Source organism: Pyxidicoccus xibeiensis, from assembly GCF_024198175.1.
Classification (GTDB): domain Bacteria; phylum Myxococcota; class Myxococcia; order Myxococcales; family Myxococcaceae; genus Myxococcus; species Myxococcus xibeiensis.
The window spans coordinates 1-230,686 of the sequence record NZ_JAJVKV010000010.1 but is presented as its reverse complement, the minus strand read 5'-3'; the positions used below and the strand labels follow the sequence as shown (position 1 = coordinate 230,686).

Genomic DNA, 230,686 nt, shown 5'->3' with positions numbered 1-230,686 from the left:
GTCAACATCGCCGTCTTCTACGAGCCCACGCGCACGGGCGCGGCGACGGGCTCGCTGGTGATGACCACCAATGCCTTCTCCGCGGCCACCGTGCAGATGGACTTCCGCGGCCAGGCCGAGGAGCACGCGCCGTGCAACCTCTCCGTCACCCCGCTGGCGCTGGACTTCGGCACGGTGCCGCCGGCGCAGGGCGCGGTGCTGGGCGTGAAGCTGGAGAACCGGGGCACGGACCTGTGCCCGGTGAAGAACATCCGGCTGCGTGACGACGGCGGCGGCGTGTTCAGCCTGCCGGGCGGCGAGCTGTATGGCGGCATCATGTACCCCGGGGACTGGTTCAGCTTCCTGGTGGGCTTCCAGTCGCCTCCCGCGGGGGGCCAGTTCCTCGGCGAGCTGCAGGTGGAGCAGATGGACCCGGCCAACCCGGTCATCCTGGTGCCGCTGAAGGCGAACTCGCAGGCGGCGTGCCTGGTGGCGTCGCGCCGGTACCTGGACTGGGGCGTGGCGCGCCGCGACTGCCCCGCCGATCCGATGGAGGTGAACTTCCTCAACGCGTGCGCCGCGCCGGTGACGGTGGACAACGTGTCCATTGGCCCGGGCACCACGGACTCCGAGTTCGCCCTCCAGCGCGTGCCGGACCCGCTGCCCTTCACCCTGCAGCCCAACGAGGGCTTCACGGTGGGCGTGGAGTACTTCGCCCAGGTCTGGGGCCTCAACGTGTCGCCGCTGTACGTGAGCTCGAGTGACCTGCCGGCGCCGCTGCTGGTGCCGCTGATTGGCGAGTCCTCCAAGCGGGTGGAGAAGACGGACAACTTCGTCCAGCAGGACGTGAGCAAGGTGGACGTGCTCTTCGTGGTGGACAACACGGACTCCATGGCGGTGGAGCAGACCCGGCTGGTGGAGGCGGTGCCCACGTTCGTGGACACCGCGCTGGAGAAGAACGTCAACCTGCGCGTGGCCGTCACCACCACCGGCATCCAGACCGCGCCGCAGCCCAACCCGGCCGACAACTGCCCGGGTGGCGCTCTGGGCGGCGAGGCCGGCCGCTTCTTCCCGGCGGACAACACCTTCAACCGCATCCTCACGAGCGCCATGCCGGACCTGGCGGCGCAACTGCAGCGCAACGTGCAGGTGGGCAAGTGCGCGGAGGTGGAGGAGGGCTTCGAGGCCATGCGCCGCGCGCTGTCCCGGCCCCTGGTGAACAACGTGGATGACCCGCGCACCAGCCTGCCGCGCGACGGCAACGCCGGCTTCCTCCGCGAGGAGGCCGCGCTGGTGGTGCTCTTCGTCAGCGACGAGGACGACCACTCGCCCGACGCGGTGGAGACGTACGTGCAGTGGGCGCAGCAGCTCAAGGGCGAGAACCAGCCCCAGCGCGCCACCTTCTACGCGATTGCGCCTCCGGAGGAGGGCTGCGACACGGCGGGCGGCGCGGGCACGCGCTACGCGGAGGCGACGACGCGCACGGGAGGCGAGGTGGTGAGCGTCTGCGCCCCCGACTACCGGCCGCTGCTGCGCGCGGTGGCGGACAAGGCCTTCTCCGCGCAGAGCCGCTTCCCGCTCAGCGAGGTGCCGGAGCCGGGCAGCGTGGTGGTGACGGTGAACGGCACGGCGGTGACGGGCGGCTGGCGCTACGACGGCGCCACCAACAGCGTCGTGTTCGACGTGGTGCCGGCGCCGGGCGCGCGCATCGCCATCACCTATCGCCGCTCGTGCGACTCGCTGTAGGGCAGGCAGGCGGGCAGCAGGTGTAACGCACCGGATGGCCGGGCCATCCACCCCTCGACGGTCATGTCAGTCCCAGGTGCTACAGGTCTGCACCTGCCTGTGCGAATGACCAGAAAATTGGAGGGGACCTTCCGGTGTGTACCCTGAGGTCGTACCCGCTGCTGCCGAGGAGGCACCCGGTGAGCTCCCGTGATGACGAAGGAACGACGATGACCGCAGCCCGCTCGCCCGTGCGAGCGGGGGGACTGCGGGTCATCCGGGGGGAAGGGCAGCGGAGAGAAGAGCCGCTCGCTTCCCGGGACGCCGTGGCGCGGGTGCTGATGGAGGCCGGGGCGGACATGCTGCTGAGGCGCATCACCCCGACGCGGGCGGCGGAAATCGAGCGCAGGGTGGACCGGGTGCTCGACCTGTTCGACCGGGTGGATGCCGCCCCGGTGCTGATGCCGGTGCTGAAGCGCCACCTGGACGAGCTGGAAGCGCTGATGCGGGAGACCCGCGAGGTTCGGGCCGCCCGGCGCTAGCTGCCGGGTCGGGTCGCCTCACGCGGACAGTCGTTTGACCCCCCTGGCCGGTGCGCTTACCCTGGGGTCCTCTCCGCGTCCCGACCCCGTTGGCCACTTGTGGTGGCAGCCTGGGGGAGCGGTCAGCTCGCCGTGTCCATCGAAACCTATGGCCGCTACCAGCTCCTGAAGCGACTCGCCACGGGCGGGATGGCGCAGATCTACCTTGCGCGGCGCCAGGGCCCGGAGGGCTTCGAGAAGCTGCTGGTCGTCAAGCGCATCCTTCCGCACCTCGCGGAGAACGACGACTTCGTCAAGATGTTCCTGGACGAGGCGCGCATCGCCGCCCGGCTCAACCACGCCAACGTGGTGCAGATCTTCGACCTGGGCGCGCAGGACGACTCGTTCTTCATCGCCATGGAGTACATCCACGGCGAGGACGTGCGGCGGCTGTGGAAGCACTCGGAGCTGTCAGGCCAGCCGCTGCCGGTGCCGCTGGTGTGCCGCATCCTCATCGAGGCGTGCGCGGGGCTGGACTACGCGCACAAGCGGACGGACCCGACCACCGGGCGGCCGCTGGGCATCGTCCACCGGGACGTGTCCCCGCAGAACATCCTGGTGACGTTCGAGGGTGGGGTGAAGGTGGTGGACTTCGGCATCGCCAAGGCGGCGGACCAGGCCACCGTCACGCGCTCCGGGGTGCTGAAGGGGAAGTATTCGTACATGTCGCCGGAGCAGGCGGCGGGGCAGCGCGTGGACTGCCGCGCGGACATCTTCGCGCTGGGCGTCGTCCTGTACGAGCTGCTCACCGGCACGCGCCTGTTCAAGCGTCCCACGGACATCCAGACGCTGTCGGCGGTGTCCGAGTGCCGCGTGGTGCCGCCCTCGCACGTGACGACGCGCGTGCCCGCGGACCTGGACGCCATCGTCCTCAAGGCGCTCGCGAAGGAGCCGGCGGACCGCTACCAGGAGGCGGTGCACCTCCAGCTGGCGCTGGAGGACTGGCTCACCGCGAACCGGCTGCCGTCTTCGGCCGCGCACCTGTCCGCGTTCATGAAGCAGCTGTACGCGGAGCGGCTGATGGAAGAGGCCCGCTCGGGAGAGGTCGTGGTGGAGGACTCCGGCGAGTCGCCCGCCCCGCCCATGCCTCCGCGGCCGGACCCCGCCGCGCGCCGCACGGGCCTGAAGCCGGCGCTGCGTCCGCCGACGCATACCGAGGACGCGACGGCCGCGCTGCGGCCCAGGGCTCCCGCCAGGGCGGGCCGGCCGGAGTCTGAGCCGGAGCCGGAGCGGCCCCCCGCGAGGCAGACGGGCGCACGCCGCGCGCTGGATGCGACGGGGGGTGAGCGGCCCTCTCGCACTGCGGAGCCGGCGGCCGGCGAGCGGCCCTCGCGCACCCAGGAGCTGACGACGGGCGAGCGGCCCTCACGCGCGGGGATGGGGGCGGTGCCCTCGCCGTTCCACGTGGAGGAGGAGGCGCCGACGGTGGACGGACGCGCCGCTTCACGGGCGACGCTGACGGACGTGAAGCTGGGCGTGACGCCGCCGCCGGTGATGGACGTGCGCGCCGCCCCGCGGGTGACGCCCCATCCGATGAGGCTGGATGCACGTCCTCCGGTGGAGGTGGAGGAGGACGCGCCCACGCTGGCGATGCCGGAGCTGGCGCGGCCCTCGCGCGTGGTGGTGTCGGTGCCGCAGGAGCACGAGGCCGAGGAGGACGCACCCACGCTGTCGCTGGGCATGTCGCGTCCGGCCCGGCCCCACCCGGCCCCGGTGCGTCCGGGAGCGGTGGCCGCGCAGCAGGCGGCGCCCGCCGAGCCCCGGCGGAGCGGGTGGCTGGTGGGCGTGGGCCTGCTGGTGGTCGTGGCGGTGATTGCCACGCTGGCGTGGGCCTGGCCCCGGACTCCGCCCGCGACGGTGCGGCTGGAGACGCTGCCGCCGGGGGCCACGGTGGTCCTCGAGGGCCGGACGCTCGTGGAGCGCACGCCGCTGGTGTTGCCTCCGCTGGCGGCCGGCAGCTACCCCGTGGTGGTGACGCGCGAGGGCTACCAGGAGCTGCGGACCACGGTGGAGGTTCCCGCCACGGGCACGGCGTCGCCCGGGTTGCTGCGGCTGGTGCCCGTGACGGCGATGCCGCCGCCCGCGCCGGTGACTCGCGCGGCGTCCACGGCGGCTGAGCCGGCCGCGAGCCCGCGGGTGCGGCTGCGGGTGGAGGCGGAGCCTGCCGACGCCGTCGTCATCGTGGACGGCCAGCGGCGGGGCCCGGCGCCGGTGGTGCTGGAGGCGGAGCCCGGGAAGGACGTGGCGGTGCGGGTGGAGGCGGCGAAGCACCAGCCACGCAGCCGCACCCTCAAGGTGGGCGCGGGGCCCGAGCAGGTGGAGCGCTTCGTGCTGGAGCCGGAAGCCCGGCCCGCCGCGTCCCCGGCGCCGAGCACCCGGGAGCGCGGGGCCCGGACCGAGTCCCGCTCGGAGGGGCGCATGGCCCGGGTCCGCTTCGCGGTGCAGCCGTGGGCGGAGGTGACGTGCGGCGGGAGGCGGCTGGGGGAGACGCCCTTCGAGGCCGTGGAGCTCCGCGTGGGCACCTATGACTGCAAGTTCTTCAATCCCGACCTCAAGCAAACGCTCAATCGGCGTATCGAGGTCAAGCCCATCGACATCAATGTCGTGAGCGTGAAGTTCGAGTAGCCCTCTTCCGGAAACCCCGTGACGCTCGAAGCCGGCACCCACATCGGCAAGTACGTCGTCCGCCGCAAGCTCGCCGAAGGCGGGATGGCGGAGATCTACCTGTGCACGGCGCGCGGGCCGGAGGGCTTCGAGAAGGAAGTCGTCATCAAGCGGGTCCGCGTCTTCCTCGCGAGCGACCCGGAGTTCGTGGGGATGTTCATCGCGGAGGCGCGGCTGGCCTCGCGGCTGAACCACGCGAACGTGGTGCAGATCTTCGACTTCGACAAGCACCAGGACACGTACTACCTGGCCATGGAGTACGTGCGCGGCTGCTCGCTGTGGGAGCTGCGCAAGAAGAGCAAGGAGCTGATGGAGCCGGTGCCGCCGGTGCTGGTGGCGCACATCGGCGCGGAGGTGGCGCGAGGGCTGCACTACGCGCACCGGGTCAAGGTGAACGGGCAGCCGCTGGACCTGGTGCACCGGGACGTCACCCCGCACAACGTGCTGCTGTCCTACGACGGGGCGGTGAAGCTGACGGACTTCGGCATCGCCAAGGCGGGGAAGGTGCTGACCCAGCCGGGCGTGCTCAAGGGCAAGTTCGCGTACATGTCCCCGGAGCAGGCCCGTGGCGAGGCCGTGGACGCGCGCACGGACATCTTCGCGCTGGGCGTGGTGCTGTGGGAGATGCTCACGGGCGGGCGGCTGTTCGACGGTGACTCCGAGGTGGCGGTGCTGCGCGCGGTGCAGCAGAGCGCCATTGCGCCTCCGGCCCGCCTCAACCCGGACGTGCCCGCGGACCTGGACGCCATCGTGGTGCGGGCGTTGGACAGGGACCCGGCGGCCCGCTTCCAGACGGCCGGTGAGCTGGAGCGCGCCCTGGCCCAGTGCGTGCTGAAGCACGCCAGGACGGTGGACGACACGGACCTGAGCGCCTTCATGCGGCGCCTGTTTCCCAGCAGCCACACCCAGGCCCTGCCCGCCGTGCAGGAGCGGACCCACGTCGAGAGCGCGCCGCAGCCCCGGGGAGAGGACGCGGCTGGCTCCGCGCCTCGCGAGCCCACCGCGGTGATGCCCGGAGTCGCCGGTGGACGCGGTGCCGGGGTGGCGCCATCTCCCGACGAGGACGTCAATGCGGCCACCTTCGTGCTGGCGCGCAGGGCGGCGGAGCAGGGCGCCGTGCCGCTGCCGCCGATGGCCACGCCGATGATGCCGCTGCCGGCGGTGGCGTCGTCTCCGGTGCCTCGTGCGCCCATGCCGCCCGTGGCCGCGCCCATCGCCGCGGTCCGCTCCAGTCGTCCGGAGGGCACCCCGGCCGTGTCCCCGCCCGAGGCAGGGGAGGGGAGCGGGAAGCGGACGAGCCAGCCCGAGGGCGTGTCGTCCGTGGCGACGGGCTCGGGTGCGAAGCCCCCGAGTCGTCCGGAGGGTGTGTCGTCCGTGGTGACGGGCCCGGGCGCGGGGCCCTCCAACCGACCGGAGCGGATGTCGTCCTTGGGGAGTGGTTCGGGCGCGAAGCTCCCGAGTCGTCCGGAGGGTGTGGCGTCTGTGTCCGCGCAGGGGGTGGACGCTTCTTCCGGAGCGAGGACCGACGCGAAGACTCCGAGCCGGCCGGAGGGGGCGTCCTCGCTCGGACCGGACGCGCAGGAAGACGCCGGGTTGTCGACGGAGCCGGCGGAGGCCGGACGCTCGGGTCGCGAGGTTCCCGCCACCCACGAGCCCGACGCCGCAGCGCACGGGAAGTCCGTGTCGAGCCGGCGTCCCTGGGCGCTGGGACTGGCCGCCGTGCTGGGCCTGGCGGCCATCGCGGGCGGCATCGCGGTGATGGGCTCCCAGTCGAAGCCCGCGCCCGCCGGGCCTCCTCCCACCACGGTGACTGAGCGCGCCGCCACCCCTCCGTCCACGGCCTCGGCCCCCGCCGAAGCGCCCCCGGGAACCGCCGCCAACGACGCGCGGACTCCGGCGGGCCGCGCGAGCGCCGACTCCGAGGCCGAAGTCGAGGGGCTGAAGCGCGAGGAGTCCCTGGCCGCCGTGCCCACGCCCGCGGCCGGAGAGTCTCGGCCCGCTCCCAGTGAGCCGCAGGAGGGCCGGGCCGCGGCCGTCTCCACGGGCACGCTCCAGGTGCAGGCCGCGCCCTACGCCACCGTCTTCCTCAACGGGAAGCGCCAGGGCGAGGTCGCCGGCCGCGCCACGTACAAGCTGCCCCCTGGCACCTACAAGCTCGTCTTCGAGCACCCGTCCGGCGGCAAGCAGTTCGACGTCACCATCACCTCTGGCACCACGGTGACCCGCGAGTTCCGCGCGTCCAAGGGCCGCTGAAACGTCATCCATCCAACGTTCATGAAGGGCCGGCGCGCGCTGGCCCCGTCCAGGCCCCGTTCCGGGCGCGCTGAAGGGCGTTTCGCGACCCGCCGGGCCCTGGCCGGCCCCCGGTTTCGAGCGTCCTGAATCGGCCGCCATCGTCCAGGCCTGTAGCAGTCTGCCTTGACTCCAACGATCCACTCTGGCACTCAGTGGCCTCCATTCAGTAGCCTATATTCAATGGAATCGATTGACCTGCTGGCACCCGAGGAGATTGCCCGGATCGAGCGCGAGAACGCGGGCGGTCTGCCCGCGAGCGCCATCCTGGAGATCTTCCGTCCACGGGGCGTGCGGCTGTCGGAAGCGACGTTCCGCAAGTACGTGCAGGCGGGGCTGCTACCGCGCAGCCGCCGCGTGGGCCGCAAGGGGAAGCATCAGGGGAGCCGGGGGCTGTACCCGGTGGAGGCGGTGCGCCGCATCAATGTCATCAAGAAGATGATGGCGGAGGGGCACACGCTGGAGGACATCAAGCGCTCCTACGTCTTCCACCGCAATCATATCGACCAGTTGGAGCGGGACCTGGCCGGTCTATTGGATGGGTTCCAGGAGGAGCTTGGGGATAGGGCCTTCGGGGGGGAGCACCGGCGTACGCTCGAGGCGGAGTTGGCAACACTGCGGCAAAGAGCGCAGGATCTGGTACGGGACGTGTCCCGGCTGGGTAGCGCCGTGACCGCACGCGCAGACGAAACCATCCGTTCGCAATAAGATGCCGGCCCGGAACCGGGTAGACTGGCCTCAGTGGAGGGGACATGTCGGAAGTGAAGCAACTGCAGGAGGAGGGCGGGGACCAGGAGACGGGCGAGGCGCAGGAGCGCCGTCGCTCCAAGACCATGTCGCGCAAGGAGATGGCGCGCGACCTGCGTCGGCGGCGTCTCACCGGTCAGGTGGACCCGGAAGAGGCGGACCTGCTGAAGCAGATGGACGACACGCGTCCGCGCACCCGCGCCGACTGCGTCAACGGTCCGCGGCCGTGCATGTTCGTGTCCTGCAAGCACAACCTCTACCTGGACGTGAATCCGGAGACGGGGTCCATCAAGCTGAACTTCCCGGACAAGGAAATCTGGGAGCTGGAGCACACCTGCGCCCTGGACGTGGCGGAGAAGGGCGGCATCACCCTCGAGGAGGTGGGGGAGATCATGAACCTCACCCGTGAGCGCATCCGCCAGGTGGAGACGCGCGGCCTGATGAAGCTGCGCGAGGCCACCGAGGCCGAGCCGCCCGTCTCGGCCCGCAAGCCCTGAAGGTCCGGGCGGCTTCCGCCCGTCGACGGAGGGCCTACGTGTTGCGTTGACACCCCAGGGGGTGGTTGCTAGGACCGCCGCTCCCCGCACACCGAGGCGCACACGTGCTGGCTCTCCTCAGCGTTTCCGACAAGCGAGGTCTGGTTCCATTCGCCCAGGGCCTCGTTCGCCTGGGCTTCCGGCTGCTCTCCACGGGAGGCACGCTGGAGGCGCTCAAGGGCGCGGGCGTGCCCGCGACGAAGGTCTCCGAGCACACGCAGAGTCCCGAAATCCTCGGCGGCCGCGTGAAGACGCTCCACCCCCGCATCCACGGCGGCATCCTCGGCCGCACGGAGCTGGAGTCGGACCGGGCGGAGATGAAGGCGCACGGCATCGAGCCCATCTCCCTGGTCGCGGTGAACCTGTATCCGTTCCGCCAGACGGTGGCGTCGGGCGCGGCGGAGGCGGACGTCATCGAGCAGATTGACATCGGCGGGCCGGCCATGGTGCGCGCGTCCGCGAAGAACTTCCGCAGCGTGGCCGTGGTGGTGGACCCGGACGACTATCCGGCGGTGCTCGCGGAGCTGGAGCAGCAGAAGTCGGTGGGCGAGGACACGCGGCGCAAGCTGATGCGCAAGGCCTTCGCGCACACCGCGGCCTACGACGCGTCCATCTCCGCATGGCTGTCCGGCGGCGCGGGCGAGCCGTTCCCCGGCGAGCTGTCACTGGCCTACCAGAAGGCGCAGGACCTGAGGTACGGGGAGAACCCGCACCAGCGCGGCGCCTTCTACCGCGAGCACTCGGCGCCGGCGGAGCCCACGGTGGCCTTCGCGAAGGTGCTGCAGGGCAAGGAGCTCTCGTACAACAACATCCTGGACCTGGATGCGGCGCTGGGGCTGCTGCTGGAGTTCCCGGAGAAGCCCGCCGCGGTCATCATCAAGCACAACACCCCGTGTGGCGTGTCGGTGGATGACTCGCTGGTGAAGGCGTACCGCACGGCGCGTGCGGTGGACGAGGTGTCCGCCTTCGGCGGCATCGTCGCGCTCAACCGCGAGGTGGACGAGGCCACGGCCCAGGTCATGGCGGAGACGTTCCTGGAGGCGGTCATCGCCCCCACGTACTCACCCGCGGCCCTCCAGGTCCTGGCGGCGAAGAAGAACCTGCGGCTGCTGGAGGCGGGTCCGGCGCTCGCCTCACCCCAGGCCCGGCCGAGGGCCCAGCTGGACGCCAGGAGCGTGTCCGGCGGGCTGCTCCTCATGGACCGGGATGCGCGCGAGCCGGAGCTGAGCTGGAAGGTGGTCTCCAAGCGGGCGCCCACCCCGGAGGAGGAGCGGGCGCTGCGCTTCGCCTGGAAGGTGTGCAAGCACGTGAAGAGCAACGCCATCGTGTTCGCCTCAGGGGACCAGCTGCTGGCCCAGGGCGGCGGGCAGACGAACCGGGTGGACTCGGTGCGAATCGCGATGCAGCGGGGCGGAGGGGCGCTCAAGGGGAGCGCCGTGGCCTCGGATGCCTTCTTCCCCTTCCGGGACGGCCTGGACGAGGCGGCCCGGGCCGGGGCCACCTGTGTCGTCCACCCGGGCGGTTCTGTCCGGGACGCGGAGGTCATCGCCGCCGCGGACGAACATGGGATGGCCATGGTGCTGACGGGAGTGCGACACTTCCGTCACTGAATCATGCGCATCGTCTGTCAGAAATGCGCGGCCGCCTACGCGATCGATGATCGACTGATCACCGCCAAGGGCGTCCGTGCGCAGTGTCCCCGCTGCCGGAACCTGCAGCTCGTCCGGCGCGATCCCACGGCTGCGCCCGCAGAGGGCGCGCCGGCTCCCACGCCGCAGCCCGCGGCGCCCCAGGCTCCCGCGGCGGCCAGTCCCTCGCCGCAGGCCGCGCCCGTGGATGACCTCTTCGGCGACTTCGGGTCACCGGCTCCAGCCGGTCCGGCACCCAAGGCCGCCGCGGCTCCAGCCGGTCCGGCACCCAAGGCCGCCGCGGCTCCGGCCGGCCCGGCGCCCAGGGCCGCTGCCGCGCCCCGGCCCGCGCAGGGGGCCGCCGCTCCAGGCTCGGACCTGTTCGCCGACTTCGGCGCGATGCCGACGCCGAGCCCCTCGCTGGCGCCGCCGGTGGACCCGTTCGCCGACCTGGGCGCCGCCGCTCCTCCGGCCGCCGCTGCGTCGCCCGGAGAGGACCCGCTGCTCGACTTCCTCGGGCCGGCGCCCGCCTCGCCTCCCGCGCCGGTGGCCCGGATTTCGTCGGCTCCCGGAGCGGTGCCCGTCCCGGTGTCGCCTCCGTCCGCGGCGGCGCCTCCGCCCCGGGCGGCCGCTCCGGCTCCCGCCGCGCCCAGACCGGCGACGGCGGGGTGCCGCTCCTGTGGGAAGCCGCTGACGGACTCCTTCGACCAGGCGCTCGGCATGTGTGACGAGTGCCGGCAGCAGGGAGGCTCCGCGCCGGCGTCCGGCGCCAGGGCCGCGCCCCAGGAGCCCGCGTCGGCGGGCATGGACTTCCTGCCGCCGCTCACGGCGCTGGAGGAGGGCTCCACGCCCGCGCCGACGTCCGAGCCCCGAGGGGGGCCGAGGTCCTCCGGCGCGCCGGGCCTGGGCGCCGAGCCCCGGAGCAGCCCGCGCATCCCCATCAGCACCGACATCATCCCCGACATGGGGCCCGAGCCGGGCAGCGGCCGCCGCGCCGCCGTGCCGGCGCTGGGACCCGAGTCGCGCAGTGGCTCCCGCACCCTCACCAACTCCGGCATCCGCTCGGGCTCGGCGCAGGTCCAGGAGGCGGGCCGCTCGCCGGGAGGACGCGGGCGGGGCCTGCTGCTGGGCGTGCTCGCGCTGCTGCTCGTCGGTGGTGGGGCCGGGGCTTTCTATCTCTACCAGCAGCAGCAGGCCGCGGCCCGCCGCAACGCGCCGCCCCCCGCGCCCGCGCCCATCCCCGAAGCGGTGCAGGCCGCGGTGTCGCGCTGGAAGCTGAAGTACCTGGAGCTCACGGGCACCAGCGCGGAGCGGCTCGAGGAGGGGCGCAAGCAGCTGGCCAGCGACGAGCGCGCCGCCTACGCCGAGGCGGAGGAGTCCTTCCAGCAGGCGCTGCTCCTGGACCCGCGCAGCGACGAGGCCATCGTCGGCTACGTGCAGGCGCTGTCGCTGGGGCGTGGCGCCGGCATGGATGACGCCACGTTCAAGTCGGCGCGAGCGCTGGTGGAGGTCGCGGAGTCGCGCTCCGGCCGCACGGCGTCCGTGCTGCTGGCGCATGCGAACCTGCTGCTGGCCCGCTCGCGGCAGGCGGACCTGCTGGAGCAGGCACGCTCGCTGGCGAAGGAGTCCCTGGACCTCGAGGGGGTGTCGGACGCGCAGAAGGCCGAGGCCCATCTGGTGCTGGGGCGTGCCTACCTGTCCTCGTCGCGCGAGCTGGCGCGTGGCCACTTCGACTCGGCGCAGCAGCTGGCGCCGGACCTGAAGCGCGTGCCGTTCTACCGCGCGCTCGCGCACGAGGCCGCTGGCGAGTACTCGCTCGCGCTGGCGACGCTGCGCAAGCGCCTGGCGTCGAACCCGAACGACTGGGACAGCCTGGCGGCCACCTCGCGCATCTACCAGGAGGTGGGAGAGCCGGCGGAGGCGCGGCGGCTGTACGAGGCTCGCGCCAAGGCGGAGCCCGGCGAGCTGCGCGCGCTGCTGCCGCTGGCCATGCTGCGCTACCAGACGGAGGGCAGCGCCCCCGCCGCGGTGCGCGAGCTGCGCGCGCTGCTGAAGAACCGCGCCCAGTACGAGAACGCCGAGGAGGCCGAGGTGCTGGTGCACCTGGCCGCGGCGGAGCGCGCCAGCAACAACCCGGACGCGGCGGCGAAGGCAGCGGAGGAGGCCCTGCAGCAGGTGAAGGGGCTGCCCGAGGCGCACTTCCAGCTCTTCCTGGTGGCGCTGGGGCGCCGCGACGCCGCGAAGGCGCGGGAGCACCTGGCCGGCTTCCAGGGGCGGCTGGAGGACCCGGCGCTGGAGCTGGTGCTCGAGGGCCGGCTGCTGCTGCTGGAGAAGAAGGCCCCGGACGCGCTGGAGCGCTTCCAGGAGGCGGTGAAGCAGGACGACCGGCGGCTGGACGCGCGGCTGCTGGCCGGAGTCGCGGCCGCGAGCGCGAAGCGGCGGGACGATGCGTTCCGCGCGCTGCACCAGGCCCTGCTGTCGGACCCGCTGCGGCTGGAGCCCCGGCCGGTGGCGACGCGCTTCTGGCTACGGCCGGGGGAGACGGTGCAGGGCGTGGAGGGTGTCATCCTCGCGCTGGCCGCGGGCCCCGAGGACCCGTCCCCGCTGCTGTACGAGGGCCTGCTGCGCTTCCACCAGGGCAACCCGGAGGCGGCGGAGCGCCACTTCCGCAACGTGCTGGAGGTGGACCCCAGCAATGCGGGAGCGCTGGCGTACCGGGCGCTCATCGCGCTGGCCGAGCGCAACGCCACCGAGGCACGGGGCCTGGCGACACAGGCCGTGGAGGGGGGGCGGCAGATGCCCATCGCCCACCTGGCCCTCGGCCTGGCGCTGGCGGACGCGCGGCAGGTGGAGCCCGCCAAGCGTTCCCTGCGGGAGGCGGCGAAGCTGTCGCCCTCCCTGCTGTCGGCGCGGGCGCGGCTGGCGGAGCTGGAGGCGCCGGCGCGGCGCGACGAAGCGCGAAACACCCTGGTGACGGTGGTGGGGTTGGACCCGTCGTACCTCCCCGCCAAGAGGATGCTCTTCCAGTTGGAACGGTGAGGTGGATGTGAAGGTCCTGCTGCTCGGTTCCGGAGGCCGTGAGCACGCGCTCGCGTGGAAGCTGTCCCAGAGCCCCCGGCTCACCCGGCTGCTGTGCGGCCCGGGCAACCCTGGCACCGCGCGGCTGGCCACCAACGTGCCCGTGCGGCCGGACGCGCCGGACGAGGTGGTGGCGCTGGCGAAGCGCGAGGCGGTGGACCTGGTGGTGGTGGGGCCCGAGGCGCCGCTGATGGCGGGCGTGGCGGACGCGCTGGCGAAGGCGGGCATCCCCTGCTTCGGCCCGGTGGCGGGCGCCGCCCTCATCGAGGGCTCCAAGGCCTTCGCGAAGGAAATCATGGCCGAGGCGGGCGTGCCCACCGCGGCCTTCCGCACCTTCACGGACGTGGCCGAGGCGGAGGCCTACGCCGTGGAGCAGGGCCGCATCGTCGTGAAGGCGGACGGCCTGGCGGCGGGCAAGGGCGTCATCGTGGCCCACGACGTGGCGGCCGCGCGCGACGCGGTGCGCGCGGTGGGCGCCATGGGCGCGGCCGGCCAGCGCATGGTGCTGGAGGAGCTGCTGGAGGGCGAGGAGGTCTCCGCCATGGCCCTGTGTGACGGCGAGCGCTACGCGATGCTCGCGCTGTCGCAGGACCACAAGCGGGTGGGCGACGGGGACACCGGGCCCAACACCGGCGGCATGGGGGCCTACGCCCCGGCGCCCTTCCTGTCCGCTGCCCAGCTGGCCGAGGTGGGGGAGCGCGTGGTCGCTCCGACGCTGGCCGTGCTTCGTCGGCGTGGACTGCCGTTCCGGGGCGTGCTGTACGCAGGGCTGATGCTCACGCGCAGCGGGCCGAAGGTGCTGGAGTTCAACGCGCGCTTCGGCGACCCGGAGACCCAGGTGCTGATGATGCAGCTCGGCGAGGACCTGCTGCCGCTGCTGGACGCGTGCGCGCGGGGCCGGCTGGAGGCCCGTCCGCTGGTGTCCGCCCCCGGTGCGTCCGTGGGCGTGGTGCTGGCGGCGCAGGGGTACCCGGATGCGCCTCGCAAGGGGCAGCGCATCACCGGGCTGGACGCGGTGCCGGCGGACGCGACGGTGTTCCTGGCCGGCGTGGAGGAGCAGGACGGCGCGCTGGTGACGAGCGGCGGCCGGGTGATGACGGTGTGCGCGCGGGGCGAGGACCTGGCGAGGGCGCGGGAGCGGGCCTACGCGGCGGCGGCGGCCGTGCGCTTCGACGGCATGCACCTGCGCCGGGACATCGGCGCGCGAGGGATGAAGGCGGCTTTGTGAAGCACGTCACGCGCTACCTGCTCAGGGAGCTGCTGGTGCCGCTCGGGGTGTGGGTGGCGTTCATGTTCCTGCTCCTGTTCGTCATGCAGTTCCTGCGGGGCACGGACGTGCTGCTGGGCTCCTCGGTGACGCTGGTGGACCTGGGGCGGCTGCTGGCGTACCTGACGCCGCACTTCCTGATGATGGCGCTGCCCATCGCCTTCCTGCTGGCCATCCTCCTGGGGCTGGGCCGGCTGGGCGAGGACCGGGAAATCACCGCCCTCCAGTCGCTGGGAATCGGGCCGATGCGCCTGCTCGCCGCGCCCATGGGGGTGGCGGTGGCCCTCAGCGCGCTGATGCTGCTGATTACGTCCACCGCGCAGCCGTGGGGCCTCACCGGCGTGAAGGAGCTGGTGAGCGAGGTCATCCGGAAGAACGTGGTGGGTGACGTGAAGTCCGGCGTCTTCTACGAGGACCTGAGTGACTTGACGTTGTACGCGGAGCGGGTGTCGGCGGACGGGCGCTGGACGAACGTGCTGCTGCACGACGACCGCGAGGCGAGCGCGCCGCTGCTGGTGCTGGCGCACCGCGGCCGGGTGGGGACGACGAGCCGCGGCGAGGTGCTGCGCTTCGCCCTGGAGGATGGGGAGGTCCACCGCTCCGGAGGCGCGAGCGAGGACTACAGCGTCATCCACTTCGACAACGCGGAGATCAGCGTGGGCGTGGGCGCCTCCATGGGCAAGCGCAGCCGCTTCACGTCGGCGAAGGAGGAGCTGACGCTCGCGGAGCTGTCGCAGGTGGCGCGCGAGGCGGAGGCCCGCGGCGGCGACCCGCGCTCGTTCCGCATGGCGCTGCACAGCCGGCTGGGCAACGCGCTGGCGCCCATCGCCTTCGCGCTGCTGGGCACGCCGCTGGCCATCGGCCGGAGGCAGTCGGGGCGGGCGTGGGGGTATCTGTTCACGCTGGGCGGGTATGTCCTCTACTACGTGCTGAGCCGCGCCTTCGAGCAGCTGGGGCAGCAGGGGAAGCTGCCCGTGGAGCTGGCGGGGCAGCTGGCCAACCTCCTCTTCATGCTGGTGGGCGCGGTGGCGCTGTACCGGGTGAACCGCTCGGGGTCGGTCCGGTGAGGAACACGCTCTTCGGCTACGTGGTGCGCACGTACCTGCGCTTCGCGCTGGGCATCCTCTTCGGCCTGGTGCTGGTCTTCGTGGTGGTGGACTTCGTGGACCGCGCGAAGTCGTACACGGGGCCGGGCTGGGTGGCGGACGCGGCGAAGCTGTACGCGTACAAGGCGCTGGTGGCGATACAGCAGCTGGGGCCGGCGGCGCTGCTGCTGGCGGCGGGCACGGCGGTGTCCGCGCTGCGCAAGCAGGGCGAGGTGACGGCGATTCGCGCGCTGACCTTCGGCCCGTCCGCGCTGTACCTGCCCATCCTGGTGTGCTCGCTGCTGTCGTGCGTGGGGCTGGTGGCCTTCGACGAGCTGGTGGCGACGCGAGCCGGCAGGCGCGTGGACGAAATCACCACCCAGCGCTTCAACCGCTGGGGCGACTGGCGCCTGCACTACTCGCCGAAGCAGTGGTTCCGGCGTGGGGACCGCATCTTCTTCCTGCGTGCGGGCAGCGCGCAGGACGGCTTCCAGGACGTGTCCATCTTCCAGGTGTCGAAGGAGTTCGAGCTCGTGAAGCGCCTGGACGCGGCGGAGATGCACCCGGTGGAGGGCACGCGCTGGCGGCTCGTCGACGTGGTGGAGCGCGGCTTCGCGGGCGAGGGGCGCACGTCGGTGCGGCTGTTGGAGGAGGCCGAGTACGACCTGGGCGTGGCGGGCACGTCGTTCCGCATCCGTCCGGGGCGGCCGGAGCAGATGCGGGTGGCGGAGCTGCGGGAGCAGATTGAGGCGCGCAGGGAGGTGGGGCTGGAGACGCGCCAGTTCGCGCTCGCGTTCCACAACCGCTTCGCCTACCCCATGGCGGCGCTGCCCGCGGCGCTGCTCGGGGTGGGGCTGGCGCTGCGCTCGAGCCGGAGGGGCCACCTGACGGCGGCCATCGTGGAGGGCCTGCTGACGGCGGTGGCCATGTGGGGGCTGATGGTGGTGTGCCGCACGCTGGTGCTCACCGGGAGGCTGGCGCCGGTGGTGGCCGCGTGGATGCCCGCCTTCCTGCTGCTGGTGGTGGCCGGGGCGGTGTGGCTGCGGCGGGAGGGGTGGCTGCACCTGCCGCGTCGCTGGCTGACGGTGAGATAGCGTGGCGCCGCCCATGGACTCCACGTCCCAGCCGCTGGTGGACCCGCGCCTGCGCCGCGTGGTGGCAGGGGTGCTCGCGTTCTGGGCGGTGGGGCTGGTGCTGGCGGAGGTCGTCGTCCAGGTCGCGGCGGGCGCGGCGGTGCTGGTGGCCATCATCCTGGCGGCCCGCCGGAGCCTGCGCCTGGCGCCGGACGTGCGCGCGTACGTGGCGGCGAGCCTGGCGCTGTGCGCGTGGCAGCTCGCCTCGCCCGCGGTGGCGCTGCTGACGGGCGCGGCGCAGCGGTGGCCGCGCAGCTCGCGCTACGGGCAGGTGCTGGACACGGTGGCGGGCGCGGCGGCGGCGTGTATCGGCACGGTGGGCGTGCCGTGGCTGCTGCTGGCGGGCGTGGTGGCCGGCGGCTGGCTGGTGGCCACGGGGCTGGGGATGCTCCAGAACCGGGTGCGCTGGTCCTGGGAGCCGCCGGCGTTCTTCAAGCTGAACCTCAGTCGCCTGCACGAGAACTTCGGCACGGAGGAGTCTCCGCGCTACGCGTCGGGGGGCTTCTTCTTCCACCGGCTGCGCTTCGCGCACGGAGCGATTGCCGCGCTGGGGCCCGCGCTGGCGGTGCTGGGCGGCTCGGAGCTGGCGCGGCGCCGGGGGCTGGCGGGCCTGGTGGTGCTGGGGATGCTGCTGTCCATCTACAACGCCTTCGCGCGGGCGGCGCTGGGGGCGGCGCTGATTGTCAGCGTGGTGGCGCTGTTGCTGCTGGTGCAGGGCCGGGCACGCAAGGCGGGGCTGGTGGTGCTCGGCGTGCTGGTGCTGGTGGTGGTGGTGTCACCGGCCTGGCGGGCGCGGATGGCGAAGGCGGTGGGGAACATCTACGGCGGCGAGCGGCAGCTGGCCATGTCCGTGGGCTGGGAGCTGGTGCGGGAGCATCCGCTGGCGGGCGTGGGCTTCGGCAACCACAAGCCCGCGGCGATGGCCACCGCGGAGCGGACGGGCATCAACGACTTCCTGGCTACGGACGCGCACAACGTCTGGCTGACGGTGTGGGCGGAGACGGGGCTGGTGGGGCTGCTGCTGTTCGCGTGCATGCACGTGCTGCTGGCGCGGGCGCTCATCCGGCGGCACCGCGAGGGCTCGCTGGCGGCGACGGGCGCGCTGCTGTCCTGGGTGGGCTTCCAGGTGCTGGCGCTGGTGCACTACCTGCCGTTCCACTCCAACGTGCACCTGTCCTTCGCGCTCATCTGGGGCCTGGGGCTGTGCGAGGGCAGCGGGGTGCTGCGGGGCGAAACACCGGCCGCGAGTCCGCTGCCCGCCTCAGTCGGCCCGGCTGCCCGGAGCTGAAGGCAGCTCCAGCACCCGCCGGTACACCGCCAGCATGCGCCGCGCGCAGTCGTCCCACGTGAAGCGCGCGGCCCGCTCGCGGCCCAGCTCGGTCAGCTCGCTGCGCAGCCCGTCGTCCCGCAGCACGCGCAGCGTGGCCTCGCGCCAGGCCGCCGCGTCGTCCGGTGGCAGCTTCAGCGCCGCGTTGCCCACCACCTCCGGCAGCGCCGTCGCATCCGCCGCCAGCACGGGGCAGCCCGCCGCCATCGCCTCCAGCGCGGGCAGGCCGAAGCCCTCGTACTTCGACGGCAGGAGCAGCGCCGCCGCTGCACCGTAGAACAGCGGCATGTCCGCCTCGGGCAGCTCTTCCAAATCCAGCACGTTCTCGTGCAGCCCCAGCTCGTGCGCCACCGCCCCCTTGCCCGCCAGCAGCACCACCGGCACCGGCAGGTCCGCCGCGAAGTGCTTCAGCAGCTCCAGGTTCTTGAAGCGCTTCGCGTTGCCCACCGCCGCCACGTACCGCGCCGGCAGCGCGTGCCGCTCGCGGAACTCGCGCGCCTCCGCCGCCGTCGCCGGTTGGAATCGCGAGTCCACGCCGTTGGGAATCACCTGCAGCCGGTACGGCGACAGCTTGAGGTGCTTCGCCAGCTCCTCGCGGGAGAACTCCGACACCGTCACCAGCGCCGACGCCCGCTTCGCCCGAGGCCCCACCACCACCCGGTAGTAGATGGACTGCGCCGGCGTGTACTGCTCCGCCAGCGCCAGGTGGTTCGCATCATGCAGCGTCGCCACCAGCTTCCCGCTCCAGAACAGCGGCAGCGAGAAGGACGTGGCATGGAAGACGTCCGGCTTCACCCGCGCCAGGTCCGCCGCCAGCGCGGGCTGCTCGAGCGGCGACAGGAAGCCCGCCAGCGCGCGCAGCAGGGGGAGGCGCGGGGCGAGCGCTCCCAGCTCGGCCGGCAGCCCCTCGGGCGGCACCAGCGCGGAGAAGCGGAGGTCCGGGGCGAGCGACGGCATCCGCCGCGCCAGCTCCAGGGCGTACCGGGCGATGCCATGCAGCCGGCCGCGCACCATGCGCAGGTCGAGGAGGACGTGGGCCACGGCCCACGGCGTACCACACGCAGGGCGCCCATGGGGGCCAGGCAGGCAGCCAGGCATCCTGTCTTTCGGCACCGCGCCGCCCCGGTGTTAGAAGCCCCTGTCGTGAAGGTCGCCCTGGTCCACGATTGGCTCGTCACCCACCGCGGGGGAGAACGCGTCCTCGACGCGCTCTGCGAAGTGCTCCCGGACGCGGACATCTACACCCTCGTCCACAAGCCCGGCAGCCAGTCTCCGGCCATCGAGTCGCGCCGCATCTTCACCTCCTTCCTCCAGCACATCCCGGGCATCCACGCGCGCTACCGGCACTTCCTCCCGCTGATGCCGCGGGCCATCGAAGCCCTGCGCCTGCGGGACGACTACGACCTGGTCCTCTCGTCCAGCCACTGCGTCGCCAAGGGCCTGCGCGTCCCGCCGGGGACTCCGCACCTCAGCTACGTGCACGCGCCCATGCGGTACATGTGGGACCTCTTCGACGACTACTTCGGCCCGGGCCGCGCGCGCCTGCCCGTGCGCGCGGCGGCCCACGCCGTGCGTCCGTGGCTCCAGCAGTGGGACCGGAGGACGGCGTCCGGCGTCCACCGCTTCGTCGCCAACAGCCACCACATCGCCTCGAAGATTCGCCGCTTCTGGAATCGCGAGGCCACCGTCGTCCACCCGCCCGTGGCCCTGGAGCGCTTCGCCCGGCAGCCGCTGGAGGGCGGCGGGCAGGGCGGCTACTTCCTGTGGCTCGGGGCCTTCGCGCCCTACAAGCGGCTGGACGTGGCGCTGGAGGCGTTCCGCGAGCTGGGCGCCCCTCTCTGGGTGGTGGGCACGGGCCAGGAGGCCTCACGCCTCATGTCGGGGCCGGTGCCCGCCAACATCCGCTTCCTCGGCAACGTCCCGGATGACGCCCTGCCGGGGCTCTACCGGGACGCCCGCGCGCTCGTCTTCACGCCCGAGGAGGACTTCGGCATCACCCCCCTCGAGGCCCAGGCGACGGGCCGCCCCGTCATCGCCTACGGCAGGGGCGGCGTGCTGGAGACTGTCACCTCCCGCACCGGCCTCTTCTTCTCCGAGCAGACCCCCGCCGCCCTCGCCGCCGCCGTGCGCCAGTTCGAGGCGTGGGAGCCCGACTTCCGGCCGGTGGACGCCCGCTCGCAGGCCGAGCGCTTCAGCCGCGCCGCCTTCCAACGCGCCATGTTGGCCGAGGTGGATGCACTCCTCAGGGTGGGGACGTCCTCCCCAGCCCGGGCCTCGGGGGTGTGACGCCGCTGTCAGCCCACCCTCCATCTTCCATGGGGGAGAGCTGTCCACTGACACCCACTGTGGGGGAGGGGTCAAGCCAACCCATTGGTTTCACGGGTTTTCTCGTGCTAGGACGCCCGGCCGTCAATACGTGTCGGGCAGGACCCGTGCCCGGGGGCTTGGGGTGCGAGTCTTGCAGTGGGGTGGCCGCCCGTTGACCAGGCTACAGGAGTCCCGCGGTGTTCAGTCGTCTCCAGCGGTTCTACACGTCCATCAAGATTGTGGCGGACATGGTGATGCTCGCGATGGCGTTCGGCCTCGCGTACGTCACCCGGTTCTCCGGCATCGTTCCCGTCACGGAGGGCATCCCTCCCTGGGAAGATACCGTCGTCTCGCTGCTGATGGTCCTGGTCATCTTCCCGATGACCTTCAAGCAGTCGCGCCTGTACGCCACCAACCGCGCGCGCACCAACACGGGCGAGGTCTTCGAGGTCTTCAAGTCCACCATCACCGCGACGCTCATCCTGGTGGCGGCGACGTACTTCGCGCGTGAGCGCTACTCGCGCCTCACGCTGGTCATCTTCGTCGCGTACGCCTTCGTGCTGGTGACGTGCAACCGCCTGGCGTTCCGCTACGTGCTGAGTGAAATCCGCCGGCGGGGCCACAACCTCAAGTCCATCCTCGTCATTGGCGCGGGGGAGCTGGGGCAGCGGGTCATCGAGACGGTGGAGGGGCACCGCGAGCTGGGCTTCCGGGTGACGGGCGTGCTCACGCTGCGGCCGGAGAAGGTGGGCCAGTACGTGGGCGGTGTGCGCGTCATCGGCCACGTGGACTCGGTGAACCAGATGTTGGATTCGCAGCCGGTGGACCAGGTCATCATCGCGCTGCCGCTGGAGGACCAGGCGCACGTGAAGCGGCTGATGGAGCAGCTCGCGCTGCGCACCGTGGACGTGCGCGTGGTGCCGGACCTGTACCAGTACATCACTCTCTACGGCGGCCTGGAGGAGTTCGGCGGGCTGCCCATCATCCGCCTCCAGGGCGACCCCATGGAGGGCTGGAGCCGGGTGTCCAAGCGGGCCTTCGACATCCTCTTCTCGATGCTGGCCATCCTCGTCACCTCGCCGCTGATGCTGGCCACGGCGCTGGCGGTGCGGCTGACCAGCCGCGGGCCCATCCTCTACCGCCAGGAGCGCATGGGCATGGACGGGCGCACCTTCCCCATCCTCAAGTTCCGCACCATGCGCGTGGATGCCGAGCACTGCGGCGCGATGATGGCCTCGCGCGAGGACCCGCGCCGCACGCCCATCGGCACCTTCCTGCGCAAGTACTCGCTGGACGAGCTGCCGCAGTTCTTCAACGTGCTGCTGGGCGACATGAGCCTCGTCGGCCCGCGCCCCGAGCGCCCCGTCTTCATCGAGGAGTTCAAGCGGCAGATTCCCCGCTACCACCTGCGGCACAAGGTGAAGGCGGGCATCACCGGCTGGGCGCAGATCAACGGCCTGCGCGGCCAGACGTGCATCCAGAAGCGCATCGAGTACGACCTGTACTACATCGAGAACTGGTCGCTGCTGATGGACCTGAAGATTCTCGTGCGCACCGCCCTGGGCGGCTTCCTGTCGAAGAACGCGTACTGACGGAGACAGCGGGTGGGCACGCACGAGTGGACGCGGGACGGCTTCGTCATCAGCACGGACCGCGCGCGGGTGGATGTGGAGGTGGTGCACCGCTTCCTCCAGTCGTCCTACTGGGCGGCGGGGATTCCCCTGGAGCTGGTGCGCCGGGCGGTGGAGCACTCGCTGCCCTTCGGCGTGTACCGCGCGGCTTCCGGTGAGCAGGTGGGCTTCGCGCGGGTGACGACGGACTTCGCCACCTTCGCGTACCTGGCGGACGTGTTCATCGACGAGGCGCTGCGCGGCCAGGGCCTGGGCCAGTGGCTGGCGGCGACCATCGTCGGGCACCCGGAGTTGCAGGGGCTGCGGCGGTGGCTGCTCGCCACGCGTGACGCGCACGGGCTCTACGCCCAGCACGGCTTCACGCCGCTGAGCGCGCCCGCGAGCTTCATGGAGAAGTGGGACCCGGATGTCTACCGGCGCGGCTCGCGCTGAGGCACGGCGTCCGGCGCCGGCACGGGGCCGGGCCGCGGCGGTGAGGCCACGGCCCGGACCCGACAGCTCACGGGACTACTGGATGCTCCACACCACGGTGCCGCTGCACGTGTTGCTGCTGTAGCAGCCGGCGCGAATCTGCAGCGTGCCGGAGGCCGTCGCCGTGTACGTCAGGCTGGAGCCCGTGCCGCTGCACGCGTCGTCGTTGGAGGCCGCCTGCGTGGCGCCGCTGAACAGGCGCAGGTAGGTGTCCCCGGTGAACGACGCGCCCGTCACGCCGCAGGTGGCCACGGTGATGCGCTGGCCCGCGGTGATGGTGACGTCCCGGTTGGTGGTGCTCTGCTGCGCGCTATTGGTGTTGGTGCCGCTGAAGCTGAACGAGCCGGTGGTCGGCGTCGGAGGCGGCTGGCCGTTGGTGATTTCCCACACCACGCGGCCCCCGCAGCTGCCGTTCTGGTAGCAGCCGGCGCGGACCTCGTACTCGCCGGCGGTGCTGGCGGTGAAGGTGATGCTGGAGCCACGGCCCCCGCAGGCGTCGTCGTTGGAGGCCACCTCGACGGCGGCGGGGCTGAACAGGCGCAGCCAGGTGTCACCGGTGAGGGTGGCGCCCGTCAGGCCGCAGGTGGCCACGGTGAGCTTCTGGCCGGCGGTGAGGGCAATCTTCCGGTTGGTGGTGCTCTGCTGCGCGCTGTTGGTGTTGGTGGCCGAGTACTCGAACGAGTTGGCCGGCGGCGGGGGCGGCGGCGGGGGCGGCTCGCCAGTGCCGTTGGGGTTGGGGCAGCCGGCGGTGGGAATGGCGCACTGGGGCAGGCTGGTGCCCAGGTGGGTGATGACCGCCTGGATGGGCACGCCGCGGTTGGGGCAGTTGGCGCAGTGGTGCAGCGCCACCACCAGGTTGTCCGAGTGGCCGATGACGGGCGAGCCGGACGAGCCGCCCTGCGTGTCCGCGAAGTAGCCCACGTCGTTGGGGCCGCCCGACTGGCAGGAGGCCTCCGTCAGGCTGTAGACCTCGGCGAAGCCGGACTGGTCCCTCGAGTCCGTGGAGCGCACGGCAATCTTCTTGCCGTAGCCGGCCGGGTGCTGCGGGACGAAGATGCGCTCGTCCACCACCGCCCCCGTGGAGCGCAGCTGCAGGTAGCCGTAGGTGTTGGTGGGGTTCTGCGACAGCTGCACCAGCGCGTAGTCGCGCGGCGCGTCCACCTTCACCAGCGTGGCGCCGGAGATGACGTTGCCCGGGCAGCCGAACCAGCTCGCGCAGCTCGTCGTACAGGTGGCGCCCTCGGTCATGAACTCGTAGCTGGTGTTCTGCGCGTCGGCCGCGGTGCCGATGCAGTGCTGGTTCGTCATCAGGTGGCCCTGGCTGCCCACCAGCCAGCCGGTGCACGCGCCGGAGCCGTTGATGAGCAGGCGCGCCACGGGACGGGCGCGGCCGTAGATGGCCGGGTCGCTGGAGGCGTAGCAGGGCGCCCAGCCGGAGTCGTCACCGCCGCACAGCGCCTCCTGCAGGTTGGCGAAGCCCATCTCCTGGTTGGAGTATCCGCGCGCGTACAGGTCGATGGTGTAGCCGTGGCGGTTGAGGATGCCGCGCCGGTCCTCGGTGTCGCGGCTGTGCAGCTCGACGATGGCCGTGTCGCCGGGGATGTGGATGGCCCAGAACCCGGTGCGCGCGCCGGGGTGCGAGTTGTCATACGTCCACGAGCGGGTGCCGTCCGGCGAGCGCACCACGACGAAGTCGCCTTCCTCCAGCTCCAGCCGCTCGAAGTGCGGCGCGATGTAGGCCGCGCCGGGGTGGTGGAGGGTGTCGGTGTGTACGGGGCCGCTCTCCGAGCGCACCGCCGTGGTGGCGTAGGGGTGCGCCGTCTCGAAGCGCCGGTGCACGTCCTCGCCCACCTTGGTGATGCCCTGCGACGCGGGGGACGGCTCCGTCTTGCACACGGGCGCCGAGCCCAGTGCGGTCGGCGCTGCCAGCGACAGGGCCGCCACGAGACATGCGAGCTGGATTCGTTTCATCGGTTCTCCTGCGGGGATGGGGACTGCGCAGCTCCAGGCTGCACTGGCCGTTATACCTGCCGTTGCCGACATTCCCTGGAAGGCAAGTGTTTAATGTATTGCTGGACGCCCGTCTTTCGGGGCACTTGCGCGCGTCGAGGGGCCGGGGGCGGTGATTTCACGCGGAGCGGTTGTTTCCGCACCTGGGTTGCGACTTGGCGGGCAGGCAGGCGGAAAGGCGTGGCACCCCTGGAGAGGGCACGTCCCCGCGGCGAGAAGCCGTCTACAATCCGGGGGGCATGGCCGAAAAGCTCGGGGCACTCCTGGTCCGCAAGGGCCTCATCACTCAGGCGCAGCTCGACGAGGCCCTCAAGGCCCAGCTCATCCACGGAGGGCGGCTGGGGACGAATCTCGTCGAGCTCGAGTTCCTCGACATCGACACGCTGGCCATGGTGCTGGGGGAGCAGACGCGCTACCCGGTGGCGCAGGAGGCGGACTTCGAGGCGGTGACGGCGGCGACGCTGGGGCTGCTGCCGGCCGCGCTGGCGGAGAAGCACCTCGCCTTCCCGCTGGGGCAGGAGGGGCGGCGGCTCAAGGTGGCCATGGTGAGCCCGCAGGAAATCCAGCACACGGATGCGCTCGGCTTCGGGACGGGGCTGCGCATCGTCCCGCTCGTCACGCCGGAGCTGCGGCTGTTCCAGTTCCAGGCGAAGCGCTACGGCATCAAGCGGGATGCGCGGTTCCTCCAGAAGGCGCCCGGACGGAGCGCGCCGCGTGCCGCGCCCCTGGCGGGGCCTGGGGCCGCGCTGGTGGCGGAGGCGGCCGTGCCGCTGCCTCCCGCGCCCGTGCGCCCAGACCCGGGCGCGGAGGGGATGTTCGGCGGACTGGCGCCGGGCCAGTACCTGAGCGACGACGCGGACGCGGCCGAGTCCGAAGCGCCCGCGACGCCCGCTGCGATGATGGACCTGCGGGAAGGTGGAGCGCCGCGAGGACTGCCTCCGACGGAGGCAGGCCCGCCGGTGCTGGCCGCGATGGGGGTCGAGAGGCAGGGGCCGCCGCAGCTCGTGCCCGCGGGGGTGGAGCGGGGCGCCCAGGTGCCCGCGGGCCTGAGGCCAGGGGCGCCGCCCCGGCTCACTCCGGCGGAGCTGCCGCGCGTGGTAGCGCCGCCGCGACTCGCGCCGCAGTCCGAGCCGACGGAGGAGCTCGACGTGCTGGAGGAGACGCCGCACGTGCCGGCGCCGCCGAGGTTGGCGGCGGAGCCCGAGCCGGCGGAGGAGTTCGAGGTGGTGGCGGAGGCACCCCACGCGTCGGCACCTCCGAGGTTGGCGGCGGAGCCCGAGCCGGCGGAGGAGTTCGAGGTGGTGGCGGAGGCGCCCCACGTGTCGGCACCTCCGAGGCTCGCGCCCGAGCCGACCGAGGAGTTCGAGGTGGTGGCGGAGGCACCCCACGTGTCGGCACCGCCGAGGTTGGCGGCGGAGCCCGAGCCGACCGAGGAGCTCGACGTGCTGGAGGAGGGGGAGGTGGTGGAGGACATCCCGGTGGTCGCCGGCTTCGAGTCGGGGCCGCCCGTTCTTGCCTCCATGGCGATGCGCGCGGCTCCGGCGGCTGACACGGCGGGAGCGCCGGCGCCTGAGGGGATGCGTCCCGCGTCGCCGCCACGCCTGACGCCGACGGAGGTTCCGCGCGTGGACGGACCTCCGCAGGCCGGGAAGGTGGACGACCCGGGGAGCGCGCAGCCTCCGGGGATGCAGGCCCGTCAGGCGGGGCCGATGACTCCGCAGCCTCCGGGAATGGTGCCTGCTCAGGTGCCGCAGGGAATGGCTGGCGCGCCGGGGCACTCCTCCGGTGGGCAGGTCCGACCGATGCCGACGCCCGGGGCTCCCGTGCTGGATGAGCGGACGGGGCCTGTCGCGCCGCAGCCTCCGGGGATGGTTGCGAGGCCGGCCACTGCCGTGGGCGTGGTGCCTCCCGGCATGGCGGGCCCTTCCGGCGCGCGGCCTCCCTCGGTGACGGGAATGCCCTCGGTTCAAGGGGGGCAGGCGCCTGTTCCGCCGGGCATGCCGCGGATGGCCCCTCCTGGTGCACCGATGCCTCCGCAGGCAATGGCGCCTCCGGGGGCGGCGCCGCGTCCTCCAGGGGCCCCGCCGCCTCCGCTGATGACGAGGCCGCCCATTCCGCCGGGGATGGCGGCGCCGCAACCTCCCGGCATGGCTCCGCGAGGCCTGCCGCCCGCGATGGCGCAGGGTGGCGCCATCCCTCCGATGCAGGCGGGGGCTCCGATGCCGCTCGCGATGGCGCAGGGTGGCGCCATCCCTCCGATGCAAGCCGGGGCTCCGTTGCCGCCGCATCCCGGGCACCTGCCGATGCCCCCGCCGCACGGGGCGGCGATGGCTCAGGGGGCACGGCCTCCAGGGATGCCGCCGGCACCGCTGCCTCCTGGCGCCGCGCGTCCGCCCATGCCTCCAGGCGCGATGATGGCTCCCGGCATGGGCGGGCCTCCCGGGCCAATGCAGGGACGGCCCATGGCACCTCCGGGCATGATGCCTGGGGCTCCGATGCCTCCGGGCGCACACCCGGGAATGCCTCCGCGTCAGGGGCCTCCACCTGGTGGACCCGTGCCTCCCGGCCGAGCCCAGGGGCCGGGCATGCCTCCAGGCTCGCAGGGCCCTGGAGTGCCGATGGCGGGGCCGCCGATGCCCGGGCGTCCACCTCCGCCGAGGATGGCGCCGCAGGGAGGCATGGCTCCTCCCGGCCCGCAGCGTCCCGGCGAAGGACCCCAGGCGCGAGGGACGGGAACTCCTCCGATGGGGATGCCCATCGCGGTGCCACCGGGAATGTCGAGGGTGCCTCCAGGGATGTCGCCCGCGGCTCCGCGTACCGTCGCGCCTGCGACGGGGGGGCTCGCACAGTCCGTTCCTGCGCCCGGGCTGCCGGTTCCGGTTCAGCCTTCCACTCCGGAGAAGCTGGAGCCCTCGACGACGGCGAACCTCGCCACCCTGCTTCCGCCCGAGGCTCCAGAGCAGGCGCAGGAGGATGTCGCGGCACCCGTGCGTGACTCCGAGGCGCAGGCTTCGGCGACGTCGCCGTCCGCGAATGTGACGAGTGCTCGGGCTTCCGAGCAGCTGCCGTCCGCGAGTGTGACGAGTACTCGGGCTTCCGAGCAGCTGCCGTCCGCGAGTGTGGCGAGTGCTCGGGCTTCCGAGCAGCTGCCGTCCGCGAGCGCGACGGAGGCTCAGGCAGTGGGCCATGCGCCAGCCGCGAGCGAGACGGAGACTCAGGCCGCGCCGCTGGTGGCCCTCATGAGCGAAGCGCAGGACCAGGGCTCCGGTCCGTCGGACTCCGCGCCCGGGATGGAGCCCCAGGTCGAGGCGCTGTCCGCCTCCGTGCGCATGGCGGAGAGCCAGGCTTTCGAGTCGAGCGCGCCAGCGGAGTCGAGCAGCGGGCTGACTGCCGGTTCGGAGCCGCTGACTCCGGTCGAGCGCGCCCACGAGGAGACTGGGCTCTCCGTCATCCAGACGGGCGCAGGTGGTCTCGACACCGCGCGCGAGGTGATGGATGTCGCGGCACCTCTCGACGAACATCCGCACGCCATTCCCACGTCTGATGCCAGTGCGGAACCCTCCGTACCTCTTGCGCCCCAGGTGGCCCATGCCGAGCCCTCGCTGACGGAGTCGGCAGGGCAGGGTGAGGCAACGGCCGCGTCCTCCGAAGGGCCTGAATCCGTCTCTGACCGCGGTCTGGAGGCGCCCTTCAGGGCGGAGGCAGTCCACGCGTTGTCTCTCGAGCCAGTTGCCTCGTCGGCCCCGGCGGAGCAGGAGCCTCCCGCGCTCGCGCAGCTGGCCGAAGAAGTCACGCCCGACGCGCTCGACGGCAAGGGCACGGCGCCTGTGCCGCCAGACGCGGTGCTTCCGGTGGCACCCGCTGCCGCCACTCAGCTCGATGGAGTCACGCTTGTCGAGCCGAGCACGACAGCTCCTGAAGAAGCGGGAGCAGCCGTCCCCACCAACGAGCGGCCGATGGCGCTCACCGAGCAGGACCCTGCGCCAGAGGATGAACGCCGCACGGAGGCCGCAGCGGAGACTCCCGCTCCATCGGCTGAGCGCTTCGCCAGGCAATTGGAGCCACGCGCCTCGGATCCGCTCGAAACCCTCTCCGAGCGCCATACCAGTGCGGCCGAGCCCGCGCCTGAGATTGGAACGAACGTTCCTTCCAGCCCGCTCCAGGCCCTCTCCGAGGCCCAACCCGGTGGGGCCGGGCCCGCGCCCGGAATTGGAACGAACGTTCCTTCCAGCCCGCTCGCGGTCACCTCCGAGGTCCTCCCCGCGGCTGCCGAGCCCGCGCCCGAAGTTGGAACGAACGTTCCTTCCAGCGATGTCTCGCCGGCCCTGGCGGCCGGGTCCTCTCCGGAACCCCAGACCGACGTGAGCCCGAAGCTCACGGCCGTTCCCCCGTCGGGCGACACTGCCCCCGAAGGAACCGCCGTTCCGCTCGTTCCGGAGTCCGCACCCAGGCCCGTGGTGCAGACCTCGCGAGCCCCCATCGAGCTGGAAGACCTGCCCGCCTCGTCCGAGGAGCCGATGGAGCTCGCGTCGACCTGGGAGTTCGTGGGCTGGCAGGGGCGGGAGCACAGCGGCCCCATCGGCCACGTCCCCGAGACGACCTGGGCAGACCGCACCGTGGACCTCGAAGGACCGGCCCTCTCCCCTGAGCCCGCCGTTCCGCCGGCCACCGAGCTGCCCCTGGCCTCGCCCTGGGACTTCATCCAGCAGCCCTGGCAGCCCTCTGCGGGCGAGCCCTCCGAGGTGGTCAGCTCGCTCCTGGCCGCGGCCAGCGCCTCCACGGAGACGCCGTCCGTCGGGCCCGCGGTCACGGCGGAGCAGGTGCTCGCGGCGCTGGATGGCGTGGGGACGCAGGGCATGCTCGGCAAGGTGCTGCTCGCGTACTGCGCGGGGCGCTTCCGCCGGGCGTACCTCCTCGGAGAGAGCCTCGGGCTCGCGCGGGTGGGGCACGCCTGGGGGCAGGGGAGTGACAGCCCGGCGGTCTCCGCGCTGAAGGTGGACCTGGAGGCACCTTCGCTGCTCACCTCGGCGATGGCCGTCAGCGGTCCGAGCATCTTCAACGCACCGACCACCCCGCAGGACGAGGCCATCTTCTCCGCGCTCGGAGGCGAGGCGTCCTCGCACCTGGTGGTTGCCGCCGTGCGCAGTCGCGGCCGTACCGTCGCCTTCATCGTGGCGGACCCGGGCTCGGAGCCCGTCGAGTCCTCCACCGTCGAAGAGCTGTCCCGCGTCCTCGTCAAGGCGTCGGAGACCTACGACCGCCTCCCCTGAGCCGGACCCACCGCGCGACGACACGCTGAAAGCAGAAGGGCCCCGGAGCCAGCAGCTCCGGAGCCCTCCTCACTTCACGCGCTGCGCGCCGCGCTCAGCTGCAGCCGCTGGTGGCGCCGCAGTTGCTGCACTTGTAGCAGGCACCGCTGCGAATCATGATGGCACCGCACGTGTGGCACGGCGGCGCGTCCGCCTGGTTGAGCCACGTGGAGCGCAGCCCGGACACGGCTGGCGGCGTCACCACCTCGGCGGGCAGGGCCTGCTGCGTGGGCGTCGCCTCCACCGGGGCGGCCAGCACCGCGTCCTCCGCCTCGTCCTGCTTCGGCAGGAACTTCAGCTCCAGCCAGCGGAAGATGTAGTCGGTGATGGACTTGGCGATGGGGATGGCCGGGTTGCCCGTGAAGCCGCTGGGCTCGAAGCGGGTGTGGCTGAGCTTGTCGACCAGGACCTTCAGCGGCACGCCGTACTGGAGCGCCAGCGACACGCTGGTGGCGAAGCTGTCCATCAGCCCGCTCACCACCGAGCCCTCCTTCGCCATGACGATGAACAGCTCGCCCGGCGCCCCGTCCTCGTACATGCCCACCGTCAGGTAGCCCTCGTGGCCACCGATGGAGAACTTGTGCGTGATTGACCGGCGCTCGTCCGGCAGCCGCCGCCGCACCGCGCGGGGCTCCGGCTTCACCGCCGGCTGCACCTCGGGCTCCACCGCCTTGGCCTGGGCCTTCGCGCTCTTCCCCGCGTCCTTGGACGTGTTGAGCGGCTGCGTCCGCTTGCACCCGTCGCGGTACACGGCGATGGCCTTCAGGCCCCGCTTCCAGGCCTCCAGGTACGCCTTCTCGATGTCCTCCACCGTCGCGTTCGACGGCATGTTCACCGTCTTGGAGATGGCGCCGGAGAGGAACGGCTGGCAGGCCTCCATCATCTGGATGTGCCCCATCCACCCGATGCTGCGCTCGCCGCGCGACGGCTTGAAGGCGCAGTCGAACACCGCCAGGTGCTCGGGCTTCAGGTGCGGCGCGCCCTCGATGGTCTCCTGCTTGTCGAGGTAGCTGATGATGTCCTGCGCCTGCGTCTGGGGGTAGCCCAGCTTCTCCAGCGCCAGCGGCACCGTCTGGTTGACGATCTTCAGCATGCCGCCGCCCACCAGCTTCTTGTACTTGATGAGCGCGATGTCCGGCTCAATCCCGGTGGTGTCGCAGTCCATCATGAAGCCGATGGTGCCCGTGGGGGCCAGCACCGTCACCTGGCTGTTGCGGAAGCCGTGCTCCTCGCCGCGCGCCAGCGCCTCGTCCCAGGCCGCCTTCTGCGCCGCGTACAGCTCCTCGCTCACGCCCTCCGGCGCGATGTTGTACGCCGCCTTGCGGTGCTTGCGGATGACGCCCAGCATGGGCTCCGCGTTCTTCGCGTAGCCGACGAACGGCCCCTGCTTCTCCGCCAGGCGCGCGCTCATCGCGTAGGCCTCGCCGCACATCAGGGACGTAATCGCCCCCGCGTAGTTGCGGCCCGCCGGCGAGTCGTACGGCAGGCCCGTGGCCATCAGCAGCGCGCCCAGGTTGGCGAACCCCAGGCCCAGCGGCCGGTAGTCATGGCTGTTCTTCTGGATGCGCTCGGTGGGGTAGCGCGAGAAGCCGACGATGATCTCCTGCGCCATCAGCATGATGTCGACCGCGTGGCGGAACGCCGTCACGTCGAAGTCGCCGTCGATGGTGCGGAAGTGCATCAGGTTCAGGGACGCCAGGTTGCAGGCCGAGTCGTCCAGGAACATGTACTCCGAGCACGGGTTGGACGCGTTGATGCGCGCCGTCCCCGAGCACGTGTGCCAGCTGTTCACCGTGCTGTCGAACTGCATGCCCGGGTCGCCGCTCAGGTGCGCCGCCTCGGCGATTTCGCGGAACAGGTCCCTCGCCCGGTACGTGTCCAGGGGCTGGCCGTCGCGCACGGCCTTCGTCGTCCACGCCGCGTCGTTCACCACCGCCTTCATGAACTCGTCGGTGACGCGCACCGAGTTGTTCGAGTTCTGGAAGAACACCGACGAGTACGCCTCGCCGTTGAAGGACGGGTCATACCCGGCGTCGATGAGCGCCCAGGCCTTCTTCTCCTCGGCGGACTTGCAGCGGATGAACTCGAGGATGTCCGGGTGGTCCGCGTTGAGGATGACCATCTTCGCCGCGCGGCGCGTCTTGCCGCCGCTCTTGATGACGCCGGCGAAGGCGTCGAAGCCCTTCATGAAGGACACCGGGCCGGACGCGGTGCCGCCGCCCGCCAGCAGCTCCTTGCTGCCGCGGATGGTGGACAGGTTGCTGCCCGTGCCGCTGCCGTACTTGAAGAGCATGCCCTCCGTGCGCGCCAGCGTGAGGATGGAGTCCATGGAGTCCTCCACGCTGTTGATGAAGCACGCGGAGCACTGCGGCTGCGCCTCCACGCCCACGTTGAACCAGACGGGCGAGTTGAACGACGCCTTCTGCCGCAGCAGCAGGTGCGTCAGCTCCGCGTGGAACGTCTCGCGGTCCGTCTCCGACGCGAAGTAGCCGCCGTCCACGCCCCAGCGGGTGAGGGTGTCCACCACCCGCGCCACCAGCTTGCGCACGCTCGACTCGCGCTCCGCCGTGCCCGGCGTGCCCCGGAAGTACTTCGACGCCACGACGTTCGTCGCCAGCATCGACCAGGCCTTGGGCACCTCGATGTTCTTCTGCTCGAAGACGGCCTTGCCGTCCTCGCCGGTGATGCCCGCGCTGCGGTACTCCCAGGCCAGCTCATCCGCCGGGTCCACCCCCGGCGTCGTGAAGAACCGCTCCACCGTCAGGCCCGTCGAAGCCGCCTTCCCCTTCCGCCCGTTGCGTCGCTCCTTGCCGTTCACACTGGCCTTCGAGCTCAGCTCCTTCTCCATGTCGCCACCTCCGCGGGGATTCACTGCGAGTTCGGATGCAAAATTTGCAAAACGCTAAGGCCGCGAGATTCCGAAGGATCCGGTGATCACCGGCGGACAGCCGCGGGTGACTCCGGAGCCAGCTCTCGAAGCGCTTCGAACGGCGCGCGAGCGCCTGGAACTGTCTTGGGGGATTGCCCGCCTGCCTGCCGGGCGGGGGATAGATACGATCCCCGTGGCAATCCCGTCAAGAAACCGCCTCCCCAATGAGTAGTGCTAGGCGCTGGCATACACACTACCAATTGTGGTTTGTTGATTATTTGAACGGGCGCTACGGCTGGCTGCCTGCCTGTAGCAGCCTGTGGCGCGGACGGCGGATCTAGAGCCACTTCGCGACGGTAGCAACAGGTGCTTTGCACTGCCCGAGACCATATGGCGAGTCATGTATGGTCACTCCGACGCAAACAACCGTGATCACTAGGAGACGTTTGCTGACAGTCTGTGCACGAATCCTACGTGGGCCAAGTGGGCTGGCCAGGAAGCGGCACCCAGGCGCGAGGCCGGGCGGTCCGCTGGTGAACGGGGCCGTCGATTTCACCGTTCCGTCGCGTTAGGAGGCGGACATGCCTCCTCCGTTCCAGAGCCACGTCTTCGTCTGCACCAACCGCCGCCCGGAAGGGAACCCCAAGGGGTGCTGCGCCAGCAAGGGCGCGGAGGAGGTGCGCGCCGCCTTCAAGGAGGAGCTCGACAAGCGCGGGCTCAAGGGGCGCATGCGGGCCAACGCGGCGGGGTGCCTGGACACGTGCGCGTTCGGCGTCTCCGTCGTCATCTACCCGGAGGGCACCTGGTACGGCGGCGTGAAGGTGGAGGACGTGCCGGAAATCGTCGAGCAGCACCTGATGCAGGGCAAGCCCGTGGAGCGCCTGGTGATGCCCTTCTCGCGCAAGAACAAGCCGGGCGCCTGACATCCGCCGCCGTCGCTGGCGCTGTGCGTTTCCCGGGTTTGACCCGAAAAATGGAGTCCGTGACTCCTATCGTGTGAACCCGCGAAACAGCTGAGCGGAGGACGCAGAGGGCAGGGCTCCGGGACATGCTCGTCCCGGGCCGCTCGAGGCCCCGTCGTCCCCTGACTCGGCGAGGAGCACATGCATGCGTCGCAGCAGGTGGGCCCTGGGCCTCATCGCTACCGCTTTGTCCGTTGCAGGCTGCAGTCCGGACGTCTCTTCTCCCGAGCCCGACGAGTCCACTCACGCTCAGCATGCGTCGCTCGACGCAGCCTGGGCGGCCGGCGTCTTCTACCCGGTGGGCACGCGCGTCACCTATGTCGGGCGCACCTACGAGTGCCGGCAGGCCCATACGTCGCAGGCGGACTGGATGCCGTCGGCCGTCGCGGCGCTCTGGCTGGACCTGGGCCCTGCGACGGGCGGCTCCGACGCTGGCACCGGGGGCAATGACGCTGGCACCGGTGGCAATGACGGCGGCACCACGGGAGACACCACCGCGCCCACCGCGAACATCGGCGCCAGCGCCACGCGCTTCACGGCGGCGGGCTCGCTGACGGTGACGGCCTCCGCGACGGACAACGTCGGCGTGACGCGGGTGGAGATCCTGGAGAATGGCGCGGTGGTGGCCACCGGCTCGCAGTTCAGCCGCGCCTTCAGCGACTCCACGCAGAACGGGACGTACGTCTATGCGGTGAGGGCCTACGACGCCGCTGGCAACGTGGGCACGAAGACGGTGACCGTGGTGGTGGAGCTGCCCGGCGGCAATCCGGGCGGCGGCAAGAAGCTCATCGCGTACTTCACCGCGTGGGGCATCTACGGCCGCAACTACCCGGTGTCCAACGTGCCGGCGGCGAAGCTGACGCACATCAACTACGCGTTCTCCAACATCTCGTCCGAGGGCAAGTGCGTCCTCGGGGACGTGTTCGCGGACATCGACAAGGGCGGCGGCTGGGCGGGTGAGTGGAACCCCGGACAGCTGCGCGGCAACTTCCGCGCCTTCAAGGAGCTGAAGCGGACGCACCCGCACCTGAAGCTGCTCATCTCCGTCGGGGGTTGGTCCTGGTCCACCCACTTCTCGACAGTGGCGGCCACCGCCGCGAAGCGGGCGGCCTTCGTGAAGTCCTGCGTGGACCTCTACATCCGCGGCCAGTACCCCGGCGTGGACCCGGTCAACGGCGCGGGCGTCTTCGACGGCATCGACATCGACTGGGAGTACCCCGTGGGCGGCGGCCTGCCCGGCAACAGCAACAGCCCCGCGGACAAGCAGAACTACACGCTGCTGATGGAGGAGTTCCGCAGCCAGCTCAACGCCGTCACCGCGCAGACGGGCCAGCGCTACCTGCTGACCATCGCCTCGGGCGCCTCGCCGGACCTGCTGGTCAACAAGCAGGAGACGAAGAGGCTGTCGGACGTGCTCGATTGGATCAACGTGATGACCTACGACTACCACGGCGCCTTCGAGAGCACGGTGAACTTCCACTCGCCGCTCTACCGCGTGACGGGAGACCCGGGCGCGGGTGACGGCTTCTACAGCGACGCGACGGTGGCGAAGATGCTGGAGCTGGGCGTGCCGCCCGCGAAGGTCGTCCTCGGCGTGCCCTTCTACGGCCGCGGCTGGGGCAGCGTGCCCAACGTCAACAACGGCCTCTTCCAGAGCGGCGTACCCACCAAGGGCACCTGGGATGACGGCTCCTCGGGCCTGACGGGCGTGTTCGACTACAAGGACATCAAGGTCAACTACGAGCGCGCGGGTTCCGGCTACACCAAGTTCTTCCATCCGGAGAGCAAGCAGGCCTACGTGTACAGCCCGTCCACGCGGGTGTGGATTGCCTACGACGACCCGCAGAGCCTGAGCGCCAAGTCGGACTACATCCTGAACAAGGGCCTGGGCGGCGCGATGTTCTGGGAGCTGAGCGGAGACGACGGCTCGCTGGTGGAAGCGCTCTACCAGAAGCTGCACTGAGCGGAGTTTGACAGCGGCATCACCCGGCGCCGCGCGGTGCAACCCATACCGCGCGGAGCTTCATCCGCTGGCGCATTGGCGGTACGGTGCGCCGCATGTCATTGGCGGCTGCCGTCCTGCTGCGGCGCGTGTTTGGGATTGCCCTGTGGGTGCTGATGGGCAGTCCCGCGCTGGCCGCCGAGCCCTGGCGGGCCGTGGTGCGAGTGGCCTCCGAGGAAGATGCCGCCCTGCTCGTGCGCGTGCGCGGGCAGAGCAGCGACCTGCCCGTGCTGCTCGAGGCGGTACCGGGGCCGCCGCTCGACGGGGCGGCGGCGGAGCAGTGGCGGGAGGCGGAGCAGCTCGCGGCCCGGCAGCAGGCCCGCGCGGTGCTCTGGTTCCTGCGGGTGGGGCCGGAGGTGCGGGTCCAGGTGGCCGAGCCCGCCAGCCGGCACCTCTTCGTCCGCGCGTCCCGGCTGGACGGCCGGCCGGGCTCGCTGGAGTGGTCCGTTGGCGCCGAGGCCCTGGCGCTCGCCGTGCGCTCCGCGCTGCGAGCCGTGGAGGCGGGCGAGCCGCTCGGAGAGGTGGTGGAGGCCCCGCCGCCTGCACCGGTGGCGGAGAGGGTGGTGGAGGTGCCGCCGGCACCCGCGCCGGTGCCGACGGTGTCCGCGAGTCGCTGGATGCTCGCGGTGGGCGCGCATGCCTCGCTCGACGGGTACACCTCGGGAGGTCATCAAGGGCTGTTGCTGGGGGCGGGATGGGAGGGGCGCTCGCTGCGGCTGCGCCTCCAGGTGCTGGCCGGGCTGCCGGCGCGGCTGCGCGACGCGCGCACGCAGGTGACGTTGGGGCAGTACTCCGCCGCGCTCTGGGCGGATGTGCCCGTGGTGTCCGGTGAGGCGCTGGAGCTCTCGGCCGGGCTCGGCGCGGGGGTGGTGGGCTTCTCGCGGGCGACGGAGGCGCTGGCGCCCGAAGTCGAAGCGGAGCCCTCGCGTGTCATCCCCGCCCTGCTGGTGGGGCCGGAGCTCGCCGCGCGCTGGAGGGCGGGCTCGCGGCTCGCGTTCGAGGTGAGCCTGGCCGCGGAGCTCCTGCTGGGGCGCCCGGCGCTGGGATATGCCGTCGACGGAAACCTCGTGTCTCGCGGTGACGGGTGGGTGGCCCGCCCACGTGTCGGGCTGGCGATGGTGTTGTTTCCGTGAGCGCGGATGACCCGATCCGCCCCGTCGTTCCCTCCATGGGGGGAATGAGGACCTCGGGCTCACATGCCACCGTTGCCCCGCGTCCGGCGGAGGACCCCCGCATCCAGGCGGCCATCCAGGGGCGTCGCGACGCGACGGAGTCGCTGTTGCTGGAGCTGTTGCCTCGCGTGCGCAACCTGGTGCGCTATCTGGTGCGGGGTGACGCGGATGTGGAGGACATCGCGCAGGAGGGGCTCATCGCCCTGGTGCGAGGGCTGCCCACCTACCGGAGCGAGGGGCGCTTCCATGCGTGGGTGGACCGGGTCGTCGTGCGGACGACCTTCGCCTGGCTGAAGCGGGCGCGAGGCCGTGAGGCCCGGCAGGTCGACGAGCCGGCGGAGCTGCTCGCGGTGCCGTCCGAGGATGCGCTGCCGGACGAGTACGTCCATCGCCGCCACCTGGTGACGCTGCTGGACCGGCTCTCCACGGAGCAGCGGCATGCGCTGGTGCTGCACCATGTGTTGGAGCTGAGCGTGCCGGAGATCTCCACGGAGCTCGGGATTCCGTTCGAGACGGTGCGCAGTCGGCTCCGGCTCGGACGCGCGGCGTTGCGCGCACTGGCCGCGGCGAGCGAAGGAGAGGGGGAGGGATGAGTACATTCAGGGAAGAGGGGGACGAGGCCCTGGACAACCTGCTGAAGCCGCTCGATGGCGAGGCGGGGCCGGCGCGTCGAGTCTCGAAGCAGAAGTCGGTCGCGCTCGTCGGCGCCGCGCTGGCGGCGGTGGCCATCGAGGAGACGGTTACATCGCAGCGGCGCCTCGGGAAGCCGAAGCGACCTCCCATGTGGTTGATGGCCGGGGCGCTCGTGCTCACCGGCGCCGCGGCCGCGGCCGTGTGGCGGTACGCGCGCTCCGAGCCCGTGGCGGCGGCTCGGGAGGTGGAAGGTGCTGTCGCGCGGCCAGCCCCGGCCGGTGATGGTTTCGCGGCGGAAGGGATGCGGCCATCCGAGCCGGGCCGTGGAGATGCGCCGTCCGTTCTCGTTTCGCCTGTGAGCATGCCTCGCGATGCCACGGCGGAAGAGGCACCGGCGTCGGAGGCCCTACCGGAGCAGGGCTCCGAGGTTTCTCCCGGGGCGGCCAGGCCTCCGGCCCGCACGCCCCGGCGGAATGCGTCCGCGCAGTCCCTTTCGGCCGCCGCGCCGGAGGATCTGCTCCGCATGGCCAATGAGCTCCGGGCTGGAGGCCGATGGAAGGAAGCGGAAGCGCTGTACCTCCGCGTCATCCGCGCCGAGCCGTCGTCCCTGGCGTCCTATGTCGCGCGAGTCGCCTCGGGCTCGCTCCGGCTGGAGCACCTGGGGAACCCGCGAGGCGCGCTGCGCCACTTCCAGGACGCGCTCCGGCTCCAGCCCCAGGGCGTGCTCGGTCAGGAAGCCCGTCACGGCATCGCGGAGGCGTACCGGGCGCTCGGCGACACGGTGGCGGAGGCGCGGGCGCTGGAGACGTTCCTCGCGAGCCATCCCGACTCGCCGCTCGGCAAGACGGCACGGGCACGCCTGCGGGAGCTCTCCGCGCCATGAAGCGGACTGGACGTGTTCCTGGCGAGCCACCCCGACTCACGTCGCGGAAAGACGGTGCGCGCCCCCCGGCGGGAGCGCTCGTCGCCATGAAGCGGCATTGGAGATTCTCGCTGCTGCTCGCGAGCACCACCGTGAGCGCCGGCTGTACCCAGAGTGACCTGGTGGCCACCATCCGCTCGCCCGACGGTGGACTCGAGGCTCCTCCCGCCGACGCTGGACCTCCGGACGGCGGCGAGCCAGGTGACGGCGGCATTCCCCCTGATGCGGGCATACCTCCCGACTCGGGAGTGCCGCCCGATTGGACGGCGTACTGCGCGGGGCGCGGGCCCCCCATCGTCGTGGGAGACACCCGTGTGGGGGTCTGCAGCGGAGTGCTGGCCGAGCGGACCTTCCGCAAGGCCCTCTGCACCTGCGAGCGGCTCGCGCTCAGTGCATCCCTGGAGACGGATGCCTTCAGGGGCTCGATGGCGCCCTATCAGCCCGGAGGCGCCGGCGGTGACGTCGGAGTGAACGGGAGCCTGTCCGCCAACGACTCGGTCTCGGTGGGCGGGACGCTCCAGGTCGGCGGTGACGGAGGCATCCAGCTCGGGCGCCCGCTCACGGTGGGCGGAGCGCTGTACAGCGGAGGCCCGCTCAACGGGAGCACCGTCTCGGCAACCGTCACGGGCGCCGCCAGCGTGCGGGGCGACGTGGCGCTGGCCTCCCTCACCGTGGGCGGAAGCCTCACGGTTCCACCCGAGTACACGCTGGGCCCGGTGCAGGCCGCGGAAGTCCTCCGCGGGCCCGTGGACGCCGTCACACCCTGCGCCTGCGAGGCCGCGTCCCAGGTGGACGTCGCAGCGCTCGTCGCCCATCACTCGCGGGACAACGACAACGCGGCCATCAGCCTGGGTGCGGCGGCGATGGAGGGCATCACCGGCGAGCGCACCCTGGAGCTGCCCTGTGGGCGCTTCCACCTCACGCGCATCACCGGTACGGGACGCGCGACGCTCGTCATCCGTGCGCGCACCGCGCTCTTCATCGGTGACGTGGTGGACCTGGGCGAGGGCCTCACCGTGGATGTGCAGCCACCAGGAGAGCTGGACCTGTTCATCGGCGGCAGCGTCGCCGTGGCGGGGCCGCTCACGCTGGGCTCCGTCGACGTGCCCTCGCGGACTCGCGTGTACGTCGCGGGCTCCAGCATGCTCGCCCTGTCCGCGGGCAGCCTGCTGGCCGGCAACGTCTACGCACCCGGCTCCCTGCTGAGCCTGAGCGGCAACGCGGAGGTGTTCGGCTCGGTGTTCGTGCGGCACCTCGAGTCCTCCGGGGCACTCCGGCTCCACTACGACGCGGACGTGCTCGACGCCGGTGTCGAGTGTCCGGGCAACTGACTCTCCAGGGCCGGTGACGGTGGCGTGTGGCCCACCGTCACCGGCGCCGCCTCAGCTCACTGCACGCGCTCCCAGGCGTCCTGCCAGTGGCTCCCGGTTCCCGGCGCGTAGTGCGACGCCGCGCCCTTGCACCAGCCGGAGTAGGGGAACGGCTTGCAGCGGTACAGCAGTCCATCCGTGCCCTCCACCACCGTCCCCGCCGTGTAGCTGGAGATGCCCGTGGGGTACTTGTATGCGGCCGTGCCGCCATCTCCGCCGCCGGTGGGCTTCTCCACGTCGAGCTGGAACGTGTAGCCCGTCTCTCGCGCGTAGACGCGGTTGGCCGTCGCGCTCTCCACGGGGACGACGCTCCCCGACGCCTGGAGCACCCCCACCTGCACGCGGGTGGAGCCCGTGGTGACCCGCTGCGCGAGCCGGTACATCCAGCTCGCCGCCGTGCTCGCCGCGCCGTCCAGCGGCAGGACATGGGACTCCACGTCACGGCCCTCGGCGTCGAAGAGGCGGAAGGTCACCTTGCTCCCGGCGGGCAGGTCCTCGCGAGCCTGCACCTGGCCCAGCTCCTTCCAGGGAACCGGCGGAGGTGGCGTGTCGCTGAACCTCACGTCCGTGCAGGCATAGAACGCCTCCGGGCTGTCCGAGCGCTGCCAGATGCCATAGACGACGTGCGAGCCCGTCTTCCCCTGGGGAAACGGGCAGCTCAGCCGGTAGCGGTTGTTCTGCGCGGAGACATTCGTCACCGAGCAGAAGGGATTCGCCTCCAGGTCCGACCACTTCAAGGGCAGCGCGGGGTTGTAGCCCTGCCGCGTCACGTAGAGCCGGAAGTACCCCGTGGCGTGCACGGCCGTGGCGTGGAAGACGAACTCGAAGCGCCCGCTGGCATCCGGGGCAATGAGCGTGGACGGCCAGTCCGTCCTCGCCAGGTCCAGCCCCTTGTGGCTCTCGTTCGCCGCGCTGCACAGCTTCCCGTCCGGGATGATTTCCCGGTGCCGGTCATTCGCGTTGCCCTGGCGCACACCGTTCCAGTCGTACAGCGCCTGGGTGCCTCCCGCCTGGATGAGGGCCTTGCACGCGGCGGACTTCGGAGTCTCCGGCCCCTCCTTGAAGCAGCTGTAGACGCGGCTGAGGGGCACCTCCATGGAGCCATGGGCCAGGGCCGGGCCGGCGGACAGCAGGCCCGACACGACGAGCATTGATGCGAGCGACTTCCGGATTGCTGGGAACATCCCTTCCTCCTGTGCGGACTGCGCGAGGAAGAGGAGGGCGCTGCCCCGGACTTCGGGTCATCGGGTGGCGAAAACGAAGAAGCGGCGGCGCTGCCCCCGGGAGGGACCACGCCACCGCTTCAGGTGTACCGCGAGGGTGCTGTAGGCCTACCGGCGCTTGCCCAGCAGGCGCAGGATGGCGAGGAACAGGTTGATGAAGTCCAGGTACAGGGTGAGGGCGCCGACGATGCTCACCGTGGCGGCGCTGCTGAAGCCGGAGCCGGCGTGCATCTCCCGGAGCTTCTGGGTGTCGTACGCCGTCAGGCCGGCGAACACGAGCACGGACGCGCAGGCGACGACGAAGGACAGCATGTCACTGCGCATGAAGATGTTGACCACGCTGGCCAGAATCACGCCGACGAGGCCCATGAAGAGGAACGTGCCCCACGCGCCCAGGTTCTTCTTGGTGACGGTGCCGTACACGGCCATGGCGCCGTAGACGCCCGCCGTGAGGAAGAACGCCTGGGCGATGCTGCCCGCGGTGTAGATGAGGAAGTAGATGGACAGCGTCATCCCCGTCAGCGCGGAGTAGCCGAGGAACATCGCTCCGGCGACCGGACCCGACAGGCGGGGCGCGAGGAAGGACAGCGCGAACACCGCGCCCAGCTGCACCAGCAGCAGGATGAAGCGCGCGTTGACCACCGCGCGCAGCAGGGGCTCGTTGCTGACCGTCACCAGGGCCATCACCCCGGTGACCATCAGTCCGGCGAACATCCAGGCGTGGACGCGCGTCATGAACGCGCGCTGTGACTCCTGTACGAGGACGGAGTCGACCGAGGCGCGCTCGGCCGTCTGCCATCCGGAAGTTTCCCAGGCCATGTAGCCTCTCAACCTTTCAGGCCGGGACCGTCCCCGGCGAAGCGGTGGTTATAGCGCGCCGGCCGGCGCATGCGCACGGCCCGGACCGCGTGAAGACCCTTAAATGGCCTTCCACGCCAGCAAAAGCTTGGAGGCCACTTCCGTGGTGATGAGGGGCAGCACCCCGCCTCCACCGACGATGTTGACGATCTCCGACATGGAGCCCCGGCAGACCCCTCCCCAGGCAGGCTGGCGAGCCAGCCCCACCGAGGCGTACGCCGAGTAATCCACGAAGAACGATGCGGGCAGCACGGTGCCGGTGGGCTCGCAGAGCAGGTGCTCCTCGGGAGGCGTGTCCACCACCTCCTGCACCACGAAGCCGCCGCCCGTCGTGTCCGCGGCGGCGCGCGCGCACAGCTCCGGCCAGCCCAGGGGCTCGCCGTACGCGGCCTTCGCGCGCTCCGTGTAGGGCACCGTCCCCACCGAGCGCCCCAGGAAGACGGCCTTGCCGCCGTAGTCCCACGCCCGCTTGAGGACGAAGCGCTTCGGGTTCGCCGCCACCAGCGCCACCAGGTCCTCCGCGCGCCCGCCGTCCGGGCCCACCGCGGGGCCGGGGCGGAACAGCCGCGTCCAGGGCACCGAGGCGCGCGCCGCCTCCAGCTCCTCCGGCGTGAGGCCCGCGGCCTCCGCCAGCGCTGGCTCCGTCAGCGCCTGCGACAGGCGGGCGAAGGTGGTCTTCACCTCCACCTGCGAGGCGGGCGGGTTGAGGAACACCGCCTTCTTCCCCGGCACCGTGCCCAGGAAGTCCTCCACCCACGGCGAGGGCGTCTCCTCCAGCCGCCGCACGAAGAGGTGCCGGTACACCAGGTCGTACTTCTTGCCGCGCACCTCGAAGGCGTCGTCGCCGGACACCTCGTCCGGGTGCACCACGTCCGCGTCCGCGCCGTACTCGCGGAAGCGCTCGCACAGCCAGCGCAGCTCCGAAATCTGCGCGTCGTTGCGGCGGCACAGCAGCGCCACCGTGTCCGGCAGCTTCCCGTTGCGCTCGGCCGCGTAGCCGTCCAGCAGCGACCGGTACAGCGCCAGCGCGTTGCTGCCGTTGAGGGCCAGCAGCGAGTGCAGCGCCTTCTCCGGGTAGCGGAAGTAGCGGGCCACCACCTCGATGAACGTACGCGCCGCGATGTCCGAATACCCCTGCATGGCGGGGATGGTCGCGTTGACCTCCAGCGCCCAGGGCTTGCCACCGGCGACGAAGTAGTCCACCCGCGTGTTGACCAGCCGGGTGGCCTGGCGCCAGGTGCGCTCCGCGAGCGAGCGCTCGAGCGGGGAGAGGGCGCCCAGCAGCACCTGCGCGTCTTCGCCGCCCAGGATGGCGCGCGCCATCTTGAGGTTGGCGGACGACAGGCGGGCGGACAGCTCGGCGCGGCGGCGAATCTCCGCGGCGTCCAGCACCACGGGGGTGGCGGTGATGGGGATGGGCCGGGTGGCCCCGTCCTTCTGCGTCACCGCCAGGCCCCGCTGGTAGGAGACCTTTGCCAGCTCGGGCGCGATGTGGCGCGCCTGGCTCCGCAGTACGTCGATGAACTCTTGCACGAAGTCCTGTCCTCGGAAGCGACGCCCGGGCCTCTCCGGGCGCGCGCACCCTACGCTCGGACCCGTTCGCCGGTCCATGGGGCAGGGGCCGGAGCGCTGTTCGAGGTGGTCATATGTGACCCGGTGGGCGACGATGGGCCGCTTGTCGAGGGGGCGGGGGTCGGGGTGGCGTTCTTCCGCCCTCCGTTAACCGAAGAGGAGGCTCGGCATGAGCATGGTCAGCGGTGGGCAGCTCGTCGCGCGGATGCTGAAGAAGGAGGGCGTGCGTCACGTCTTCACGCTCTCCGGACTGCATGTGGCCCCCATCTACGCGGCCTGCGTGGAGGAGGGCATCTCCCTCATCGACACCCGGCACGAGCAGGCCGCCGCGCATGCCGCGGATGCCTACGCGCGGCTGACCCGGGGCATGGGCGTGGCGGTGGTGACGGCGGGCCCGGGCGTGACGGACGCGCTCACCGGCGTGGCCAACGCGTACGCGGCCAGCTCGCCCATGCTCCTGCTGGGCGGCGCGGCGCCCACGTTCAATCAGGGCCGCGGGGCGCTACAGGAGATGGAGCAGGTGGACCTCTTCCACCGCATCTCCAAGTGGTCGGACCGGGTGCCCTCGCCGGAGGCGGTGCCGCACTACCTGGCCAAGGCGTTCCGCGTGGCGCGCTCCGGACGGCCCGGCCCCGTGTTCCTGGAGCTGGCGTGGGACGTGCTCTGCAACGGCGTGGACGCGGAGTCGCTGCGCATGCCGGAGCGCTACCGCACGGACGCCCGCGTGGCGCCGGACCCGCGCAAGGTGGATGAGGCCCTGGCGCTGCTGCGCGCCGCCGAGCGCCCGGCCATCCTCGCCGGCTCGTCCATCTGGTGGGACGGCGCGTGGGAGGCGCTGCGCGGCTTCGCGGAGCGGGCCCAGGTGCCGGTGTTCCTCAACGGCGCGGGCCGCGGCTGCCTGCCGGCGGGCCACCCGCTCTTCTTCCAGCACTCGCGCAAGGAGGCGCTGAGCGGCGCGGACGTGGTGTTCGTCATCGGCACGCCCTTCGACTTCCGCCTCAACTACGGCTCCGAGCCCACGTTCGGCGTGGAGTCGAAAATCGTCCAGGTGGACATCGACCCGACGGAGCTGGGCCGCAACCGCCCGGTGGACGTGGGCCTCATCGCGGACAGCTTCAGCGCGCTCAGCGCCCTGGCGGACGGCGCGGACGTGTCGCGAAGGGACGCGCTGCTATCCGCGCTGCGCGAGAGCGAGACGCGCCGCCAGGCCACCATCGACGAATGGGCCCGGAGCGACAGCACGCCCATCCACCACTACCGGCTGGCGAAGGAGCTGTCAGACGTGGCCAACGCCGCGGGGCAGGACCCGGTGTTCATCGCGGACGGCGGCAACTGGGTGGCCATGGCGGCCAAGGTGCTGGAGCTGAAGCAGCCGGGGCGGTGGTTGGACCCGGGGCCGCTGGGCTGCCTGGGCGTGGGAGCGCCCTTCGCCCTCGCGTCGAAGGTGCTGCACCCGGAGCGCACGTGCTGGGTGGTGCAGGGGGACGGCTCGTTCGGCCTCAACGGCTTCGACTTCGAGACGGCGGTGCGCTTCCGCCTGCCCATGGTGTGCGTGGTGGGCAACGACGCGGCCTGGGGGCAGATTCGGCTGCCCCAGGTGCAGATGTTCGGCGAGGACAAGTCGCCCGCCACGCTGCTGGCGCCCACGCGCTACGACAAGGTGGTGGAGGCGTTCGGCGGCCATGGCGAGTACGTGACGGAGCCCGCTCAAATCCGTCCGGCCCTGGAGCGGGCGCTGGCCAGCGGCACGGTGGCGTGCGTCAACGTGCTGCTGGACCCGGACGCTCCCGTGAAGGCAGGCGCCATGGGATATGCCGTCTGAGCGTCAGACGCCCCCATGCGCCACGCCCGTGCTGTGCTTTGACGGCGGTCGCGGGGTCGCCGCCCGCCAACTGGACCCATTCCCGCCAGCTGGCGTAGTGCTCAGTTCGGCGAAGCGCCCGCAGGTCGGGGTCCTTGTCCAGCCACCACCAGGTTCCCTTGGCAATGGGGCCCAGCGGGTCGTGCATGGCATGGGTCAGGTGGCGCGTGGCCTGATGGGCCCAGGTATCGCAGTGCGTCGGGAGGGGAGCGATCCTCCAGCCCGCCTCGCTCTCGTCTGATCTGGCGATACCAGTGAACTCCCGGTCCATCTCCGGCATCAGGCACAGGGCGTAGAAGCATGCCAGGTTGTAGTGGACCATGCCCCACCCGGTGGCCCGACGGCGCTGGGCGGAGTCCGCCTCATGCTCCAGGTCCCAGACCTGGCGGAAGCACTTCCAGAACTGCCGTGCCTTGACGACATCGCCTCCGAAACTCGGAGGAGTGCGAGAGGGCCTGAGGCTGGGTTCCATGGACGCCGCGCGCTTGAGCACCTTCGCCGTCACGTCTGGCGCCTGGAGCAGGCACTCCCGAAGCCAGGTGCAGCAGTATGCGACCTGCATGGCGTGGTGGGTGGCTCGCAGCCGTTGAGGCGACCACAGCAGGGTCCGGACCAGGCGTCGCCGCTCCGCGATGTTGCACAGGCACCATCCGATCACGTCCCAGAAGCAGGAGCGTGCCAGGATCCGGAACTGGTGCATGGCGAAGCGATGGAAGCACTTTCGCAGGAGCTTCACGCGCTCCGCGTCATTCTCGCGAGGGAGCTTCTCCAGCCACTCCTTCGTCAGCGTGTCCCAGTTATTGTCTTCCGCGTCTTGTTGATGGAAGTGCTGGAAGATCCTGCTGTCCCTCAGGTCATGGAGCAGCCCCGTCAGCGTGGCCATCCTCTCCGTGTCCGTGGTTGTCAGGTGGGGTACCAGCCACCGGTCGACGAAGCTGCACACCCGGGCCAGTCGGAACCGCGCCATCGGCATGTGGGGGGAGCCTTCGCTGAGGTCCAGGTAGATGCGCGCCGCGCAGGCGAAGTCCTCCGTGACTTCGTGGACCTGTCCGTACTGGAGCATCACCATGCCGTTCCCGTGACAGCGCTTGGCGGCGGCCTCGAAGTGCTCACGAGCCTGCCGGAGGTCCTCTTTCGGGAAGGACTCGATGTGGAACGGCTGCGCGCGGAATGCCTTTACGCCCTTCCAGTAGTTGATGACGGCAATTCCATCCCGTTCGTGCCAGTACGTCCACGCAGGCAGCGCGGGGCACAACTCCAGCGCCAGCTCGGACGTGGCATAGGCCGCGCGCTCGACGATGGCCTCCAGGTTGGGGGCTTCGTTGTAGGTCTCCGCGGGCTCGACGTAGGTCTCCGCGAGCTCGACGCGGTGGGTGCGGAGGTTCTTCACCGAGAATCGCAGCCCCTGAGTCGTCTTTCCGTTCCACTCCCGCGAGACGACGACGCCAGTGACTCGCAGGCCATGCGGTGGGATGGCCACGCGCATGAGCAGGGCGATGAGCCGCGTGAACCAGCTCAACCGGTCGTTCGTCTGCGTCTCCAGCAGCTCCCGCCAGTACAAGAGCTCGCCTCCGGGGACTCCCGGAGGCGTGTGCAGCGCGTTCTTCTGCAGGGTCTCCCGGAGAAGTTGCTCCAGTTCGGGCCTCCGTTGTTCCGGCTGTGCCGCGTCGCCCTGCTGGGCTGGAGCTAGAGGTGGCACTGGCGCGGGTGCTCCCTCCCTCGCGGGAGTGGAGTCGATGATGGGACCGACTTCGATGGGCATGGTTGACTGGCGCGCATTGATGGACCTCAGCGCTCGATAGATCAGGAGCAGCGAGACTCCGAGCACCACGAGAGAGAGCGTGTCCGGCAACAAGGGAGGTTGATGGGTGGAGGCTGTGTCCCCCGGGGACTGCGGCGGGAAAAAGGAAATGGGGGCCTCCGACGATAGGGGTTGCCACCACACCGGCGAGAGCCCGGATCGCGTGTTCTGGACCCATTGGCCGAGCGACTGAGGGGACGGCCAGACCTCGGGGTCGGGGGCAGGGGTCCTCACTTCGGAGGAAGGAGGCGATAGCGCAAAGCAAATGTGCTTCTCGAAGGGGCATTCCATCGAAGCCCCCGCCATGAAGGGCACTGACTCGGGCCTGGGCTCGGCATGCAGCAAGCCCGCCGCCACGGCGCAAATGACGAGCGTAACCAGTGTTGCGTGGAAGAAGTGGCGGGACATGAAACGCGCGGCCGCCACCATGATGAGCGAGTAGGCGAGCAGGAGTGGTAGCCAGAAGTAGAGCCACGCTGCGCTCTGCACCATCGGATAACGGAGGGCGAGCCCGGTCCAATGGGACTCCAACTCCGTCACCCCCGATGCGGTCAGCCTCACCAGCCCCGTCGCCAGGGCCGCCCATAACAGCCCACTGATCAGGAACAGAGGCAGGTAGGGCCAGGAAACGGCCGCCAGACGTGGATGCATCGCTGCCCAGCCCGCGTGTAAGAAGCAGAGTGCTAGGTGCGCCAACAGCCAGAGCCCCAGGACTGGTGCTCCCCAGCGCGCTCCCATGTCGATCCACACGCAGGCGATGAGCATCGACATCGGCAGATGCGACACGAACACCACGAGCCGCGGATGCTTCCTGTTCCAGCACAGCCGGTTGAAGCCGAGCACCACCGCCGTCAGGATGATGGCGACGAGGGCCCCTCCCCATGCCCACGCCGGTGCATGGGCGGTCACCTCTATTCCCGACAACACGGTGCCCCCCTTCAAGCGCTCCCTGCGGTCGGTTCCGGCTGCGCGGGTGTCGCCCACTCACTCAAGGCTGCTCAGTGCGTTCGAGCGCGCCCGCCCCGGTTGTGATGCGCCTGGGAGACGGGCCTGGCCTCGGGCCCTGGCGCGGGAGCCGGGTGTGCACGGAGTTCGCGTCGCCAGGCCCGATGGGTGTCGCACCCCAGGTCGACAAACACATCATACTGACTTGCGCTCGCGGCCCGTATGGCTTACAACCGCGTCTGTATTTCCACCCTGGGATGCCTTGCCGTGAGCCGCTCCACCCGCCATCTGCCCGTGAGTCTCGTCCGGTCGCGCCTCCTGGCGCTGCCGCTCGTGCTCCTGTGTGCGATGGCGTACGTGGGCAGCATCATGCACTTCGCCCTGGTGCAGCACGCCACCTGCCTGGAGCACGGCGAGGTGGTGCACGTCGAGGACATGGAGGGCCACGGCCCGGGGTACGTCGAGGACTCCTTCGACGATGCCCGCGTCGCCTCCCGGCAGGATGCCGCCGAGTCGCACGGCGCCGAGGCCCACTGCGTCCATGCCTTCTTCCGCCGTGAGGCTCCGCCTCCGCCGGAGGGCGGCGCCATCCTCTCGGTGGTGCCTGCCCGCTCCGCACCCTCGCTGGCCGTGTTCCGTTTCCACTCGGAACCCGTCGCGCGGCTGCACCTTGCGCCCAAGGCGTCTCCGCCCCGCGCCTGAGGCCCGGGGAGCCCGTGCTTCCGTGCGGCGTCGTCACGTCGTGCGGTCGTCCGTGGCCCGCTGAGCGCGCAACCCCTCCGTCCGCCGTGGGCGGGTCGCGGGTGCTGGCGCTGCGCTCCGCCGCCTGAGGCTCCTTCCCTCGCCCCTGCCGAGACGTGCGTACCGGCCCCCGTGGCCGGCGCGTGAGACGTCTGTCTTTCCATGTCCGAACGTCAGTCCTGACGGCACCCTCGCGGGTGATGTCTGGGATTGCGTCTGGCCATGGCACACCCGCAGCACAACCCGTGGAGTATCACCCATGAACAAGAAGCTCCTTGCCGCCCTCTTCGTGTCCACCGCGCTGCTCGCCTCCGCCTGCGGCGATGATGAAGAGGAGGAGAACGTCGACGTGGAGGGCTGCGAGCACCTCCAGGAGGGGCCGGCCACCCCTGTCACGGCGACGCTCACCGGGACGCCTCCCCCGGTGTCCAACGACCACCGCCGCTACGACATCACCCTGGTGGACGGCACGGGCGGCAAGACGGGCTCCGTGTCCTTCGCGGCGGCGGAGGCCACCGACTACGTCATCTTCACCGGTGCGGACGTGGCCGTCACCGTGAAGAACGCGGGCGGCGCGACGGTGGAGATTGAGGAGAGCACCAAGAGCTCCACCCAGTGCACGGACATCAAGGGCCGCCACGTGGTGCCCCTGACGGTCGGCACGCACACGCTCACCTTCGGCCCCACCACCGCCGCATCCGTCTCCGTCGTCATCGAAGAGGCGGCGCACGGGGACCACGACCACGAGGAGTAGGCCGGGCCTCACAGCCGCGGGCCTCGCTCCCCACCACCGGGGGCCGGCAGGTACGCCGGCCCCCCTTCCTGGAGAAAGACGATGGGCGCCTTCCAGCAGTTCCTGAACGAGAAGCAGATTTCCTCCGACACGCTGCTGCGCCTGTCCCGGCAGCTCGAGGCCCATGGCGAGGCGGACCGCGTGCTCGTCCGCAAGCGGTCCGGCAAGCGCCGCGACAAGGAGACGCAGGGCAAGAGCTACACGGAGCTGGAGCTCGGCAAGCCGAAGAGCGGCCGGGGTATCAGCTCGCAGCAAATGCAGGCCGCGCTGGGGGACCAGCCGCTGCCGCCCCGCGTCCGCGGCAAGCTGGTGCGCGCCGTCAACGCCGTGCTCGCCAAGCAGGGCGGCGGCTCCGTGGCCGCCACCGCGCTGTTCGGCGAGGTGAAGGTGCGTCGCGGTGACGCCGTGAAGAAGGCCGCGAGCTGAGCATGGCGCGCCCCGTGCCCGGTCAGGATGCTTCCTCCGTGCTCCCCTGCGAGCTGCTTCGCGACGGAGCGCGCCTGTTCGACGTCTCCATGTGGTGCCTCGGGCGGGACGTCCTCTGCCCCGAGGGCAACCTCCTCGCGCGCAGGGGGCTCGTGCGCCACGTGCGTCCCGAGGGCGTGGAGGGACAGAGCGCGTACACGGTGGACCTGCCGGGCGGCGGGCGCCTGGTGATGTGGGGCTTCGGGGTGCTGTGTGAGTGCGGGGAGGCCGTCTTCGTCCCCAGGGATGGCTTCACCCCACGCCTGCTGGATGCGGCGCCCGCGCAGCCCGTCTTCCGCGCGCAGGACCTGGGCTCGTGGCGCGAGCCCGCCACGGCCCCGGAGCGCCGCGCCGCCCGCGAGGGGCTGGCGACGCTGGCGGGCTGGCTCGCGGGTTACGAGGCGTGGGTGGTGGAGGAGGTGGGCCTCGAGTGGAGGCGTACGTGCGTGGAGGTGCGGCGGAAGGCGTCTCCCGTCGCTCCGGACACGCTGTCCAGTGCATGGCGACGGCTCGCGTCGCGCGTGCGTTCATTGGATTCTGGGTTCAACGTCTGTGCTGCCCCGGGCACCGGGGCCTGAGGAGAACACCATGCTGGCGCGACTGCTCCGAGCCGACGAACCGTCCGTCTATCGCGAAGCCCCCTGGGAGGATGTCGCGGACGAGGCCCTGCCGCCGCCGCCGCTGCGCGAGGGCCTGGGCACCGCGCACCTGGCGGTGAGCACCCGCGAGCCGCTGGCGCAGGCGTACTTCGACCAGGGGCTGCGGCTGCTGCAACTGGGCTGGGGCGAGGAAGCCCGCCGCGCCTTCGCCGAGGCGGCACGCCGGGACTCCGAGCTGGCCATGGCGTGGTGGGGGCTGGCCCTGACGCGCGGCGCGGGCGCCCGCTTCGCCGCCGGACGCGCGGAGGCCATCCGCCATGCGCTGGCGCTGAGCGAGGGCACCCCGGACGTGGAGCAGCGCTACGTTGTCGCCGCCAGCCTGCTCGCGGACAAGGGCCCCGCCAACGGCCGTCAGGCCTTCGTGCGGGACATGGAGTGCCTCGTCGACCGCTATCCCGAGGACGTCGAGGCGCGGCTGCTGCTGGCCGGCTTCCTCGTGGACGGCTACGAGCCGGACGGCCGCCCCGGGCAGGGCCTGCCGTATGCGCAGGCGCTGCTGCGCGAGCTGCTGCGCACGCACCCGGACCACGCGGGCGTCCACCATGCGTGGGTACAGGCGATGCTGCACAGCACCCGGCCGGAGGCGGCGCTGGAGAGCGCGAGGGCCCTGGTGCGGCTCGCCCCCGGCGCCAGCCCGGCGCTGCTCGCCGCCGGCCGGCTGCTGCAGCGGGTGGGGCAGTTGGACGAGGCGCGCTGCGCGCTGGAGGCCGCGGTGGCGGCGGATGACGCGTACCTCGCGGCGGAAGGGCTGCCACCCCAGGCGGCCCCGAGCGCGGAGGCCGCCATGAGGCTGCTCAGCCTGGGCTGCGCCGAGGCGGGCCGGTACACCGACGCCCAGTCCTGGGCCCGGCGCCTGCGGCACCGCGTGGAGGCCGCCGGGCGCGACGGCCAGGCGCTGCTCTTCGCGGCCACCACCCTGGTGTCCGCGCACCTTCGCTTCGGCTTCTGGCGCGCGGCGGCGGACGTGCCCATGGACCTGCCCGAGTCGGCAACCCCCGCGGAGCTGGGCCTGCGCGACGGCGTGCGGCTGTACACCCGGGGCGTGAGCGCGCTGGAGGCGTCGCGGCTGGTGGAGGTGGAGCGCACGTGTGACGCGCTGGAGGCGCTCCACACGTCGCTGGCGGAGGAGCGCCGCTCGGAGGGCCACCTCCTGTGCCCGCGGGACGTCGCCCGGCTGGTGGAGGTGGCCTCGCAGGAGCTGCGCGGTGGGCTGGAGGCGCGCCGGGGAGAGCCGGGACGCGCCGAGGCCACGCTGACGCGCGCGCTGCGCCTGGAGCGCCGCCTGCGTGCCGCCGGCCCCGCGGCCTTCTCGCGCCCGGCGCGCGAGGCGCTGGCCCGCCTGCGGCTGCGCTCCGAGCGCGAGGACAAGGCGCTGGAGCTGGCCCGGGCGCTGGTGGTGGAGCGGCCCGGCTGCGGCCACTTCCACCTGCTGGCGGCAGAGGCCCACGTGGCCCTGGGCGAGTGGACGGAGGCGGTGGCGGACTTCACCGCCTGCCTCGCCTGCTGGCGTGAGGCGGACGCACACCTGCCGGAGCTGCGGCGCGCGCGGAACTTCGTCGCCGGCCGGGGCCGCGTCCTGCGGCTCGTCCGTCCCTCGGACGAGCTGCAGCCCGACGAGGCCGCGGCCACGGCCTTCCGGAACGTCGAGAAGGTGTCGGGTTGATTGCCTCGGAACCGAACGCCCCCGTCGCGTCACGCTGGGACGGCCTGGGACAGCTCGTCTCCGCGCTGTGCATCGTCCACTGCGTCGGAGTGCCCCTGGTGCTGGGCCTCCTTCCGGCGGCAGTGGCCGGGCTGCTGGAGGACGAGGCCGTCCACCACTGGCTCCTGTTGCTCGTCACGGTGACTGCGCTCGCCGCCTTCGTCCCGGGCTGGCGGCACCACCGGCGCGGCTCCGCGGCGGCGCTCGCCGGGGTGGGGCTGGCGCTGCTGCTGGGTGGGGCCTTCGGGGTACCGGAGGACGCGTCCGGGCCCTGGGAGATGGGGCTCACGCTGGCGGGCGGCGGGGTGATGGCCCTGGCCCACCGGCGCAACCACGCGCTGTGCCGCGACTGTTGCCCTCCCGAAGCGGGGTGAGCGCCAGCGTCGCCCGCGGGCGGTGCCGCGCTCCCTCCGCTTGACGCGTCGGAGCCATTCGCGCGAGGAGGAGGGCATGCCTACCTTCCGTCTCACGCTGGACCAGACCGCGCTGCTCGTCGTGGACATCCAGGAGCGGCTCACCGCCGCGATGGACCGCGACGCGCTGGACCGGATGCTCATGCGCACCAACGCCGCCGTCGAGGGGGCGCGGGCGCTCGGCCTGCCCATCGTCCTCACCGAGCAGTACCCGAAGGGCCTGGGGCCCACGCACTCGCTGGTGCGCATGCGCCTGGGCGACGTGAAGCCGGTGGAGAAGCTGGAGTTCAGCGCCGCCGTGCCGGACGCGCTGGCCGCGCTGGGGCCACGCAAGCAGGTGCTGATTGCCGGCATGGAGGCGCACATCTGCGTCTTCCAGACGGTGCGGGATTTGACCGAGCGCGGCTACGCGCCCTTCCTGCTGGCGGACGCGGTGATGTCGCGCTCGGCGGAGGACCGCCGGGTGGGGCTGGACATGTGCCGCGACGCGGGCGCCCACGTCATCACCGTGGAGGCCGCGCTGTTCGACCTGCTCGGGCGCGCGGGCACGCCCGAGTTCAAGAAGGTCTCCGCCGCGGTCCGCTGAAGGCCTCGGCTCAGAACATGCTCGGGTGCCTGTGCATCGTCGCGGGGACCTTGATGCCCGACGGCGGCGGCGCCGTCTTGGCCTTGGATGTGGCGGGCAGCGACGGGGTCAGCTCGCCCACGTAGAGCAGGCCGTGGAAGCCCTCGTCCGTGGGAGCGTCGAAGAGGCGGATGTGCGGCGTCATGCCGGCCGGAGCCGCCACCCGCTCCGTGGGCGTCGCGCCGATGTAGCCGCACTGGAGCTTGCCGGCGCGGTTCAGGTCACAGCCCCAGCGGGCACCCTGCGCGTAGCTCAGCTCCAGCACCACCAGGCGTCCGCTCTTCGCCATGAGGTGGGCCATGGGCGTGAAGTCCCTGTCCCACGGCGTGCCGGTGACGGTGCGGGTGTGCGTGTTCCCCGCGAGGACGATGTGCAGCTCGTCCGGGTGGGCCGCGCGGCGCTGGGTCCACACCTTCGCCAGCTCCGCGTCACGCCAGCTGCCCTGGGCCAGCTCCGTGTCGTAGGCCACCAGGGTGATGCGCAGGCCCACCGCGCGCAGGGCGCGCACCCGGTCGATGAGGTCGAAGATGGCGCGGCTGCTGCGGCCATCCTGGTACGGCCGCTGCCAGAACCGGCCCTCCAGCAGCGCGTCCTGGTCCGCCGGGGCGCCGGGGCTGGCGAGGTACCGGTTCAGCCGCTCCTGCTCCGCGCGGGGGAGGGACAGGCCCAGCACCACGGGCAGGCCCAGCTCGGCGGACTGACACGCCACGTTGCCCACCACGGCGGGCGCCTCGCGCGAGCCCAGCTGCTCGCCGATGAGCAGCGTCAGCCCGGGGCGCAGCACGCCCGTCAGGCCGCGCACGGTGTCGCCACAGCGGCCCGTCTGGGTGGCGTCCTCCTTCCACCGGGTGAGGTAGAACTCCGCGTCGCGCACCGGCGTGGCCACCGGGTCCGGGGCCACGTTGCCGCTCACCACCTCGATGGACGGCGCGGACTCCAGGCGCAGGGTGAGCTCCTTCTCCAGCTCCTCGTCCCGAAGGCCCTTCGCCGCCATCCGCATCTCGGTCAGGTCGCCCGAGTCCCCCATCAGCGCGTCCAGCGGCAGGTCGGAGCGCGGGTCGTGGGTCAGCTCGCCGCGCTCGGCGAGCACCTTGAACCAGTAGTTCTGCTCGTGGGCGTCGTTGCTCACCGTCGAGAAGGACATGCGGAAGATGCGGACCACCGACTGGCGCGGCGCCACGGCGATGCCCGTCACCAGGTAGCGCGAGTACGTGTGGTCCCCGGTGCCGTACCGGCCCGGGTGCTTCCACGTCGTGAGGAGCTGACTGCCGTCACCCGTCTCCTCGAAGGTGTGGCCCCTCGCGGTCAGGAGCTCCTTCGTGGCGGCCATGGCCTCGGCCAGCGGCTTCTGGAAGACATGCTCGAAGCGCGGCCGCTCCGGCTCCGACGACTGCTTCGGGCCGTGTGCACAGCCGACACCCAGCACCACAAAGCACAGCGCCAACCAACGGACACTCATGGCAGGTTCCTCCGGCCTGGACCGGACAGCAGGGTCTGCCAGCGAAACGCTACGACGAACGTCGTATATCGGCGCGCGGCGGAAATAGTACGACGGACGTCGTACCCTCCGCCCAACCCCCCGGAATGCCGGGGCTCAGCGCGCCTTCTGCACCAGCCCCATGAGGGAGCGGACGGCCATGGCCAGCGCGACGAGGAAGCCGGCGAGCACCGTCTGGGAGCCACCCACGGGGAAGTCGTAGAAGTAGGCGAACATGTAGCCGCCCACTCCGGAGATGGCCCCCGCGAGGGTGGCGACGAGGAACGTCCACGGCAGCCGCAGGTCCAGCATCAGCGCGGCGATGGCGGAGAGGGTGGAGAAGGCGAACACCGGCAGGGCGCCCAGGGCGCGGGCGCACACGCCCACCATGACGCCGATGGAGACCATCAGCACGCCGTCCAGCAGGCGCACCGGCAGCCCCTGCACCAGGGCGCCAATCCGGTCGAAGCTGGCGAAGGTGATGCCCCGGTACCACCACAGGTGCATGACCATGACTCCCGTGGCGGCGATGGCCACCGTGTGGAGCTGCTCGGGCGTCACCAGCACCGCGGTGCCGAAGAGGATGCCCTGGATGTCATGGGCCTCCTGGGCGATGCGGTCTCCCACCAGCACCGCCGCGCCGCCGGCCAGCGCATAGGCCAGGCCGAGCAGGCTCTCCCGCGTCAGCCGCAGCTTGGTGGGCTCCGTCATGAGCAGCAGCGTGGCGGCGAGCGCCATGGCCGTGGCGCCCAGCACCGGCTCCACGTTGATGCCCAGGTGGATGCTGGCGAAGAAGGCGAGCGCCACGCCCAGGCCGGCGGACTGGGCCACCGCGGCGCTGACGAACACCATGCGCCGCAGCACCACGTAGACGCTCAGGAAGCCCAGCACGCCGCCGGCGATGAGGGCGCACAAGAGCGGGTCCCTGAACAGCTCGTACCCCGCCAGGAACTCGTCCCACTTGGAGGGTTCAGCGAGCATCGTTTCCACGGTGGGGTCCCTCGGGCGCGCGTTGGCAGTACTCGTCACCGTACTGGCGACGGAAGGCGGGGTGGCAGAAGACCGTGCGGGCGTCGCCCACGACGAAGGCGGACGTCTCGCGGTCCACGAAGAACAGGATGTCCGCGTGCTCGGCGGCCACCTCCAGGTCGTGGCAGACGACGACCACGCCCAGGCCGCGCTTGCGCGCCAGCGAGCACAGCCGCTGCATCGTCTCGCGCTCTGCGACGGCGTCCATGGCGGCGGTGGGCTCGTCCAGCAGCACCATGTCCGCCTCGGTGGCGATGAGGCGCGCCAGCAGCGTGCGCTGCTTCTGGCCCTCGGACAGCTCGCGGTAGGGACGCGGGGCAATGGCCTTGGCCCCCGCCGTCTCCAGCGCGGTCTCCACGGCCTGCCGGTCTGCCTTCCGGGGGAAGGGCCACAGGAAGCTCCACCCGCGCAGTCGGCCCCAGGCCGTCAGCTCGCGCGCCCGCAGCGGCAGCAGCGAGTCGATGCCGGACGTCTGCGGCACGTACGCGCTGCGCATGGCCGGCGAGGCGCGGGTGATGCTGCCGGACACGGGCTCAATCATGCCCAGCAGCGTCTTGAACCACGTGCTCTTGCCGGAGCCGTTGCGGCCCACCACCGCCACGAACTGGCCGCGGCGGATGACCATGTCGATGGGCGGCAGCATGGCCTTGTCGCCATAGCCGATGACCAGCTTCTCGCAGGTGAGCAGCGGCTCGCCCGGGGTGTAGCTGGTGGGCACGATGTGCTCGGCGAGCGGGACGTCGGACCTTTCACCGGTCTTCACGTTGCACCTCCACTTCGGGTTCCAGCCCCGACAGGGCCTCCAGCAGCGCGTCCTTCACGTCCTCGTTCACCGCCGCGCCCAGGTCCACCACGCCGTCGTCACCGGGCTCGGCGGCGGCCCAGTCCAGCCTGTCGAAGAGGGTGGGCGTCAGCATCAGCGCGAGCGACAGCTTCACGCGCGGCGCGTGCTCGCGGTCCGACGGGATGTCGAGCGCGCCGGACAGCTCGAGGAGCGGCTCGGCTTCTTCGCCGCCCTCCACCGCCAGGTCCAGACGGAAGGGGCGCTCACCGGGGAAGCGCGGCGTGGCACGGGCGTCGCGCACCACGCCCTGCAGCCGCACCGACGTCACGTCCCAGTGGAGGCGGGACACGGTGGCGCGAGGCAGCTCGCAGTCGGGCTCGCACTCCGGCGTGAGGGACTGCGAGGCCAGCAGGTCCAGCTCCGCGTCCACGTGGAGGGCGGCCACCGTCGTCGCCGCCGAGCCGCCGCCTCCATCCAGCTCCGCCTGGATGTCCTCGTAGTCCACCAGCGCGCCGTCGTCGCGGTGGCAGTGCCCGCCATGGCACAGGCTGTAGCCGGGCGGAGGGTTGGCGGGGTCGAACGTGCCGCCCCCACCGCCACCGCCGCCCGCGCTGCCGGCGGTCTGCAGCTCCACATGCGAGGTGCCCAGCGCCGCGGCGTCCAGGCGCACCTGGAAGTCGGAGGCGAGCTGCTGGAAGCCATTGCCCGCCTCTCGCGCGGGCAGCGGCGTGTACGCGGCGCTCACCGTGGGCTCGAGCACGGCGAAGCCCTCGCCGGCGTCCAGCGCGCAGCCGGAGAGCAGCAGGAGGGGAAGAAGCAGTCGCGTCCGCATCGCTCAGCCTCCCTGCCCGGCGAGCCCCTTCTCCAGGCGCTCGACCAGCTCGTTGATGTGCTGGAGGTACGTCTCACCCGCGCGGAAGTCCGCGCCGCCGTGGATGGTGACCACCGGGGCGGGAATCTTGGAGGCCACCAGCTTCGCGGTGGTGTCCGGGTAGTAGCTCTCGACGAGCACCAGGCGCGCCTTGCGCTGCCGTCCCTGGGCCAGGACGCTGGCCACGTGGGACGGGTTGGGGGGGATGCCCGGCTTGGGCTCCAGGAAGGCGATGGGCTCGAAGCCCAGCCAGTCCGCCAGGTACGGCGTCGTCTTGTGGTAGGCGATGACGGGCGCGCCCTTCAGGGCCGCCAGGCGCTTCTCCCAGCCCGCGCGCGCCTGCTCCAGCTCGTCGCGGAACTTCGCGAAGTTGGCGCGGTAGGTCGCCGCGTTCCGCGGGTCCAGCTGCGCCAGCCGCTCGCTGATGCCCTTGGCCACGGGCACCGCCTGCCGCGGGTCATAGAGGTAGTGGGGGTTGCCGCCCGGGTGCACGTCCCCGAGGCTGCGGTCCACCTTGCCCTGCGGAATCTCCAGCACGCGGGGGAACTGCGACGCGTTGAGGAAGCCGGGGTTGTTCACCTGGATGCGCGGGTTGCGCGCGCCCAGCTGCAGCGTGGGCAGCCAGCCAATCTCCAGGTCCAGGCCGATGGAGATGAGCAGGTCCGCGCGGTTGAGGGCCAGGGCCAGGTTGGGCTTGGCGTCCACGAAGTGCGGGTCCTGGCTGCCCAGCGCCAGCGACTGCACCTGCACGTGGTCGCCGCCCACGGCCTTGGTGATGGCCGCCAGGTCCGGCACGGTGGTGACGACGCTGAGGTCCGCGCGCGCGGGCGCGGCGGTGAGGAAGGTGATGGCGGCGCACAGGGCCGCGAGGAGACGGAAGGTTCGCATGGGGCGTGAGCTCCTGTGGTTGGGTTTAGAAGGCATGGGCGCCGTGGGCGCCGGTGACCAGCTCGAGGGCGAGGAAGACGGAGTAGTCGGGCGACTCGCGCCAGCCCGCCCGGTCCGTGGCGGCCTGCAGGCGCAGGCGGGAGAACTCGGTGGGCCAGAAGGAGACGGCCGCGGAGACGCGGTGCCGGTCGTCCGTCCAGTCAGGGTCCAACGGGTCCACGACTTCCGCGCCGCCCTCGCCGCGCGCGGGCGTGCCCAGCTCGTAGCGCAGGGCGGTGGCCCACCGCTGGGAGAAGCGCCACGCGGCCTGGGCGTAGGCGCTGAAGTCCGTGAGCACGTCCTCGGGCACCTGGCGGCGGCGGTAGAAGGCCTCCGCCTGGAGGGTGACGAGCGTGTGGCTGGCCTGGGTGATGGGCCGGTAGCGCAGGTACACGTCCGTGCCGTACACGTCCGTGCGGTTGCGGTAGCCGGTGGGGTTGGGGCCGGTGGCCGCGGACAGGCCCCACAAGAGCGACAGGTCGTCCGACAGCGGGAAGAACTGCTTCACCACGCCGGTGAGCTGCAGGTCCAGCGGCGACAGCACCCGCTCGCCCGAGCTGCCCAGGAAGCTGCGCGCGGTGCCCTCGCCGGACGCGTCCGTGGCGCTGCCGACGACTTCCACGAACCAGGGCAGGGGCGTGAGCCAGGACACCTCCGTGCCCAGGCCGCGGTTGCCCTCGCCACCGAAGACGCGGCCCACGGAGAAGGGCTGGTCCACGAAGTCCCACGCGTGCGGGTGGGTGCCATTGAGGCGGCCGAAGCGCGTGAGGAACTGGCCCGCGCGCACCTGGAGGTTGGCGGGCAGCGCCAGCGTGGTGCCGTACGCCTCCTCGATTTCCACGCCGAACTGGGCGAAGACGATGTTGGCGTCGAAGCGGAAGTACGGGTCCACCACCGAGCCGATGGACAGCTCCAGTTGCTGCAGGTTGAAGCCGTTGCGGGACGGGTCATGGCCGCCCGTCTGCAGCGGCTCCTTGGCGGTGAAGGCCGCGGCGGCCACGTCCAGCACCAGGCTCAGGTCCAGGAAGTTCGTGCCGCTGGTGCTCATCCCCGGCAGCGAGAAGCCGCCCCCGCCGGGCGAGGACTGCGGCGCGCTGGCGGTGCCGGCCGGCGCGTTCTGCTGCGCCTGCGTGGCGTCGCTGCCCAGCGCCTTCTCGATTTCCGCCAGCTCCTCGGGGCTGAGCGCAGCGGGGGCCTCCTCCTGGGGGGCGCCCGCGTCGGGCACTCCCGCGTCGGCGGTGGCGGGCTCCTGCGCCGTGGCGCTGGCGCCGGACAGGAGGGTGACGATGAAAAGGGCGATGAGGGCGTCGCTGGGACGCCGGAAGACGGTGGACACCTGGGATGCTCCTCGAGACCGGACGCCCGGCGCGCGGACGTCGACCATGGCCTGTCTACTCCGGAAAGGGCGCGCGGCCGCAGCGCGCCGGAAGGACGCGACTCAGCCGCGTGCCGGAGGAGAGGCCTTGGGAGCGGTGGCGAGGACGGGGAGGGGAGGGGAGGCCCGGGGCGGCGCGGTGGCCGGCCGGCTCACCGCGAGCTGCTTCAGCGCCAGCGACTCGTGGCGCGAGGCGAGCAGCTCGTCGCGCGAGCTGGACGTCAACAGCGGGCAGTCCTCGTGCGTCAGGCGCGCCGAGTCACTGCCCGCCTCCGGCAGGGTGGTCAGCTGGGGGCCGCGCTGCGCGGCGAGCCGGGACAGCCCCGTTCCGGTGCCACTGGCCGTCTCCTCGAAGGCCTGGTGCTGCGGGCAGAAGCGGTGCGCGTGGGCTTCCTTCGCGTGCAGCAGCGCCCCCAGCGGCTGACACGCCCACAGCGCGACGAGCAGGGTCGCGGTGCAGCGGGCGAGGGTGTGGGCGCGCTGGAGCATCGAGGGAGGCGACGGTGGCGTTGCTGTACTGAGGAGGCGCTGGAGGTGTCAAGACACGGTAACACGCCGTGTCTCGCACTGTTGGACGCGTTTGGCTTCCACTCATTCATCTTCCGCCGGGATGCGTCACGCGGCCCGGGGCGTTGGAGACCCGCGCATGCAAGGACAGGCGGAAGGAACGTTCATTCCGGTGGCGACGCTGGGCGACCTGGACGCGCGCGGCCGCGCGGTGGTCCAGGTGGGCGACAGGCGGGTGGCGCTCGTCATGGTGGAGGGGCGCCTGCATGCGCTGGAGGACGCCTGCCCCCACCGCGGCGGGCCGCTGTCGGAGGGCGACCTGGCCGGGCACCTGCTGCACTGTCCGCTGCACGCCTGGCCGTTCGACGTGCGGACGGGAGCGTGCCCCCGCAACCCCGGGGCGCGCGTCCACATCTACGAAGTCCGCGTGGAAGGCGAGCGCATCCTCGTGGCCTCATCGGGTAGCTTCCCCGCCCGCTGAACGCCGGCCCCACCCAGGAGCGACCGACCCCGTGCCTTCGTCCCGAGCCCGCCGCCGCACCCCTGCCGCTCCGCCTCCCTCCGTGACACCCGACCGCGCGGCCATGGCGCGCGCGGTGGAGGACTTCCTGCGCGCCGCGGGCCTGCCCCTGGGCGACGCCAACCTCGTGGGCACGCCGGACCGCGTGGCCGAGGCGTGGGTGAGCGAGTTCCTCGACGGCTACGCCCGGACGCCCGAGGAGGCCCTGGGCGAGACGTTCCCCGCGCCGCCCGAGTCGTCCGGAGAGCTGGTGGTGGTGACGGACCTGCGCTTCCACTCCATGTGCCCGCACCACCTGCTGCCGTTCACCGGCCGCGCCCACGTGGCCTACGTGCCCCGGAAGCAGGTGGTGGGCTTCGGCCGGCTGTCCGCGCTGGTGGACTGCTTCGCGCACCGGCTCATCCTCCAGGAGGACCTCGCCCGGCAGGTGGCCGGCTCGCTGGCGCGCGTGCTCGGCAGCCCCGCGACGGCGTGCATCATCGAAGCGGAGCAGGCCTGCATGCGCCTGCGAGGCGACAAGCAGCGCGACGCCGTCACCCACGCGGAGGCCTATGAGGGCACCCTGCGCAAGGACGGCGCCCTGCGCCGCGAGCTGTGGGCACGGCTGGGGGCCCGCCGGTGAGCACGCCCGCGCGCTTTGCCCGGGTGGAGCCCGAGCGCGTGGAGCGGGCCTTCAAGGCGCTGGTGGAGGCGCTCTCCCCGGGCCAGGTGCGGCGTGACGAGGACCTGCTCGCCGCCTATGCGCGCGACGAGTCCGACAGCGGCGTCTACCCGCCGGACGTCGTTGTCTTCCCCGAGAGCACGGCGCAGGTGTCCGCCGTCTTCAAGATATGCGGGGCGCATGGCGTGCCCTTCACGCCCTGCGGGGCGCGCAGCGGCAAGAGCGGGGGCTCGCTGCCCCTCAAGGGCGGCGTGGCGGTGAGCCTGGAGCGGATGAAGCGCATCCGCTCCATCTCCGTGGAGGACCTCACCGCGGTGGTGGAGCCCGGCGTGGTGACAGGCGACTTCATGAAGGCGGTGGAGGCGGTGGGCCTCTTCTATCCACCGGACCCGAACTCCTGGGAGTGGTGCACGCTCGGCGGCAACGTGGCGGAGAACGCCGGGGGCCCGCGCGCCCTCAAGTACGGCGTCACCCGCGACTACGTCATCGGCCTGGAGTGGGTGCTACCGGACGGAGAGGTGGTGCGTGTGGGCCGCCGCACCATCAAGGGCGTGGCCGGCTATGACCTGGTGGGCCTCTTCGTGGGCTCCGAGGGCACGCTGGGCGTGGCCACCGAAATCACCGTCCAGCTCATCCCCCTGCCGCGCAAGGTGATGACCGCCCTCGTCGTCTTCCCCTCCGTCCTCCAGGCCGCGCGCGGCGTGTCCGCGGTGCTCGCCGCCGGCATCCTCCCGCGCTGCCTGGAGCTCATCGACGACGTGGCCCTTCGCGCGGTGGACGGCCGCGGCTTCAGCTTCCCGCCGGGCGCGGGCGCCGCCGTCATCGCCGAGGTGGACGGCAACAACGAGGACGGCCTGCTCGCCGAGCTGGTGCAGCTGGGAGACATCTGCGCACAGCAGGGGGCCACCCAGACGCTGGCCGCCCAGGACGACTCCCAGCGCGAGAAGCTCTGGGCCGCGCGTCGCTCCATCTCCCCGGCACTCCGAGCCCTCAAGCCTCACAAGATTTCCGAGGACATCGTGGTGCCGCGCTCGAAGATTCCGGAAATCATCGAACGGCTGAAGGCCCTGGGGCAGGAGCTGGGCCTCACCGTCGCCACGTACGGGCACGCGGGCGATGGGAACCTGCACGCCAACATCCTCTATGAGGGTCCGCATCAGCGGCCCCTGGTGGAGGAGGCCCTGCGCCGCATGTTGCTGATGACGGTGGAGCTGGGCGGCACGATCACAGGCGAGCACGGTGTAGGCCACGCCAAGCGGGAATATTTGTCGCTGGAGCAGCAGCCAGCGCTCATCGACCTGCAGCGGCGCCTCAAGGCCTTCTTCGATCCATCAGGGCTGCTCAATCCCGAGAAAATCTTCCCCGCTCCCGAGCGTTCTTAATTTGTAGCCAAGTCAGGCTCATTTTCGTCACGCCGTCACGCCCCTTACCTTGCAAGTACCGAGAAGGGCTGGGCATTGGCGGCCTCGTGACAACGGGTTAGCGGGCGAAATGCCCCTGTGCGCCGGAATGAGAAACTCTTTCGTTCGTTGCGCGTCCTAAGTGATGTGGACGCGAGAGGCGGCGGCGAGAAGCGTCCGGCATCGACTGGAGGACGGGAAATCATGGCCAATTCGACGAAGTACGCGGCGGAGGGCCTGTCGCACTACCTGCGCAACCTGGGGGGCCACCAGCAGCTCACCCGTGAGCAGGAATACGAGCTGGCCCGGCGCGCTCGGAAGGGCGACGAGTCCGCGCGACAGACGCTCGCCAGCTCCAACCTGGCTTTCGTTGTGGCGGTCGCGAAGAAGTTCGCCAATCGCGGCGCGCGCCTGGATGACCTGGTCCAGGAAGGCAACGTCGGCCTCATGAAGGCGATCGAGCACTTCGACCCCAAGAAGAACGTGCGCTTCGCCACCTATGCGGTGTGGTGGATTCGCGCCTACATCACCCGCTACCTGAAGGACAACCGCAGCCAGGTTCGCGGCGGTGAGGCGGAGCGCGGCAGCATGGTGGACTTCTCCCTGGACGCCACCATCGACGAGGAGGGGGAGACCACCTTCCTCGACCGCATCGAGGACACCGGCCCTTCTCCGCAGCAGGTCTTCCTGTCGCGCGAGCAGGACACGGAAATCCAGGAGGCCCTGGCCAAGGTCCGCAAGCGCATTGGCGACCTGGGCTGGGACATCCTCACGGAGCGGCTCACCCAGGACAAGCCGCTGACGCTGGAGGAGCTGGGCCAGCGCTGGGGCGTCTCGCGTGAGCGCGTGCGCCAGGTGGAGCTGAAGACGAAGAACTTCCTGGAGCGCTACCTCTCCGCGTTCAACGAGAACGAGGAGCTGGACCTGGACGCGATGGCCTCGGCCGACGCGGCCTGAGTCCACCCCGCCTCCCCACCCGGGGAGGCCCACCCCTGGGCGGGACTGGCCGGGTCTTCCCCGCGCCGGCCCCGCCCTTTGTTTTTTGCATGGCTTCCCGGCCAGGTTGGTTTGCTTGCAGGCAACCGTGCGTGCTAAACCCACCCGCCATGCGCTTGATTTTGCTTGCCTTGTGCCTGCTCGTGGCCCTGCCGGGCCGGGCGGCGGACCCAGGGCTGCTGGCAAAGCTGGACGGGCTGCACCAGAAGCGCTCCGACTCCGCCGCGGCGAAGGAGCTGGAGGCCGAGCTGAAGGCGGCCCTGGACGCCGCCCCGGAGGACTTCGACCTCGTCTGGCGCAAGGCACGCCTGCTCCAGTGGCAGGCGGACGGCGCCTCCCAGGAGAAGCTGAAGAAGGTGCTGGGGCGGCAGACCTGGGACTGGGGCGAGAAGGCCGTGAAGCTCTCCCCCGAGCGGGTCGAGGGCCACTACTACGCCGCCACCGGCATCGGCGCGTATTCCCAGGCGGTGGGCGTGATGAAGGCCCTGGGTGAGGGCCTGGAGGGCAAGTTCAACGAGCGGCTCGACAAGGCCATCCAGCTGAATGCCGACTTCGAGCTGGGGGCTCCTTTGTTGGTCAAGGGGCGGTACTACTACGAGCTGCCGTGGCCCAAGCGCGATTTGGGCAAGTCCGCGGCGTTGTACGAGAAGGTCATCGCGAAGCATCCGCAGATGCTGCGGGCCTACCTCTTCCTCGCCGAGACGCTCCTGAAGGACGGAAAGGCGGAGAAGGCGAAGGACGCCATCCAGAAGGTGAAGCAGGGAAGTGTCGCGTATGACCTGTCCGAGGGTCGTCGCGTACAGGAGTTGGCCAAGAAGGTCGAAGCGGACATTCAGGAGGAGCTCAAGTGAGAGCAGAGAATCAGATGGCAGCTCCGGCTCCCGCGGCCGGTGGGACGCAGGACGGTAACCTCGTTCAGTTCCTCGTCCAGCGCGCGCAGAACGCCTCCAAGGTGGGCGTGACGCACAAGAAGGACGGGCGCTGGGTGGACGTGACGTTCGCCCAGGTGCTGGAAGAGGTGAAGGCGCTGTCGGCGGGCCTGGTGGCGCAGGGCGTCCGGCCGGGAGACCGGGTGGCCATCTTCGCCAACACCAGCCTCCAGTGGATTGTCTGTGACCTGGCCATCAGCGCGGCCCAGGCCATCACCGTGCCCATCTACTCGTCCAACACCCCGGACGAGTGCCGCTACATCATCAACCACTCGGAGACGTCGTTCCTCTTCATCGACAGCGATGAGAAGGACGCCAAGCAGGTGGGGCGGCTGACGCGCATCCGCCAGAAGCTGGCCGAGTGTCCCTCGCTGCGCAAGGTGGTGGTCTTCGAGGGCCCCGTCTCCGGCGGCGTGGAGATGACGCTCGCGGACCTGGTGAAGCAGGGCACCGCCGAGGCCGCGGCCAACCCGTCCGCGTTCGACACGCGGGTGAACGCGGTGGGCGTGGACGACACCAACTCGCTCATCTACACGTCCGGCACCACGGGCGAGCCCAAGGGCGTCATCCTCACGCACTCCAACTGGGCCTACGAGGCCAAGGCCTCCCAGTCGGTGGGCATGATGGAGACCAACGACTCCGTCATGCTGTTCCTGCCCCTGGCGCACGTGTTCGCCCAGGTGGTGAAGGCGGCGTGGCTGAGCATGGGCTACCGGCTCATCATCGCCGAGTCGGTGGACAAGCTGCTCGGCAACCTGGTGGAGACCAAGCCCACGGTGCTGCCGTCGGTGCCGCGCGTCTTCGAGAAGGTCTACAACGGCGTGGTGTCCAACGGCTCGTCGGCGCCCGGCCTCAAGGGGACGCTGTTCCGCTGGGCCTTCAAGCTCTTCGACGAGTACGTGGAGGCGCGCAAGCAGGGCCGCGCGTACAGCTCCCTGGGCTTCACGCTGGCGAAGAAGCTGGTGTTCGCCAAGGTGCAGGCGGCCATCAGCGAGAAGCTGGGCGGCAACATGCGCCTGTTCATCTCCGGCGGCGCGCCGCTGTCCGCGAAGATTGGCTACTTCTTCGACCTGCTGGGCTTCAAGGTGCTGGAGGGCTACGGCCTGACGGAGACGTCCGCCGGTACCACCGTCAACCGCGAGAACAAGATCAAGATTGGCTCCGTGGGTGCCCCCATGCCGGGCACGGACCTGAAGATTGCCTCCGACGGCGAAATCCTCATCCGCGGCCCTGGCGTGATGAAGGGCTACTACAAGAACCCCGCCGCCACCGCCGAGGTCATCGATGCGGAGGGCTGGTTCCACACGGGTGACATCGGCGAGCTGGACGCGGACAACTACCTGCGCATCACCGACCGCAAGAAGGACATCATCGTCACCGCGGGCGGCAAGAATGTCGCGCCGCAGAACCTCGAGAACCTCCTCAAGACGCACTCCATCATCAGCCAGGCCATGGTGTACGGCGACAAGCGCCCGTACCTCGTGACGCTCATCACCGTCTCCGAGGAGGGGGCCCGCAAGCTGCTCCAGGAGAAGGGCGCCCCGGTGGGCACCTACGCGGAGAACGCGAAGCGCCCGGAGGTCCACGCCGCGGTGAAGGCCGCCCTGGACGCCGTGAATGCCGAGCAGCCGCCGTATGCCACCATCAAGCGCTTCTCGGTGCTGGAGGCGGACTTCTCGCAGGAGACCGGCGAGCTGACGCCCAAGCTGAGCGTGAAGCGCAAGGTGTGCAGCGCCAAGTACAAGGCGCAGATCGACCACATGTACGAGGGCACCACCGTCATCGACTGATGCCCGCGCCCGCCGCCGGCCCCTCGCATGGGGGGCCGGGGGTGGGGGACGGCCGCTGCAAACGACAACGCCCGACTCACCCCGCGAAGGCAGGGTGGCTCGGGCGTTGGTGCGTCAGGCCTGTGGCGGACGGCTCAGCCGTGGTGGCTGGGCGTCTGGGCCTTGGGGACTTCCTTGTCCACGCCGGAGCTGCTGGCGAGGGTGCCGCCCTTCTTGTCGCCGCCGGCGGGGGTCTCCTCGCTCTCGCTGCCGAAGCTGCGCTTGAAGTTGCGGATGGCGCTGCCCATGGACGAGCCGAGCTGCGGCAGCCGCGTCGCCCCGAAGAGGAGCAGCAGCACAAAAACGATTAGCATCAGTTCCATCGGCTTCAGCCCCAGCATCGCGCGGCTCCTTCGCGTAAACCGGGCGGAGCATACCGGCGGGCGCCACCAACCGCCAGCAAGTCCGGAGTCCTGCCTACACCTGCATGCTCGCTGGAGGACCAAGCTCCTCGGCGGGGGCCTGGAAGAGTGTGAGGAACAGGGTGCTACCGGAGCGGTCCGTCTCCACGCCGACGCCGCCGCCGTGCGCCTCGACCTCCTGGCGGGCCAGGTAGACGCGGAGCGGGTCCTCCAGCTTCTTCTCGCGGAAGGCGCGCGCCTCGCGCTGGAAGACGACGGAGGCGTCCTCGTCGGACAGGGGGACGCCCTCGCGGCGGACCTCCACCCGCACCTGGGGCATGAAGGAGCGCACCCGCAGGTGGATGACCTCGCCGGCCTGGGCGCGCGCCAGCTGGTACTGGATGAAGGACTCCAGCGCGTGCTGGATGCGGGCGCCGTCCACGGCGACGTCCGGCATGGGGGCGTGCGGGTCCAGGTCCAGCACCAGGGCCACGTTGGCCGCGGTGGCGGCGGCGCGCTGGCGCTCCACGGCGGCGTCGAGCAGGGGCAGGAGCGACTGGCGCTCGCGCTCGCAGGGCAGCGCGCCCAGGTCCGCCCGGCTGGAGTCGAAGAAGTCCTGGGCGAAGGCGAGCGAGCGGTCCGCGTTGCGCAGGATGGTCTCCAGGCCGCGCTGCACCTTGGGCTCCAGCGGAGAGCGGCCGTTGAGCAGCAGGGCCGCGTAGGAGCGGATGTTGGCCAGGGCGCCGCGCAAGTCATGCGACGCCATGCCCAGGTACCGGACGTGCTGGCGCACCGACGGCTCGTCCCAGTCCACCGGGAAGGTCCACAGCATCCGCGCCCCGTCCTCCAGCAGCTCCTCGCCCGCCATCACCGCGTGGCCGTTTCGCTCCCAGATGGTCCTGTCCGCGGAGCGGGGCCGGAAGCCGGCGGCGGCCAGCAGGCCGGGCATGGAGCTGACGGTGGGAGGAAGCTCGCGCAGGCCCAGGTGCTCGAGGAGCGAGCGGCCGAGCAACCTCGGGCTCCCCTGGCGGGGAACGAGGATGAGGCCGGGCGCCGTAGGCGTGCTGCCTGCTCCCAACTCCCTCGGGCTCGCCACGTTTTCCGCCTCCAGTCCAGCAGGTCACGGAAAGGGTGGGCAGTCACTGTCGGTTTTGCAACGTGCGCCCCAGCTTCCGGTAGTGGGCGCGATTTCTTGCGCCGCCGCCCGGAGGGATGGTGGAAGAATCCTGGCGTCGCATCGAGGGAGACTGCTCTGACCCCGCACAACGCACAGCATGCTGGTGCCCCCGTCGTCCTGGTCGTCGACGACGACCCGGACATCCTGGAGGCCCTCTCAGAGATTCTGGAAGCCGAGGGCTTCGAGATTCGTCGTGCCCGCAATGGCAAGGAGGCCCTGGAGCGGCTCGAGCCGGAGCCGCCGAACCTCATCCTGTTGGACCTGATGATGCCGGTGATGGACGGCTGGGAGTTCGCCCAGCGCATGCGCCAGAAGCCCACGGTGGCGGACATCCCCATCATCGTCCTCAGCGCGGACCGCAACGTGGGCAGCAAGGCCGCGGACATCGGCGCGGTGGGGCACCTGGCCAAGCCCTTCGAGCTCAACGACCTGCTGGACATGGTCCGTCGCTCCCTGAACCCCACGGCGGCCTCCACCAGCGCCTGACGGTTGGCACACCCTTGTCTTGACCTGCCTGGGGGGCGACATTACGGTCCCCGGCAGCATTGATTCACCAATCAACGACCAGGCCAAGGAGCGAGCAGTGACCGCGAAGGACATTATCGAGACCGAGATTCCCGGCGTCCTGAAGCAGAAGCCGGAGCTGGCCAAGGAGATCAACGCCATCATCCACTTCGACATCTCGGGTGAGGGTGGCGGCAAGTGGACGGTGGACCTGACCAAGCCGGACAACTGGGTCTCCCCCGGCCTCGAGGGCGCGTCGAAGATGACCGTCTCGGTGAGCAACGACGACTTCGTGAAGATTCGCGAGAAGAAGCTCAACGCGCAGATGGCCGCCATGCAGGGCAAGCTGAAGTTCAAGCCCATGGACATGGGCCTCGCGATGAAGCTGGCGAAGCTGCTGGCGTAGCTGTCGCGTCCTGGAGTGTGGCGGCGGGCCCTGTGCCGGCCGCGCCTCCTGGAACGAGCGGCGCGTCCTCCATCCGGGGGCCGCGCCGCTTGCGTTTTCCCCTCACGTCATCCGCCGTCTCCCGTGCCCCTTCCTGGAGGAGTCCCCATGTCGTCGTCGCTCCCGCTCACCGGCCTGCGCGTGCTGGACCTGTCACGCCTTTTGCCCGGGCCCTACGCCACGCTGGTGCTGGCGGATTTGGGGGCCACGGTGGTCAAGGTGGAGGAGCCGGACGGTGGCGACTACGTCCGGCAGATGCCGCCCCTGCGCGACGACGTCAGCGCGCTGTACTACGGCCTCAACCGCAACAAGCGCTCACTGACGCTCAACCTCAAGTCGCCGGAGGGGCGCGACGCGCTGAAGCGGCTGGTGCGCCACTACGACGTGCTGGTGGAGAGCTTCCGGCCGGGCGTCATGGACAAGCTGGGCGTGGGCGAGGCGGTGCTGCGGGCGGAGAACCCGCGCCTCATCTACTGCGCCATCTCCGGCTACGGGCAGACGGGGCCGGACCGGCTGAAGGCGGGGCATGACCTGAACTACGTGGCCCGCGCGGGGCTGCTGGGCTACGGCGGCGAGCCGGGTGGGGCGCCGGCCTTCCCGGGCGTGCAGATGGGGGACATCGGTGGAGGGAGCCTCTTCGCGCTGGTGGGCATCCTCGCGGCGCTGCACGAGCGCGAGCGCACGGGCAAGGGCCGCATGGTGGACGTGTCCATGACGGACGGCGCGCTGGCCTTCCTGCACATGCACCTGGCGGCCCGGCTCTTCATGGGCGAGGAGGGCGCGCCGCTCCAGCGTGGGCGCGAGCCGCTCAACGGCGGCTACGCGTGCTACGGCCTCTACCGCACGGCGGACGACCGCTGGCTGGCGGTGGGCGCGCTGGAGCCCAAGTTCTTCTCCGGCGTGTGCGAGCGGCTGGGGCGGATGGACCTGATGGAGGATGCGTACGCGCCGGGCGAGGCGGGGGCGCGCGTGAAGGCGGAGCTGACGCGCCTGTTCGCGGAGCACCCGCTGGCGTACTGGCAGCAGCGCTTCGCGGGCTCGGACCTGTGCGTCGAGCCGGTGGCGGAGGGGGACGAGGTGCTGCGGGACGCGCAGCTGCGCGCGCGGGGCCTCTTCGTGGAGACGGAGGACGCGCACCTGGGCCGCAAGGTGACGCACCTGCTCACGCCGCTGCGCATGGGGGAGACGCCCCTGCGTGAGCCTCCCGCGCTGGGGCAGCACTCGCGCGAGGTGCTGGCGGAGGCCGGCTTCACCGACGCGGAGCTGGCGCGGCTGGGGCTGTGAGCGCAGTCACGGCGTCCCGACGACACCCCGCCCACCCCGGAGCGCAGGTGGTGTGACGGGCCTGGCCTCTCCAGGTTCGCGCCTGGGCGTGGGGCCGCAAGGGTGCCCCGCCGGGCGTGGGGGTGTGTATGGGAGCACGGGGTTCGCCGTGGAGCCTGCTGTCGTCGTGGCTCGTGGTCCTGGCCGCGGGAGGTGCGTGGGCCCTGGAGGCGGGCGTCACCTCGCGCGGTGGCCGGTGCCTCGAGCGGCCGTGCCCGCCCGCCTTCCTCGTCAGGGACGTCCAGCCGGGGGCGGAGGGCTCGGGCGCGTTCTTCCTCACGGATGTGCAGGGGACGCTCTTCTTCGGCGCGGACGACGGCCTCCACGGCCGGGAGCTGTGGCGGAGTGATGGCACGGCGTCTGGCACGCGCCTCGTCGAGGACATCCATCCAGGGAGCGCCGACGCGCTGCCCATTCCCTACTCCTCGGACGAGAGCGTCCTGGATGCGCCCGTGGTGGCCGTGGGCGGCGTGCTCTACTTCGCGGCCAATGACGGCGAGCACGGCATGGAGCTGTGGCGCAGTGACGGGACGGCGGCCGGCACGTACCTGGTGGAGGACGTCCGTCCGGGGCCGGAGTCCTCGAACCCGCAGAGCCTGCGGGCCGTGGGCGGGCGCGTCTTCTTCCGTGCCGACGACGGCGAGCACGGCCAGGAGCTGTGGGTGTCGGACGGCACGCGCCGCGGCACGCGGCTGGTGGAGGACATCCGGCCCGGCCCGGACGGCTCGACGGACTTCCTCGGGGAGCAGCGGGTCTCGGTAGGCGAGGTCCTCTACTTCGCCGCGGATGACGGCGAGCACGGGGTGGAGCTCTGGCGGAGTGACGGCACGCCGGCAGGCACCCGGCTGGTCGAGGACATCTTCGAAGGGGCCGACAGCGCGTTCCCCTTCGGCATCGTGGCCTTCGGGAGCATCGTCCTCTTCGAGGCGACCGACAGGGAGCACGGCAACGAGCTCTGGCGCAGCGACGGCACCCGTGCGGGCACGCGGCTGGTAGAGGACATCCGCCCCGGTCCCGAGGGCTCGTTCCCCTCGGATATGACCGTCGTGGGTGGGTTCGTCATCTTCAGCGCCGTCGATGCCGACCACGGCCGTGAGCCCTGGCGGACCGACGGCACGCCGGGGGGCACGCGACTCATCGAGGACCTCTGGCCCGGGCCCACGGGCTCTTCCCCCGCCCGGCTGACCGCCTCCGGGGGGCGGGCCTTCTTCCGCGCGATGGATGAGCTCCATGGCAGCGAGCCGTGGACGAGCGATGGCACCCGCGCGGGGACGTTCCTGCTGCGTGACATCGTGCCGGGGCCTGGAGGTTCGTCGCCCATCGACGACGAGACGCCGGGGTTCATCTTCGATGCCGTGGACGGGGTACTGCTCTTCGTCGCCGCCGAAGGCCAGACGCTGGTGCTGTGGAAGAGCGACGGCACTCGCCGCGGCACCGTGCGCCTGCGGGACATCTCGGAAGGCGGGAGCTTCGACCCGTTCTTCTTCCTGACGGCGTCGGGAAGCCACGTCTTCTTCAGCGCCTTCGAGGCCAACACGGGCGTCGAGCTGTGGGCCCTGCCGCGCTCGTCGCTCGACTGCTACCCGGGGGAGTCGGTGGTGCCCTGGGCGCCGGACGCTGCTTTCAATCGCGGGCCCGCGTGGGAGGTGGAGGACATCTTCCCATGCGCGCCGGGCTCGAATCCGGACTGGCTGACCGACGCGGACGGCCGCCTCTTCTTCACCGCCGACGACGGACGCCACGGGCGGGAGGTCTGGGTGAGCGACGGGACGGAGTCCGGCACGCGACTGGTGGAGGACATCCTGCCCGGGGTGGGGACTGGCGAGCCCCCTCCCGCGCCCGAGTTCCTGACGGCCGTGGGGCGACGCGTCTTCTTCTCGGCGGACGACGGGAGCTCAGGCCGCGAGCCGTGGGTCAGCGATGGGACGCCCGGTGGGACGTTCCGCGTCGCCGACGTCCGCGAGGGACCGGAGGGCTCGATACCCGTGGCGCTGACGGCCGTGGGCGACCGGCTCTTCTTCAGCGCCAACGATGGCGTGGCCGGACACGAGCTGTGGGTGAGTGACGGGACGCCGGGTGGGACGTTCCTCGTGGCGGACATCCGCCCGGGCCCCGAGAGCTCCGAGGTCCAGTCCATGGTGGCCCATGAGGGAAGGGTCTTCTTCACCGCCAATGATGGTGTCTCCGGGTTCGAGCTGTGGGTGAGCGATGGGACGGCCGACGGCACACGGATGGTGGCGGACATCTTTCCGGGCAGCGGTGGCTCCTTCCCGGAGTCGCTGACGTTCCTGGGGGACACGCTCTTCTTCGCCGCCACTGGCACCGGCACTCGCGGACAGCTCTGGAGGAGCGACGGGACGGCGGCCGGAACGGTGCTGGTCGCGGACCTGTCCCCCGGGGCCGGCGGACGGCCCGAGCTCCTGGTGGCCGCGGAGGACCGGCTCTTCTTCAGCGCCCTGCAGGACGATGAGCGCTGGCTCTTCGTGAGCGATGGAAGCACGGCTGGCACCTTCCGGCTCGTCACGCTGGCCACGGCGGGTGAGCGCCTGGCCACCGTGGGAGACACCGTCTTCTTCGTCCACTTCGAGCCGGACACGGGCCGCGAGCTCTGGAAGAGCGACGGAACGCTGGCGGGCACGCGGCTGGTGGAGGACATCCTGCGGGGGTTCGGCAGCTCGGACCCCCGGGAGCTGAGGTCCGAGGGCGACGTGCTCCTCTTCTCCGCCTACGAGCTGGAGGGTGGCCGCGAGCCGTGGGTGTCGGATGGAACGCGGCGAGGCACCCGTCGGCTCCAGGACCTCGCGCCGGGGCCCAGCTCCTCCACTCCCATGATGTTCACCGTGTCGGGTGGGAAGGTGTTCTTCTCAGCGGACACCCCCCGCACGGGCCGTGAGCTCTGGGGGGTGAAGCGCTCGGACCTGGACTGAGGCGCCGCGAGGAGGGGCGCGGGCTCGCTACCGGGGTCCGCTTCGCCCGCTCCACAGGGCCTCTGCATGCGCGGCATGGCAGGTGTCTCCAAGGAGGTCCAGCGCGAGCTGGCGCTCCCTCGCCGCGAGGGCTGGCAAATCACGGAAGGCCCCGGCCTCGGCCAGCCGGCGCACGGTGCCCTCCAGGTACATGCGCGCCCGCTCCACCGTCTGGAGCTGGGCCGCCGTGGGCCGCCAGCCCGTGTCGTCGCGGTAGCGCCCCAGCGTCTCCAGCAGGTGCCCCTGGAACTTCAGCATCTGCACGAGGAGGCGGAGCCGGTGCGCGGGCGCGGAGGCGAGAGCCGTCTCGTACTGGCGCGTCTCGGAGTCCAGCCGGTACAGCAGCACGTCCACCTGCGCGTCCAGCCGCTTGCGCCACGCCTTGCGCACGGTGGGGTGGCGGGCCCAGCCGGCCACCGCCTGGAAGTAGTGCAGTCCGCCGCAGGGGTGGGCGTAGATGCCCTGGCCGCGCTTGGGCACCTCGGGGCGGCGGGCCTTCATCCCCACGGCCAGCTCGGCGTGGGCCGCTTCCAGCGTGGACAGCGCGGTCTCCATCACCGCGTCGAAGCGCACGGTGGCGCCGGTGGCGCCGCGGAAGTTGGCCCCGGGCTTCAAGGCCTGGGACAGCGCGTCCAGCGTCCATGCGCCCTCGGGTGAGGTGGCCTGCGACGGCGTGAAGCCGCGCTTCAGGTCCTCGACCAGCTCGCGTGTCGTCACCGGTCCCCAGGCCGCGGGGAAGCGGTGGGAGGGAGGATGGCCCGACAGCAGCAACGTCTTCACGAGCAGGGCAGGGTGCGGCTCCACCGGCGTGCCGTCCGGGGCGAAGGCGTCGAAGAAGGGGTCACCGTCCGGCGAGCGACGAAGGAAGTCCGAGACGATGACCTCCGCGGCGAGCCGTCCGTCCCGTGCGCGGAAGTCGCGTCCGTCGAGGACCATTCCGTGAGCGAGCGCCCAGGGATTGCGAGGGTCGGCTGCCCAGGCGCGGCAGTGGCCCGCCAGCGGTGATGCGAGAGGCGTGTGTGCGGCGCCCGCCCCAGACACGAGGCCGGAAGGCGCGGAAGCGCCCGCGGACTTCGAGGCGGCAGCGGCGTCGAGCCGTCCACGTGCCGCCCCGCCGTCGGGTTGCGAGGAGTCGCGCGTGGGCGTCGAGGCGGCAGCGGCGTCGGGCCGCCCGCTCCCCGCTCGTGCGGTGGCGCCGGAAGGGGAGGGCACCGCGAGCCCGAGTGCGAGGATGAGCGCGGTGCTCAGGGGGCGGACGCAAGAACGCGCGCCGGCGGGTGTGTTGGCCGGCGCGCGTCCGCGCATCTTCAGACCGCCTGTTGACCGGTGCCCTGTGCTTCGGTGCCCAGCCGCTTCAGCATCCGCTCCACGATGCCGAAGAAGGCCTCCTGGTCCTCGGCGCCCATCAGGTCCAGGATGCGCCGCATGCCTGCATCCACGCCGCGGTGGATGCGGCGGTAGTTGTCCTCGCCGCGCGCGGTGAGCCGCACGACGACAGCGCGCCGGTCCTCCGCGTCACGGGTGCGCTCCACCATCCCCATGCCCTCCAGCCGGTCCACCACGCCGGTGATGGTCTTCCGGGTGATGCCCACGCGGTGGGCAAGGATGCCCACCTGCACCGGGCCGTCCTGGCCCAGCCAGGCCAGCACGTGCATCTGCGTGGGGGTGAGCTGCAGGTCCTCGCAGATGCCCGCCAGGGGGTTCTTCAGCGAGCGGTGCCGCCCGAGTTCAATCATCAGCGCATGCAGCCGCCGCGACTCGGGCGTGGAGGCGTCCTCCCCGAGCTCGTCGGGAAGGTCGTGCTCCTCCTCGCCGTCGCCCACCAGCGGCTGCACGCGGAGGGCCGGCTTGTCGTCCGGCCGTCGCATCACGCCGTCTCCACCCGGGCTGCCGCGGCCACGGACTGGGGCTCACCATGCGGCCCCACCGCGTGCGGCGTCCCCGTGCCCGAGGCGAGGCCCGGGCCCTTGCGGCGCTTCAGCTTCTGCGTGAGCTGGTCCATCAGCGAGTACACCACCGGCACCACGCCCAGCGTCAGGAACGTGGAGGTGACGAGGCCGCCGATGATGGTGATGGCCATGGGCGCGCGCGTCTCCGCGCCGTCGCCGCGGGCCATCGCCACCGGAACCATGCCGGCGATCATCGCGATGGTGGTCATCAGGATGGGCCGCAGGCGGACCGGAGCCGCCTCCAGCAGGGCCTCGGTGGCCGTCTTCCCCTGCTCGCGAAGCTGCAGGGTGAAGTCCACCAGGAGGATGCCGTTCTTCACCACCAGACCCATCAGCATGATGATGCCGATGAGGGCGAACATCGACATCGCCTGCCCGGTGATGAGCAGCGCACCGATGGCGCCGATGAGCGCGAAGGGCAGCGACATCATGATGGTGAAGGGGTGGATGAGGCTCTCGAACTGCGCCGCCAGAATCATGTAGATGAGGATGATGCCCAGCAGCAGGGCGGAGCCGAACGCCGCCACCGACTTGCCCATCTCCTTCGCGTTGCCCTCGAAGTCGTAGATGACCGTCTTGGGCAGCTCCTTCGCCGCGTAGGTATTGAGGTACGTAATCGCGTCGCTCAGCGCGTAGCCGCTGGCCAGGTTGGCCAGCAGGGTGATCTGCCGCTTCTGCGCCTCGCGGTCGATCTGCACCGGGCCGTCCGCGGGGGTGATCTTCGCCAGGTTGCGCAGCTCCACCAGCTGCCCGCTGGGGGCTCGCACGGTGAGCTTGCCCAGGGCGTCCGCCGAGGCCAGCGTCTCGGGAGGCAGGCTCAGCTTCACCTCGTACGTCTCGCCGCCCTCGCGGTAGTCCGCGAACTTGTCCTTGCCCAGGAAGGCGCGCAGGGTGGTGCCCAGCGACGCCGCCGGGACGCCCAGGCTGGCCGCGCGCTCGCGGTCCACCTGCACGTCGTACTGCGGCTTGCCGGAGCGGTACGTGAGGTCCACGTCCACCAGGCCCGGGTTCTTCAGCATCTCCTGGCGCACCTTCTCCGCGGAGGTCACCAGCTCCTCCCAGTTGTCGCCGCGCAGGTTGAACTGCACCGCCTGGGTGCGCGCGCCACCGCCGGACACGCCGGTGATGTCCTGCACCGTGACGTTGACGCCCTTGCGCGTGTGGATGGCGCTGCGCAGGTACGTCTTCAGCTCGCCCTGCCCGAAGCCGCGGTCCTTCAGCGGCACCAGGTTGACGATGATTTCACCCTTGTGGACCTCCTCCTGCACGCCACCGCCGGCCGTGGAGAAGGTGGAGGCGATGCCGGGCAGCGCGCGGACCTGCTCGGACAGCGCATCCAGCTGCGCCTGCGTCTCCTGCAGCGTCGAGCCGATGGGCAGCTCCACCGCCAGCTTGATGTTGCCGTTGTCCTGCTCGGGGATGAAGGTGAACTTCAGGAAGCGCGCCATGCCGAACGTGGCGAAGAGCACGCCCACCGCCACCACCAGCGTCAGCGCCCGGCGCTTGAGGATGCCCGCGAGAATCTTGCGGTAGCCGGACTCCGTGCCCACCAGCACCTTCTCCACCACCGCGGACACGCCCGTGGGCGAGCCGTGGTGGCGCAGCATGCGCGAGGACAGCATCGGCGTGAGCGTCATCGACACGGTGTAGGAGATGAGCACCGCCACCGCCACCGTGACGCCGAACTCGTAGAAGAACATGCCCATCATGCCGTCCATGAAGGCCACGGGGATGAACACCGCGACGATGGCCAGCGTCACCGCGAGCACCGCCAGCGCAATCTGGCCCGTGCCCTCCAGCGCCGCCTGCATGGGCGTCTTGCCCTCTTCCAGGTGCCGGACGATGTTCTCGATGACCACGATGGCGTCGTCGATGAGCAGGCCGATGGACAGGGTCAGCGCCAGCATGGTGACGACGTTGAAGGTGAAGCCCAGCGCCGCCATGACGGCGAACGTCCCCACCACCGACACCGGCAGGGCGACGGCCGCCACCAGCGTGGAGTTCAGGTTGCGCAGGAACACCAGCACGATGAGCACCGCGAGCACGCCGCCGAGCACCAGGTCGAACTGCACCGCGGCGATGGACGAGCGGATGAACTTCGCGTTGTCCGTGACGAGCTCCACCTTGACGCCCTCGGGCAGGCTGCTGTTCAGCTCGCCCAGCGACGCCTTCACCAGCTCCGCCACCTGCACGGTGTTGGCGCCGGACTGCTTGCGCACCACCAGCGCCACGGCGCTGCGGTCGCCGTACTTCGCGCCCGAGCGGGCCTCCTCCGGCCCGTCCACCACGTCCGCCACGTCCCGCACGCGCACCGGCGCGCCGTTGGGGCTGGCGATGATGATGTTGCGCAGCTCGTCCACGTTCTTCACCTCGGACGTCAGCCGCACCACGCGCTCGCGGCCGCTGTCCATGGTGCGGCCACCCGGCACGTCCAGGTTCTGGGCGCGCACCGCCTGGCTCACGTCGCTGATGGCCAGCCCGAAGCCGCGCAGCCGCTCCGGGTCCACCACGAGCTGGATTTCCCGCTCGCGGCCACCGATGACGTCGATGCTGCCGACGCCGGCCTGACGCTGCAGCGCCGGCTTCACCACGTCCTCGGCCGTCCGCGTCAGCTCTTCAATCGGCAGCGAGCCGGCCAGCGACAGCGTCATGATGGGCGCCGCGCCGATGTCGAACTTCTCGACGACGGGCGTTTCAATCTCCGCCGGCAGGTTGCGCAGGCTGGCCTGCACGCGGTCTCTCACGTCCTGCGAGGCCACGTCGACGTTGGTGTCCAGGCTGAAGCGGATGATGACCTGGGACACGCTCTCCAGGTTGACCGAGCGCAGCTGGTCCACGCCGTTGAGGGTGTTGAGGCCCTCCTCCAGCGGGTCGCTGACGTTCTTCTCGATGGTCTCCGGGTCCGCGCCGGGGAGCACCGTCGTCACCGTGACGATGGGGAAGTCCACGTCGGGGAACTGGTCCACGCCGATGCGGGGGTAGGCATTGATGCCGAACACCACCACCGCCAGCATCAGCATGGCGGTGAAGATGGGGCGGGTGATGAAGGTCTTGAGCGGGCTCATTCAGGAGGTCCCAGATTCGAAAGGAGGGGAGGGCAGGCGTCACTGCACCACGCGGACGGCCGTGCCCTCCTTCACGTCCAGGGAGGAGTCGGCGAGCACGCGCTCGTCGGCGCCCAGGCCCTGGAGGACACGGACGTAGCCGGGCAGCACGCGCTCGACGCGCACGTCGCGCTTGCGCACCGTGCCGTCCTGCACCACCCACACGAAGCCCTGCTGTCCCTTGGCGCTGACGGCCTGGGTCGGCAGGAACAGGCCCTTGTCGTCAGTCTCGCCCACGGAGGAGAAGTCCAGCTCCACGAGGGCGCCGGGGCGCAGCGGCGCGGCGGTGTCACCCACCACGTCCGCCAGCACCTCCACGGTGCGGTTGGTGGCGTCCACCACCGCGCCCACCGTGGCCACCTGCACGTCGAAGCGCATGCCGCTGGGGCTCACGGTGCCCTGCGTCTTGGAGCCCGCCTTGACCTTGTCCACCACGGACTCCGGCACCAGGGCGCGCACCTCGAGGCCCGAGGTGTCCACCAGCGTGAAGACGGGGGTGGGGGGCATCATCGCCACCGTGTCGCCCACGTTCTTGGCGCGCGCGGTGATGACGCCCTCGAAGGGCGCGATGATGGACATGTCGCGCAGGTTCTCCTCCGCCATGCGCACCGCGGCGGCGGCCTGGGCCGCCTGGGCGGCCGCCTGCTTCTGGCCGATTTCCGCCTGGTCCAGGCCCGCCGCGGCCACGCCGCCGGACTCGGCCACCTTGCGGGTGCGCTCCAGGTTGTTGGTGGCCAGCTGCAGCGCCGCGTCCGCGGCCGCCTTCACCGCGCGGGCCTGCTCCACGCCGATGGAGACGTTGGACGTGTCCAGTACGGCCAGGACCTGGCCCTTCTTCACCTTGTCGCCCACCTTCACCAGCATCCGGGCGATGGTGCCCGTGGCCTGCGCGCTCAGCGTGGCCTCCTGCTTGGAGCGGACCTGGCCCGTCACGCGGGTGACGTTGGCGCTCAGCTCCGTCGAGGGCGCAATGGCCTTCACGCCCAGCGCCGCGGGGCCTTGCTGCTCCGGCAGGGCCGGCTTGTCAGTGTTCTTGCCGCAGCCCGTCGTCACCACCGCGGCCACCACGGCGGCCATCCACATGCGTCGAATCACGGTCGTCCTGCTCCTGCCGTCCAGGGGCCCCGTACCTCGCGGGGAGGGCCCCTCCGGCTTCTGCTTGGAAAATCTGCGCTGCGGAAACTACAGGCTCTCTACTGTCTGTCAAGAAGATACTCCGTAACACGGACTATCGTCCTTCGGGGGGTGTTTTAGCGCCCGCCCGGCCGGCAGGCAGGGAAACCTGCGTCCTCCCCGAAGTGTCGCTTCTCGGACGGCGTAGCAAGTCGAGGTGGCACCTCCACGTCGCTTGTGGCCTCCGGGAGCGCCTGTTATTGACTCAAGAATCAATCCTTTCGGAGCCGAGGAGCGCACACGCATGCCGAACCCGTTCACCGAGGAGCACGAGGCCTTTCGCAAGACGGTGAGAGCCTTCGTGGAGAAGGAGATGGCGCCGCACTCGCTGGAGTGGGACCGGGCGGGCATCTTCCCTCGCGAGCTGTTCAAGAAGTGCGCGGAGCTGGGCTTCCTGGGCATCAACCACGACCCGAAGTACGGCGGCAGCGGGCTGGACTACTGGTACGTGACGGCGTTCGCGGAGGAGCTGAGCCGCAGCTACAACGCGGGCGTCAACATGGCGCTGCTGGTGCAGAGCCAGATGGCCACGCCCATCATCAACGAGATTGGAACGGACGAGCAGAAGCGCGAGTTCCTGGAGCCGGCGCTCAAGGGCGAGAAGATTGCCGCGCTGGGCGTGAGCGAGCCGGGCGCGGGCTCGGACGTGGCCAACATCAAGACGACGGCGCGCCGGGACGGGGATGACTACGTCATCAACGGCTCGAAGATGTGGATCACCAACGGCACGCGCGCCGACTTCATCACCCTGGCGGTGCGCACCGGCGGCGAGGGCTACGGCGGAATCTCCCTGGTGACGTTCCCCACGGACGTGAAGGGCTTCGGCGTCTCCAAGAAGCTGGACAAGATTGGCAACCTGTCCTCGGACACGGCCATCCTCTACTTCGAGGACTGCCGCATCCCCGCCCGCTACGTGCTGGGCGAGGAGAACGAGGGCTTCTACTCCATCATGACCAACTTCCAGGGTGAGCGCCTGGTGGGCGCCATCACCACGGTGGCCGGCATGGAGCGGATGGTGGAGGACTCCATCCGCTACGGCAACGAGCGCGAGGCGTTCGGCCGGCCGCTGATGAAGTTCCAGGTGTGGCGCCACAAGTTCGTGGAGCACCTGACGGGCATCGAGGCGGCCAAGCGGCTCACCTACCACGCGGTGGACGTGTTCGACCGGAAGGAGGTCCCCGCGGTGAAGGAGATCTCCATGGCGAAGCTGTTCGCCGGAGACCTGGCGCAGCGCGTGGCCTACGACTGCCAGCAGTTCTTCGGCGGCATGGGCTACATCGAGGAGACGCCCATCGCCCGCATGTGGCGCGACGTGCGCCTCATCACCATCGGCGGCGGCACCTCCGAGGTGATGAAGGAGATCATCTCCAAGCTCTACGGCTTCTGAGGTTTCCGCGGTGAGCTGAGCGCGTGACGCGCACCGGGGCCGGGAGCAGAGCACTGCTTCCGGCCCCTTGCATTTCCGGTGGTGGGGCCCGCCCGGGGTGTCAGGCTCGCGGTTTTCGTACCGGGGTGGGGTTGACGGTGCATTGCCGTTCGCGGATTACTCCCGCGTGGGGGGGGCCGGACCCGATTCTGGAGGTCCAATCATGTCGCGCATTCCTTTTGCCTTCGTGAAGGCACTCACGCTCATCGCCCTCTGCGGCTGTGGTTCCGAAACCTCCTGCCCGGATGACGCCGTCCTGGAAGACGGCTCCTGCAGGCCAGGGAGGGTCCTGCGCGAGGGGGATGACCATGGAGACACGCTCGCGGCCGCGACACCCGTGACGCCCGGGGTGTCCTTCGAAGCGCGGCTGGATGTCGACACCGACGTGGACCTGTTCTCGTTCAGCGTCACGGCCGACCGCATCTATCGGCTCGACTGCAGTGGGAGTGGCGGAGACTACACGCCGCACTTCTCCGTCGCGCTCCTCGATGCCAGCGGGACGGCGCTTCCGCTCGTGAGGGCCTCGGCTCGCAGCTCGAGCTACTCCTCGGGCTTCCTCGCGACGCGAGAGGCCGGGGTGTACGCCCGCGTGAAGAGCATGAAAGGGGGCTCTGGCCAGGCCACCATTCCGCTCGACTACGGCTGCACCCTCTGGAACATGGACCCGGATGACCACGCAGGGACTGCCGCCGAGGCGACCCTCGTCATTCCCGGGGCCACGGTCCGTGGCGAGATAGAGCTTGCCGGTGATGTCGATGTGTTCGCGCTGGACGCCGTCGAGGGCCACTCCTACCGGCTGAGCTTTACGTGGACGCAGGGTGGCTGCGGCCTGACGCTGCGCGGTCCCGAGGGCCAGTGGCTCCAGGGGGCGGGCAGCAGCTCGACACGAGTCACCCTCCTCGACCTCACGGATGCGCAGGCAGGCCGCTATACGGTCGAGGCGTCCTGCCTGGCGTCCTTCTTCGATTCCGGGTACGGCAGCTACACCTTTGCTGCCACCGAGCTGGAGCCCTGAACCGATGAGTCCGCTGATGCCGGCGAGCGTGGCGTGGTACGTGACGGGCCGCTTCTACCTGTCGACTGACGGGAAGACAGTCCAGGACCTGGGCTACTTCCTCCACCTGGAGGGCCTCGCCGGCGCGCTCTTCAAGGACCCGAAGAGCATGAGCGAGGCGACGGCCCGGCTCACCTTCAGGGCCGTCCCCTTCACCTCCGGGACGGTCCAGAACGGGGACCTGTCGCTCAGCGTGGACCCCGTCGGGGACTTCAACCTGTACCTCAAGGACGAGAAGCACGCGGGCGCGTCCTTCGAGCAGCCGGACACGTTCTCCGACGGCTCGCTCATCGCCACGTTCCGCCGGGCGAGCGTCGTCGTGGGTGGGACGTTCAGCGGCTCGGGCAGGGCGCTCGCGCTCAACGTCTTCACCGCGCGGCTCGTGTGGAGCACGGAGTTCGAGCTCGACGGCCAGCGCTACGACTTGCGCCGCCTGCTGCCGCACGGCATCACCCAGTGGGGCGAGGCCGGCCCCACCGCCGTCACGCCCGCGCCGAAGGGCTTCTCGAGCGTCGTCCCGTTCGTAGGCTCGGCGGTGGCCGTCGGGCCTCCGCCAGGGCGCTGAGGCTCGTGGAACGAAGCTTCCTTCCCGCGGCGGGCCGTCGGTCCACCCTCCGAGCGCTGAGGCTCGCGGAACGAGCATTCCTTCCAGCGCCGGCGCCGCGCAGGCACGCCTCGCGCTTCGAATCAGTCCGGCCTGCCCGCGCGCGCCGCGACCTTCAGCGCTCCGGTGGGCGACAGCGTCACGTGGACGGCCGCGGCGGGGCCCGTCTCACGCTGGAGCGGCAGCCGCTCGACGAAGGCACCCTCCGCGTCGAAGACGTGCACCGCGTTGCAGGTGGCATCCGCCACGTACGCCGTGCCGGCCGCATCCACCGTAATCGCGCGCGGCCACCGCATCCCCGCGCCCTCGTGGCCATAGTGGCCGTAGCTGCCCACGCCCCGGCCCGAGGCGTCGTACACCGCCACGCGCGCGTTGCCGGAGTCCACCACGTGGATGCGCCCGTCCGGCCCCACGGCGAGGCCTCGCGGCAGCTGCAGCTCCCCCACGCCGAACGTGCCCAGCCAGTCTCCGTCCGCGGAGAACACCTGGACGCGGTGGTTCAGCGAGTCGCTCACCAGCAGCCGCCCCTGCGCGTCCATGCACGCGCCCGCGGGGTAGAGGAACCGGCCGTCCTCCTTGCCCGCGCGGCCCACCTGGCCCACGTGCGCGCCGTCCCGCGTGTAGACCTGGACGCGGTGGTTGCCCCGGTCCACCACGTAGAGCCGGCCCTCCGTGCCGAGCGCCAGCGCCGCCGGGCCGTTGAGCTCCGTGGCGCCGCGGCCCTGACCGCCCAGCGTGGCCAGCGCCGCGCCGTCCGCCCCGCGCACCAGCACCCGGTGCTCGCGCGGCCGCAGCTCCAGGACACTTCCCTGGGCGTCGAAGTACAGGAGCGCGTCCCGCCCTCCCACCTGAACGCCCGTCAGGCCTTGTGCGTCCGCACAGCCGGTGCCCGCGACGGGCAGGATGAAGGAGGCGGCTCCCACCGCCGAGAGCCTCAGAAAACGACGCCGTTCCAGGTGCATCCCCGGAGCGTAATGTTAATTCGTCGACACTGAAAAGATGCGTCTTTACTGACTCTGGCGGTGGAGGAGGCGTCCGCCGGAGCTACTTCTTCCGGAAGAGGGCCTCGGCGGCGCTCAGCAGGGCGTCGCGGGACTCCTTGTGGTGGAGGCCTCCCTCGCCCACCTGGAACAGCTCGCAGAAGTTGGCGCCGTCCTTGTCCTTGGGCACCTCGGCCAGGGGCTCCTTGCACTCCTTGGCCACGCCAGCGTCGAAGTGCCGGCAGTTGCGGCACGAGCGCACGTCCTCGCCACAGTGGGGGCAGGTGTCGCGCCGTCCCACCTGGTTGGCGATGATGTCGAGCGGGCGTCCACAGTGCGCGCAGCCGGGCATGGCCACCTCCGGAAGGAGAGAAGGGGCCGCCATTGTGCCAGCGCGCACGGGCGCGCGGCGAGGCTTCAGCGCTGGGCGCCCGAGGCGAGCGCGGGCGTGTGGTCCGGGGCGGAGTGCGCCGGGGGCGAGGACGAGGACGGGCGCAGCTCGCCCATGGCGTCCACCAGCTGGTCATCCAGGCGCTTGAGCAGGAACAGCATGTAGGCGCTCACCGCCGCCAGCACCGCCGCCAGCACGCCCAGCATGGTGCCGCGCTGCCACTGGTGGGCCCGCTGCAGCACCGTCCGGCGCTCGGCGAACGTCTTCAGCTGCGCATCCGCCGCGGTGCCGTCCAGGCGGTTGGCATAGTCCTCGGCCTGGGCGGTGCCGCGCTCCATCAGCCACTGCCCCTGCACCTGAAGGGCGTCCGCGCGCGTGTAGCAATAACCCGCCGCACCCGCTGACAGCAGGGAGATGCACAACGCCACCGTCACGCTCCGGGTGCCCATCACCACTTCCTCCGGACTCGCCATTGCACGGGCCAGGACACCCGCGACTGCTCCGGCTTCCCGAAGACAGTAGCGGATGGTAGGGAGCCCCCCTGTCATGGGCAAGCCCTACCGTCCTAAAGACCACTATTTCCAGAAAGCCAAGCAAGAGGGGCTGCGTGCCCGCTCGGCCTTCAAGGTCGACGAGCTCATCAAGCGCTTCCCCATGGTGAAGAAGGGGCACGTGGTGCTCGACCTGGGGGCGGCGCCGGGGGGCTTCCTCCAGATCCTGGCGAACGCGGTGGGGACGGGGGGGCGGGTGATTGGGGTGGACATCGTCGCCATCCGGCCCTTCTCGCAGCCGCACGTGAAGACGGCGGTGCTGGACGTGCTGGCGGACGACTTCGATCAGCAGCTGTCCGCCCTCCATGACGGCCCGTTCGACGCGGTCATCTCCGACATGGCGCCCAAGACGAGCGGCATCAAGGCCACGGACGAGGCGCGCAGCCTGCGGCTGGCGGGCAAGGCGCTGGAGCTGGCCGCCACGCGGGGCCGGCCCGGCTCGTCCTTCGTGGCCAAGGTCTTCATGGGCGGGGACTTCGAGGACTTCCGCGACCAGGTGCGCGCCCTCTTCGAGGAGGTGAAGGTCGTCCGGCCCGAGGCCACGCGCGGCGCGAGCATGGAGGTCTACCTGGTGGGGCTGCGCCGCAAGGCGCCCGAGGCTCCCGCGCCCTGACGTGCATTGTGGAACGGTTTGGCGGTCGGCTGCGTCTAGAGTGCCGACCCTATGCACCGCACCCGCGCGCTCACCCTTCCACTGTTGCTGCTGTCCCTGCTGCTGTCCGCCGTGCCCGCCCTGGGCCAGGGGCAGGGGAAGTCCCCGCTGTCGTGGCAGGCCATCGACGCGCTGGTGGCGGAGCAGAAGGTCGAGGCCGCCGCCCAGGCCGCCGAGGCCCGGCTGGAGCGCGCCCGGGGTCGCGACGACGAGAAGGAGTGGACGCGGGCGCTGATTCGCACCGTGCAGCTGCGCAGCGCCCTGCACGGCTATGAGACGACGGTGCGCTTCCTGCGCGAGCAGCCCTGGCCCAAGGGGGCGCTGTCGCGCGCCACGCTGAACCTCTACTACGCCCACTCGCTCGTCACCTACGCGCAGGCGTACGGCTGGGAGGTGCGCAGGCGCGAGGCCGTGGCGTCCACCGGCCCGGTGGACCTCAAGTCGTGGACGTACGAGCAGCTGCTCACCGAGGCGCAGCGCGCCTACGAGGAGGTCTGGAAGCAGCGCGACGCGCTGGGCACCGAGCCGGTGCAGGCCCTGGGCGAGTACGTCCAGCCCAACACGTACCCGGCGGGCATCCGCTCCACCCTGCGCGATGCCGTCTCGTACCTGCGCGCGGGCCTGCTGGCGGACAGCTCCCACTGGCGGCCCGAGCACGCCAACGAGGTGTACCGCCTGGATTTGCGCTCGCTGCTGGAGGGCACGCCCACCGTGGCGCTGACGGACCCCAACATCCACCCGCTGGTGAAGGTGGCGGCCGTGCTCGGGGACCTGGAGGCGTGGCACCGCGCGGCGGGCCGCCGCGAGGCGGCGCTGGAGGCCCGGCTGGAGCGCTACGAGGTGCTCCACATGCACTTCAGCGAGAAGGAGGACCGGACCCGCATCCGCCAGCACCTCGCCGCGCACCTGGCGCCCTTCCGCGACGTGGCGTGGTGGAGCATGGGCCAGGGCCAGCTCGCGGAGATGGAGAACGCGGCGGACCACGCGGTGCGCGCCCACACGCTGGCGACGGCCTGCGCGGCCGCCTACCCGAAGAGCCTGGGCGCGCAGCGCTGCGACGCGCTGGTGAGCGCGCTGGAGGCCCCGGACTTCCGCCTGGCCTCCATGCAGTCGGATGGCCCGGGCAAGCGCTCCGTCGAGGTGAGCCACCGCAACGTGTCGGAGCTCCACTTCCGCGCCATCCCCTTCGACCTGGAGAAGCGGCTGACGAAGGTGGATGACTACAACGTCTACCCCTACGGCGGGGCCGTGCTGAACCTGCTGCGGACCCAGAAGCCCGTGGCGTCATGGAGCGTCCAGCTCCCGGCGACGCAGGACTTCAGGGAGCACCGCACCTTCGTCACCCCGTCGCTGGAGCAGCCGGGCACGTACCTCATCGCCGCCTCCGCGCGGAAGGACTTCGGCGACGACGACAACCGCGTGCAGGCGGCGTTCCTCACGGTGTCCCCGTGGGTGGTCGTCACGCGCAACACGGGCGGGACGTCGGTGGAGGCCCGGGTGCTGCAGGGCGACTCCGGCCGGCCCGCGGCCGAGGTGCCGGTGCGGCTCATCCTCGCGGACTACAACAAGGGCTTCCGCGAGGTGGCGCGGGCGACGACCAACCCGCAGGGCGAGGTGACGTTCCCCGCACCGAAGGGGGAGCAGTACCGCAGCTACCTGCTGGTGGCGGGGACCGGGCGCGACACGCTGCTGCACCCCGGGGGCTTCTCCTTCTACAAGCGCCAGCCGCCCGCCGAGAGCGCGTCCTCGCTCGTCTTCACGGACCGGAGCGTGTACCGGCCGCTGCAGAAGGTGCTCTGGAAGGCGGTGGCCTTCCGAGGGCGTGGGGAGCAGGCGCGCTACCGGACGCTGCCAGCGCAGAAGCTGGTGGTGACGCTGAGGGACCCGAACCACCAGGTGGTGGAGCGGCGCGAGGTGAGCACCAACGGCTTCGGCTCGGCGGCGGGGGAGTTCACCGTGCCCACCGGCCGCGTGCTGGGCGCGTGGATGGTGCAGGTGGAGTCGGGGGGCGGCGCCAGCATCCGCGTGGAGGAGTACAAGCGGCCCACCTTCGAGGTGACGCTGAAGGACGCGGAGGCGCCGCTGCGCCTCAACCGCCCGGCCACCTTCAAGGGCGAGGCGCGCTACTACTTCGGGCTGCCGGTGGCGTCCGGCTCGGTGCGCTGGCGCGCCTTCCGCGAGCCCGTGCTGCCGTGGTGGTGGTGGTGGGGCTCATCCTCCATGCCCGTGCGCTCGCAGGTGGTGGCGTCCGGCACGTCCCCGCTCGGCGAGGATGGCGCCTTCGCCATCTCCTTCACCCCCGAGGCGGACGAGCGCTCCGCGAAGACGCCGGGCCTCACCTGGCGCTACCGCATCGAGGCGGACGCGACGGACGAGGGCGGCGAGACGCGCTCGGCCAGCCGCGCCTTCCGGCTGGGCTTCGTCGCGGTGGAGGGGCGCGTGGACGCGGACGAGGGCTTCTTCCGCGAGGGGACGACGCCCGAGGTGCGGCTGGTGCGCTCCACGCTGGATGGCGTGCCGCAGCCCGGCCCGGGCCGCTGGCGGCTGGTGGCGCTGAAGCAGCCCGCCCAGCCGCTGCTGCCCGCGGAGGAGCCCGTGGCGAAGCCCCCCGTCCTGGAGGTGGACCCGGACGTGGTGCGCACGCCCACGCCGGGCGACGCGCAGCAGCCGCGCTGGGTCACGGACTATTCGCCCGAGGCCACCCTGGCCCGCTGGCAGGACGGCGCCGAGCAGGCGAAGGGCGAGGTGCAGCACGACGCGCAGGGGCTGGCCCGGGTGAAGCTGCCGTCGCTGAAGGCGGGCGCGTACCGGCTCAGCTACGAGACGAAGGACGCCTTCGGCCAGACGTTCACCGTGGGGCGCGACATCCTGGTGGCCGGTGAGAAGGCGCCCATCGCGCTGCCTGCGTCGCTGGTGCTGGAGCGCGGCACGGTGAAGGTGGGCGAGGTGGCGCGGCTGCTGGCGTTCTCCGGCTTCGAGGGCCAGCCCCTGGTGCTGGACGTGTACCAGGGCGAGCGGCGCGTGCTGCGCAAGGCGCTGACGGGCGGCAGCGCCCCGGCGGTGGTGGAGGTGCCGGTGACGGAGGAGCTGCGCGGCGGCTTCACCGCGGTGCTGGTGGCGGTGCGTGACTGGCAGTACCTGAGCCACTCGGAGGCGGTGTTCGTCCCCTGGGATGACAAGGAGCTGAGCCTGGAGTTCGCCACCTTCCGCGACAAGCTGCGTCCGGGCGCGAAGGAGACGTGGCGCGTGACGGTGAAGGGGCCCAAGGGGGCGAAGGTGGAGGCGGGGGCCGCCGAGCTGCTCGCGTATATGTATGACCAGTCGCTGGACCTGTTCGCGCCGCACGTGCCGCCGAGCGTCGCCGCGCTCTACCCCCGGCGCACGGCGCCGGTGGACCTGCGCGCGTCGGTGGGCGTCGCCATGGGCCAGTGGCTCGTCAGCGAGGGCTATGGCGAGGTGAAGGGGTGGTCACAGCCCTCGGGCGACCAGCTCCGCATCGAGGACAACTACGGCCTGGGGGGGCCCGGGCGACGGCTGCGCAACCGCTTCGGCTCGACGGGCGGCGCCGTGTCGCGCGCGCCGTCGGCCGCCGCCCCGATGGCCGTCGAGTCGAGGGAGGAAGCAGAAGTCGCGGGTGCGCCGCCTCCGCCTCCTCCGCCCGCGCCTCCCGGCGAGCCGGCGAAGAAGGCCATGAACGAGGCGAAGGCGGACGTCCAGGCCCAGGCCGCTCCGGCCGAACCGGTGCGCTCCAACTTCGCGGAGACGGCCTTCTGGGTGCCGCAGCTGCTCACCGGGCCGGACGGCTCGGCGACGCTGGAGTTCACCGTGCCCGACTCGGTGACGGCGTGGAGCGTGTGGGTCCATGCGCTGACGAAGGACCTGAAGGGCGGCTCCCTGCAGCGCACCACCCGCAGCGTCAAGGAGCTGATGGTGCGGCCGTACGTGCCGCGCTTCCTGCGCGAGGGGGACAGGGCGGTGCTGGAGGTGGTGGTGAACAACGCGGCGGAGAAGCCGCAGCAGGGCACCCTCACGCTGGACATCGTGGACCCGCAGACGCAGAAGAGCCTGCTGGCGGACTTCGGCGTCCAGGCCGCGTCCCAGGCCTTCAACGTGGCGCCGGGGAAGGGGACGAACCTGCGCTTCCCCCTCACCACGCCCACGCGGGTGGGGGCGGTGGCCTTCCGGGTGGTGGCGCGCGCCGGCAACCTCAGCGACGGCGAGCTGCGCCCGCTGCCCGTGCTGCCGGGCCGCGTGCACCTGGCGCAGTCGCGCTTCGTCACGCTCAAGGGCAAGGCCTCGAAGACGATGGCCTTCGACGACCTGCGCAAGGGCGGGGACGCCACGCGGGTGAACGAGCAGCTGGTCGTCACGGTGGACACGCAGCTGTTCTACGCGGCGCTCCAGTCGCTGCCGTACCTGATGGACTACCCCTACGAGTGCACGGAGCAGACGCTCAACCGCTTCGTCTCCGCCGGCATCGTGTCCAGCCTCTACGGCCAGTACCCCTCCGTGGCGAAGATGGCGAAGAAGCTGAGCGAGCGGCCCACCCGGTTCGAGACGTGGGACGCGGTGGACCCGAACCGGAAGATGGCGCTGGAGGAGACGCCCTGGCTGGAGATGGCCAAGGGCGGCCCCGAGTCCGAGCTGTCCATGGTGCGCGTGCTGGACCCGAAGGTGGCCGCGGCCGAGCGCCAGTCCGCGATGGGCAAGCTGCGCAAGGCGCAGACGTCCAGTGGCGGCTTCCCGTGGTGGCCGGGCGGGCCTCCGTCGCCGTACATGACGCTCTACATCGTCCACGGCCTGTCTCGCGCCATGGAGTACGGCGTGGAGGTGCCCCCGGAGATGACGCGCAGCGCGTGGGCCTACCTGGCCCGGCACTTCCGAGACGAGTACGCCGACAAGCTGATGAAGAAGGACGCGGGCTGGGAGTTCCTCACCTTCCTCAACTACGTGGCCTCCGCGTACCCGGGCGAGCGCTACACGGGCGAGGCGCTCACCGCGGAAGAGCGTCAGCGGATGCTCGACTTCAGCTTCAAGCACTGGAAGCAGCACTCGCCGTACCTCAAGGGCTACCTGGCGCTGACGCTCAAGCGGGCGAAGCGGGAGAAGGACGCGAACCTCGTCTGGGACAGCGTGATGGACTCGGCGAAGACGACCGAGGAACTGGGCACGTACTGGGCGCCCGAGGACCGCAGCTGGCTCTGGTACAACGACACCACGGAGACGCACGCCTTCGCGCTGCGCACGCTGACGGAGCTGAAGCCCAAGGACCCGCGGCGCGAGGGGCTGGTGCAGTGGCTGCTGCTGGACAAGAAGCTCAACCACTGGAAGTCCACCCGCGCCACGGCGGAGGCGCTCTACGCGCTGGTGAAGTACCTGCAGGCGGAGGGCGCGCTGGGCGTGCGCGAGGACGCGAAGGTGACGGTGGGCCCGCGCGTGGTGCAGATGGAGTTCTCCCCGGACGAGTACACGGGGAAGAAGAACCAGGTGGTGGTGCCAGGGCCGGAGCTGAACCCGGCCACCATGAGCTCCGTGGTGGTGGAGAAGACGACGCCGGGCTTCGCCTTCGCCTCGGCGACGTGGCACTTCTCCACGGAGAAGCTGCCGGAGGAGGACCGCGGCGACTTCTTCCAGGTGTCCCGGCGCTACTTCCGGCGCGAGCGCGAAGGCCGCGAGGCGGTGCTCCAGCCGCTGGCGGAGGGCACGCCGCTCAGGCCCGGTGACGAGGTGGAGGTGCAGCTGTCGCTGCGCACGAAGCACGCGGCGGAGTACGTCCACCTGAAGGACCCGCGCGCCGCCGGCCTGGAGCCGGAGAACGTCCAGTCCCGCCACCGGTGGGATTTGGGCATCGTCTGGTACGAGGAGACGCGGGACTCGGGCACCAACTTCTTCTTCGAGTGGCTGCCCGCCGGCGAGTACACCTTCAAGTACCGCCTGCGCGCCAACATGGCCGGCACCTTCCGCGTGGGCCCGGCCACCGTGCAGTCCATGTACGCGCCGGAGTTCACCGCGTACTCCAGCGGCGCGGTGCTCAACGTGGGCCCCGCGAAGTAGGCGGGCGCATCCAGGGAAGGTGGCCGTGCGACGGGCGCGCGGCCACCTCCGGCGTCAGTCCCCGCAGGTGGCCTGCTCGTCGGTGGGGTAGAGCGTGGCGATGCCGTAGGTGCCGTTGCGCGTGCCGCACCAGACGCGCCAGTTCGTCCCGCCCAGGTCCGGCGCGGAGTACACGCCGCCTTCCTTCTTCCCCCCGCCTCGCGAGCAGCAACTGGCGAAGGCCCGCGTGCCGATGGCCACCAGGCCCACCGCGTCCGGCGAGCGCGAGAAGCCGCCAATCTTCTTCTCCCCGCAGGACCACGGCGCCACGCCACGGAACTTGATGAGGTACTGGTCGCCCTTCTGCGCGCTGCCGCCGCGTGCCGGGCCGCCGTAGCAGAGCTTCCCCTCCGCCTCGAGCTGCGCGTAGCGGGGCAGGAAGTGCAGCCCGCCGATGGGGCCGCGCTGCCAGTCGTCCCCGCAGAACACGTGCGTGAAGGCGTTGCGCGGGCCGGTGCTCACCCACAGGCTGGTGAGCCACTCGAGGTTGCCCTGCCGCGAGCCCGGCCGGCCCGCGACGGACAGAGCCGTCTGGATGCGCGAGTCGTTGTAGTGCTTGGAGAAGAAGCGCTGCACGTCCCCCGCGCTCACGCTCACGTCCGGACGCGCCGGGCACAAGTCCAGCACCTCGCGGTCCATCGGCGAAAGAGCGGGCAGCTTCCCGAAGAGCGGCTTCGTCTCACACGTCGTCGAGCAGCCCGTGGCCGGCGTCCAGTCCGCGCGCGCCTGCGCCCCGCGTGACGACACGAACTCCACACCCGAGGCCGCCTGCGCCACGGCCGGCTGCGCACGCCCCTCGTCCGCGGGTGCCTTCCCGCTGGCCGGCTGCGCGCGACCCGCATTCGAAGCCGGCGCCTGCACGACGACGGCCTGCGTCTGCTCCTCGTCCGGAGCCTCCTCCGACAGGCGGGCGAAGCGGGCCTGCTGCTCCTCCTTGCCGCGTGCCTGCTGCTCGGAGTTCCTCCGGTCCGCCGCCGCCAGCGCCGCCGCGTCCGGAGCCCGGGGCGCCGCGGCCTCCGGAGCGCCCTCGCACAGCACCCAGCCCTCGGCGCCGGACGGGCCCTGCAGCTTGCACCACGCCCGGCTGGGGCCGCCCTTCTTCAGCAGCGGGTACGACGTGTCCGGCTCCACCGTGAAGACGACCCGCTGGGACTCGGGCTGCTCCACCGCGTCCACGCGGCTCTCGGAGACGAAGGCCCCCGGGCCCGCCAGGGCGGGGAGGGTGGCCAGCAGCAGGGCAAGGCAGGGGAGGGGAAGACGCATGGCGGCCGGGAGTCTACAGCAGTCCCCTGCTGCCCTCGGAACGAGGCAGGGGCCGCTGAGGTCACCACCTGGGACGGCCGCCAGGGCCCGCCATTCAACCGGGCAGGCAGGCACGGGGGGAGGCCCCCTTCGAGCCACGGGAGGCCGGCGCAAGGACACCGCCGGCCTTCACCCTCGGGCTCGAAGGCTCAGGACAGCTTCAGCAGCACGGAGTTCGGCTTGTCCGTGCGGGCCTTGCCCACGGAGATGGTGTACTCGCCCGCCCCCAGCTCCGCCTTCACGTCCTGCACCTTCTCGCCATTCACGCGCACGCTGCCCTGGGCCAGCGCCTCGCGGGCCTTGGTGCCGGACGCCACCAGCTTCGTCTCTGGCAGCAGCTTGAAGAGGGGCACCTTCTCCGCGTCGCCGAGCGACACGGTGATGACCTCCAGGCTCGCCTGCGGCGCCTGCTTCTTGAGGTTGTCCCAGGCCTCCACCGCCTTGCGGCCACCCTCCTCGCCGTGGAAGCGCACCGCCATCTCCCGGGCGAAGTCCTTCTTCACCGTCATCGGGTGCAGCTCGCCGCCCTGCACCCTGGCGCGGATGTCGGCCAGCTCCGCCCGCGGCTTCGCGGACAGCAGCTCCAGGTAGCGCCACATCAGGTCGTCGGTGATGCTCATCAGCTTGCCGAAGATGGTCTCCGGCGGCTCGTCCACGCCCACGTAGTTGTCCAGGCTCTTGGACATCTTGTCGCCGACGATCTTCCCGTCCACCAGCTTCGCGTTCAGCCCCTCGAGGATGGGGCCCGTCATGATGACCTGCGGCTCCAGCCCCTCCTCCTTCATGAGCTGGCGGCCCACGAGCAGGTTGAAGAGCTGATCCGTCGCGCCCAGCTCCACGTCCGACTTGAGCGCCACCGAGTCGTAGCCCTGCAGGAGCGGGTAGAGGAACTCGTGGATGGAGATGGAGACGTTGTCCCGGAAGCGCTTCTTGAAGTCGTCGCGCTCCAGAATGCGCTGCACCGAGTAGCGCGCGGCCAGGCGGATCATCCCCTCCGTGCCCAGCGCGTCCAGCCAGGTGGAGTTGAAGCGCACCAGCGTCTTGTCCGGGTCCAACACCTTGAAGACCTGCTGCTTGTACGTCTCCGCGTTGGCCTTCACCTCGTCGCGCGTCAGCGCCGGACGGGTGGCGTTGCGCCCCGTCGGGTCACCGATGAGCCCCGTGAAGTCGCCGATGAGGAAGACCACCGTGTGGCCGAAGTCCTGGAAGCGCCGCATGCGCGTGAGCAGCAGCGAGTGGCCGATGTGCAGATCCGGCCGGCTGGGGTCGAACCCCGCCTTGATGACCAGGGGCTTGCCCGAGTCATACGAGCGCTGGAGCTTCTTCTTCAGCTCCTCGGGCACCTGGATGTCCACGGTGCCTCGGGTGACTTCTTCGAACTGCTCCTCGGGGGTCGCCTTGCGCAGCGCGTCCGTGTTCATGGCGCCGGCAACTTAGCCCCAAAAGCGACGCCTGTCGGCGCATATCCGCTAGGTGCCCGGCAGGCGGTGGCGCACCCGCTCGATGCTCCGCGCCCGGCCCGTGGTGTCGTCGATGTCGATGACCACGCCCTGGAGGTACACCAGCTTCTCCGCCACCTCGTAGGGGGCCTTCTCCCCGAGGAAGCGCGCCAGCGACGTCTCCTTCTTCATGCCGATGACGGAGTCCAGCGGGCCACACATGCCCACGTCGGTGATGAAGGCCGTGCCGCCGGGCAGCAGCCGCTCATCCGCCGTCTGCACGTGCGTGTGCGTGCCCACCACCGCGGACACCCGGCCATCCAGGTGCACGCCCATGGCGTTCTTCTCGCTGCTGGCCTCGCAGTGCATGTCCACCAGGATGCAGGGTGTCTGCTTGCGCAGCTCCTCCACCAGCGGCAGCACCACCTCGAAGGGGCTGGCCTCCATGCGCATGAAGACGCGGCCCTCCAGGTTGATGACTCCCAGGGCGCGCCCGTCCGGGAGCTTCACCAGGCCGTGGCCCTTGCCCGGCGTGCCCTTGGGGTAGTTGGCCGGCCGCAGGAGCAGGTCCGGATGCGCCGTCACCCAGGGCAGGATGGCCTTCTTCGAATAGAAGTGGTTCCCGCTCGTCAGCAGCTTCACGCCGCTGTCGAGCAGGAACGTCGCCGATTCGGCGCTGATGCCCGCACCGCCCTCGCTGTTCTCCGCGTTGGCGACACACAGGTCCACCGAGTGCTCGGAGACCAGTCTGGGCAGGAGTGCGCGGACCGCCTGGAGTCCCGGGCGGCCCACGACATCTCCCATGAAGAGAACCTTCACGTATCCAGGAATTCCGGGTCGCGGTACAGACCGCGCAGCGACTCGGACTCCGTCACGATGAGGTCCATGTCCACGTCGTCACCCGTCGTGGGCAGCACCTGGACGACCTGGTCATTGAAAGCCAGACCGACGCGGCGGCTGCGCTGGCTGGCCGCGCGAAGGGTGGCGTCGTAGTAGCCGCCTCCGCGCCCCAGCCGCTTGCCGTCCCGGGTGAAGCCCAGGCCCGGCACCACGAACAGGTCGATGTTCTCCACCGAGATGAGATCCGATGAGTTGCTGGGCTCACGCACCCCCAGCCGCCCCGGCTCCAGCTCGCTCTCCGATTTGATGGCCCTGAAGGACAGGATGCGTCCGTGCACGTGGGACAGCGGATAGCAGACGATTTTGTCGTCCTGCAGAGCCGCAATCAGGATGTCCCGCGTAGGCACCTCGCCCCGGATGGGGGCGTAGAGAGCCACCGTTCTCGCCTTCTGATAATACGTGGTTGCCAGAAACCGAGACTGAACCTTGAGACCTCGCGTGTCGATGATGTCCGGCGTCATCGCCTTGCGACGCGCCGTCAGCTCCTCACGCAGGGTCTGCTTCCTCGCCGCCGCCTCTTCCACCACCGTCTCGCTCACCGCCGCCACTCCACAGAAAAAGTCCCCCGCCGCATGGCCGTGTGCCCAGCGTCCATTGAACCCACTGAAAGCCAGGTGGGAACCGAAATCATGCCGCCGCAGGCTTCCCTCATCCCCGTGAGGGGGAGGGCTTGCACAAAGCGACCGAAACGGACCCCGGAATGGACGTATCGGTTCGAATTTCTGCTGGGCATCACGCGCCCCGCAGGGGACAGCCCTTGTAACAAAGCTCCAGTGCTACCAAGTCCTCGAATCTATTGGGAAAACCCGTAAGAGTCTGGGGAAATGATAAGGATGGGGGCCGGCTGGGTCAAGGCTTCCTCGTGCGTTTACAAGGCAGCCTCACGACCCCTATGATGAAGGCAACCCCGCACATGCCGCCCGCGCATTCAAACAAGGGTCTCGCGACGATTCTTTCCGTCGTCTCCGCCCTCGCATGGGCGGGGCCGACCGTGTCCGGCCCCTACCTGTCGGATGCCTACGGGCAGGTCGAGTTCCGCATGGAGGGCGAGCGCGTCATCGGCACCGGCACCGGCGGGGCGTGTGGGTTCAAGTCCGATACCCGGCTGATCTCCGGGGAGTTCCAGGACAACGTGCTGGTGGGTACGGTGCTGCTGTGCCAGGTGGGCCCGGAGTGTGAGGCGCGCGTCGAGTACCCCATGCTGGCCCTCTTCAACCCTCAAGACAGGGTGCTGAGCGCGCTGGTGCGGCTGGCGCCGGGCTGCGGCTCCAGCGCGCTGAAGGGCGGCTCGCTGCTGATCCTCAGGGCCACGTCGCCCCTGCCGGACGCCCGGGAGGCCGCGGCCCCGGCCGCTGACGAAGCCGAGCCGCTGGAGGTCGACGCGCCGCCCGCCCCGGAGACGATGACGGGCTCGGTGGTGCAGGCGCGCGGGCGCCTGCCGGACGCGTCCTCCGAAGGGGGCTCGCGGCAGCCGGCGGCGGGCGAGTCGAAGGCCGCGCAGGCCGTCGTGCAGGGCGTGGTGGAGCGCGACGCGCGCAGCCCCTCGGCGATGGTGGGGCTGGCGGCCAGCCAGCTCAGCAAGAACGACATCGAAGGCGCGCTGAGGTCGCTGGGCTCGGTGAAGTCGTCCACCCGCCCCGACGTGCACCTGTGGACGGCCTACGCGCACCACCGCGAGGGCACCAACCATGGCCGGTGCCGCGAGTCGCTGCGCAGGGCCATGGAGCTGGGGTGGGCGCCGAGGAACCGGCCCGCCGAGGCCGTGCCGGAGCGGGCCCTGCACGAGGAGATCCGGTCGCTGATGCAGCAGGGCCGCAAGAGGGCCGCCAGCCGCGAGCCGACAGGATCCGGAAGCACGAGCCCGTGACCCAGCCGCCCTCTGCGCCCAAGGCCATCCGCGTCTTCGGCAACTATGAAATCCTCTCCGTGCTCGGAAAGGGCGGCATGGCGGAGGTGTACCGCGCCCGGGTGCGCACCGGTCCCCGCGAGGGGTGGACGGTGGCGCTCAAGCGGCTGTTGCCGGCGCTGACGAGAGATCCGCAGTCGGTGGCGCTCTTCGCGCGCGAGGCGCAGCTGTCCAAGCAGCTGCACCACCCCAACATCGTCACGGTGCTGGATGCCGGTGAGTTGGAGGGCATCTACTTCATCGTGATGGAGCTGGTGGACGGGAGGGACCTGGGGCAGATCCTCCGCCGCTGCAAGGTGCGCGGCATCCCCCTGCCGCTGGACTTCGCGGTGTACCTGGGCAAGGTGCTGCTGGAGGCGCTCGCGTACGCGCACACCGCCACCGGCCCCCAGGGAGAGCGGCTGGGCATCGTCCACTGCGACGTGTCCCCCTCCAACCTCTTCATCTCCCGGGTGGGGGAGATCAAGCTGGGCGACTTCGGGGTGTCGCGCGTGCTGGTGGACGGCAAGCTCCAGGGCGGCGAGGTGCTGGGCAAGCCCTACTACCTGTCCCCCGAGTCGCTGCTCGGCGAGGTGAACCCCGAGGCCGACCTGTGGGCCGCCACGGTGGTGCTCTACGAGCTGCTGACGCTGGAGCGGCCCTTCCTCGGCGGCTCGCCGGACGAGGTCTTCGCCGCCATCTGGTCCCGCCAGTACCGGCCGCTGCGCGAGCTGCGCCCGGAGGTGCCCGAGGCCCTGGAGGCGGTGGTGGACCGCGCCTTCTCCGCCAGGCCCGAGGACCGCTTCCCCTCGGCGGAGGAGTTCGCCCAGGCCCTGACGCCCCACTATGACGAGCGCGTGGGGACGCCGCTGGCCATCGCCGCCGTGGTGCGAGGCCTCTTCGGCGCGAGCGATGACGTGCCCGCCTCCTCCAATGGTGGCCCCGCGGGCAATGGTGGCCCCGCGGGCGGCGCGCCTACGACGCCGGGCTCGCGCGCGGGCTGAGGCTTCGACTCCGGAAAGGGAGGCGGCGCCTCGCCCGCCTGCCCGGTGCCGGGGTGCCGGCCCCTTCCGCCAGGCGTGCGGATGACGACATTTCCTCTCGCGCGTGACGCGCGAGGGGAGGAGAGCGATGGCCACCGAGCCCAAGCAGCCACAGTCGGAGCAGGACGCGCCCGAGCGCGGGACGCAGGACGAGGAGACGCCCCGGGCGCCCTCCAAGGCCGACGAGGTGCGAGAGGACGGCATGCCCGGCTACGGCCAGCCCGATGAGCAGGTGCGCGAGAAATCCCTGCCCGAGCAGAAGTGGTAGGCGCCCGAGCCCTCCAGGCCCTGGCCTGACTGTCGGGCATCGAGCATCCAGCAGCCCCCGGGGGCAGAGAATGGGGGAGGCGCGCTTGGCGTCCCTCCCTCGGCTTGTTAACTCCCGGGCAGGGCCTGCGGCATTCCGCGCCCCTGTGTTTTTGCGCGTCCTCTTGCGAGTGGCAGAGCCCCGCGCGTGGCCTTTCGCCGCTCGATGGACACAGAACTGAATGGATAGCAGCCGGATGGGGTCGCTCTTCGAAACGGGCATCCCCAGCTTCGACATGCTCCTGGGCGGTGGCATCCCCAGACGCCAGGCCGTCATCGTGACGGGAGACCCTGGCTGCGGGAAGACCGTCCTGTGCAGCCAGGTAGCCTTCCTCGCGGCGGCGCGGGGACTGCCGGTGGTGGTGGCCACCGTCACCTCGGAACCTCACGACAAGCTGATGGGGGAGCTGGCCGGCTTCTCCTTCTTCCAGGGGGAGCTGCTCGACGAGCGGCTCTTCGTGATGAGCGCCTACTCCACCCTGAAGCAGGGGGCCCGGGAGACGCGCGACCTGCTCGTGCAGACGGTCCGCAAGCGGGGCGCGAAGCTGCTCTTCATCGACGGGCTTCGCGCCATCCGGGACCTCTGGCAGGACGAGGCGAGGCTGCGCGAGTTCCTCTATGAGCTGGGCATCGGCCTGGCGGCGGCGGACTGCGTCGGCATGTTCACCACGGAGTACCCCCTGGAGAAGCTGCTCGCGCTCCCGGAGGCCACCACCGTGGACGGCATCGTCTCGCTGTCCGTCAACAAGCGCGGGGGGCGCCGCATGCGCCGCGTGGAGGTGGTGAAGCTGCGCGGCCGGCCGCACCTGTCCGGCGAGCACCTGATGCGCATCGACGAGGAGGGGGTGAGGTTCATCCCCCGGCTGGAGGCACGGCCGCTGGAGCTGACGGACGAGGCGCCGCCGGAGCGCCGCGCCAGCTTCGGGCTGCCGGAACTGGACGTGCTGATGGGGGGCGGCCTGCCCGTGCACAGCACCACCATGATTGCCGGCGGCATGGGCATCGGGAAGACGCTGCTCGCCGCGCACTTCGCGGTGGAGGGGGCGCGCCACTCGGAGCGCTCGCTCTTCGTCTCCTTCTTCGACTCGCCGGCGTCCCTCATGAACCGGGCGCGGCGCATCGGGCTGGACATGACGCCCCACGTGCAGAACGGCCTCATCACCTACCAGTTCGTGCCGCCCGGGGAGGCGGAGGCGGACCTCGTCGTGGACGGCATCCTCGAGACGGTGGCGCGGCTGGGGGTGACTCGGCTGGTCATCGACGGCCTCACCGCGCTGGAGGAGTCCATCAGCGACTCGGACCGGCGGCGCACCTTCCTGGCCGCGCTCGCCCTGCGCCTGCGCCTGGCGGGCGTGACGTCCCTCTTCACGCGCGAGGTGCCGAAGCTGGCGGGCACCGAGCTGGACTTCAGCGACGCGCCCATCGCCATCCTGGGAGAGAACCTGCTGCTGCTGCGCCACGTGGAGCTGCGCGGGCGCATCCACCGCATCCTTTCGGTGCTCAAGATGCGTGACAGCAAGTACGACAACGAACTGCGGGAGTTCGAGATTGCCGACTCGGGCATGAAGGTGCTCTCACCGGTGCGCTCCGCCGAGGGGCTCTTGACGGGCCAGGCCCGGCCGATTGGCTCGTCCGTCGGCGCCGTGATGCAGAGCGCGGTGTCCGCCGCCGGGCATCCGGGCCGCACCCAGGGCGGGACGGTGGAATGAGCCTCGTTCTCATCGCGGAGGACGAGGAGGCGCTGCTCGAGGTCTTCGCCGAGGTGGTGGAGGCGCTCGGACACCGCGCCGTGCGGGCGCACAACGGCGAGGAGGCGCTGACGCTGGCGCGCACCGAGCCGCCGGACCTGGTGGTCAGCGACCACATGATGCCGCGGCGCACGGGCGTGGAGCTGCTGCGGGCGCTGCGCGCCGAGCCGCACCTGGCGGCCGTCCCCTTCGTGCTGCTGAGCGCGGCGCGGCCCGCGGGACGGGAGGAGGCGAACACCTTCCTGCCCAAGCCCGTGGACCTGTCCGTCTTCGAGGAGGCCATCTCCACGGCGCTCCAGTCGCGCCCGCCCGCGCCCGAGCAGGACCGCGGAAGCCGCGCGGTGAGCAACCTGAGGTCCTCGGTCGGCGCGATGCGCGAGGAGGTGCTCCACTGGGTGGCCCACGAGCTGAAGACGCCGCTGAGCTCGGCGCGGCTCAACGCGCAGGTCCTGCTGCGCAAGGTGGCGCACCGGGGCGCGGAGGACGAGTGCCGGTCCGCCGAGGCGGTGCTCCGCCAGCTGGACCGGATGAACGGGCTCATCACCTCCATCCTCGACGCGGGCCGCCTGTCCGAGGGGAGGGTGGAGCTGCGGACCGCCTACTGCGACCTCATCCCGTTCCTGCGGGAGCTGGTCCAGGAGTGGCGCGAGCTGGAGCCGCACATGGAGTTCATGCTGACGGGCGCCCACGAGCCGCTGATGGTGCCGTTCGACGCCGAGCGGCTGCGGCAGGTGCTCAACAACCTGCTCTCCAACGCGGTGAAGTACTGCGGCGAGCGGCGGCGGGTGGAGCTGGGCGTGTCACCCAGCCCGGGGCAGGCCGTCATCCACGTGAGGGACTGGGGCGTGGGCATCTCCGCGTCGCAGCTGCCCAGCATCTTCGACCGCTTCCGCAGGGCGGATGACGACCCGAGCCGGGGGCACGGCCTGGGGCTGTTCATCGCCTCGGCGCTGACGAAGCTGCACGGCGGCTCGCTGTCGGTGCGCTCCTCGCTGGGCGAGGGCTCCACGTTCTACCTCCGGCTGCCGCTGCGGCGCTGAGCGCGGACGCACGCCTCATGAGCGTGCGTCCGCGGCACCCTTCCTCACGGCAGCCGCCGCGAGCCCTGCTCCAGGCCGAACCCGCGCAGCGCGCGCTGCCACTTCGCGAAGTCGTCCGTCTGGGGCCCTCCCGTGGCGTCGAACCGGCCCACCCCGTGGTAGCGGTTGTCGTCCAGCTCGAGCCCGGAGATGTCCCCGCGCGCGCCCAGCTTGACGAACCGGTCCATGCGGCGCAGGACGTTGCCCTTCACCACGAGCCCGGAGACCGCGAGGTAGTCCGCCCCCAGGTAGAGGCCGACATCCGCCACCTTCTCGAGCGTGTTGCCGAGGATGCTCAGGTCGGTGCCCTTCACGATGCGGATGCCCTGGCCGTTCATGACGGGGTCGTCCCGGATGTCGCTGATGTGGTTGCCCTTCAGCACCACGTTCCGGGGATGGTCCTTCTGCGAAGTCCCTCCGACGGAGATGCCTCGGCCCGCCCTGGCGATGCGGTTGTTCACGGCGTGGATGTTGTTCGCGTCCTGGTGGATGACCACCGCCTCCGCGGCGGAGGTGCCCTTCTGCCAGGGGAAGCTCTTGTCCGCGGGGAAGTCGTAGATGGCGTTCCCCCGGATGTAGACGTGGTCGCAGCTCTTGATGTCGACCCCGTTCTCACCGCTGTCATGCAGCCGGTTGCGCTCGATGAAGACGCCGTGGGGCCGGCTCCCGTTCGCGTGGCACTGCACCGCGTCGCCCGAGTTGCCGTGGATGTCGTTGTCGATGATGAAGACGAGCTCCGAGCCGTCCTTCACCAGCACGCCGTGGGAGTCCTCGTCCTGCTTGGAGAAGTCGTGAATCTCGTTGTGGCCGATGAGGACGTACTTCGCCTGGTCGAGGATGACGCCCCCGCCCGCGCTGCCTGAGTGGACCTTGGAGTCGAGGAGCTGCGAGCAGTCCGTGTTCGACTCGAAGAGCGCCGCGACGTACGGCTTGCCGTCGACGTCCAGCTCGACGTCCTGGACGACCCAGTACGGCTTCGCCACGACCAGCAGGTTGCCCTCATCCTCCGCGGGCATGAGGAGCTTCGTCTGGTTCTTCGGCGCCCCTCGCAGGACGATGGGTTCTTCCCGGGTGCCCGCGCGGACGTCCTTGCCGCTGAGGACGACGCGCTCCTCATAGGTGCCCTGGAGGACCTGGATGACGTTGCCCGGCCGGGCCGCCTTCACCGCGGCGCTGATGGTGGAGTAGGGGTTGCCCTGGGAGCCTCGGGCCGCCTTGCGGGCGCCCCTGGCCGGCTTGCCGACGTACAGCGTCTTGCCCGTGGCCTCCTCCGGGGTGGGGCAGCGGTCTCGGAAGAGGAGCTCGGCGCCGCGAGGGTTGCCCCGGGAGGGCCCGATGGCCAGCTCTTCTTCCTCTTCCACTTCGTTCTCGAAGACCTGCTCGTCCGGGTGTCCCTGCTCCGGTGTGTCGTCGCGCACCACCGGGTCCTGCCCGTCGGGGGACATTCCCTCGTTCTGGGACGGCTCGGGGCCGCATGCGAGCACGAGCCCACAGAGGAGTGCCGCGCAGGGCACCCGGAAGAACTCCACTCCTCGCAGAGGCTTCGACATCACTTCCCCCCTTTGCATCGCGGCGACCGGCCGCATCCGCGAAGCTCGCCACCCGGGCTGCCATCATCAAGTGCCCGCCATGCAGGGAGGCGGGTGGCGGAGTCGCGAGCGCCAGGCCCCGCCTCACCGCGGGCCGGGGGCAACGCCCACTGCAGTACGGCCCGCCGGGCCGCCCTCCACCCCCGCACCGGGATGAGGGGACACTGCGCGACAGTGTCCCGCTTCCCAGGGGGTGTCCCGCCAGGAGAGCCGGCTGCTTCCCTCTGCCCCGCCACGTCGCCACCTCCGTCACGCGGGGCCGCCGCACGCCGCAGATGGATGGCACGCCCGCAAAGGGAGGCAGAGCGATGAGTCAGAGAAAACGGAGCATCTCCACGCTGCTGTTGTCGCTTGCTGTCGCGTGCGCCGCCGCGACGAGCTGCGACGACGAGGGTGCTGGCACGGGCCTGCCCTCGGGCGCGCCGCCCCTGGAGGCCCCGGGCATGGGGCTGTCCGTCGTGCGCGTCCTCCATGCCTCGCCGGACCTGCCGACGGTGGACATCTATGTAGACGACGAGACCTCGCCGCTCTTCTCCGATGTGAGCTACGGGGACGCCACCGAATACGCGTCCATTCCCGGCAGGGACCACGTGCTGCACTTCCGGACCGCGCAAGGCAACGCGAGGTCGGCGCCGCTCTTCAGCAGCCAGTCCCTGTCGCTTCCCATGGCCGCTGCCACCAGCCTGGTGGCCACGGGGCTGTACGAGGAGACCACCCACGACAAGGCCCTGCGCGTCATCCCCGTGGCCGGCTCGCTGCAGACCGTGGCCCCCGGGAAGGTGCGCGTGCACGTGCTCCACGGCGGCGTGGACGCCTCCACGCTGGAGCTCGATGTCGACGGGGATGATGAGGCCGACATCACGGGACTGGACCGCTTCGAGGACTCGGGGGAGGACGGCCTGGAGGTGCCGGCGGGCGTGGTCGTTCGCATCCAGGTGACGACCGACGACCCGGCCATTCCGCTGACGTCCTTCACGCTTCCTCCCCAGCCCGCGGGCAGCGAGGTGCTCGTGGTCGTCACGGGGCTGCTGGGTGTGGCGCCCCGGCTTCCCACCGGGTTCTCGCTCGTCACGGCGAATGAGGAGGGCTCCCTGGACCGTGTCCTCCAGGACGCCGTGGTGTACCTGCTGAACACCGTGTCGGACCTGGAGCAGGTGGATATCTTCCTGGACAGCAAGGAGCGGGTGGACTCGCTCGCGTTCGGCGCGCTGTCGGACCGCATCCAGGTGAGCCCCGCGGCCCGCTCGGTGGACATCTTCGCCGGCACGCCCACCGGCAGCCGCCCCGGAGGCACGGCGCTGGTGAGCCAGCCCACCTCCGGACTGAAGGCGGGTGAGCAGTACCTGCTCGTCATCGCCGGGCCCGTGCCGCCACCGGGCGGAGGCAGTCCCGGTTACCGGCTGCTGTCCTTCGCGGAGGCCTTCGATGCGGACCCGGATCGGCTCCGGATGCGGCTGATTCACGCGGCGCCGGGCCTGCGCGCGGTGGACATGGGGCCCCTGGACGCGGAAGAGGAGCTTCCCGCTCTGGCGGCCGCCGAGGACCTGCCCTTCACCCAGGCCACCGACCCCGAGGGGCTGGCGCTGCCTCCCGTCGAGTTCACGCTCGGCCTGCGGCTGTCGGAGGAGCCGGACGCGCTCCTCGGCACGTTCTTCGTCGGTCCGGGCCCCCTGCTCAGCGCGGGGGTGTTCGCCGTGCTCGCCGAGGATGGCGACGAGCGGCACCTCCTGCTGGTGAGCACCTCCCGCTCCCCATGGACGGTCCAGGACATCGTCGAGGGGGAGGAGGAGCCGGTGGTCGAGGAGCCGGGCAGTGGAGGCTCAGGAGGCGGAGGCGGGTGGAGCACTCCTCCTCCGTCGAACGACGGCTGGAAGCTTCCGCGGCTGCCACCGGCCCCGGCGGTGCCGTCACTGCCCAGGAACTAGACGTCGGCAGGACGCCTCCAGCGCGCGGCGAAGCCGGGCCGCCGCTGGAGGCCCACGTCCTCGTGGGGGCCAGCTAGCCAGCGAGCGCGCGGACCTTCGGCACGTGCTGGCGGAGCGCCTGGAGCACGCGCTCCACCTCCGCCTCGGAGGTGCCGGGGCCCAGGCTGAAGCGCAGGCTGCCGCGCGCCTGGGGGGCGGTGAGTCCCATGGCCCGCAGCACGTGCGACGGCGTCAGCGTCCCCGACGCGCAGGCGGCCCCGGTGGACACGCAGATGCCCTCCAGGTCCAGCGCGATGAGCAGCGACTCGCCCTCCACGCCGTGGAAGCGCAGGTTGCTGGTGTTGGGCACGCGGGCCACCCCGGCGCCGTTCACCTCCACGTCGGGGAGGCTCGAGAGCACCTCGCGCTCGAAGCCATCGCGCAGCGCGCCCAGCCGGGCCGCCACCGGGGCCAGCTCCGCCGAGGCCAGCTCCAGCGCCAGGGCCAGCGCCTCCGCGTAGGGCACGTTCTGCGTCCCCCCGCGGCGGCCGCCCTCCTGGTGCCCCGGCGTCAGCGCCCGCACGTCCACGCCCTTGCGCACGACGAGCACGCCCACGCCCGGCGGGCCGCCGAACTTGTGCGCCGACAGCGACAGGAGGTCCGCGTCCACCTCGCGCAGCGACAGCGGCACCTTGCCCGCTGCCTGCACCGCGTCCGTGTGGAACAGCACGCCGCGCTGCCGGCACGCGCGGGCCACCTCCGCCGCGGGCTGCACCACGCCCGTCTCGTTGTTGGCCCACATCAGCGAGCACAGCGCCGTGTCGTCCGTGAGCGCGCCGAGCACGTCCTCCGCGCGCACGCGCCCGTCCGGTCCCGGCGCCACGCGCACGACGGTGGCGCCCTCGCGCTCCAGCTGCGCCACCGCGCCCAGCAGGGCAGGGTGCTCCACCGAGGACGTCACCACGCGGCGCCGCGCGGGCACCGGCCTCGCGTGCCACGCGCCCACCAGCGCGAGCGCGTCCGACTCGCTTCCGGAGCCGGTGAACGTCACTTCCTTCGGCTCACAGCCCAGCACCCGGGCCACCTTCGCCCGCGCCGCATCCAGGCGGGCCCGCGCGTCGCGGCCGCCCTGGTGCACGCTGGAGGCATTGCCGAAGCCGCCGTGGGCGAAGGCGCGGGAGAGCAGCGCCGCCACCTCCGAACGCACCGGGGCGGCGGCGTTGTAGTCCCAGTAGATCACGTGTCCTGCGCGCACAGCAGCGACACCGGGCGCTCGCCCGCGACGCCGAAGGCTTCCTTGAAGCGGTTCACCAGCTCGCGCTTGAGCGCCTTGCGCTGTGCCGCCTTGCCGGACAGGGGCAGGCGCGCGCCCGCCATGCTGCCGTGGCCGCCCGAGGAGCCGCCGTAGTCCTCGAAGATTTCGCGGATGAGGCGGCCCGCGTTCATCCGCCGGTCCTTCACCCGCAGGCTCATGTAGAGCTGGTTGCGGTAGGTGCCGAAGGCGAGCGACCACTTCGTCCCCTCGAGGAACATCAGCCGCTCGGCCACCTCCGCCACCATGTCCGGGGAGTAGACCTCCTCCAGGTCGGTGATGATGGCGGTGCCGTACACCTTCGCCCGCTCGAAGGCCGTGTGGTACAGCTGGAAGTACCGCGCCGGCAGCTCCGGGTGCTCAATCTGCGCGAGCAGCTGCTTGTCCATGCGCGGGAACAGCCACAGGTAGCTGTCCACGTCCGTCTGCGTCGTCTCGCGGCCCAAGTCGCGCGTGTCCGCCTTGAGGCCGTAGAAGAGCGCGGTGGCCACCTCCACGGAGGGCTCCAGCCGCGCGGCGCGCAGGTACTCCACCAGCATGGTGGACGTGGCGCCGAAGTCACCGCCCACGTCCGCGAAGGGGGACTCCAGGCTCTCCTCGCGCAGCGGGTGGTGGTCCACCACGAGGTGCGCCGTCAGCTTCGTCGGCAGCGAGTGGTTGCCCACCCTGGGCTGCGTGTCCACCAGGCCGAAGAGGTCGTAGTCGTCGAAGTCCAGCTGCGACACGTGCGAGACGGGCAGCCGCAGCACCTTCACGAAGGCGATGTTCTCCGCCCGGCCGATGATGCCGCCGTAGCCGACGTGCGCCTCCATGCCCGCCCGGCGCTCCAGCAGCTGGGCGAGCGCCACCGCGGCGGCCATGGAGTCCGGGTCCGGGTTGTCGTGCGTGAGGATGAGGGCCCTCTTGTGGCCCTTGGCCACACGCAGGAGTCGCTCCAGCTTGTCTCGGGCCGGCAGCTCGGCCAGTCGGGGTAGCGGGGGCTCCGTCAGCTCGCCTCCGGTGCTTCCATTGGGGCGGCGGCTGTTGAGGGAGTGGGTCGCGGGCATGGCGGCTCTTCTTTACTTCCTCCGGCCGAGGGATTCGAGAAGCCGGATGTTCTCCCCATAACGTTCGGGGAACGGTGTCTCCAGCACACCAATGGTGTCGACGAACCTCGCATCCTTCACGAGGCAGCGAAAAGCCGTGAGCCCGATCGCCCCCTTGCCGGGCTCCTCGTGCCGATCCACGCGACATCCCAGGGGTTTTTTGCAGTCGTTGAGGTGGAAGCAGCGCACCCTGGCCAGGCCGACCACCTTGTCGCACTCGGCCATGACAGCCTCGTACCCCCGTGGGGTGGACACGTCGTAGCCGGCCGCGAAGAGGTGGCAGGTGTCCAGGCACACCCCCAGCCGCTCTTCCCGGCCCACCCGGGAGAGGATCTCCGCCAGGTGCTCGAAGCGCCACCCCAGCGAGGCCCCCTGGCCCGCGGTGCCCTCCAGGCACACCCGGGCGCGGAAGCGGGGGCAGCGCGCGTGGACCTCGTCCAGGCCCTGGGCGATGAGCGTCAGGCCGCGCTCCGCGTCCGGGTGGGTGCCGGGGTGCATGACGAGGTAGGGAATCCCCAGGCGCTCGCAGCGGGTGAGCTCCTCGGTGACGCAGTCGATGGAGCGCTCGCGGTGGGCGGGCTCCTCGGTGGCGAGGTTCACCAGGTAGCTGCCGTGGGCGATGACGGGGAGGCCGGAGCGCTTCGCCTCCGCGCGGAAGGCGAGCCGCTCGTCCTCCGTCAGCGGGGGCGCGCTCCAGCCCCGCGCGTTCTTGGTGAAGATCTGCAGCGCCCGGGCGCCGTGCTCCTCCGCCCTGGCGAAGGCCTGGCTCACGCCTCCGGCGATGGATTCGTGAGCTCCGATGAGCACGGCGACCGCGAGGCTCCCGCTAGTTGTTGATGGCCTTGTACTTCCGGGCGAGGTCCTTGAAGTACTTCACGCCGTTGTCGAGCGAGTTCTCCATGGCATCCATCAGCACCGTGCGGAACTGCGCGACGGGGCCGCGGAAGGACTCGTAGTACCGCTGCCGGTCGATGGAGTGGATGATGGCCGGCATGTAGCCGTTGCGCACCAGGATGAGGTTGCTGCACATGCGCCCCACCTTCCCGCTGTGCTCGGTGAAGGGGAAGATCTGCAGGAAGCGGTGCTGCACCGTCGCCGCCTGCTTGATGGGGTGGAACTCGCGGAACTCGGCGCTGGCCGTGTAGTCCACCAGCTTCTCCAACTCGCCCTGAATCTTGGCGGGCTGGGAGATGTCGTGGAAGTAGGTGCGGTGCAGCGGCATGTCCTTGCGGAAGCCGGACCTGTCACGCTCCTTGGCGAGCTCCTTCTCCGTGCGCTCGCGCCGCTCCATCCGGGCCCGCTCCGTTTGTGCCTCGGGCGTGTTGCCCAGGAACAGGTCGTGCATCCGCTTGATGGTGGTGAGGGTGATTTGCGCCTGCTTCTTGGCGCCCGCCGCCTCTTCGCGGATGTAGTCGCAGACGCCCTTGTGGTTCCGTATCTCCAGGACCACGGGAATCATGGAGGCTTCCGCGCTGGTGCGTCCGGGGAACAGCGCCGCCATCAGCTCCTGGTGGGTGTAGACGACTCCCTCCAGAGCGGCGTCGTGGTAGATCCACGACATCTCGAGCCTGTCGAGGAACTCGCGCGCCGGCTGCTTTTCCTTGTAGATGTCGAGGTACTCGCGCAGCGCCTCGTTCTTCTCGTCGATGTCCTGGTAGCGTTCCTTCACGGACTACGGCTCCTTCTCGCCGAGGCTCCGCGCGGGGCGGCAGTCCACGGCATGCGGCCGAGCAGTACAACGGCGCGTGGATTCTAGAAATTCCGCACGGTTGGAACAACGAATTCGTTAAATACTGACGAGGAAGACCTCGCACGCCTGGTCGAGCAGGTCCTTGGAGAGCGCCGGGGGAATCTGCCGGTAGCGGGCGGCGTCCCGGATGAGGGAGACCAGGTCCCTGGGGTGGCAGGAGCGCAGCTCCATGCTCCGCGGCTTGTAGTAGTGCTCGATGAGGTAGGTGACGGCCTGGTCCACGTAGGGGATGCCCGCCGCCTCGCAGACGCGGCGGAAGATCTCCCGGTAGGACTCCTCGTCGGGGTTGCCGACCTCAATCTTGTACTTGATGCGGCGCAGGAAGGCCTCGTCCACCAGCTCCTTGGGGTCCAGGTTGGTGGAGAAGACGAGCAGCTGGTCGAAGGGAATCTCGAACTTCTTGCCCGTGTGCAGGGTGAGGAAGTCCACCCGCTTCTCCAGGGGGACGATCCACCGGTTGAGCAGGTCGGTGGGGTGGACCTTCTGGCGGCCGAAGTCGTCGATGAGGAGCATGCCGCCGTTGGCCTTCACCTGGAACGGGGCCTCGTAGAAGCGGGTGCTCTCCGAGTAGATGAGGTCCAGCGTCTGCAGCGTCAGCTCGCCGCCCACGACGACGGAGGGCCGGCGGCAGAGCATCCACCGGTTGTCCATCTCGAAGGTCTGCCGGCGGCCGGACGAGTCGCGGCCCAGCTCCAGGGGCACCGGCGTGTGGATGAGCCGGTCGTAGACCTGGATGATCTGATTGCCGATTTCGAGGCAGTGCGGGACGTACACCTCGCCGCCGAACATGTGCGAGACGGCCTCGGCGAGGCTCGTCTTGCCGTTGCCGGGCGCGCCGTAGAGGAACAGCGAGCGGCCGGAGTTGACGGCGGGGCCCAGCTTGTCCATCAGCTCGGCGGGGACGGTGAGGTGGCTGAGCGCCATCACCAAATCTTCCTGGCTGACGACGGGCGTCTCCTCCGTCTGGCTGGTGATGAGGGCGTTGTACTGCTCAATCGGCACCGGCGCCGGGCCGACGTAGGTGTTGCGGGTGAGCGCGTCGCGCGCGTACTCGCGGCCCTTCTCCGTGAGGACGAACTCCACGGAGGCGCGGCCGAAGCCCTTGCCGCCGCGCAGGTCCACCAGCTTCTCCGTGGTGAGGAAGTCCACCACGTGCTCGACGACGCCGGACCAGGGCAGGCGCATCTCGTCCGCGATGCCCATGCCCGTGCCCATGCCCGCGTAGTACAGGTACTTCAGGCCCATGTCCGCGAGCAGGCCCATCTTCAGCCCCGTCTCCTCCACCGACTTCGGCTCGGCGGGAGCGATGTCGAGGATGGATGGGTTCTCGAGCTTGAACGGATTGTCGTCGTACGCGTACCCGGCGGGAGGCATCAGGCCCGTGTTCTAGCCCATCCAGCGGACGGCGGGGACGGATAGGGGGCACCCCGGGCCTCCAGAGGCCGCACGGGGGCCGGGCAGGGGGACGGGGGACGGGGGACGGACATGGACGCACCCGGAAAAGGCCCCCTCCCGCCGGACAGGGTGGGGGAGGGGGACGGAGCGTCAGGTGATGGACGTCAGACGTAGGTGAGCCACTCCGCGTAGCGGGGCTCCTGGCCGCGCACGGTGCGGAAGTACGTCTCCTGCACGAACTGGCCGATGGGGCCGGGCTTGCCGGTGCCCACGGTGCGGTTGTCCACCTCGCGCACGGGGGTGATTTCCGCGGCGGTGCCGGTGAAGAAGATCTCGTTGCAGATGTAGAGGGCGTCACGGGTGAAGGTGACCTCCTCCACCTGGCGGCCGCTGTCGCGCAGCAGGTGGAGCACCGTGTCGCGGGTGATGCCGTCCAGGATGGGCGAGGACAGGGGGGGCGTCTTGATGATGCCCTTCTTGTTCACCATGAAGATGTTCTCGCCGGACGCCTCGGCCACGAAGCCGCTGATGTCCAGGAGGATGGCCTCGTCGTAGCCCGCGTTCACCACCTCGCGCTTGGCGAGGATGGAGTTGACGTACTGGCCGGTGATCTTGCCGCGCACCATGTTGACGTTGACGTGCATGCGCGTGAAGGAGCTGACCTTGGCGCGGATGCCCTCCTTGAGGCCCTTGTCACCCAGGTACGCGCCCCAGTCCCAGGCGGTGACGGCCACGCGCGTGGGGTTCACCGCGCCCAGGCCCATGGCGCCGTCGCCCATGAAGGCCACCGGGCGCAGGTAGGCGCCGTTGGCGAAGAGGGTCTTCTGGCGGCGCAGCAGCTCCAGGCACGCCTCGACGAGCTCGTCCTCGGAGTAGGGCATCTTCAGCTGGATGATGTGCGCCGAGTCCAGCAGGCGGCGGATGTGCTCGCGCAGCCGGAAGACGGCGAGCCGGCCGTCGTGCGTCTTGTACGCCCGGATGCCCTCGAAGACGCCGAGCCCGTAGTGGAGCGCGTGCGTCATCACGTGCACCTGGCCCTCGTCCCACTTCACCATCTTCCCATCGAGCCAGATCTGGTCCGCGCGCAACGTGCTACTCGAGGTCGAGCTCATTCGAAGGTTCCCTTCACGTGGGGGAGTTCAAGATGGGACTGCCCGGGCCTTCTAGCCAGCCCGACCCTATGAGGTCAAAGCGTGAAACAGGTTTCGCGCGGCCTCACAACACCGGGGGCAGGGGCGTGAGCATGCGGCGGAGGAAGGGCATGTCCTCGGCGAGGGCCTTGCGGCCCAGCTGGAGGGCCTTCGATGCCAGCTCCACGTTGGGCACCACTTCCAGGGGGGACAGCGTCCGGGAGAAGCGCTTGATGTGGTGCGCGTAGGGGAGGTTGGGCGCCACCGTCATCGCGGCCAGTCGCTGCAGGGGCAGCCAGAAGGGCGTGGCCAGTCGGGGCGCGAAGCCGTCCAGCCCGAGGATGAACGCGTTGCGCGTGCCGATGCGTCCCCGGGCCACCGCCTTCCAGGCCGCCTTCGCCGGCAGGTTGTCCACCAGCCCACCGTCGATGAGGCGCGCCACGCCGTGCTGCGCCATCAGCCCGTCCAGCAGGCCGTGCATGCGCGGGTCCTCACGCAGCACGTCATAGTGGATGACGCCGGGCAGCGCGGAGGAGAAGCCCGCGGCGTCCAGCGCGTCGAACTCGCTGGTGGCGTCGTCCGCGCCCAGGTGGAGGCGGACGGTGATTTCCGGGCGGGTGAACAGCTCCGCCATGGCGCCCATGGCGGCCTGGATGCGCCGCGCCACGCCGGCGGGGTTGAGCAGGCCCAGCGGGCTGGTGCCCAGCAGGCGCTCGTAATACTCCAGCGGCCGGGGAAGCATGCCGCGGCGGATGCCGCCCACGGCGATGAGCGTGGGCACGGGCAGGTCTCGCAGCCGCAGGCCGCTGCCCTCCGGCCCCGCGCCGAAGAAGCGCCCCAGCCCCGAGCGCAGGAACAGCCGCAGCGCCGCGGGCAGGCCGTAGCGGCTCTCCGTGGAGATGAAGCGGAAGAGCTTCCGGAAGGACAGCCCCCGGACGATGTTGATCATCTCCGTGGGGTCGAAGCGCGCCATCCGCGCGCGCATGATGGCGAGGATGGCGCCCATGGACGCCCCCGCCACCAGCCTCGGCTCCAGGCCGTGCTCGTCCAGCAGGCTCATCACCCCCAGGTAGACGAACGCGGTGCCCCCGCCGCCGCCGGCCACCAGCACCAGCTCCTTCTTTCGGATTTCGCGGTCCAGCGCCTCCAGCGGCACGCGCTCGCGCAGCCGCCGCGCCACCCCGTCGCGGGCCTGGGCGGCGTGCTCGCGCAAGTCCCTCACGTGCGGCACCAGCTGATCCCGGGTGGGCGGGCGCGGGCCCCGGAGGACGGGGGCGAGGCGCCGTTCCACCTCTTCACGGAAGGGCGTCAGCAGGGCGCCCACGCCGACGTCGAGCCCTCCGTGTTGGACTTTATAGAGGCGCGCGAGGGACAGCGCGGTGCGGAGGATGGCCTCCTCGCGCGAGTCGAGGAGGGCCGGGTTCGCCATGGCCGCGCGCACCAGGGAGAGCTCCAGCTCCTCCAGCGGCCGGTTTATCTGGAAGCGTTCCTTCAGCAGCACGGGCGGGGGCTCACGGGGCGCTCCGCGCCTCAGGCCTGCGCGATTTGAGGGAGGTTCGCCTTCGCCTTCTCGATGTCGCCCTCGTACTTGAGGACGAGGTTGAGCGTGGCGGCCACCATGTCGGAGGTGAGCTGCTCGGCGTTGAGCAGCGCCAGGCTCTGCGCCCAGTCGAGCGTCTCGCTGATGGAGGGGGCCTTCTTCAAGTCGAGCTCGCGGATGGCGGCCACGGCCTCCACCACCTGCTCGGCCAGCACGCGGGGCACGTGAGGCAGCCGCGACTTGACGATGCGCAGCTCGCGCTCGCGGTCCGGGAAGTCGATGTGCAGGTGGAGGCAGCGGCGCTTGAGCGCGTCCGACAGCTCGCGCGCGGCGTTGGACGTCAGCACCACGCGGGGGATGTGCTTCGCGCGGAAGGTGCCCAGCTCGGGGATGGTGACGGCGTTGTCCGACAGCACCTCCAGGAGGAAGGCCTCGAACTCCGGGTCCGCCTTGTCGATTTCGTCCACCAGCAGCAGGGCGGGGCGCTCGGAGAGCAGGGCGCGCAGAATCGGGCGGGGCAAGAGGAAGCGCTCGGAGAAGAACACCGCGTCGCTGGAGGCCAGCCGGTCCGCCGCCTCCGTCAGCGTGCGGGTGCCCTGCACCATGTCGCCAATCTTGTCCTTGAGCAGCTGGGTGTAGAGCAGCTGCTTGGCGTACTCCCACTCGTAGAGGGCCTTGGCCTCGTCCAGGCCCTCGTAGCACTGGAGCCGGATGAACTCGCGGCCCAGCGCCTGGGCCAGCGCCTTGGCCAGCTCCGTCTTGCCCACGCCGGCCGGGCCCTCCACCAGGATGGGCTTGTCCATCCGGTCCGCCAGGAAGGCCGTCGTGGCGATTTCGGGGGAGGACAGGTAGCCCACCTGTTCCAGGCGCTGCTCCGCGTCCTCCACGCTGGTGAAGCAGCGGGTCTCAACCGTCGAAGGGGTGCTCACGCCTGGAAACTTAACCGACCGCTTCCAGCCGACTGCGGCAAAAATGCCAGGGTTCCAGCGCCCTCACCGTGGGCAACTCGCCTCCCTGCCGTGCAACCCTGCGGAACCACGCTGGGAAATTTTCTTCGCATCCCTGGCGCGCCTCCTGCATCTGACTGCCGCAATTCCGAAGCAGCGAGGTCAGCGGTCATGGTGTGGGCGTGGTTGAAGATGGCGATGGCGGTGGCGGTGGTGCTCCTCCCGGGAGGCTTCCCAGTCCTGCTGGCGTACATCGCGGTGCGCACGCTCCGCGCTCGCTGGCTGCATGCCCGGGCCGAGGCGCAGAGCCATGGAGCCGAGGCGTCCCTGCGCTCCGTGCTGGCCTCGCTCCACTTCAAGGAGCTGGTTCGCGAGGCCCGCTCCGCCCTGTGACTCCGGCGCCGGGTAGGGCACGGATGTCAGGGTAGCGCAGCACGCCCCCGGGAAACCGGGGACTCCGCACGAAAGTCAACAGTGGCACCCCGCGTCCCCGAGGTCCTCCCGCAGGAGGGTCCGGGGACGCGCCGTTTCCCCTGCCGCCTTCCCGACAGCGGTGCCGGGAAGACGGCGGGGGGGGCCGGAGCCCCGGACGGCGCTACTTGTCCAGCTCGTCCACCAGGGCCGTCCAGTCGTCGTCTTCCTTGGCGACCGTCGTGGGCAATTGGACGACCATCGTCCGGTCGCTGGGGTCCTCGTCGCCACCCAGCGGGGGGACGGGGGCCGGGGCGGCCTTCTTGGCGGCGGGCTTCGCGGCGGCCTTGGCCGCGGGCTTCGCGGCGGCGGCAGCCGGCTGGGCGGCGGGGGGGATGACCTGGTTGAGCTGCGTCCTCACGGCCAGGTCGTCTTCCTCGGCGGGGGCGGCCTTGGCGGCGGGGGCCTTGGCGCCAGCGGCGGCGGGGGCCTTGCTCTTGAAGCGGGCCAGCTCCAGCTCGGCGACCTTGAGCGCCTTGCTCTTCTCCTGGACGGACTGCTGCAGGCGCGCCACTTCCTGGGCCTTGATGGCCTCGCGGCGCTCCAGCTCCGCCTTCTGCTTCGAGGCGAGGTCCTCCAGCTCCTTGAGCTGGCGCGTCTCCAGGTCCTTGCGCTCCTTCTGCGCGGTGGCGAGCCGGGCCGCGGCCTCGTTGGCCTTGCCCTCGGCGGCGGCCACCCGGGCGTTGAGGTCCTTCTCCACGCGGGCCTTGGCGCCCTGCGCGTTCTCCACCGCCAGCTCCAGGTCCTGGATCTTCTTGGCCCGCGTGGCGAGCTGGCCCTGCAGGTCCTTGGCCTTGGCCTCCGCCTCGGTGGCGCGGGCCTGGGCCTCCTGCGTGAGCTGGGCGACGCGCTGCTCGGCCTTGGCCAGCTTCGCGGCGAGCTCGTCCGAGGCACGCTTCGCCTCGGCACGCTCCTGGGCGGCGTGCTGCGCCTGCTGCTGGAGCTTCGCCTCGGACTGCTGGAGCTGACCGGCCAGCTCGTTGCGCTCGGCGGTGAGCTTCTGCTGCGCGGCACCGGCGGCGCGCAGCTTCTCCTCGCGCTCGGCGAGGGCCTTCTTGCCCAGCTCGAGCTGGTTGTTGAGGCCGGCCATCTGCTGGCCGAGCTCGTCCGCGTGACGCTTGGCGTCGGCGGCCTGCGTCTGGAGCTTCGTCTCCAGCGCCTTGAGCTGGTCCGTCCGGGTGGCCACCTCGCGGTTGAGCACCTCGGCCTGACGCATCTTCTCCTGCGTCACCTGCGTGAGCTTGCGGAGCGTGTCCGACAGCTCCTTGCCCTTGCCGGCCAGGTCGTTCTGGAGCAGTTCCTCGCGGCGCTGGGACTCCTCGGTGAGCGCGTGCAGCCGCTCCTCCAGGTTGCCCCGCGCGTCCTCCACCTGTGCGAGCTGCGCGGACAGCCGCGTCACCTCGGCGACGGCGGCGCCCAGCTCGTGCTTGGTGAGGGTGAGCTGCTCGCCCAGGTCCTCGCCCAGGTTGCGCGCCTCGGTGAGCTGCGCCTCCAGTGCGGCCTGGGTGCTGGCCGCCGCCTGCTTCGAGGCGGTGTGGGCCTGCTGCTCGCGGCCCAGGGCGTCCCGGGTGGCGGCGAGGTGGCCCTGCGTCTGCTCCAGCGTCTGGCTGGTGGCCTCCAGCTCGGAGCGCAGCCCGTCGCGCTCGCCGGTGAGCGCGTCAATCTGCGCGCTCGTCTCGGCGGCCAGCTTCTCGTGCGCGGCCCGCTCGGCCTCGTAGTTGCCTTGCGTCTCGGACAGCTCGCCGCGGAGCTGGCCAATCTGGCCGGTGAGCTGGTCCTCCAGCGCGTCCTTCGCCTCGCCGAGGGCCTTCAGCTCCGCGATGCGCTGGTCGCGCTCGTCGGTGGTGCGGCCCAGGATGTTGTTCGTCTCCTGGAGCGCGGCGCGCGTCTCCTCCAGCTCGGCCTGGAGCGTGTCGCGCTGCCCCGTGGTGTCGGTCAGCTGGCCGCGCGTCTCCTCCAGCGCGTCCTGCGTCTGCGCCAGCGTCTGGCTGGTGGCCTCCAGCTCGCCGCGCGTCTCCGCCAGGGCGCCTTCCGTCTGGGACAGCCGCGCCTGGGTGTCCGTCAGCGTGGCTTCCGTGCGGGCCAGCGTGTCCTGCGTCTGCGCCAGCGTCTGGCTGGTGGCCTCCAGCTCGCCGCGGGTGCCCGACAGCGCCTCTTCCGTCTGGGACAGCCGCGCCTGCGTGTCCGCGAGCGTCTGGGAGGTGGCCTCCAGCTCGCCGCGCGTCTCGGAGAGCGTCTCCTCGGTGCGGGCGAGGGTGCCCTGCGTGTCGGAGAGCTGCTGCTCGGTGCGGGCCAGCGTCTCCTGCGTCTGCGCCAGCGTCTGGGAGGTGGCCTCCAGGTCGCCGGTCAGCTCGGAGATGCGCTGGTCGCGGGCGACGACGTCGCCCTGCAGGCCCTCGATGGTGGCCTCGCGCTGGGCGACGGTGTCCTCCAGCGACGCCACGCGCGCGGTGAGCTGCTCGCCCGTGCGCGTGGACTCGTCCAGCTGCGAGGTGAGCGCTTGAATCTGGCCGGTGAGGTCCGCCTCCAGCTCCGCCTTGAGCGAGCGCAGCTGCTCGAGCTGGCCGGAGAGGTCCGCTTCGAGGGCGTCCCTGGCCTGGTTGAGGGCCTGGAGCCTGTCGGTGAGGTCGGTCTCCAGCGCGTCCTTGGCCTCGTTGAGCGCCTGCAGCTCCGCGCTCAGCTCCGCCTCTCGGTCCGCCAGGTGCGTCTTGACGGACTCGACCTCGCCCTCCAGCTCGCCGATGCGCTCCAGCTGCTGCTGGATGTTGGCGTTGAGGTCCGCCTCGGTCTGCTCGTTGTGGGCGATGGTCTCCGACAGCTCGCGCTCGAGCGTGCCGATCTTCGCGTCGCGGTCCTCGACGCGGCGGGTGAGGTCCTCCTCCTGGGCGTCCTTGTCCAGCTTGAGCTGGTCGCGCTCGCTGAGGGTGCGCGCGAGGTCGGACTCGAGGTCCGCCACCTGCTGCGACAGCCGGGCCTCCAGGGCGTCGCGCTCGGCGTTGAGCCGCGTGATTTCGGCGTCCGCCTGGGCGCCGTGCTCCTCGGCGGCGGTGGCGCGCGCCTCCAGGGCGCGGACGGTGGTGTCGCGCTCCTGCTCCGTCTCCTGGAGCCGGTCCTGCAGCGCCTGGATTTCGCCGCTCAGCTCGGCGTAGCGCTGGTCGCGCTCGCTGACGGTGCGGCCCAGCTCCGCCTCGAACTCGTCCCCGCGCTTGCCCAGCCGGGCGACTTCCGCCTCGTGGGCGCGGAGGGCGTCCTGGAGCTTCTGCTCCTTGACCTCGAACTCCAGCGTGACGACGCCGAGGTGCTTCTCCAGCTCGTCGTACTGGCCGCGGAGGTTGTCCAGCTCCGAGGCGCGGCGCTCCAGCTCGTCCTTGCGGTTGCTGACCTCCTTGCGCAGGACGTTGATGTCCTTCTCCTTGGAGGCGACGACCTCGATGAGGTCCTTCTCCTGGGAGAACTTCTGGAGGAGCAGGTCGTCCACGGCGGCGCCGTGCTCGCGCTCCTTCTGGAGCATGGCCTGCTGGGCCTCGTTGAAGCGGCGCAGCAGGTCATCCACCTGCATCTTCAGGCCCTGCAGCTCCACGTCCTTCTCGTGGAGGCGGTCCTCGCCGGACAGCAGCTCGCGCTCGCGCACGCCCCAGATTTCGGAGAGGCGGGCCAGCTGGGCCTCGCGCGTCTTCAGCTCGTCGCGGAGGATTTGAATCTTTCCCTCCGGCGTGCCCATCAGCTCGCGGCGCGGGGGCGGGCGCTTGAGCTGGCGGGACTCGGCCAAAAGCTCCGCCTTGCGGTCGGCAATGGACTGGAAGGCGCGGTCGAGGAACGCGCGGTCCTCGTCCGTCATCGCGCTGCGGCGCTCGCGCTTGGGCAGCTTGGGCGGGCCGCCGGCGGCGGTGCGGATGGGAGGAGGCATGGGCGGCGGCGCCTCACGCGGCCCGTTGCCGTTGAGGGCCGCGTCCAGGGACGCGTCCGACTCATCGGTCCCGGGCGGGACGATGCCGTAACTCATGGAAGCGAGCTCTCCCATTTCGAAGGGAATGACGAGGTAACCGTCCGCGGCGCCCGGCGTCTGACGGTGCTGCGTCAGGCCGTCCACCCCGGTGTCGGAGGAGAGCAGCAGGACCTTGAGATTCTGGCCCCACTTGCCCTTCTTGATCTGCCCGCAGAGGACGAACCCGGACTGATCCGGCAGCTCGGCGCGCAGCACGACCAGATCCGGCCGACGCTTTTCCAGCTCACGCTGCGCGTCAGACGCAGTCGCCGCCATGGCCGTCTGATACCCCGCGCTTTTGAGCACGGTGGCCATGCTGAGGGCGAATTCGTTCTGGCTTTCGACGATGAGGACCCGACGCTCCATGAAGCCCTTTGACCCGGAAAAAGTGCTGTGAAAACCGCAGCATCCTATCGGGCGCGTGCAAGCCTTGGAAAGTTTATGGGTGGTGCTCGGTTGGCTGCTTCACGAGCTCTTGCCGCGCCCGACGCCCTGGGAGGTATGTCCAGCCAGGGGCGGAGGGGAGGGGTGGGTGCCCTCATCGCGACCCGGGAACGTGGTGGGTGGCGTGTGGCGGTCGAACCGGATGCCGTCCGGTGGACAGTACCCGTGGGCGAGCTGCGCGAACCACGGATTCAGTGACGAGGGGACGGGCTCTGGCGCGGGGCCTTCCTCCTCTGGGACGGGCTCCGCCTCGTGCAGCTCGGGCTCTGCCTCGTGCAGCTCGGCCTCGTCTTCGATCAGCCGGGCGGCGCTGCTGACGGAGACCTCGGCCTCCTCCACCTCGTCGCTGCTGATCTCAGGAGGCTCCTCCAGACGTGGGCGCGAGTGCGCGGGAGTCGCAGTACCGTCGGCGCCTTCGTCGATGGGCTGGGCCTCGTCGGCGGAGATCTCCTCGGGCTCGTCTTCCTGGCTGGTGGGCGAGGGGAGGGACGCCTTCAGCGAAGGGGGCAGCACGGGGCGCGGCGGCGGCGCACCCGAGGGCTCGAGGCGGGGAGGCTCCGACTGCGTCAGCTGCGGCGGGCGCTGACGGGGTATCGGGGGCAGGGCGGGAGCCCGGGGCGCCAGCGCGGGGGGGCGCTCCGGCTCAGAGGACGCGGCGGTCCCTCCACGGATGATGGGAGGGAGGCTCGTTTCGGACGGCGCCGAGCCCGGGCGCAGCACCGGGGGCGGGCGCTCCGGCTCGGGGGTGGAGGTGCCGCCGCGGATCAGCGGAGGGAGCGCGGGGATCCGGGTCTCCGGCGTCGTCGAGCCCGGGCGCGGCACCGGCGGCGGGCGCTCCGGTTCGAGGGCGGGGATGCCTCGGGACGGGGTGGAGAGGGCGGGGATGCGTCCAGAGGGCGTCTCCACGCGGTCCGAGGTGCTTCGCGAGCTGATCACCGGACGCGGGGGCGCAGGGGGCTGCGGCGCGGGGGGCTCGTCCTTCCGGCTCGAGATGCCGCCGCCGCGGATGGGGGCGGGCGCGTCCTCGCGCATGAGCAGCGAAGCGGGCACCTTGACGATGGGCGTGGGGGCCGGCGGCTCGTCATACGTCGAGGTGAAGGTCGCTGCGCGGAAGGCCGTCGACGGAGGCGGGGGAACCTTGATGACGGGCGTAGGGGTCGGCGTCTCGTCACGGCCCGTGGGGGCGCGGACGACCGGAGTGGGCGCGGGAGGTTCCTCGCGGCTCGTCGGAGCGCGGACGACCGGAGTGGGCGCGGGAGGTTCCTCGCGGCTCGTCGGAGCGCGGACGACCGGCGTAGGCGCAGGCGGCTCCTCACGGCCCGTGGGAGCGCGGACGACTGGCGTGGGCGCGGGCGGCTCCTCGGACTCAGCGGGCTCCGGAGCGCGAACGACGGGGGTAGGGGCTGGTGGCTCGTCAGCCGTCGAAGTACTCGGGCCGCGAACGATGGGCGTAGGCGTGGGCGTGGGAGTCGGCGCGGGCGGCTCGTCCACGCGTGACGGCGGCACGGGCCTGCTCGGGACGGACGACTTCGCGGACAGGAGCTCCGAGAGCTCCGGACCCACGACGACCGTCGCGGGCGTCGGCGACGAATCGCGTTCGCGCAGCGGCAGGCCCATCACCACCGGAGGCTCCGCCGAGGGCGCCTCCAGCTCCGTCTTGATGAGGCGCGTGTCGAGCCCCTCGTCCAGCACCTGCCCCATCACCAGCGGCAGCTCCTCGCGCGAGGGCTCGTCGCTGTCGGACCGGGAGCCCTGCTCGCGCGGCGCCGTCTTCGGCTTGGAGATGGGCGTGGGCTCCGGTGGCAGCAGCGCGGCCAGCCGGTTGGTGGGCGTGCCCGTCACCGTGGTGTGCGAAGGAAGGTCGTCCTCGCTCCGGGCCGCGACCGGCACCGACCGCTTGTCCAGCAGCGAGTCATAGAGGTCCAGCAGCTTCCCGCGGATGAGCCCCGCGTCGAGCGCCTCTTCCGCATACGCCCGCGCCTGCCGCCCCAGCTCCACGCGGCGGGGAATGTCGCGCGCCAGCCCGACGATGCGCTCCGCCAGCGCCTGCGCATCTCCCGAGGGGAAGAAGACGGCGGCCTTCGCCGGGATGAGCTCGCGCGTGACGGGCAGGTCCGCGGCGATGACGGGCCGGCCGGCGGCGAAGTATTCGGACACCTTCGCCAGGGGCCCGCCCTGCAGCCGGTTGCGCTCCACGTCGTCCAGCGGGAGCACGCCCACGTCCGCGAGCGCCAGCACCTTGGCCACGTCGTCGTGGTGGACGGGCGCCTGGAACTCCACCCGGTCCTTCAGCCCCAGCTCCTTCACCAGGTCATCCAGGTGCGGCTGCCAGTCCGCGTGCCGGGCGCCCACCAGCGTGAGGCGCACCTCCACCTGCTTGACGGCCAGCGCCAGCGCGCGCAGCAGCGTGGGCAGCCCCTGCCACCCCACCTGGCTGCCCAGGTACATCAGCCGCAACGGGTCGCCGTCCGGAGCGCCCAGCGCATCCGGGGCGTACGGCTGCAGGTCCACCGGCGCGCGCAGCACGCGGATGATGTCCTCGCTCGCCCCGAGCGACTGGATGTACGAACGCGTGGTCTGCGAGCCGGTGACGATGAGGTCCGCGTTCATCAGGCAGAACAGCTCCTGCCTGCGGATCCTCGACAGGAAGCGCCGGTCGCCTTCCGTCTGCGGGTGCGTGTACCGCAGCTCCTGCGAGGGCAGCGTCTGCGCCTCGTAGATGAGGCGGTAGCCGTAGTCCGCCTTCAGCTCGCACAGCGCATAGCCACCGAAGGGGTCCGTGAAGTGCGCGAGCGCGTACTCCTCGCTCTCCAACTGGCGGCGCACGGCCCGCTCGAAGGCCTGGATTCGGGACGCGAGGTCCCCCGAGCCTACCGGCACCCGGAGCAGCCGAGCGCCCTGGTACTTCTCGATATGGGAGTGGTCAGGCGTCTTCGCCGACAGCACCACCACGGAGAAGCGGTCCGGCAGCGCCTTCAAGTACTCCGTGACACGGCGCGACGAGCCCGACGGACCGGGGATGACGTCGAAACTGCACAGGAGCAGTCTGGGCAGGTCGCTCAAGCGTGGGCAGGATACCGGGCCGCATCCTGGGTGTCATCGGGCGAAGCAGGGGAGGGGGGGTCGGGCGAAGAACACATGAAATGCTGGCACGTTGACCCTCCAGTGCCAGCGACCTAAAGGCCACCTTGCCTATGGACGACCTCAAGAGCGTAACCGTCAGCTACCTCAGAGAGCTGGCCCAGAAGCACCTGGGGAGCGGTTACAGCAAGCTGAAGAAGGAGGAGTTGATCTCCGCGCTGGCTGCGCACGTCCCTGCCCTGGCGAAGCTCGCCCGCCTGGCAGGTCTCACCGTGCCGCGCAAAAGTTCCGCTGCCAAAGGTTCTGCCGCGCCTGCGAAGAAGGCCGCTGCCTCCTCTTTCAAGGCTTCCACCTCCAAGGAATCCGCCAGGGGCGCCAAGGGCAAGGGTCCGGAGAAGGAGGCTCCTCGCGCGGCGAAGGCTCCCGTCGAGAAGCCCGTGGCGAAGAGCAGGACCGCAAAGAAGCCGGACCAGGAGGGGCGGGTGTCCGCGCCGAAGCGCGTGGCGGCAAAGCGAGCGTCGGAGAAGCCGGGCGCCAACCCGCCTGCCCGCCCTGCGCAGGTGGTGAACTTCCCGCCCAAACCGCGCGGCTCGAAGGAGTCCATGCCTCCCGAGCCTCCCCCGTCCACCCCGCCCGTGGAGTCGGCCGCCAGCGCTGGAGGCGTGAGCGTCCCGGCGCCGCCTCCGGAAGCACCTGCCCCGGCTGCCGCCGTCGCCTCGCCGCCGGAGCCGCCCAGCGTCCAGCACGTCGCGGAGCCGGTGGTGGAGGGCTTCTTCGTGGCGCGGGTCATGGGAGAGGGCGAGGCGCGCAGTCACCATCTGGTGGACGCGTCACCGCCGCCTCCCCCCGAGAACAGCCCTCCAGCGGATGACGAAGGGCTGGGAGAGCTGCCGCACAGCTACCAGGATGACAGCGCGCTGCTGCTGCCGAGGGACCCGTACACCCTCTTCGTGTCCTGGGACTTCAGCGACGCCTCGCGGAACCGGGCACTGAAGGGACTGGACGCTCCGCGCTCCGTGCTGCGGGTGTTCGAGGGCGAGAAGATGGTGCGCGAGCTGGACTGTGCGCTCGAGTCTCGCAGCTTCTACATCCGGGAGCTGCCCCCGGGCCGGTACTACCGCGTCGAGGTGCACTTCGTCGGAAGGAATGGACGTTCGCACCGCATCGGTCCCTCGACCAACCGCGTGGCGCTGCCGCCCACCGGCACGTCGACGGACACCAGCGTGCGTTTCCTGCGCGTTCCGCCGCGCCGGCCCGAGCCGCAGTTCGTCCCGGAGGCCGTGCCCGCGGCGCGCGCGCGGACGCCCGAGGTCGAGGAGCGCGAGTACATCACCTGGCGCAGGGTCAACCTGCCGGGCAGCGGTGGTGTGCAGGACATTCCCGAGTCCCGCCGCGAACGGACGGGCCCCGACGCCCTGGGCGCGTCGGACGAGCGCTACATGGAGTCGCAGGAGCGCGCGCCCGGTGCCTCGGACCAGCGCTACATGGATTCGCAGGAGCGGGTGCCCGGTGCTTCGGACCAGCGCTATGTGGAGTCGCAGGCGCGGGTGCCCGGTGCTTCGGACATGCGCTACGTGGAGTTCCAGGCGCGAGCGCCCGGTGCCTCGGACCAGCGCTACCTGGACTCGCCGGGCAGGGCGCCGGGAGCCTCCGAGCAGCGCTATGTGGAGGGAGCCGCGCAGCGAGGCCATCAGTACCTCGACATCGGCCGCGCACCCGGTGCTTCGGACATGCGCTACGCGGAAGGGGCGGCCAGCGGAGCGCGGACTGCGCATCAGTACCTGGACATCGGCCGTGCGCCCGGCGCGTCGGACATGCGCTATCTGGAGACGACGGGCCGCGCTCCTGGCGCCTCCGACCTGCGCTACCTGGAGTCGCCGCCACGTGCTCCGGGTGCTTCCGACCAGCGCTACCTCGAGGCTCCTGCTCGGGTGACGGGCGCCTCGGACCAGCGCTACCTGGAGTCGCCGGCACGTGCTCCGGGGGCTTCCGACATGCGCTATCTGGAGTCGCCGCCGCGCGCCTCTGGCGCCTCGGACCTGCGCTACCTGGAGTCACCGCCACGCGCGGCTGGTGCTTCGGACCAGCGCTACCTGGAGTCGCCGGCACGTGCTCCGGGTGCTTCGGACCAGCGCTACCTGGAGTCGCCGCCGCGTGCACCCGGTGCCTCCGACCAGCGCTACCTGGAGTCACCGCCGCGTGCTCCGGGCGCGTCGGACCAGCGCCACCTCGACTCTTCGCCGCGTCCTCAAGGCTCCACGGAAGAGCCCACCCTCCGGAAGCCGCCTTCGGGCAGCGGCCATTCGTGAACCCGCACGGACACTTCGACTGCTTATGAGCCTGGGCTCTCTCGCGCTGGTCCTTCACGCGCACCTTCCCTTCGTCCGACACCCCGAGCACGAGGACTTCCTCGAGGAGGACTGGCTCTACGAAGCCATCTCCGAGACGTACCTCCCGCTGCTGCTCGTCTTCGACAAGCTGGCCGAGGACGGCATCAAGTTCCGGGTGACTATGACGCTGTCCCCGACGCTCGTCGCCATGCTGCGCGACGAGCTGCTCATGTCGCGCTACGCACGGCGGCTGGACTCGCTGTGCGAGCTGGGCGCGCGCGAGGTCCACCGCACCCGCGATGCCCCCACCTTCGGACGGCTGGCCCGCTTCCACCGGGAGCACTTCGAGTCGCTGCGCACGGCCTTCCACGAGCGCTACCGGCGCGACCTGGTCTTCGCCTTCCGCCGCCTCCAGGACGCGGGCTACCTGGACATCCTCACCTGCAACGCCACGCACGGCTTCCTGCCGCTCATGCAGCAGGTGCCGGAGGCGGTGCGCGCGCAGGTGTCGGTGGCCGCCAACCACTACCGGCAGAACTTCGGTAGAGACCCCGCCGGCATCTGGCTGGCCGAGTGCGGCTACTACCCGGGGCTGGAGCGCGTGCTGGCCAACGAGCGCATCCGCTACTTCTTCGTGGACACGCACGCCCTGACGGACGCCGTCCCGCGCCCGCTGCACGGCCCCTACGCCCCCATCTTCACCGAGGCGGGGGTGGCCGCCTACGCGAGAGACCCGGAGAGCAGCCAGCAGGTGTGGAGCACCGAGCACGGCTATCCCGGCGACCCGGACTACCGCGAGTTCTACCGGGACATCGGCTGGGACCTGGACCTGGACTACATCCGCCCGTACATCCAGCCCACCGGCGACCGCAAGAACACCGGCTTCAAGTACTTCCGCATCACCGGGAAGACGAACGACAAGCAGCCCTATGACCCGGACGTCGCCCGCGAGCGCGCCGCGGTCCACGCCGGCAACTTCCTCTACAACCGCGAGCGGCAGATTGAGTACCTCGCCTCGCGCCTGGGCGGCCGCAAGCCGGTGGTCGTCGCGCCGTACGACGCCGAGCTGTTCGGCCACTGGTGGTTCGAGGGGCCCATGTTCCTCGACTTCCTCATCCGCAAGGCCGCCTCGGACCAGAAGACGTTCCAACTGGTGTCACCGTCCGACGACCTGCGCGAGTACCCGGAGAACCAGGTGGCCACGCCGCCGCTGTCCTCGTGGGGCGCGGGCGGCTACTCGCACATGTGGCTGGACAGCGCCAACGACTGGGTCTACCGCCACCTGCACCACTGCGCGAAGCAGATGGTGGAGCTGGCCCGGGACTTCCCCGACGACACCGGCTCCCTGCCGCGCCGGGCGCTCAACCAGGCCGCGCGCGAGCTGCTGCTCGCCCAGTCCTCCGACTGGGCCTTCATCATGAAGACCGGCACCATGGTGGAGTACGCCCAACGCCGCACCCGCGAGCACGTGCTCCGCTTCCAGAAGCTGCACGACCAGGTGCGCGCCGGCGCCATCGACGAGCCCTGGCTCACCCAGGTGGAGGGGCGCGACAACCTCTTTCCAGAGCTCGACTACCGCATCTACCGGCCTGGTTGAGCGCTCTGGGGACAGGCGGGGTGGCCGCCCGTCCTCCCGCCGTTCCGAGCCTGCGTTTCGCTTGCGGTGCGTCTTTTCCGCCTTAGCTAGGAGTACATATGAACCGTTCTTCCGTCGCTTTCCGGAGGGCCCTGGTCGCCGCGCTCCTCCTCGCGCTGCCGGGCGTCGCGCCTGCCCAGGCCCCGGCCCCGAAGCCGGCGCCGCCCGCGCCTCAGGCCCAGCAGCAGGCTCCCGCGCAGGGGGCCAACGTGCTCCAGCCCGCCACGCGCGAGGCTCAGGCGCTGCCGTCGCTGGCCCCGCTGGTGGAGTCGGTGAAGTCCGCGGTGGTCAACGTGGACGTTCAGGCCCGCGGCGGCACGCGCGGGGGCGGCATGGAGGACAACCCGCTCTTCGACCGCTTCTTCGGCGGCGGCGGTGGACCGGGAGGCGAGCGGCGCGCGCCGCTGCGCCAGGGCGCGGGCTCCGGCTTCATCATCGACCCCAAGGGCATCATCCTCACCAACAACCACGTGGTGGAGGACGCGGTCTCCATCACCATCCGGCTGGATGACGGGCGCTCCTTCCCCGCGGACGTGGTGGGGAGGGACCCTCTCACCGACGTGGCGCTGGTGAAGCTGAAGGAGAAGGTGGAGAACCTGCCGACGGTGAAGCTGGGCGACTCGGACGCGCTGCGCGTGGGCGACTGGGTGGTGGCCATCGGCAACCCGTTCGGCCTGGCCTCCAGCGTCAGCCTGGGCATCGTCTCCGCGCGGGCCCGCGAGATTGGCGCCAGCGCGTACGACGAGTTCCTCCAGACGGACGCCGCCATCAACCCCGGCAACTCCGGCGGCCCGCTCTTCAACATGAAGGGCGAGGTGGTGGGCATCAACACCGCCATCGTCGGCGGCGGCACCGGCATCGGCTTCGCGGTGCCCAGCAACCTGGTGACGGCGCTGCTGCCGCAGCTCCAGAAGGAAGGGGCCGTCACCCGCGCGTGGCTGGGCGTGGGCATCCAGGACCTGACGCGAGACCTGGCCAGCGCGCTCAAGCTCCCCGTGACGGAGGGCGCCATCCTCACCGAGGTGAGGGGCGACTCGCCGGCGGCCAAGGCCGGGCTGAAGACGGACGACGTCGTCACCGCCATCGACGGGCGGACGGTGAGCTCCAGCAGCGAGCTGACGCGCACCGTGGCCCTCAAGCGGCCGGGCAGCGTCTCCACGCTGAGCATCTTCCGCGAGGGCAAGAAGCAGGACGTGAAGGTGACGCTGGGCACGCGGCCGGACCTGGAGGGCGTGGCCGCCAAGAAGTCCCGCGAGAGCGACGAGCAGGAGAGCTCGCGCCGCGTGGGCGTCAGCCTGCAGAACCTCGACGTGCGCACCGCGCGGCAGGCGGGCTTCACCGAGCGCCAGGGCGCGCTCGTCACCGACGTGGTGCCAGGCTCCCCCGCGGACCGCGCGCAGCTGGAGCCCGGCATGCTGGTGGTGGAGGTCAACCGCAAGCCGGTGAGCAGCGCGGACGAGCTGGCGAAGGTCATCAAGGGCGCCCAGGCCGGCAGCACGCTGCTGCTGCGCGTGGCCGGGCCGGGCGGGGTGCGCTCCCTGCGCGCCCTGCGGGTGCCGTGAGGCACGGGAGACGCGAAGCAGGATGAGCATCCACTACGTCGCGCTCGGCGACAGTACGGCGGTGGGGGTGGGGGCGGCGCGCGGCGGGGGCTACCCGGAGCGCCTCGCCTCCCGCCTGCGGAAGGACGGCCTGTCCGTGGGCTTCACCAACCTGGGCCAGAGCGGTGCCCGCATCCGCGACGTCTTCACCCAGCAGGTGAAGCGCGCCGTGGCGGAGCAGCCCACCCTGGTGACGCTGGGCGTGGGCACCAACGACATCTGGCGCGGCACCGCGCTGGAGGACTTCCAGGACGACCTGGACCGCATCGCCCGCCGGCTGAAGCAGACGGGCGCGCCCCTGGTCCTGGTGAACATCGCGGACATGGCCCTGGCGCCGGTGGCGAAGCTGGTGCCGAGCGCCCTCTACGAGGGCCGCATCGAGCCCTTCAACGCCGCCCTGGCGGAGGTGGCGCGGGCCCATGGCCTGCACCTGGTGGACCTCTACACGGCCAGCAAGGAGATGATCCCCAACGGCCCCCACTTCTTCTGTCACGACGGCTTCCACCCGTCCGACGTGGGCTACGAGGAGTGGGCGGACCTGATGCTGCCCACGGTGCGCACGCTGGTGACCCGCTGAAGCAGCACGTCTGGCGCTACGCCTTGGCCACGCCGCCCGGCGCGGTGGCGCCCGGGACGGTGGGCGGCTCGGCGGGCGGGGCATGGGGGCCGCGCTCGCGGCCGGGGTGCATCTCCATGCCGGCCTCGAACGAGGTGGTCCGGTTGCGGCCGGTGCGCTTGCTGCAGTAGAGCGCCGCGTCCGCGCAGTCCACCAGCTCCTCCTGGGTGGTGGCGTCGGAAGGGAAGTGGGCCACGCCGATGGACACGGTGACGTGGTTGCCGGGCAGGCCGGGCTGGGCCAGCAGCACCGTCTCCGCCACCGCGCGGCGCAGCTTCTCCGCCACCTCCGCCGCGTCCGCCTTGGTGGCCTGGGGCAGGAGGATGACGAACTCCTCGCCGCCGTAGCGCGCCAGCGTGTCCACCTTGCGCACGCGCACGCGGAGCACGTCGCAGACGCGGCGGAGCGTCTCGTCGCCCACCCGGTGGCCCGCCACGTCGTTGAGGCGCTTGAAGTGGTCCACGTCCACCATGAGCAGCGCCAGCGGCGTGCCGAAGCGCTGCGCCCGCGCCAGCTCCAGCTCCATGCGCTGGAACAGGTGCCGGCGGTTGGGCACGCCGGTGAGCGGGTCCGTCATGGTGAGCTTCACCGTCTCCGCGTGCAGCCGCGCGTTCTTCGCCGCCGTGGCCGTCAGGTCCGCGACGGCCGTCAACAGCTCGATTTCCTCCGCGGAGAAGCTGGCCACCTCCGGGCGCTGGAAGTTCATCACCCCCAGCAACGTCCCCATGTGCACCATGGGGACGGCCAGCAGCGCGCCCCGGTCCATGGCGCCTTCCACCAGGCCCCGCCGCGCGAAGATGCTCGTCCGGTCGTCCAGGTCCGGCAGGTACACCGCCTTGTGCGACTCCGCCGCGCGCCCGCACGCGCCCTCGCCCACCGCGAAGGTGAGCCCCTCCGTGCCCCCGTCCTCGGGCCACGCGTGCTTCACCTCCAGCAGCCCCTCCTCGTTGAGGAGCATGATGGAGAAGTCCGGAATCTTCAGCCGCTCCACCACCAGCCGGGTGACGGCCTCCAGCAGCTCGTCCAGCTCCAGCGTGGCGTTGAGCGAGCGCGCCACGTCGAACAGCAGCGACAGCTCCCGCAGCCGCTCCTCGAGCTCCTCCTTGAGGGCCAGCTTCTCCTTCACCACCGCCAGGTCCCGGTGGGTGTCTATCTCCTCCACCTTCATCGCGGTGAGCCGCGCCAGCATCTGGTTGAAGGCCGAGCCCAGCCGCGCCAGCTCGTCGGTGCCCCGCGCGTCCGCGCGCACCAGCAAATCTCCCGCCTCCGCGCGCCCCATGGCCGCGTTCAGCCGCCGCAGCGGGCGCGTGAGGTTGAAGTGCAGCGCCAGCGAGGTGATGAGCGCCAGCAGGGTGACGAACAGCACCATGGAGCCCAGCGCGCCGCGAAACACCTCGGTGAGCTGCAGGTGCAGCGCCGGCTCCGACATCCGCATCTGCAGCACGCTGGCGCCCGGCACCTCCCCCTCGGTGTGGCAGCTGCCGCACTCGGGCCCTCCCAGGGGCCGCACCACCTCCGTCACCCCCGCGGTGGAGCGCGCCGTCTCCGGCCCGGGGGCCGTCAGCCGCCGCGCCTCCTCGTGCACCGTGCCCACCTCTTCCGGCCGGCGAGACCAGCGGATGCGCCCGTCCGGCGTCAGCACCCGCACGTCCTCCACCGAGCGGAACAGCCGCGTGTCCGAGCGCAGCATCTCCGTCACCGCCTCGTGCGGCGGGGTGTCCGGCAGCTGCGGCAGCGCGAAGGTGGAGGCCACGAACTCCGCCAGGGCGAGCGACTCCACCTGCGTGGCGTCCTGGACGGCCACCCGCGCCTCGCGCCAGAAATGACCCACCCCGAGCAACGCCACCACCAACCCCGGCAGGGCAATGCTCAGAAGGAGCTTCCTGCCTACGGTGTCGGGACCCAGGGGCATGCGCTTGTTCGCAGCTCTCCGAAGCAGTGGCTTAAGCGTGTTTCACGAAAACTCACCGGAATTGTCAATTGGGTGACGCGCACTGTCAAACGTAGTTGCACAAGAATTTTCCTATTTCGTTGGTGTTGCCTTCCTCGCTGCCGCCTGCGACGGGATGGGTTACAGGAGACTGCATGGCGACCGAGTTCCTCTCCTCTGCGCTGCTTCCCGTGCCCCATGGCTTCGCCACGCGAGCCGGGGGCGTGTCCGAAGGACCCTACGCGTCACTCAACCTGGGCTTCTCCACCGGAGACGAGCGGAGCCGGGTGGAGGAGAACCACCGCCGGCTGGCCGCGGCGGCGGGCGCGTCGCTGGGGGCGCTGGGCCGCGTGTCCCAGGTGCATGGGGACCGGGTGCTGGAGGCGCGGGCGGGGCAGGGGGGCGAGGGCTTGAGGCCGGTGGAGGGCGAGGCGGACGGGCTGTGGACGGAGGCGCCGGAGACGTGGGTGGCGGTGGGCACGGCGGACTGCGTGCCGGTGCTGCTGGTGGACCCGGACGGCCGGCGGGTGGCGGCGGTGCACTCGGGGTGGCGGGGGACGGACGCGGACATCAGCGCCCGCGCGGTGGAATTGCTGGTGGCGAAGGGGGCCCGGGCACAGCGGCTGCTGGCGGCGGTGGGGCCCTGCATCCAGCGCTGCTGCTACGAGGTCTCCGACGAGCTGGGCCAGCGCTTCACCGGGCGGTTCGGCGCGGAGGTGGTGGAGTCCGCGGGCGGCGCGGTGCGGCTGGACCTGTCACGAGCGGTGCGGCTGACGCTGCTGCGGGCGGGGCTGAAGCCGGAGCACGTGGACGTGCTACGGGCCTGTACCGCGTGTGAGCCTGCTCGCTTCTTCTCCCACCGCCGTGACGCGGGGCGCACCGGACGTCACCTCAATTACGTGGTACACCGCTTCTAGCCCACCGGTGCGCGCCGGCCGTTTTCTTGACGCTCTCCGAAGGGCCTTCCTATCCTCGGGCTGATCCCCGTCCGAAGAGGCCCGTGCCCGCGCGCTCCGTCATCCTCCGTCTGCTCGCCGCCGCGCCCCTGTGCGTGCTGAGCGCCTGTGCCACCACGGCCGCGTCCCAGACGGACGTGGACGCGCTGAAGGCCGAGGTGCGCACGCTGCGCGAGAGCCAGACCCGGCTGCGTGAGCGGCTGGAGCGGCTGGAGGCACACGACGCGGTGGAGAAGGCCCGCGCCGCCGGCCCCGCCCGGCCCGCGTCCCCGAAGCAGGCCGACGCCGACGAGGCCGGGAGCGCCACGCCGGAGCTGGCGGTGGTGAAGCTCAAGCCGCGCCATGAGCCCGCGCCGAAGCTGCCCACCGCGGTGCCCGTGGTGGAGCCGGACTCCGAGCAGATGGAGATGTTCATCAGCGCCGTCCCCGAGGGCGGTGCCGCGTCCGGGGGCGAGGCCGCCACCGTGGTGACCGCGGGCGACGACGCCTCGGGCGAGCCGCAGGTGGACCCCGACGTGCTGGACGCCGAGTACGAGAAGTCCGTGTCGCTCTTGCGCACGGGCAACGTGGAGGGCGGCGTGGAGCGCCTGCGCCGCTTCGCCGAGGAGCACCCGCGCCACCCGCGCGCCGACAACGCGCTGTACTTCAGCGGGCTGGGGCAGATGGGGCTCCAGGAGTTCAAGGACGCCGCGCGGACGTTCGAGCGGCTCATCAGCACCTATCCCGCCGGGGATGCCATGCTGGACAGCATGCTCCGGCTCGCCGAGTGCCGGACGCGGCTCAACCAGGCCGCGGATGCCAGGGCGCTCTATACCCGCGTCGTCACCCAGTTCCCGGGGACGGCCGCCGCCACGCAGGCGGAGCAGCGGCTCGCCGCGCTCCCGCAGTGATGCCTCTTTCGAAAGGACGTCGTCGGATGCGCTCCCAAATCCTCACCTCGCTGATGCTGGGCCTGGCCATCACGCCGGCCTGGAGCGCTCGCGCCCAGGAGGGCGAGGAGCAGGAGACGGAGACCGGCAGCGAGACGGAGGGCGCCGAGGTCATGGACGAGGCCCCCGAGCCGCCGCGCTCCGGCAACGTGACGCTTCCCCCGGGCGCGCCCCGCGGCCGTGAGAGCGCCCCGGGCGAGGTCCACTCGGTGCAGGAGGGCGACACGCTGTGGGACTTGTCCCAGCGCTACCTGGGCAGCCCCTGGTACTGGCCCAAGGTCTGGTCCTACAACCCGGAGATCGCCAACCCGCATTGGATCTACCCGGGCAACCAGGTGCGCTTCTTCGCCGGCGGCGAGGAGGTGCCCCGCCGCGTGGACGAGATGGTGGTGGACCCGGGAGACGTCGACGCGCCCACGGAGCTGAGCGGCGGCGACCTGGTGACGGTGACGGGGAAGATTGGCTACGACGTGGCCGCCGCGCGGCCGGTGACGACCCAGGGCTTCGTCACCCAGCGCGAGCTGGACGAGGCGGGCCGCATCGAGGGCTCGTCCTCCGGCGCGCTGATGCTGTCCTTCCCGGACAACGTCTACGTGCGCTTCAAGAAGAAGGGCAGCGCCAAGGTCGGTGACCGGTACGTCGTCTTCCACACCACCCAGCCAGTCCAACACCCGAAGACGGGCAAGAAGCTCGGCTTCCTCACCGACTTCCTGGGCACGCTGCGCGTGGTGCGCGTGAGTGAGAATGTCGTCACCGCGCAGGTTGTCGACACGTGGGACGGCATGGAGCGCGGCGACCTGGTGGGCCCCTACGGCGAGAAGCTCACCGAGCGCATCGCCCCCCGGCCCAACACGAAGGAGGTCCAGGCCACCGTCATCACCGCCCTGGTGCCGTACCTCACGGTGCTCGGCGAGCATCACACCGTGGTGGTGGACAAGGGCAGCGCGGAGGGCGTGCAGCTGGGCAACACCTTCACCATCCTCCGCCAGGGCGACCCGTCGCGGCAGGTGCTGGGCCAGGAGGCGAAGCCGCTCTCCAAGAACGAGCTGCGCTTCCCCTGGGAGAACATCGGCACCTGCATGGTGACCGAGGTGAAGGAGCGCACCTCCAACTGCCTCATGCTGCGCTCGCTGGAGGAGCTCGTCCCGGGGGACCGCGCCCTCATGCGCCCCGAGCCCGCCCCCAGCGCCAGCCGCTGAGCCCCGGCAGGAAATGTGCATGGCCGGCCCCGGCGGAGGGGCTGAGTGCTTGACCGGTGGCGGTCCGGTGTCTATGTGTCGCGCCCCTCCTGGCGGCCCACCTTCTATATAGGTGGGAAACGGGCAGGGGTCGGGTATGGCGGACGCGGACACGGACAGCCTCACGATGGAGCAGCAGGCCTCCCTGGCACTCTGGGCCGTCCCTGGCCTGGGGCCGAGGACGCTGGCCGCCCTGCGCGCCTTCGCGGATGGGAGCCTGGCCGCGCTCGCGTCGGTCCCTGTACGGGACTGGGTGTCCCAGGCGCCGGTCTCCCGACAGGTACGCCTCAGGCTGGCGGCGGTGGAGGGGCTGCCGGCCCTGGCTGAGCGGCTGCTCGAGGCCTGCCGGCGGGGGGGCATGAGGGTGGCATTCGCCGGCGCTCGCGCATATCCGGACCGGTTGAGGGAGGTGGAGGACGCGCCGCCGCTGCTGTTCTACCGGGGCCAGCCCGGCCTGCCGCGGCGGCGGGTGGCCATGGTGGGCAGCCGGCATCCGGACCAGGGCTTCCTGCCCTTCGCGCGCAGGTTCGCCCGGCAGGTGGCGGAGGGTGGGGTGGGCGTGGTGTCGGGCGCGGCGGCTGGAGTGGACCAGGCGTGTCACTGGGGCGCGCTGGATGCGGGCGGGGAGACGTGGGCCTTCCTGGGGTCTGCCCTGGATGCGTTGGACTCGGCGCAAGCCCGCCTGCTTCCTCACCTTTTGGACGGGGGCGGGGTGTTCTTCAGCGAGCTGCCTCCGGGCGTCCGGGCGAGTACCACCACGTTCCCGCGCCGCAACCGACTCATCTCCGGCGCATCCGATGTGGTCCTGGTGCTGAGGGCGGGGTCGGGGTCGGGGAGCCTGTACACGGCGGAGGCAGGGCGGGCGCAGGGGCGACCCGTCTTCGCGCTGCCGGGTGACGTGACACAGCAGGCGGCGGTCGGCTGCAACGCGCTGCTCAGGGACGGGCACGCGAGGGCGTGTACGGGCCCGGCGGATGTATTGAAGGCGCTGGGCATCACCCCCGGAGTCACGGTGTCACCGGGGAAGGGAGATTCGTGGGACGCGCTCTCCGCGGAAGCGAAGGGCGCTTATGAGGTGTTGGACCGGGTTCCCCGGACATTCGATGAGGTGCTGGTCGGCAGCACCCTCTCCCCGGCGGCGCTCGCCAGCGCGCTGGTGGAACTGGAATTGACGGGTCTGGTCATCCAGCACCCGGGACGGTTGTACGAAAAGGTCTAGGTAGGAGAGTCATGGCCACGCGGACGAAGAAGAAGGCGGAAGACACGGAGGCGACCGAGGACACGGCGCCCCGCAAGGCGACCAAGAAGGCCGCCAAGAAGAAGCCTGCGGCCAAGGCGAAGAAGGCAAAGGCGAAGAAGACCGCGGCCCGCCGCCGCGCCACCAAGGGTGACGACGACACGCTCCCCACCGTCGACGCAGACGCGGACGGCGAGGAGCCCGTCGCGCGCCGGGGCAAGGGCCCGCACTACCTCGTGGTGGTGGAGTCGCCCGCGAAGGCGAAGACCATCAAGAAGTACCTGGGCACCGGCTACACGGTGAAGGCCTCCGTGGGCCACGTGAAGGACCTGCCCAAGAGCAAGATTGGCGTCGACGTCGAGCACGACTTCCAGCCCGAGTACGAGGTCATCAAGGGCAAGGAGAAGGTGCTCAACGAGCTGAAGAAGATGGCGAAGTCCGCCGACCGCGTCTTCCTCGCGACGGACCCCGACCGCGAGGGCGAGGCGATTGCCTGGCACATCAAGGAGGAGCTCGCCCACCCCGACGCCCTCCGCGTGACGTTCAACGAAATCACCAAGAAGGCCGTCCAGGAGGCCATCGCCCAGCCCCGCGAGCTGAACCAGGACAACTACGACTCGCAGCAGACGCGCCGCATCCTGGACCGGCTGGTGGGCTATCAAATCTCCCCGCTGCTCTGGCAGAAGATCCGCCGGGGCCTGTCCGCCGGCCGCGTGCAGTCGGTGGCGGTGCGCCTCGTCGTGGAGCGCGAGGCGGAAATCAAGGCCTTCGTCCCCGAGGAGTACTGGTCGCTGGACGCGCTGCTGGCCGGCCCCACCGGCCCGCCGCCCTTCAAGGCCAAGCTGTCCAAGGTGGACGGCAAGAAGATGGAGCTGAAGGACCGCGCCACCACCGAGGGGCTCGTCGCCGAGCTGCAGGGCGCCGACTTCGTGGTGGCCAAGGTGGACCGCCGCGAGCGCCGCCGCAACGCGCCCGCGCCCTTCATCACCTCCAAGCTGCAGCAGGAGGCCGCCAACCGGCTGTCCTTCACCGCCAAGAAGACGATGACGCTGGCCCAGAAGCTCTACGAGGGCGTACCCCTCGGCGAGGAGGGCCAGACGGCGCTCATCACGTACATGCGCACGGACTCCACGCGCCTGTCGGACGACGCGGTGGCGCAGGTGCGCGAGCTCATCGGCACGAAGTACGGCAAGGACTACCTGCCGGAAGAGCCGGTGGTGTACCGCTCCCGGAAGAGCGCGCAGGACGCCCACGAGGCCATCCGCCCCACGTCCCTGGAGTACCCGCCCGAGCGGGTGCGGCCCTTCTTCGAGGCCATGGACGAGCAGGACATGTTCCGCCTGTACGAGCTCATCTGGAACCGCTTCGTGGCGTGCCAGATGAAGCCGGCCGTCTATGACCAGACGAGCGCGGACATCTCCGCGGGCCGGGCCACCTTCCGCGCCTCCGGCAGCACGCTGAAGTTCCCCGGCTACCTCGCGGTGTACGGCGCGGGCCTCACCCCCGAAGAGGAGTCGGAGAAGGAGAAGGCCAAGGCCGCCGGCGACGAGGGCGCGGACGGCGCGGACGCCGTTGGCGAGCTGCCCGTGCTGAACGACGGCGACAAGCTGACCCTGCAGAAGCTGCTGCACGAGCAGCACTTCACCCAGCCGCCCCCGCGCTTCAGCGAGGCCACGCTGGTGAAGGAGCTGGAGGAGCGCGGCATCGGCCGGCCGTCCACCTACGCGGCCATCCTGTCCACCATCCAGGACAAGAAGTACGTGGAGAAGCTGGAGGGCCGCTTCCGGCCCACCGACCTGGGGCAGATGACCAACGAGATGCTGGTCAAGCACTTCCCCCACGAGCTGGACGTCACCTTCACCGCCACCATGGAGGAGAAGCTCGACCAGATCTCCGAGGGCGGCACCAGCTGGAAGGCAGTGCTGCACGACTTCTACGGGCCCTTCAAGGAGACGCTCGAGAAGGCGAAGGCGGAGATGCGCGACGTCAAGCGCGAGGAGATCAAGACCGACATCGCCTGCGAGAAGTGCGGCAACCTCTTCGTCATCAAGTTCGGGAAGATGGGGCACTTCCTCGCCTGCTCGAACTACCCCGACTGCAAGAACACCAAGGACTTCAAGCGGGACGCCGAGGGGAAGATCGTCATCGTGGAGGAGGAGACCACGGACGAGACGTGCGAGAAGTGCGGCAAGCCCATGGTCATCAAGCGCGGCCGCTTCGGGCGCTTCATGGCGTGCTCGGGCTACCCGGACTGCAAGACGTCCAAGCCCATCTCCATCGGCGTGGGGTGCCCGGACTGCAAGCAGGGCTACCTCACCGAGCGCCGCAGCGGCCGCGGGAAGATCTTCTTCGGCTGCAACCGGTACCCGGACTGCAAGTTCGCCGCGTGGGACAGGCCGCTCGCCGAGCAGTGCCCGCAGTGCGCGTCCCCATACCTCCTGCAGAAGTTCTCCAAGCGGGACGGCGCCTACATCTCCTGCCCCAACAAGGAGTGCGGGTACCGCCGGGAAGTCGTGGAGCAGGCAGGCGTACCGGCCGCACCGGAAGCTCCCTCGGCCGCTTGAAATCCCAGTAGTTCCAGGGGGCTGGCCCGCCCGCGTCTTGACACGCTCGGCGGGCCCGCCCTACAAGTCCAGGCTGCCCCCTCCTCGGGGAGAGTCTCGTGGGTGCCCGTGTCCGGACGGGCCCCCCTGGGGGGACGGGCGTCGAAAGGACTGCAGGCGCAATGATTCTCTCGGTGAGCGAGCTGCTGCTGGACGTGACCCTTGCGGCCACGGAAGGCGGCAAGATGGGCCTCACGGACTCCACCATCAAGTTCTTCAAGGATGGCGGTCCGTTCATGTTCGTGAACCTGTTCTGGCTGGCCTGCTCGTTGGCGGTGGCGCTCGAGCGCATCGTCACGGTGGTGTTCCGCTACAACCTGCCCGCGCCGCCGTTCATGGAGCAGATCGCCAAGCTGGTGCGCAGCGGCAACCTGGACCGCGCGGTGAAGGTGTGCGGCATGGCGCCCCACTCGCCGCTGGCGAAGGTCATCCGCGCGGGCCTGGTGAACGCCAACCGCGGCGAGATTGAAGTCGCCAAGGCCGTGGAAGAGGCCATCGTCGAGCACAGCCCGCACGTGTCCAAGCGCATCCCCTGGCTGTGGTCCCTGGCGAACATCGCCACGCTGGTGGGGCTGGTCGGCACCATCTTCGGCCTCATCGGCACCTTCCAGGCGCTGGGCAACGTGCCGGCGGAGCAGAAGCAGGTGCTGCTGTCAGACGGTATCTCCAAGGCGATGAACAACACCGCCTTCGCGCTCTCCATCGCGGTGCTCTGCATCGTCTTCCACCTGTTCCTGACGTCGTACGCCAAGGGGCTGGTGGAATCGATGGAGCTCAACGCGCTCAAGCTGGAGAACCTCCTGTCGCGCCGCGGCGGCGTGGACCCGGGCGCGACCGAGCCGGCGGAGGCCCGCGCGTCGTAACGCGGGCTGCGTGCGTCCATGGCGTTCCACTACTCCCGGCGCAAGCTGAAGGTCCGTGAGGAAGAAGAGTCGGGCGAGCTGAACATCGTCCCGTACCTCGACATCCTCATGAACCTCATCATCTTCATGCTGCTGTCGATTACCGGCCTGGCCACGTTCGGCATCCTGAACGTCAATGCCCCCAGCTACGGCGCGCCGTCCGCGGGCGTGACGCAGGAAGGGGCCGACGAGCCTGACCTGCTGCTCTCGGTGCTCATCTCCAAGAAGGGGCACTTCATCAGCAGCCAGAACGCGACCATCACCCCGGAAGGGGCGACGCCGGATACGCCCTCCGTCCCCGTGAAGGCGGACGGCACCCACGACTTCGCGGCGCTCACCGCGAGGATGGTGGAGGTCAAGGCGGCCTCCGTCGACGCCAAGGGGAAGGCCGAGACGAAGGTCATCGTGGGCGCGGACCCGGACATCCCCTACGAGACGCTGATCCAGACGCTGGACGCCATCCGCGAGACGCCGGGCAAGGATCGCCGGCTGCTGTTCCCGGACGTCACCCTGGCGGGGACCTGAGCCATGTCCGAGACGCTCAATCCCACCGTGGCCGAGGCCGACGAGGAGTCCCTGGCCCGCCTGCGCTACCGCAAGGCGCTGGCCCGCAAGAAGCGCAAGGAGCGCGAGGCCGCTGGCGAAATCAAGGAGCTGAACATCACCGCGATGATGGACATGATGACCATCCTCCTGGTGTTCCTGCTCAAGTCCTTCGCCTCGTCCTCCGCGGCCATCACCGCGTCCGAGGACGTGCGGCCGCCCGTGTCCAGCACGCGCGCCACGCCGAAGGACACGGTGGCCATCACCGTCACCCCCAAGAACATCCTGGTCGGTGACAAGGAAGTGATGCGGCTGCAGAACGGCCAGCTCCCCGCCGACAAGCTGCAGGGCCGGCTGGTGCTGCCGCTGGACGCGGCGCTGAAGAAGGAAGTGGAGAAGCTGAAGTACATCGCCGAGCGGAATCCCTCGGCCCCCTTCAGCAGGGAGCTGTCCGTCATCGCGGACAAGAAGATTCCCTACGACATGCTCCTCACCGTGCTCTACACGGCGGGGCAGAACGAGCTGGAGAACTACCGGTTCGTCGTCCTCCAGAAGGAAGGCGAGTAGGGCGCTCCCCGGGCGGCGGCGGGAGCGCCCGTCTGCCGTCGCCTAGAGCGAGGGCATGGCCATGTGCCCGCCGCGCGTCTCTATCTCGTGGATGCTGGCGTCCTCCTCGCAGCGGATGGCGAAGGGCAGGGCCTCCAGCCGCTCGATGGGGATTTCGAAGCCGCAGTCCACGCAGTCTCCGAAGACGCCCATCTCCATGCGGCGCAGGGCCGCGTCGATGAGCATCACCTCGCGGCGCTGGGACTCCATCAGGCTGGACAGCGTGTAGTCCGCCAGCTCCGACTGGGCGTTCTCCTCGTACTCGGGGTCCCTCTCCTGGTCCTTCAGTGCCGTCAGCTCACGGTGTGCGCCCGCGCTGGCGTGGAGGATGTCCCGCCGCCGGCGCTGGAGGAGCTCGCGAATCCTGTTCAGGTCATTGCTTCGGCTGATCGCCATGTCTCCGTCGCTCCCAGATTTCGAGTTCACTTCCGCTCGCCCGGATGAAGGCCGCCCCGGAGCGGCGAACGCGAGAAACGTAGGGGTTCAACCCAGGTAGGGAAACCGCGCCTTCCAGACGGAGGCGCAGGTGGCCTGGTGAGCAGCCGGGCAGGCAGGACGGTCAAGGGGCGACTGAGGAGCAACAGAGGGTTGACGGGCCTGCTTTCGCTTCTGGGAAAGGGCGCCCCGGTCCTGCTAACTGTCCAGGGACGGGCTCAGCACGGCCTGCCCGGGAGGCTCCAGGATGGCGGATCAGAAGCAGCGGGTGACGGTGATTGGCGGCGGGCTGGCGGGCAGCGAGTGCGCATACCAGCTCGCCCGCCGGGGCGTGCCGGTGGTGCTGCGGGAGATGAAGCCCCACAAGCGTTCGCCGGCCCACAAGTCGGACACGTTCGCGGAGCTGGTGTGCAGCAACTCGCTGCGCTCGGACAACCCGGAGAGCGCCATCGGCCTGCTGCACGCGGAGCTGCGCGCGCTGGGCTCGCTGGTGCTGGGCACGGCGGACGCGCACCGGGTGCCCGCGGGTGACGCGCTGGCGGTGGAGCGCGAGCGCTTCTCCGGGGCCATCACCGACACCCTCCACCGCCTGCCGGGCGTGGAGGTGGTGGCGGGCGAGGTGGAGCGGCTGCCGGAGGAGGGCCTGGTGGTGGTGGCCACCGGCCCGCTGACGTCGGACGCGCTCACCCGCGAGCTGGAGCGGCACGTGGGGACGAAGCTCTACTTCTACGACTCCATCGCCCCCATCATCTCCGGGGACTCCATCGACCTGGGGGTGGCGTTCCGCCAGAGCCGCTACGGCAAGGGCGGCGGGGACGACTACCTCAACCTGCCGATGAACCGCGAGGAGTACTACCGCTTCATCGCCGAGGTGAAGGCGGGCCAGAAGGTGGTTCCGCACAGCTTCGAGGAACCGAAGTACTTCGAAGGGTGTCTGCCGATTGAAGTGATGGCGGAGCGCGGTGACGACACGCTGGCCTACGGGCCCATGAAGCCGGTGGGGCTGAGAGACCCGCGCACGGGGCAGGAGCCCTACGCGGTGGTGCAGCTGCGCATGGAGGACACGGCGGGCACGGCGTGGAACATGGTGGGCTTCCAGACGCGGCTGACGTGGGGTGAACAGAAGCGCATCTTCAGCACGTGCATCCCCGGACTCCAGCAGGCGGAGTTCCTGCGGATGGGGCAGATCCACCGCAACACCTTCATCGACTCGCCCCGGCTGCTGTCGCGGGAGCTGACGCTGAAGACGGAGCCGAGGCTGTACTTCGCGGGGCAGATTTCCGGCGTGGAGGGGTACGTGGAGAGCGCGGCGTGCGGGTACCTGGTGGCGCTGGCGCTGCACGCGCGGCTGACGGGGAAGGAGTGGGTGCCACCGCCGGCCACCACGGCGCTGGGCTCGCTGTACCGGCACGTGACGGGAGAAGCGCACCCGCCGGACTACCCGCACCAGCCCTCCAACATCATCTTCGGCCTCTTCCCGCCGCTGGCCGGGCGGGTGAAGAAGGCGGACAAGCGCGCGGCATACTCGTCGCGAGCGAAGCAGGACCTGACGGCGTGGCTGCCGCACGCGGGTGTCCCGGGCCCGGAGCATCCGGAACCCGCTGTGCGGGCGGAGCACGCGGAGCAGAGGAGCGCATGATGCGGACGTGGCAGGGGCGACTTCTGGGAGCGGGCCTGGTGGCCTCGCTCGCGCTGACGGGCGCGGGCTGCAAGAAGGCAGAGGACGGCGGCGCCGGTGGCGCGGCGGCTCCCGGGGCCAGCGGAGGCGGCACGGCGGCGCAGGCCCCGGCGCCGAGCGCTCCCGCGCAGGGCCGTGGTGCGCCCGGCGCGGGGCAGGGCGTGCTGCTGGCGGCGGGCCGCGCGGCGGACCTGCGCGTGACGCCGGACGGGCTGCGCGTCACGTACCTCCTCAACGGGCAGAAGCCCCGGCTGGACGGCGTGCCCCCGCAGATGCTGCTGGGGGACCTGCACGTCGTGTCCGTGGAGGGCGGCGAGCCGCGCAAGCTGGGCGAGGGCGTGACGAACGTGCCGGGCGGGCTGCTCTTCACGCCCGACTCGAAGCACGTGCTCCTGCTGGCGGGCTACAACCCGGCCTCGCAGTCCGGCGCGCTGACGGTGGTGTCGCTGGAGGACGCGAAGGCGGAGCCGACGGTGCTGGGCACGGCGGTGAGCTACATGCTGCCCAGCCCGGACGGCACGAAGCTGGCCTTCGTGGACGCGGGGCGGCTGAAGCTGGGGGCGCTGCCCTCGGGGCCCTTCACCGAGGTGGCGGGCGAGGTGAGCACGGCGCAGTTCACCCCGGACGGGAAGACGCTGCTCATCAAGCGCCGGCTGGCCGCGGCGGGGGGGCTGGCGGCGGTGTCCGTGGAGAAGCCGGAGGAGGCGCCGCGCAAGCTGGCGGACCAGGTGGGCGACTACCTGGTGTCGCCGGACGGGCAGCGCGTGGCCTTCCAGGTGCGCAGCGAGTCGGTGCGCGGGCTGTATGACTTGTTCCTGGCGGAGCTGCCGGCGGCGAAGCCGAAGCGGCTGGCGGTGGCCTCGAGCGTGTTTGCCTTCTCGCCGGACGGCAAGTGGCTGGGGCGCACGGAGAATGGCAAGCAGGACGTGCCGGGCGACCTGCACGTGGGGCCGGCCACGGGCGGCGCCGGGCGCAAGGTGGGCGACCGGGTGGAGAAGTTCTCCTTCTCTCCGGACTCGCAGGCGGTGGGCTTCCTGGAGAAGTACGACTCCACGGCGGGCGCGGGGCTGATGGCGGTGGCGTCACTGCCGGACGGGGCGCCGAAGACGGTGGGCGGGCGGGTGCCCAACTTCGTCTGGGGCTCGGACGGGCGCTACGTGGCGTTCCTCTCGCGCTTCATGAAGCCCGAGTACTCGGTGGACCTGATGCTGTACCCGCTGGGCGCGGAGAAGGCGGAGAAGGTGCACAAGGGCGTGTTCGGCTACGGCTTCATGCCGGGCAACACGCAGGTGGTGTTCCGCTCCAACTGCATCCGCAACGGGCGCGCGTGTGACTTCAAGGCGCTGGAGCTGCCCCAGAAGGGCGAGCCCCAGACGTGGATGCAGGGCATCTTCAGCTACAAGCTGTCCTCGGACGGCAAGCGGGTGCTCGCCACGTATGCGCGGATGGACTCGGACACGTATGACGTGGCCGTGTACGACGTGAAGACGCAGGCGCGAAAGACGCTCGACCAGGGCGTGCAGGTGCCGGTGTCCTTCGCGGGCAAGGATGACTCGCGCGCCGTGTACATCATCGCCCAGGGCCCCAAGGCCGGCGTCTACAGCGTGCCGGCGGTGCCGTAGACAGCGCTTTCGGCGAGAGGGGCGTGCGGTGTCGCGCGCGGTGTGCTTACTTCCGCCGCACGTATGGCCTCTCTCGTCTATCGCCGCTATGGCGGCTCGCTCCAGGTCGACCTTCCCTCCTTCGACGTGCTCGAGGAGGCCGTGCGCATCCCCGAGACACAGTGGATTGCCACGGCGTGTCCGCTCGAGGGGCTGAGCTGTGACCCGCGCTTCCTCACGTTCCTGGACGCGGATGGCAACGGCCGCATCCGGGTGGCGGAGGTGCGCGCCGCGGTGGAGTGGGCCGCGAAGCGGCTGAAGGACCGGCGGGGCGCGGACTCGGGCAGCGACGTGCTGGAGCTGGCCTCGCTCACCGAGGAGGCCCGGCCGCTGCGGAGCGCGGCGGAGGTCATCCTCCGGACGCTGAAGGCACCGGACGCGACGCGCATCTCCCTGGAGCAGGTGCGCGCCAGCGACGCGGCGCTGCGCGCGGCGGGGCAGAACGGGGACGGCATCGTCGCGCCCGCGCACCTGCCCGAGCGGCTGCGCCCGCTGGCGTCGGACGTCATGGCCTGCTTCCCGGAGGTGAAGAACCGGGCGGGCGAGGCGGGCATCGACCCGGCGATGGTGAAGCGCTTCCGTGAGGAGCGCACGGCCCTGCTCGCGCACGTGGAGGCGCGGGGCGCGGCGTTCACCTGGGGCGACGCGAGCCTGGACACGGCGAAGCGCATCCGCGAGGTGGCGCCGCTGCTGGACACGTACTTCGTGCAGTGCCGGCTGGTGGCCGCGCAGCCCGAGGCGGCGGCGAGCCTGCGGCTGCGCGCGGACCGGGTGGAGAACGCGCTCGGTGACGTGGCGGCGCTGGGGAAGGCGGCGGGTGACCTGCCCATCGCCCCGCCCGAGCCCGCGGGCGTGCTGGAGTGGACCCGGCTCCACCGGGGGCCGGCGTTCGAGCAGCTGGAGTCGTTCCGCAAGGACGTGGCGGCGCCGCAGACGGGCGATGCGCGGCGGCTGACGGACCCGGCGTGGCGCGAGCTGGTCGCGAAGGCGGACGCGGTGCTCGCGTGGCAGGCGAAGCTGGAGGCGAGCCCGGTGCGCAAGCTGGTGGACGTGCTGCCGGCGGTGGTGGACGCGGACCTCACGGCGATTGAGGCGGAGTGCGCGGCGGACGTGGCGCTCAAGCCGGTGCTGGACGCCATCGTCGAGCTGGAGCGGCTGGTGCTGTACCAGCGCTGGCTGCTCATCTTCGCGAACAACTTCATCAGCATGCCCAACATCTACCTGCCGAAGCGGCTGGCGCTGGTGGAGAAGGGGACGCTCATCCTGGGCGGGCGCAAGTACACGCTGTCGGTGCTGACGACGAACCGGGCGGCGCACGCGGCGCTGACGGGGCAGGGGACCACGTGTGTCCTCTACGTGCAGGTGGCGCCGAAGGACGGGACGCCGGGCTACGAGGTGGCGGTGCCCGTCACGCGCGGGCGGAGCACGGACCTCGTCGTAGGCAAGCGGGGCATCTTCTACGACGTGGACGGCAAGGAGCACGACGCCACGGTGACGCACGTCATCCGCCAGCCCGTGTCGCTGTGGGAGGCGATGACCATGCCCTTCACGCGGATAGGCACGTTCATCACCAGCAAGGTGGAGGGGCTGGCAACGGCGGGGGAGAAGTCCTTCGATACGACGCTGGAGAAGGGCTACACGCAGGCGGTGGTGACGCCTCCGGCTCCGGCGGGGGCGGCGCCCGCGGCGGCTGCGCCCGCGACAGGAGGGCTGGCGGGGATGCTGGCGGCGGGAGGCATCGCGGCGGCGGCGCTCGGCTCGTCGGTGGCGTTCATCGTGACGCAGGTGAAGTCGCTGACGCTGGTGGACCTCATCTCCGCGACGACGGTGATTGCGCTGGTGGTGATGGCGCCGGCGGGGCTGCTCGGGTGGCTGAAGCTGCGGCGGCGCAACCTGGCGCTGCTGCTGGAGGGCTCGGGCTGGGCGCTCAATGACCGGCTGATGCTGACGCCCGCCCTGTCGTCGCTGGTGACGCGCCGGCCGAGGCTGCCGCCGGGCTCTCGCGTGGACCGGATGGACATGGTCCGCCCGGAGCTCATCCGCCAGCAGGAGGAGGACGGCGAGACGGAGGGCCTGTCCGGCTGGGCGAAGCTGGGCATCGGCCTGGCGGTGGCGTTCGTCCTGCTCTGGCTGGTGCGCGCGCCCGTCCTCAACGCCATGTGCGGGGCAGGGTGGCTGTCCCCGGAGACGTGCTCGGTGGTCCTGCCGACGCTGGTGGAGGCCTCTCCGACGATGGCGCCCGCGGCTCCGGCGGCCGCGCCCGCACCGGCGAAGTAGGGGCGGGCTGGGCGCTGGCCGTGAATCTTGCGAGGATCTCCAGCGCCCGTAGGCTCACCTCGCCATGACGAACCCGTCGCCGCTGCTGGAGAAGTTCCGCGCCCACCTGGAGGAGAAGGGCTCGTCCCCCCACACGGTGCGGAACTACCTCATGGACCTGGTGGACTTCGAGCGCTACCTGGTGGAGCGCATGAAGCTGTCGCTCCTGGCCGGCACGCACGCGGCCATCCGCGGCTACCTGGGCACGCTGAGCACGGACCACGCGCCCGCGAGCCGGGCGCGGAAGCTGGCGAGCATCAAGTCGTTCTACAAGTACCTCGTGCGGCAGAAGCTCCTGCCGGCCAGCCCCGCGAAGCTGGTGAAGAGCCCGAAGCTGCCCAAGGCGCTGCCCAAGGTGCTGCCGGTGGAGGAGGTCTTCGCCCTCCTGGACGTGCATGACCTGAAGACGGTGCTCGGCTTGCGGGACAAGGCCATCCTCGAGCTGCTGTATGGCGGCGGGCTGCGCATCAGCGAGCTGTGCGGCCTGGACCTGCTGGACGTGGACCGGAGCGGGCGCATCATCCGGGTGATGGGCAAGGGCAACAAGGAGCGGCTGGTGCCGGTGAACGCACAGGCCATCCGCGCGCTGGAGGCCTACCTGGCGCGCCGGGGCGAGCTGCTGGCCACGCCCGCGGAGGACCAGACGCCGGAGGCCATGTTCCTCAACTTCCGTGGGGGCCGGCTGACCCCGCGCAGCATCCGGCGGCACCTGGATGCCCACGTGCTCAAGTGCGCGCTGGCGCGCAAGGTGAGCCCGCACGCCTTGCGCCACTCGTTCGCCACGCACCTGCTGGGCGGCGGCGCGGACATCCGCAGCATCCAGGAGCTGCTGGGCCACGCGAGTCTTTCCACCACCCAGCGGTATACGCAGGTGACGTGGGAGCAATTGCAGCAGGTCTACGACGCCGCGCACCCGCGGGCGTGAGCCCTGCCGGCGCGTATGCGCCTGTCGCCCTGACCGTGAAGGGCGTCGCCACGGCGTTTTCCCCCGTCACGCTTTCATCACCCTGCCCGGGGTAGTTACCGGCGGCTGGTCGCGCTCCTGTCCTTCGCATAGGGCTCCGATGCGGGGCCGGGGCGGCCGTACTCAACTCGGGTGAGTCAAACAATGACTGAAAGCGTCAGGGGCCTGCTTCTCGCAGTGCTCTGTGGGGTGTTCTTCGCGCTGGGGAGTCCGGCAGCGCATGCTCAAACGTCCTGTGTCCCGGGACAGGCCGAAGTCTGTAACGGACTCGACGACGACTGCGACCAGCTCGTGGACGAGGGGGGCGTCTGCCGGATGGACACCGGGACGTGTCCGTGTTTGCCCACGACGTGCGAGGCCGAGAATGCCTCGTGCGGCACCCTCCCGGATGGTTGTGGCGGCACGCTCGAGTGTGGGGGCTGCGGCCTGGGCCACTCCTGCACGGAGAATGTCTGTGTCTGCGTGCCCCGGACCTGCGGCGACGTGGGCGCCACCTGCGGCCAGCTCGCGGATGGCTGCGGGGGCTACCTCTCCTGCGGCAGCTGCCCCAACGGCAGCAACTGCTCCCAGAACCAATGCGTCCAGCTCACCTGTCCGGGCATGTACACCTGCTGTGACGGCTCCTGCAGCACGGTGAAGGGGTGCCCGGGGATTGCCTGCGATCCGCGCCCTGATGGTGGCACCCAGTCGTCCTGAGCCACGTACGGATTTCACGCTGGGGAGGCCGCGGCGGGTCCACCCGTGCGGCGCCCTGTTCCCATCTATTTCCTGTTGAGGCGTGGCCTTGCCGCCACGGATGACAATGAAGAAGCGTTTCATGTTGGGCCTGGTGACCCTTGCCACGGCGGGTGCATGTGGAAGTCACCAGGAGGAGGAGCGGTCGCACGCGGCCGCTCCCAGGTCGGTGTCCCAGGCGGTGCTGAACCTGCCGCCGAACACCCTGGTGCCCACGGAGGTCGACACGGCGGGAGTGGTGCCCGGGCAGTTCTCGGGGAGTGCGTCCGTCACCGCGGATGGCACGGCCAGCTACTCGCTCCCGCTGTGGGTTCCCGCCGGCCGCGCCGGCATGCAGCCCGAGCTCGCGCTCGCGTACCAGGGGAGCGGTGATGGTCTGCTGGGCTCCGGCTGGAATCTGGCGGGCCTGTCGCGAGTCACCCGCTGCAACAAGACCGTCGCCCAGGACGGCCTCGCCGAGAAGATCACCTTCACCATCGCGGATGTCTTCTGCCTGGACGGCCAGCGGCTGATTGCGGCGCAGGGGACCTATGGCGGGGCCGGCACCACGTACCGCACCGAGAGCGACACGTTTGCTCGCGTCGTCTCGGTCCAGGCCGACGCGCTCGGTCCCACGCAGTTCAAGGTGTATCTGAAGGACGGGCGGATCCTCACCTACGGTCAGCTCAATGGGTCGACCCTCGCGGGGGAGCGCATCCGCGTCCGTCCGTCGGACACCTCGGGCTTCGATGTCCAGCGTGACGGCCAGCAGAACCGCCTGGCCTGGGCCCTGGCGCAGGTGGAGGACCGCAGCGGCAACTCGCTCGCCTTCCACTACTCCGTGGTCTTCGATGCGGCGGACTCGACCTACGAGCAGCTCCCGGTGCAGGTCGCCTATACGGCCTCGTCGCTCGGCGCCACCCAGCCCGCCACCCGCTTCATCGACTTCGCCTACGAGTCCCGCCCGGACCCCCGCGTCAGCTACCTCTCCGGCTTCAAGATGAAGCTGAGCAAGCGGATGACCGGCGTGCAGATGCGCGTCGTCAACCCCGCCTCGGGACTGCGCGAGCTCCAGCGCTCCTACCTGCTCGGCTACACGACGGATGACTTCGGCGCCAGGAGCCTGCTCTACCAGGTCCGGGAGTGTGATGGCGTGGGCGCCTGCACGAAGCCGGTCACCTTCGGTTACTCCACGGCGAGTGGTGCCTTCACGGACGTGGACACGGGGTTCACGGACTTCACCGACATGGGCCCCCGGTTCCTCGAGCCGTACTGGTGGCTGCTCCAGCCCGCGGACCTCAACGGAGATGGCCGCGACGACCTCGCCTACCGCAAGGTGTACGACATCTCCGGCAACACGTTCCACTGGGCGGTCCGCCATGCCACGGAGTCGGGGTTCGGCCCCTCGTCCAGCCTCCAGCTGACGTATCAGGACTGCGGCACGACGCTCAATCATGATGGGCGGTGGGCGGACATCAACCTGGATGGGCGGATGGACGTCGCCATGGTCCAGACCGTCGAGTGCGACGATGAGTACCCTGTCCACTACGAGCACGACTTCTTCGTGGTGACGCGCTCCGCTTCCGGCACCTGGGTGCCGAACCTCACGGGCCTCACCGATACCCAAGCCTCTCCTCGCAAGTCCTCCTTCGCGGACCTCGACGGCGATGGCTTCCCCGAGCTCCTCCGGCGCACGGGTTCCAACACCTCGCCCCACCTCCAGTATCGCCCCAACGTGGGAGGGCAGATCGCGACGCAGCCCGTCGACGTAGCCCCCTCCACGGCGTCGGAGAGCGAGGCGTATACGCTCGACCTGGACGGCTCGGGCCGGGCCAGCATCCTGACGAAGGAGCGTCAGCCGGGCTCCACCCAGCCCCTGGGGACGCGCTATCACGCGGCGAAGCTCGTCAGCCCGGGGCTCTTCGACATCCAGGAGACGACGCTCGTCCGCACGGACGTCAACAACAAGCCGTACGTGTTCCTCGACATCAACGGGGATGGGCTTCCCGACGCGGTCCGCTCGGCGCAGTCCGGAGGTGACATCGAAATCCTGATGAACACGGGCGACGGCTTCGCTCCGCCCGTCGTGCAGGACCTGGCCACGCCGTACGAGCTGGGGAACTGGTGGGAGGTGGACAATGGGCTGCGCCCCATCGACTACAACCAGGACGGCCGACAGGACCTGCTGCTGATGGACAGCCGCGGCGGAGCGCGGACGAACCTCGTGGTCCTCGTGTCCAATGGCTCCCGGTTCCTCGAGTACGTGCTTCCCATTCCCGTGGGCCGGTCCGTCCCGGGCGGCTATCGCGTCTCCCAGGTTCTGGACGCCAATGGTGACGGACTGACGGACCTGGCTCAGGTCGTCAATGGCTCCCTCCATGTCTACACGCGGCAGGGGGCGCCGACAGCGTTGCTGACCTCGGCGCAGGACAGCCTGGGGGCGAGGGCGGAGTTCATCTACAAGCCGATGACCGACGCCTCCGTCTACACCCGGGGCACGGCGTGCGCCGCCCCGCAGTACTGCCTCAAGGGGGGGATTTGGCTCGTCTCCGAGCTGCGCACGGACGTGGGACTTCCGGCCGTGCGGACCCAGAGCTACCACTACGAGGACGGCCGCACGGACGTCCAGGGGCGCGGCTGGCTGGGCTTCGGCAAGGTGACGGTGACGGACGCGGCGGCCGGGCAGAGCGTCACGACGGAGTATGATCACCAGACCCGCTCGGGCAGCTTCTACCCCTATGCCCGGCAGGCGACGCGGGAGACGACGACGACGCAGCTGGGCGCGCGTTTCCACCAGCGGGTGCGGACCTTCCAGTACCGCCACGTCGTGCGGTCCGGCGGGCAGTCCCTGGCGGTGTTCCCGGTGTACTCCGTCGACTTCGAGTACGAGGGCGTCAACAACGGACCCGCCACCCTGTTGCGCTCGACCTCCACGACCTGGGGGTATGACGACACCTACGGAAACCTGACGTCGAGACAGCTGACGCGCAACACCGGTGAGACGACCACCTGGTCCGGTAGGTACTTCAACTTCGAGGCGGACTGGCTCATCGGCCTGCTCTATTCCACGACGGAGTCGAGCCAGACGTCGGGCGAGACGGTCGTCCGGAGCCGGAGCCTCGAGTATCACCCGGGAACGGCGCTCCTGAGGAAGGAGACCCAGTCGCCGGGCGCGCCGAATCTGGAGGTGTCCACCCTCTACGTGCGTGCGGCGGATGGCCTGGTCACCCAGGTCGTCCAGAGCGCGCCGGGCCAGACGTCGCGCTCCACGACGTTGGAGTACGACACCCATGACCGGACGTTCCTCGTGGCGCTGACCAATGCGCTGAACCAGCGCGAGTCCATGGTGTACCACTGGGGACTCGGCGTGCTCGCGGCCACCGAGGATGCCAATGGCGTCTACACCGCCTGGCAGTACGACCGCTTCGGCCGTCCCCGCAAGGAAGAGGGACCGGACCTGGCGGATACGACCTACTCCTATAGCTGGGGACTCGGAGGCCAGTCGGCCCTGCGGGTGCTCTCGACGCGGGCGGGCGGCGAGGAGGCGTTCACCACCTATGACCGCCTGGGCCGGTTCCTGTCGGTCCGCACGCGCTCATTCCACGGCGACCAGGTCACCACCTCGACCGAGTACGACGTCCTGGGGCGCGTCGTGAAACAGTGGACGCCGTCGCCCCTGGACGCGACGCAGCGGGTGGCCACCGAGTTCACCTACGACAACCTGGGACGCAAGCGGACCACCCGCTACCCGGACGGCCAGCTGCTCAGCAACACCTACGAGGGGCTGAAGACGACGAGCGTGGATGCCCGGGGCAACCTGCGCGTGGTCCACCAGCACTCGAACGGACAGCCCGCGTCCGTCGAGGAGTGGAAGGATGGGGCGGCCTTCGTCACCCAGTATGGGTATGGCCCGTTCGACCTGCCGGTGCTCGTGACGGACGCGCAGGGCCACTCCACCTTCATGGGGTATGACCGGAGCGGACGCCGGACGCGGCTGCAGGACCCGGACACGGGGGTGAACCTCACGCGCTACAACCCGTTCGGAGAGGTCATCGAGCAGGTCGACGGCAAGGGCGACGCGACCACCTACCAGCGGGACCTCCTCGGTCGTGAGACGTCCATCACCCACGCCATCGACGGCGAGGTGCGCTTCACCTGGGACACCGCGCCCCACGGCATCGGCCAGCTGGCCAGCAGCCAGCGGGTCGCAGACCCGGGCACGACGCTGGACGACATCATCGTGGGACACACCTACGACCCGGTGGGCCGCGTGGCGTCGGACGTGTGGACCGTGGACGGACAGCTCTACGCCGTCGACATGACGTACGACGTGTACGGACGCCTCCGGGACCAGAGCTATCCGGCCGCGGGCGGGAGGCGGCTGACCGTCCGGCGTGAGTACAACACCTGGGGCGACCTGCTGAGCGTGCGGGAGCCGGCCAGCGGGTATGCCTACTGGACCGCGGAGTCGCGCAACGCCGCGGGCCAGCTCACGCGGGAGCAACTGGGCAACGGCGTCGTCTCGAAGCGGGCGTATGACGCCAGCGGCCGGTTGCGCTTCATCGATAGCAAGCGCGCAACCTCGCCCGTGCAGGCGCTGGCGTACGCCTATGACGCCAACGGCAACCTGAGCGAGCGGCATGACCTGCTTGGCCGGACCACGGAGGACTTCGCGTATGACTCGCTCAACCGGCTGACGCGGTGGTCCGTCTTCCAGAACTGCCTCCCGTCCGTGCTGGCGTATCGCTACGACAGCATCGGGAACCTGCTGGGCTCCGACGTGCTGCAGGGAACGGGCTTCAGCTCGGCGCTCTACTACGAGAAGACGAACGGGGCGGGGCCCCATGCGGTGACGCGCGCGGGCCTGGCCCCGTACGGCTACGACCGGAACGGCAACCAGGTCAGCGGGCCGGGGCGTGTCGTCGAGTACACCGGCTTCAACCTGCCGTCCCGCGTCTCGACGAACACGGGCAGCACCCTGTTCCGCTACGACGCGGCGGGGGTCCGCACCGTGAAGCAGGTGGTCGGCGGTGAGCGGACGGTGTACGTCGGCGGCCTGTACGAGGAGCGCACCGCGCCGGATGGCAGCGCGCTCCACGTCTTCAGCGTCCAGGGCGCCGAGCGCGTCGTGGCCCAGGTGTCCTGGACCACCGACGTGTCCCAGCAGGCCGGCCCCGAGCAGCGGCTGTTCCTCCACGCCGACCACCTGGGCTCGGTGGAGACGGTGACGGACGCCGCGGGCGCCGTGGTGGAGCGGAGGAAGCACGAGCCGTTTGGCGGCAGCCGCCAGGTCAACGACCTGACCCAGCCGGAGTCGCCGTGGGGCTCGCAGGTGCGGCGGGGCTTCACCGGCCATGAGCAGGACGACGAGTCCGGTCTCATCAACATGAACGGGCGCATGTATGACCCGAAGCTGGGCCGGTTCCTCAGCGCGGACCCCATCGTGTCGTCCGCCTTCTCCGGACAGGCGTACAACCGCTACAGCTACGTCCTCAACAACCCGCTCTCCTTCACGGACCCCTCCGGGTACCTGCCGATCAGCGAGGCCGTCATCGTCTATGACAGCTGGTATGGCGGCTATGCGCCGGTGCCGGGCCAGGGCTCGGCTGTCATCCGGACGAAGCCGTCCACGCAGGACGGGTGCATGGCGGGCGTGTGCTGGTCCAACACGAAATTCGCGGCGGCGACCACGGACAGCACGGTGTCCGCTTCCTCGTCGAGCGGCATGCTCAAGCCTCCGACCCTCAAGGGCTGCACGGTGGACGAAACGATATGCTGGGTCGCCACGCCCGACCTGGTGACGGTCGAGTCCGAGAGCTCGGTCCGGTCGGAGATGTCACCGGAGTTCTCGCACTTCGTCCACCGGTCGAGCAGGGGGGCCGGTGGTGCGCGAGGGGGGTATGGAGGCGGGGGCATTCAACGCTTCGGGAGTTACAATGACGGGCTCGCGCGGGTGCTGGATGCATGGGCTCCGGGCTGGATGGAGTGGGACGTGCGAACCGCGGGGAACTTCGCGTCGGGCATGGGAGACTTCCTGACCTTCAATGCCACCCGTGCCATCCGGGGTCTGAACGACTCCAATGCCGTCGTGGACAGGCAGAGCGGGGCCTACACGGCGGGCCAGGTCTCGGGCTTCGTCAACTCACTCTTCCTGGGGGGAGGGGCCGCGCTGCGGCCCGCCACCAAGGCCATGCAACAGGTGACGCACTGGGATACGGCGGCCAAGGTGGCCGGCGGCACCCTCCGGCCGGGCGCCTGGGTGATGACGGGAGGCGGCACGCTCCGCAACTGGCTCTTCTCCGGGACGGTCCGGATGTACAAGCTTGGGGACCGCGTGACGCATTCGGTGCCGGGCTCCGCGCTGCGGTGGCCCAGCGGAGGGCAGTGGTTCAAGGGGCTGATAGGACAACGTATCTACATGCCCTGAAGCGGACGCCAGGGAGGACACCCATGCTCACTCCAATGCTCGATGTGCTGTCGTGGTTCCTGCTGGGCGTGGGTGTGCTGATCGACGCGGTCAGCTTCGTCCTGCTGCTGCGTGCGGTGACAGGGAAGAAGGTCGCCTCGGGAGCACCCGGGGTGGCCCTCTTCTTCTACCTGTGCTTCTACGGCATCCGGACGCTGGCGGGTCTGCCCTGGCATGGCGGGCTTCTGCTGGGCTTGTTCAGCTTCCACGTCCTGGTGCACCTGGGGTTGCCCTTGATGCTGAGGGACCGGCGCTCGTGAGGTCCGCTCCCCCGCAGGACCTGGCGGTACCCGACGCCGCGCTCCCAGGTGTTCGAACTGCGGCACCTGTGGCTGCAGACGGCCACCGGCATCTGGGAACTGGAGCTCGAGCCCGGAGCGCCCCTCTTCGGTTTCCTGAATGTTCTGCAATCCGTCTCGGAGCCCGCGACTCCGGAGGCGTAACTGGAGCGGACAGGCAGCGAATGCTCCCAGGGAGCGCGCCGGATGAGTAGAATGGCCAGCATGGCCACCGCCGACGAATTGCTCACGGATGCGCTGCGACTCCCGTCCAGGGACCGGGCACGGCTTGCGCACGAGTTGCTGCTCAGTCTCGAAGGTCGCGATGCGGATGACGCCGACGCCCAGTCCGAGTGGGCGACGGAGCTCGAACGTCGTGCCCAGGAAGTCATCAGCGGCAAGGTGAAGCTCGTCAGCGTCGACGACGCCCGTCGAGCCGTCTCCGAGCGGCTAGAGCACGTGCGCCGAGAACGGTGACCTGCACGCATGTCCGTGTCGCTTCATTCCGACGCCAGCGAGGAGCTGGTGCTTGCCTCCGAGTGGTACGAGCGCCAACAGCTCGGGCTCGGCACGGCGTTCTCCTCCGAGGTCTTCAGGGCTCTTCAGGGCGCTGGACGTCCTTGAGGACCATCCCGAGACCTGGCCCGAGTGGCCGGGCGTGAGCCACAGCCCACCCATCCGACGTTTCCTGGTGTGGGACTTTCCCTTCGCGCTGCCCTTCATGGTGCTCGAGGACCGTATCGTCGTCCTCGCCGTAGCCCACCTGCGCCGCAAGCCGGGCTATTGGCTCCAGCGCGCGGAGTCCGTGAAGTCGTCTCCATCACGCTGAGCACTCCGGCCCGGAGGAACGGTACTGGAGCGGACAGGCAGCCACTGTTCCTTGGTAAAGCGCCGCCTGCCTTGTTAGACCCGGGGCCTATGTTCCACGGCACCACCATCCTCTGCGTGCGGCGTGACGGGAAGGTCGCCATCGCCAGCGACGGCCAGGTCTCCCTCGAGAAGACCGTCATGAAGAACTCCGCGAAGAAGGTCCGCAAGCTCGGCGAGGGCCAGGTGCTCGCCGGCTTCGCGGGCAGCACCGCGGACGCCTTCACCCTCTTCGAGCGCTTCGAGGGCAAGCTCAAGGAGCACCAGAAGAACATGGCCCGAGCCTGCGTCGAGCTCGGCAAGGACTGGCGCACCGACCGCTTCCTCCGCCGCCTGGAAGCCCTCCTCGTCGTCGCCGACAAGGAGAAGACCTTCATCCTCTCCGGCGCCGGCGACGTGATTGAGCCCGACTACGGCATCGCCGCTGTCGGCAGCGGCGGCCCCTACGCGCTCGCCGCCGCGCGCGCCCTCATGGCCCACACCCAGCTGTCCGCCCGCGACGTGGCCCACCAGTCGCTCTCCATCGCCGGGGAGATCGACATCTACACCAACTCCAACATCTCCATCGAAGAGCTCTAGGAGTCACCGCCCGTGGCCGAACCGCGAAAGATGTCCGCCTTCACGCCCCGTGAGGTCGTCAGCGAGCTGGACCGCTACATCGTCGGGCAGAACGCCGCCAAGCGCGCCGTCGCCATCGCCCTGCGCAACCGCTGGCGCCGCCAGCAGGTCACCGATGACCTGCGCGACGAAATCCACCCGAAGAACATCATCATGATTGGCCCCACCGGCGTGGGGAAGACGGAGATTGCCCGGCGCCTCGCGAAGCTCGCCCAGGCCCCCTTCGTCAAGGTCGAGGCCTCCAAGTTCACCGAGGTCGGCTACGTGGGCCGCGACGTCGAGTCCATGATTCGCGACCTCGTCGAGTCCGCCATCGCCCTCGTGCGCGAGGAGGAGACGGAGAAGGTCCGCCCCCGCGCCGAGGAGCTCGCCGAGGACCGCCTCATGGAGCTGCTCCACGGGGGCACGCGCCCGCCGCCGTCCGCGCCGCCCTTCGGCTTCGCCCCGCCGCCGCCGCCCCCGGCCCAGCGCCTGGGCGACGCCGAGCGCGAGAAGCTGCGCGCCCAGCTGCGCGCCGGCACCCTGGATGACCAGTACGTGGAGGTGGAGACCAGCGACTCGTCGCCCACCTTCATGCGCAACTTCTCCGGCCAGGGCATGGAGGAGATTGGCGTCAACCTCCAGGACCTCTTCAAGAACATGCCGGGCATGAGCAAGACGCGCCGCCGCCGCGTGCGCGTGCCCGAGGCGCTCCAGCTGCTGCGCCAGGAAGAGGCCGCCAAGCTCGTGGACCCGGACCGTGTCCAGCGCGAGGCCGTGGCCCGCGCCGAGTCCAGCGGCATCGTCTTCATCGACGAAATCGACAAGATTGCCAGCCGCGAGGGCGGCAAGGGCAGCGGCGGCCCCGACGTGTCCCGAGAGGGCGTGCAGCGCGACATCCTCCCCATCGTCGAGGGCTCCACCGTCACCACCAAGTACGGCGTGGTGAAGACGGACCACATGCTCTTCATCGCCGCGGGCGCCTTCCACGTCTCCAAGCCCAGCGACCTCATCCCCGAGCTGCAGGGCCGCTTCCCCATCCGCGTGGAGCTGGAGCCCCTGTCCGGCGAGGACCTCGTCCGCATCCTCCGCGAGCCGAAGAACTCGCTCTTGCGCCAGTACACCGCGCTGCTCTCCACCGAGGGCGTGCGCCTGTCCTTCACCGACGACGCCGTCACGGAGCTGGCCCGCATCGCCCAGCAGGCCAACGAGCGCACGCAGAACATCGGCGCCCGGCGCCTGCACACCGTCCTCGAGCGCCTCCTGGACGAGGTCTCCTTCTCCGCCACCGAGATGGGACCCCGGGATTTCCAGGTAGACGCCAATTATGTGAAGGAGCGCCTGGCCTCCATCGTCCAGGACGAGGACCTGTCGCGCTACATCCTCTAGCGCGCTATATCCGGCTCGCACGCGCCGTCCGAAGGAGAAGCCTGCCTTGCCGCAATGCGAGCCGTCCCCCGCCGCCCCGAGTGCCCCCGGCATCACCCCGGCCAACAGCGCCCTCATCGAGAAGGCGAAGGCGCACCTGCTGCAGAACTACAAGCAGCAGCCCATCGTCCTGGTGCGCGGCCAGGGCACGCGCGTGTGGGACGCGGACGGGCGTGAGTACCTGGACCTGCTGGGGGGCATCGCCACCTGCGCCCTGGGCCACTGCCACCCGGAAGTCGTGGCCGCGGCCAAGGCGCAGCTCGACTCGCTCTGGCACGTCTCCAACGTCTTCTACTCGCAGCCTCAAATCGACCTGGCCGCGCAGCTCACCGAGTGGTCCGGGCTGCCACGCGCCTTCTTCTGCAACTCGGGCGGCGAGGCCAACGAGGCGCTGCTCAAGCTGGCCCGCAAGGTGATGAAGGACCGCGGCACGCCGGAGCGCTACGAGGTCATCTCCTTCGACAAGAGCTTCCACGGCCGCACGCTGGCCACCGTCACCGCCACCGGCCAGCCGAAGTACCACAAGGGCTTCGAGCCGCTGCCCGCCGGCTTCACCCACGTGCCCTACGGCGACATCGACGCCGTCCGCGGTGCCGTGGGCCCGGCCACCGCCGCCATCCTCGTGGAGCCCATCCAGGGCGAGGGTGGGGTGCGCGCGGCGCCCCCCGGCTTCCTCACCGCCCTGCGCGCCCTGTGCGACGAGCGCGGCCTGCTGCTGCTGGTGGACGAGGTGCAGACGGGCATGGGCCGCACCGGCAAGCCCTTCGGCTACATGCACGAGGGCATCCGCCCTGACGCCATCAGCGTGGCCAAGGCCCTGGGCAACGGCATGCCCATTGGCGCCATGCTCTGCCGCGAGGAGCTGGGCGCGAGCCTCACGCCGGGCACCCACGGCTCCACGTTCGGTGGAAACCTGGTGGCCGCCGCCGCCGCCAACGCGGTGCTGCGCATCCTCCGCCAGCCGGGCTTCCTCCAGGGCGTCCAGGACAAGGGCGAGCACTTCCTCGCCCGCGCCCGGGAGCTGCAGGCCCGCCTGCCTCCTGGCCGCATCGTCGCGGTGCGCGGCCAGGGCCTGCTGCTGGGCCTGGAACTGGACCGGGACGTGGCCCCGGTGATTGCCCGCCTCCGGGAGAGCGGACTGCTGGTGAATGCCGCCGGCGACCGCACCGTGCGCTTCGCCCCGCCCTTCATTGTCACCCCGCAGGAGCTGGACGAGGGCCTGGCCATCGTCGAGCGCGTGCTGGCCTCGCTGTGAAGCGGTGGATGTCCCACCCATCCCTCCCAATCCTGGGAAACCATGTCACGGACGTTTGACGCCCTGCGTCCGGACCACCTAGTCTGGGTATTCCCGCTGCCCTTTCGCGGACCGTCCCTGTGAGCGCGTCAAACACGATCGTCGGGCTGGGGGCCCGGACGGACCACATCGCCACGGTGCCCCAACTGGACCACGCCCGCCTCCAGCTCAGCGTGGAGGAGGGCGCGGTGCTGTCGCTCGTGGGGCGGGTGGAGCGCATCGACCAGGTGCTGGCCCGCTCGTCGCTGGGTGAGGCGCGCACCATCGCCGTGCTGCTCGCCCTGCGCGCCAAGGGGGCCATCGTCCCCGCCCGGGTGGTGCCGCGCACCACGCCCGCCCCCGTGGTGGATGCCGCCATGGCCGAGGAGGTGGACCTCGAGCCGGAGCGGAAGAAGGAGATCATCGACCTGGAGCGGGGCCTGGACTCGCTGGACCACTTCGCCGTGCTGGGGCTGAAGCCGGGCGCCCAGGCGGCGGACGTGAAGCAGGCGTACTACAACGCCTCGCGCCGCTTCCATCCGGACCGGTACTTCGGGAAGAACCTGGGCAGCTTCCGCGCCCGGATGGAGCGCATCTTCCGGCGCCTCACCGAGGCCCACAACGTCCTCACCCAGCCGGACAAGCGCGAGGCGTACCTCCGGGCCCACCCCGCGCTGGGGCTCGCCGCCGCCGCCGCCACGCCGCCGCCCGCGGCTCCGCGGCCCCCCGAGCCCCCTCCGCCGCTCACCCCCGTGCCGGCGACCGCCCACGTCGCTTCGCCGGCGCCGCCGCCCCGGCCTGTGCCGCCGTCCATGCGCACCCCGCCGGTGCCGCCCCGTCCGGCGCCCGCGCCCCCGCCGCCGGTGAATGACGCCGAGTCCGAGGCCCGCCGCGCGGAGCGGCAGGCCCGCCTGGCCCGGCACCCGTACCTGGCGCGCAGCGGCCGGCTGACCGAGCTGATTGCCCGGGGCAGGGCCGCCATCGCCCGGGGCGAGTGGGAGCGCGCCTACCAGGACTTCCACCAGGTCCAGACGCTGGACCCGAAGAACCGCGAAGTCGCTGCGCTGCTGGTGGAGGCCCGCCGCAAGCATGACGAGCAGCGGGCCGTCACCGAGCTGGCCCGGGCCAGGGAGCTGGAGCAGCGCGGCGACTCCAATGCGGCACTGGTGGCGTACCGGCTCGCCAGCTCGCTGGACGACCAGAGCGCCGAGGCCGCCTTCCGCGCCGCGCAGCTGGGCTACCAGCTGGGGCAGGATGTAGCAGAGGTCCGCTCCCTGGCGCAGCGCGCCGTGGAACGGCAGCCGGGGCGCGTCGAGCACCATGTGCTGCTCGGAAAGGTGCTGATGGACGCCGGATCGAAGAAGCTCGCCAAGCGGGCCTTCGAGGAAGCGGCGAAGGTGGACCCGGACAACGCGGAGGCGAAGGCGGCGCTCAAGAAGCTCCGCTGGACTTTCTAGGATGTGTACGGTTCCCCATGGCTGAGCCCGAACCCCTCATAGGCATCGACCTGGGGACGACGAACAGCATCGTCGCCACCGTCCAGGACGGCCAGCCCATCGTCATCAAGAACCGCACGGGGCTGGCGCTCACGCCCTCCGTGGTGGCGGTGTCGAAGAACGGCAAGCGGCTGGTGGGCACCATCGCCAAGCGCCAGGCGATTACCAACCCCCAGGAGACGGTGTACGCCGCCAAGCGGCTCATCGGACGCAAGTTCTCCTCGCACGAGGTGCAGGACGCGCTGCGCTCGCTGTCCTACGAGGTCGTCGCCGGGCAGCACGACGACCTGCGCATCCGCATGGGCGGCAGGGACCTGTCCGTCCCGGAGATCAGCGCGATGATCCTCCAGGAGCTGAGGGCGGACGCGGAGGCGCACTTCGGCCGGCCCGTCAGCAAGGCCGTCATCACCGTGCCGGCCTACTTCAACGACGCCCAGCGCCAGGCCACCAAGGACGCGGGCCGCATCGCCGGGCTGGAGGTCTTGCGCATCATCAACGAGCCCACCGCGGCGGCGCTGGCCTACGGCTTCGGGCGCACGGTGAACGGGCGCGTGGCCGTGCTCGACCTGGGCGGCGGCACGTTCGACGTGTCGGTGCTGGAGATCAACCAGGGCGTCTTCGACGTGGTGGCCACCGGCGGCGACACGTACCTGGGCGGTGAGGACTGGGACAACCGCATCATCGAGTGGCTGGTCTTCGGCTTCGCCAAGGAGCACGGCATCGACCTGCGCAAGGACCGCATGGCGCTGCAGCGGCTCAAGGACGCGGCGGAGAAGGCCAAGGTGGAGCTGTCCGGCGTGCGCGAGTCGCAGCTCAACCTGCCCTTCATCAGCACGCCGCCCGGTGGCGGGGCCGCGCTGCACCTGCAGGCCGCGCTCAGCCGCGACAAGCTGGATGACCTGACGTCCGACCTGGCCGAGCGCGTGGTGGGCATCACCACGGAGGTGCTGGGCGAGGCGGGCGTGCGCCCCTCGGAGCTGAAGGAGGTCATCCTGGTGGGGGGCATGTCGCGCATGCCCAAGATCATCGACGCGGTGCGCGGCTACTTCCGCAAGGAGCCCTGCAAGGGCGTGCACCCCGAGGAAGTCGTGGCGCTGGGCGCCGCCATCCAGGCGCACGCGCTGGTGGTGCAGGAGGGCGAGCTGCTGCTGCTGGACGTCACGCCGCAGAGCCTGGGCGTGGCCATCGCCGGCGGGTACGTGCGCCGCATCATCCCGAAGAACACGACGGTGCCCACGTCCGCCACGGAGGTCTTCGCCACGTCGAAGGACTTCCAGCGGGTGGTGAAGATCATGGTGCTCCAGGGCGAGCACGAGCTGGCGCACCAGAACGAGCTGCTGGGCGAGTTCGTCCTCACCGGCCTGCGCGAGGCGCCGCGCGGGCAGGTGGAAATCGAAGTGACGTTCGACATCAACGCGGAGGGCATCGTCTCCGTGTCCGCGCGCGACAAGGAGACGGGCCTGCGCCAGTCCATCACCGTCACCGCGTCCAGCGGCCTCACGGAGGAGGAGCTCAAGCGCATCATCGACGAGCAGCGCGGCTACCTGATGGCGGCGCGCATCTCCGAGGAGCTGAAGACGAAGCGCATGGACCTGGACTCGCTGGCGCGCGACGTCATGGACGCGCTCACCCGGGCGCGGCTGCTGCCGGGCGGCGGAGGGCTGGGCCCGGACGTGGTGCCCCGCGCGGAGCAGGCGCTGGAGCACGCGCGGCGCGTGCGAGATGGCGAGGACGTGGCGGCGCTCGGCCGGGCCTGCGAGCTGCTCTCCGGGTGTCTCACCCAGCTCCGGGGCTCCACCCTGAGCGGCACGGGGCGATAGATGAGCAGCCAGCGGGCCAACCAGCTCATCGAGGCGGGACTGTGGCTGCGCCTGAGCGGTGACACCCAGGGCGCGCAGCGCCTGTTCGAGCGCGCCCTGCAGCTGGACCCCGGCAACGCGCGCGCCCGGGAGTTCCTCGACGCGGCGACCGCGACGCTCTCGGGAGCGGGGCACACGCCCTTCTCGCCGCCTCCGGTGGAGGCCGTGCGGACGGCGGGCCGTATCGCCACCGTGCCCTCCCTGGAGGGGGACTGGGGCGCCTGGGCGGAGGGGCAGGGCGGGCCGGTGGAAGCGGACCGCAGGACGCCGCCTCCGGTGACGCTGCCCGCCGCGGCGGGTGGCTCCGGCGGTGACGCAATGGACCTGCTGGCGCGGGAGGAAGCGCTCGACGCGGGTGAGGCCGTCGTCACCACGGTGGACACGCAGGAGTACGGCGTCCCGGAGGGCACCACCCAGGAGTACGGCGTGCCCGCCGCGGAGAGCGAGCTGGAGCTGCTGCTGCGCGGCGCGGAGGACCTGCTGGAGCTGGACGACCACTCCGGGGCGGTGGACCTGCTCTTCAAGGCGCAGGAGCTGGCGCCGGGAGACCCGCGCGTCGAGGCGCTGCGCCAGCGCAGCGAGCGGATGCTGATGGCCATGCTGGAGTCCAAGCTGGGGGACCTGGGGCGCATCCCCCGGGTGCGCCTGCAGCCGGACGACATCATCTGGCTCAACCTGGACCACCGGGCCGGCTTCGTGCTCGCGCAGATTGACGGCTCGGTGACGTACGAGGACCTCTTCGCCCTGTCGGGGATGACGCGGCTGGATACCGCCCGCATCCTCGCGCAGCTCCTGGACGAAGGCGTCATCGCCGCGTCGTAGCCCCGGCGGCTCCCGTCCCCGGGCCTGGGAGCGGGCCCTCGCTCTGGCTCCCTGGCGCTCCGTCACTCGCGCGCGTCACACGTGAGGTGCCCGTGCTCCCTCCGTGGGGGCTGGAACAACCGCGAGGAGCGCAGGCCATGGCAAGACTCCAGGTGAGCAGGGCGCTGGGACTCGCCGCGGGCGCGCTCGTGACGCCCCTGCTGTTTCCCTTCTTCCTCGTCCGGGGGCGGCGCTTCTTCCACACCACCGGACTGCTCCACATGGCGCACGTCGTGCCCCCGCCCGGTGTCCTGCCCGGAGCGCCCGCGGACCTGGCGTCACGGCTGGTGGGCCCCGCGCTGGTGCGCTTCTCGGGCGGCCTGTTCTCGAAGGACGAGTGCAGGGACTCGCTGGGCCTGGGCCTGCGCTTCCACTGCCAGCCCCTGCCCACCGCCATCTACTGCAAGGGAGACCAGGACCTCACCCTCATCACGGCCCCTTCCTTCTTCCCGGCGAAGCTGCTGGACGCGATGAAGCAGACCGACGGGCGGGACTTCCTCGCCAACACCTACCACGGCGTCTGGCCCTACGAGGCCGCGGGGCTCGGCCGGGTCTCCCTGCGCATCACCCCCTCGGGCGCCGGGGCCCCGGGGAAGGACCGCGCGGAGCGGCTCGAGAACGCAGTCGCGCGGGGCGCGGCCCGGCTGCTGCTCGAGGTCGCTCCGGCCGGCTCGGACCTCTACCTGCCCGTGGCGGAGCTGCGCATCGGCGCGCGCCTCTCGCCAGCGCTGGAGGAGACCTTCCGCCTGCACGCTGGCAGTGGCGGACGCGGGCTGCAGCCAGCGGGGTTCTGGCACGCGGTGCGCGTCGTCCCCTATGTCGCCAGCCAGCATGCACGGAAGCTGGCCCGCTCCCGGAGGCTGCGCCGCGGAGGGGGCACCGCGGACGCTCCCACCCTCCCCAGGTTGCCCCTCTCCGATGCCGCATGACCTCCGCATACCCCCTTCTTCTGGAGGGGAGTCGGACTTCGGCGACTCCCTGCTGCGCGAGGTCGCCCGCGCCCCCGGGACGTACCCCAAGCCGGGGCGAGGGGCGAAGCTGGGGGGCCTGGATGACCAGCGCTTCGAGCTCCTGGACGAGCTGGGAGAGGGCGGCATGGGCTGGGTCATGCGCGCGTGGGACGCGCACCTCCAGCGCGTGGTGGCGCTGAAGTTCATCGTCCCCCACGAGGCGCTGGTGGACCTGTCGCTGCGCGAGGCCCGCGTCGTCGCGCGGCTGGACCATGAGAACATCGTCCGCGTCTTCGACGTCCAGGCCTGGTGCCCGTCGCAGGGCGCGCCCCGCATTCCCTTCCTGGTGATGGAGTACCTGGAGGGCGAGTCGCTCGCCGACCTGCTGCGCCGCGAGCGGCCGGACCTGCGCCGCACGCTGGACATCATGAGCACGGTGGCCGCGGGCCTGGCGCACGCGCACGAGCACCACATCGTCCACCGCGACCTCAAGCCCAGCAACGTCTTCCTCACCCGCCGGGGCACGCTGAAGCTCATCGACTTCGGCCTGGCGGACCTCGCGGTGGGCGGCACCCCGTACCTGCCCCAGGCGGGAACGCCCCCGTACATGGCACCGGAGCAGTGGCGCGAGGAGCCGCTGGACGAGCGCACCGACATCTGGGGCGCGGGCGTCATGCTGTACGAATTGCTCACCGGCGAGCTGCCGTACCCCGTGGCGACGCTGAAGGCGCTGCGGGAGAAGGTGCTGTCCCCCGAGCCCGTGCCCTCGCTGCGCGAGCGCCACCCGGAGCTGCCGTGGGCGCTGGAGTCCCTCGTGGCCGTGGCGCTGGCCAAGGAGCGCTCGAAGCGGCTGCTCTCGGCCGCCGAGCTGCGCGACGAGCTGCGCGAGCTGGAGGAGCAGCTGCGGCCCGGAAAGGTGCCACGCGCGGCGGCGGCGCCGCAGCGGCGGCAGGTGACGCTGGTGTCCTGCCGGCTGGAGGGACTCGCGGGCCTCGCGCGGGGGTTGGACCCCGAGGACTTCGGGGAGCTGGAGGCGACGTTCCACCGGGCCTTCTCGCAGCTCATCCAGGCGCATGGTGGCTTCGTGGCGATGTGCATGGGCAACGAGGCCCTGGCCTGCTTCGGCTATCCGGTGGCTCACGAGGAGGACTCGGAGCGCGCCGTGCACGCGGGGCTGCGGCTGGATGCCGCCGTGCGCGAGGCGCTCCAGGAGCGGCTGAAGGACGTGTCCCAGCGGGCCTCGTTCGTGGTGAAGGTGGGCATCCACACGGACCAGGTCGTGCTGGATGGCACCGTGCAGGAGCTGCGAGGCGGTGCGCCCAGCATCCAGGGCGACGCGCCGGAGGTGGCCGCCTGGCTGGCCCTGGAGGCGGGGCCGGGCGAGGTGGTGCTCAGCCACGAGGCCTACACCCTGGTGCACCGCGCCTTCGACACCTGCGCGCGGGGGCCGCGCGGCTTCGACGGCTCGCGCCAGGTGCGGGTGTACCGCGTCCTCGGGGCGCGGCGGATGGAGTCCCGCTTCGACCGGAAGCTCGGCATGAGCGAGGGGCTGTCCCCCCTCGTGGACCGCGAGCGGGAGCTGACGGCGCTGCTCACGCAGTGGGCGCGGGCCCGTGAGGGGCAGGGGAGCCTCGTGCTGCTCCAGGGCGAGGCGGGCATCGGCAAGTCCCGCCTCATCCAGGAGTTCCTCGAACGCGTACCGCTGGAGCAGGCCTTCCGGCTGAGGGCGCAGTGCTGGTCCCAGTTCGTCACCAGTGCCTTCCACCCCGTCATCGAGGCGCTGCAGCGGCTGTGGCTGTCTCCGGAGCGCTCCCCCGCGGACAGCCTGCGGGGGCTGCAGACGTGCGTGGCCTCGTGGGAGTTGACGCCCATGCAGGCGCACCTGCTGGGGGCGCTGCTGGGGCTGCCGGTGGCCGAGCTGCCCGTCCACCAGCGGCTCACGCCGGAGCGGCAGATGGAGGAGGTGCTGGAGGCGCTCGGAACGCTGCTGGTGCATGGGGCCTCCGTGCATCCGTTGCTCCTGGTGATGGAGGACCTGCACTGGGCGGACCCCTCCACCCTGAAGCTGCTGGACGCCTTGCTCGCGCGGGTGCAGTCGGCGCGCATCCTGGTGGTGCTCAGCGCCCGGCCCGAGTTCCACGCGCCCTGGACGCCGGGCCCCGGCTTCCACACGGTGGCGCTGGAGCGCCTGTCGGCGGAGTCCACCCTGCGCCTGGTGCGCGAGGTGGCGCATGGCCGGACGCTGCCGGAAGCGCTGGTGCGGCAGCTGGTGGCGCGCACGGACGGCGTCCCCCTCTTCGTGGAGGAGATGACGCGCGTGCTGCTGGAGGGCGGCGCCGCGGCCTCCATCCCCAGCACGCTGCAGGAGCTGCTGCTGGCCCGGCTGGACACGCTGCCCCGGCGCCAGAAGGAGCTGGCGCAGCTGTGCGCCGTGGTGGGGCGCGACTTCACCCGGGAGCTGCTCGCCCACGTCACCGGCATGGCCGAGGACACGCTCCGGCGGCACCTGTCGGCGCTGGTCGCCGCGGGCCTGCTGCAGCGCTTCGAGGCCGGCTACCAGTTCCGGCACGCGCTCATCCAGGAGGCGGCGTACCAGTCGCTGCCGCGCGCGGTGCGGCGAGAGCACCATCGCGACATCGCGCGCTGCCTGGTGGAGCACTTCGAGTGCATGGTGGAGTGCCGGCCCGAGCTGCTCGCCCACCACTACACGGAGGCGGGCGACGTGAAGCCGGCCATCGGCGCCTGGACGCGGGCCGGCGTGCGCGCGGCCCTGCGCTACGCCAACCAGGAGGCGGTGAGCCACCTCACCCAGGCCCTGGGCCTGCTGCGCGGCCTGCCCGCGTCCACGTGGCGCTCCCAGCGAGAGCTGCAGCTGCTCCTGGTCCTGGGGTTGCCGCTGGTGCAGCTCCAGGGCTACTGCTCGCTCGAGGCGGAGCGGACCTACGGCCGCGCCTTCGAGCTGATGCACGAGCTGGGGGATGCGCAGTCCCCACCCGAAGTGTCCTATTGGGGCGCCTTCGCCTACCTCTTCAGCCAGAAGCGGTTCCGGGATGCCAACGAGGTGGGGGAGCTGCTGGTGCGCCTGGGGCAGCGCCAGGGCATCGACGAGCAGCGCGCGCTGGGGCAGCGGATGATGGCCACCAGCTCCTTCAACTGGGGCGAGATGCCCGTGGCCCTGACGCACATCGAGCAGGCGCTGGAGTTCTCGGGAGACCCGGCCGACCTGGCGCGGCAGCGGGCGCTCGCGATGAAGCACTGGCTGAACCCTCGCGCCATGGCCCTGGCCTTCAGCTCCGTCATCCGCTCGGCGCTCGATGACCTGGACGTCGCCCGGCTGCAGGCCCGGGAGGCGGTGGAGCTGGTCGGCAGCCTCGGCCACCCCCACTCGGGTGCCGGCGCGCTGACCTATGCGGCCATCGGCGCGCAGATCCGCCGCGATGCCCGGAGCACCCTGGCGTGGGCGGACCAGTGCATCGAGCTGTCGCGCGAGCACCGGTTCCGGCTCTGGCTGTGGTGGTCCATGCTCCTCAAGGGATGGGCTCTCGCCTGGCTGGGGCGGGCCGAGGAGGGGCTGGAGCTCATGCTGCGGGCGCTTCCGGACTATGAGCGCTCTGGCTTCCTCACCGGCACCCCCCACAACTTCGGGATGCTCGCGGAAATCTACCTGCGGCTGGGGCGGACGGAGGAGGGGCTGGAGGCGGTACGCAAGGCCCTGGACCCCGGCAACTTCGAGCAGGGGGAGCGGGGCTGGGAGGCGGACCTGCACCTCATCCAGGGGCAGCTCCTGGCGCAGCTCCACCAGGATGGGGCAGCGCGAGGCGAGTACCTCCAGGCCCTGGACATCGCGCGCAGACAGGGGGCGCGGCTCTACATCCGGCGAGCGCAGGCCCGGCTATGGCGGCCGCGCGACGAGGTGGGCGGGGTCCTGGACAGCCTGTCTGCTGGGCAGTGAAGCGGACCGCTCACGAGTCGCGGCGCCCCACTCCGTTCTTTACGGAGGGATTCACTCATGGGGCCCAGACGCTTCAATCGCACACGGGACACGCTGACCGCCATCGTACCGGTCCGCTCCGAGCCGGAGCTGCTGGAGGCCCGGCTGGCGAGGATTGGCGACGACATCCGTGGCAATCCGCACATCCCCTTCCAGCGGCTGGAGACGGCGCACTTCCTGAGCTGGGTGCTGGTGCCGGGGCCGCGCGACGTGCACGGAACAGAGGGCGCTCCACGGCTCGTCTGCGAGGCCAGCTTCGAGGGCCCCCGCGACGTGTTCCTGCGCGAGCTCCACCGGGAGGCCGGGGACGCGCTGAGGGCCCAGCTCTACAGCCACTGCGAGCAGGCGCCCGGGGCCGACGCCGACGGGTTCGAGGCCTTCTTCCGCGCGCACTCCCGCGAGGCCGCGTTCCTGTACACGGCCTATCCCGGCCTGCCCGCCCACCAGATTGACGAGGACGACCGCGCGCACTGGTACTTCCATCGGCTCATCGTCACGGGCCTGGAGTCCACCCGGCCGGGGCTCGCGAAGTCGGCGCGGGGCGCGGAGGACGTGCGCGCCGACCAGCTGGTCGACCTGTGCCACGGCTTCGTGGCCCAGGCGCTCGGCGGAGCGGCGATGCGAAGCCGCCTTCCGCCCGGCTCACGGACGAGGCGCGAGTCCTGGCGCACGAGGCTCGGCCGCAGCCTTCCGGTCCGCGTCCTCCGGACCTCCCCCATCCTCCCCTCCGTGGTCGTCGCGGCCCTGCTGCTGGGCCAGGACGTCCTGTCGTCCGCGTGGGAGCAGTGCAGGGCGCGCTTGGGACACCGCGCGCAACCCCGGCGCACGCCGAGGTTGGAGCGGCTGCATGCCCGGGAAGACCTCCAGGGGCAGAACCACCTCACGCACTACGTGGCGCTGAAGCCGGGACTGCTGCGGCGCCCCGCGCTCCGGATGGTGCTGTGGGGATGGGGGCGGCTGGCAAAGCTCTGGTTCACCCAGGGCCACCTCGGCGGAATCGAAGGCATCCACTTCGCGCGCTGGCTCCTCATCGACGGGGGCCGGCAGGCCTGGCCCGCGCTCCGCTGGCCCCTGCTCACCCGCGGGCGGCACAGCCTGCTCTTCTTCAGCAACTACGACGGGAGCTGGGAGAACTACCTCGGCAGCTTCATCGACCGGGGCGGCATCGGGCTGACGACCATCTGGTGCAACACCCAGGGCTTCCCGAAGACGCGCTTGCGCTGGACGCCGTCGAAGAAGGGGCTGCCCTTCACGCTCGAGCTGGGCTCGGACAGGGCGGAGGCCTTCAAGCAGTGGGTCCGCGAGCACCAGCTCCCCACCCTGGCCTGGTACAGCCGGCATCCCGACAAGAGCGTCGCCAACATCCGGCGCAACCGGGAGATCCGCTCATGGGCGGACGTGGGCTCCGACCCGCTCAAGCGCAGGCAGTGGTTGCAGTTGCTGTAGGCACTCACACCGGAAGGAGGCACGACATGCAGAGCCGATTCGACTTCGAGGACATCCAGGCCATCCTCTTCACCGCGCATGGAGGACTGCGCCTCGCGCGCCATGTGTTCCTCCAGTTCGGGGACGCCGAGCGGGCAAGACACTGGCTGGGCCGGCTCGCGAACGAGGTGACGACCGAGGCGCACGTCCAGCAGGTCCAGGCCGGACGGGGAAGGGCGGAGTCGGCGCTGCACGTCGCCCTCACCGCGGAGGGACTGCGGGCGCTGGGGCTCGCGGACGACGTGCTGGACACCTTCCCCCTGGAGTTCCTGGAGGGAATGGCCCACGAGAATCGCTCGCGCGTGCTGGGAGACACGGGCCGCAGCGCGCCCGGGAACTGGGACTACGGCGGGCCCGGTGCGCCCATCCACCTGGTGCTCATGCTCTACGCCGCGGGAAGCGAGGGGCACCGTGGGGTGCTGGAGGCCCTCCATGCCCGGCAGCGCGAGCACTACACGGCCCATGGGCTGAAGGAGCTCGCGCGCCAGGACACGGTGCAGCTGGCCAGGCCGGGGGAGAAGCTCAAGGAGCCGTTCGGCTTCAGCGATGGCATCACCCAGCCCGGCATCGAGGGGTACCACAAGCCGTCCACCCAGGGCCTGAGCGTCAAGCCGGGAGAGTTCATCCTCGGCTACGAGAATGCCTATGGAGAGCAGCCCCTGTCGCCCGCCGTGCCCGCCGCACTCGATGCCGGCCAGCACCTTCCCGGAGTCGGGGCAGGCGCGGTGCTGAAGGACCTGGGCCGCAACGGCACCTACCTGGTCCTCCGCAAGCTGCGGCAGGACGTGGAGGCCTTCGAGGCGTTCCTGGACGCGCACAGCCGCGATGCCAGGGAGCGCGAGTGGCTGGCCGCCCGGCTCGTGGGCCGCTGGCGCAGCGGCGCGCCCACGTCCCTGTGCCCGGCGCAGGACGACCCCGGGCTGGGCGAGGACCCGAGCCGCAACAACTGCTTCTCCTATGCGCAGGACCCCCAGGGGCTCATGTGCCCGCTCGGAGCGCACATCCGCCGCGCCAACCCCCGCGACGGGCTCATCCCCGGCAACCGAGAGGCGTCCCTGAAGGTGGTGGCGCGCCATCAGCTCCTGCGGCGCGGCAGGCCCTATCACGAGCCGGACGGCGCGCAGGGCGGGGAAGCGCGGGGGCTCATCTTCATCGCGCTCAACGCCAACCTCCGGCGCCAGTTCGAGCTCATCCAGCACAGCTGGCTGAACAGCACGAAGTTCAACGGGCACTTCGACAGCAAGGACCCGCTGCTCGGGGACAACCCCGAGGCAGGGCCGGGCGAGGTCCGCGCGCTGCATGGCGAGGCGGCCGGCACGGTGACCATCCCCGACTTCCCAATTGCCCGGCGCATCGAGGGCCTCACCCGCTTCGTCGACGTCCGGGGCGGGGGCTACTTCTTCCTGCCCGGCGTCAACGCGCTGCGCTTCCTGGCCCGGCTGCCGTCCGCGGCCAGGCGGCTGGCCTCCGCGGGGTGAGGGCCCGGCTCAGGAGTTCCGGACGACGCCCGTCCAGGTGCCCTTCACCACCACCGTGCCGTGCTGGTTGCGCGACTCGCTGGTGACGACGATGAAGCCCATCCGGGCCTTCTCGTAGATGTCCGCGATGCGCCCGGTGCTGGTCATCACGTCGCCGGGGCGCATGACGTCCAGGAACTCCAGCTCCTGCTCGCCATGCACGACGTTGGTGATTTGGATGCCCAGCTGCGGGTCGGTGAGGGCGGCGCTGAACGGGCGGATGGCGAAGACGACGGCGAAGCTGGGGAAGGCGATGAGGTCGCCATACGGCCCGGCCTTCGCGGCCTGCGCGTCGTAGAGGAGCGGGCTGACGTGGGGGGGCGGCTCGCCGGGCGTGCCGGCGCCGGGCTGCGCGCCGCCGATGGCGAGGGCGAACTCGCGCATCTTCTCCGCGCCGAGCGTGTAGACGAAGGGGCCGTACTCACGGCCGATGAGGCTCTTGTCGAGGGCCATGGGCGTCATTCGATGGAGGCTTCGACGACGGCGCCCTTGAGGACGTCCTCGCCGCGCTGGTTGGTGGCGGAGACTTCCGCCGTGAGCCGGCCGTCCTGGATGGCGGTGACACGGCCCTGGAAGGTGATGGTGTCTTCGGGGCGCACCGGCTTCGAGAAGCGCACCCGCACGCGCCGCACCCGGCCCGGGTCTCCCACGAAGTTGCCGACGGCCTCCACCGCCCAGCCCAGCGTGCACAGCCCCTGGAGGATGTTGCCGCCGAGCCCGACGGCCTTTCCCGCCTCGGGGTCGATGTGGATGGGGTTGAAGTCCCCGGAAGCACCCGCGTAGTAGACCGGCCGGTACCGGTCGCACTCGCGGACGTGCGTGAAGGTGTCGCCTGGCTGGAAGGTGCGTGGCATCACCTTGCTGTCTACCACGCCACCGCGCCGCGCTCAGTCCAGGAAGTTGTAGGCGTAGCTGCCCTGGCTTCCATCCGGCATGTAGAGCACCACGAACGCGGTGCCGCTCGAGGGCACGGTGAACTCCACCGTGGGGTTGCGGCGCGAGAAGAGCGGCCGCCGCAAGTCACTGGAGAGGTACACCTCCACCACCGGCAGCACGCGGCTCGAAGCGCCATCGAAGTGGAGGCGGTAGCTGCGCCCGCTGAGCGCGGAGAACTCGAACCAGTCCTCATCGCCCCGGTACTCGAAGCGCCCGAAGACGCTGTCCGTCGGGTCCGGGACGAGGCTCGTCGCGAAGTCCGGCTCGTCCCCGTGGTCGTCCTCGCCCAGCTCGGTGAAGGTCAGCACGTACGGGCCGGTGGCCGCGGAGATGTCCAGCGGCGAGTGGCTGACCCGCAGGAAGTAGGGCGCCGTGGTGGGCGTCTTGAAGGACATGTCCACGCGCGGCCGGCCATCCACCGAGTCCAGCCACGCACCGCCCTGGTCGAACGCGTCCACGCGGGGCAGCAGGCTGCCGCCCTCGGGCACCACCGTCACCGCGTAGATGCGGCCCGCCCGGCCCTCGAAGCGGAAGAAGTCCAGGTCGCCAATCGGGTCGATGCTCTGGGGATGCGGCCGTCCGTCCGGCACCAGCGGCCGCGCGCGGGCCTGACAGTCGTCCGGCTCCGCGCCGTCCCCGGGGTGCTCGGCGCAGTTGGCCTCGCTCACGCGCTCGCACGCGCCGCTGGGGCGGGCCACGTAGCCCGGGTCGCACAGGCACCGCGCCTCGTCCGCCTCGATGACGCACTGGCCGCGGTTGGGCTCACGGCAGGTGGACGGGCCACAGACGGGCGTGTCGCCACCGGAATCGACGACACAGGCGGAGGTGACGAGGGCCGCCGCGAGGGCGAGGAGCGAGGCGTGCGTACGCATGGTCAGCGGCCCTGACGGGGCGAGGCGTCGGTTTCTTCACGCTCCGGTGAAGGGCCGTGGTCCAGCGGGTCGTCCTCCTCGGAGCCCTCGCGGCGCTTGCGGTACTGCTCGCGCACGTAGGCCACCAGCTGGTCCAGATAGGAGGAGAGGGGAGGGCAGCGCACGCCCGTGCCGTCCAGCAGCTCCAGCGTGTTGTGGCAGTTGTAGATGGCCAGGTGGTTCACGTAGCTGATGGCGGCGCGCTGGGGCCGGGCCAGCTTCTCCAGCACGGGCAGCCGCAGCATCACGTCCGCCGCCCGGGCGGAGAGGTTGAAGCGCGGCAGCTTCTTGTTCGACTTCTCCGCGATGAGCTCGTACACGCGGCGCGCGCTCATGGGGTTGGGGTCCACCAGGTGGAAGGTGCGCCCCGCGGCGCGCGGGTCCTTGGACAGCCGCAGCACCGCGTCCACCACGTAGTCCACCGGCACCACGTTGAGCGGCGCCACGCCGTTGCCCGGCAGCGGCAGGGGCACCACCAGTGGGGACGTGACGAGCAGGATGCCCAGGTAGTAGGGCCCCTCGAAGCGGTCGATTTCGCCCGTGCGCGAGTCGCCCACCACGCTGGAGGGCCGGAAGACGGTGATGGGGAGGTTGGCGCCGGCGCGCTGCACGAGCCGCTCCGCCTGGAACTTCGTCTCCTCGTAGGCGTTGCGGAAGCCCTGGCCGCGGTCCAGCTCGTCCTCGGCGATGACGCCCACGCGGTCGCCCGACACGTAGCAGGTGGAGAAGTAGTTGAAGCGCGCCAGGTGCGCGCAGTCGCGCGCCAGCTCCAGCATGTTGCGGGTGCCGTCCACGTTCACCCGCCACGCGGTGTCCTTGGGCACGCCCAGCTGGGCCACCGCCGCCAGGTGGAAGATGTCCGTCACCCGCTCGCACAGGCGCTGGTACTCCTCGCCGGACAGGCCCAGGTGCATGTCCACCACGTCGCCGGTGAGCAGCTCCACGGGGGCGCCCTTCACCTTCGCCGCGTGCTGCTGCGCTTCCTTGAGGTGCTTGGGCTGCACCAGCGCGTAGATGTGCCCCTTCGGGTCCTCCCGCGCGATGTGCTCCACCAGCCGCTTGCCGATGAACCCGGGGTAGCCGGTGAGGAAGTACGTCCCGGCGCCGCCGGCCTTCTTGCGCGTCTCGCTCATGCGGCGCGCAGCATACCCGCCCGTCAGCCGCGCGCGAGCATGGCCCGCCAGACGGACTCCACCTGGGCCCGGGTGGACGCCACGTCCTGGCTGTTGTCGATGAGCCAGGTGGCGTGCGCCCGCTTCTCGTCCAGGGGGAGCTGGGCGGCCAGCCGGGCCTCGGCGGCGGCGGCGTCCAGCCCGTCCCGGGACATCAGCCGGGCCTTCTGCACGTCCCGCGGCACCCACACCACCACCACCCCCTCCATCCAGCCGTGCATGCCGCTCTCGATGAGGAGGGGGACGTCGTAGATGACGCGCTCCACCCCCTGGGCCTCCAGCGCCTGCACCTTCGCGGCGAAGGCGTCGCGCACCAGCGGGTGGATGATGGCGTTGAGGGCGGCGCGCTCGGCGGGGTCCGAGAACACGCGTGCGCCCAGCTTCACCCGGTCCAACCGGCCGTCCGGGCCCAGCACGCCGGGGAAGCGCTCCGCCACGGCGGCCAGCCCCGGGGTGCCCGGCTCCACGACCTCGCGGGCGAGCACGTCCGCGTCCAGCACGTGGGCGCCCAGCTCCCGGAGCATCCGGGTGACGGTGCTCTTGCCGGAGGCGATGCCGCCCGTCAGCCCGAAGACGTGCACGGGCCCGGGCCTACTTCGCGGCCTTCTGCGTGGTGAAGGTGAACGACTGCACCGTCTTGCCGTCCTCGTTGAAGAAGATGGCCAGCCCCAGCTTGGGGTAGAGGAAGTAGGTGCGGAAGTCGTCCGTCAGCTTGCGCATGTAGCACGGGGTGGCGGGCGCTGCGCCGGACGGGCAGGCAGGGCCGTAGCTGTTCTCGATGGTCTCCTTGTCGATGACCGGACCGGGGAACACGTCGATGCGCTCCACGAGCTGCGAGCCGGGGTCCACCTTGAATTGGGCCTGCGTCGTGCCCTTGATGGCCTCCTTGCCCAGGTAGGCGATGATCTCCTTGCCGTCCTGGGTGACGGTGCGGGAAGGCTCACCGAACTTCTTGATGATTTCCTCGCGCTTGGACGAGCCCGGCTCGATGCCCTGCCAGGGCTTGGCGGCAGCGGGGACGGCAATGGCGAGCACGGCGAGGATGGTCAGGGTCCGCATCACGACTCCTCTCCCTAACGGAAAAGCACACTCTTTCAAACGGATGATGCTGGCCAGCATTCAATCACGAGACGCCTTGCCCCGTCCGGGGGTGTCTGCTAGTCCGACCCCCCATGCGCGCTCCTGGCTCCAGGATCCTGCCCCTCCTCGTGCTCACCTTCGCCTTCCAGGGTACCTCCGGGGCCGCCGACTTCGTCGGACCGGACAGCTGCAAGGGCTGCCACCCCGAGGCCTACGAGGCCTGGATGCAGTCCAAGCACGCCCGTGCGGAGAACTCACTCTCCGAGCAGCAGCAGAAGGACGGGCGCTGCGTGTCGTGCCACTCGCCGGACCAGGCCACGCAGACCATGGCCAGCGTCACCTGTGAGACGTGCCACGGCGGCGGCCAGTACTACTCGCCCGAGTACGTGATGAAGGACTCGGAGCTGGCGCGCCTGGTGGGCCTGGTGGACCCGTCCGAGCGGCAGTGCCGCTCCTGCCACGACGCCTCCTCGCCCTCCCTCCGGCCGTTCGACTTCAAGGAGTCGCTCAAGGCCATCGACCACTGGTCCGCGGAGCGCGCCCGCCGCGCGGGCCGGGCGGATGCCTCTACCACCTCCTCCACGGCGCCTCCCCCCGCCAGCGCCAAGAAGTGATTGCGTGATCAAGGTCCTCGACGCCCGTTTTGTCGTCACCGCCGTTGAGCCCAAGGGCTACCCGCCCGGCCACACCGCGGAGGTGGCCTTCGTCGGCCGCTCCAATGTGGGCAAGTCGTCCATGATCAACGCCCTCACCGGCCGCAAGAAGCTGGTGCGCGTGTCGAACACCCCCGGCCGCACCCGGACGCTCAACTTCTTCGACGTGGACCTGGAGTGGGGCAGCATCCGCCACCAGGTGCGCCTGTGTGACCTGCCGGGCTATGGCTTCGCCAAGGCCAGCAAGTCGGACAAGGTCCAGTGGGAGAAGATGATCACCACCTACCTCGAGAAGCGCCACCGCCTGGAGGCCGTGGTCAGCATCATCGACGCGGAGGTGGGCCCTACCCCCGACGACCTGGCCACGCTCGACTACCTCCAGGCCCACAACCGCCGCATCCTCGTCGTGGCCACCAAGGTGGACCGCCTCACCAAGTCCCAGCGCAAGCCCCGCATGCTGGAGCTCTCCAAGGCGATGGACCTGCCCCTGGAGGTCATCCTCCCGTTCTCCGCGACGGAAAAGCTCGGTGTGGATGAAGTCTGGAAGGCGCTGCTGGCTTCCTTCGGGAAGTCAACCCGGGTGTGACCCGGCGTCAGGGTTGACCTGCCACGACGTTCCACGGTTTCCTCATCCCCTCTGAGGGGGGGCAGCTTCGCGCCATTTGCGGCGCAGGAGGTCTCATCATGCGCCAACAGTTTCTTCTGGCCGCCGTGCTGGCCACGGTGGCTTTCACGGCCTGTAGCTCGGGCAACGGGGCAGGGAAGCCGGACGCCGGCCCCGGCGGCGGAAACCCCCAGACGAACCAGGACAGCGGCACCGACGGCGGCGGCACGGGCGGCCCCGACGGTGGGCCGGGGCCGAGCTCGGACGGTGGCCCCGTGGTGGGCGTGCCGCCCGGCGGGTTCGACCTGGACGGGGGCGTGTCCAACGGCTCCGTCATCGTGGATGGCGTGCAGGTAGACCCGACGGACGGGGCCATCATCCTGGGCGGCGGCAGCACGGCGCTGGCCTTCGCGTGGATTGCGAACAACAACGCGGGCACGGTGTCCAAGTTCGACACGCGCACGGGCAACGAGGTGGGGCGCTACCACGCCGTCATCCCGGTGGACGGCAAGGGCATGCCCAACGGCCTGCGCGGCAACGAGGGCAACAACCCCAGCCGCACCGCGGTGGACCTCTTCGGTGACGTGTGGGTGGCCAACCGCGCGGTGGGCGTGCAGGGCTCGGTGACGAAGATCTCCAACAGCAAGGCCTACTGCCGGGAGCGCAACGGCATCGCCGGCATCCAGACGAGCGAGGACAAGAACGGCGACGGCCGCATCGACCCGGCCACGGAGATGATCATCCCGCAGAACTGGACGGACCCGACGCAGTACGACGAGTGCCTCCTGTTCAGCACCCCGGTGGGCCCGGCCAGCACGGACGCCGTCAAGGCGCGCGCCATGGCCATTGGCCAGGGCATCGAGGGCAGCGCGGGTGACATCTGGGTGGGCATCTGGGCCAACGCGCGACTCATCAAGCTGGACCCGGACAACGGCCAGCAGGTGCCCGTCAACAGCGCGGGCGCCATGGACATCGAGGTCTTCCAGGCGGGCGCGGGCCCGTACGGCGCGGCCATCGACCGGCAGCAGCGCCTGTGGATGGTGTCCGCCAGCCTGAACCCGCTGAAGCTGGCGCTCGTGGACACGGGCAACGGCGCGGTGGTGCGCATCGACAACAAGGCGTTCATCTCGCCGCCGTCGACCCTGGGCAGCTCCGGCGCGTACGGCCTCGCGGTGGACGGCCAGGACCGGGTGTGGGTCGCCGGCTGGGAATCCGGGGCCAAGGCGTTCCGCTACACCCACAATGGCCTGTCCACGGCCCTGGGTGAGTGGCGGATGTTCGACTTCTCCGGCGCCATCAGCCAGATCAACACGAAGATGCGGCGCGGGCGCGGCATCGCGGCGGACTCCGAGGGCTTCATCTGGATGAGCTCGGACCGGGGCACCCTGCCCGGCGACGACGCGCAGGTGCGCAACACCTCGCAGCTCATCGGCTTCAACGGCGACACGGGCGCCATCAAGAAGTTCCAGGTGTCGGACGCGCAGCAGGCGGACTTCATCGACGCGACGGACAGCGCCTCGGCCACGGCCATCGGCGTGGGCCTGGACGCGGACAACCACCCGTGGGTGAACAACAACTCCGGCAACGTCATCCGCGTGGACCGGGACTCGGGCGCCGTCCTGCGCACGGCGCGGCAGAGCAGCGGCCTGTACACGTACTCGGACTTCACGGGCTACCAGCTGCGCAACTTCACCGCGCCGTCCGGGACGTACAAGCAGGTCTTCACCGGCTGCGGCAGCAACACCATCTGGCGCACGGCCACGTGGGACGTGGTGAAGCCGCCGGGCACGGACATGAACGTCTACATCACCGCGTCCAACCGGCGTGATGGGCTGGACAACCCGGCGAACCGGAAGGGGCCGTTCGTCTCCCAGCCGGTGGACCTGGTGGCGGCGGGCATCAGCAAGGGCAACTACCTGCGCATCGAGTTCGAGCTGCGCTCCACCGACCGCGTGCTGGGCAACACCCCCCGGCTGAAGTCGTTCGACGTCAGCTTCGAGTGCGACATCGTCATCAGGTAACGTAGGAGCAGGCGGCTGCCCCGCAGTCGGGTAGCCGCCTTTCCCGGGTGCGTTCCCCTCCCGACCCGGGAGGGGGTGTGGTAGGCACCCCGCCGTGTCTGAAAACGGCAAGGGAAATGGCAGGGACGCGCAGCTCGCCCCGCGCGAGCTGCGTCAGCGGCTGATGAGGTTGTCCCCGCGTCAGCGGGTGGATGCCCTCCTGGAGGCCCCCGACGCGCGCAAGCTGGTGCGCTCGCTTCCACCGGAGGACCTCTACGTCACCATCCAGGAGCTGGGGCTGGCGGACGCGACGGAGCTGGTGCAGCTCGCGTCGCCCGCGCAGTTCCGCGCCTTCGTGGACCTGGGCGGCTGGCAGCGCGACAAGCTGGACCCGCACGCGGTGCTCACCTGGCTGCGCGCCGCGCGCGGCGGGGTGGATGACGCCGAGGAGTTCCTTCGCAAGGTGCACGCGGTGGACCTGGAGGTGGTGGAGTACCTCCTGCGCGAGTTCACCGAGGTGCATGACCTCGAGGAGAACCCGGACGTCAACCCGCAGGGCGTGACGATGGAGACGCCCGAGGGCCGCTACCTCGTGGAGTTCAAGCTCGAGGGCGTGGAGATGTCCGCGATGCGCTCGCTCGTCAACGACCTCATCGCGGAGAACCCCTTCGAGGCCGTGCGCCTCTTCGAGGCCGTGCGCTGGGAGATTCCCAGCGAGATGGAGGAGAGCGCCTTCCAGTTCCGCCGGGGCCGCCTGCTGGACCTGGGCTTCCCGTCGCTGGAGGACGCGGTGGCCCTGTTCAGCCGCGTGGACGTGCCCCCCGCACCGGACGTCACGCGTGCGCCGGGCGCCGCGCTGGCGGCCACGGGCGGGCACGTGGACTACCTGGAGGCGGCCTTCCGCGGGCTGACGATGCTGGAGCGGGAGAACGCCGAGGACGAGCTGCGGGGCGTGGCCAACGCCGCGCTGGTGGCGGAGCTGGCGGACCCCGGTGACCTGGACGCCACGCGCCGGGTGGGAGAGATGGTCCGCGACTACCTGTCGCTGGGCCTGGAGCACCTGACGGCGGCGGACCCGGGCCGCGCCACGGACGTGCTGCGGGACACGCCGCTGCGCCGCGTCTTCCAGGTGGGCTTCACGCTGACCCTCCAGCTCAAGTTCCGCGCGGACCGGCTGGTGAAGGCGCCGGGCGCCCTGCTGGAGGGCGTGCTGATGGTGCTGCCGGAGGAGGCCGCCGCCATCGAAGCGCTCCGCCGCAAGCGGCCCCGCCGCGCGCTGCGGGTGGATGGCGCCGAGCCCGTGCCGTTCCGCTCCCTTCGCGAGGTGGCCTCCAGCGAGGCGCTGCTGGCCCGCGCCGAGGCCCAGGTGGCGCTCTTCCACGCGGTGCTGGGCGGCTCCGAGGCCTCGGCGCGCGAGGCGGTGGCCCGCTTCGGCGTGCCGCTGGAGACGCTGGGCCTGGAGCGCCTGCTGGCGGCGGTGGTGGCCATGGCGGTGCTGGAGGGCCGGGCGGACGCGCGGCCGGTGCCGCTGGGCCGCACGGTGGAGCTGGGGCAGCGCCTGGTGGAGGGCACGCCGGAGGAGCCCCGGGTGCGCGCCTCCGCCGCGGAGCGGGCCCTGGCGGGCCTGGAGGGCGCGGTGCCCCCGGAGGCCCGGGGCGAGCTGCGGCGCCTGGTGACGTTGACGCTCGGCCGCCTGGTCTCCGAGCTGGGCGCCGCGTGGCTCCAGGAGGGAAGGCTGGACCCCATCGCCTCCGCGGTGCTGCCGATGGAGAGCCACCCGGTGCCGTAGCTTTTTCAGTCCTGGCCCACCCCGGCGCTCGGGGTGGCCAGCCAAGCGTAGAAGATCCAGGGCTTTGCCCGGCGGCTCCGCTGGCATGCCCTCTGCTTGAGGCAGGGCGCGCGACTGTACGCGAGGCAACTGCCAGGAGGCGGAGGGAATGGTGCCGGGTGAACTGGGGCAGCGCCGTGATTTGTGGGCCTTCTATGCGCTGACCGCGTTCGCGGCGGTGATGTACGCAGTGCCGGGTGAGTGGATTCCCGCGCTCGCACCGCTGCGGCTGGCGCTGGTGACGTCCGGTCTGGCCGCCGGGTTGATGGTGATGCGCAGGCTGGGGCGGGCGGAGCCGCTCTACGTGGACGGCTCGCGGGGGCTGGCGCTGATCGGCTTCTCCACGCTCGCGGTGGCCTCCATCTCGTGGTCGCTCAACCCCGAGGTGACGCAGGCCACGGGCATCGAGCTGCTGAAGCTGACGGCCATCTACCTCACCATCGTCAACGTCATCACCACCGGCCGCCGGCTGGCGGTGATGGCCGGGGCCATGGTGCTGGCGTCGGTGGTGACGTCCATCGGCGTCATCGACTGGTACTTCACGGGCGTGGACCTGGTGGAGGGCTTCCGCGCGCGGTGGGTGGGCGTGTACGCGGACCCGAACCACATGGCCATGAACCTGGCGCTGGTGGTGCCGCTGGCGGTGGCCTTCGTGGCGCGCAAGGGCAGCGCGTGGGTGTGGCGGCTGGCGTGCCTGGCGGCGGCGGTGCTGGCGGTGACGGCCATCGTCCTGTCGCACTCGCGCGGTGGCTTCATCGGCCTGTCGGTGGCGATGGCGCTGTGGGCCGTGCGCGAGAAGCGGCGCATCCAGGCGATGGTGGTGGGCTCGCTCTTCGTGCTGGGCCTGCTGGTCTTCGCCCCGCAGAGCTTCTGGCAGCGCAACGAGACGGTGGCGTCGTTCCAGGAGGATGCGTCCGCCATGGGCCGCGTGTACGCGTGGCAGGTGGCCAGCCGCATCAGCCTGGACAAGCCGCTGCTGGGCGTGGGCGCGGGCAGCTTCCGCTACGCGTGGCCGCTGTACGCGCCGCCCGAGGCGCGCCGGGCCTACGTGGCGCACAACATCTTCCTGGACGTGGTGGGAGAGCTGGGCTGGGTGGGCCTGGCGTTCTTCCTGGTGTTCGCGGGCGGGGCCGCGGGAGGCGCCTTCGAGGCGTCGCGGGACAAGCAGATGGGCTGGCTGGCGCGGGCGCTGTCCGCGTCGGTGGTGGGCTACCTCGTCTGCGACTTGTTCTCCGGCTACATCCTGTCCGCGCACTGCTACGTCCTCTTCGGCCTGGCGGCGGCGGCGCATCGGATTGCGCGCACGGCGGAGGCCACTTCGACTTCGTTGGCGGTGGGGAAGGTTCCGGCTCCCGGTGGGCCGGTGGTGGCGTCGTGGGAGGGGTCCGGACATGCGGCGTGAGGAGGTGCGGATGGGGCGGGAGCCCCTCCGCCTGGTGCAGTTCACCCGGTCGTTCCATATCGGTGGCACGGAGGTGCAGGTGCTGGAGTTGCTGCGGGGCCTGCCCTCCAGCTACCGGCTCCAGGTCTCCGTGCTGGAGGACGCGGGGCCGCTCATGGGGGCGGTGTGGAAGCTGGGCCATGCGCCGGAGTCCTTCCCGCTGAAGGGCTCGGTGGCCCAGCCCAACACCGCGTACCAGGTGTACCGGATGGCGAAGTGGCTGAAGGCGCACCGCGTGGAGCTCGTCCACGTGCATGACTTCTACTCCACGCTCATCGCCGTGCCGGCCGCGAAGCTGGCGGGGGCGAAGGTCATCGTCGGCCGGCTGGACCTGTCGCACTGGCAGGGCCGGGCGCGGCGCCTGGTGCACGCGAAGCTGACGGGCCTGGCGGACCACGTGGTGGCCAACGCGGAGGCCATCCGGGGGATGCTCGTCAACGACGAGGGCCTGCCCGCCTCTCGCGTGTCCGTCATCCACAACGGCCTGGACTTGCCGCGCTTCGACGCCCGCGTGCGCGAGGGCCTCAAGGGCCCCCTGCCGGACACGCGCGGCGCGCCGGTGGTGGTCCACGTGGCCAACATGAACCACCCGGTGAAGCGGCAGGAGGACCTGCTCGTCGCGCTGGCCATGCTCCGCCACGCCGGTACGCCGCTCCATGCCTGGCTGGTCGGAGATGGCCCCCGCCGGCCCGAGCTGGAGCGGCTGGCCGGGGAGCTGGGCGTGTCCGACACCGTCCACTTCCTGCGCCACCGCCCGGACGTGCCCGCCATCTACGCGCGCGCCACCTTCGGCGTGCTGTGCTCCACCGCGGAGGGCATGTCCAACGCCGTCATGGAGGGCATGGCCGCGGGGCTCCCCATGGTCGTCACCCGCGTGGGCGGCAACACCGACCTCGTCCTCGACGGCGAGCGCGGCCTCGTCGTCCCACCCGAGCAGCCCGCCCAGCTCGCCCAGGCCTTCACCCAGCTCCTCTCGAATCCCGAGAAGGCAAGAGGATTTGGGCGGGCCGCGCGCGAGTTCGTCAGGCGCGAGCTGTCGCTGGAGAAGATGGTCCGGCTGCACGACGCCCTCTACCAGCGGGTGGCCCGGGGCACTGGCACCTGAGGGCTTGTCAGGCCGCATGTCAGACCGGCGTGGATACTTCCGCGCCGTGGGTCGCAATCACGGGCAGGGGAGACCGTAGGGAGGGGGGACTGTCACCCCTACCGAGGACCTCCCATGCATCTCGCCCTGCTGCTCGTGCTGGCTGCTGCCCCGGCAACATCCCAGACGTGGAAGTTTGAAACGGATGGCACTCCGGAGGTCCACATCGCCAATGTTGATGGCGCGGTCCGGGTGGATGCGGTAGACGGGAATAGCGTGGTTTTCGAGGTGGTTCGGGAAGGCCCGGAGAAGTCGCGGAACGAAGTAGAGGTCGAGGTTGTCCAGAAGGGCGACGTGATTCGGGCGCAGGTGTGCTGCGGGAAGTGTGAGGCGGAGCAGCGCCGCTGCCTGGGGGACCGGAATCCGGTCCGTTTCACGGTGAAGGTGCCAAGAGGGACGGAGCTGCACGTATCCGCAGTGAGTTCTCCGGTGACGGTGGCGGGGGTTGTGGGGGAGCAGGAGATTTCGACCGTCAACGGCCGTGTGGAAATCAACGGCTCGGAGCGACAGCTGTCGGTGAGCTCCGTTGATGGTGAGGTGGTGTTGGCGCCGCGGAAGGTCGTGACTACTTCTGTGAGCACGGTAGGCGGGGATGTCCGGCTGAAGCTGCCGGCAAAGGCGGATGCCAGGGTGGAATTCACCTCGGTGGGAGGCCGTTTCAACGGGAGCACGGTAGCGCTCGGGTCTCAGGAAAAGACCTACGGCGCCGGCTCCCAGGCTGTGGAAGTGACGACGGTGGGCGGCTCGCTCTCCGTCCAGGAATAGCTTTCGAGGCCCGTCAAGCACTGGGCCCGGGGCGCTCGCCGGTGAAACTCCAAGGCGCCGGCGAGCGCTCATTTTTTTGTCCCGAAGTCCCTGGTCGCCGGCCTACACGTGCTCCCGAGCCCCCACCTGTGGGGCGGGCGGGGGAGCGGTGGTGCCGGGGCCCCGGTGATCCGCGCCAATGGCGTCCGTCACCTGCTTGAAGCCGTCACGGGCGAGCAGGGTGGCCAGGGCGGGGAGGATGCGGCCCACCATGCCGGGCCCCTCGTAGATGAAGCCCGTGTAGACCTGCACCACGGACGCGCCCGCGCGCAGCTTCTCGTAGACGTCCTTCGCGGTGAAGACGCCGCCCACGCCGATGATGGGCAGCGCGCCGCCGCTGCGCAGGTACGCGCGGCGGATGACGGCGTTGGCCGCCTCGCGCACGGGGGCGCCGGACAGGCCGCCGGCCTCCTTCGCCAGCGGGTGCTCGAAGGGCCGGGCCACCGTGGTGTTGGTGGCGATGAGGCCCGCGAGGCCGCATGCGCGCACCACGTCCACCACCTCGTCCACGGCCTCGGGCGTGAGGTCCGGGGCAATCTTGAGGAAGAGCGGCTTGCCGGGCGCCACCGAGGCCAGCCTCGCCTGCACCGCGCGCAGCAGCTGGCCCAGCTGCTCGGGCTCCTGCAGCTTGCGCAGCCCGGGCGTGTTGGGGGACGAGGCGTTGACGACCACGTAGTCACCCAGGGGCCCCAGCGCGTCCACGCAGGCCACGTAGTCGTCCACCGCCTGCTCCAGCGGTGTGTCCTTGTTCTTGCCGATGTTCACGCCCAGCGGGCCGGGGCGCCACGTGCGCGCGCGCAGGCGCGTGGCGGCGTCCTGGGCGCCGTGGTTGTTGAAGCCCATCCGGTTGATGACGGCGCGGTGCTCCGGGAGGCGGAACAGGCGCGGCTGTGGGTTGCCGGGCTGGGGGCGGGGCGTGAGGGTGCCAATCTCCACCGCGGAGAAGCCGAGCGCGAAGAGGCCGTCCACGGCCTCGGCGTCCTTGTCCAGGCCGGCGGCCAGGGCCACGGGGTGGGCGAAGCGCAGGCCCGCCACCTCCACGGCCATGCCGGGCGTGGCGCCCTCGAGCGCGCGCTCGCGCAGGGCCTCACAGAGGTCCCGGGCGCGGCCGAGCTGGTGCAGCCCGGCCATGCCCAGCCGGTGCGCGCGCTCCGCGGAGAGCTGGAAGAGGAGCGAGCGGGTGAGTCCGTACATGGGCACGCTCAGGCGGGGATGAACGAGGACTGGCGGGCCCAGGCGAGCGTCTGGTCCACCTGCTCGGGCGTGAGGATGCCGTTCTGCTCGATGATTTCGATTTCCCGGCGCATGTCCGTCTCGAGCAGGTAGGGGCCGTCGGTGTTGATGGTGAACTTCACCTTGCGGTCCCAGAAGGTGCGGACGATGTGGCGCAGCTCCTCCACGCCCTCCACTGCCTTGGTGTGCAGGTTGGACGTGGGGCACAGCTCCAGGACGATGTCGTTCTCCCGGAGCACCTTCATGGCCGCCTCGTCGTACGCGGCGCGGATGCCGTGGCCGATGCGGTGCGGCTTGAGCTTCTCCACCACGGCCATGACGCCCTCGGCGCCGGTGCCCTTCGTCTCGCCGGTGTGCACGGTGCACTTGAGGCCGGCGCGGCGCGCGCGCGCGAAGAGGTCCTCGTACTGCGCCACGACCTCCGGCTTGAGCTCCATGGCGTTGGTCTCCGTGCCGGCCAGGTCGATGCCGTACACGCCGCGGCTGCGGTACTTGATGGCCTTGTCCACGATGATGCTGTTGAGCCGGTGGTCGAACTCACGGGCCAGGCAGAAGATGAGCCCCATCTTCACGCCGTACTCCAGCACCGCGCGGTCCATGCCGCGCAGCGCGGCGTGGATGATGTGGTCCAGGTCCAGCTCGGAGTTGAGGTTGCGCTTCATGGGGTTGAAGCGCAGCTCCATCTGCGTCACGCGGCTGCCGCGGTACTCCTTGCCGATGACCTCGTAGACGGAGCGCTCGATTGCGCTGGGCGAGGACTGGATCTTCTCCGTCCAGGTGTGGAGGATCTTCAGGTAGTCGTCGAGGCTGCCCACCTTGCCCGGACGCGAGGTGATGAGCTCCACGAAGTCGAAGTAGTTCTTTACGGGGAGCTTGAAGCCCTGCTGGTGGGCGATGGACCAGAGGATGTGGGGCGCCACCGCGCCACCCACGTGGATATGCAGGTCGATGAGATCGCGTGCCATGGCGGCATGTATGCACAGGCCAGGGCGCGCGTAAAGGTTGCCGCCGGCTACTTGCGGAGCAGCACGTAGACGGCGCCCGAGCCACCGTCCTGCGGACGTGCGGTAGCGAACGCGAGCACCATGTTCCCGATGCGCTTCTGCGCCAGCCATCCGCGCAGCTGCTCCTTCAGCACGGGGACCTGGTCCTTGGAGTTCAAACCGCGGCCGTGGATGATGAGGACGCACCGCTTCTTGGCGCGGCGGCTGTCGCTCAGGAAACGTTCCACGGACTCCCGGGCCTGGACCTGCGTCTGGCCGTGCAAGTCGAGGCGGTCCTGGATGGCGAAGTCGCCCCGGCGCAGCGAGCGCAGCAGGTTCCGGTCGATGCCGGGGCCGGCGCCCTCGAAGGCCTCGTCGGTGCCGGAGAAGTCGAAGTCCCCAGGGCCTGCGACCAGCTCGGACAGCTGGGCCAGGGCCTCGGCGTTCTCGTCGATGATTTCCGGCAGGCGCGGGTTGGGGGCGGGCGGCGGCTCGCCGCGGTGGGTCACCTGCTTCACGCCGTCCATGGCGGAGTAGAAGAGGGCGGCCTCGTCCTCCTCGCGGACCTTCTCGGCCTTCTTCGCCTTCATGGGAGGCGGGGGCGCGGCCTTCTTCTTCGCGCTCTCGGCGGCGGCCTTGTCCTGGGCCTCCTTCTTCTCCTGGTCCTTCAGCGCCTTGATGGCGGACTTGAAGGGGTTGTTGTGGAACGCCTCATCCTTCTTCTTCGGGGGGCCGCTGCGCTGCTGGCTCATGGCGGGGAGTGTCCTCGTCCTGGGCGACTCTGGGGATGTAATCCGGCGCTACAGGCCGCGCAGTCGCCGTATCTCTTCGTAGGCGTCACGGACCTCCTGGAAGCGGCGGGCGGCCTGCTCGGCGGCCTGCCTTCCCAGGTGGGAGACCTTGTCCGGGTGGTGCTCGGCGGCGAGCCGCCGGAAGGCGCGCTTCACGTCCGAGTCGCTGGCGTCCGGGGGCAGGCCGAGCACGGCGTAGTGCGCGTCGGCCTCTCCCAGATGGTGGGCGGCGACCTCATGCTCTTCGTCCTCGGACATGCCCAGCCCCCGGGCCGCGCGGCGCAGCGCCTCCCGCTCGGAGCGCTGGAGCGAGCCGTCCACCAGGGCCAGCTCGAAGAGGCTGTCCAACAGCCGGCGGCGCTCGGCCGCAGGGAGCTGGGCCTGGCAGGCGTCGGCGGCGGCGTCCAGGTCGGGCGGGCGGGCGAGGAACTCCTTCAGGTGGCTGCGCACGAGCTGGAGCGACTCGGGGCCATAGCCGAGCACCTGCTCGAAGTAGCGGCGAATCTCCCGCACCTCCTCGCGGCGGACGTCTCCGTCGGCATGGGCCACCTCGATGAAGAGGGCGCAGAGGTCCCTGGCGAGCTGCCGGCCCTCGTCGTCTTCCGGGCCGGTGTCCGGTTCGTTGGCGAGGTCCTGGAGGGACACGGGCGGGAAGTCGGCCATCACCTCGGGGGACTCCAGGGGGAGGGCGTGCTGCTCGTCGTAGAAGTGACCGGCGACGCCCCCGGCGATGGCGAGCAGGACGATGGCCAGGGGATTGCCGATGAGCAGCCCCACCATCAGTCCAATCATCGCGCCCAGAACCTTGCCCGCGCCCATGTCCGAGGTTTCGCTCCCTTCCTGGCGGGGAGTTTCGCACATAGAGTGCCCGCGTGATGGCCCAGTTGATCGACGGCAAGGCAGTGGCGGCGCGGGTCCGGGCAGAGGTGAAGGCGGAGGTCGCGCGCCTCAAGGCGGAGCGCGGCATCGTCCCCGGCCTCGCGGTGGTGCGCGTGGGCGAGGACCCCGCGTCGAAGGTCTACGTCACCGGGAAGAAGAAGGCCGCCGAGGAGGTGGGCTTCAACTCCTGGGAGCACCACCCCGACGAGAGCATCACCCAGGAAGCGCTGCTGGCGCTGGTCGCGAAGCTGAACGACGACCCGGCCGTGCACGGCATCCTGGTGCAGCTGCCGCTGCCGAAGCACATCGACCCGGACGTCATCATCTCCGCGGTGAAGCCGGAGAAGGACGCGGACGGCTTCCACCCGATGAACGCTGGCAACCTGCTGCTGGGGCGGCCGGCGACGCGGGCCTGCACGCCGTACGGCATCATGCGGCTGCTGGAGGAGGTTGGCTGCAACCCGGCCGGCAAGCGCGCGGTGGTGGTGGGGCGCAGCAACATCGTGGGCAAGCCCATGGCGCTGATGCTGCTGCAGAAGAACGCCACGGTGACCATCGCCCACAGCAAGAGCGACGTGCGCCGCGAGGTGGAGGGCGCGGACATCGTCGTCGTCGCGGTGGGCGTGCGCGAGCTGGTGAAGGGCGAGTGGATCAAGCCCGGCGCGGTGGTCATCGACGTGGGCATGAACCGCACGCCCGAGGGCAAGCTGGTGGGCGACGTGGAGTTCGCCGCGGCCTCGGAGCGCGCCTCCTTCATCACCCCTGTTCCCGGAGGGGTGGGGCCGATGACCATCGCCATGCTCATCCGCAACACGCTGGAGGCCGCCAAGCGCGCCGGGAAGTGAGGCCCGGTGGCCTCGTGGCTACCCGCCGCGCAGCCAGCGCTCCAGCTGCGTGCGCTTCTTCCCACGCAGGCTGGTGCTCAGGCTCATCCCGTCGAAGTTCCACCGGAGGCCGAACTTCCCGGCCGCGCTCGCGAGCCACGCCGGGAGCTTGTCCGGCTCGCACGTCCCCAGCTCCAGCTCGTCGCACTGCACCTCGTCGCTCTTGAAGGAGGTTCTCTTCGAGCGGAGCACGTCGACGGCGTTGACATCGGTGAGGCTGACGGCGAACCAGCGCGCCTTGCGGCTGTCGACGGTGAGGTGCACCTGGTACCGGAACTCCCGTATGCCCTCGGACGCGGCGGAGAAAAGGAAGACCTGGAACCAGAAGGTGTCGAGCTCACCGAAGCCGAGGGCCTGCGCGAAGCCGAGCGCGGGGGAGCGGGCCCGCCGTGCGGCGATGAGCGCCTCCAGGCGCGAGAACAGGTCCTCCATCACCGGCGTGGCGCGCGCGTGGGTGCGCAGGTTCTGGAGCCGGTCCAGCTCCCAGCCCTGCGTCCGCACCGCCCGCTCCACGTGGGGGATGAACGCGTCGACCGACGCCTCCGACGCATCGGCGGCGAGCACGGCGAGCAGAACCAGGGGCACCTCCTCGCACGCCACGGCGGCCGTCTGCAGGGCCTGCAGGACGCGCGGCCGCCTCGCCAGCGCCTGGATATTGGCCCGCTTCTGCTTCGAGCCCAACGCGTACGAACTCTGCAGGTTGAGGAGGAGCTGGAGCGCCTCGTCCCAGTCGGCGGCGAGTGTGTCCGCCTCCGCGTCGCGCGGGACGTACTCGCGGAGGATGAAGGCGTCGGGCCTCCGGTCGGCCTCGAGCAGATCCAGGAGGGCGCGGATGACCGGCACCGGGAGCCGCCGGCACGTCCGCGCGAAGAGCCAGCTGGCATCGCCCCTGTCGCCGATGAGGCTCAGCGCGGCCCGGGCCGCCAGCACCGGGTCCACGTCGTCCGGGAGCGCCTTGAGCACGTCGAGGAGGCCCGGCGAGCGGTCGTGGTAGTGCGGATTCCGGAGGGCCTGGTCGACCTGCTCGGATGTGGGACGTTTGGGCATGTCCTGGCTCGCGGCAACTTCCAACCCGCGCTCTCCGATAATGGGAAAAGTCATTCGTTTCATAGGGGGAAGCCTTCATGTCCATCTCTTCCATCGGCCGTGACCTGATTGGCGGCGTCGCGAAGCGCCTCGGCATCTCCGGGCCCGAGCAGACCCGTTCGACGTCCCAGCCCCAGTCCCAGCCCGCGAGCGGCCCCACGTCGCAGCCCCGCGTCCAGGTGGCCGGGTGGGATGGCACCAGCTCCTTCGATTCCGGCAGGACGGGCTCGGGCTCGGGCTCGGGAACCGGCGCGGGTGTGGGCGCGGCGGCGGGTGCGGCCGGCGCCGCGGTGGCCGGCCGTCCCGACCTGGCGGGCATCGAGCGCGACTACCAGGTCCAGGACGACACGATGGTGAAGTGGCGCCCGAAGGGCCTGGGCATCATCCCCGTACCGTTCGCCGGCGAGTACAACGTCACCCAGACCGAGGCGAAGCTGCTGGACAAGCTCTCCGTCGACCGGGGCCTGCTGGGCCTGAACAAGTTCAACGACATCAAGGACCAGGCCTTCGACGTGTCGGAGCGGCTCTACCCGAACCCCTCCAGCGTCCCGGGCGGGATTGCGCCGGGCGACCAGCAGGAGTGGATGAACAACGACGGCCACCGCGACGCCTTCCGTCACGCCTACTGGAACGCGCTGATGACGCGCGAGTTCGGCGCGGAGTGGACGCAGCAGTTCGCCACCGCGCACGAGGGCCTGCCGGGCAACTACGCCGACCGCGAGGCGATGGACCTCTACAACAACCAGGTGGGCCGGGAGATTGCCCTGGCGAACCCCAATGCCTCTCCCGAGGAGCTGGCCACGCTGGTGCAGCAGGCCGTGACGGACGGGCGGATGGTGGTGCTCGACGACAAGAGCAACCTCCAGTGGAGCGACCGCGTCCCGTACGGCCAGCACGGCCTGTCGGACCGCGTCCCGGGCACGGGTGGCCAGCCGCTGCCTGACGGCAACGCGAGCGCGCGGTAAGCTGCATCGATGAGCCAGGGGGGGCCGGTTGCCCGTAGAATGGGGAGCGCGCGACGCTGGAAGCTCTTCGGCGTCGCGGCGGCCCTACTCATAGCGCTGGGGGTTTATCGGGTGTCGACTTCGCAGAAGGGAGCCTTCGACTCGGAGCAGTGGAAGGCGCAGAAGGGCAGTGGTGCGCGCAACAACCCGCGCGTCGGCATGGTGGTGGACCTGCAGCGGAAGCACACGCTGGAGGGCATGAGCCGCGACGACGTGCGCAAGCTGCTCGGCGAGCCGGACCGGCAGCACGGCACCAGCGAGGTGTACGAGCTGGGCGCGTCCCCGTTCGGTCCGTCGTATGAGTCCTTCGTCATCGACTACGACGCGGGCGGCAAGGTGACGCAGGCGCGCCTCAACCGCAGCTGACGTGTCCCCGGCGCGCCTGGCTCAGCGCGCCGGGTGGGCCTCGGCCTTTGCCTTGAGCGCCTGGGCAAACGCGTCGAAGGAGGGCTGCAGGTCGGGAATCGACTTCCCGATGAGGCCCGCGAGCGGGCCGGTGAAGACCTCGCTCATCGAGAACTCCACCGCGTCACCCGGCACCTTCGTGAGGGTGAAGGTGCGCGCGCCCTTGAAGAGGCCGAGCGGCATGCGGCTCGACCAGACCATCCGCGTGTTGGTGACGAACTCGCTCACCTTCACGGGGAAGGCTCGGCCGGGGCTGACCTTGGCGTGGACCTTGATGCGCTCGCCTTTGGCGATACGGCCATCGACCCACTCCACGGTCGGGTTCCACGCGGGGTAGGCCGGCGCATCCGTGAGGAGCCGCCAGATGCGCTCGGGCGTCGCCTGGATGGTGGTTCGGGTGCTGAAGCTCTTCATGGCCTGGCCCCTTTGCTCAGTCACCGTCCTCGCGCGTTCCCGAGCTGCTTCCGCCGCCCATCCTGGAGCCGCTGGTGCTGCGCCCCAGGTCCGAGCCTGTGGTGCTGCTGCCGCCCGTGATGCTGCCTCCGCTGCGCCTCGGGCCGCGGGTCCGGGGCGCGAAGACACTCGTGCCCGTCGAGCTGGCCGTGCCGCGAGTGCCGACCGTACTGCTTCCACCGTGCCCGCTCGCGGCACCCGCGGTCGTGCGGCTGCCCGTCGTGCTCGGACTCGAGCCGCGGGCGCTCGTGCTACCGCCCTGGCTCGTGCCGTCAGCCTCCGGAGCCGGGCGCTTCGCGCAGCCTCCTCCCGCCATCGCGCCCGACACCAGGGCTCCCACCAGCAGCGCACCCCTGACGTTCCTTATCCGCATGACGGTTCTCCCCCGACCCTTGAGGGTCCGTCCAACGGTGGGAAGTCCGCAGGGGAACCGGTATCGCTCCAGGGGCCCGGGCCTCCCGGCTCGTGTCGACAGACGGCGAGGCTGCCTGGCCTCCCTCGGGGGCACTCCCGTGCTCTCCGGGTGATACGGAGGGCTACGTCACGCAGCGGCCAGGGCAGGGGCAGGTGAGGCACTGCTGTTGTTCACAGGTGCCTTCCGAACAGTCCGCATCCGTCGAGCACCCTTCGAGGCAGTGGGCGGCTTCGTTCGGGCAGCCCGCGCAGGTGTAGTCGATGCTGCACTGGGTGCTGGACTGGCAGACACCGCCAGCGGGAACAGTGGCGTCGTCGCGGTTGCGGTGGGTGCCACCGCAACCGGCAAGCAGGCCCACCGCGAGCGTCAGGAACATGAGAGTTCGCATGCGCCGCAGTATTCCATGGCGCGCGCCATCACGCGGGAGGGTGGCACGGGTAAAGCGTTTGGATGCAGGATGGCCGGGGGGCAGGGGAGAGTGTACACATGCCGACGCGCGAGGAACGCATTGCTGGTGGGCTGTACGGGCTGTTGATTGGTGATGCGCTCGGGGTGCCCTACGAGTTCCACTCGCCCGGGCAGATTCCGGCCACCGAGGCCATCGAGTTCGAGCCGCCCGCCGGCTTCCACCGCGCGCACGACGGCGTGCCCCCGGGCACCTGGTCCGACGATGGGGCGCATGCGCTGTGCCTGCTGGACTCGCTGCTGTACCACGGCCACCTGGACCTGGAGGACCTCGGCCGGCGTTTGGTGAACTGGTACGAGTGGGGTTACCTCGCGGTGGACGGCAAGGTGTTCGACGTCGGCATCCAGACGAGCACGGCGCTGGCCCACTTCCGCGCGGGGGCGCCCGCGCTGATGGCCGGGCCGAAGGGCGAGCGCGACAACGGCAATGGCTCGCTGATGCGGGTGCTGCCGATGGCGCTCTGGCACAAGGGCGACGACGCGAAGCTGGCCTCGGATGCGATGACGCAGTCGCGGGTGACGCACGGACACATGCGCTCGCAGGCCTGCTGTGCGCTGTACTGTCTATGGGCCCGGCGCATCCTGGAAGGCGCCGCGGACCCGTGGGCCGACGCGCTGGCCACCTTCCGCGAGCTGTACCCGGAGGGCTTCGAGGCGCGCACGGAGCTGGACACGAACATCGTGCGTCCGGACGCGGACGAGCCACCGGGCAACGGCTCCGGCTACGTCGTGGACTGTCTGCGCTCGGCGAAGCAGTGCGTGGTGGCGGGCCGGGACTACGAGGGCGTGGTGAAGGCGGCCATCCGGCTGGGGCACGACACGGACACGACGGCGGCGGTGGCGGGCGGAATCGCCGGGCTCATCCACGGCGTGCAGGGGATTCCCGAGCGCTGGCGCTCCGCGCTTCGTGGCAAGGAACTGCTGGAGCCCTTGATGAAGAAGCTGCTGGCCCACGCCCGGGACTGAGCCAGGAAGCAGCGGACATGGCGCCGAGTCCTCATGCCAGGGAATGCATGCCGGCAAGGGCTCCGCGTCAGTCGTCCGTTTTGCTTCTTTGTCTTGTTTTTCCGGGATGAATCGAGTTTTTGCTGCCCTGGGCCTTATTCCTTCTCACGAACGCATGTCAATGCCCCGGGGGGAGTGAAGTCTGACCCTCCAGGAATTGTCTGTCTTCGCTGTAGCCCCTATTGACTGTTGTTTCTGTATGGCAGTAGAAATCAGACCTTGCTGGTGCTTGTGATTTCCCTTGCGCGCGAGGTGTGTCTTTGGCTGACAAGGGTGGAGATGCTCTGGGCAGGCGGTTGGTTCGCATTGCTCCTGCGGTGTTGTTGCTGGTCATTGTGATGCATTTCGGAATCACCCTTGCATATCTGACCCCCATCAATCCGGCGAAGTTGAGAGTGTCCTCGCTGCTGGATGGCTATATGGAGCCATTCTTTGCTCAGCGCTGGACTCTTTTCGGGCCGGACGTGGCGGCACGGACGAAATACCTCCTGGTTTCCTGCCGCGCAGAGGATGCGCGGGGAGAGGTGCGTGAGCATCCCTTCGTCAACATCACCCGACCTTTGCGTGAACTGAAGCAGCGGCATCGGCTGACGCCAGCAGACCGCCTGGACAGGGCGCAGCTGGCGGGAGTGAAGATGAGCCAGGCTCAGGACGACGAGGTCGCCCGCCGCTTGCTGGAGAAGCCCGAAGACAGCGAGCCGTATCGTCAAGCGGTTGCCCTGGTGGAACAGCAGCGCAAGCAACGGCGTGAGCGAGGCTTCCGGCTGGTCATTCGTGTGGCCTCAGCGGCATGTGCAAGCCTTCATCCCGGGGAGCAGATCCGTGACGTCCGGGTCCGTATCGCAACCATCCAGGCGCCTCCCTTCTCGCGCCGGATGGAGCCAGAAGAGTCGGGTGAGACTTCATACGCGGACTCTGACTGGCATCCCTTCGAGGCAACGGAGACGCTGTGAGCCCTACACATTCCGAGGTGGCTCAGACTCCTGCCGGGAGCTGGGATGGATTTGTCACGCGCATGGGCCAGCCCCGGTTCCTCATGGGAGCCAGCCTGTTTCGCATCTGCGCAGGCGCGGCCATCATCATCCAGTACCTCGTCAACCATGCCCAGCGACGGGTGCTCTTCGGACCCGAAGGGCTGTGGCCCTGGGACACTTTCGCGACCGAGATGACCCACTCGGCGAACTTCTCCGTCTACGCCTGGAGCCGCTCGCTGCCGTGGTTCGAGGTGTGTTTCCACCTGGGACTGCTGGTCTCCCTGCTGTGGCTGGTGGGCTGGCACACGCGCATCACCACCCCGCTGACCTGGTTCTTCACCTGGTCGCTTCATCAACGCTTCCCGGGAATCTGGGATGGCGGTGACAACATCATCCACCTGGTTCTCGTCTACGCGATGTTCGCTGACGTGGGGGCCTGGTTCTCCCTGGACGAGAAGCGGCGCGCGACACGTCCTCAGCCAGGCGGCGCCTGGGGGCAGTTCCAGGCCATGCTCCACAACACGGCTCTCCTCGCATTCGCCATGCAGATCAGCCTCGTGTATGGCGTCGCGGGTCTTTACAAGGTCCAGGGTGGGGCTTGGCAGGATGGCACGGCCGTCTACCATGCCTTCCGTGGAGGCCAGTTCGTCTGGCCTGGCTTCACGGAGCTCATCTACGGCAACGCCATCGTGGTCACGCTACTGACGTATTGCACAGTGGCTTTCCAGGTGGCCTTCCCATTCCTGCTCTTCCTGAACCGCTACACCCGGCGTGTCGCCGTGGTGCTGGGGCTCACCTTTCATCTCGGAATCGCGCTGTTCCTGGGGCTCATCACCTTCTCGCTCTTCATGGCCTCCGTGGACCTGGCACTCATGGATGATGATGAGTACCGGGCCGTGGGGAGGTGGCTCGCCCGGCAGTGGCGGCGGTGGAGGCCCGTTGCGGCCTCGGCCGAGCCCGCTCCGTTGACGCTCCAGGAACAGCCCAGGCAACCCCCGCTGGCGTGAGCCGGTCAGGGGGCCCGTGAAGTCAGGTCTGGTTTCGGCCGGCGCCTGCCGTCACGCTCACCCACGCACAACCCCAGGAGTTGTTTCATGAAGAAGATGTTTGCTCGCTTCGGCCTGCTCGGCCTCCTCGCTGGCTTCGCCGGCATGTCCTACTCCCTGCCTGCCGCGGCCGCTGTGAGCGACTCGCATTCCGGCACGGTCGACAGCTCGCTCTACTACTACGAGATCACCATCATCGAAGGCCCGGACGTCATCTACTACTACGAGATCTACGAGTTCGGCCTCGCGAACCCCGGCGGTGGCACGACCGCCGACGCGCTGAACGACACCACCTTCGACAACTAGTGCGGGTTGTTCCGACAGGCGCTCCCGCACCTGTCCTGGAGGCCGTCGCGCTTGTGGCGGCCTCCCGCTTTCCTTTCTCTTCCTTCGTTGGCTGGAATGGTGATGAAGCGATTCCTGATGCTGGCAATCGGTGGGGTGGTGGTCGTCGTGGCCTTCCTCCTGGGAAGAGCGCTGACAGCCCCAGCCCCGGGAGCCGAGGTGCAATCCCGGTCTCCGGCTGAGCCTCGGGGCGCGGCGCGAGCCGTGGCGGTGGCGGGTCCCCAGGCCCGGAATCGCGGGCCCTCCGAGGTGCCCGCGCTCGCGCTCGTGGCGGATGCGGATGCCGCAGGGGCCCTGCGCCTGCAGGGGCTGGTGCTGGACTCGCGGGAGCTGCCCGTAGAGGGCGCGCTCGTCCGGTTGGACTCCAGCGCGGTGGCACCGGTGCGGACGGGTAAGGACGGCACCTTTCTCTTCACCCGGCTGCCCGCGCGTGCCTGGCAGCTCGAGGCATTCCATGACTCGGAGATGGCGGGCCCCGTCACGTTCTGGCTGAACGAGCGCACCGAGCCGGTCGTCCTCCATCTCGTCGCGGCGGCATCGCTCCAGGTCCACGTGGTGGAGGCGGGCTCGCGCCGCGCGCTCGGAGGCGCAAGCGTGGAGCTGCGGGTGCCCAGGCCGCGCGCCGTGGACGCGGATGCCTCCGGTCTGGCGCTGCTGCAAGGACTGCCTTCGGGACGCCACACGCTGAAGGTTTCGGCGCCAGGCTTCTCCCCGGTGTGGCGCGTGGTGGATGTGGGAGCGGCCTCCGCCGTGCCGCAGTCGGTGCAGGTGGAGCTGCGCTCCGGTGCGGCGGTGTCCGGCACGGTGGTGGATGCTCGCGGCACCCCGGTTCCGGGCGCTCGTGTCACCCCGCTGCCGCAGACCCGTACCACGCAGGCATTGACGGATGCGCGCTGGGATGGCGTGACGGCGGACGCGGAGGGCCGCTGGCGGATGGAGAACCTCGATGCTGGTACCTACCGCTTCACCGCCTCCGGCAGCCGGCATGCCCCCGGGACGTCCACGCCGGTACGGCTGGACGGGCAACGTGCGGCGGAGGGCGTCACGGTCACCCTGGGCGACGCGGCCCGCCTGTCCGGCACGGTGGTGGATGGCCATGGCCAGCCCGTGTCGGGCGCCGTCGTACGGGTGGTCTTGGACGAAGGCATGAGCCGTTCCATCGCACGGCAGGCCACGTGCGACGCGCGGGGCGCCTTCCTCCTGGAGGACCTGCCCAGGCGGCGCGTAGCGGTGGCCGCCGTTCACGCCTCGGCCTCGTCCACCACCCGCTTCGTCGACCTCGCCCAGGACGGCGCGGGGGAGCAGCTCGAACTCATCCTGGATGCCAACGGCATGGTTCGGGGACGCGTGGAGTCCTCCAGCGGCCAGCCCATCGGCGAGGCCGTGGTCATGGCCGAGCCCGCCTCGCCCCTCTCGCGCGGACGCGTGGAGGGCACGCTGCGTGGGAGCCTCGCCACGGTGGCGGACGCCGGCGGGCGCTTCGAGCTGCGCGGGCTGGTGCCGGGGGCCTATCAGCTCCGCGCGGCGCCTCCAGGCACACCCGGGCACCAGCGTCTGGCCTGGCTGGTGGAGCCGGTGAAGGCCGAAACGGGCGATTCGGAGGTGGTGCTGCGCCTGCGCCGAGGGGGGGCCGTGGCGGGCCACGTGCGCAAGGCGGACGGCTCGGTTCCGGAGTCCTTCACTGTCACCCTTCGTGGGGCGTCGGGGGTGACGTTCAGCGCAGGTGACGGAAGCTTCCGGCTCCAGGACATTCCCGCGGGCGAGTACACGCTGTACGTCTCCGGCCGTGGCTTCCTCACGAAGCCGATTCCGCGCGTCAAGGTGGAGGAGGACCAGGATACGAACCTGGGCGCGCTGGAGCTTCAGCGAGGGCGTCAGCTCTCCGGTCGGGTAGTGGACCGGGGTGGGGCGCCTGTCGCGGATGCCACCGTTTCCGTCTCGCAGCCCCTTCGCGGGGTGGTGGTGGGCCAGGCCGCGGAGCTGGAGCATGGCCTCCAGCAGGTGAAAACGGACGCGGAGGGACGCTTCTCCCTGGAAGGGCTCGCCATCTCCCCGCTGCAGCTCGCCGCCGAGCATGCCGAGCAGGGCCGCTCGCGCTTCCTCCGGGTGGAGGAGGGCATGGCGGACCAGACAGGCGTGGAACTGCGCTTGGAGGCGGTGGGACAGCTCGAGGGGACGGTGCGGCGCGGTGGTGAGCCTGTCAGCGGCGCGCTCATCATCGTGACCAACCCCAGCTCCCCGGCGGGCGGGACGAGCGGCAGTACCGGGACGGAAGGGGGCTTCCATTTCGACAGCCTCGCGCCCGGGACGTACACGGTGGCGGCGGTGGTGGACTCCGGCGCCGGCCAACAGGTGCAGCGGGCCACTGTCACCGTCACCGCGAATGCCATGGCGCGCGCGGACCTGGAGCTGCCTCGGGGAGAGGTGACCTTGCTGGTCCGCGCGGAGTCTCCGGAGGGGCAGGCGCGCGCGGCCCTGGCCCGGGTGCTGCTCCTGGCCTCGGGCCCCCAGGGCACCTCGGCCACGCAGGAGGGGGCTTCCCAGGTGCAGACTCTCTCTCCGACGGAGCCGGCGCGCTTCGCCAGTGTCAGTCCAGGCTCCTACAAGGTCTGTCTCTCGGCGGTGCAGCCGCAAGGGGGCCAGGCACCCGACGCGGGCGCGGCCGGCGGTACCTCCAATTGCCAGCCCGTGAGGGTGTCGCTGTCGCCTGCGGAGCAGGTGTTGACGGTGACGATGCCATCGCTGTGAACATGCAGGGACTCGCGCCCCGGAGTCCACCGGGGGCCCTACTCCCGCGCGACGTCCAGCACGTCGCGCAGCATGGCCGCGCTCGCGCCCCACGCGCCCTCGTCGCCGCTGAGCAGCGTCACCCGTCCGTGGATGTCGCTGCGGTACACCAGCCCCATGTCCCGCGCGCCCAGGCGCCCGAGGGGATGCTCTCCCCCCACCACCGTGGGCTTCACGCTCAACGCCCACGTCCCATCCCCTCGAGGCTCCGCGCGCGCCAGCAGCAGCACCTGTCCACCGCGCGCCCGCGCCGCGTCCAGCTCCTCGCGCGTCACCCCGCGCATGCCCGTCACCGCCACGTCCTTCAGCGTCGTGGGCACGCGCAGCACGGCATTGGCCAGGATGACCAGCTTGTTCGCCGTGTCCCAGCCGTCCACGTCCAGCGTCGGGTCCGGCTCGGCGATGCCAGCCTCCTGCGCCTCCTTGAGCGCTTCCTCGTACGTGCGCCCCTCGCCCATCCGGCACAGCATCAGGTGACTGGTGGAGTTCAGCACGCCCTCCAGCAGCCCCAGCTTCCCGAGCGCCAGGTCCCTCCAGCCCACGTTGACGGTGGGCAGCGCCCCGCCCACCGCGCCGCTGAAGCGCAGCGCCGGGTTCCGGGGGGACGTCCAGTCGCTCAGCGCCGCCAGCTCCTGGAACGCCAGCACCAGCGGGCCCTTGCTCGCGAGCACCGCCGGCATCCCCCGCCGCAGCGCCTCGCGCACGATGTCCAGTCCGGGCTGCGCGTCCTTCAGGTTCGTCGGCGTGGCGTCCAGCAGCACGTCCGCCTCCACCTCGCGCACCAGCGCCAGCCCGCCCATCCCCGGCCGGCCCACGCCCGGCAGCGTCGCCACCGAGCGCTTCGCCCGCTTCGCCTCCAGCACCGCCGGGACGTCCAGCCCGCGTGCGTCCACCGCCGCGCCTCCCGAGTCCGCCACGCCCACCGGCACGAGCTCCAGCCGGTACCGCTCGCGCATCAGCGCCGCGCGCTCGTGGAGGATTTCGAGGAAGGGCCGGCCCACGTTGCCCAGCCCGGTCAGCAGGAATCGCAGGGTGCGCATGGGGCGGCCCTTCAGGCCTGGAAGGCTTCGCGCACGCCGTCGCGGCGCAGGGTGAACATCATCCAGATGGCCACGGGCACGCCGATGACGCACCCGGGAGACAGGATGTACAGCGCGGTGATGCCTCCCACCGTGGCCAGCCCGTAGCCCTTGAGGTTCAGCGCGTTCAGCGCGCCCCACGTGGACAGCACGCCGCAGAGGATGCCCACCAGCAGCATCAGCGCCAGCGTGGGGCTCAGCTCCAGCGCGGTGGGCGTGGCGCCCGCCGGGGTGAACGGCGACGTCACCCGGAGCGCCGCCAGGATGAAGCCGGCCACGTTATAGATGATGTTCAGCACGCCCACGCACAGCAGGAAGAACGCCGGCGGCCGGACGATGTTCAGCACCTTGTGGCGCGGGTCGGTGGGGGGGAGCTGGATTCCAGGACCACTCATGAGCGGGCTCTCAGGGCGCTCACAATCATCCGCGTCGCCGGGGACTTGTTGAGCGTGTAGAAGTGGATGCCGGGCACGCCGCGCGACAACAGCTCCATGCACTGCACCGTCGCATGCGCCACGCCGAGCTGCACCAGCGCGTCCGGCTGGTCCTTCACCCGCTCCAGTTGGAGCGCCAGCCGCATGGGCACCGTGGCCCCGCACATCCGCGTGAAGCGCTGGAGCTGCTCGTAGTTCGTGATCGGCATGATGCCGGGGACGATGGGGACGTTGATGCCCGCGCGACGGGCCCGCTCCACGAAGTCGAAGAAGAACGCGTTGTCGAAGAAGAGCTGCGTGACGACGAAGTCCAGTCCCGCGTCCACCTTCTCCTTCAGATGACGCAGGTCGTCGTCCCGGGAGAGCGTCTCCACGTGGCCCTCCGGATAGCACGCCCCTCCGAGGCAGAAGTTGAAATCCTCTTCTCGGATGAATCGCACCATCTCCGACGCGTACTGGAAGCCGCCCGGCGTCGGCACGAACTGCTTCTCGCCCAGCGGCGGGTCCCCGCGCAGCACCAGCAGGTTGTCCAGCCTGGCGTCCGCCAGCCGCTTCAACAGCTCGCGCAGCTCCTCGCGCGAGTGGCCCACGCACGTCAGGTGCGCCATGGCCTCGATGCCCGTCTCCTTCTTGATGCGGGTGACCAGCTCCACCGTCCGGTCGCGCGTGCTGCCGCCGGCCCCGTACGTCACCGACACGAAGCCGGGCTGCAGCGGCGCCAGGTCCTCCAGTGTCTTGAGGAGGTTGGCCACGCCCTCGTCCGTCTTCGGCGGGAAGAACTCGAAGGAGAAGCAGGGGTTGGATGGATTCAACCGATTACGAATCTTCATGTCTGCCCCAGTGTAGACGGTCCCCGTCGGCCTTGATTGGCGAAGTCTCGCGGCTATAGTCCGCGCCGTTTTCCACACCCCTCCAGGAGAAGATGATGGCCCGGCGTACGCCTCTCAACGACGCCCACCGCAAGCTGGGCGCTCGGATGGTGGACTTTGTCGGTTGGGACATGCCGGTGCAGTACTCGTCCGTCATCGGCGAGCACGAGGCCGTGCGCACCGCCGTCGGCCTGTTCGACGTCTCGCACATGGGCGAGGTGGAGTTCTCCGGCCCCGGCGCGCTGGAGACGGTCAACGGCCTCATCTCCAATGACCTCGCCCGCATCTCGGACGGCCAGGCGGTGTACGCGGGCCTGCTCAACGAGCGGGGCACCTTCGTGGACGACATCGTCGCCTACCGCTTCAGCCCCGAGCGCATCTTCATCTGCGTCAACTCCAGCAACCGCGAGAAGGACTTCGCCTGGATGAAGGAGCACGCCAAGGGCGTCAAGCCCGTGGACCGCGGGGACGACTGGGCGCAGATCGCCGTGCAGGGCCCCAGGGCCGCCGGCCTCGTCCAGCGCCTGACGAAGACGGACACCTCGAAGATTGGCACCTACCGCTTCGCCGAGGGCGAGGTGGCGGGCGTCAAGAGCATCATCTCCCGCACCGGCTACACCGGCGAGGACGGCTTCGAGCTGTACTGCGCGCCCGACGACGCGGTGAAGCTCTGGGACGCGCTGCTCACCGAAGGCCAGCAGGACGGCGTGAAGCCGTGCGGCCTGGGCGCTCGCGACAGCCTGCGCACGGAGATGAAGTACGCCCTCTACGGCAACGACATCGACGACGCCCACACCGCGCTCGAGGCCGGCCTCGGCTGGATTGTGAAGCTCGACAAGCCTGCCTTCATTGGAAAGGACGCGCTGGTGGCGCAGAAGGCCGCGGGCGTGAAGCGCAAGCTGGTGGGCTTCGAGGTGACGGGCAGCGGCATCCCCCGCCATGGCTACGCCATCCACAAGGACGGCAAGCCGGTGGGCGAGGTGACGAGCGGCACCATGGGCCCGTCCGTGAAGAAGCCCATCGGCATCGGCTACGTGCCGGCCGAGCTTTCCGCGGAGGGCTCCACCTTCGACGTGGACATCCGTGGCCGCCCCGTGCCCGCCGTGGTGGTGAAGACGCCGTTCTACAAGAAGCCCTGAAGCATCCAGCCCCATTTGAGGAGCAACGACATGGCCGACAACATTCCCGGCGACCTGAAGTACACCCGTGAGCACGAGTGGGCCCGCGTCCAGGGCAAGGTGGTGGTGGTGGGTGTCACCGCCCATGCCCAGGAGTCGCTGGGCGACGTGGTGTACGTGGAGCTGCCCAAGGTGGGCGCCACCCTCACCGAGGGCAAGCAGTTCGGCGTCATCGAGTCCACCAAGGCCGTGTCGGAGCTGTACTCGCCGCTCACCGGCACCGTGGTGAAGGTGAATGACGCGCTGGCGGACAACCCCTCCACCGTCAACACGGACCCCTACGGGGCGGGGTGGATTGTCGAAGTCGAGCTGTCGGACCCCAAGCAGGTAGACGCGCTCATGGATGCCGCCGCGTACGCCGACCTGCTCAAGAACGCGTAGCACTGAAGCGCTACCGCCCGGCTGTTAGTGACGGTCCTCGATTTTTCCGACTCGCACGCGAGCCCGACTGCCATGTCCTTGAATTGGAAGTATCAGGAGTCGTTCGCCGGCCGGCACAACGGTCCGGACGAGCACGAGCTGAAGAAGATGCTGGCCACCCTGGGGGTGACCTCGCTCGACGCGTTCATCGAGCAGGCCGTCCCGCCGGCCATCCGCGCCAAGGAGCCGCTGCGGCTGGGCGCGCCGCGCGGTGAGCACGAGCTGCTGGCGGAGCTGGAGGCGATTGCCGCGAAGAACCAGGTGTTCCGCTCGTTCATCGGGATGGGCTACCACGACACCCACACCCCGAACGTCATCCTCCGGAACATCTTCCAGAACCCGGGCTGGTACACGCAGTACACGCCGTACCAGGCGGAGATTGCCCAGGGCCGGCTGGAGGCGCTACTCAACTTCCAGACGGTCATCATGGACCTGACGGGCCTGGAGGTGGCCAACGCCTCGCTGCTCGACGAGGGCACCGCCGCGGCCGAGGCCATGGGGCTGGCCCTGCACCTCAAGGGCGAGGAGTCGGGCGCGGCCTTCTTCGTGTCCGAGGCCTGCCACCCGCAGACCCTCGACGTCGTGCGCACCCGCGCCCAGCCGCTGGGCGTGGAGGTCGTCGTGGGCGACCACCGCACGGTGGACCTGGCCGCGAAGAAGTACGTGGGCGCGCTGGTGCAGTACCCGTCCACCGACGGCGCGGTGTACGACTACCGGGGCTTCGGCGAGAAGGTGCACGCCGCGGGCGGCCTGCTCATCGTCGCGGCGGACCTCTTGAGCCTCACGCTGCTCACGCCTCCGGGCGAGTTCGGCGCGGACGTGGCGGTGGGCAGCGCGCAGCGCTTCGGCGTCCCGCTGGGCTACGGCGGCCCGCACGCCGGCTACTTCGCCACGAAGAATGCCTACACCCGCGTCATGCCGGGCCGCCTCATCGGCGTGTCCGAGGACGCGCAGGGCCGGCGCGCGCTGCGCATGGCGCTGCAGACGCGCGAGCAGCACATCCGCCGCGAGAAGGCGACGAGCAACATCTGCACCGCGCAGGTGCTGCTGGCCGTCATCGCCAGCATGTACGCCGTCTACCACGGGCCCAAGGGGCTCAAGGCCATCGCCGAGCGCGTGCACGGCCTCACCGCGCTCTTGGCGCGCGGCCTGACGAAGCTGGGCTTGGCGCCGAAGCACGCCCAGTACTTCGACACGCTGCGCGTGGAGCTGACCGGGGCGCAGGTGCGCGCGGTGCTGTCCGCCGCCGAGCAGGCGCGGATGAACTTCCGCCGCATCGACGACAAGACGGTGGGCGTGTCCCTGGACGAGACGACGCGGCCCTCGGACGTGGAGGCCATCCTCGCGGCCTTCGCCACCGGCACGGGCAAGGCCGGTGTTCCCTCGCTGTACGACCTGGGCACCACCCCGGTGGAGAGCCCGGTGGAGCAGGGGCTGCGCCGCAGCAGCGCGTTCCTCGAGCACTCCGTCTTCAACAGCTACCACTCCGAGACGGAGATGCTGCGCTACATCCGGCGGCTCGAGGCGAAGGACCTGTCCCTCACGCACTCGATGATTCCGCTGGGCAGCTGCACCATGAAGCTCAACGCCACCGCGGAGATGATTCCGGTGACGTGGCCGCAGTTCGGCCGGCTGCACCCGTTCGCCCCCACCTCGCAGGCGGCCGGCTACAAGGTCATCTTCGAGCAGCTGGAGCGCATGCTCACCGCCGTCACCGGCTTCGCCGGGTGCTCGCTGCAGCCCAACGCCGGCAGCCAGGGTGAGTACGCGGGCCTGCTCGTCATCCGCGCGTACCACCAGAGCCGCGGCCAGGCGCACCGCGACGTGTGCCTGATTCCTTCCTCCGCGCACGGCACCAACCCGGCCTCCGCGGTGATGGCGGGCTACAAGGTCGTCGTCACCAAGTGCGACGAGGACGGCAACATCGACCTCGCGGACCTGCGCGCCAAGGCGGACCAGCACAAGGACCAGCTGGCGGCGCTGATGGTGACGTACCCCTCCACGCACGGCGTCTTCGAGGAGGACATCCAGGAGATCTGCTCCGTCATCCACGAGCGCGGCGGCCAGGTGTACATGGACGGCGCGAACCTCAACGCGCAGGTGGGCCTCACGGCTCCGGGCCTCGTCGGCGCGGACGTGTGCCACATCAACCTGCACAAGACGTTCTGCATCCCGCACGGCGGTGGCGGCCCGGGCATGGGCCCCATCTGCGTGGCCAGCCACCTGGTGAAGTTCCTGCCGGGCCACCCGGTCATCCAGACGGGCGGCAGCGAGGCCATCGGCGCCATCTCCGCGGCCCCGTGGGGCAGCGCCAGCATCCTGCTCATCTCGTGGATGTACGCCACCATGATGGGCGGCGAGGGCCTCACCCAGGCCACCAAGCTGGCCATCCTCAACGCCAACTACATCGCCGAGCGGCTGCAGCCCCACTACCCGGTGCTCTACCGCGGCAAGCGCGGCAAGGTGGCGCACGAGTGCATCGTCGACCTGCGCCCGCTCAAGAAGACGTCGGGTGTCGAGGTGGAGGACGTGGCCAAGCGCCTCATGGACTTCGGCTTCCACGCGCCCACCGTGTCGTTCCCGGTGGCGGGCACGCTGATGATTGAGCCCACGGAGTCCGAGTCCAAGGCGGAGCTGGACCGCTTCTGCGACGCGATGATTGCCATCCGCCAGGAGATTCGCGACATCGAGGAGGGGCGCATGCCGAAGGACAACAACGTCCTGAAGAACGCGCCCCACACCGCCCGCGTCCTCACCGCCCCGGAGTGGAACCGGCCCTACTCGCGCGAGCAGGCCGTCTTCCCCGCCCCGTGGGTGCGCGAGAACAAGTTCTGGCCGTCCGTGGGCCGCCTCAACAACGTGCTCGGGGACCGCAAGCTGGTCTGCTCGTGCCCGCCCATCGAGGACTACATGGACCCGAAGGCCGCGTGATGCGGGCCGCGCCCCCGTGGCGCGGCTGAAGGCTTGGGGCCGTCTCCCTCTCGCGGGGAGGCGGCCCTCGTCTTTTTGAGCGGCCGCACCTCCACGCGCCCGCCCGCCCGCCTGCCCTGAGGCCGGAGCGCCGGCCGGGAGTGAATGCGTGTGCTCCCAATGCTCATCGTCCCGAAGACGACAGTGTGAGTGGCGGAAGGAGCAACACGCGTGGATTCCATCCCTCCGGAGGCGGAGGACTCACGGCTCTCGAGCAGCACGCCTCATCTGGACCCCATCCTGGGCGGAGGCTGGCTCCGGGGCGGGCTGTACATCCTCACGGGCCCGCCGGGCACGGGGAAGACGACGCTCGCCAACCAGATGTGCTTCAACCTGGCGAAGCAGGGCGTGTCGTCCGTCTACGTGACGATGCTCACGGAGACCCACGCGCGGATGGTGCTCCACCTGCGCTCGCTGGCGTTCTTCCAGCAGGAGCTGGTGGGCACGCACGTCCACTACGTCAGCGGCGTCAACGCGCTGAAGGAGGGTGGGGCGCGGGCGCTGCTGGAGCTCCTCAGCCAGGTGCTCCGGGACAAGGGGGCGCAGGTGCTCGTCATCGACGGGTTCAACGTGGTGCGCGAGCACATCCGCGCGCACGTGCCGCTGCGGGAGTTCCTCCAGTCCCTCTCGGTGCGCACGAGCCTGACGGGCTGCACCACCTTCCTCATCTCCTCCGAGGAGGCCAAGACGACGGACGTCGAGCACGTCATGGCGGACGGCATCCTCTCACTCCAGCTGGAGCGCGTGGGGCTGAAGGCCATCCGCGGCCTGGAGGTCATCAAGTTCCGGGGCAGCAACAACCTGTCCGGACGGCACACCCTGACCATCGACCAGAACGGCGTCTGCATCTTCCCCCGCTACGAGGCGCTCCACCGCAGCGGCTCCGAGAAGGTCGCGGACCCGAGCCGGCGCTCGCGCTGGGGCATCCCCGGCCTGGATGCGATGTGTGGGGGCGGGCTCGTCACGCGCTCGTCCACGCTGCTGCTGGGCAGCCCGGGAGGTGGCAAGACGCTGCTCGGGCTCCACTTCCTCGCGGAGGGCGCGGCGAGCGGTGAGCCGGGCCTGTACTTCGGCTTCGGCGAGGGCGCCGCGCAGCTGCTGCTCAAGGCGGACTCCGTGGGGCTGCCGCTGCGCAAGTGGGTGGAGGCCGGCCGGGTGCATGTGGAGGTCCGCGCGCCGGTGGAGACGCTGCCGGATTCGCTGGCGCAGGACCTCGTCTCCCTGGTGGAGCAGCGCGGGTGCCGCCGCCTCCTCCTGGATGGCCTGGAGTCGCTCGTCCTGGAGGCTTCCGACGCCGGGCGCACCATGCGCTTCCTGGCGGCGCTGCTCAACACGCTCCGGGACAGGGACGTCACCGTGCTGCTGACCCAACAGCCGAACGAGCTGTTCGGGCCGGAGCTGCATGCCTCCATCCGGGGCGTGGAGGCCCTGGCCGACAACGTGCTGTTCGTGCGCTTCTTCGAGCTGAGCGGGCGCCTCCACCGGCTCGTCTCCGTGCTGAAGATGCGCGACAGCGACAATGACCCCCACCTGCGCGAGCTGGCCATCTCCTCCCGGGGCCTGGAGGTGCGGGGGAGCTACGCGGAGCTGGATGCTGTCATCACCGGCCAGCCCCGGCCGCACGCGCCCGCGACGGCGCGGAGTGGGAATCGCACCCGGAAGAGAGCGAGCCCACCCGCGAAGACCGCGAAGAAACAGGTGTCCCGACCCCCACGTGGAAGGAAACAGCGATGAGGCGCATCCTCATCATCGAGGACGAGGACATCCTCGCGGCCACCCTGTGCGAGATCCTCCAGGACGAGGGCTACGAGGCCTTCACCGCCCGCGACGGCCAGGACGGCCTGCGGCTGCTGGCGGAGCGGGCTCCGGACCTGGTGCTCCTGGACCTGATGATGCCGCTGATGGACGGCCGCGGCTTCCTCATGGCCCGGGCGCTGGATGCCCGCGCCCAGCGCATCCCCGTGGTGGTGATGTCCTCCGCGTCCCGCTCGGTGCTCCAGGGACACGCGGTGGCCGGCTTCCTGGCGAAGCCCTTCAAGCTGGAGGTCCTGCTCGACGTCATCTCCGTCACCCTCTCCAAGGCCGAGCCGGAGAAGCAGCGCGGCGGGTGAGGGGCGGGGCGTCCCGGGGCCTACGGGCGGGACGCCCCGGCGCGCGCCGGCTCCACGTGGACCACCACGTCCACCACCTGCGGGTAGTTGTCCTGGATGGCGCGCTCCACGCGGTCCGCCACCTCGTGGGCCTGCGCGGTGGACAGGTTCGGGTCCACCTCGATTTTGAGGTCCACGTAGACGCTCTCCTCCATGCCGCGGCTGCGCACGTCACGGCAGGAGCGCACGCCCACCACGCCCGTGGTGTGCCGCGCGACTTCCACCGGGTCCAACCGCGCCGTGTCGGACAGGATGCCCACCGCCTGCCGGACGATGCCGTAGGCCACCCACGCCACGAACACCATGACGCCCAGGGCAATCAGCCCGTCCGCGCGCGGGAAGCCCAGCCACACCAGCAGCAGCGAGGCCAGCACGGCGAGGGTGACCCAGACGTCGGACATGGTGTGGCTCGCGTCCGCCAGCAGCAGGGTGCTCTTGTACTTCTGGCCGTAGTGCCGCTCCACCCGCGTCACCGCGACGTTGACGACCAGGGTGAAGACCATCACCCCCGCCATCGTCGCCGTCACCTGCGGGTGCTTGTCTTTCAGCAGCGAGTCGAGCGCCATGCGCCCCAGCTCCAGCATGCCGATGCCAATCATCGCGCCGATGCCCAGCGACGCGAGCGCCTCGAACTTGCCGTGCCCGTAGGGGTGGTCCTCGTCCGCCGGCCGCGAGGCCACGCCCATGGCCACCAGCCCCAGCACGTTGGAGCCCCCGTCGATGAACGAGTGCAGCCCGTCCGCCGTCACCGCGGCGGAGTGGCTGAGCAGCCCGAAGACGAGCTTGGCGGCGGCCACCACCCAGTTGGCCCCGAGGATGGCCAGCAGGACGACGCGGATCTTCCGGCTGCGCTGTTGAAGGGCGAGGCTGCGGTCGCCGACAGAGGTTTCCACGGCGCCGCAGGGTAGTGGGAACCCCGCCCGGCGGCGAGAGAAGCGTGGGCCTTCAGTTGGGCTGGCGGAACAGCCGCATCCGCGGGCCGCCGCCGAACTCCATGAAGAAGCCGAACTGGAACTTCACCTCCGCGTCCTGGCTCAGCAGGCCCGGCGGCGGATTGGGGAAGGGCTGCGCGCGCTTGAAGGAGGACACCGCCTCCAGGTCCAGGAAGTCCAGGCCGCTGCTCTTCTCCACCTGGATGTCCTTCACCTGACCCTTCTCGTCGAGCGTGATTTCCAGGAGCGTGTACCGGTCCTTCCCGGAGTAGGTGCTCCCGGTGGGGTCCCTTCGGCGCAGCTGCTCGTTGGGGTTCCAGTGCATCCCCACGCTCTGCTTCACGCGGTTGAAGAAGCTGGCGTACTTCCACTCGCGCGTGTTGAGGAGGGTGGCGTCGCCCTCGTCGGCCTCGTCGAGGTGGTCATTGGGGGCGGCGCCCAGCACCTTGTCCATGACGGCGCGGGACGGCATCAGCGCGGCCACGCCCGGAGCGCCCACGCGCCCGGCCGAGCCGTCCTGCTCCTCGCCCAAGCCCGGCTGGATGCGCAGGCGCTTCGAGTTGCCCACCACCTCGTCGCTCTCGTTCTGGGGATTCACGACGACGCCCGGGCCGCGCGTGTTGGGGTCCGTCTTCACGGCGACCTCGGACTTGCGGCGCGCGTCGGGAATCTCGAAGGCGGACTTCTGGCCGGCCTCGGACATGGGGTTGTCGTCATTGCCCATGCCGTTGTTGCCGGCGATGCGGGGCGCCTGCGCCTGGCTGTCCGCGCCCTGCTGGTCCTTGGGCGCGGTCCGCTGGGGCGTGGCGTTGCGGTAGAAGGGCGTCTGCTCCCGGGCGCGCGTCTCCTTGTCCACGCGGTTGTTGCTCTCCGCGAGGTACTTCGCGTCCGGCGCCTCCTGCTCGTTGCCCGGGGCGACGTCCACCACCTGACCCTCGGGGCGCGTCTCCGGCTTCTTCTCCTCGGGCTTCTTCTCCTGGGCGCGGGGCCGCTGCGTCACCTTGGCGGAGGGCGCGTTCTTGCCCCGGTTCTTCGCCCACTGGTCCGCGGTGAGCGGGCGGACGGCCACGGAGGTGGGCCGCGTCACCGGCTTGCGGTCCTTGGAGGCGGAGCCCGGCTGCAGGGAGCCCGCCAGGAGCACGGCACCCACATAGGCCACGTGCACCAGGAGGGCGAGCGCCACCGCCGCGACGAGCCGCCACGGCGACCCCCTTCGCTTCCGGCGACGCCAGTCTGTAGGAGAAGGACCCGTGCTCACGGCGCGATGATAAACCTCCAGGCCGGCTGTCTAGTCCCGTCCCGTTCGCGGCAGAACAGGTGGGCAGGGGAGGAGATTCGCGAGACGTGCACTGGTACGCATGGGCGTCCCCCTCGGACTTCAATAGATGGGGGCCACCTCGGCGCCGTTGAAGTAGTGACGGAGGATGTCCTGGTAGCGCTGCCCGGCCTCCGCCCGGCCGATGGCGCCTGTCTGGCACATCCCTACTCCGTGGCCCCAGCCCCCGCCACGGAAAAGCCAGCCGGTGAGTTGGCCCTCGGCATCCCGCTCGGGCTCCACCACCGCCATGCTGCTGTTGAGCATGCCGAAGAGCCGGCGGATGTTCAGCTCGCCCCGGACCTGGGTGGCGCCCCTGTCCCCTGACAGCGTCAGCACCCGCGCCCGTCCGGACACCCCCCGCTCGGACAGGGCCAGGGCCTGGATGCGCCCCACCCCCAGCTTCTCCGTCAGGGCGTCCACCTGGGCCGCGGTGAAGCGCTTCTCCCAGCGGAACTTGGTGGGCTGCGCGAAGCTGGACAGCCGGCAGGCGGCCGGCAGGTCCGAGGCGGACAGCCATTCCTCCAGGTGGGCGGGCAGGGGGATGCGGCCGGCGGGCTCCAGCACGTCCGGGCGCCCGCGCAGGGTGGGGTCCGGCGGCCCGCCCCACACCACGTCGTTGTCCTCCGTGTGGCCGCCGCACACCGCGCTGTACACCGAGTCCACCAGCCGCCCGTCCGCGCTGAAGAGGCCCTCGCCCCGGGTGGCCTCCACGGCGGCGGTGGTGCTGGCCGCCTCGCCCGTGCGGCCCCGGTACACGGCGCAGTGCTGCTCGGAGCAGAGGAGGTACGGGTCCGCCAGGTGCTTGATGCCCACCTTGGCCAGCACCTCGCCCCGCGCGGTGACGGCCTGGGCCTTGAGGGCCTCCGGGTGGGCGCGCGCGAAGATTTCCGCCGGCACCAGCCCCTTCAGGAGGTCTTCCAGGGGGACGACGTTCACCACGGCCAGCAGGCCCGCGCGGTCCACCACCAGCTGCAGCGCGCCCCGGAAGGTGCGGTCCTCGAAGCCGTGGAAGTCGTAGCCGACGCCGTACTCCACCTGCCGCACGTCGAAGCCCGCGCCGTCCGGCGTCTCCGCGTCCAGCCGGTCCTGTGCCAGCCCCACCACGACGCCGGACTCGTCCCTCAGCTCCAGGATGGCGCGTGCGGGCGTGCGCGCCTCCTCGAAGAGCGACGTGCGCACCCCGTACTCGCGCAGCAGCTCCGCCTGCTTGCGGGCCGCCGCCTCGGGGGAGAGCGCCTCGTCCAGCAGGAGCAGGTAGCGCCGGTTGTCGATGACCTTGCCGGCGATGCCGTACACCGCGCCCAGCACGTGCGCGCGCACCGCCAGCCCGCGGGCCCGCCACTCCTCCTGCGCCGCGCTCAGGCCCTCGCGGTCCGCGACGCGGAACTCGCCCAGCTGCACGCGCGCGGAGAGCACCGCCGGCTCGCCCTGTGTCACGCGCACCGTCCAGCGCGTGCCCGCCGCCGCGTCCAGCACCTTGTCGTCGGGCCCGCCGAAGCGCAGCCGCATCCGGCCCCGCGAGGAGAACATCACCTCGCGCCGGCCCTCCATCAGCCGGATGGGGATGCGGGGCTCGCCGCCCCGGAAGTCCAGCCGCTTGAGGTCTCCCGGCCCCGGCAGTCCCTGGGCCAGCGGGTCCTCGCCGCCCGGGAGCGTCGGCGTCCCCGCGTCGGAGCCCACGGCGCCCCCGTCAGGCGCCGCGGGGGCTTCCAGCGGCCCCGTGCCACCGTCTGGAGACACGCCTGCCTGCCCGGGGGGCGGGGGAGGGGGCTTGCCGGGCGCGGGCTTCGGCGCCGCGCAGGCGGTGAAGAGGACGGTGACGAGGAGCAGCGAGACGGCGGGTCGCACGGAGGGCGCCACCGTAGCCGCCGTTCCTCGGGGATGTCACGGGCGTACGCCCGCCGGGCCGCAAGGGCTGCGCCGGGGCCGACAGGGCGGGGCGTGAATAGAGCGCCACGACTCCGGCGTTGGCCCTGCTCATGAAAATTCGACGAGGCAACTGCTTGACGCTGAAGACCCCGACGGCCGCCCTGGCCGCGAGCCTGCTCATGCTCGGCGCGACTGCCCACGCCCAGGACCAGGGCGGTTGGTTCAACCTGCCGGACCTGGGGACGGTCGCTCCGTCCACCCCCGCGCCGTCCCCCATGGCGCCCCCCGCGGCGCCCGGTGCCCCCGCGGCGCCCGGTGCTCCCGCGCCCGGCGCGGGCCCTGTCGCCCGTCCGGCCCTGGGCGTGCAGCCCGTCCCGGACACCCCGGTGGCGGAGCTGCCCGCGCACCCGGACCACGTCAATCTCGCCGAGCCGGGCCCGCAGCCGGGCATCCAGGCCATGCCGCTGTCTCCCGCGGTGCCCGCGGCCTTCTCCCGAGAGTGGGTGGTGAGCCAGAGCGGCAACGACGCCGGTGACGGCAGCGCCGCGGCGCCCTTCCGCACCATCGCGAAGGCCATCAGCCAGGCCAACCCCGGCGAGGTCATCCGCGTGCTGGCCGGCACCTATCCCGAGCGCATCGTCATCGACACCAACGCGAAGCCGGGCACGCCCGACGCGAAGATCACCCTCCAGGGCGAGGGCCGTCCGCGCATCATCCCCGGCAACGGCGGCGGGGCGCTCATCCAGCTGCGCCGTCCGAACTGGGTCATCGACGGCTTCGAGGTCGACGTGCAGCGCCAGTCCTTCTTCGCCGTCACCTTCCAGGGGGACGTGACGGGCTCGGTGCTGGCCAACTCGGAGCTGCACCACGGCGGCGCCGGCGCGGGCGTGACGACCTACGACAACGCCCGGGGCGCCACCATCGAGAACAACCACATCCACGACTTCTTGAAGAACACGGGCGACAAGGACTCGCACGGCGTCGTGGTGCAGCCCACGTCGCGCGACATCACCGTGCGCAACAACGACATCCACGACAACTCGGGTGACTCCGTCCAGTGCCTGGGGCCCGAGGGCTTCAGCTCGCTGCCGCCCGCGGACGGGCTGGTGGTGGAGAACAACCACTTCTACGCCAACCGTGAGAACGCGGTGGACATCAAGACGTGCTACCGCGTGGTCATCCGCAACAACCGGATGCACCAGTTCCGCCCGTCCTCCACGGCGAAGGGCGACGTCGTCGTGGTGCACTACTCCGCGCGTGACGTGACGGTGGAGGACAACGAAATCTACGACTCCGCCAAGGGCATCTCCGTGGGTGGCAACCGCGAGGGCCCCATGCCCTCTGGCATCGTCATCCGCCGCAACCGCGTGCGCGACATCAGCAGCGTCGGCGGCGGCGAGGGCACCGGCATCCGCCTGGAGAACTCCAATGGCACCGTGGTGGTCAACAACACCATCACCCGCGTGGGCACCGCGCTCATCATCGGCCACGGCACCGGCGGGCCCACCCAGGCCGCGGTGGTGCAGAACAACATCGTGGACGCCACGCCCCTGGCGGTGAGCCTGGGCGGCCAGGCCCCCGGTGTGAAGATGGGCTCCAACCTCTTCCCGGCCGGCGCGCAGTTCAAGCAGAACGGGACGCTGGTGGGGCTGGAGCAGTTCAAGTCCGCCACCGGCGACGCCACCTCCACCGCCGGCTCCCCGGACCTCGGCGAGTCCTTCGCCCCCGGCCCGGTGGCCGTGGACCATGGCGCCGACGTGGGCCTGCCCTTCTGCGGCGTGGGCCCGGACATCGGCGCGGTGGAGCTGGGCTGCTGACAGGGCCCTGCCTCACCGCGGCACGCCGGGCCCGGGGTTGACCGGGCCCGGAAAAAGACAAGGCCCGATGCGGGAATCACTCCGCATCGGGCCTTTTGTCTTTTGAGGCGCCACCCGGATTCGAACCGGGGAATGAAGGTTTTGCAGACCTTTGCCTTACCACTTGGCTATGGCGCCGAGAGGATGGGGTCGGCTTTATACGCAGCCCCCCACCGGCCGGTCAAGGATGCAACAGCGGCCCTTCGGCATTGTGTCCCGGTAGCATGGCGCGGTGAGTCGTTCCACCCCGGGTGCGCATGTGGCGCCCGATTGAACTGAGAGGTGCCTCGAGATGCTGCATGGCCACGGGCTGTACCTGGAGGAGCACGACGCGTTCCGTCGCACGGTGAGGGCGGTGGTGGACAAGGAGCTCCTGCCGTTCGCCCAGCAGTGGGAGGAGCAGGAGGAGTTCCCCCGGGAGCTGTACGCCCGCTTTGGCGAGCTGGGCTTCCTCGGGCTGAAGTACCCCGTGGAGTACGGGGGCTCGGCGGCCGGCGAGCTGTACGAGGCGGTGCTCCTGGAGGAACTGGGCCGGTGCGGCTCGGGCGGTGTGTCCGCGGGCCTGGCGGCGCAGTTCACCATCTCCACCGGCCCCGTCCACCTGTTCGGCACGGACGCGCAGAAGCGCCGCTGGCTGGCCCCCGCCATCCGCGGGGAGAAGATTGGCGCGCTGGGCATCTCCGAGCCCGACGCCGGCTCGGACGTGGCGGGCCTGCGCACCACCGCGCGCCGCGAGGGTGACGTCTACGTCGTCAACGGCTCCAAGACGTACATCACCAACGGCGTGCGCGCGGACTTCGTGGTGCTGGCGGTGAAGACGGACCCGTCCGCCGGCCACAAGGGCCTGTCCATGCTGGTGGTGGAGAAGGGCACGCCGGGCTTCTCCGTGGGACGCAAGCTGAAGAAGGTGGGCTGGCGCGCCTCGGACACCGCGGAGCTGTTCTTCGAGGACTGCCGCATCCCCGCGGAGAACCTGCTGGGGGTGGAGGGGCAGGGCTTCTCGCAGATCATGGGCAACTTCCAGTGGGAGCGCCTGTCGCTGGCCCTGGGCGCGCTGGGCGCCGCGGACGACATGCTGGAGAAGGTGCTCGAGCACGTGAAGTCGCGCCGCGCCTTCGGCCAGTCGCTCAACCAGTTCCAGGTGGTGCGCCACAAGCTGGCGGACCTGTTCACCGCCCGGGAGTGCGCGCGTCAGCTGACCTACCACGCGCTGCGGCTGCACGTGGCCGGGGAGTGGGCCGTCGCGCAGACGTCCATGGCCAAGAAGGTCGCCACGGAGACGGCGTGCCGCGTGGCGGACGAGTGCCTCCAGCTCTACGGCGGCGCAGGCTACATGATGGAGTATGACATCCAGCGTCACTGGCGCGACGCGCGGCTGGGCCCCATCGGCGGTGGCACCAGCGAGGTGATGAACGAAATCATCGCCAAGCAGCTCGGCCTGTAGGAGCGGCGTTTCCGGAGGAGGCGGGCGGCACCGCCTCCGCCGGCTCACGGCGCGGTGCGGCATGCCCGTAGGCCGCGAGGGTGGGGCAGCCGGGCGAGCGCCACGGAACAGGCTCCGGGGGCTCCGGGTTCCCGGAGAAGACCCCGCGGAGGTCTCGTGGAGCCCACCATCCTGTGTGCTGAGCTGTACATGCGTCTGGGTGACGATGAAGTGCTCGTCCTCGACTGTCGCGACCCCTCGGACTGGGACCGATATGACCTGCACATCCCCGGTGCACTGAGAATGACTCCCGCGGAGGTCGCGCGTGATCTCCACATGCTCCCCGACGACGAGCTCATCGTCCTGTGCGGCTGCTCGCCGGACGGCAGGGACACGCGCCGCGTCTGTCGCCTGCTGCGCATGCAGGGGCGTGAGGCCGTCTGCCTCGACGGAGGCTTGATGGCCTGGGTGACGGGGGGCTTCCCCACGGAGCGCCATGCCCACGCGCAGGTGGCCATGCGCCACTGACGCAGGGTGGATGCGGCGCGTCGTCAAAAAGTGTATGGAGCGGCGGTCTTCTTCCCTCACCGGAGAAATGCCCCCATGGCCAGGCTTCGCGCGGCGCTCGTCGGCGCCACAGGGCTCGCTGGACAGCAGTTCATCGCGGCCCTGAAGGACCACCCGTTCATCGAGCTGACCGGCCTCGCCGCGTCGCCCCGCTCGGCGGGCAAAACCTACGGGGAGGCGCTGAAGACGGCCAACGGGATGACGGCCTGGTTCGTCCCCGAGCCGCTGCCCGCCGCGATTGCCGGAATGAAGGTGATGGCCGGCGACGCGCTGCAGGCGAAGGACTACGACCTGGTCTTCTCCGCCGTGGAGGCGGACGTCGCGCGGGAGCTGGAGCCTCGGCTGGCGAAGGACATCCCCGTCTTCTCCGCCGCCAGCGCCTTCCGCTACGAGGAGGACGTCCCGCTGCTCATCCCGCCCGTCAACGCCGCCCACGCGCCGCTCGTGCGCGAGCAGCAGAAGCGGCGCGGCTGGAAGGGCTACATCGTTCCCATCCCCAACTGCACCACCACCGGCCTCGCGGTGACGCTGGCCCCGCTGGCCGAGCGCTTCGGTGTGAAGGCCGTGCTGATGACCAGCCTCCAGGCCATGTCCGGCGCCGGCCGCTCGCCGGGGGTCATCGGCCTGGACATCCTGGACAACGTCATCCCCTACATCCCCAAGGAAGAGCACAAGGTGGAGGTGGAGACGAAGAAGATCCTCGGCGCCCTGCGTCCCGGCGGCGCGGCGCTCACCCCCCACGATGTCCGGGTGTCCTGCACCTGCACCCGCGTGGCGGTGATGGAAGGGCACACGGAGTCCGTGTTCGTGTCGCTGGGAGCAAAGGCCACGGTGGCCGAGGTGACGCAGGCGATGCGCGAGTGGCGGGGGGCCGAGGTGGCCCGCGACCTGCCGTCCGCTCCTCCGCGGTGGATTGAGGTGCTCGACGACCCGTTCCGTCCCCAGCCCCGGCTGGACCGGGACACCCACGGCGGCATGGCCACCACGGTGGGCCGCGTGCGCGAGGACGGGGTGCTGGAGAACGGCTTCAAGTACGTGCTCGTCTCCCACAACACGAAGATGGGCGCCGCGCGCGGAGCCATCCTCGTGGCCGAGCAGCTTCGGGCCCAGGGCCTGTTGGGCTGACCCCACTTCCGAGCCGGCGAGCGGCACAATTTCAGGGTGCCATCGCCGGCTCGAACCACTACTGTGCGCGCCCACGGACGCGCTAGAATCTTCTAAGGAGAACGTTCCATGGCCTACGTCGTCGCCGAGCCTTGCATCAAGTGCAAGTACACCGACTGTGTGGAGGTGTGCCCGGTCAACTGCTTCTACGAAGGTGCCAACTTCCTGGTCATCCACCCGGACGAGTGCATCGACTGCGGCGCCTGCGAGCCCGTGTGCCCCACCAAGGCCATCTTCCCGGAGACGGAGCTCCCCGAGAAGTGGAAGGAGTACAAGCCGCTGAACGCGGACTTCTCCGCCAAGTGGCCGAACATCGCCGAGAAGAAGGCCCCGCTGCCCGAGGCCGAGGAGTACAAGGACAAGCAGGACAAGCGCGGCATGCTCGAGGCGAAGCCGGGCAAGTAGGCCGTCCGCGCTCACGCCAGCGTGTCCCCAGAAGGCCCTCCGCCACCCGGCGAGAGGGCCTTCGTCGTTGTGGCGGCGCCTACTGCGCATGCAGGGAGCGGAGTCGAAGGCCCCGCGCCTCCAGGGCGTCCCGCAGCCGCGCGACGTCCTCGGTCGGCACCGGCCCCCGGTGTCCCTGGATGCGCAGCGCCACCTCGCGCGGGCCCGTCCGCTCTACCTCCACCGTGGCCTCCAGGCCGCCGCGAAGGCTGAGGCTGAGCGCTGGCCGCTGGGACTTCACGAAGACCTCGATGCGCTGGATGAGCTCCAGGGCTGCCTCGGCACGCGTCGCCGCGGGCACCTCCTGGGTATTGGCCGCTCCGGAGCCTCCCGGCCCCACCACCGCCACCCCGCGACCTTCCTGGAATGGAACGTCCATTCCTTCCCGCCGCGTCTCGGGGGGAGGGGCCACGGAAGGCGAACGCGCATCGGCGAGCGGAGGAGGCGTGGCCCGTGGGTCGCGCGACAGCTCGCGAGCGATGAGGTCGGTGAGGCGGTGCTCGTTGCGCTCCTGGACGTGGGTGCTGGCCTCGCCGCGGACGGTGCCCAGGCGCTGCGCCTCCACGTGCATCACCTGGCGCGTCCGGGTGAGGTTCTCCGGGCTGGCCAGGGCGCCCCGCGCGGTGGCGAGGACGGGGCCTGCTGCACGCGCGGTGGAGGCGGGCGCGAGAGGCCGCGAGAGCTGCCCCGCGGGGGGCGCCCTTCCGGGAGCTCCAGGGGCACGGACGGCGGCTCCTCCGGTGGGCGCGGGCCGGCGCGAGTCCGCCTCCTGGAGCGCCTTCCTGAACCGGGCTCCGTCGGGGGCCTGCTTCTCGGGTGCGGGTTGAGACTCTGGCGCGTCGACCTTCATGGCTGCCCTCCCTCGCGTGGGTGGCGCGGGGAGAGCAGGGGCCGTGCCAGGACGGGTGCCCTCTCGTGGCGCTGGAGAAGGCCGTGCGGGAGGACGGATGGGCGTCCGGGAGCGGGATGCCCGTCAGCGCGGTGTCTTGCCGAAGGCTCCCGGCTGGACGGCGGCCATGCCCGTCAGGTCATTGACGGCCAGGGGGCAGGCGGCGAGCGCGGCCGGGTCCACCAGGCCGGAGACCTGCGACCAGTCGCGCTCGGGGAACAGCAGCGCGTCTCGCAGCTCGATGGCGGTCATCCCCTTCTTGTAATCCCAGAAGCGGCCCCGCACGAGGACCTTGGTCCCCCGGAGCAGCTTGTTGAGGTCGACGTACTGCGAGTCCAGGAGCTTCGCGGTGAGCTCCACCTTGGCGCGCTGGCGGGGCTTGCCGAACTGGAACTCGTACTGCGTCGTCGAAGGCGGCTCCGGCTCCACCCAGACGAGGCGGGCCACCATCATCGGCTTCTCCGGCTCCTCGCCCTTCTTGAGCCGCTTCTTCTTCGGCTTCTCCAGCTTCACGTCGATGACCTCGACGTTGGCGAAGGCCAGCTCGTGGTCCAGGTAGTTGTCGCGGAAGAGGGCCTCGGCGGTGGACGCGGCGACGGAGGTGGCGCGCTGCACGTCCTCGGAATACCGCTGCCGCAGCACGGGCAGGGTGAGCAGGAAGCTGTCCAGCGGCTTCACGCCGTCGGACAGGAAGCGCAGCTTGCCCATGTCCATGGCGGGGTAGTACGGCGCCAGCGCCTGCGCGGTGACGAGCCACTCGGGGGGCAGCTTCTGCTCGATGAGCGCCCGCCGCACCATGGCGACGAAGAAGGCGTTGCCCGGGAAGCGCGGGTTGACGAGCTGGGTGCTCAGCGCCTGGACCAGCACCGGCTCCAGCATGAAGTTCTCGTCGCGCTTGTGGAACAGCGGCGCCGTCTCACCGAGCAGCGTGAGCATCGCCCCCAGCACCTGCGCGCAGTTGGGGTCGTTGGTGCCCTGGCGCAGTGCCTGGTACATCCGCGTGCGCGTGAAGCGCTTGTCCATGTCCTCCTCGCGGAAGACGGGGGGCTGGCCGGTACCGAAGAAGAACTCCGGCTGGGCGGCGGCGGGCATGGCCAGCAGGCCCAGGGCGAGTGCGAGCAGTGGGGCGGAACGCATGACGCCCCCAGCCTATCACGGGGCCTCCTGGGGAAGAGGCCCCGGCCCTTCCACCGCGCCCCGCGAGGGCCGCACCTCCGGCTCCCCCGGTGGCGAGGCCTGGAGCACCAGGAAGAGGGCCACCAGTTCCAGCCCGGCCGCCACGGCGAACAGCCGGTGTCCCCCCAGCCAGTCATACGCGGCCCCCGAGCCGGCATACCCCACCAGTCCTCCCATGCCGAAGGTGACGGCGGCGAACAGCGCCTGTCCCGACGCCCGCAGCTCCGGAGGCACGCGGCGCGCGAGGAAGGCGACGCTGGCCACGTAGAAGGCGCCGAAGGTCAGCCCGTGCAGTGGCGCGAGCCCCACCAGCACCCCCGCGGACGACGTCAGCGCCATGCCAGCCCAGCGCAGCGCGCTCGACGCGAAGGCCAGGGCCAGCACGTGGCGGGGGGCGAAGCGCGCCGCCAGGCGCGGGTAGAGCGCCATCACCACCACCTCCGCCACCACGCCCGCGCCCGCCGTCACGCCCACCACGGCGGGTGACAGCCCGAGCGCGGTGACGTGGATGGAGAGCGTGCCGTGGTAGGGCGCGCAGGCCATCCAGTGCAGGCATGTGGCCGAAAGCATCCAGCGGAAGTCCCTGTGTCGCAGCAGCTTCACTCCGGCCAGTGGGTGCGGCCGGACATCGCCCGATGCGGGCGTGTCCCGCAGCGTGAAGCTCCACGCGAGCAGCAGCGCCAGCAGGCCCAGGGCCGTGATGACGGTGATCCGGTCCACCCGCGTCACCAGCAGGCCGAACCCCACGCTGGAGGCGATGAAGCCCAGCGAGCCGAACAGCCGCAGGTGGGCATAGCTGCCGCCAGCGCGAGCGACATGGTGCAGCGCCAGGCTATCGATGAGAGGCGTGAAGGACGTCACGAAGAAGGCGTACGTGACGAGCGACGCCACCAGGGCGGGGAACTCTCGCGCCAGCAGCAGCAGTGAGAACGCGAGCACCGCTCCGGATGCCAGCACGGTGAGGATGCGCGAGGCGCGCCCGGTGCGGTCGGCCAGGTGACCCCACAGTGGGGGAGCGAGCAGCGAGACCAGCGGATTGATGGCCAGCAGCAGCCCCACCTGCGTCGTCGAGAGCGACAGCGACTTGAGATATGCAGGCAGGAAGGGCAGGACGATTCCCACTGCCGCGTAATAGAAGAAATAGAAGCCGGCCAGGGATAGACGGCCGGCCGCCGGATGCTGGCTTGGCATACAGGCCGGACCTTGACATGCCGGGGAGCTTTTCCGCCTGTTGGCCTCGCGGTCTTTTGTGTACCTTGCCCACGACATGGCTTCTCCCACGGATACATCCGCGCCCGTCACCATCACCCAGATCCAGGGTGAGGCGGAGCTCATGCAGGCGCTCGCCATCCGCGAGGTGGTGTTCATCGAGGAGCAGCACGTCCCCGAAGGCATCGAGCGGGACGCCGAGGACGCCAACGCCTACCACGTCATCGCGAACCAGGGCGGTCACGCCATCGGCACGGGTCGGCTCGTCATGCTGCCCCAACCTCCAGCGAACCAGACGGGCACGTGGGGACAGATTGGCCGCATGGCGGTGCTCCAGGCGCACCGCAAGGCGCGCGTGGGCTCCCTGCTGCTGACGGAGCTGGAGAACGAGGCGCGGCGGCGGGGCGTCACCGGCATCATGCTGCACGCGCAGCTGTACGCGCTCGAGTTCTACAAGAAGCACGGCTACGAGGCCGTGGGCGCCGTGTTCCAGGAAGCCGGCATCGACCACCTGGAGATGCACAAGCGCCTGTAGTGGCCGGGCGCCGGAGCCGACGCCCGACCGCTGTCAGCGGCGCGGCGGCCTGGGCGCGGGCGGCTGTGCGTGGCGCGGGTCCTCCGGCCACGAGTGTCGCGGGTACTTGCGGCACAGCTCCTTGCGGATGGCGGGGTAGTGCCGCTCCCAGAAGCCGGCCAGGTCCGTGGTGACCTGCACCGCGCGCATGTTGGGCGCGAGCAGGTGCAGCACGAGCGGCACGCGGCCCGCGCAGACGTTGGGGCCCTGCGCCATGCCGAAGAAGTCCTGCAGGCGGGACTCCACCCAGGGCGGCTTGCCCGGCTCGTAGTGCACCTTGACGCCCCGGCCACCGGGCAGCGTCACGCGCTCCGGAGCGTGCGTGGCCAGCAGCCGCTGCTGCTCGGAGGTGAGCCGGGCATAGAGGGCGTCGAGCAGCGACACGCCCTCCAGGTCCTTGAAGCTGCGCGCGTCCGAGCACAGCGAGGCCAGGGCATCGCGCAGGAAAGTGTCGTCCACGGCGGGGAACTTCGCTTCGGGGAAGGCCTGGGCGAGCAGCGCGACGCGGGTGCGCCACTGCTCCAGCGCCTCCGGGTCCGCGAACTTCCCCGGGCCGGCGGCGAGCGCGGCCTCGACGAGGACGCGAGCGGTGGCCTCGGAGGGCGGGGCAGGGGTGCGCGTCTCCTCCAGCACGAGGTTGCCGTAGGACAGGCGCGTGAGGCGCTCCACGCGGCGGGCCTCGGCGTTCCACTGGAGGGTGTCCACCTCCTCCAGCGCGTCGGGGTAGAGGTCGAGCAGCCACTCGGGCTCCACGGCGCTGGCGATGCGGACCATGGCGCCGCGGCCCGGACGCTCCTCGGCGTCCACGGCCACCATGAGGTCGGCGTCCTGCACCACGCTCACCTCGGAGAGGGACACGGTGCCGCCGCCGAAGAGGAGCAGCTCGGGTGCGCGCGGGCGGCGCCGGCGGGCCACGCGGTCCGGGTAGCCGGCGAGCACGCTGAGCATTAGCGCCTGCTCCACGTCCTCGGCACGGTGGGGCCGCTCGCCCTGCGTCCGCACCGCGCGCCGCAGCTGCTTCTGGACGCGGTCCACGGCCTGCACCGCGCCCTGCTCCAGTGAGAGCGAGTGCAGGCGCCCGCTGGCGAAGTTGGCGCGCTCGGCGTCTCGGAAGCGCTCCAGCAGCTCCAGCAGGTCGGAGGGCCCGCTGACGATGGCGGAGGCGCGGCCCCCTCCCGGGCCCAGGTTGGCGCGAGCCTCGCGGCGGATGTCGCGCTCGCCCATGAGGGCCGCGAGCGTGGCGGCCTCGGCGCCCACGCCCCGGCGCTCGCCCTCGACGATGACGCGCGCCTGCCGCGGGTGGACGGGGAAGCGCAGCAGGCGCTGGCCCACGTCGGTGACCAGGCCTTTCGCATCCACCGCGCCCAGCCGGCGCAGCAGGGTCTCCGCGGCTTCGAGCGAAGCGGGGGGCGGGGGCTCGAAGAAGGGGAAGGCACCCAGGTCCGTCACGCCGGAGGCGCGCAGGGCGAGCACCGTCTCCGTCAGGTCCATGCGGCGGATTTCGGGGGCCTCCTGCTCGGGCCGGCCGTCGAAGTCGTGCTGCGTGTAGAGGCGCAGGCACTGGCCGGCGCGGGTCCGGCCGGCGCGGCCCGCGCGCTGGATGGCGGAGGCGCGGCTGACCTTGGCCAGCTTGAGCTGGGGCAGGCCGGACCAGGGCGAGTGGCTGGCCACGCGCGCCAGGCCCGTGTCGATGACGACGGCCACGCCGTCGATGGTGACGGACGTCTCCGCCACGTTGGTGGAGAGGATGATCTTCCGGCGCGGGCTGCGGCGCACGGCGCGGTCCTGCTCCGCGGGGGACAGGTCTCCGTGGAGGGGGAGGACGTCGGCGCCGTGGCGCTCGGCGAACTCGGCGCAGGCGTCTCGCGCGCGGCGGATTTCACCTGCGCCGGGGAGGAAGACGAGCACGTCGCCGTCCAGGCCGTTGGCGAACACGCGCTTGATGCCGGAGAGGACCTGCTGGTCCAGGTACCGCTCGTCGGGCGTGGGCAGGTACTCCACGCTCACGTCGAAGCGGCGGCCCTCCGAGCGCAGGGAGGGACAACCTCCGAGGTACGCACGGATGGGCTCGGCCTCCAGGGTCGCGGACATGACGACCACCTTGAGGTCGGGGCGCGCGGTCTCCTGGAGCCGGCGCAGCAGCGCGAGCGAGATGTCCGCGGACAGGTGCCGCTCGTGGAACTCGTCGAGCACGACGACGCCCACGTCGCGCAGCTTCGGGTCTGACAGCAGGCGGCGGCCGAGCACGCCCTCGGTGACGAAGGACAGGCGCGTCTTCGCGCTGCGCACGTCCTCGAAGCGGACCTGGTAGCCGACGGTGTCACCCACGCGCTCGCCCAGCTCCTCGGAGACGCGCTGGGCGGCGAGCCGGGTAGGCAGGCGGCGGGGCTGGAGGACGATGATCTCCTTGCTCTGTCCGAGCCCGGCCTCCAGCAGCGCGCGAGGCACGCGCGTCGTCTTTCCCGCACCGGGCGGGGCCTCCAGCACGAGCGAGCGCGCGCCGCGCAGCGTGGAGACGATCTCCGGCAGGAGGGGATCGATGGGAAGGGCGACGTCCGCCATGGCCGGGTTCCTCTAACGGCGTGGTCCGAGGGGCGCTCGGGGCTCAGGGTGTATCGGATCCGGAAGCGTCCGGAGCGGGCGCCGCCTTCTTCTTCCGCACGCGAGGCGCCTGGGCCTCCGTGCTGGCCGGGACAGGGGCCTCTGCCTCGGACGCGGGAGCGGCCTCCGCCTTCTTGCGACCCTTGCGAGCACCACGGGGCTCGGGCGCGCTGTCCTGACCCGTGGTGTCCGTGGAGACGTCCGTGTCGCTTGGGACCGGGGCCTCGGTGGGCGGCGGCGCGGAGGCCCGCGAGCGTGCCGCCTTGCCTCCGCCAGCCGACGCGGTGGCTCCGTTCTGCGCCGGGCCATGCGCCGTCGCGCCCGAGGCGGAAGCCTCGCCCGGTTCGCCCCCATGCCTGGAGGCGGTGGACTTGTTCGACGCGGAGCCACGCGCGCCGGTGCCTCCGTGCGGAGCGGTCGCGCGCTCAGCCGCCGCTGGGGCCGTGGCGGCCAGGTCTCCGTCCGCCGCGGACTTTCCTTCTTCGCTCACGGTGCTCCCGGAGTCGTCATCTGCCCCCGCGGCGTCAGCACCCGCGTCATCCATCGGCAGCTCGTCGGCGGAGCGGTCCTCTTCCTCCGGGGCTGTACCCAGCTCCCCGGACGCCGGAGCGGCGGCCTCCCTCCTGATGGGCTCCCCGCCTGCATCCAGCGCGGCGACCTCGGCGAGCTCCGCTTCGGTCGGCTCCATGGAGTCCACGGGCTCTTCGTTGAAGCCTCCCATGCCTTCGTCGGCGGACGGCCCCAGCCCGCGTCCGGCGCGGCGCTTGGGCTTGAGGGAGAGTCCGGCGGCCTCGTGCACACTGGGCACGGGCACCAGCGCGGCCTCGGACAGCAGGCGGGCCTGGCGCAGGGCCACGTCGAGCTTCCGGCCCAGCGCGACCAGCTCCTCGCGCAGCACGTTCTCCTGCTCCGGAGTCAGCGGGGCGGGCTCGTGGCTGGAGCGCCACGCCGCGTGGGCCGCGGCCACCTGCTCCATCACCGGCCGCACCAGGGCGAAGTCGTCGCGAGCGAAGATGCGCGTCACGTAGGCGCTCTTCGTGCGCCGCTCGTACGACGTGGCGTACTCGAGGATGGTGTCGCGGGGGGCGCGGCGCAGCTGGGCGAACTTGACGTGCGGAAACAGCGCCTCGATGACGGGCGCGCGGCTGCTGGCGGTGAAGGTGATGCCGGCGTGCAGCTTCTCCAGGGCATCCACCCACAGGCCCAACTGGTGGTAGCCGAACTCCTCGCGGGCCTCCTCCAGCTCGGGCAGGTCCTTCACCCGGTCCAGCACGTCACCGGAGGGCGCGCGCGTGGTGCGCACCAGCTCCAGGGCGGCGGCCAGCCAGCCCTTCTCGGGCTCCAGGCCGGGCCGGCCCGCGAGCATCTCCCCCGCGGTGGCGAGCCGGGCCTCGAAGGCCTCGGCGAAGCGGATGAGCTCATACGACTCGAGCGTGGACGACATGCGACGGGCTCCTCGGAAGGGCGGCGGGAGATAGCACACCCGGCGCTCCGCGCGGAGCGGCCGGTCAGGGGCTCAGCGTCCTCCGAGCAGCACCGTCAGCGCCTCCGGGTGCGAGAAGTCGGGGTAGGCGACGTTGGCGCCGGCGTCCAGCAGGTCCTGGGCGGTGTAGGAGCCGGTGCCCACGCCGATGCACTCGGCGCCGATGCCCCGGGCCGCGTGCACGTCCTTGGGCGTGTCGCCGATGACGACCACGCGGCACTCCTCCAGGGGCGCGCCCAGCCGGGCCGCGCCGGCCTTCGCGCCGCAGCGGATGAGCTCCACGCGGTCCTCGTGGTCGCAGCCGAAGCCGCCGAAGTCGAACTGGTCGTAGATGGCCACGCGCTCCAGCTTCACGCGGGCGCCCTGGCGCACGTTGCCGGTGCCCAGCCCCACGGCGAAGCCCTCGCGCAGGCGGGCCGCCTTCACGGCCTCGCGCATGCCGGGGAACACGCGGTAGCTCTGGTCATCCGCCTTGTGCACCTCCAGGGCGAGGTGCGCGAGGTACGCGGCGATGACCGCGTCGATGGCCTCTGGCGAGTCCTCCGCGCCGATGATGCGCAGGGCCTTGCGGACGATGGCGCGGTCGGTCATCCCGGCCATGCTGAAGGAGTCGCACGCATCCCGGCGGCCGTGCAACTGCTCGAAGGCGACGTCCATGGAGCGGCGCCCCGCGCCTCCGCTGGAGATGAGGGTGCCATCGATGTCGAAGAGGAGGACGGTAGGCCGCATGGCCCCCATGTAACGGAAGCTCCGGGCCGACGCGAGCCCGGAAGTCCGTCTTCAGGGCTCCACGAGGGTGAGCCCGCGCTGGAGCGCCTCGCGGACGAGGGGCTGCTCCTCCATGGGCAGCTGATCCTCCAGCGCCTGGCGTGCCTGCTGGCCGCCCAGCCTCCCGAGCGACACCGCCACCGCCTCGCGCACGCGGTCCTCGCGGTCCTTCAGCCGGGTGATGAGGGTGGGGATGGCCTCCAGCCCCAGGCACCGGGCCAGCGCCGCCGCCGCGCTGGCACGCACGTCCGCTGGAGCCCGCGCGTCCTCCAGCACCTCTCGGATGGAGCCGGCGCCGCACGTCGGGTCCACCAGGGCCAGCGACGTCAGGGCCAGCGCACGCTGCGCGGTGGGCGTGGCGCGGTCCACTGCGAGCGCGGTGAGCACGGGGACGGCCTCGGGGCCCAGCCGGCGCCAGGCCTCCTCGCGCGCACCGCCCGACGAGCGGGCGAGCAGGTCCAGCACCCGCGCGCGCAGGTCGCCCGAGGGGGCAGGGGACGCGGGAGGTGACTCGACGGCGAAGCGCGTGTGCGCCACGGCCACGCCGCTGGAGCCGGCGAGCAGCACGGCGCCGACCACTGCATGCCACGCGCGACGCCGCGAGCTACGGGCACCGCGAGGAGGGACGGCCCCGGAACGAGGGGGCAGGGGTGTCGGCATGGGGGCTCCCCGGAAGGGTGACTCCCCGGGTTATACGCCGATTGACCCTCCGGACTCGAACCCCGGTATGGTCCTCCCGCCATGGCCGGACGCGTCTTCTTCTTCCTCCAGCACGCCACGTATGAGCCGGCCTTCCAGGCCGCCTCCATGGGGATTACCGCCGTGGCCATGGGCGACGAGGTGTACTTCGTCTTCGCCTTCGATGCGCTGCGCCAGCTCGCGAGCGGAGGCTTCGGCCTGCCACACACCGAGCGTGAGCGAGAAGCGCTCACACGGGCGGAGCAACTGGGAGTGCTGCCCCCGGCGCGCATGCTGGAAGAGGCACGTGCCCTGGGCGCGAAGCTCATCGCCTGCGACACCACGGTGCGGATTTGCGGCTTTGACCCGGAAGACCTGCGAGACAGGCTCGATGAGGTGATGGGGCTTGCCTCGTTGTGGCGTCTCACCGAGGGCGCACGCACCCTCGCGCTGTAGGCCCGCACCTGCCCTCCGGTCGGGTGGGTGTGTCTGCTACGCGGCGCCTGCCTGTGTTGATATCGGGTGTGGTTGTATCGTCCCGGCAGCATCCGGACGACCGGGCCCCTGTCCGGCAATGCTGTAGCCTCCTGCGGGAATGACGCGGTACTCTGTCGATACGCAGCAGCTCGCGTCCCCCTCAAGAAGCAGAAGGAACCCCCATCTATGCGCGCCAAGTTGACCCTCCTGAGCGCCCTCGCCCTTGGCACCTTCTCGGGTGCCCTCGTCGCGGGCTGTCAGACCTACGACTTCGAGCCGGTGGAGCCGCTCGCCATCGCTCAGACGACGGTGGAGGAGACGATCACTGCGCGTGGCCGCAAGCCGAACATCATGATGCTGGTGGACACCTCCGGCTCCATGACGGACCCGGTGAACAAGAGCAACCCCAGCTGCCTCGTCGAGGACGGTGACGAGATGGTGGTCTGCGGCACGTCGAGTCCGTGCGACACCCGCATCTGCCCCACGCGGTGGACGGAGCTGCAGGCCGCGGTTCCCGACTTCCTCGCGGACAGCGGCCGCTACGTCCGCTTCGGCCTGACCACCTATCCCGAGACGGGCGGCTCCACCTCGAGCGCCGTGTCCTGCAATCCCTCCACGGCGAACTCGGTGCGCAAGCCGCTCGCGCAGGTCGAGGACGAGGCGGGCCTGCTGGCGCACGCGAACGACATCAACGCCATCATCCAGGGCATCCCCAACTTCGGTCAGGGCAATCCCTCGGGCGGTACGCCCACCAGCCTGAGCCTGCGCTTCGTGGGGAACCTGGAGGCGATGCAGTCCGAGGACCGCACGGACTTCGTCATCCTCCTGACGGACGGCCTGCCCAACTGCAACCCGCAGAATGTCAACGACGGCACCAGCGCGGCGTGCAAGTGCACGCAGACGGGCGTGTCGGCGTGCACGGGCAGCTTCGTGCGCAGCGGCTGCCTGGACATGGACGCCTCCGTGCAGGCGGTGCAGGAGCTGAAGGCGAAGGACATCACCACCATCGTCATCGGCTTCGGCGCGGAGACGGCCGGTGGCAATGGCCCCGCGGTGCTGGACGCCATGGCCCGGGCCGGCGGCTTCGCCCGGACGTGCGAGGCGGGCCAGACGTCGTGCGGCCCGAACGACCCGTGCGACCCCAACACGCGGCTGTGCCAGCGGGGCTTCTACCAGGCGGGCAACCAGGCGGAGCTGGCCCAGGCGCTGGAGGCCATCAGCAAGAAGGTCGTCAACCCGGAGCCCTGCCTCATCCGGATGGACCCCTCGCAGCTGCCTACCGACAGCAAGCTCATCGTCGTCTACATCGATGGTGAGCGCACCGCGGCCGGCCCGACCACGTGGGACGCCAACGTGGAGGCGAACGGCGGCGTGCTCTTCAACGGTGCGACCTGCGAGCGCATCAAGGCGTCCACGCCGGACGCGCCGGTGAACATCGAGATCCGGGCAATCCGCCAGCGCTAGCCTGGCTGGTCGCGGGGCGGCTTTACCCGGCCCTGGGCGAGGATTATAGGTCCGTCGCCCGGTCCGGCCGCCCCGCCCATGAAAGCCACCATCCTCTCGCGCTCCGCTTCCATCCCGTCCACCCGACGCCTCGTCGAGGTGGGCCGCGCGCGGGGGCACCGGGTCCGGGTGCTCAACCCGCTCCGGGTGCAGATGCACCTGGACGGGCCCAGCACCACGCTCTACTACGACCGCAAGAAGCTGGCCCCCACCGACGTCGTCCTCCCGCGCATCGCCCAGTCCATCAACACGTATGGCCTCGCGGTGGTGAACCAGTTCGGCCTGTCGGGGGTGCCGTTGGTGAATCACGCGCAGGCGATTGCGCAGTCGCGCAACAAGATGCGCTCGCTGCAGCTGCTGTCCGCGCACGGCATCAGCATCCCCTCCACGGTGATGGCGCGTGACGCCGCTCACCTCAAGTCGATGGTGGGCCTGGTCGGCGGCGTGCCGGTGCTGGTGAAGCTGCTGCAGGGCCAGGAGAAGCACGGCGTCATGGTGTGCGAGAGCCTCCAGTCGCTGGAGGCCGCCCTCGAGGCCGTGCTGGGCCTGGGCCACAACCTCGTCATGCAGGAGTACGTGAAGAGCTCCGGCCAGGACGTGCGGGTGCTCGTGGTCGGCGGACAGGCGGTGGCCGCGGTGCGCCGCAGGCCGCGTCCCGGCCGTCTGGCGCACACCCTCAACAAGGGCGCACGCCTGGAGGCCATCGAGCTGTCGCCTGGCCAGCGCGCCATCGCGGAGAAGGCCACCCGGCTGGTCGGGCTGGAGGTGGCGGCGGTGGACATGCTGGACGTGCAGGGCCAGCCCAAGGTCTTCGAGGTGAACAGCTCCCCCGCGCTCCCGGAGATGGAGGCCGCCACGGGCATGGACCTGGCCACCCTCATCATTGCCCGCGCGGAGGCCCTGGCGGCCGGGGCACCTCCGGTGTCCGTTCCGGACCTGTCTCCTCCCGCGCCCCTCCCGCTGCCGCCCCTGCCTCCCGGGGCTTCCAACCGGAAGGGCAACGGCCGCCCCGTCAAGGCCAGCGCCGGAGGTTGAAGAGAAAGGCGGCCCCCGCCGTCACGGGGCGTGATACGCAGCACCCGATTCGAGGAGACGACTTTATGACGCGCACCCACCGCTTCACCCCTGTCGCCGCGCTGCTGGCGGCCCTTGCCTGGGCGGCCCCCGCGTTCGCCGACGACGTGGACCCCACCACCCTCTACGAGGTGTCCACCGAGGGCACCTCCACGCAGGTGAAGGCGGGGGAGAAGGGCGTCTTCGTCCTCTCCATCAAGTCCAAGCCCGGGGCCCACGTCTCCGAAGAGGCCCCGCTGAAGCTCGAGGTGAAGGGCACCCAGGTGGCTCCCGCGAAGGAGAAGCTGGGCCGCGAGGACTCGGTGGCGAAGAAGGCCGCGGGCCAGGAGTTCGTCGACCCGCGCTTCGAGATCCCCCTCACGGCCTCCGCCGCGGGCAAGGGCACGGTGGACGCGAAGCTCGTGTTCTTCATCTGCACGGAGAAGATCTGCGCCCGTCAGCAGAAGACGGTCTCCCTTCCCGTCGAGGTCCTCTAGGTGGCTACGAGAGAGCGTCCCCCCAGGGCCCGCGGCGAGCGGGGCGGTGCCGAGCGCGGTGAGCGGCGGGAAGGTGGCGAACGTCGGGAGGGTGGCGAGCGCCGGGGAGAAGGGGAGCGCCGGGAGCGGGGCGGCGGAGAGTCGCACCAGCGCTTCGTGTACGGCGTGAATCCCGCTCTCGAGGCCCTGCGGGCCAAGCCGGACGAGGTGGAGCGGCTGTTCCTGGTGGAAGGCCAGCTCGGGGCCCGGGCGGCCGGCGAGCTGCTCAGCCGGGCGCGCGATGCCGGCATCCGGGTGGAGAAGGTGACGCGCGAGCGGCTGGCCTCGCTGGCCGAGGGCGGCGTGCACCAGGGCGTGGTGGTGGAGCTGCGCGGCTACAAGTACGCCGAGCTGGAGGACGTGCTGGAGGCCGCCAAGGCCAGCGGCCAGCCTCCGCTGGTGGTGGTGCTGGACGGCATCCAGGACCCGCACAACCTGGGCGCCATCATCCGCTCGGCCAACGCGCTGGGCGCGCACGGCGTCGTGATTGCCAAGGACCGGGCGGTGCAGGTGACGGGCACCGTGGCCAAGGCCTCCGCCGGCGCGGTGGAGCACTGCCTCATCGCCCGCGTGGTGAACGTGTCCCGCGCGCTGGAAGAGCTGAAGGAGGCCGGCCTGTGGGTGGCCGCGGCGGACGTGGAGGCCACCGAGCCCATGTGGAGCGCCCGGCTGGACGGCCCCCTGGCCCTGGTGGTGGGCGCCGAGGGAGCAGGCGTCCGGGAAGGCGTCCTGAAGCACTGCGACTTCCGACTCAGGATTCCGATGACTGGTCAGGTCGGTTCACTGAATGCGTCCGTTTCGGCGGGCATTCTGCTATACGAGGTCGCCCGCCAGCGGGGGAACGCCGCTGTCCGGTAGCCGCCGTCCAAAGGGATCAATGTCCTTGACTTGGGCGGTGGGGACTTTTAAAAGGGCGCCCCTCTCAGGGCGGTGCCGGGTGGTCGACGGTTCCGCTGAAGTCGGGCAGGGCGGCGGTGGCAGTAGCCGATGAGTGCCGGTGTAGCTCAGTCGGTAGAGCAACTGATTTGTAATCAGTAGGTCGCGGGTTCAAGTCCCGCCGCCGGCCAGGTAGGACGGGGCCGCGGATGAGGGCCCGGGATGCAGTGCCGAAGTGCAGTAGATGGCAAGAGAATATGGAGGGATACCCAAGCGGCCAAAGGGAGCAGACTGTAAATCTGCCGGTTCACGCCTTCGGTGGTTCGAATCCACCTCCCTCCACTCGGCAACGCGGGAATAGCTCAGTTGGTAGAGCGTCAGCCTTCCAAGCTGAATGTCGTGGGTTCGAGTCCCATTTCCCGCTCCAACCGTTGTAGTCCACAGCATCGCCAAGCCCTGATAGCTCAGTTGGCAGAGCGCGTCCTTGGTAAGGACGAGGTCACCAGTTCAATCCTGGTTCAGGGCTCCATTTTTTAGAGGAGTGTCATGGCCAAGGAGAAGTTCGAGCGTAACAAGCCCCACGTGAACATCGGCACGATCGGACACGTGGACCACGGCAAGACGTCGCTGACGGCCGCCATCACCAAGGTGCTGGCGAAGACGGGCGGCGCCACGTTCATGGCGTACGACCAGATCGACAAGGCGCCGGAGGAGCGTGAGCGCGGTATCACCATCTCCACCGCGCACGTGGAGTACCAGACGAAGAACCGTCACTACGCCCACGTCGACTGCCCGGGTCACGCCGACTACGTGAAGAACATGATCACCGGCGCGGCGCAGATGGACGGCGCCATCCTGGTGGTGTCGGCCGCCGACGGCCCGATGCCCCAGACGCGCGAGCACATCCTGCTGGCCCGCCAGGTCGGCGTGCCCTACATCGTCGTCTTCCTGAACAAGGTGGACATGCTGGACGACCCCGAGCTGCGCGAGCTCGTGGAGATGGAAGTCCGGGACCTGCTCAAGAAGTACGACTTCCCGGGTGACAGCATCCCCATCGTCCCCGGCTCGGCGCTCAAGGCGCTCGAGGGCGACACCAGCGACATCGGCGAGCCGTCCATCCTGAAGCTGATGGAGGCGGTGGACAGCTACATCCCCACCCCCCAGCGCA

The 230,686-nt window shown here is 70.8% G+C and carries 182 protein-coding genes, 5 tRNA genes and 1 other RNA gene (1 of these 188 cut by a window edge); 119 read left to right on the top strand and 69 right to left on the bottom strand.

Annotated elements, in window-relative coordinates; all coding sequences use genetic code 11:
- From LXT23_RS35320 to LXT23_RS35265, 12 genes are all read left to right on the top strand, one after another.
- Positions 1-1,725 carry the 3' portion of a choice-of-anchor D domain-containing protein gene (locus tag LXT23_RS35320; protein ID WP_253984796.1) on the top strand. The gene continues 1,242 nt to the left of window position 1, outside the view, so 1,725 of the gene's 2,967 nt are visible here — the last part of the coding sequence; its start codon lies beyond the left edge, outside the window; it ends in the stop codon at positions 1,723-1,725.
- Between the two features lie 209 nt (positions 1,726-1,934).
- A complete protein-coding gene (locus tag LXT23_RS35315; protein ID WP_256561500.1) occupies positions 1,935-2,246 on the top strand; it encodes a hypothetical protein in 312 nt (103 codons plus the stop codon).
- A gap of 132 nt (positions 2,247-2,378) precedes the next feature.
- Positions 2,379-4,910 carry a serine/threonine-protein kinase gene (locus LXT23_RS35310; RefSeq protein ID WP_253984794.1) on the top strand — a complete coding sequence of 844 codons (2,532 nt, stop codon included), beginning with the start codon at positions 2,379-2,381 and terminating at the stop codon, positions 4,908-4,910.
- A gap of 18 nt (positions 4,911-4,928) precedes the next feature.
- Positions 4,929-7,202 (top strand): serine/threonine-protein kinase, encoded by a 2,274-nt coding sequence (locus LXT23_RS35305; protein WP_253984793.1) that lies wholly within the window; start codon positions 4,929-4,931, stop codon positions 7,200-7,202.
- A 222-nt stretch (positions 7,203-7,424) separates the two neighbouring features.
- Positions 7,425-7,949, top strand: a complete 525-nt coding sequence (locus LXT23_RS35300) for a MerR family transcriptional regulator (protein WP_253984792.1) — start codon at positions 7,425-7,427, stop codon at positions 7,947-7,949.
- A 44-nt stretch (positions 7,950-7,993) separates the two neighbouring features.
- Positions 7,994-8,485: a sigma factor-like helix-turn-helix DNA-binding protein gene (locus tag LXT23_RS35295; RefSeq protein ID WP_253984791.1), complete on the top strand. Its 492-nt coding sequence runs from the start codon at positions 7,994-7,996 to the stop codon at positions 8,483-8,485.
- A 104-nt stretch (positions 8,486-8,589) separates the two neighbouring features.
- A complete protein-coding gene (purH, locus tag LXT23_RS35290; protein WP_253984790.1) occupies positions 8,590-10,134 on the top strand; it encodes a bifunctional phosphoribosylaminoimidazolecarboxamide formyltransferase/IMP cyclohydrolase in 1,545 nt (514 codons plus the stop codon).
- A 3-nt stretch (positions 10,135-10,137) separates the two neighbouring features.
- The gene (locus LXT23_RS50210) at positions 10,138-13,191 is read left to right on the top strand and encodes a zinc-ribbon domain-containing protein (RefSeq protein ID WP_267146730.1); all 3,054 of its coding nucleotides are present in this window, start codon (positions 10,138-10,140) and stop codon (positions 13,189-13,191) included.
- A gap of 1 nt (position 13,192) precedes the next feature.
- A complete protein-coding gene (purD, locus tag LXT23_RS35280) occupies positions 13,193-14,458 on the top strand; it encodes a phosphoribosylamine--glycine ligase (RefSeq protein WP_253984789.1) in 1,266 nt (421 codons plus the stop codon).
- Complete coding sequence (locus tag LXT23_RS35275) at positions 14,455-15,564, top strand: LptF/LptG family permease (RefSeq protein ID WP_253984788.1); 1,110 nt, start codon at positions 14,455-14,457, stop codon at positions 15,562-15,564. The genes purD and LXT23_RS35275 overlap by 4 nt, the downstream gene beginning before the upstream one ends.
- Entirely contained in the window at positions 15,561-16,676 is a 1,116-nt protein-coding gene (locus LXT23_RS35270; protein ID WP_253984787.1) for an LptF/LptG family permease, read from the top strand. Before LXT23_RS35275 ends, LXT23_RS35270 begins: the two co-directional genes overlap by 4 nt.
- Positions 16,677-16,689: 13 nt before the next feature.
- Positions 16,690-18,003: an O-antigen ligase family protein gene (locus tag LXT23_RS35265; RefSeq protein ID WP_256561461.1), complete on the top strand. Its 1,314-nt coding sequence runs from the start codon at positions 16,690-16,692 to the stop codon at positions 18,001-18,003.
- On the opposite strand, the gene LXT23_RS35260 is transcribed toward LXT23_RS35265, so the two are convergent.
- Entirely contained in the window at positions 17,977-19,083 is a 1,107-nt protein-coding gene (locus LXT23_RS35260; protein WP_407692935.1) for a glycosyltransferase family 4 protein, read from the bottom strand. The genes LXT23_RS35265 and LXT23_RS35260 overlap by 27 nt on opposite strands.
- A gap of 102 nt (positions 19,084-19,185) precedes the next feature.
- Between LXT23_RS35260 and LXT23_RS35255 the strand changes: the two genes are divergently transcribed.
- The 3 genes from LXT23_RS35255 to LXT23_RS35245 all read left to right on the top strand — a co-directional run bounded on the left by LXT23_RS35255 (position 19,186) and on the right by LXT23_RS35245 (position 22,412).
- Complete coding sequence (locus tag LXT23_RS35255; RefSeq protein WP_253984785.1) at positions 19,186-20,328, top strand: glycosyltransferase; 1,143 nt, start codon at positions 19,186-19,188, stop codon at positions 20,326-20,328.
- Between the two features lie 218 nt (positions 20,329-20,546).
- Entirely contained in the window at positions 20,547-21,941 is a 1,395-nt protein-coding gene (locus LXT23_RS35250) for an undecaprenyl-phosphate glucose phosphotransferase (protein ID WP_253984784.1), read from the top strand.
- A 12-nt stretch (positions 21,942-21,953) separates the two neighbouring features.
- Positions 21,954-22,412 (top strand): GNAT family N-acetyltransferase, encoded by a 459-nt coding sequence (locus tag LXT23_RS35245; RefSeq protein WP_253984783.1) that lies wholly within the window; start codon positions 21,954-21,956, stop codon positions 22,410-22,412.
- A gap of 75 nt (positions 22,413-22,487) precedes the next feature.
- On the opposite strand, the gene LXT23_RS35240 is transcribed toward LXT23_RS35245, so the two are convergent.
- Entirely contained in the window at positions 22,488-24,422 is a 1,935-nt protein-coding gene (locus LXT23_RS35240) for a serine protease (RefSeq protein ID WP_253984782.1), read from the bottom strand.
- A gap of 278 nt (positions 24,423-24,700) precedes the next feature.
- Between LXT23_RS35240 and LXT23_RS50465 the strand changes: the two genes are divergently transcribed.
- Positions 24,701-29,731, top strand: coding sequence for a GspE/PulE/PilB domain-containing protein (locus LXT23_RS50465; RefSeq protein ID WP_323379119.1), 5,031 nt, complete (start codon positions 24,701-24,703; stop codon positions 29,729-29,731).
- A 94-nt stretch (positions 29,732-29,825) separates the two neighbouring features.
- Here LXT23_RS50465 and LXT23_RS35225 read toward each other — a convergent pair whose 3' ends face one another.
- Positions 29,826-32,618 (bottom strand): vitamin B12-dependent ribonucleotide reductase, encoded by a 2,793-nt coding sequence (locus LXT23_RS35225; RefSeq protein ID WP_253984781.1) that lies wholly within the window; start codon positions 32,616-32,618, stop codon positions 29,826-29,828.
- A 602-nt stretch (positions 32,619-33,220) separates the two neighbouring features.
- On the opposite strand from LXT23_RS35225, the gene LXT23_RS35220 reads away from it, so the two are divergent.
- The 6 genes from LXT23_RS35220 to LXT23_RS35195 all read left to right on the top strand — a co-directional run bounded on the left by LXT23_RS35220 (position 33,221) and on the right by LXT23_RS35195 (position 39,661).
- On the top strand, positions 33,221-33,562 hold the full coding sequence (locus LXT23_RS35220; protein ID WP_253984780.1) for a (2Fe-2S) ferredoxin domain-containing protein: 342 nt from the start codon (positions 33,221-33,223) through the stop codon (positions 33,560-33,562).
- Positions 33,563-33,746: 184 nt separating this feature from the next.
- Positions 33,747-35,564: a glycosyl hydrolase family 18 protein gene (locus LXT23_RS35215; RefSeq protein ID WP_253984779.1), complete on the top strand. Its 1,818-nt coding sequence runs from the start codon at positions 33,747-33,749 to the stop codon at positions 35,562-35,564.
- A 95-nt stretch (positions 35,565-35,659) separates the two neighbouring features.
- Positions 35,660-36,736, top strand: a complete 1,077-nt coding sequence (locus LXT23_RS35210) for a hypothetical protein (protein WP_253984778.1) — start codon at positions 35,660-35,662, stop codon at positions 36,734-36,736.
- A gap of 44 nt (positions 36,737-36,780) precedes the next feature.
- On the top strand, positions 36,781-37,368 hold the full coding sequence (locus LXT23_RS35205) for an RNA polymerase sigma factor (RefSeq protein ID WP_323379118.1): 588 nt from the start codon (positions 36,781-36,783) through the stop codon (positions 37,366-37,368).
- A complete protein-coding gene (locus LXT23_RS35200) occupies positions 37,365-38,291 on the top strand; it encodes a tetratricopeptide repeat protein (protein ID WP_253984777.1) in 927 nt (308 codons plus the stop codon). The genes LXT23_RS35205 and LXT23_RS35200 overlap by 4 nt, the downstream gene beginning before the upstream one ends.
- A gap of 86 nt (positions 38,292-38,377) precedes the next feature.
- Positions 38,378-39,661, top strand: coding sequence for a DUF7305 domain-containing protein (locus LXT23_RS35195; RefSeq protein ID WP_253984776.1), 1,284 nt, complete (start codon positions 38,378-38,380; stop codon positions 39,659-39,661).
- Positions 39,662-39,717: 56 nt separating this feature from the next.
- Here the strand turns inward: LXT23_RS35195 and LXT23_RS35190 are convergent, their stop codons facing one another.
- The 3 genes from LXT23_RS35190 to LXT23_RS35180 form a co-directional block, all read right to left on the bottom strand.
- Entirely contained in the window at positions 39,718-40,884 is a 1,167-nt protein-coding gene (locus LXT23_RS35190; RefSeq protein ID WP_323379117.1) for a lytic polysaccharide monooxygenase, read from the bottom strand.
- A gap of 147 nt (positions 40,885-41,031) precedes the next feature.
- Positions 41,032-41,742 (bottom strand): Bax inhibitor-1/YccA family protein, encoded by a 711-nt coding sequence (locus LXT23_RS35185; protein WP_253984775.1) that lies wholly within the window; start codon positions 41,740-41,742, stop codon positions 41,032-41,034.
- 99 nt (positions 41,743-41,841) lie between these two features.
- Positions 41,842-43,314, bottom strand: coding sequence for a hypothetical protein (locus LXT23_RS35180; RefSeq protein ID WP_253984774.1), 1,473 nt, complete (start codon positions 43,312-43,314; stop codon positions 41,842-41,844).
- 208 nt (positions 43,315-43,522) lie between these two features.
- On the opposite strand from LXT23_RS35180, the gene LXT23_RS35175 reads away from it, so the two are divergent.
- A complete protein-coding gene (locus tag LXT23_RS35175; RefSeq protein WP_253984773.1) occupies positions 43,523-45,175 on the top strand; it encodes a thiamine pyrophosphate-binding protein in 1,653 nt (550 codons plus the stop codon).
- Here the strand turns inward: LXT23_RS35175 and LXT23_RS35170 are convergent.
- The gene (locus LXT23_RS35170; protein WP_253984772.1) at positions 45,114-47,999 is read right to left on the bottom strand and encodes an ECF transporter S component family protein; all 2,886 of its coding nucleotides are present in this window, start codon (positions 47,997-47,999) and stop codon (positions 45,114-45,116) included. The two genes, LXT23_RS35175 and LXT23_RS35170, sit on opposite strands and share 62 nt — an antisense overlap.
- A 228-nt stretch (positions 48,000-48,227) precedes the next feature.
- On the opposite strand from LXT23_RS35170, the gene LXT23_RS35165 reads away from it, so the two are divergent.
- From LXT23_RS35165 to LXT23_RS35135, 7 genes are all read left to right on the top strand, one after another.
- Positions 48,228-48,662: a hypothetical protein gene (locus tag LXT23_RS35165; protein ID WP_253984771.1), complete on the top strand. Its 435-nt coding sequence runs from the start codon at positions 48,228-48,230 to the stop codon at positions 48,660-48,662.
- 298 nt (positions 48,663-48,960) lie between these two features.
- Complete coding sequence (locus LXT23_RS35160; protein WP_253984770.1) at positions 48,961-49,455, top strand: hypothetical protein; 495 nt, start codon at positions 48,961-48,963, stop codon at positions 49,453-49,455.
- A gap of 81 nt (positions 49,456-49,536) precedes the next feature.
- A complete protein-coding gene (locus LXT23_RS35155; protein ID WP_253984769.1) occupies positions 49,537-49,920 on the top strand; it encodes a hypothetical protein in 384 nt (127 codons plus the stop codon).
- Positions 49,921-49,958: 38 nt separating this feature from the next.
- The gene (locus LXT23_RS35150) at positions 49,959-50,537 is read left to right on the top strand and encodes a hypothetical protein (RefSeq protein WP_253984768.1); all 579 of its coding nucleotides are present in this window, start codon (positions 49,959-49,961) and stop codon (positions 50,535-50,537) included.
- A 10-nt stretch (positions 50,538-50,547) separates the two neighbouring features.
- Positions 50,548-52,281, top strand: coding sequence for a tetratricopeptide repeat protein (locus LXT23_RS35145; RefSeq protein ID WP_253984767.1), 1,734 nt, complete (start codon positions 50,548-50,550; stop codon positions 52,279-52,281).
- Complete coding sequence (locus tag LXT23_RS35140) at positions 52,278-52,694, top strand: MerC domain-containing protein (RefSeq protein ID WP_253984766.1); 417 nt, start codon at positions 52,278-52,280, stop codon at positions 52,692-52,694. Before LXT23_RS35145 ends, LXT23_RS35140 begins: the two co-directional genes overlap by 4 nt.
- Positions 52,695-52,770: 76 nt before the next feature.
- Complete coding sequence (locus LXT23_RS35135) at positions 52,771-53,319, top strand: isochorismatase family protein (protein WP_253984765.1); 549 nt, start codon at positions 52,771-52,773, stop codon at positions 53,317-53,319.
- Between the two features lie 10 nt (positions 53,320-53,329).
- On the opposite strand, the gene LXT23_RS35130 is transcribed toward LXT23_RS35135, so the two are convergent.
- The 7 genes from LXT23_RS35130 to LXT23_RS35100 form a co-directional block, all read right to left on the bottom strand.
- Complete coding sequence (locus tag LXT23_RS35130; RefSeq protein WP_253984764.1) at positions 53,330-54,817, bottom strand: hypothetical protein; 1,488 nt, start codon at positions 54,815-54,817, stop codon at positions 53,330-53,332.
- 135 nt (positions 54,818-54,952) lie between these two features.
- On the bottom strand, positions 54,953-55,825 hold the full coding sequence (locus LXT23_RS35125; RefSeq protein WP_253984763.1) for a metal ABC transporter permease: 873 nt from the start codon (positions 55,823-55,825) through the stop codon (positions 54,953-54,955).
- Entirely contained in the window at positions 55,806-56,627 is an 822-nt protein-coding gene (locus LXT23_RS35120; RefSeq protein ID WP_253984762.1) for a metal ABC transporter ATP-binding protein, read from the bottom strand. The genes LXT23_RS35125 and LXT23_RS35120 overlap by 20 nt, the downstream gene beginning before the upstream one ends.
- On the bottom strand, positions 56,614-57,480 hold the full coding sequence (locus LXT23_RS35115) for a hypothetical protein (RefSeq protein WP_253984761.1): 867 nt from the start codon (positions 57,478-57,480) through the stop codon (positions 56,614-56,616). The genes LXT23_RS35120 and LXT23_RS35115 overlap by 14 nt, the downstream gene beginning before the upstream one ends.
- Positions 57,481-57,483: 3 nt before the next feature.
- The gene (locus LXT23_RS35110) at positions 57,484-58,407 is read right to left on the bottom strand and encodes a metal ABC transporter substrate-binding protein (protein ID WP_253984760.1); all 924 of its coding nucleotides are present in this window, start codon (positions 58,405-58,407) and stop codon (positions 57,484-57,486) included.
- Positions 58,408-58,432: 25 nt separating this feature from the next.
- Complete coding sequence (locus LXT23_RS35105) at positions 58,433-59,782, bottom strand: zinc-regulated TonB-dependent outer membrane receptor (protein ID WP_253984759.1); 1,350 nt, start codon at positions 59,780-59,782, stop codon at positions 58,433-58,435.
- A 102-nt stretch (positions 59,783-59,884) separates the two neighbouring features.
- Positions 59,885-60,310: a hypothetical protein gene (locus LXT23_RS35100; RefSeq protein WP_253984758.1), complete on the bottom strand. Its 426-nt coding sequence runs from the start codon at positions 60,308-60,310 to the stop codon at positions 59,885-59,887.
- Between the two features lie 157 nt (positions 60,311-60,467).
- Between LXT23_RS35100 and LXT23_RS35095 the strand changes: the two genes are divergently transcribed.
- From LXT23_RS35095 to LXT23_RS35070, 6 genes are all read left to right on the top strand, one after another.
- Complete coding sequence (locus LXT23_RS35095) at positions 60,468-60,809, top strand: Rieske (2Fe-2S) protein (RefSeq protein WP_253984757.1); 342 nt, start codon at positions 60,468-60,470, stop codon at positions 60,807-60,809.
- 103 nt (positions 60,810-60,912) lie between these two features.
- A complete protein-coding gene (gene folE, locus LXT23_RS35090; protein ID WP_253984884.1) occupies positions 60,913-61,470 on the top strand; it encodes a GTP cyclohydrolase I in 558 nt (185 codons plus the stop codon).
- Complete coding sequence (locus tag LXT23_RS35085; protein ID WP_253984756.1) at positions 61,467-62,891, top strand: FAD-binding oxidoreductase; 1,425 nt, start codon at positions 61,467-61,469, stop codon at positions 62,889-62,891. Before folE ends, LXT23_RS35085 begins: the two co-directional genes overlap by 4 nt.
- A 222-nt stretch (positions 62,892-63,113) precedes the next feature.
- Complete coding sequence (locus LXT23_RS35080; RefSeq protein WP_253984755.1) at positions 63,114-63,866, top strand: sigma-70 family RNA polymerase sigma factor; 753 nt, start codon at positions 63,114-63,116, stop codon at positions 63,864-63,866.
- 149 nt (positions 63,867-64,015) lie between these two features.
- Positions 64,016-64,756 (top strand): tetratricopeptide repeat protein, encoded by a 741-nt coding sequence (locus tag LXT23_RS35075; protein ID WP_253984754.1) that lies wholly within the window; start codon positions 64,016-64,018, stop codon positions 64,754-64,756.
- Positions 64,753-66,624, top strand: a complete 1,872-nt coding sequence (locus tag LXT23_RS35070; RefSeq protein WP_253984753.1) for an AMP-dependent synthetase/ligase — start codon at positions 64,753-64,755, stop codon at positions 66,622-66,624. Before LXT23_RS35075 ends, LXT23_RS35070 begins: the two co-directional genes overlap by 4 nt.
- Before the next feature lie 134 nt (positions 66,625-66,758).
- Here the strand turns inward: LXT23_RS35070 and LXT23_RS35065 are convergent, their stop codons facing one another.
- Entirely contained in the window at positions 66,759-66,977 is a 219-nt protein-coding gene (locus LXT23_RS35065; protein ID WP_253984752.1) for a twin-arginine translocase TatA/TatE family subunit, read from the bottom strand.
- 103 nt (positions 66,978-67,080) lie between these two features.
- On the bottom strand, positions 67,081-68,100 hold the full coding sequence (locus tag LXT23_RS35060; RefSeq protein ID WP_253984751.1) for a sensor histidine kinase: 1,020 nt from the start codon (positions 68,098-68,100) through the stop codon (positions 67,081-67,083).
- A gap of 156 nt (positions 68,101-68,256) precedes the next feature.
- On the opposite strand from LXT23_RS35060, the gene LXT23_RS35055 reads away from it, so the two are divergent.
- From LXT23_RS35055 to LXT23_RS35040, 4 genes are all read left to right on the top strand, one after another.
- Entirely contained in the window at positions 68,257-68,667 is a 411-nt protein-coding gene (locus tag LXT23_RS35055) for a response regulator (RefSeq protein ID WP_253984883.1), read from the top strand.
- 97 nt (positions 68,668-68,764) lie between these two features.
- Complete coding sequence (locus tag LXT23_RS35050; protein ID WP_253984750.1) at positions 68,765-69,091, top strand: SCP2 sterol-binding domain-containing protein; 327 nt, start codon at positions 68,765-68,767, stop codon at positions 69,089-69,091.
- 147 nt (positions 69,092-69,238) lie between these two features.
- A complete protein-coding gene (locus LXT23_RS35045; protein ID WP_253984749.1) occupies positions 69,239-70,414 on the top strand; it encodes a CaiB/BaiF CoA transferase family protein in 1,176 nt (391 codons plus the stop codon).
- Positions 70,415-70,542: 128 nt separating this feature from the next.
- The gene (locus LXT23_RS35040) at positions 70,543-73,380 is read left to right on the top strand and encodes an ELWxxDGT repeat protein (protein WP_253984748.1); all 2,838 of its coding nucleotides are present in this window, start codon (positions 70,543-70,545) and stop codon (positions 73,378-73,380) included.
- Positions 73,381-73,407: 27 nt separating this feature from the next.
- On the opposite strand, the gene LXT23_RS35035 is transcribed toward LXT23_RS35040, so the two are convergent.
- From LXT23_RS35035 to LXT23_RS35020, 4 genes are all read right to left on the bottom strand, one after another.
- Positions 73,408-74,355, bottom strand: coding sequence for a hypothetical protein (locus tag LXT23_RS35035; RefSeq protein WP_253984747.1), 948 nt, complete (start codon positions 74,353-74,355; stop codon positions 73,408-73,410).
- Positions 74,356-74,726: 371 nt separating this feature from the next.
- Positions 74,727-75,287: a MarR family winged helix-turn-helix transcriptional regulator gene (locus tag LXT23_RS35030; RefSeq protein WP_253984882.1), complete on the bottom strand. Its 561-nt coding sequence runs from the start codon at positions 75,285-75,287 to the stop codon at positions 74,727-74,729.
- Positions 75,287-78,433 carry an efflux RND transporter permease subunit gene (locus tag LXT23_RS35025; protein ID WP_253984746.1) on the bottom strand — a complete coding sequence of 1,049 codons (3,147 nt, stop codon included), beginning with the start codon at positions 78,431-78,433 and terminating at the stop codon, positions 75,287-75,289. Before LXT23_RS35025 ends, LXT23_RS35030 begins: the two co-directional genes overlap by 1 nt.
- A 39-nt stretch (positions 78,434-78,472) precedes the next feature.
- Complete coding sequence (locus tag LXT23_RS35020) at positions 78,473-79,555, bottom strand: efflux RND transporter periplasmic adaptor subunit (protein WP_256561481.1); 1,083 nt, start codon at positions 79,553-79,555, stop codon at positions 78,473-78,475.
- A gap of 334 nt (positions 79,556-79,889) precedes the next feature.
- Between LXT23_RS35020 and LXT23_RS35015 the strand changes: the two genes are divergently transcribed.
- The 3 genes from LXT23_RS35015 (at position 79,890) to LXT23_RS35005 (ending at position 82,690) form a co-directional block, all read left to right on the top strand.
- Positions 79,890-81,032 carry an acyl-CoA dehydrogenase family protein gene (locus tag LXT23_RS35015; RefSeq protein WP_253984744.1) on the top strand — a complete coding sequence of 381 codons (1,143 nt, stop codon included), beginning with the start codon at positions 79,890-79,892 and terminating at the stop codon, positions 81,030-81,032.
- Positions 81,033-81,234: 202 nt separating this feature from the next.
- The gene (locus tag LXT23_RS35010) at positions 81,235-82,086 is read left to right on the top strand and encodes a hypothetical protein (protein WP_253984743.1); all 852 of its coding nucleotides are present in this window, start codon (positions 81,235-81,237) and stop codon (positions 82,084-82,086) included.
- 4 nt (positions 82,087-82,090) lie between these two features.
- On the top strand, positions 82,091-82,690 hold the full coding sequence (locus LXT23_RS35005) for a hypothetical protein (RefSeq protein ID WP_253984742.1): 600 nt from the start codon (positions 82,091-82,093) through the stop codon (positions 82,688-82,690).
- 122 nt (positions 82,691-82,812) lie between these two features.
- On the opposite strand, the gene LXT23_RS35000 is transcribed toward LXT23_RS35005, so the two are convergent.
- The 3 genes from LXT23_RS35000 to LXT23_RS34990 form a co-directional block, all read right to left on the bottom strand.
- On the bottom strand, positions 82,813-83,652 hold the full coding sequence (locus tag LXT23_RS35000) for an NHL repeat-containing protein (protein ID WP_253984741.1): 840 nt from the start codon (positions 83,650-83,652) through the stop codon (positions 82,813-82,815).
- A gap of 121 nt (positions 83,653-83,773) precedes the next feature.
- Positions 83,774-84,061, bottom strand: a complete 288-nt coding sequence (locus tag LXT23_RS34995; protein ID WP_253984740.1) for a hypothetical protein — start codon at positions 84,059-84,061, stop codon at positions 83,774-83,776.
- A gap of 65 nt (positions 84,062-84,126) precedes the next feature.
- Positions 84,127-84,549: a hypothetical protein gene (locus tag LXT23_RS34990; RefSeq protein ID WP_253984739.1), complete on the bottom strand. Its 423-nt coding sequence runs from the start codon at positions 84,547-84,549 to the stop codon at positions 84,127-84,129.
- 76 nt (positions 84,550-84,625) lie between these two features.
- Here LXT23_RS34990 and LXT23_RS34985 point away from each other — a divergent pair, with 76 nt between their 5' ends.
- Together LXT23_RS34985 and LXT23_RS34980 are read left to right on the top strand one after the other, a co-directional pair.
- On the top strand, positions 84,626-85,264 hold the full coding sequence (locus LXT23_RS34985) for an RlmE family RNA methyltransferase (RefSeq protein ID WP_253984738.1): 639 nt from the start codon (positions 84,626-84,628) through the stop codon (positions 85,262-85,264).
- Between the two features lie 51 nt (positions 85,265-85,315).
- The gene (locus LXT23_RS34980) at positions 85,316-91,357 is read left to right on the top strand and encodes an alpha-2-macroglobulin family protein (protein WP_253984737.1); all 6,042 of its coding nucleotides are present in this window, start codon (positions 85,316-85,318) and stop codon (positions 91,355-91,357) included.
- A 54-nt stretch (positions 91,358-91,411) separates the two neighbouring features.
- Here the strand turns inward: LXT23_RS34980 and LXT23_RS34975 are convergent, their stop codons facing one another.
- From LXT23_RS34975 to ssrS, 5 genes are all read right to left on the bottom strand, one after another.
- Positions 91,412-92,659: an EndoU domain-containing protein gene (locus LXT23_RS34975; RefSeq protein ID WP_253984736.1), complete on the bottom strand. Its 1,248-nt coding sequence runs from the start codon at positions 92,657-92,659 to the stop codon at positions 91,412-91,414.
- 188 nt (positions 92,660-92,847) lie between these two features.
- Positions 92,848-94,119, bottom strand: a complete 1,272-nt coding sequence (gene tyrS / locus LXT23_RS34970; protein WP_253984735.1) for a tyrosine--tRNA ligase — start codon at positions 94,117-94,119, stop codon at positions 92,848-92,850.
- Between the two features lie 48 nt (positions 94,120-94,167).
- Positions 94,168-94,956, bottom strand: a complete 789-nt coding sequence (locus LXT23_RS34965; protein WP_253984734.1) for a TIGR00282 family metallophosphoesterase — start codon at positions 94,954-94,956, stop codon at positions 94,168-94,170.
- Positions 94,953-95,576 (bottom strand): 5-formyltetrahydrofolate cyclo-ligase, encoded by a 624-nt coding sequence (locus LXT23_RS34960; protein WP_253984733.1) that lies wholly within the window; start codon positions 95,574-95,576, stop codon positions 94,953-94,955. The genes LXT23_RS34965 and LXT23_RS34960 overlap by 4 nt, the downstream gene beginning before the upstream one ends.
- A 19-nt stretch (positions 95,577-95,595) precedes the next feature.
- Positions 95,596-95,790, bottom strand: a non-coding RNA gene (gene ssrS, locus LXT23_RS50900) — 6S RNA.
- A 238-nt stretch (positions 95,791-96,028) separates the two neighbouring features.
- On the opposite strand from ssrS, the gene LXT23_RS34955 reads away from it, so the two are divergent.
- The 5 genes from LXT23_RS34955 (at position 96,029) to LXT23_RS34935 (ending at position 101,059) form a co-directional block, all read left to right on the top strand.
- Entirely contained in the window at positions 96,029-96,904 is an 876-nt protein-coding gene (locus tag LXT23_RS34955; RefSeq protein WP_253984732.1) for a hypothetical protein, read from the top strand.
- Entirely contained in the window at positions 96,901-97,926 is a 1,026-nt protein-coding gene (locus LXT23_RS34950) for a serine/threonine-protein kinase (protein ID WP_253984731.1), read from the top strand. The genes LXT23_RS34955 and LXT23_RS34950 overlap by 4 nt, the downstream gene beginning before the upstream one ends.
- A gap of 127 nt (positions 97,927-98,053) precedes the next feature.
- A complete protein-coding gene (locus LXT23_RS34945; RefSeq protein WP_253984730.1) occupies positions 98,054-98,233 on the top strand; it encodes a hypothetical protein in 180 nt (59 codons plus the stop codon).
- 235 nt (positions 98,234-98,468) lie between these two features.
- A complete protein-coding gene (locus tag LXT23_RS34940; protein ID WP_253984729.1) occupies positions 98,469-99,980 on the top strand; it encodes an ATPase domain-containing protein in 1,512 nt (503 codons plus the stop codon).
- On the top strand, positions 99,977-101,059 hold the full coding sequence (locus LXT23_RS34935) for an ATP-binding response regulator (RefSeq protein WP_253984728.1): 1,083 nt from the start codon (positions 99,977-99,979) through the stop codon (positions 101,057-101,059). Before LXT23_RS34940 ends, LXT23_RS34935 begins: the two co-directional genes overlap by 4 nt.
- Positions 101,060-101,103: 44 nt before the next feature.
- Here the strand turns inward: LXT23_RS34935 and LXT23_RS34930 are convergent, their stop codons facing one another.
- Entirely contained in the window at positions 101,104-102,648 is a 1,545-nt protein-coding gene (locus LXT23_RS34930; RefSeq protein ID WP_253984727.1) for a right-handed parallel beta-helix repeat-containing protein, read from the bottom strand.
- A gap of 347 nt (positions 102,649-102,995) precedes the next feature.
- Here LXT23_RS34930 and LXT23_RS34925 point away from each other — a divergent pair, with 347 nt between their 5' ends.
- Positions 102,996-104,612: a DUF4397 domain-containing protein gene (locus LXT23_RS34925; RefSeq protein WP_253984726.1), complete on the top strand. Its 1,617-nt coding sequence runs from the start codon at positions 102,996-102,998 to the stop codon at positions 104,610-104,612.
- Positions 104,613-104,685: 73 nt separating this feature from the next.
- Here the strand turns inward: LXT23_RS34925 and LXT23_RS34920 are convergent, their stop codons facing one another.
- The 8 genes from LXT23_RS34920 to LXT23_RS34885 form a co-directional block, all read right to left on the bottom strand.
- Positions 104,686-105,831 (bottom strand): cysteine desulfurase family protein, encoded by a 1,146-nt coding sequence (locus tag LXT23_RS34920; RefSeq protein WP_253984725.1) that lies wholly within the window; start codon positions 105,829-105,831, stop codon positions 104,686-104,688.
- Entirely contained in the window at positions 105,828-106,949 is a 1,122-nt protein-coding gene (locus LXT23_RS34915; RefSeq protein ID WP_253984724.1) for a DHH family phosphoesterase, read from the bottom strand. Before LXT23_RS34915 ends, LXT23_RS34920 begins: the two co-directional genes overlap by 4 nt.
- A gap of 12 nt (positions 106,950-106,961) precedes the next feature.
- Positions 106,962-107,795, bottom strand: a complete 834-nt coding sequence (locus LXT23_RS34910) for a deoxyribonuclease IV (protein WP_253984723.1) — start codon at positions 107,793-107,795, stop codon at positions 106,962-106,964.
- 19 nt (positions 107,796-107,814) lie between these two features.
- Positions 107,815-108,657: a Fic family protein gene (locus tag LXT23_RS34905; protein WP_253984722.1), complete on the bottom strand. Its 843-nt coding sequence runs from the start codon at positions 108,655-108,657 to the stop codon at positions 107,815-107,817.
- A 117-nt stretch (positions 108,658-108,774) separates the two neighbouring features.
- Positions 108,775-110,115 (bottom strand): ATP-binding protein, encoded by a 1,341-nt coding sequence (locus LXT23_RS34900; RefSeq protein WP_253984881.1) that lies wholly within the window; start codon positions 110,113-110,115, stop codon positions 108,775-108,777.
- Between the two features lie 182 nt (positions 110,116-110,297).
- On the bottom strand, positions 110,298-111,245 hold the full coding sequence (locus tag LXT23_RS34895) for a branched-chain amino acid transaminase (RefSeq protein ID WP_253984721.1): 948 nt from the start codon (positions 111,243-111,245) through the stop codon (positions 110,298-110,300).
- Between the two features lie 103 nt (positions 111,246-111,348).
- On the bottom strand, positions 111,349-112,764 hold the full coding sequence (locus LXT23_RS34890; RefSeq protein WP_253984720.1) for a patatin-like phospholipase family protein: 1,416 nt from the start codon (positions 112,762-112,764) through the stop codon (positions 111,349-111,351).
- A gap of 29 nt (positions 112,765-112,793) precedes the next feature.
- The gene (locus LXT23_RS34885) at positions 112,794-113,732 is read right to left on the bottom strand and encodes an AAA family ATPase (protein ID WP_253984719.1); all 939 of its coding nucleotides are present in this window, start codon (positions 113,730-113,732) and stop codon (positions 112,794-112,796) included.
- Between the two features lie 189 nt (positions 113,733-113,921).
- Here LXT23_RS34885 and LXT23_RS34880 point away from each other — a divergent pair, with 189 nt between their 5' ends.
- The gene (locus LXT23_RS34880; protein WP_253984718.1) at positions 113,922-114,143 is read left to right on the top strand and encodes a hypothetical protein; all 222 of its coding nucleotides are present in this window, start codon (positions 113,922-113,924) and stop codon (positions 114,141-114,143) included.
- Between the two features lie 202 nt (positions 114,144-114,345).
- On the opposite strand, the gene LXT23_RS34875 is transcribed toward LXT23_RS34880, so the two are convergent.
- The 3 genes from LXT23_RS34875 to LXT23_RS34865 form a co-directional block, all read right to left on the bottom strand.
- Complete coding sequence (locus tag LXT23_RS34875; RefSeq protein ID WP_253984717.1) at positions 114,346-118,572, bottom strand: response regulator; 4,227 nt, start codon at positions 118,570-118,572, stop codon at positions 114,346-114,348.
- 99 nt (positions 118,573-118,671) lie between these two features.
- Positions 118,672-121,713, bottom strand: coding sequence for a glycosyltransferase family 4 protein (locus LXT23_RS34870; RefSeq protein WP_253984716.1), 3,042 nt, complete (start codon positions 121,711-121,713; stop codon positions 118,672-118,674).
- Between the two features lie 199 nt (positions 121,714-121,912).
- A complete protein-coding gene (locus LXT23_RS34865) occupies positions 121,913-122,335 on the bottom strand; it encodes a hypothetical protein (protein WP_253984715.1) in 423 nt (140 codons plus the stop codon).
- On the opposite strand from LXT23_RS34865, the gene LXT23_RS34860 reads away from it, so the two are divergent.
- The 4 genes from LXT23_RS34860 (at position 122,334) to LXT23_RS34845 (ending at position 127,875) form a co-directional block, all read left to right on the top strand.
- On the top strand, positions 122,334-124,040 hold the full coding sequence (locus LXT23_RS34860) for a DUF4912 domain-containing protein (RefSeq protein ID WP_253984714.1): 1,707 nt from the start codon (positions 122,334-122,336) through the stop codon (positions 124,038-124,040). The two genes, LXT23_RS34865 and LXT23_RS34860, sit on opposite strands and share 2 nt — an antisense overlap.
- A 25-nt stretch (positions 124,041-124,065) precedes the next feature.
- On the top strand, positions 124,066-125,658 hold the full coding sequence (locus LXT23_RS34855) for a glycoside hydrolase family 57 protein (protein ID WP_253984713.1): 1,593 nt from the start codon (positions 124,066-124,068) through the stop codon (positions 125,656-125,658).
- Positions 125,659-125,756: 98 nt separating this feature from the next.
- Positions 125,757-127,259, top strand: coding sequence for a Do family serine endopeptidase (locus LXT23_RS34850; RefSeq protein ID WP_253984712.1), 1,503 nt, complete (start codon positions 125,757-125,759; stop codon positions 127,257-127,259).
- A gap of 22 nt (positions 127,260-127,281) precedes the next feature.
- On the top strand, positions 127,282-127,875 hold the full coding sequence (locus LXT23_RS34845; RefSeq protein ID WP_253984711.1) for an SGNH/GDSL hydrolase family protein: 594 nt from the start codon (positions 127,282-127,284) through the stop codon (positions 127,873-127,875).
- Positions 127,876-127,891: 16 nt separating this feature from the next.
- Here the strand turns inward: LXT23_RS34845 and LXT23_RS34840 are convergent, their stop codons facing one another.
- Complete coding sequence (locus LXT23_RS34840; RefSeq protein ID WP_253984710.1) at positions 127,892-129,826, bottom strand: GGDEF domain-containing protein; 1,935 nt, start codon at positions 129,824-129,826, stop codon at positions 127,892-127,894.
- A gap of 173 nt (positions 129,827-129,999) precedes the next feature.
- Between LXT23_RS34840 and pgeF the strand changes: the two genes are divergently transcribed.
- The 8 genes from pgeF (at position 130,000) to LXT23_RS34795 (ending at position 138,819) form a co-directional block, all read left to right on the top strand.
- The gene (pgeF, locus tag LXT23_RS34835; protein ID WP_253984709.1) at positions 130,000-130,761 is read left to right on the top strand and encodes a peptidoglycan editing factor PgeF; all 762 of its coding nucleotides are present in this window, start codon (positions 130,000-130,002) and stop codon (positions 130,759-130,761) included.
- Between the two features lie 83 nt (positions 130,762-130,844).
- The gene (locus LXT23_RS34830; protein ID WP_253984708.1) at positions 130,845-131,690 is read left to right on the top strand and encodes a tetratricopeptide repeat protein; all 846 of its coding nucleotides are present in this window, start codon (positions 130,845-130,847) and stop codon (positions 131,688-131,690) included.
- A 26-nt stretch (positions 131,691-131,716) separates the two neighbouring features.
- Positions 131,717-132,928: a LysM peptidoglycan-binding domain-containing protein gene (locus LXT23_RS34825; protein WP_253984707.1), complete on the top strand. Its 1,212-nt coding sequence runs from the start codon at positions 131,717-131,719 to the stop codon at positions 132,926-132,928.
- 136 nt (positions 132,929-133,064) lie between these two features.
- The gene (locus tag LXT23_RS34820; protein WP_253984706.1) at positions 133,065-134,186 is read left to right on the top strand and encodes a DNA-processing protein DprA; all 1,122 of its coding nucleotides are present in this window, start codon (positions 133,065-133,067) and stop codon (positions 134,184-134,186) included.
- Positions 134,187-134,197: 11 nt separating this feature from the next.
- Positions 134,198-136,768, top strand: a complete 2,571-nt coding sequence (gene topA / locus LXT23_RS34815) for a type I DNA topoisomerase (RefSeq protein WP_407692934.1) — start codon at positions 134,198-134,200, stop codon at positions 136,766-136,768.
- A 161-nt stretch (positions 136,769-136,929) separates the two neighbouring features.
- Complete coding sequence (locus LXT23_RS34805) at positions 136,930-137,670, top strand: MotA/TolQ/ExbB proton channel family protein (protein ID WP_253984705.1); 741 nt, start codon at positions 136,930-136,932, stop codon at positions 137,668-137,670.
- Positions 137,671-137,688: 18 nt separating this feature from the next.
- Positions 137,689-138,234 carry an ExbD/TolR family protein gene (locus LXT23_RS34800; RefSeq protein WP_253984704.1) on the top strand — a complete coding sequence of 182 codons (546 nt, stop codon included), beginning with the start codon at positions 137,689-137,691 and terminating at the stop codon, positions 138,232-138,234.
- A 3-nt stretch (positions 138,235-138,237) separates the two neighbouring features.
- Positions 138,238-138,819 carry an ExbD/TolR family protein gene (locus tag LXT23_RS34795; protein ID WP_253984703.1) on the top strand — a complete coding sequence of 194 codons (582 nt, stop codon included), beginning with the start codon at positions 138,238-138,240 and terminating at the stop codon, positions 138,817-138,819.
- A 42-nt stretch (positions 138,820-138,861) separates the two neighbouring features.
- On the opposite strand, the gene LXT23_RS34790 is transcribed toward LXT23_RS34795, so the two are convergent.
- Positions 138,862-139,254 (bottom strand): TraR/DksA family transcriptional regulator, encoded by a 393-nt coding sequence (locus LXT23_RS34790; protein ID WP_253984702.1) that lies wholly within the window; start codon positions 139,252-139,254, stop codon positions 138,862-138,864.
- A 286-nt stretch (positions 139,255-139,540) separates the two neighbouring features.
- On the opposite strand from LXT23_RS34790, the gene trmFO reads away from it, so the two are divergent.
- The 19 genes from trmFO (at position 139,541) to LXT23_RS34695 (ending at position 169,655) form a co-directional block, all read left to right on the top strand.
- Positions 139,541-140,932, top strand: coding sequence for a methylenetetrahydrofolate--tRNA-(uracil(54)-C(5))-methyltransferase (FADH(2)-oxidizing) TrmFO (gene trmFO, locus LXT23_RS34785; protein ID WP_253984701.1), 1,392 nt, complete (start codon positions 139,541-139,543; stop codon positions 140,930-140,932).
- Positions 140,929-142,593: a gliding motility protein gene (locus tag LXT23_RS34780; protein WP_407692933.1), complete on the top strand. Its 1,665-nt coding sequence runs from the start codon at positions 140,929-140,931 to the stop codon at positions 142,591-142,593. The genes trmFO and LXT23_RS34780 overlap by 4 nt, the downstream gene beginning before the upstream one ends.
- Positions 142,594-142,656: 63 nt before the next feature.
- Positions 142,657-144,909, top strand: coding sequence for a kinesin (locus LXT23_RS34775; RefSeq protein WP_253984700.1), 2,253 nt, complete (start codon positions 142,657-142,659; stop codon positions 144,907-144,909).
- A gap of 64 nt (positions 144,910-144,973) precedes the next feature.
- Complete coding sequence (locus tag LXT23_RS34770) at positions 144,974-145,873, top strand: tyrosine recombinase XerC (protein WP_253984699.1); 900 nt, start codon at positions 144,974-144,976, stop codon at positions 145,871-145,873.
- A 378-nt stretch (positions 145,874-146,251) separates the two neighbouring features.
- On the top strand, positions 146,252-146,608 hold the full coding sequence (locus LXT23_RS34765) for a hypothetical protein (protein WP_253984698.1): 357 nt from the start codon (positions 146,252-146,254) through the stop codon (positions 146,606-146,608).
- Between the two features lie 106 nt (positions 146,609-146,714).
- Entirely contained in the window at positions 146,715-153,053 is a 6,339-nt protein-coding gene (locus LXT23_RS34760) for an RHS repeat-associated core domain-containing protein (RefSeq protein ID WP_253984697.1), read from the top strand.
- Between the two features lie 23 nt (positions 153,054-153,076).
- Positions 153,077-153,352, top strand: coding sequence for a hypothetical protein (locus LXT23_RS34755; RefSeq protein ID WP_253984696.1), 276 nt, complete (start codon positions 153,077-153,079; stop codon positions 153,350-153,352).
- A 243-nt stretch (positions 153,353-153,595) separates the two neighbouring features.
- A complete protein-coding gene (locus LXT23_RS34750; protein WP_253984695.1) occupies positions 153,596-153,847 on the top strand; it encodes an addiction module protein in 252 nt (83 codons plus the stop codon).
- A 181-nt stretch (positions 153,848-154,028) separates the two neighbouring features.
- Positions 154,029-154,199, top strand: a complete 171-nt coding sequence (locus LXT23_RS34745; RefSeq protein WP_253984694.1) for a hypothetical protein — start codon at positions 154,029-154,031, stop codon at positions 154,197-154,199.
- 89 nt (positions 154,200-154,288) lie between these two features.
- Positions 154,289-154,816, top strand: coding sequence for an ATP-dependent protease subunit HslV (gene hslV / locus LXT23_RS34740; protein WP_253984693.1), 528 nt, complete (start codon positions 154,289-154,291; stop codon positions 154,814-154,816).
- A gap of 12 nt (positions 154,817-154,828) precedes the next feature.
- Positions 154,829-156,223 carry an ATP-dependent protease ATPase subunit HslU gene (gene hslU, locus LXT23_RS34735; RefSeq protein ID WP_323379116.1) on the top strand — a complete coding sequence of 465 codons (1,395 nt, stop codon included), beginning with the start codon at positions 154,829-154,831 and terminating at the stop codon, positions 156,221-156,223.
- A gap of 46 nt (positions 156,224-156,269) precedes the next feature.
- A complete protein-coding gene (locus LXT23_RS34730; protein ID WP_407692932.1) occupies positions 156,270-157,517 on the top strand; it encodes an aspartate aminotransferase family protein in 1,248 nt (415 codons plus the stop codon).
- Positions 157,518-157,636: 119 nt separating this feature from the next.
- Entirely contained in the window at positions 157,637-158,992 is a 1,356-nt protein-coding gene (locus tag LXT23_RS34725) for a J domain-containing protein (protein ID WP_253984692.1), read from the top strand.
- 17 nt (positions 158,993-159,009) lie between these two features.
- A complete protein-coding gene (dnaK, locus tag LXT23_RS34720) occupies positions 159,010-160,851 on the top strand; it encodes a molecular chaperone DnaK (protein WP_253984691.1) in 1,842 nt (613 codons plus the stop codon).
- Positions 160,852-161,712 carry a tetratricopeptide repeat protein gene (locus LXT23_RS34715; RefSeq protein WP_253984690.1) on the top strand — a complete coding sequence of 287 codons (861 nt, stop codon included), beginning with the start codon at positions 160,852-160,854 and terminating at the stop codon, positions 161,710-161,712.
- A 137-nt stretch (positions 161,713-161,849) separates the two neighbouring features.
- Positions 161,850-162,680: a hypothetical protein gene (locus LXT23_RS34710; RefSeq protein ID WP_253984689.1), complete on the top strand. Its 831-nt coding sequence runs from the start codon at positions 161,850-161,852 to the stop codon at positions 162,678-162,680.
- A complete protein-coding gene (locus LXT23_RS34705) occupies positions 162,670-166,653 on the top strand; it encodes a protein kinase domain-containing protein (RefSeq protein WP_253984688.1) in 3,984 nt (1,327 codons plus the stop codon). Before LXT23_RS34710 ends, LXT23_RS34705 begins: the two co-directional genes overlap by 11 nt.
- A gap of 57 nt (positions 166,654-166,710) precedes the next feature.
- The gene (locus tag LXT23_RS34700) at positions 166,711-168,138 is read left to right on the top strand and encodes a hypothetical protein (protein ID WP_253984687.1); all 1,428 of its coding nucleotides are present in this window, start codon (positions 166,711-166,713) and stop codon (positions 168,136-168,138) included.
- A gap of 26 nt (positions 168,139-168,164) precedes the next feature.
- Positions 168,165-169,655 (top strand): Dyp-type peroxidase, encoded by a 1,491-nt coding sequence (locus tag LXT23_RS34695; protein WP_253984686.1) that lies wholly within the window; start codon positions 168,165-168,167, stop codon positions 169,653-169,655.
- Positions 169,656-169,664: 9 nt separating this feature from the next.
- Here the strand turns inward: LXT23_RS34695 and LXT23_RS34690 are convergent, their stop codons facing one another.
- From LXT23_RS34690 to LXT23_RS34665, 6 genes are read right to left on the bottom strand one after another with little or no spacing between them, the layout of a single operon-like run.
- On the bottom strand, positions 169,665-170,147 hold the full coding sequence (locus LXT23_RS34690) for an FAS1-like dehydratase domain-containing protein (protein WP_253984685.1): 483 nt from the start codon (positions 170,145-170,147) through the stop codon (positions 169,665-169,667).
- A 5-nt stretch (positions 170,148-170,152) separates the two neighbouring features.
- A complete protein-coding gene (locus LXT23_RS34685) occupies positions 170,153-170,548 on the bottom strand; it encodes a MaoC family dehydratase (RefSeq protein WP_253984684.1) in 396 nt (131 codons plus the stop codon).
- Between the two features lie 33 nt (positions 170,549-170,581).
- Complete coding sequence (locus tag LXT23_RS34680) at positions 170,582-171,502, bottom strand: hypothetical protein (RefSeq protein ID WP_253984683.1); 921 nt, start codon at positions 171,500-171,502, stop codon at positions 170,582-170,584.
- A 2-nt stretch (positions 171,503-171,504) separates the two neighbouring features.
- Positions 171,505-172,674 carry an SDR family oxidoreductase gene (locus LXT23_RS34675; protein ID WP_253984682.1) on the bottom strand — a complete coding sequence of 390 codons (1,170 nt, stop codon included), beginning with the start codon at positions 172,672-172,674 and terminating at the stop codon, positions 171,505-171,507.
- Between the two features lie 23 nt (positions 172,675-172,697).
- Positions 172,698-173,294, bottom strand: coding sequence for a dephospho-CoA kinase (gene coaE / locus LXT23_RS34670; protein ID WP_253984681.1), 597 nt, complete (start codon positions 173,292-173,294; stop codon positions 172,698-172,700).
- A gap of 10 nt (positions 173,295-173,304) precedes the next feature.
- Positions 173,305-173,772: a hypothetical protein gene (locus LXT23_RS34665; RefSeq protein WP_253984680.1), complete on the bottom strand. Its 468-nt coding sequence runs from the start codon at positions 173,770-173,772 to the stop codon at positions 173,305-173,307.
- A gap of 149 nt (positions 173,773-173,921) precedes the next feature.
- Between LXT23_RS34665 and LXT23_RS34660 the strand changes: the two genes are divergently transcribed.
- The 7 genes from LXT23_RS34660 (at position 173,922) to LXT23_RS34630 (ending at position 182,228) form a co-directional block, all read left to right on the top strand.
- Positions 173,922-174,407 carry a cytochrome c family protein gene (locus LXT23_RS34660; RefSeq protein ID WP_253984679.1) on the top strand — a complete coding sequence of 162 codons (486 nt, stop codon included), beginning with the start codon at positions 173,922-173,924 and terminating at the stop codon, positions 174,405-174,407.
- A 4-nt stretch (positions 174,408-174,411) separates the two neighbouring features.
- Positions 174,412-175,032 (top strand): ribosome biogenesis GTP-binding protein YihA/YsxC, encoded by a 621-nt coding sequence (gene yihA, locus LXT23_RS34655; protein WP_253984678.1) that lies wholly within the window; start codon positions 174,412-174,414, stop codon positions 175,030-175,032.
- Positions 175,033-175,130: 98 nt separating this feature from the next.
- Positions 175,131-177,071 carry a Vgb family protein gene (locus LXT23_RS34650; RefSeq protein ID WP_253984677.1) on the top strand — a complete coding sequence of 647 codons (1,941 nt, stop codon included), beginning with the start codon at positions 175,131-175,133 and terminating at the stop codon, positions 177,069-177,071.
- A 94-nt stretch (positions 177,072-177,165) separates the two neighbouring features.
- Complete coding sequence (locus tag LXT23_RS34645) at positions 177,166-178,839, top strand: DUF6178 family protein (protein ID WP_253984676.1); 1,674 nt, start codon at positions 177,166-177,168, stop codon at positions 178,837-178,839.
- A gap of 148 nt (positions 178,840-178,987) precedes the next feature.
- On the top strand, positions 178,988-180,280 hold the full coding sequence (gene exoJ, locus LXT23_RS34640; protein WP_253984675.1) for a spore coat polysaccharide polymerase ExoJ: 1,293 nt from the start codon (positions 178,988-178,990) through the stop codon (positions 180,278-180,280).
- On the top strand, positions 180,270-181,424 hold the full coding sequence (gene exoK / locus LXT23_RS34635) for a spore coat polysaccharide biosynthesis glycosyltransferase ExoK (protein ID WP_253984674.1): 1,155 nt from the start codon (positions 180,270-180,272) through the stop codon (positions 181,422-181,424). The genes exoJ and exoK overlap by 11 nt, the downstream gene beginning before the upstream one ends.
- Before the next feature lie 114 nt (positions 181,425-181,538).
- The gene (locus LXT23_RS34630) at positions 181,539-182,228 is read left to right on the top strand and encodes a DUF4097 family beta strand repeat-containing protein (protein ID WP_253984673.1); all 690 of its coding nucleotides are present in this window, start codon (positions 181,539-181,541) and stop codon (positions 182,226-182,228) included.
- A 102-nt stretch (positions 182,229-182,330) separates the two neighbouring features.
- On the opposite strand, the gene LXT23_RS34625 is transcribed toward LXT23_RS34630, so the two are convergent.
- From LXT23_RS34625 to LXT23_RS34610, 4 genes are read right to left on the bottom strand one after another with little or no spacing between them, the layout of a single operon-like run.
- Entirely contained in the window at positions 182,331-183,461 is a 1,131-nt protein-coding gene (locus LXT23_RS34625) for a quinone-dependent dihydroorotate dehydrogenase (RefSeq protein WP_253984672.1), read from the bottom strand.
- 8 nt (positions 183,462-183,469) lie between these two features.
- Positions 183,470-184,465 (bottom strand): amidohydrolase family protein, encoded by a 996-nt coding sequence (locus LXT23_RS34620; protein ID WP_253984671.1) that lies wholly within the window; start codon positions 184,463-184,465, stop codon positions 183,470-183,472.
- Between the two features lie 47 nt (positions 184,466-184,512).
- Positions 184,513-185,235, bottom strand: coding sequence for a Smr/MutS family protein (locus LXT23_RS34615; protein WP_253984670.1), 723 nt, complete (start codon positions 185,233-185,235; stop codon positions 184,513-184,515).
- Between the two features lie 48 nt (positions 185,236-185,283).
- Complete coding sequence (locus LXT23_RS34610) at positions 185,284-186,093, bottom strand: TerB family tellurite resistance protein (protein ID WP_253984669.1); 810 nt, start codon at positions 186,091-186,093, stop codon at positions 185,284-185,286.
- Positions 186,094-186,146: 53 nt separating this feature from the next.
- Here LXT23_RS34610 and folD point away from each other — a divergent pair, with 53 nt between their 5' ends.
- On the top strand, positions 186,147-186,998 hold the full coding sequence (gene folD / locus LXT23_RS34605; RefSeq protein ID WP_253984668.1) for a bifunctional methylenetetrahydrofolate dehydrogenase/methenyltetrahydrofolate cyclohydrolase FolD: 852 nt from the start codon (positions 186,147-186,149) through the stop codon (positions 186,996-186,998).
- 18 nt (positions 186,999-187,016) lie between these two features.
- Here the strand turns inward: folD and LXT23_RS34600 are convergent, their stop codons facing one another.
- Positions 187,017-188,084: a hypothetical protein gene (locus LXT23_RS34600; protein ID WP_253984667.1), complete on the bottom strand. Its 1,068-nt coding sequence runs from the start codon at positions 188,082-188,084 to the stop codon at positions 187,017-187,019.
- Positions 188,085-188,161: 77 nt separating this feature from the next.
- Here LXT23_RS34600 and LXT23_RS34595 point away from each other — a divergent pair, with 77 nt between their 5' ends.
- Together LXT23_RS34595 and LXT23_RS34590 are read left to right on the top strand one after the other, a co-directional pair.
- Positions 188,162-189,088 (top strand): DUF6973 domain-containing protein, encoded by a 927-nt coding sequence (locus LXT23_RS34595; RefSeq protein ID WP_253984666.1) that lies wholly within the window; start codon positions 188,162-188,164, stop codon positions 189,086-189,088.
- A gap of 111 nt (positions 189,089-189,199) precedes the next feature.
- Positions 189,200-189,493 carry a hypothetical protein gene (locus tag LXT23_RS34590; protein ID WP_253984665.1) on the top strand — a complete coding sequence of 98 codons (294 nt, stop codon included), beginning with the start codon at positions 189,200-189,202 and terminating at the stop codon, positions 189,491-189,493.
- A gap of 21 nt (positions 189,494-189,514) precedes the next feature.
- Here LXT23_RS34590 and LXT23_RS34585 read toward each other — a convergent pair whose 3' ends face one another.
- Together LXT23_RS34585 and LXT23_RS34580 are read right to left on the bottom strand one after the other, a co-directional pair.
- Positions 189,515-189,946, bottom strand: a complete 432-nt coding sequence (locus LXT23_RS34585; RefSeq protein WP_253984664.1) for an SRPBCC domain-containing protein — start codon at positions 189,944-189,946, stop codon at positions 189,515-189,517.
- 575 nt (positions 189,947-190,521) lie between these two features.
- Positions 190,522-190,788 carry a hypothetical protein gene (locus LXT23_RS34580; protein ID WP_253984663.1) on the bottom strand — a complete coding sequence of 89 codons (267 nt, stop codon included), beginning with the start codon at positions 190,786-190,788 and terminating at the stop codon, positions 190,522-190,524.
- Between the two features lie 98 nt (positions 190,789-190,886).
- Between LXT23_RS34580 and LXT23_RS34575 the strand changes: the two genes are divergently transcribed.
- From LXT23_RS34575 to LXT23_RS34555, 5 genes are all read left to right on the top strand, one after another.
- Positions 190,887-191,831 carry an ADP-ribosylglycohydrolase family protein gene (locus LXT23_RS34575; protein ID WP_253984662.1) on the top strand — a complete coding sequence of 315 codons (945 nt, stop codon included), beginning with the start codon at positions 190,887-190,889 and terminating at the stop codon, positions 191,829-191,831.
- A gap of 299 nt (positions 191,832-192,130) precedes the next feature.
- The gene (locus tag LXT23_RS34570; protein ID WP_253984661.1) at positions 192,131-192,823 is read left to right on the top strand and encodes a DUF5819 family protein; all 693 of its coding nucleotides are present in this window, start codon (positions 192,131-192,133) and stop codon (positions 192,821-192,823) included.
- Positions 192,824-192,885: 62 nt separating this feature from the next.
- Positions 192,886-193,851, top strand: coding sequence for a hypothetical protein (locus LXT23_RS34565; RefSeq protein WP_253984660.1), 966 nt, complete (start codon positions 192,886-192,888; stop codon positions 193,849-193,851).
- 87 nt (positions 193,852-193,938) lie between these two features.
- Positions 193,939-194,196, top strand: coding sequence for a hypothetical protein (locus LXT23_RS34560; protein ID WP_253984659.1), 258 nt, complete (start codon positions 193,939-193,941; stop codon positions 194,194-194,196).
- 102 nt (positions 194,197-194,298) lie between these two features.
- Positions 194,299-196,983, top strand: a complete 2,685-nt coding sequence (locus LXT23_RS34555) for an MSCRAMM family protein (protein ID WP_253984658.1) — start codon at positions 194,299-194,301, stop codon at positions 196,981-196,983.
- Positions 196,984-197,021: 38 nt separating this feature from the next.
- Here LXT23_RS34555 and LXT23_RS34550 read toward each other — a convergent pair whose 3' ends face one another.
- From LXT23_RS34550 to metF, 3 genes are read right to left on the bottom strand one after another with little or no spacing between them, the layout of a single operon-like run.
- On the bottom strand, positions 197,022-198,062 hold the full coding sequence (locus LXT23_RS34550; protein ID WP_253984657.1) for a hypothetical protein: 1,041 nt from the start codon (positions 198,060-198,062) through the stop codon (positions 197,022-197,024).
- An 11-nt stretch (positions 198,063-198,073) separates the two neighbouring features.
- A complete protein-coding gene (locus tag LXT23_RS34545; protein ID WP_253984656.1) occupies positions 198,074-198,496 on the bottom strand; it encodes a hypothetical protein in 423 nt (140 codons plus the stop codon).
- Positions 198,493-199,365 carry a methylenetetrahydrofolate reductase [NAD(P)H] gene (gene metF, locus LXT23_RS34540; protein WP_253984655.1) on the bottom strand — a complete coding sequence of 291 codons (873 nt, stop codon included), beginning with the start codon at positions 199,363-199,365 and terminating at the stop codon, positions 198,493-198,495. Before metF ends, LXT23_RS34545 begins: the two co-directional genes overlap by 4 nt.
- Positions 199,366-199,460: 95 nt before the next feature.
- On the opposite strand from metF, the gene gcvT reads away from it, so the two are divergent.
- The 5 genes from gcvT to LXT23_RS34515 all read left to right on the top strand — a co-directional run bounded on the left by gcvT (position 199,461) and on the right by LXT23_RS34515 (position 206,083).
- Complete coding sequence (gcvT, locus tag LXT23_RS34535) at positions 199,461-200,543, top strand: glycine cleavage system aminomethyltransferase GcvT (protein WP_253984876.1); 1,083 nt, start codon at positions 199,461-199,463, stop codon at positions 200,541-200,543.
- A gap of 30 nt (positions 200,544-200,573) precedes the next feature.
- On the top strand, positions 200,574-200,963 hold the full coding sequence (gcvH, locus tag LXT23_RS34530) for a glycine cleavage system protein GcvH (RefSeq protein ID WP_253984654.1): 390 nt from the start codon (positions 200,574-200,576) through the stop codon (positions 200,961-200,963).
- Between the two features lie 72 nt (positions 200,964-201,035).
- Complete coding sequence (gene gcvP, locus LXT23_RS34525) at positions 201,036-203,933, top strand: aminomethyl-transferring glycine dehydrogenase (protein ID WP_253984653.1); 2,898 nt, start codon at positions 201,036-201,038, stop codon at positions 203,931-203,933.
- A gap of 210 nt (positions 203,934-204,143) precedes the next feature.
- Entirely contained in the window at positions 204,144-205,706 is a 1,563-nt protein-coding gene (locus LXT23_RS50460) for an ATPase domain-containing protein (RefSeq protein WP_253984652.1), read from the top strand.
- A complete protein-coding gene (locus LXT23_RS34515; protein ID WP_253984651.1) occupies positions 205,703-206,083 on the top strand; it encodes a response regulator transcription factor in 381 nt (126 codons plus the stop codon). Before LXT23_RS50460 ends, LXT23_RS34515 begins: the two co-directional genes overlap by 4 nt.
- 20 nt (positions 206,084-206,103) lie before the next feature.
- Here the strand turns inward: LXT23_RS34515 and LXT23_RS34510 are convergent, their stop codons facing one another.
- The 3 genes from LXT23_RS34510 to LXT23_RS34500 form a co-directional block, all read right to left on the bottom strand.
- Complete coding sequence (locus tag LXT23_RS34510; RefSeq protein ID WP_253984650.1) at positions 206,104-207,015, bottom strand: cation diffusion facilitator family transporter; 912 nt, start codon at positions 207,013-207,015, stop codon at positions 206,104-206,106.
- Positions 207,016-207,067: 52 nt separating this feature from the next.
- Positions 207,068-208,312 carry an energy transducer TonB family protein gene (locus tag LXT23_RS34505; protein ID WP_253984649.1) on the bottom strand — a complete coding sequence of 415 codons (1,245 nt, stop codon included), beginning with the start codon at positions 208,310-208,312 and terminating at the stop codon, positions 207,068-207,070.
- A 120-nt stretch (positions 208,313-208,432) separates the two neighbouring features.
- Positions 208,433-210,220, bottom strand: a complete 1,788-nt coding sequence (locus LXT23_RS34500; protein WP_253984648.1) for a SpoIID/LytB domain-containing protein — start codon at positions 210,218-210,220, stop codon at positions 208,433-208,435.
- Between the two features lie 131 nt (positions 210,221-210,351).
- On the opposite strand from LXT23_RS34500, the gene LXT23_RS34495 reads away from it, so the two are divergent.
- A complete protein-coding gene (locus LXT23_RS34495) occupies positions 210,352-212,058 on the top strand; it encodes a right-handed parallel beta-helix repeat-containing protein (RefSeq protein WP_253984647.1) in 1,707 nt (568 codons plus the stop codon).
- Positions 212,059-212,163: 105 nt separating this feature from the next.
- Here the strand turns inward: LXT23_RS34495 and LXT23_RS34490 are convergent.
- Positions 212,164-212,235 (bottom strand) — tRNA-Cys (locus LXT23_RS34490).
- Between the two features lie 154 nt (positions 212,236-212,389).
- Here LXT23_RS34490 and LXT23_RS34485 point away from each other — a divergent pair.
- From LXT23_RS34485 to fdxA, 4 genes are all read left to right on the top strand, one after another.
- Positions 212,390-213,541 carry an acyl-CoA dehydrogenase family protein gene (locus LXT23_RS34485; RefSeq protein WP_253984646.1) on the top strand — a complete coding sequence of 384 codons (1,152 nt, stop codon included), beginning with the start codon at positions 212,390-212,392 and terminating at the stop codon, positions 213,539-213,541.
- 156 nt (positions 213,542-213,697) lie between these two features.
- A complete protein-coding gene (locus tag LXT23_RS34480) occupies positions 213,698-214,048 on the top strand; it encodes a rhodanese-like domain-containing protein (protein ID WP_253984645.1) in 351 nt (116 codons plus the stop codon).
- A 75-nt stretch (positions 214,049-214,123) separates the two neighbouring features.
- Entirely contained in the window at positions 214,124-215,212 is a 1,089-nt protein-coding gene (gene asd, locus LXT23_RS34475) for an aspartate-semialdehyde dehydrogenase (protein ID WP_253984644.1), read from the top strand.
- A 108-nt stretch (positions 215,213-215,320) separates the two neighbouring features.
- Complete coding sequence (fdxA, locus tag LXT23_RS34470; RefSeq protein WP_253984643.1) at positions 215,321-215,656, top strand: ferredoxin FdxA; 336 nt, start codon at positions 215,321-215,323, stop codon at positions 215,654-215,656.
- 79 nt (positions 215,657-215,735) lie between these two features.
- Here fdxA and LXT23_RS34465 read toward each other — a convergent pair whose 3' ends face one another.
- The 3 genes from LXT23_RS34465 to LXT23_RS34455 form a co-directional block, all read right to left on the bottom strand.
- Positions 215,736-216,545, bottom strand: a complete 810-nt coding sequence (locus LXT23_RS34465) for a hypothetical protein (RefSeq protein WP_253984642.1) — start codon at positions 216,543-216,545, stop codon at positions 215,736-215,738.
- A gap of 123 nt (positions 216,546-216,668) precedes the next feature.
- Positions 216,669-217,721 carry a hypothetical protein gene (locus LXT23_RS34460; RefSeq protein ID WP_253984641.1) on the bottom strand — a complete coding sequence of 351 codons (1,053 nt, stop codon included), beginning with the start codon at positions 217,719-217,721 and terminating at the stop codon, positions 216,669-216,671.
- Positions 217,722-217,736: 15 nt separating this feature from the next.
- A complete protein-coding gene (locus LXT23_RS34455; RefSeq protein ID WP_253984640.1) occupies positions 217,737-218,951 on the bottom strand; it encodes an MFS transporter in 1,215 nt (404 codons plus the stop codon).
- Between the two features lie 76 nt (positions 218,952-219,027).
- Between LXT23_RS34455 and LXT23_RS34450 the strand changes: the two genes are divergently transcribed.
- Positions 219,028-219,504, top strand: a complete 477-nt coding sequence (locus LXT23_RS34450) for a GNAT family N-acetyltransferase (protein ID WP_253984639.1) — start codon at positions 219,028-219,030, stop codon at positions 219,502-219,504.
- A 33-nt stretch (positions 219,505-219,537) separates the two neighbouring features.
- Here LXT23_RS34450 and hrpB read toward each other — a convergent pair whose 3' ends face one another.
- The 4 genes from hrpB to LXT23_RS34430 all read right to left on the bottom strand — a co-directional run bounded on the left by hrpB (position 219,538) and on the right by LXT23_RS34430 (position 224,974).
- The gene (hrpB, locus tag LXT23_RS34445; RefSeq protein WP_253984638.1) at positions 219,538-222,105 is read right to left on the bottom strand and encodes an ATP-dependent helicase HrpB; all 2,568 of its coding nucleotides are present in this window, start codon (positions 222,103-222,105) and stop codon (positions 219,538-219,540) included.
- A gap of 43 nt (positions 222,106-222,148) precedes the next feature.
- Positions 222,149-223,588, bottom strand: a complete 1,440-nt coding sequence (locus tag LXT23_RS34440; RefSeq protein ID WP_253984637.1) for a hypothetical protein — start codon at positions 223,586-223,588, stop codon at positions 222,149-222,151.
- 72 nt (positions 223,589-223,660) lie between these two features.
- The gene (locus LXT23_RS34435; RefSeq protein ID WP_253984636.1) at positions 223,661-224,365 is read right to left on the bottom strand and encodes an HAD family hydrolase; all 705 of its coding nucleotides are present in this window, start codon (positions 224,363-224,365) and stop codon (positions 223,661-223,663) included.
- Positions 224,366-224,407: 42 nt separating this feature from the next.
- Complete coding sequence (locus LXT23_RS34430; protein ID WP_253984635.1) at positions 224,408-224,974, bottom strand: HEAT repeat domain-containing protein; 567 nt, start codon at positions 224,972-224,974, stop codon at positions 224,408-224,410.
- 162 nt (positions 224,975-225,136) lie between these two features.
- Here LXT23_RS34430 and LXT23_RS34425 point away from each other — a divergent pair, with 162 nt between their 5' ends.
- From LXT23_RS34425 to LXT23_RS34380, 10 genes are all read left to right on the top strand, one after another.
- The gene (locus LXT23_RS34425) at positions 225,137-225,529 is read left to right on the top strand and encodes a hypothetical protein (protein WP_253984634.1); all 393 of its coding nucleotides are present in this window, start codon (positions 225,137-225,139) and stop codon (positions 225,527-225,529) included.
- 207 nt (positions 225,530-225,736) lie between these two features.
- Positions 225,737-227,014, top strand: a complete 1,278-nt coding sequence (gene cglB, locus LXT23_RS34420) for an adventurous gliding motility lipoprotein CglB (RefSeq protein WP_253984633.1) — start codon at positions 225,737-225,739, stop codon at positions 227,012-227,014.
- 78 nt (positions 227,015-227,092) lie between these two features.
- Positions 227,093-228,088 (top strand): ATP-grasp domain-containing protein, encoded by a 996-nt coding sequence (locus LXT23_RS34415; RefSeq protein WP_253984632.1) that lies wholly within the window; start codon positions 227,093-227,095, stop codon positions 228,086-228,088.
- A gap of 65 nt (positions 228,089-228,153) precedes the next feature.
- Positions 228,154-228,603 (top strand): hypothetical protein, encoded by a 450-nt coding sequence (locus LXT23_RS34410; protein ID WP_253984631.1) that lies wholly within the window; start codon positions 228,154-228,156, stop codon positions 228,601-228,603.
- Positions 228,604-228,759: 156 nt separating this feature from the next.
- On the top strand, positions 228,760-229,500 hold the full coding sequence (rlmB, locus tag LXT23_RS34405; protein ID WP_253984875.1) for a 23S rRNA (guanosine(2251)-2'-O)-methyltransferase RlmB: 741 nt from the start codon (positions 228,760-228,762) through the stop codon (positions 229,498-229,500).
- 135 nt (positions 229,501-229,635) lie between these two features.
- Positions 229,636-229,708 (top strand) — tRNA-Thr (locus LXT23_RS34400).
- 69 nt (positions 229,709-229,777) lie between these two features.
- A tRNA-Tyr gene (locus LXT23_RS34395) sits at positions 229,778-229,860 on the top strand.
- A gap of 9 nt (positions 229,861-229,869) precedes the next feature.
- Positions 229,870-229,945, top strand: a tRNA-Gly gene (locus LXT23_RS34390).
- A gap of 26 nt (positions 229,946-229,971) precedes the next feature.
- A tRNA-Thr gene (locus LXT23_RS34385) sits at positions 229,972-230,047 on the top strand.
- 17 nt (positions 230,048-230,064) lie between these two features.
- On the top strand, positions 230,065-230,686 hold a 622-nt coding region (locus LXT23_RS34380; RefSeq protein WP_253984630.1), incomplete at its 3' end, for a GTP-binding protein.

Excerpts from the sequence above, each read along its gene's own strand:
- LXT23_RS50465 (WP_323379119.1), top strand. The coding sequence starts at position 24,701 with ATGGCCGAAAAGCTCGGGGCACTCCTGGTCCGCAAGGGCCTCATCACT.
- LXT23_RS34665 (WP_253984680.1), bottom strand. The coding sequence starts at position 173,772 with ATGCGGACCCTGACCATCCTCGCCGTGCTCGCCATTGCCGTCCCCGCT.
- LXT23_RS34585 (WP_253984664.1), bottom strand. The coding sequence starts at position 189,946 with ATGAAGAGCTTCAGCACCCGAACCACCATCCAGGCGACGCCCGAGCGC.
- LXT23_RS35200 (WP_253984777.1), top strand. The coding sequence starts at position 37,365 with ATGAGTACATTCAGGGAAGAGGGGGACGAGGCCCTGGACAACCTGCTG.
- dnaK (WP_253984691.1), top strand. The coding sequence starts at position 159,010 with ATGGCTGAGCCCGAACCCCTCATAGGCATCGACCTGGGGACGACGAAC.
- LXT23_RS34515 (WP_253984651.1), top strand. The coding sequence starts at position 205,703 with ATGAGGCGCATCCTCATCATCGAGGACGAGGACATCCTCGCGGCCACC.
- LXT23_RS34850 (WP_253984712.1), top strand. The coding sequence starts at position 125,757 with ATGAACCGTTCTTCCGTCGCTTTCCGGAGGGCCCTGGTCGCCGCGCTC.
- LXT23_RS34485 (WP_253984646.1), top strand. The coding sequence starts at position 212,390 with ATGCTGCATGGCCACGGGCTGTACCTGGAGGAGCACGACGCGTTCCGT.
- LXT23_RS35155 (WP_253984769.1), top strand. The coding sequence starts at position 49,537 with ATGGGCGCCTTCCAGCAGTTCCTGAACGAGAAGCAGATTTCCTCCGAC.
- LXT23_RS35110 (WP_253984760.1), bottom strand. The coding sequence starts at position 58,407 with ATGCGAACCTTCCGTCTCCTCGCGGCCCTGTGCGCCGCCATCACCTTC.
- LXT23_RS35240 (WP_253984782.1), bottom strand. The coding sequence starts at position 24,422 with ATGAAACGAATCCAGCTCGCATGTCTCGTGGCGGCCCTGTCGCTGGCA.
- LXT23_RS34940 (WP_253984729.1), top strand. The coding sequence starts at position 98,469 with ATGGGGTCGCTCTTCGAAACGGGCATCCCCAGCTTCGACATGCTCCTG.
- LXT23_RS34425 (WP_253984634.1), top strand. The coding sequence starts at position 225,137 with ATGGCCGGACGCGTCTTCTTCTTCCTCCAGCACGCCACGTATGAGCCG.
- gcvT (WP_253984876.1), top strand. The coding sequence starts at position 199,461 with ATGGCCCGGCGTACGCCTCTCAACGACGCCCACCGCAAGCTGGGCGCT.
- LXT23_RS35215 (WP_253984779.1), top strand. The coding sequence starts at position 33,747 with ATGCGTCGCAGCAGGTGGGCCCTGGGCCTCATCGCTACCGCTTTGTCC.
- LXT23_RS34460 (WP_253984641.1), bottom strand. The coding sequence starts at position 217,721 with ATGCGTTCCGCCCCACTGCTCGCACTCGCCCTGGGCCTGCTGGCCATG.
- LXT23_RS34755 (WP_253984696.1), top strand. The coding sequence starts at position 153,077 with ATGCTCACTCCAATGCTCGATGTGCTGTCGTGGTTCCTGCTGGGCGTG.
- LXT23_RS35010 (WP_253984743.1), top strand. The coding sequence starts at position 81,235 with ATGTCGCGCATTCCTTTTGCCTTCGTGAAGGCACTCACGCTCATCGCC.
- LXT23_RS34865 (WP_253984715.1), bottom strand. The coding sequence starts at position 122,335 with ATGGACTCCTTCGAGCCGCGCGGTTTGGGCGGGAAGTTCACCACCTGC.
- LXT23_RS34580 (WP_253984663.1), bottom strand. The coding sequence starts at position 190,788 with ATGCGAACTCTCATGTTCCTGACGCTCGCGGTGGGCCTGCTTGCCGGT.
- LXT23_RS34895 (WP_253984721.1), bottom strand. The coding sequence starts at position 111,245 with ATGAGCTCGACCTCGAGTAGCACGTTGCGCGCGGACCAGATCTGGCTC.
- LXT23_RS34565 (WP_253984660.1), top strand. The coding sequence starts at position 192,886 with ATGGGCCAGCCCCGGTTCCTCATGGGAGCCAGCCTGTTTCGCATCTGC.
- LXT23_RS34935 (WP_253984728.1), top strand. The coding sequence starts at position 99,977 with ATGAGCCTCGTTCTCATCGCGGAGGACGAGGAGGCGCTGCTCGAGGTC.
- LXT23_RS35160 (WP_253984770.1), top strand. The coding sequence starts at position 48,961 with ATGAACAAGAAGCTCCTTGCCGCCCTCTTCGTGTCCACCGCGCTGCTC.
- LXT23_RS34715 (WP_253984690.1), top strand. The coding sequence starts at position 160,852 with ATGAGCAGCCAGCGGGCCAACCAGCTCATCGAGGCGGGACTGTGGCTG.
- LXT23_RS34450 (WP_253984639.1), top strand. The coding sequence starts at position 219,028 with ATGGCTTCTCCCACGGATACATCCGCGCCCGTCACCATCACCCAGATC.
- LXT23_RS34855 (WP_253984713.1), top strand. The coding sequence starts at position 124,066 with ATGAGCCTGGGCTCTCTCGCGCTGGTCCTTCACGCGCACCTTCCCTTC.
- LXT23_RS34995 (WP_253984740.1), bottom strand. The coding sequence starts at position 84,061 with ATGCCCGGCTGCGCGCACTGTGGACGCCCGCTCGACATCATCGCCAAC.
- LXT23_RS34875 (WP_253984717.1), bottom strand. The coding sequence starts at position 118,572 with ATGGAGCGTCGGGTCCTCATCGTCGAAAGCCAGAACGAATTCGCCCTC.
- LXT23_RS34925 (WP_253984726.1), top strand. The coding sequence starts at position 102,996 with ATGAGTCAGAGAAAACGGAGCATCTCCACGCTGCTGTTGTCGCTTGCT.
- LXT23_RS34435 (WP_253984636.1), bottom strand. The coding sequence starts at position 224,365 with ATGGGGGCCATGCGGCCTACCGTCCTCCTCTTCGACATCGATGGCACC.
- LXT23_RS34680 (WP_253984683.1), bottom strand. The coding sequence starts at position 171,502 with ATGCGTACGCACGCCTCGCTCCTCGCCCTCGCGGCGGCCCTCGTCACC.
- LXT23_RS34775 (WP_253984700.1), top strand. The coding sequence starts at position 142,657 with ATGGCCTCTCTCGTCTATCGCCGCTATGGCGGCTCGCTCCAGGTCGAC.
- LXT23_RS34805 (WP_253984705.1), top strand. The coding sequence starts at position 136,930 with ATGATTCTCTCGGTGAGCGAGCTGCTGCTGGACGTGACCCTTGCGGCC.
- hrpB (WP_253984638.1), bottom strand. The coding sequence starts at position 222,105 with ATGGCGGACGTCGCCCTTCCCATCGATCCCCTCCTGCCGGAGATCGTC.
- LXT23_RS34770 (WP_253984699.1), top strand. The coding sequence starts at position 144,974 with ATGACGAACCCGTCGCCGCTGCTGGAGAAGTTCCGCGCCCACCTGGAG.
- cglB (WP_253984633.1), top strand. The coding sequence starts at position 225,737 with ATGCGCGCCAAGTTGACCCTCCTGAGCGCCCTCGCCCTTGGCACCTTC.
- LXT23_RS34930 (WP_253984727.1), bottom strand. The coding sequence starts at position 102,648 with ATGTCGAAGCCTCTGCGAGGAGTGGAGTTCTTCCGGGTGCCCTGCGCG.
- LXT23_RS34690 (WP_253984685.1), bottom strand. The coding sequence starts at position 170,147 with ATGGCCCTCGACAAGAGCCTCATCGGCCGTGAGTACGGCCCCTTCGTC.
- LXT23_RS35035 (WP_253984747.1), bottom strand. The coding sequence starts at position 74,355 with ATGGTCCTCGACGGACGCGACTTCCGCGCACGGGACGGACGGCTCGCC.
- gcvH (WP_253984654.1), top strand. The coding sequence starts at position 200,574 with ATGGCCGACAACATTCCCGGCGACCTGAAGTACACCCGTGAGCACGAG.
- LXT23_RS34415 (WP_253984632.1), top strand. The coding sequence starts at position 227,093 with ATGAAAGCCACCATCCTCTCGCGCTCCGCTTCCATCCCGTCCACCCGA.
- LXT23_RS35185 (WP_253984775.1), bottom strand. The coding sequence starts at position 41,742 with ATGGCCTGGGAAACTTCCGGATGGCAGACGGCCGAGCGCGCCTCGGTC.
- LXT23_RS35145 (WP_253984767.1), top strand. The coding sequence starts at position 50,548 with ATGCTGGCGCGACTGCTCCGAGCCGACGAACCGTCCGTCTATCGCGAA.
- LXT23_RS34455 (WP_253984640.1), bottom strand. The coding sequence starts at position 218,951 with ATGCCAAGCCAGCATCCGGCGGCCGGCCGTCTATCCCTGGCCGGCTTC.
- LXT23_RS35075 (WP_253984754.1), top strand. The coding sequence starts at position 64,016 with ATGCGCTTGATTTTGCTTGCCTTGTGCCTGCTCGTGGCCCTGCCGGGC.
- LXT23_RS35100 (WP_253984758.1), bottom strand. The coding sequence starts at position 60,310 with ATGCTCCAGCGCGCCCACACCCTCGCCCGCTGCACCGCGACCCTGCTC.
- folE (WP_253984884.1), top strand. The coding sequence starts at position 60,913 with ATGGCGCGCGCGGTGGAGGACTTCCTGCGCGCCGCGGGCCTGCCCCTG.
- LXT23_RS34625 (WP_253984672.1), bottom strand. The coding sequence starts at position 183,461 with ATGTACGGACTCACCCGCTCGCTCCTCTTCCAGCTCTCCGCGGAGCGC.
- LXT23_RS34820 (WP_253984706.1), top strand. The coding sequence starts at position 133,065 with ATGGCGGACGCGGACACGGACAGCCTCACGATGGAGCAGCAGGCCTCC.
- LXT23_RS34650 (WP_253984677.1), top strand. The coding sequence starts at position 175,131 with ATGCGCCAACAGTTTCTTCTGGCCGCCGTGCTGGCCACGGTGGCTTTC.
- LXT23_RS35195 (WP_253984776.1), top strand. The coding sequence starts at position 38,378 with ATGAAGCGGCATTGGAGATTCTCGCTGCTGCTCGCGAGCACCACCGTG.
- LXT23_RS34795 (WP_253984703.1), top strand. The coding sequence starts at position 138,238 with ATGTCCGAGACGCTCAATCCCACCGTGGCCGAGGCCGACGAGGAGTCC.
- LXT23_RS34685 (WP_253984684.1), bottom strand. The coding sequence starts at position 170,548 with ATGCCACGCACCTTCCAGCCAGGCGACACCTTCACGCACGTCCGCGAG.
- LXT23_RS34555 (WP_253984658.1), top strand. The coding sequence starts at position 194,299 with ATGAAGCGATTCCTGATGCTGGCAATCGGTGGGGTGGTGGTCGTCGTG.
- LXT23_RS35210 (WP_253984778.1), top strand. The coding sequence starts at position 35,660 with ATGTCATTGGCGGCTGCCGTCCTGCTGCGGCGCGTGTTTGGGATTGCC.
- LXT23_RS34595 (WP_253984666.1), top strand. The coding sequence starts at position 188,162 with ATGTCCATCTCTTCCATCGGCCGTGACCTGATTGGCGGCGTCGCGAAG.
- LXT23_RS35115 (WP_253984761.1), bottom strand. The coding sequence starts at position 57,480 with ATGCGGACGCGACTGCTTCTTCCCCTCCTGCTGCTCTCCGGCTGCGCG.
- LXT23_RS35190 (WP_323379117.1), bottom strand. The coding sequence starts at position 40,884 with ATGTTCCCAGCAATCCGGAAGTCGCTCGCATCAATGCTCGTCGTGTCG.
- LXT23_RS34700 (WP_253984687.1), top strand. The coding sequence starts at position 166,711 with ATGGGGCCCAGACGCTTCAATCGCACACGGGACACGCTGACCGCCATC.
- LXT23_RS34675 (WP_253984682.1), bottom strand. The coding sequence starts at position 172,674 with ATGAGCGAGACGCGCAAGAAGGCCGGCGGCGCCGGGACGTACTTCCTC.
- LXT23_RS34790 (WP_253984702.1), bottom strand. The coding sequence starts at position 139,254 with ATGGCGATCAGCCGAAGCAATGACCTGAACAGGATTCGCGAGCTCCTC.
- LXT23_RS34410 (WP_253984631.1), top strand. The coding sequence starts at position 228,154 with ATGACGCGCACCCACCGCTTCACCCCTGTCGCCGCGCTGCTGGCGGCC.
- LXT23_RS35300 (WP_253984792.1), top strand. The coding sequence starts at position 7,425 with ATGGAATCGATTGACCTGCTGGCACCCGAGGAGATTGCCCGGATCGAG.
- topA (WP_407692934.1), top strand. The coding sequence starts at position 134,198 with ATGGCCACGCGGACGAAGAAGAAGGCGGAAGACACGGAGGCGACCGAG.
- gcvP (WP_253984653.1), top strand. The coding sequence starts at position 201,036 with ATGTCCTTGAATTGGAAGTATCAGGAGTCGTTCGCCGGCCGGCACAAC.
- LXT23_RS34630 (WP_253984673.1), top strand. The coding sequence starts at position 181,539 with ATGCATCTCGCCCTGCTGCTCGTGCTGGCTGCTGCCCCGGCAACATCC.
- LXT23_RS35205 (WP_323379118.1), top strand. The coding sequence starts at position 36,781 with ATGAGGACCTCGGGCTCACATGCCACCGTTGCCCCGCGTCCGGCGGAG.
- LXT23_RS35095 (WP_253984757.1), top strand. The coding sequence starts at position 60,468 with ATGCAAGGACAGGCGGAAGGAACGTTCATTCCGGTGGCGACGCTGGGC.
- LXT23_RS34915 (WP_253984724.1), bottom strand. The coding sequence starts at position 106,949 with ATGCCCGCGACCCACTCCCTCAACAGCCGCCGCCCCAATGGAAGCACC.
- LXT23_RS34710 (WP_253984689.1), top strand. The coding sequence starts at position 161,850 with ATGGCAAGACTCCAGGTGAGCAGGGCGCTGGGACTCGCCGCGGGCGCG.
- LXT23_RS34615 (WP_253984670.1), bottom strand. The coding sequence starts at position 185,235 with ATGAGCCAGCAGCGCAGCGGCCCCCCGAAGAAGAAGGATGAGGCGTTC.
- LXT23_RS34750 (WP_253984695.1), top strand. The coding sequence starts at position 153,596 with ATGGCCACCGCCGACGAATTGCTCACGGATGCGCTGCGACTCCCGTCC.
- LXT23_RS34800 (WP_253984704.1), top strand. The coding sequence starts at position 137,689 with ATGGCGTTCCACTACTCCCGGCGCAAGCTGAAGGTCCGTGAGGAAGAA.
- LXT23_RS35225 (WP_253984781.1), bottom strand. The coding sequence starts at position 32,618 with ATGGAGAAGGAGCTGAGCTCGAAGGCCAGTGTGAACGGCAAGGAGCGA.
- LXT23_RS34705 (WP_253984688.1), top strand. The coding sequence starts at position 162,670 with ATGCCGCATGACCTCCGCATACCCCCTTCTTCTGGAGGGGAGTCGGAC.
- LXT23_RS35045 (WP_253984749.1), top strand. The coding sequence starts at position 69,239 with ATGTCGTCGTCGCTCCCGCTCACCGGCCTGCGCGTGCTGGACCTGTCA.
- LXT23_RS35015 (WP_253984744.1), top strand. The coding sequence starts at position 79,890 with ATGCCGAACCCGTTCACCGAGGAGCACGAGGCCTTTCGCAAGACGGTG.
- LXT23_RS34440 (WP_253984637.1), bottom strand. The coding sequence starts at position 223,588 with ATGTCGTCCACGCTCGAGTCGTATGAGCTCATCCGCTTCGCCGAGGCC.
- LXT23_RS34760 (WP_253984697.1), top strand. The coding sequence starts at position 146,715 with ATGAAGAAGCGTTTCATGTTGGGCCTGGTGACCCTTGCCACGGCGGGT.
- pgeF (WP_253984709.1), top strand. The coding sequence starts at position 130,000 with ATGGCGACCGAGTTCCTCTCCTCTGCGCTGCTTCCCGTGCCCCATGGC.
- LXT23_RS35220 (WP_253984780.1), top strand. The coding sequence starts at position 33,221 with ATGCCTCCTCCGTTCCAGAGCCACGTCTTCGTCTGCACCAACCGCCGC.
- exoJ (WP_253984675.1), top strand. The coding sequence starts at position 178,988 with ATGGTGCCGGGTGAACTGGGGCAGCGCCGTGATTTGTGGGCCTTCTAT.
- tyrS (WP_253984735.1), bottom strand. The coding sequence starts at position 94,119 with ATGAACACGGACGCGCTGCGCAAGGCGACCCCCGAGGAGCAGTTCGAA.
- LXT23_RS34545 (WP_253984656.1), bottom strand. The coding sequence starts at position 198,496 with ATGAGTGGTCCTGGAATCCAGCTCCCCCCCACCGACCCGCGCCACAAG.
- LXT23_RS34780 (WP_407692933.1), top strand. The coding sequence starts at position 140,929 with ATGATGCGGACGTGGCAGGGGCGACTTCTGGGAGCGGGCCTGGTGGCC.
- LXT23_RS35030 (WP_253984882.1), bottom strand. The coding sequence starts at position 75,287 with ATGCGACGGCCGGACGACAAGCCGGCCCTCCGCGTGCAGCCGCTGGTG.
- LXT23_RS35315 (WP_256561500.1), top strand. The coding sequence starts at position 1,935 with ATGACCGCAGCCCGCTCGCCCGTGCGAGCGGGGGGACTGCGGGTCATC.
- LXT23_RS35135 (WP_253984765.1), top strand. The coding sequence starts at position 52,771 with ATGCCTACCTTCCGTCTCACGCTGGACCAGACCGCGCTGCTCGTCGTG.
- exoK (WP_253984674.1), top strand. The coding sequence starts at position 180,270 with ATGCGGCGTGAGGAGGTGCGGATGGGGCGGGAGCCCCTCCGCCTGGTG.
- LXT23_RS34860 (WP_253984714.1), top strand. The coding sequence starts at position 122,334 with ATGCCTCCCGAGCCTCCCCCGTCCACCCCGCCCGTGGAGTCGGCCGCC.
- LXT23_RS35040 (WP_253984748.1), top strand. The coding sequence starts at position 70,543 with ATGGGAGCACGGGGTTCGCCGTGGAGCCTGCTGTCGTCGTGGCTCGTG.
- trmFO (WP_253984701.1), top strand. The coding sequence starts at position 139,541 with ATGGCGGATCAGAAGCAGCGGGTGACGGTGATTGGCGGCGGGCTGGCG.
- metF (WP_253984655.1), bottom strand. The coding sequence starts at position 199,365 with ATGAAGATTCGTAATCGGTTGAATCCATCCAACCCCTGCTTCTCCTTC.
- hslV (WP_253984693.1), top strand. The coding sequence starts at position 154,289 with ATGTTCCACGGCACCACCATCCTCTGCGTGCGGCGTGACGGGAAGGTC.
- LXT23_RS35130 (WP_253984764.1), bottom strand. The coding sequence starts at position 54,817 with ATGAGTGTCCGTTGGTTGGCGCTGTGCTTTGTGGTGCTGGGTGTCGGC.
- LXT23_RS34575 (WP_253984662.1), top strand. The coding sequence starts at position 190,887 with ATGCCGACGCGCGAGGAACGCATTGCTGGTGGGCTGTACGGGCTGTTG.
- LXT23_RS34975 (WP_253984736.1), bottom strand. The coding sequence starts at position 92,659 with ATGCGTCTTCCCCTCCCCTGCCTTGCCCTGCTGCTGGCCACCCTCCCC.
- LXT23_RS34825 (WP_253984707.1), top strand. The coding sequence starts at position 131,717 with ATGCGCTCCCAAATCCTCACCTCGCTGATGCTGGGCCTGGCCATCACG.
- LXT23_RS50210 (WP_267146730.1), top strand. The coding sequence starts at position 10,138 with ATGCGCATCGTCTGTCAGAAATGCGCGGCCGCCTACGCGATCGATGAT.
- LXT23_RS34985 (WP_253984738.1), top strand. The coding sequence starts at position 84,626 with ATGGTAGGGAGCCCCCCTGTCATGGGCAAGCCCTACCGTCCTAAAGAC.
- LXT23_RS34880 (WP_253984718.1), top strand. The coding sequence starts at position 113,922 with ATGGTGTGGGCGTGGTTGAAGATGGCGATGGCGGTGGCGGTGGTGCTC.
- LXT23_RS34945 (WP_253984730.1), top strand. The coding sequence starts at position 98,054 with ATGGCCACCGAGCCCAAGCAGCCACAGTCGGAGCAGGACGCGCCCGAG.
- LXT23_RS34610 (WP_253984669.1), bottom strand. The coding sequence starts at position 186,093 with ATGGGCGCGGGCAAGGTTCTGGGCGCGATGATTGGACTGATGGTGGGG.
- LXT23_RS35020 (WP_256561481.1), bottom strand. The coding sequence starts at position 79,555 with ATGTGGATGGCCGCCGTGGTGGCCGCGGTGGTGACGACGGGCTGCGGC.
- LXT23_RS35025 (WP_253984746.1), bottom strand. The coding sequence starts at position 78,433 with ATGAGCCCGCTCAAGACCTTCATCACCCGCCCCATCTTCACCGCCATG.
- LXT23_RS35005 (WP_253984742.1), top strand. The coding sequence starts at position 82,091 with ATGAGTCCGCTGATGCCGGCGAGCGTGGCGTGGTACGTGACGGGCCGC.
- LXT23_RS35175 (WP_253984773.1), top strand. The coding sequence starts at position 43,523 with ATGAGCATGGTCAGCGGTGGGCAGCTCGTCGCGCGGATGCTGAAGAAG.
- LXT23_RS34550 (WP_253984657.1), bottom strand. The coding sequence starts at position 198,062 with ATGCGCACCCTGCGATTCCTGCTGACCGGGCTGGGCAACGTGGGCCGG.
- LXT23_RS34990 (WP_253984739.1), bottom strand. The coding sequence starts at position 84,549 with ATGGGCACCCGGAGCGTGACGGTGGCGTTGTGCATCTCCCTGCTGTCA.
- LXT23_RS34980 (WP_253984737.1), top strand. The coding sequence starts at position 85,316 with ATGCACCGCACCCGCGCGCTCACCCTTCCACTGTTGCTGCTGTCCCTG.
- LXT23_RS34695 (WP_253984686.1), top strand. The coding sequence starts at position 168,165 with ATGCAGAGCCGATTCGACTTCGAGGACATCCAGGCCATCCTCTTCACC.
- LXT23_RS34845 (WP_253984711.1), top strand. The coding sequence starts at position 127,282 with ATGAGCATCCACTACGTCGCGCTCGGCGACAGTACGGCGGTGGGGGTG.
- LXT23_RS34620 (WP_253984671.1), bottom strand. The coding sequence starts at position 184,465 with ATGGCACGCGATCTCATCGACCTGCATATCCACGTGGGTGGCGCGGTG.
- LXT23_RS35065 (WP_253984752.1), bottom strand. The coding sequence starts at position 66,977 with ATGCTAATCGTTTTTGTGCTGCTGCTCCTCTTCGGGGCGACGCGGCTG.
- LXT23_RS35080 (WP_253984755.1), top strand. The coding sequence starts at position 63,114 with ATGGCCAATTCGACGAAGTACGCGGCGGAGGGCCTGTCGCACTACCTG.
- LXT23_RS34600 (WP_253984667.1), bottom strand. The coding sequence starts at position 188,084 with ATGCCCAAACGTCCCACATCCGAGCAGGTCGACCAGGCCCTCCGGAAT.
- asd (WP_253984644.1), top strand. The coding sequence starts at position 214,124 with ATGGCCAGGCTTCGCGCGGCGCTCGTCGGCGCCACAGGGCTCGCTGGA.
- LXT23_RS35295 (WP_253984791.1), top strand. The coding sequence starts at position 7,994 with ATGTCGGAAGTGAAGCAACTGCAGGAGGAGGGCGGGGACCAGGAGACG.
- LXT23_RS34465 (WP_253984642.1), bottom strand. The coding sequence starts at position 216,545 with ATGAAGGTCGACGCGCCAGAGTCTCAACCCGCACCCGAGAAGCAGGCC.
- fdxA (WP_253984643.1), top strand. The coding sequence starts at position 215,321 with ATGGCCTACGTCGTCGCCGAGCCTTGCATCAAGTGCAAGTACACCGAC.
- LXT23_RS34495 (WP_253984647.1), top strand. The coding sequence starts at position 210,352 with ATGAAAATTCGACGAGGCAACTGCTTGACGCTGAAGACCCCGACGGCC.
- LXT23_RS34560 (WP_253984659.1), top strand. The coding sequence starts at position 193,939 with ATGAAGAAGATGTTTGCTCGCTTCGGCCTGCTCGGCCTCCTCGCTGGC.
- LXT23_RS35265 (WP_256561461.1), top strand. The coding sequence starts at position 16,690 with ATGGACTCCACGTCCCAGCCGCTGGTGGACCCGCGCCTGCGCCGCGTG.
- LXT23_RS34840 (WP_253984710.1), bottom strand. The coding sequence starts at position 129,826 with ATGCCCCTGGGTCCCGACACCGTAGGCAGGAAGCTCCTTCTGAGCATT.